At 35.2% G+C, this 230,686-nt stretch carries 208 protein-coding genes and 10 pseudogenes (2 of these 218 running past the window's edge); 174 read left to right on the top strand and 44 right to left on the bottom strand.

Features of this window, described 5'->3' with window-relative positions; genetic code table 11:
- Nucleotides 1–490 carry the 5' end (the start) of an IS110 family RNA-guided transposase gene (locus K6959_RS15670; protein ID WP_163239088.1) on the bottom strand. Its footprint begins 746 nt before the window's first position, so the window shows 490 of its 1,236 coding nt (coding positions 1–490); it begins with the start codon at nt 488–490; the stop codon falls past the left edge of the window.
- A 622-nt stretch (nt 491–1,112) separates the two neighbouring features.
- Here K6959_RS15670 and K6959_RS15665 point away from each other — a divergent pair.
- Nucleotides 1,113–1,985: a PhzF family phenazine biosynthesis protein gene (locus tag K6959_RS15665; protein ID WP_163239090.1), complete on the top strand. Its 873-nt coding sequence runs from the start codon at nt 1,113–1,115 to the stop codon at nt 1,983–1,985.
- Between the two features lie 14 nt (nt 1,986–1,999).
- Here K6959_RS15665 and K6959_RS15660 read toward each other — a convergent pair whose 3' ends face one another.
- From K6959_RS15660 to K6959_RS15650, 3 genes are all read right to left on the bottom strand, one after another.
- Nucleotides 2,000–2,314 (bottom strand): DMT family transporter, encoded by a 315-nt coding sequence (locus K6959_RS15660; protein WP_163239092.1) that lies wholly within the window; start codon nt 2,312–2,314, stop codon nt 2,000–2,002.
- Nucleotides 2,314–2,643, bottom strand: a complete 330-nt coding sequence (locus K6959_RS15655; protein WP_163239094.1) for a DMT family transporter — start codon at nt 2,641–2,643, stop codon at nt 2,314–2,316. The genes K6959_RS15660 and K6959_RS15655 overlap by 1 nt, the downstream gene beginning before the upstream one ends.
- Before the next feature lie 65 nt (nt 2,644–2,708).
- Complete coding sequence (locus K6959_RS15650; protein WP_163239096.1) at nt 2,709–3,296, bottom strand: TetR family transcriptional regulator; 588 nt, start codon at nt 3,294–3,296, stop codon at nt 2,709–2,711.
- Nucleotides 3,297–3,492: 196 nt separating this feature from the next.
- On the opposite strand from K6959_RS15650, the gene K6959_RS15645 reads away from it, so the two are divergent.
- The 7 genes and pseudogenes from K6959_RS15645 (at nt 3,493) to K6959_RS15615 (ending at nt 10,705) form a co-directional block, all read left to right on the top strand.
- Nucleotides 3,493–4,836 (top strand): ATP-binding protein, encoded by a 1,344-nt coding sequence (locus tag K6959_RS15645; protein WP_262421809.1) that lies wholly within the window; start codon nt 3,493–3,495, stop codon nt 4,834–4,836.
- A 17-nt stretch (nt 4,837–4,853) separates the two neighbouring features.
- Nucleotides 4,854–5,330, top strand: coding sequence for a Cys-tRNA(Pro) deacylase (ybaK, locus tag K6959_RS15640; RefSeq protein ID WP_163239099.1), 477 nt, complete (start codon nt 4,854–4,856; stop codon nt 5,328–5,330).
- Nucleotides 5,331–5,657: 327 nt separating this feature from the next.
- Complete coding sequence (locus K6959_RS15635) at nt 5,658–6,773, top strand: ABC transporter ATP-binding protein (RefSeq protein WP_223086978.1); 1,116 nt, start codon at nt 5,658–5,660, stop codon at nt 6,771–6,773.
- Nucleotides 6,770–7,687: pseudogene (locus K6959_RS15630) on the top strand (carbohydrate ABC transporter permease). Before K6959_RS15635 ends, K6959_RS15630 begins: the two are co-directional and overlap by 4 nt.
- Nucleotides 7,684–8,496 carry a carbohydrate ABC transporter permease gene (locus K6959_RS15625; RefSeq protein WP_223086976.1) on the top strand — a complete coding sequence of 271 codons (813 nt, stop codon included), beginning with the start codon at nt 7,684–7,686 and terminating at the stop codon, nt 8,494–8,496. The pseudogene K6959_RS15630 and the gene K6959_RS15625 overlap by 4 nt, the downstream one beginning before the upstream one ends.
- Before the next feature lie 32 nt (nt 8,497–8,528).
- Nucleotides 8,529–9,899, top strand: a complete 1,371-nt coding sequence (locus K6959_RS15620) for an ABC transporter substrate-binding protein (RefSeq protein WP_223086974.1) — start codon at nt 8,529–8,531, stop codon at nt 9,897–9,899.
- Nucleotides 9,900–9,970: 71 nt separating this feature from the next.
- On the top strand, nt 9,971–10,705 hold the full coding sequence (locus K6959_RS15615) for a glycerophosphodiester phosphodiesterase (RefSeq protein ID WP_223086973.1): 735 nt from the start codon (nt 9,971–9,973) through the stop codon (nt 10,703–10,705).
- Nucleotides 10,706–11,176: 471 nt separating this feature from the next.
- Here the strand turns inward: K6959_RS15615 and K6959_RS15610 are convergent, their stop codons facing one another.
- On the bottom strand, nt 11,177–12,775 hold the full coding sequence (locus tag K6959_RS15610) for a glutathione ABC transporter substrate-binding protein (RefSeq protein WP_163239109.1): 1,599 nt from the start codon (nt 12,773–12,775) through the stop codon (nt 11,177–11,179).
- Between the two features lie 345 nt (nt 12,776–13,120).
- Between K6959_RS15610 and nikC the strand changes: the two are divergent.
- The 4 genes and pseudogenes from nikC to K6959_RS15590 all read left to right on the top strand — a co-directional run bounded on the left by nikC (nt 13,121) and on the right by K6959_RS15590 (nt 17,010).
- A pseudogene (nikC, locus tag K6959_RS15605) lies at nt 13,121–14,020 on the top strand (nickel transporter permease).
- Between the two features lie 16 nt (nt 14,021–14,036).
- The gene (nikB, locus tag K6959_RS15600; RefSeq protein ID WP_163239113.1) at nt 14,037–14,957 is read left to right on the top strand and encodes a nickel ABC transporter permease; all 921 of its coding nucleotides are present in this window, start codon (nt 14,037–14,039) and stop codon (nt 14,955–14,957) included.
- A gap of 33 nt (nt 14,958–14,990) precedes the next feature.
- Entirely contained in the window at nt 14,991–16,016 is a 1,026-nt protein-coding gene (locus K6959_RS15595; protein WP_223086971.1) for an ABC transporter ATP-binding protein, read from the top strand.
- Nucleotides 15,997–17,010, top strand: a complete 1,014-nt coding sequence (locus tag K6959_RS15590) for an ABC transporter ATP-binding protein (RefSeq protein ID WP_223086970.1) — start codon at nt 15,997–15,999, stop codon at nt 17,008–17,010. The genes K6959_RS15595 and K6959_RS15590 overlap by 20 nt, the downstream gene beginning before the upstream one ends.
- Before the next feature lie 86 nt (nt 17,011–17,096).
- On the opposite strand, the gene K6959_RS15585 is transcribed toward K6959_RS15590, so the two are convergent.
- The gene (locus K6959_RS15585) at nt 17,097–18,596 is read right to left on the bottom strand and encodes a succinyl-CoA:acetate CoA-transferase ScpC (protein WP_374058335.1); all 1,500 of its coding nucleotides are present in this window, start codon (nt 18,594–18,596) and stop codon (nt 17,097–17,099) included.
- A 144-nt stretch (nt 18,597–18,740) separates the two neighbouring features.
- Nucleotides 18,741–19,391, bottom strand: coding sequence for a LytTR family DNA-binding domain-containing protein (locus tag K6959_RS15580; RefSeq protein WP_163239120.1), 651 nt, complete (start codon nt 19,389–19,391; stop codon nt 18,741–18,743).
- A gap of 297 nt (nt 19,392–19,688) precedes the next feature.
- Between K6959_RS15580 and K6959_RS15575 the strand changes: the two genes are divergently transcribed.
- Entirely contained in the window at nt 19,689–20,795 is a 1,107-nt protein-coding gene (locus K6959_RS15575; RefSeq protein WP_223088413.1) for a PRK06851 family protein, read from the top strand.
- 118 nt (nt 20,796–20,913) lie between these two features.
- On the opposite strand, the gene K6959_RS15570 is transcribed toward K6959_RS15575, so the two are convergent.
- Nucleotides 20,914–21,948, bottom strand: coding sequence for a YeiH family protein (locus tag K6959_RS15570; protein WP_223086968.1), 1,035 nt, complete (start codon nt 21,946–21,948; stop codon nt 20,914–20,916).
- A 109-nt stretch (nt 21,949–22,057) separates the two neighbouring features.
- On the opposite strand from K6959_RS15570, the gene K6959_RS15565 reads away from it, so the two are divergent.
- Complete coding sequence (locus K6959_RS15565) at nt 22,058–22,966, top strand: LysR family transcriptional regulator (protein ID WP_163239124.1); 909 nt, start codon at nt 22,058–22,060, stop codon at nt 22,964–22,966.
- An 88-nt stretch (nt 22,967–23,054) separates the two neighbouring features.
- Here K6959_RS15565 and K6959_RS15560 read toward each other — a convergent pair whose 3' ends face one another.
- Nucleotides 23,055–24,809: an ABC transporter ATP-binding protein gene (locus K6959_RS15560; RefSeq protein ID WP_163239126.1), complete on the bottom strand. Its 1,755-nt coding sequence runs from the start codon at nt 24,807–24,809 to the stop codon at nt 23,055–23,057.
- The gene (locus tag K6959_RS15555; protein ID WP_163239128.1) at nt 24,790–25,557 is read right to left on the bottom strand and encodes a MerR family transcriptional regulator; all 768 of its coding nucleotides are present in this window, start codon (nt 25,555–25,557) and stop codon (nt 24,790–24,792) included. Before K6959_RS15555 ends, K6959_RS15560 begins: the two co-directional genes overlap by 20 nt.
- A 395-nt stretch (nt 25,558–25,952) precedes the next feature.
- Here K6959_RS15555 and K6959_RS15550 point away from each other — a divergent pair, with 395 nt between their 5' ends.
- Both K6959_RS15550 and K6959_RS15545 read left to right on the top strand, forming a co-directional pair.
- Entirely contained in the window at nt 25,953–26,507 is a 555-nt protein-coding gene (locus K6959_RS15550; protein WP_223086967.1) for a chromate transporter, read from the top strand.
- Nucleotides 26,507–27,037, top strand: coding sequence for a chromate transporter (locus K6959_RS15545; protein ID WP_163239132.1), 531 nt, complete (start codon nt 26,507–26,509; stop codon nt 27,035–27,037). The genes K6959_RS15550 and K6959_RS15545 overlap by 1 nt, the downstream gene beginning before the upstream one ends.
- A 433-nt stretch (nt 27,038–27,470) precedes the next feature.
- Here the strand turns inward: K6959_RS15545 and K6959_RS15540 are convergent, their stop codons facing one another.
- Nucleotides 27,471–28,802: a short-chain fatty acid transporter gene (locus K6959_RS15540; protein ID WP_223086965.1), complete on the bottom strand. Its 1,332-nt coding sequence runs from the start codon at nt 28,800–28,802 to the stop codon at nt 27,471–27,473.
- A 281-nt stretch (nt 28,803–29,083) separates the two neighbouring features.
- Between K6959_RS15540 and K6959_RS15535 the strand changes: the two genes are divergently transcribed.
- The 3 genes from K6959_RS15535 to K6959_RS15525 all read left to right on the top strand — a co-directional run bounded on the left by K6959_RS15535 (nt 29,084) and on the right by K6959_RS15525 (nt 31,122).
- Nucleotides 29,084–29,641: an RNA polymerase sigma factor gene (locus K6959_RS15535; protein WP_223086963.1), complete on the top strand. Its 558-nt coding sequence runs from the start codon at nt 29,084–29,086 to the stop codon at nt 29,639–29,641.
- Between the two features lie 54 nt (nt 29,642–29,695).
- The gene (locus K6959_RS15530) at nt 29,696–30,547 is read left to right on the top strand and encodes a Cof-type HAD-IIB family hydrolase (protein WP_223086961.1); all 852 of its coding nucleotides are present in this window, start codon (nt 29,696–29,698) and stop codon (nt 30,545–30,547) included.
- A 119-nt stretch (nt 30,548–30,666) separates the two neighbouring features.
- Complete coding sequence (locus K6959_RS15525) at nt 30,667–31,122, top strand: SRPBCC family protein (protein ID WP_163242072.1); 456 nt, start codon at nt 30,667–30,669, stop codon at nt 31,120–31,122.
- A gap of 250 nt (nt 31,123–31,372) precedes the next feature.
- Here the strand turns inward: K6959_RS15525 and bshB2 are convergent, their stop codons facing one another.
- The 3 genes from bshB2 to K6959_RS15510 form a co-directional block, all read right to left on the bottom strand.
- Nucleotides 31,373–32,041: a bacillithiol biosynthesis deacetylase BshB2 gene (gene bshB2, locus K6959_RS15520; protein WP_223086959.1), complete on the bottom strand. Its 669-nt coding sequence runs from the start codon at nt 32,039–32,041 to the stop codon at nt 31,373–31,375.
- A 55-nt stretch (nt 32,042–32,096) separates the two neighbouring features.
- Nucleotides 32,097–32,444 (bottom strand): YojF family protein, encoded by a 348-nt coding sequence (locus tag K6959_RS15515; RefSeq protein ID WP_163242074.1) that lies wholly within the window; start codon nt 32,442–32,444, stop codon nt 32,097–32,099.
- A 337-nt stretch (nt 32,445–32,781) separates the two neighbouring features.
- A complete protein-coding gene (locus tag K6959_RS15510) occupies nt 32,782–33,249 on the bottom strand; it encodes a DinB family protein (protein WP_163242075.1) in 468 nt (155 codons plus the stop codon).
- 175 nt (nt 33,250–33,424) lie between these two features.
- Between K6959_RS15510 and K6959_RS15505 the strand changes: the two genes are divergently transcribed.
- The 7 genes from K6959_RS15505 (at nt 33,425) to K6959_RS15475 (ending at nt 37,258) form a co-directional block, all read left to right on the top strand.
- Nucleotides 33,425–33,739, top strand: coding sequence for a hypothetical protein (locus tag K6959_RS15505; protein ID WP_223088440.1), 315 nt, complete (start codon nt 33,425–33,427; stop codon nt 33,737–33,739).
- Complete coding sequence (locus K6959_RS19935) at nt 33,678–33,839, top strand: GNAT family N-acetyltransferase (RefSeq protein WP_163242076.1); 162 nt, start codon at nt 33,678–33,680, stop codon at nt 33,837–33,839. Before K6959_RS15505 ends, K6959_RS19935 begins: the two co-directional genes overlap by 62 nt.
- Nucleotides 33,840–34,074: 235 nt before the next feature.
- Nucleotides 34,075–34,683, top strand: coding sequence for a molybdenum cofactor guanylyltransferase (gene mobA, locus K6959_RS15495; RefSeq protein WP_223086958.1), 609 nt, complete (start codon nt 34,075–34,077; stop codon nt 34,681–34,683).
- Between the two features lie 88 nt (nt 34,684–34,771).
- A complete protein-coding gene (locus K6959_RS15490; protein WP_163242115.1) occupies nt 34,772–35,236 on the top strand; it encodes a molybdenum cofactor biosynthesis protein MoaE in 465 nt (154 codons plus the stop codon).
- Nucleotides 35,229–35,462, top strand: a complete 234-nt coding sequence (gene moaD / locus K6959_RS15485; protein WP_163242078.1) for a molybdopterin converting factor subunit 1 — start codon at nt 35,229–35,231, stop codon at nt 35,460–35,462. Before K6959_RS15490 ends, moaD begins: the two co-directional genes overlap by 8 nt.
- A gap of 40 nt (nt 35,463–35,502) precedes the next feature.
- Nucleotides 35,503–36,522, top strand: coding sequence for a thiazole biosynthesis adenylyltransferase ThiF (locus K6959_RS15480; protein WP_163242079.1), 1,020 nt, complete (start codon nt 35,503–35,505; stop codon nt 36,520–36,522).
- Between the two features lie 55 nt (nt 36,523–36,577).
- Nucleotides 36,578–37,258 carry a uracil-DNA glycosylase gene (locus K6959_RS15475; protein ID WP_223086956.1) on the top strand — a complete coding sequence of 227 codons (681 nt, stop codon included), beginning with the start codon at nt 36,578–36,580 and terminating at the stop codon, nt 37,256–37,258.
- A 37-nt stretch (nt 37,259–37,295) separates the two neighbouring features.
- Here K6959_RS15475 and K6959_RS15470 read toward each other — a convergent pair whose 3' ends face one another.
- Nucleotides 37,296–39,437, bottom strand: a complete 2,142-nt coding sequence (locus K6959_RS15470; RefSeq protein WP_262421808.1) for a YhgE/Pip domain-containing protein — start codon at nt 39,435–39,437, stop codon at nt 37,296–37,298.
- A 214-nt stretch (nt 39,438–39,651) separates the two neighbouring features.
- Between K6959_RS15470 and K6959_RS15465 the strand changes: the two genes are divergently transcribed.
- Nucleotides 39,652–39,912: a YwdI family protein gene (locus tag K6959_RS15465; protein ID WP_163242082.1), complete on the top strand. Its 261-nt coding sequence runs from the start codon at nt 39,652–39,654 to the stop codon at nt 39,910–39,912.
- Nucleotides 39,913–39,935: 23 nt separating this feature from the next.
- The gene (locus tag K6959_RS15460; RefSeq protein WP_223086954.1) at nt 39,936–40,307 is read left to right on the top strand and encodes a DUF423 domain-containing protein; all 372 of its coding nucleotides are present in this window, start codon (nt 39,936–39,938) and stop codon (nt 40,305–40,307) included.
- Between the two features lie 77 nt (nt 40,308–40,384).
- On the opposite strand, the gene gerQ is transcribed toward K6959_RS15460, so the two are convergent.
- From gerQ to hemQ, 3 genes are all read right to left on the bottom strand, one after another.
- Complete coding sequence (gene gerQ, locus K6959_RS15455; protein ID WP_262421807.1) at nt 40,385–40,867, bottom strand: spore coat protein GerQ; 483 nt, start codon at nt 40,865–40,867, stop codon at nt 40,385–40,387.
- Between the two features lie 48 nt (nt 40,868–40,915).
- Nucleotides 40,916–41,338 carry a cell wall hydrolase gene (locus K6959_RS15450; protein WP_223086953.1) on the bottom strand — a complete coding sequence of 141 codons (423 nt, stop codon included), beginning with the start codon at nt 41,336–41,338 and terminating at the stop codon, nt 40,916–40,918.
- 229 nt (nt 41,339–41,567) lie between these two features.
- Nucleotides 41,568–42,314: a hydrogen peroxide-dependent heme synthase gene (gene hemQ / locus K6959_RS15445; RefSeq protein WP_163242085.1), complete on the bottom strand. Its 747-nt coding sequence runs from the start codon at nt 42,312–42,314 to the stop codon at nt 41,568–41,570.
- Nucleotides 42,315–42,747: 433 nt separating this feature from the next.
- Here hemQ and pta point away from each other — a divergent pair, with 433 nt between their 5' ends.
- Nucleotides 42,748–43,719 (top strand): phosphate acetyltransferase, encoded by a 972-nt coding sequence (gene pta / locus K6959_RS15440; protein ID WP_223086951.1) that lies wholly within the window; start codon nt 42,748–42,750, stop codon nt 43,717–43,719.
- 51 nt (nt 43,720–43,770) lie between these two features.
- Nucleotides 43,771–44,617: pseudogene (locus K6959_RS15435) on the top strand (lipoate--protein ligase family protein).
- A 137-nt stretch (nt 44,618–44,754) separates the two neighbouring features.
- Here the strand turns inward: K6959_RS15435 and K6959_RS15430 are convergent.
- The gene (locus K6959_RS15430) at nt 44,755–45,438 is read right to left on the bottom strand and encodes an RsfA family transcriptional regulator (protein ID WP_223086949.1); all 684 of its coding nucleotides are present in this window, start codon (nt 45,436–45,438) and stop codon (nt 44,755–44,757) included.
- A 249-nt stretch (nt 45,439–45,687) separates the two neighbouring features.
- Here K6959_RS15430 and K6959_RS15425 point away from each other — a divergent pair, with 249 nt between their 5' ends.
- The 3 genes from K6959_RS15425 (at nt 45,688) to K6959_RS15415 (ending at nt 48,142) form a co-directional block, all read left to right on the top strand.
- Entirely contained in the window at nt 45,688–45,909 is a 222-nt protein-coding gene (locus tag K6959_RS15425) for a YuzB family protein (RefSeq protein WP_223086948.1), read from the top strand.
- A gap of 231 nt (nt 45,910–46,140) precedes the next feature.
- A complete protein-coding gene (locus K6959_RS15420) occupies nt 46,141–47,454 on the top strand; it encodes an HD domain-containing protein (protein WP_163242089.1) in 1,314 nt (437 codons plus the stop codon).
- Between the two features lie 169 nt (nt 47,455–47,623).
- Nucleotides 47,624–48,142 (top strand): YwgA family protein, encoded by a 519-nt coding sequence (locus K6959_RS15415; RefSeq protein WP_223086947.1) that lies wholly within the window; start codon nt 47,624–47,626, stop codon nt 48,140–48,142.
- 156 nt (nt 48,143–48,298) lie between these two features.
- Here K6959_RS15415 and K6959_RS15410 read toward each other — a convergent pair whose 3' ends face one another.
- Nucleotides 48,299–48,484, bottom strand: coding sequence for a 2-hydroxymuconate tautomerase (locus K6959_RS15410; RefSeq protein WP_163242091.1), 186 nt, complete (start codon nt 48,482–48,484; stop codon nt 48,299–48,301).
- Nucleotides 48,485–48,709: 225 nt separating this feature from the next.
- Here K6959_RS15410 and K6959_RS15405 point away from each other — a divergent pair, with 225 nt between their 5' ends.
- Together K6959_RS15405 and K6959_RS15400 are read left to right on the top strand one after the other, a co-directional pair.
- Nucleotides 48,710–49,363: a site-2 protease family protein gene (locus tag K6959_RS15405; protein WP_223086945.1), complete on the top strand. Its 654-nt coding sequence runs from the start codon at nt 48,710–48,712 to the stop codon at nt 49,361–49,363.
- 52 nt (nt 49,364–49,415) lie between these two features.
- Nucleotides 49,416–49,928: a YwhD family protein gene (locus tag K6959_RS15400; RefSeq protein WP_163242093.1), complete on the top strand. Its 513-nt coding sequence runs from the start codon at nt 49,416–49,418 to the stop codon at nt 49,926–49,928.
- A gap of 170 nt (nt 49,929–50,098) precedes the next feature.
- On the opposite strand, the gene K6959_RS15395 is transcribed toward K6959_RS15400, so the two are convergent.
- Entirely contained in the window at nt 50,099–51,931 is a 1,833-nt protein-coding gene (locus tag K6959_RS15395; RefSeq protein ID WP_262421997.1) for a transglycosylase domain-containing protein, read from the bottom strand.
- A 522-nt stretch (nt 51,932–52,453) separates the two neighbouring features.
- On the opposite strand from K6959_RS15395, the gene K6959_RS15390 reads away from it, so the two are divergent.
- From K6959_RS15390 to K6959_RS15365, 6 genes are all read left to right on the top strand, one after another.
- On the top strand, nt 52,454–53,572 hold the full coding sequence (locus tag K6959_RS15390; RefSeq protein ID WP_223086943.1) for an IS4 family transposase: 1,119 nt from the start codon (nt 52,454–52,456) through the stop codon (nt 53,570–53,572).
- 279 nt (nt 53,573–53,851) lie between these two features.
- Nucleotides 53,852–54,679: a polyamine aminopropyltransferase gene (gene speE / locus K6959_RS15385; RefSeq protein WP_223086941.1), complete on the top strand. Its 828-nt coding sequence runs from the start codon at nt 53,852–53,854 to the stop codon at nt 54,677–54,679.
- Between the two features lie 24 nt (nt 54,680–54,703).
- Nucleotides 54,704–55,576, top strand: a complete 873-nt coding sequence (speB, locus tag K6959_RS15380) for an agmatinase (protein WP_163240901.1) — start codon at nt 54,704–54,706, stop codon at nt 55,574–55,576.
- A 252-nt stretch (nt 55,577–55,828) separates the two neighbouring features.
- Complete coding sequence (locus K6959_RS15375) at nt 55,829–56,272, top strand: YwiB family protein (RefSeq protein ID WP_223086939.1); 444 nt, start codon at nt 55,829–55,831, stop codon at nt 56,270–56,272.
- On the top strand, nt 56,269–57,939 hold the full coding sequence (argS, locus tag K6959_RS15370; RefSeq protein ID WP_163240905.1) for an arginine--tRNA ligase: 1,671 nt from the start codon (nt 56,269–56,271) through the stop codon (nt 57,937–57,939). The genes K6959_RS15375 and argS overlap by 4 nt, the downstream gene beginning before the upstream one ends.
- Before the next feature lie 107 nt (nt 57,940–58,046).
- Nucleotides 58,047–58,226, top strand: coding sequence for a XapX domain-containing protein (locus K6959_RS15365; RefSeq protein ID WP_163240907.1), 180 nt, complete (start codon nt 58,047–58,049; stop codon nt 58,224–58,226).
- A gap of 44 nt (nt 58,227–58,270) precedes the next feature.
- On the opposite strand, the gene cls is transcribed toward K6959_RS15365, so the two are convergent.
- Nucleotides 58,271–59,473 carry a cardiolipin synthase gene (gene cls / locus K6959_RS15360; protein ID WP_163240909.1) on the bottom strand — a complete coding sequence of 401 codons (1,203 nt, stop codon included), beginning with the start codon at nt 59,471–59,473 and terminating at the stop codon, nt 58,271–58,273.
- Nucleotides 59,474–59,924: 451 nt separating this feature from the next.
- On the opposite strand from cls, the gene K6959_RS15355 reads away from it, so the two are divergent.
- From K6959_RS15355 to K6959_RS15310, 10 genes are all read left to right on the top strand, one after another.
- Nucleotides 59,925–62,018: a (Fe-S)-binding protein gene (locus tag K6959_RS15355; RefSeq protein WP_163240911.1), complete on the top strand. Its 2,094-nt coding sequence runs from the start codon at nt 59,925–59,927 to the stop codon at nt 62,016–62,018.
- Nucleotides 62,019–62,438: 420 nt separating this feature from the next.
- On the top strand, nt 62,439–63,641 hold the full coding sequence (locus tag K6959_RS15350) for an acetyl-CoA C-acetyltransferase (protein WP_163240913.1): 1,203 nt from the start codon (nt 62,439–62,441) through the stop codon (nt 63,639–63,641).
- Nucleotides 63,642–63,686: 45 nt separating this feature from the next.
- Nucleotides 63,687–64,532 carry a 3-hydroxybutyryl-CoA dehydrogenase gene (locus K6959_RS15345; protein WP_262421806.1) on the top strand — a complete coding sequence of 282 codons (846 nt, stop codon included), beginning with the start codon at nt 63,687–63,689 and terminating at the stop codon, nt 64,530–64,532.
- Between the two features lie 46 nt (nt 64,533–64,578).
- Nucleotides 64,579–65,715 carry an acyl-CoA dehydrogenase gene (locus tag K6959_RS15340; RefSeq protein ID WP_163240917.1) on the top strand — a complete coding sequence of 379 codons (1,137 nt, stop codon included), beginning with the start codon at nt 64,579–64,581 and terminating at the stop codon, nt 65,713–65,715.
- A 184-nt stretch (nt 65,716–65,899) separates the two neighbouring features.
- The gene (locus tag K6959_RS15335; protein WP_163240919.1) at nt 65,900–67,039 is read left to right on the top strand and encodes an acyl-CoA dehydrogenase; all 1,140 of its coding nucleotides are present in this window, start codon (nt 65,900–65,902) and stop codon (nt 67,037–67,039) included.
- Between the two features lie 103 nt (nt 67,040–67,142).
- On the top strand, nt 67,143–67,796 hold the full coding sequence (locus tag K6959_RS15330; RefSeq protein ID WP_223088409.1) for a TetR/AcrR family transcriptional regulator: 654 nt from the start codon (nt 67,143–67,145) through the stop codon (nt 67,794–67,796).
- A 3-nt stretch (nt 67,797–67,799) separates the two neighbouring features.
- Nucleotides 67,800–71,060 carry a fused isobutyryl-CoA mutase/GTPase IcmF gene (icmF, locus tag K6959_RS15325; protein WP_223086936.1) on the top strand — a complete coding sequence of 1,087 codons (3,261 nt, stop codon included), beginning with the start codon at nt 67,800–67,802 and terminating at the stop codon, nt 71,058–71,060.
- Nucleotides 71,061–71,477: 417 nt separating this feature from the next.
- Nucleotides 71,478–71,654 (top strand): hypothetical protein, encoded by a 177-nt coding sequence (locus tag K6959_RS15320; protein WP_163240889.1) that lies wholly within the window; start codon nt 71,478–71,480, stop codon nt 71,652–71,654.
- Nucleotides 71,655–71,820: 166 nt separating this feature from the next.
- A complete protein-coding gene (rpoE, locus tag K6959_RS15315) occupies nt 71,821–72,321 on the top strand; it encodes a DNA-directed RNA polymerase subunit delta (RefSeq protein ID WP_163241055.1) in 501 nt (166 codons plus the stop codon).
- A 264-nt stretch (nt 72,322–72,585) separates the two neighbouring features.
- The gene (locus tag K6959_RS15310; protein WP_223086934.1) at nt 72,586–74,190 is read left to right on the top strand and encodes a CTP synthase; all 1,605 of its coding nucleotides are present in this window, start codon (nt 72,586–72,588) and stop codon (nt 74,188–74,190) included.
- Between the two features lie 102 nt (nt 74,191–74,292).
- Here K6959_RS15310 and K6959_RS15305 read toward each other — a convergent pair whose 3' ends face one another.
- Nucleotides 74,293–74,820, bottom strand: a complete 528-nt coding sequence (locus K6959_RS15305) for a DUF2529 domain-containing protein (RefSeq protein WP_163240925.1) — start codon at nt 74,818–74,820, stop codon at nt 74,293–74,295.
- A gap of 259 nt (nt 74,821–75,079) precedes the next feature.
- On the opposite strand from K6959_RS15305, the gene K6959_RS15300 reads away from it, so the two are divergent.
- From K6959_RS15300 to K6959_RS15260, 9 genes are all read left to right on the top strand, one after another.
- Nucleotides 75,080–75,451 carry a response regulator gene (locus K6959_RS15300; protein WP_223086932.1) on the top strand — a complete coding sequence of 124 codons (372 nt, stop codon included), beginning with the start codon at nt 75,080–75,082 and terminating at the stop codon, nt 75,449–75,451.
- A 198-nt stretch (nt 75,452–75,649) separates the two neighbouring features.
- Nucleotides 75,650–76,513: a class II fructose-bisphosphate aldolase gene (locus tag K6959_RS15295; RefSeq protein WP_163240929.1), complete on the top strand. Its 864-nt coding sequence runs from the start codon at nt 75,650–75,652 to the stop codon at nt 76,511–76,513.
- 121 nt (nt 76,514–76,634) lie between these two features.
- Nucleotides 76,635–77,285: a fructose-6-phosphate aldolase gene (fsa, locus tag K6959_RS15290; protein ID WP_163240931.1), complete on the top strand. Its 651-nt coding sequence runs from the start codon at nt 76,635–76,637 to the stop codon at nt 77,283–77,285.
- 600 nt (nt 77,286–77,885) lie between these two features.
- Nucleotides 77,886–79,172 carry a UDP-N-acetylglucosamine 1-carboxyvinyltransferase gene (locus tag K6959_RS15285; protein WP_163240933.1) on the top strand — a complete coding sequence of 429 codons (1,287 nt, stop codon included), beginning with the start codon at nt 77,886–77,888 and terminating at the stop codon, nt 79,170–79,172.
- A 138-nt stretch (nt 79,173–79,310) separates the two neighbouring features.
- Entirely contained in the window at nt 79,311–80,276 is a 966-nt protein-coding gene (glpX, locus tag K6959_RS15280; RefSeq protein ID WP_163241057.1) for a class II fructose-bisphosphatase, read from the top strand.
- Between the two features lie 270 nt (nt 80,277–80,546).
- Complete coding sequence (gene rho, locus K6959_RS15275; RefSeq protein WP_163240935.1) at nt 80,547–81,821, top strand: transcription termination factor Rho; 1,275 nt, start codon at nt 80,547–80,549, stop codon at nt 81,819–81,821.
- A gap of 222 nt (nt 81,822–82,043) precedes the next feature.
- Nucleotides 82,044–82,244: a 50S ribosomal protein L31 gene (gene rpmE / locus K6959_RS15270; RefSeq protein ID WP_163241059.1), complete on the top strand. Its 201-nt coding sequence runs from the start codon at nt 82,044–82,046 to the stop codon at nt 82,242–82,244.
- A gap of 76 nt (nt 82,245–82,320) precedes the next feature.
- A complete protein-coding gene (locus K6959_RS15265) occupies nt 82,321–82,917 on the top strand; it encodes a thymidine kinase (protein WP_163240937.1) in 597 nt (198 codons plus the stop codon).
- Between the two features lie 110 nt (nt 82,918–83,027).
- A complete protein-coding gene (locus K6959_RS15260) occupies nt 83,028–83,465 on the top strand; it encodes a hypothetical protein (protein ID WP_163240939.1) in 438 nt (145 codons plus the stop codon).
- Between the two features lie 52 nt (nt 83,466–83,517).
- Here K6959_RS15260 and bioB read toward each other — a convergent pair whose 3' ends face one another.
- Nucleotides 83,518–84,522 carry a biotin synthase BioB gene (gene bioB / locus K6959_RS15255; protein ID WP_163240941.1) on the bottom strand — a complete coding sequence of 335 codons (1,005 nt, stop codon included), beginning with the start codon at nt 84,520–84,522 and terminating at the stop codon, nt 83,518–83,520.
- A gap of 315 nt (nt 84,523–84,837) precedes the next feature.
- On the opposite strand from bioB, the gene prfA reads away from it, so the two are divergent.
- The 40 genes and pseudogenes from prfA to spoIID all read left to right on the top strand — a co-directional run bounded on the left by prfA (nt 84,838) and on the right by spoIID (nt 123,615).
- On the top strand, nt 84,838–85,911 hold the full coding sequence (gene prfA / locus K6959_RS15250) for a peptide chain release factor 1 (RefSeq protein WP_223086931.1): 1,074 nt from the start codon (nt 84,838–84,840) through the stop codon (nt 85,909–85,911).
- Nucleotides 85,904–86,800 (top strand): peptide chain release factor N(5)-glutamine methyltransferase, encoded by an 897-nt coding sequence (gene prmC / locus K6959_RS15245; protein ID WP_163241062.1) that lies wholly within the window; start codon nt 85,904–85,906, stop codon nt 86,798–86,800. Before prfA ends, prmC begins: the two co-directional genes overlap by 8 nt.
- A 376-nt stretch (nt 86,801–87,176) precedes the next feature.
- Nucleotides 87,177–87,409: pseudogene (locus K6959_RS19355) on the top strand (group II intron reverse transcriptase/maturase); the annotation flags it as partial.
- Nucleotides 87,410–87,610: 201 nt separating this feature from the next.
- Complete coding sequence (spoIIR, locus tag K6959_RS20035) at nt 87,611–88,600, top strand: stage II sporulation protein R (RefSeq protein WP_223086929.1); 990 nt, start codon at nt 87,611–87,613, stop codon at nt 88,598–88,600.
- Nucleotides 88,601–88,690: 90 nt separating this feature from the next.
- Nucleotides 88,691–89,134 (top strand): GNAT family N-acetyltransferase, encoded by a 444-nt coding sequence (locus K6959_RS15235; RefSeq protein WP_163240947.1) that lies wholly within the window; start codon nt 88,691–88,693, stop codon nt 89,132–89,134.
- A 214-nt stretch (nt 89,135–89,348) separates the two neighbouring features.
- Nucleotides 89,349–90,371, top strand: a complete 1,023-nt coding sequence (locus K6959_RS15230; protein ID WP_262421805.1) for an L-threonylcarbamoyladenylate synthase — start codon at nt 89,349–89,351, stop codon at nt 90,369–90,371.
- Nucleotides 90,372–90,553: 182 nt separating this feature from the next.
- Nucleotides 90,554–91,105 carry a manganese efflux pump MntP gene (locus tag K6959_RS15225; RefSeq protein ID WP_163240951.1) on the top strand — a complete coding sequence of 184 codons (552 nt, stop codon included), beginning with the start codon at nt 90,554–90,556 and terminating at the stop codon, nt 91,103–91,105.
- Between the two features lie 78 nt (nt 91,106–91,183).
- Nucleotides 91,184–91,618 carry a low molecular weight protein arginine phosphatase gene (locus K6959_RS15220; protein ID WP_223086927.1) on the top strand — a complete coding sequence of 145 codons (435 nt, stop codon included), beginning with the start codon at nt 91,184–91,186 and terminating at the stop codon, nt 91,616–91,618.
- A 201-nt stretch (nt 91,619–91,819) separates the two neighbouring features.
- Nucleotides 91,820–92,263 (top strand): ribose 5-phosphate isomerase B, encoded by a 444-nt coding sequence (rpiB, locus tag K6959_RS15215; RefSeq protein WP_163240955.1) that lies wholly within the window; start codon nt 91,820–91,822, stop codon nt 92,261–92,263.
- A gap of 160 nt (nt 92,264–92,423) precedes the next feature.
- Nucleotides 92,424–92,996 (top strand): annotated as a pseudogene (locus K6959_RS15210) (TIGR01440 family protein).
- Nucleotides 92,997–93,151: 155 nt separating this feature from the next.
- A complete protein-coding gene (locus tag K6959_RS15205) occupies nt 93,152–93,403 on the top strand; it encodes a DUF2621 family protein (protein WP_163240959.1) in 252 nt (83 codons plus the stop codon).
- Between the two features lie 210 nt (nt 93,404–93,613).
- Nucleotides 93,614–94,855 carry a serine hydroxymethyltransferase gene (glyA, locus tag K6959_RS15200; protein ID WP_163240961.1) on the top strand — a complete coding sequence of 414 codons (1,242 nt, stop codon included), beginning with the start codon at nt 93,614–93,616 and terminating at the stop codon, nt 94,853–94,855.
- Between the two features lie 419 nt (nt 94,856–95,274).
- Nucleotides 95,275–95,904 (top strand): uracil phosphoribosyltransferase, encoded by a 630-nt coding sequence (gene upp, locus K6959_RS15195; protein ID WP_223086925.1) that lies wholly within the window; start codon nt 95,275–95,277, stop codon nt 95,902–95,904.
- Between the two features lie 39 nt (nt 95,905–95,943).
- Complete coding sequence (gene wecB / locus K6959_RS15190; protein WP_394373043.1) at nt 95,944–97,071, top strand: non-hydrolyzing UDP-N-acetylglucosamine 2-epimerase; 1,128 nt, start codon at nt 95,944–95,946, stop codon at nt 97,069–97,071.
- A 143-nt stretch (nt 97,072–97,214) separates the two neighbouring features.
- Complete coding sequence (locus K6959_RS15185; RefSeq protein ID WP_163240967.1) at nt 97,215–99,428, top strand: S8 family serine peptidase; 2,214 nt, start codon at nt 97,215–97,217, stop codon at nt 99,426–99,428.
- A 453-nt stretch (nt 99,429–99,881) separates the two neighbouring features.
- Nucleotides 99,882–100,271 carry an ATP synthase subunit I gene (locus K6959_RS15180; RefSeq protein ID WP_163240969.1) on the top strand — a complete coding sequence of 130 codons (390 nt, stop codon included), beginning with the start codon at nt 99,882–99,884 and terminating at the stop codon, nt 100,269–100,271.
- A 5-nt stretch (nt 100,272–100,276) separates the two neighbouring features.
- Nucleotides 100,277–100,987 (top strand): F0F1 ATP synthase subunit A, encoded by a 711-nt coding sequence (gene atpB / locus K6959_RS15175; protein ID WP_163240971.1) that lies wholly within the window; start codon nt 100,277–100,279, stop codon nt 100,985–100,987.
- Between the two features lie 74 nt (nt 100,988–101,061).
- Nucleotides 101,062–101,274, top strand: a complete 213-nt coding sequence (gene atpE / locus K6959_RS15170; RefSeq protein ID WP_163240973.1) for a F0F1 ATP synthase subunit C — start codon at nt 101,062–101,064, stop codon at nt 101,272–101,274.
- A gap of 130 nt (nt 101,275–101,404) precedes the next feature.
- Entirely contained in the window at nt 101,405–101,917 is a 513-nt protein-coding gene (gene atpF / locus K6959_RS15165) for a F0F1 ATP synthase subunit B (protein ID WP_163240975.1), read from the top strand.
- The gene (locus K6959_RS15160) at nt 101,914–102,450 is read left to right on the top strand and encodes a F0F1 ATP synthase subunit delta (protein ID WP_163240977.1); all 537 of its coding nucleotides are present in this window, start codon (nt 101,914–101,916) and stop codon (nt 102,448–102,450) included. Before atpF ends, K6959_RS15160 begins: the two co-directional genes overlap by 4 nt.
- 25 nt (nt 102,451–102,475) lie before the next feature.
- Nucleotides 102,476–103,984: a F0F1 ATP synthase subunit alpha gene (gene atpA / locus K6959_RS15155; RefSeq protein WP_163240979.1), complete on the top strand. Its 1,509-nt coding sequence runs from the start codon at nt 102,476–102,478 to the stop codon at nt 103,982–103,984.
- Nucleotides 103,985–104,022: 38 nt separating this feature from the next.
- Entirely contained in the window at nt 104,023–104,880 is an 858-nt protein-coding gene (gene atpG, locus K6959_RS15150) for an ATP synthase F1 subunit gamma (RefSeq protein WP_223086922.1), read from the top strand.
- Nucleotides 104,881–105,110: 230 nt separating this feature from the next.
- Nucleotides 105,111–106,532, top strand: coding sequence for a F0F1 ATP synthase subunit beta (atpD, locus tag K6959_RS15145; protein WP_163240984.1), 1,422 nt, complete (start codon nt 105,111–105,113; stop codon nt 106,530–106,532).
- 22 nt (nt 106,533–106,554) lie between these two features.
- Entirely contained in the window at nt 106,555–106,962 is a 408-nt protein-coding gene (locus tag K6959_RS15140) for a F0F1 ATP synthase subunit epsilon (RefSeq protein WP_163240986.1), read from the top strand.
- 69 nt (nt 106,963–107,031) lie between these two features.
- Nucleotides 107,032–108,795, top strand: coding sequence for a chorismate-binding protein (locus tag K6959_RS15135; protein WP_163240988.1), 1,764 nt, complete (start codon nt 107,032–107,034; stop codon nt 108,793–108,795).
- A gap of 313 nt (nt 108,796–109,108) precedes the next feature.
- On the top strand, nt 109,109–109,483 hold the full coding sequence (locus K6959_RS15130) for an NADH-quinone oxidoreductase subunit A (protein ID WP_163240990.1): 375 nt from the start codon (nt 109,109–109,111) through the stop codon (nt 109,481–109,483).
- Nucleotides 109,474–109,986: a NuoB/complex I 20 kDa subunit family protein gene (locus K6959_RS15125; RefSeq protein ID WP_163240992.1), complete on the top strand. Its 513-nt coding sequence runs from the start codon at nt 109,474–109,476 to the stop codon at nt 109,984–109,986. Before K6959_RS15130 ends, K6959_RS15125 begins: the two co-directional genes overlap by 10 nt.
- 3 nt (nt 109,987–109,989) lie before the next feature.
- A complete protein-coding gene (locus K6959_RS15120) occupies nt 109,990–111,015 on the top strand; it encodes an NADH-quinone oxidoreductase subunit C (protein ID WP_223086920.1) in 1,026 nt (341 codons plus the stop codon).
- A 2-nt stretch (nt 111,016–111,017) separates the two neighbouring features.
- Complete coding sequence (locus K6959_RS15115; RefSeq protein ID WP_223086919.1) at nt 111,018–112,118, top strand: NADH-quinone oxidoreductase subunit D; 1,101 nt, start codon at nt 111,018–111,020, stop codon at nt 112,116–112,118.
- Nucleotides 112,118–113,131, top strand: a complete 1,014-nt coding sequence (nuoH, locus tag K6959_RS15110; protein ID WP_223086917.1) for an NADH-quinone oxidoreductase subunit NuoH — start codon at nt 112,118–112,120, stop codon at nt 113,129–113,131. Before K6959_RS15115 ends, nuoH begins: the two co-directional genes overlap by 1 nt.
- A gap of 49 nt (nt 113,132–113,180) precedes the next feature.
- On the top strand, nt 113,181–113,600 hold the full coding sequence (nuoI, locus tag K6959_RS15105; RefSeq protein WP_163241000.1) for an NADH-quinone oxidoreductase subunit NuoI: 420 nt from the start codon (nt 113,181–113,183) through the stop codon (nt 113,598–113,600).
- The gene (locus K6959_RS15100) at nt 113,597–114,124 is read left to right on the top strand and encodes an NADH-quinone oxidoreductase subunit J (protein ID WP_163241002.1); all 528 of its coding nucleotides are present in this window, start codon (nt 113,597–113,599) and stop codon (nt 114,122–114,124) included. Before nuoI ends, K6959_RS15100 begins: the two co-directional genes overlap by 4 nt.
- Nucleotides 114,121–114,435 (top strand): NADH-quinone oxidoreductase subunit NuoK, encoded by a 315-nt coding sequence (nuoK, locus tag K6959_RS15095; protein WP_163241004.1) that lies wholly within the window; start codon nt 114,121–114,123, stop codon nt 114,433–114,435. Before K6959_RS15100 ends, nuoK begins: the two co-directional genes overlap by 4 nt.
- A 93-nt stretch (nt 114,436–114,528) precedes the next feature.
- On the top strand, nt 114,529–116,397 hold the full coding sequence (gene nuoL, locus K6959_RS15090) for an NADH-quinone oxidoreductase subunit L (RefSeq protein ID WP_223086915.1): 1,869 nt from the start codon (nt 114,529–114,531) through the stop codon (nt 116,395–116,397).
- Entirely contained in the window at nt 116,394–117,896 is a 1,503-nt protein-coding gene (locus K6959_RS15085) for a complex I subunit 4 family protein (protein ID WP_223086914.1), read from the top strand. The genes nuoL and K6959_RS15085 overlap by 4 nt, the downstream gene beginning before the upstream one ends.
- Nucleotides 117,897–117,902: 6 nt before the next feature.
- The gene (gene nuoN, locus K6959_RS15080; RefSeq protein ID WP_223086912.1) at nt 117,903–119,375 is read left to right on the top strand and encodes an NADH-quinone oxidoreductase subunit NuoN; all 1,473 of its coding nucleotides are present in this window, start codon (nt 117,903–117,905) and stop codon (nt 119,373–119,375) included.
- Nucleotides 119,376–119,563: 188 nt separating this feature from the next.
- Entirely contained in the window at nt 119,564–119,800 is a 237-nt protein-coding gene (locus tag K6959_RS15075) for a DUF1146 family protein (protein ID WP_163241012.1), read from the top strand.
- A 451-nt stretch (nt 119,801–120,251) separates the two neighbouring features.
- On the top strand, nt 120,252–121,004 hold the full coding sequence (locus K6959_RS15070; RefSeq protein ID WP_163241014.1) for a YwmB family TATA-box binding protein: 753 nt from the start codon (nt 120,252–120,254) through the stop codon (nt 121,002–121,004).
- Nucleotides 121,005–121,036: 32 nt separating this feature from the next.
- Nucleotides 121,037–122,347, top strand: coding sequence for a UDP-N-acetylglucosamine 1-carboxyvinyltransferase (gene murA / locus K6959_RS15065; RefSeq protein ID WP_163241016.1), 1,311 nt, complete (start codon nt 121,037–121,039; stop codon nt 122,345–122,347).
- A 251-nt stretch (nt 122,348–122,598) separates the two neighbouring features.
- Entirely contained in the window at nt 122,599–123,615 is a 1,017-nt protein-coding gene (spoIID, locus tag K6959_RS15060) for a stage II sporulation protein D (RefSeq protein ID WP_163241018.1), read from the top strand.
- A 90-nt stretch (nt 123,616–123,705) separates the two neighbouring features.
- Here the strand turns inward: spoIID and K6959_RS15055 are convergent, their stop codons facing one another.
- Entirely contained in the window at nt 123,706–124,131 is a 426-nt protein-coding gene (locus tag K6959_RS15055; protein ID WP_246234598.1) for a VanZ family protein, read from the bottom strand.
- 131 nt (nt 124,132–124,262) lie between these two features.
- Between K6959_RS15055 and K6959_RS15050 the strand changes: the two genes are divergently transcribed.
- Both K6959_RS15050 and ggt read left to right on the top strand, forming a co-directional pair.
- Entirely contained in the window at nt 124,263–125,264 is a 1,002-nt protein-coding gene (locus tag K6959_RS15050; RefSeq protein WP_223086910.1) for a stage II sporulation protein SpoIIQ, read from the top strand.
- A gap of 135 nt (nt 125,265–125,399) precedes the next feature.
- Nucleotides 125,400–127,004 carry a gamma-glutamyltransferase gene (ggt, locus tag K6959_RS15045; RefSeq protein ID WP_223086909.1) on the top strand — a complete coding sequence of 535 codons (1,605 nt, stop codon included), beginning with the start codon at nt 125,400–125,402 and terminating at the stop codon, nt 127,002–127,004.
- A 769-nt stretch (nt 127,005–127,773) separates the two neighbouring features.
- Here ggt and K6959_RS15040 read toward each other — a convergent pair.
- Entirely contained in the window at nt 127,774–129,384 is a 1,611-nt protein-coding gene (locus K6959_RS15040) for a LysM peptidoglycan-binding domain-containing protein (protein WP_223086907.1), read from the bottom strand.
- Between the two features lie 835 nt (nt 129,385–130,219).
- On the opposite strand from K6959_RS15040, the gene spoIIID reads away from it, so the two are divergent.
- From spoIIID to K6959_RS15015, 5 genes are all read left to right on the top strand, one after another.
- On the top strand, nt 130,220–130,492 hold the full coding sequence (spoIIID, locus tag K6959_RS15035; RefSeq protein WP_163241028.1) for a sporulation transcriptional regulator SpoIIID: 273 nt from the start codon (nt 130,220–130,222) through the stop codon (nt 130,490–130,492).
- 182 nt (nt 130,493–130,674) lie between these two features.
- Complete coding sequence (mreB, locus tag K6959_RS15030; protein WP_163241030.1) at nt 130,675–131,676, top strand: rod shape-determining protein; 1,002 nt, start codon at nt 130,675–130,677, stop codon at nt 131,674–131,676.
- A 355-nt stretch (nt 131,677–132,031) separates the two neighbouring features.
- Nucleotides 132,032–132,358, top strand: coding sequence for a DNA-directed RNA polymerase subunit beta (locus tag K6959_RS15025; protein ID WP_163241032.1), 327 nt, complete (start codon nt 132,032–132,034; stop codon nt 132,356–132,358).
- Between the two features lie 183 nt (nt 132,359–132,541).
- Nucleotides 132,542–132,976 (top strand): 3-hydroxyacyl-ACP dehydratase FabZ, encoded by a 435-nt coding sequence (fabZ, locus tag K6959_RS15020; protein ID WP_223086906.1) that lies wholly within the window; start codon nt 132,542–132,544, stop codon nt 132,974–132,976.
- A 266-nt stretch (nt 132,977–133,242) separates the two neighbouring features.
- Nucleotides 133,243–133,566: a hypothetical protein gene (locus tag K6959_RS15015; RefSeq protein WP_163241036.1), complete on the top strand. Its 324-nt coding sequence runs from the start codon at nt 133,243–133,245 to the stop codon at nt 133,564–133,566.
- A gap of 97 nt (nt 133,567–133,663) precedes the next feature.
- On the opposite strand, the gene K6959_RS15010 is transcribed toward K6959_RS15015, so the two are convergent.
- A complete protein-coding gene (locus K6959_RS15010) occupies nt 133,664–134,101 on the bottom strand; it encodes a YwpF-like family protein (protein WP_163241038.1) in 438 nt (145 codons plus the stop codon).
- A gap of 350 nt (nt 134,102–134,451) precedes the next feature.
- Between K6959_RS15010 and ssb the strand changes: the two genes are divergently transcribed.
- A complete protein-coding gene (gene ssb, locus K6959_RS15005; protein WP_163241040.1) occupies nt 134,452–134,823 on the top strand; it encodes a single-stranded DNA-binding protein in 372 nt (123 codons plus the stop codon).
- Complete coding sequence (locus K6959_RS15000) at nt 134,816–135,025, top strand: hypothetical protein (RefSeq protein ID WP_163240891.1); 210 nt, start codon at nt 134,816–134,818, stop codon at nt 135,023–135,025. Before ssb ends, K6959_RS15000 begins: the two co-directional genes overlap by 8 nt.
- Nucleotides 135,026–135,234: 209 nt before the next feature.
- On the opposite strand, the gene K6959_RS14995 is transcribed toward K6959_RS15000, so the two are convergent.
- Both K6959_RS14995 and K6959_RS14990 read right to left on the bottom strand, forming a co-directional pair.
- Nucleotides 135,235–138,084, bottom strand: coding sequence for a DEAD/DEAH box helicase (locus K6959_RS14995; protein ID WP_163241042.1), 2,850 nt, complete (start codon nt 138,082–138,084; stop codon nt 135,235–135,237).
- On the bottom strand, nt 138,068–139,756 hold the full coding sequence (locus tag K6959_RS14990) for an SWIM zinc finger family protein (protein WP_163241044.1): 1,689 nt from the start codon (nt 139,754–139,756) through the stop codon (nt 138,068–138,070). Before K6959_RS14990 ends, K6959_RS14995 begins: the two co-directional genes overlap by 17 nt.
- Nucleotides 139,757–140,227: 471 nt before the next feature.
- Between K6959_RS14990 and K6959_RS14985 the strand changes: the two genes are divergently transcribed.
- The 4 genes and pseudogenes from K6959_RS14985 to istB all read left to right on the top strand — a co-directional run bounded on the left by K6959_RS14985 (nt 140,228) and on the right by istB (nt 143,630).
- The gene (locus tag K6959_RS14985; protein WP_163241046.1) at nt 140,228–140,614 is read left to right on the top strand and encodes a hypothetical protein; all 387 of its coding nucleotides are present in this window, start codon (nt 140,228–140,230) and stop codon (nt 140,612–140,614) included.
- Nucleotides 140,615–141,444: 830 nt separating this feature from the next.
- On the top strand, nt 141,445–142,365 hold the full coding sequence (gene istA / locus K6959_RS19350) for an IS21 family transposase (protein WP_262421804.1): 921 nt from the start codon (nt 141,445–141,447) through the stop codon (nt 142,363–142,365).
- Complete coding sequence (locus K6959_RS19345; RefSeq protein ID WP_262421803.1) at nt 142,338–142,724, top strand: hypothetical protein; 387 nt, start codon at nt 142,338–142,340, stop codon at nt 142,722–142,724. Before istA ends, K6959_RS19345 begins: the two co-directional genes overlap by 28 nt.
- A gap of 176 nt (nt 142,725–142,900) precedes the next feature.
- Nucleotides 142,901–143,630: pseudogene (gene istB, locus K6959_RS14975) on the top strand (IS21-like element helper ATPase IstB).
- Nucleotides 143,631–144,013: 383 nt separating this feature from the next.
- Here the strand turns inward: istB and K6959_RS19925 are convergent.
- Nucleotides 144,014–144,163, bottom strand: coding sequence for a trypsin-like serine protease (locus K6959_RS19925; protein ID WP_223086904.1), 150 nt, complete (start codon nt 144,161–144,163; stop codon nt 144,014–144,016).
- A 1,344-nt stretch (nt 144,164–145,507) separates the two neighbouring features.
- On the opposite strand from K6959_RS19925, the gene K6959_RS14965 reads away from it, so the two are divergent.
- From K6959_RS14965 to K6959_RS19920, 3 genes are all read left to right on the top strand, one after another.
- Complete coding sequence (locus K6959_RS14965; protein ID WP_262421802.1) at nt 145,508–146,734, top strand: MFS transporter; 1,227 nt, start codon at nt 145,508–145,510, stop codon at nt 146,732–146,734.
- A 253-nt stretch (nt 146,735–146,987) separates the two neighbouring features.
- Nucleotides 146,988–147,158, top strand: a complete 171-nt coding sequence (locus tag K6959_RS14960; RefSeq protein WP_223086902.1) for a competence protein ComK — start codon at nt 146,988–146,990, stop codon at nt 147,156–147,158.
- Nucleotides 147,159–147,176: 18 nt separating this feature from the next.
- Nucleotides 147,177–147,470, top strand: a complete 294-nt coding sequence (locus tag K6959_RS19920; RefSeq protein WP_223088404.1) for a competence protein ComK — start codon at nt 147,177–147,179, stop codon at nt 147,468–147,470.
- Between the two features lie 239 nt (nt 147,471–147,709).
- On the opposite strand, the gene K6959_RS14950 is transcribed toward K6959_RS19920, so the two are convergent.
- Nucleotides 147,710–147,868 carry a hypothetical protein gene (locus K6959_RS14950; protein WP_163243394.1) on the bottom strand — a complete coding sequence of 53 codons (159 nt, stop codon included), beginning with the start codon at nt 147,866–147,868 and terminating at the stop codon, nt 147,710–147,712.
- A gap of 479 nt (nt 147,869–148,347) precedes the next feature.
- Here K6959_RS14950 and K6959_RS14945 point away from each other — a divergent pair, with 479 nt between their 5' ends.
- On the top strand, nt 148,348–148,833 hold the full coding sequence (locus tag K6959_RS14945) for a sigma-70 family RNA polymerase sigma factor (RefSeq protein ID WP_163243397.1): 486 nt from the start codon (nt 148,348–148,350) through the stop codon (nt 148,831–148,833).
- 79 nt (nt 148,834–148,912) lie between these two features.
- Here the strand turns inward: K6959_RS14945 and K6959_RS14940 are convergent, their stop codons facing one another.
- Both K6959_RS14940 and K6959_RS14935 read right to left on the bottom strand, forming a co-directional pair.
- Nucleotides 148,913–149,689: an alpha/beta fold hydrolase gene (locus K6959_RS14940; protein WP_163243393.1), complete on the bottom strand. Its 777-nt coding sequence runs from the start codon at nt 149,687–149,689 to the stop codon at nt 148,913–148,915.
- A 248-nt stretch (nt 149,690–149,937) separates the two neighbouring features.
- A complete protein-coding gene (locus K6959_RS14935) occupies nt 149,938–151,260 on the bottom strand; it encodes an MFS transporter (RefSeq protein ID WP_163243392.1) in 1,323 nt (440 codons plus the stop codon).
- A gap of 449 nt (nt 151,261–151,709) precedes the next feature.
- Here K6959_RS14935 and K6959_RS14930 point away from each other — a divergent pair, with 449 nt between their 5' ends.
- From K6959_RS14930 to K6959_RS14910, 5 genes and pseudogenes are all read left to right on the top strand, one after another.
- The gene (locus tag K6959_RS14930; RefSeq protein ID WP_163243391.1) at nt 151,710–152,372 is read left to right on the top strand and encodes a hypothetical protein; all 663 of its coding nucleotides are present in this window, start codon (nt 151,710–151,712) and stop codon (nt 152,370–152,372) included.
- 15 nt (nt 152,373–152,387) lie between these two features.
- Nucleotides 152,388–153,014: a hypothetical protein gene (locus tag K6959_RS14925; protein WP_223086901.1), complete on the top strand. Its 627-nt coding sequence runs from the start codon at nt 152,388–152,390 to the stop codon at nt 153,012–153,014.
- Between the two features lie 74 nt (nt 153,015–153,088).
- Nucleotides 153,089–153,598, top strand: a complete 510-nt coding sequence (locus tag K6959_RS14920; RefSeq protein WP_223086899.1) for an efflux RND transporter periplasmic adaptor subunit — start codon at nt 153,089–153,091, stop codon at nt 153,596–153,598.
- A gap of 733 nt (nt 153,599–154,331) precedes the next feature.
- Nucleotides 154,332–155,204: a helix-turn-helix domain-containing protein gene (locus K6959_RS14915; RefSeq protein WP_223086897.1), complete on the top strand. Its 873-nt coding sequence runs from the start codon at nt 154,332–154,334 to the stop codon at nt 155,202–155,204.
- A 606-nt stretch (nt 155,205–155,810) separates the two neighbouring features.
- A pseudogene (locus K6959_RS14910) lies at nt 155,811–157,172 on the top strand (IS4 family transposase).
- A 320-nt stretch (nt 157,173–157,492) separates the two neighbouring features.
- Here the strand turns inward: K6959_RS14910 and K6959_RS14905 are convergent.
- Nucleotides 157,493–158,728, bottom strand: a complete 1,236-nt coding sequence (locus tag K6959_RS14905; protein WP_163239088.1) for an IS110 family RNA-guided transposase — start codon at nt 158,726–158,728, stop codon at nt 157,493–157,495.
- A gap of 619 nt (nt 158,729–159,347) precedes the next feature.
- Between K6959_RS14905 and K6959_RS14900 the strand changes: the two genes are divergently transcribed.
- The 11 genes from K6959_RS14900 (at nt 159,348) to K6959_RS14850 (ending at nt 173,372) form a co-directional block, all read left to right on the top strand.
- Nucleotides 159,348–161,357, top strand: coding sequence for a penicillin-binding transpeptidase domain-containing protein (locus K6959_RS14900; protein ID WP_223086896.1), 2,010 nt, complete (start codon nt 159,348–159,350; stop codon nt 161,355–161,357).
- A 492-nt stretch (nt 161,358–161,849) separates the two neighbouring features.
- The gene (locus tag K6959_RS14895) at nt 161,850–163,715 is read left to right on the top strand and encodes a polysaccharide biosynthesis protein (protein ID WP_223086894.1); all 1,866 of its coding nucleotides are present in this window, start codon (nt 161,850–161,852) and stop codon (nt 163,713–163,715) included.
- A gap of 122 nt (nt 163,716–163,837) precedes the next feature.
- Nucleotides 163,838–164,869: a Gfo/Idh/MocA family protein gene (locus tag K6959_RS14890; RefSeq protein WP_223086892.1), complete on the top strand. Its 1,032-nt coding sequence runs from the start codon at nt 163,838–163,840 to the stop codon at nt 164,867–164,869.
- A 5-nt stretch (nt 164,870–164,874) separates the two neighbouring features.
- Nucleotides 164,875–165,585 (top strand): DapH/DapD/GlmU-related protein, encoded by a 711-nt coding sequence (locus K6959_RS14885; protein WP_163242783.1) that lies wholly within the window; start codon nt 164,875–164,877, stop codon nt 165,583–165,585.
- A 14-nt stretch (nt 165,586–165,599) separates the two neighbouring features.
- The gene (locus tag K6959_RS14880; RefSeq protein WP_163242752.1) at nt 165,600–166,826 is read left to right on the top strand and encodes a glycosyltransferase family 4 protein; all 1,227 of its coding nucleotides are present in this window, start codon (nt 165,600–165,602) and stop codon (nt 166,824–166,826) included.
- A gap of 24 nt (nt 166,827–166,850) precedes the next feature.
- A complete protein-coding gene (locus K6959_RS14875; RefSeq protein WP_163242753.1) occupies nt 166,851–168,002 on the top strand; it encodes a DegT/DnrJ/EryC1/StrS family aminotransferase in 1,152 nt (383 codons plus the stop codon).
- A gap of 54 nt (nt 168,003–168,056) precedes the next feature.
- The gene (locus K6959_RS14870) at nt 168,057–168,656 is read left to right on the top strand and encodes a sugar transferase (RefSeq protein ID WP_246234801.1); all 600 of its coding nucleotides are present in this window, start codon (nt 168,057–168,059) and stop codon (nt 168,654–168,656) included.
- Between the two features lie 152 nt (nt 168,657–168,808).
- Nucleotides 168,809–169,924 (top strand): DegT/DnrJ/EryC1/StrS family aminotransferase, encoded by a 1,116-nt coding sequence (locus K6959_RS14865; protein WP_223086891.1) that lies wholly within the window; start codon nt 168,809–168,811, stop codon nt 169,922–169,924.
- Nucleotides 169,925–169,940: 16 nt separating this feature from the next.
- Nucleotides 169,941–170,696 (top strand): hypothetical protein, encoded by a 756-nt coding sequence (locus K6959_RS14860; RefSeq protein WP_223086889.1) that lies wholly within the window; start codon nt 169,941–169,943, stop codon nt 170,694–170,696.
- A gap of 15 nt (nt 170,697–170,711) precedes the next feature.
- Complete coding sequence (locus K6959_RS14855; protein WP_163242757.1) at nt 170,712–172,025, top strand: nucleotide sugar dehydrogenase; 1,314 nt, start codon at nt 170,712–170,714, stop codon at nt 172,023–172,025.
- Between the two features lie 90 nt (nt 172,026–172,115).
- Nucleotides 172,116–173,372: an O-antigen ligase family protein gene (locus tag K6959_RS14850; protein ID WP_163242758.1), complete on the top strand. Its 1,257-nt coding sequence runs from the start codon at nt 172,116–172,118 to the stop codon at nt 173,370–173,372.
- A gap of 274 nt (nt 173,373–173,646) precedes the next feature.
- Here K6959_RS14850 and K6959_RS14845 read toward each other — a convergent pair whose 3' ends face one another.
- On the bottom strand, nt 173,647–174,693 hold the full coding sequence (locus K6959_RS14845; RefSeq protein ID WP_223086887.1) for a glycosyltransferase family protein: 1,047 nt from the start codon (nt 174,691–174,693) through the stop codon (nt 173,647–173,649).
- A 104-nt stretch (nt 174,694–174,797) separates the two neighbouring features.
- Between K6959_RS14845 and K6959_RS14840 the strand changes: the two genes are divergently transcribed.
- From K6959_RS14840 to K6959_RS14815, 6 genes are all read left to right on the top strand, one after another.
- Nucleotides 174,798–175,955, top strand: coding sequence for a glycosyltransferase (locus tag K6959_RS14840; protein ID WP_163242760.1), 1,158 nt, complete (start codon nt 174,798–174,800; stop codon nt 175,953–175,955).
- 23 nt (nt 175,956–175,978) lie between these two features.
- The gene (locus K6959_RS14835) at nt 175,979–176,875 is read left to right on the top strand and encodes a lipopolysaccharide biosynthesis protein (protein ID WP_223086886.1); all 897 of its coding nucleotides are present in this window, start codon (nt 175,979–175,981) and stop codon (nt 176,873–176,875) included.
- Nucleotides 176,863–177,423 (top strand): polysaccharide biosynthesis protein, encoded by a 561-nt coding sequence (locus K6959_RS14830; RefSeq protein ID WP_223086885.1) that lies wholly within the window; start codon nt 176,863–176,865, stop codon nt 177,421–177,423. The genes K6959_RS14835 and K6959_RS14830 overlap by 13 nt, the downstream gene beginning before the upstream one ends.
- Complete coding sequence (locus K6959_RS14825) at nt 177,424–180,816, top strand: SH3 domain-containing protein (RefSeq protein WP_223086883.1); 3,393 nt, start codon at nt 177,424–177,426, stop codon at nt 180,814–180,816.
- A gap of 884 nt (nt 180,817–181,700) precedes the next feature.
- Entirely contained in the window at nt 181,701–181,892 is a 192-nt protein-coding gene (locus tag K6959_RS14820; RefSeq protein ID WP_163242763.1) for a transposase, read from the top strand.
- A gap of 495 nt (nt 181,893–182,387) precedes the next feature.
- Nucleotides 182,388–183,290: a M23 family metallopeptidase gene (locus K6959_RS14815; protein WP_223086881.1), complete on the top strand. Its 903-nt coding sequence runs from the start codon at nt 182,388–182,390 to the stop codon at nt 183,288–183,290.
- Between the two features lie 305 nt (nt 183,291–183,595).
- Here the strand turns inward: K6959_RS14815 and K6959_RS14810 are convergent, their stop codons facing one another.
- Nucleotides 183,596–183,895, bottom strand: a complete 300-nt coding sequence (locus tag K6959_RS14810; protein WP_163242765.1) for a hypothetical protein — start codon at nt 183,893–183,895, stop codon at nt 183,596–183,598.
- Between the two features lie 1,323 nt (nt 183,896–185,218).
- Here K6959_RS14810 and K6959_RS19340 point away from each other — a divergent pair.
- The 3 genes from K6959_RS19340 to K6959_RS14800 all read left to right on the top strand — a co-directional run bounded on the left by K6959_RS19340 (nt 185,219) and on the right by K6959_RS14800 (nt 187,589).
- Nucleotides 185,219–185,374: a hypothetical protein gene (locus K6959_RS19340; protein ID WP_246234804.1), complete on the top strand. Its 156-nt coding sequence runs from the start codon at nt 185,219–185,221 to the stop codon at nt 185,372–185,374.
- 4 nt (nt 185,375–185,378) lie between these two features.
- Nucleotides 185,379–185,972, top strand: coding sequence for a group II intron maturase-specific domain-containing protein (locus K6959_RS14805; RefSeq protein ID WP_262421801.1), 594 nt, complete (start codon nt 185,379–185,381; stop codon nt 185,970–185,972).
- A gap of 510 nt (nt 185,973–186,482) precedes the next feature.
- The gene (locus K6959_RS14800; protein WP_223086879.1) at nt 186,483–187,589 is read left to right on the top strand and encodes a glycosyltransferase family 4 protein; all 1,107 of its coding nucleotides are present in this window, start codon (nt 186,483–186,485) and stop codon (nt 187,587–187,589) included.
- Nucleotides 187,590–187,691: 102 nt separating this feature from the next.
- Here K6959_RS14800 and K6959_RS14795 read toward each other — a convergent pair whose 3' ends face one another.
- On the bottom strand, nt 187,692–188,696 hold the full coding sequence (locus K6959_RS14795; protein WP_223086878.1) for an LCP family protein: 1,005 nt from the start codon (nt 188,694–188,696) through the stop codon (nt 187,692–187,694).
- A gap of 78 nt (nt 188,697–188,774) precedes the next feature.
- Entirely contained in the window at nt 188,775–189,410 is a 636-nt protein-coding gene (locus tag K6959_RS14790) for a YigZ family protein (protein ID WP_163242768.1), read from the bottom strand.
- Nucleotides 189,411–190,016: 606 nt separating this feature from the next.
- Between K6959_RS14790 and K6959_RS14785 the strand changes: the two genes are divergently transcribed.
- The 24 genes and pseudogenes from K6959_RS14785 (at nt 190,017) to K6959_RS14685 (ending at nt 214,422) form a co-directional block, all read left to right on the top strand.
- Nucleotides 190,017–191,147 carry a sensor histidine kinase gene (locus tag K6959_RS14785; protein ID WP_163242769.1) on the top strand — a complete coding sequence of 377 codons (1,131 nt, stop codon included), beginning with the start codon at nt 190,017–190,019 and terminating at the stop codon, nt 191,145–191,147.
- Nucleotides 191,148–191,233: 86 nt separating this feature from the next.
- Nucleotides 191,234–191,917, top strand: coding sequence for a response regulator (locus K6959_RS14780; RefSeq protein WP_163242784.1), 684 nt, complete (start codon nt 191,234–191,236; stop codon nt 191,915–191,917).
- A 549-nt stretch (nt 191,918–192,466) separates the two neighbouring features.
- A complete protein-coding gene (locus K6959_RS19335; protein WP_246234998.1) occupies nt 192,467–192,670 on the top strand; it encodes a hypothetical protein in 204 nt (67 codons plus the stop codon).
- Between the two features lie 48 nt (nt 192,671–192,718).
- Nucleotides 192,719–192,883, top strand: a complete 165-nt coding sequence (locus K6959_RS19330) for a reverse transcriptase domain-containing protein (protein WP_246234996.1) — start codon at nt 192,719–192,721, stop codon at nt 192,881–192,883.
- Between the two features lie 110 nt (nt 192,884–192,993).
- Entirely contained in the window at nt 192,994–193,332 is a 339-nt protein-coding gene (locus K6959_RS19325; protein ID WP_262421800.1) for a reverse transcriptase domain-containing protein, read from the top strand.
- A 150-nt stretch (nt 193,333–193,482) separates the two neighbouring features.
- Entirely contained in the window at nt 193,483–193,761 is a 279-nt protein-coding gene (locus K6959_RS19320; RefSeq protein WP_262421799.1) for a reverse transcriptase, read from the top strand.
- Between the two features lie 30 nt (nt 193,762–193,791).
- Nucleotides 193,792–194,304 (top strand): annotated as a pseudogene (locus K6959_RS14770) (MBOAT family O-acyltransferase); the annotation flags it as partial.
- Nucleotides 194,305–194,319: 15 nt separating this feature from the next.
- Complete coding sequence (dltC, locus tag K6959_RS14765) at nt 194,320–194,556, top strand: D-alanine--poly(phosphoribitol) ligase subunit DltC (protein ID WP_163242178.1); 237 nt, start codon at nt 194,320–194,322, stop codon at nt 194,554–194,556.
- On the top strand, nt 194,553–195,731 hold the full coding sequence (gene dltD, locus K6959_RS14760; RefSeq protein ID WP_163242179.1) for a D-alanyl-lipoteichoic acid biosynthesis protein DltD: 1,179 nt from the start codon (nt 194,553–194,555) through the stop codon (nt 195,729–195,731). The genes dltC and dltD overlap by 4 nt, the downstream gene beginning before the upstream one ends.
- Nucleotides 195,732–196,018: 287 nt before the next feature.
- Nucleotides 196,019–196,861 (top strand): annotated as a pseudogene (locus tag K6959_RS14755) (DegV family protein).
- Nucleotides 196,862–196,948: 87 nt separating this feature from the next.
- Nucleotides 196,949–198,466 carry an ATP-dependent helicase ComFA gene (locus K6959_RS14750; RefSeq protein ID WP_316252501.1) on the top strand — a complete coding sequence of 506 codons (1,518 nt, stop codon included), beginning with the start codon at nt 196,949–196,951 and terminating at the stop codon, nt 198,464–198,466.
- A 27-nt stretch (nt 198,467–198,493) separates the two neighbouring features.
- Entirely contained in the window at nt 198,494–199,198 is a 705-nt protein-coding gene (locus K6959_RS14745) for a ComF family protein (protein WP_223086874.1), read from the top strand.
- A 489-nt stretch (nt 199,199–199,687) separates the two neighbouring features.
- Nucleotides 199,688–200,239 carry a ribosome hibernation-promoting factor, HPF/YfiA family gene (hpf, locus tag K6959_RS14740; RefSeq protein ID WP_163242183.1) on the top strand — a complete coding sequence of 184 codons (552 nt, stop codon included), beginning with the start codon at nt 199,688–199,690 and terminating at the stop codon, nt 200,237–200,239.
- A 257-nt stretch (nt 200,240–200,496) separates the two neighbouring features.
- On the top strand, nt 200,497–203,010 hold the full coding sequence (gene secA / locus K6959_RS14735; RefSeq protein ID WP_223086873.1) for a preprotein translocase subunit SecA: 2,514 nt from the start codon (nt 200,497–200,499) through the stop codon (nt 203,008–203,010).
- 57 nt (nt 203,011–203,067) lie between these two features.
- A protein-coding gene (prfB, locus tag K6959_RS14730; RefSeq protein WP_223086871.1) for a peptide chain release factor 2 occupies nt 203,068–204,169 on the top strand; the annotation gives its coding sequence in 2 pieces (ribosomal slippage) (nt 203,068–203,139 and nt 203,141–204,169; 1,101 coding nt in all).
- Nucleotides 204,170–204,481: 312 nt separating this feature from the next.
- Complete coding sequence (locus K6959_RS14725) at nt 204,482–205,345, top strand: YitT family protein (RefSeq protein WP_163242186.1); 864 nt, start codon at nt 204,482–204,484, stop codon at nt 205,343–205,345.
- Nucleotides 205,346–205,396: 51 nt separating this feature from the next.
- The gene (cccB, locus tag K6959_RS14720) at nt 205,397–205,747 is read left to right on the top strand and encodes a cytochrome c551 (RefSeq protein WP_223086869.1); all 351 of its coding nucleotides are present in this window, start codon (nt 205,397–205,399) and stop codon (nt 205,745–205,747) included.
- Between the two features lie 644 nt (nt 205,748–206,391).
- The gene (ftsE, locus tag K6959_RS14715; RefSeq protein ID WP_223086868.1) at nt 206,392–207,078 is read left to right on the top strand and encodes a cell division ATP-binding protein FtsE; all 687 of its coding nucleotides are present in this window, start codon (nt 206,392–206,394) and stop codon (nt 207,076–207,078) included.
- A complete protein-coding gene (gene ftsX / locus K6959_RS14710; RefSeq protein WP_163242189.1) occupies nt 207,068–207,961 on the top strand; it encodes a permease-like cell division protein FtsX in 894 nt (297 codons plus the stop codon). Before ftsE ends, ftsX begins: the two co-directional genes overlap by 11 nt.
- 173 nt (nt 207,962–208,134) lie before the next feature.
- The gene (locus K6959_RS14705) at nt 208,135–209,472 is read left to right on the top strand and encodes a murein hydrolase activator EnvC family protein (protein WP_223086866.1); all 1,338 of its coding nucleotides are present in this window, start codon (nt 208,135–208,137) and stop codon (nt 209,470–209,472) included.
- A gap of 129 nt (nt 209,473–209,601) precedes the next feature.
- Nucleotides 209,602–210,372, top strand: coding sequence for a DODA-type extradiol aromatic ring-opening family dioxygenase (locus K6959_RS14700; RefSeq protein ID WP_309484838.1), 771 nt, complete (start codon nt 209,602–209,604; stop codon nt 210,370–210,372).
- A gap of 171 nt (nt 210,373–210,543) precedes the next feature.
- Nucleotides 210,544–212,016 carry a S41 family peptidase gene (locus tag K6959_RS14695; RefSeq protein WP_223086864.1) on the top strand — a complete coding sequence of 491 codons (1,473 nt, stop codon included), beginning with the start codon at nt 210,544–210,546 and terminating at the stop codon, nt 212,014–212,016.
- A 268-nt stretch (nt 212,017–212,284) separates the two neighbouring features.
- Nucleotides 212,285–213,478, top strand: coding sequence for a PDZ domain-containing protein (locus tag K6959_RS14690; protein ID WP_223086862.1), 1,194 nt, complete (start codon nt 212,285–212,287; stop codon nt 213,476–213,478).
- A gap of 347 nt (nt 213,479–213,825) precedes the next feature.
- Nucleotides 213,826–214,422: a peroxiredoxin family protein gene (locus tag K6959_RS14685; protein ID WP_246234719.1), complete on the top strand. Its 597-nt coding sequence runs from the start codon at nt 213,826–213,828 to the stop codon at nt 214,420–214,422.
- A 249-nt stretch (nt 214,423–214,671) separates the two neighbouring features.
- On the opposite strand, the gene K6959_RS14680 is transcribed toward K6959_RS14685, so the two are convergent.
- Complete coding sequence (locus K6959_RS14680) at nt 214,672–215,283, bottom strand: superoxide dismutase (protein WP_223086861.1); 612 nt, start codon at nt 215,281–215,283, stop codon at nt 214,672–214,674.
- A gap of 296 nt (nt 215,284–215,579) precedes the next feature.
- Between K6959_RS14680 and K6959_RS14675 the strand changes: the two genes are divergently transcribed.
- The 3 genes from K6959_RS14675 (at nt 215,580) to K6959_RS14665 (ending at nt 218,161) form a co-directional block, all read left to right on the top strand.
- Nucleotides 215,580–216,215: a helix-turn-helix transcriptional regulator gene (locus tag K6959_RS14675; RefSeq protein WP_223086859.1), complete on the top strand. Its 636-nt coding sequence runs from the start codon at nt 215,580–215,582 to the stop codon at nt 216,213–216,215.
- Nucleotides 216,216–216,252: 37 nt separating this feature from the next.
- Complete coding sequence (locus K6959_RS14670; RefSeq protein WP_163242196.1) at nt 216,253–216,489, top strand: DUF1450 domain-containing protein; 237 nt, start codon at nt 216,253–216,255, stop codon at nt 216,487–216,489.
- 163 nt (nt 216,490–216,652) lie between these two features.
- On the top strand, nt 216,653–218,161 hold the full coding sequence (locus K6959_RS14665) for an esterase/lipase family protein (protein ID WP_223086858.1): 1,509 nt from the start codon (nt 216,653–216,655) through the stop codon (nt 218,159–218,161).
- A gap of 213 nt (nt 218,162–218,374) precedes the next feature.
- Here K6959_RS14665 and K6959_RS14660 read toward each other — a convergent pair whose 3' ends face one another.
- A complete protein-coding gene (locus tag K6959_RS14660; RefSeq protein WP_223086856.1) occupies nt 218,375–219,871 on the bottom strand; it encodes a potassium/proton antiporter in 1,497 nt (498 codons plus the stop codon).
- A 185-nt stretch (nt 219,872–220,056) separates the two neighbouring features.
- The gene (locus K6959_RS19710) at nt 220,057–220,383 is read right to left on the bottom strand and encodes a tyrosine-type recombinase/integrase (RefSeq protein ID WP_316252500.1); all 327 of its coding nucleotides are present in this window, start codon (nt 220,381–220,383) and stop codon (nt 220,057–220,059) included.
- A gap of 324 nt (nt 220,384–220,707) precedes the next feature.
- On the opposite strand from K6959_RS19710, the gene K6959_RS14650 reads away from it, so the two are divergent.
- The 5 genes and pseudogenes from K6959_RS14650 to K6959_RS14630 all read left to right on the top strand — a co-directional run bounded on the left by K6959_RS14650 (nt 220,708) and on the right by K6959_RS14630 (nt 228,145).
- On the top strand, nt 220,708–220,935 hold the full coding sequence (locus K6959_RS14650; protein ID WP_163242199.1) for a CsbA family protein: 228 nt from the start codon (nt 220,708–220,710) through the stop codon (nt 220,933–220,935).
- A gap of 380 nt (nt 220,936–221,315) precedes the next feature.
- On the top strand, nt 221,316–223,298 hold the full coding sequence (gene uvrB, locus K6959_RS14645; RefSeq protein WP_223086854.1) for an excinuclease ABC subunit UvrB: 1,983 nt from the start codon (nt 221,316–221,318) through the stop codon (nt 223,296–223,298).
- A 7-nt stretch (nt 223,299–223,305) separates the two neighbouring features.
- A pseudogene (uvrA, locus tag K6959_RS14640) lies at nt 223,306–226,182 on the top strand (excinuclease ABC subunit UvrA).
- 451 nt (nt 226,183–226,633) lie between these two features.
- Nucleotides 226,634–227,749 carry a DUF4097 family beta strand repeat-containing protein gene (locus K6959_RS14635; protein WP_163242202.1) on the top strand — a complete coding sequence of 372 codons (1,116 nt, stop codon included), beginning with the start codon at nt 226,634–226,636 and terminating at the stop codon, nt 227,747–227,749.
- Nucleotides 227,750–227,788: 39 nt separating this feature from the next.
- Entirely contained in the window at nt 227,789–228,145 is a 357-nt protein-coding gene (locus K6959_RS14630; RefSeq protein WP_163242203.1) for a phage holin family protein, read from the top strand.
- Between the two features lie 76 nt (nt 228,146–228,221).
- Here K6959_RS14630 and K6959_RS14625 read toward each other — a convergent pair whose 3' ends face one another.
- The 3 genes from K6959_RS14625 to nagA all read right to left on the bottom strand — a co-directional run.
- Complete coding sequence (locus K6959_RS14625) at nt 228,222–228,947, bottom strand: GntR family transcriptional regulator (RefSeq protein WP_223086853.1); 726 nt, start codon at nt 228,945–228,947, stop codon at nt 228,222–228,224.
- Nucleotides 228,948–229,098: 151 nt separating this feature from the next.
- Nucleotides 229,099–229,824, bottom strand: coding sequence for a glucosamine-6-phosphate deaminase (gene nagB / locus K6959_RS14620; protein ID WP_163242205.1), 726 nt, complete (start codon nt 229,822–229,824; stop codon nt 229,099–229,101).
- 5 nt (nt 229,825–229,829) lie between these two features.
- Nucleotides 229,830–230,686, bottom strand: the 3' portion of a protein-coding gene (gene nagA / locus K6959_RS14615) for an N-acetylglucosamine-6-phosphate deacetylase (protein WP_163242206.1). It continues 322 nt past the right edge of the window; 857 of the gene's 1,179 nt are visible here — the last part of the coding sequence; the start codon falls outside the window, past its right edge — the gene reads right to left on this strand; its stop codon occupies nt 229,830–229,832.

The raw sequence follows: 230,686 nt of genomic DNA, 5'->3' as shown, positions 1-230,686 counted from the left end.
GAAAATACGTTTTATTTCGGGTAATTTCCCGCATAAAATGAAACCTTGTCCGTGTTAATCGTTGAAGGGCTTCATATTGTATGGCATCTTTCATTTGGGCTGGCAGTCGGCCAAAGCGCAAGTGGTCAGCGATGACCCAGGCATCTATGCGATCGTTTTTCACAAGGGAGTCATACCCTTTTTTAAAACGAGCGACTTTTCTCGCATTTAGTACGTAGATAGAGGCTTGGAACTTAGGTTCATAGCCTTTCATTTGGTCTTGTAGATAATGGGCAAGATGCCAACTGTAAAGATCAGTGGCTTCCATCCCAATCTTCAATTGGTTGGCCTGACTTTTTTCCGCTGCTTCTAGCATTCGTTTGATCAGGGTTGCGGCCCCGTTTTGATCATTAGAAACAGAAAAGTCGGCAAGTGTGGATCCGTCCTGTTTCATGAAATGGACATGATGGGACTTCAAGCTTACGTCTACACCAACAAGCATTTGTGACATACCAATCACCTCCAGTAGGTAAGTTAATCAAGAACGTTCAGACCTGGGTGCCCACGGGAATCATCGATGTCTTCCTCGTCATCAGCACTCAAAGAAAAGAAGTCCATCATGAGCGCTACACTCACTTCTTTTACGGCGGCGCAACCAGTGGTTAGACCTTCAATAATGAACCATGGGTAGCAGGCTTATTAAGCAGTACATCGCGAGATGTCCGCAAGGGGGAAAAGCAATATCCTGATACGATCCTGTCGGGTTCCATTGTCCCATGAGCAGGTCTAAAACGCTATAAAAAAAATGACGGAGTAAAACGCTGGAGCATCCTCCATTCTCCGCCATTTCACGATATTCAGTTAAAAGGTATTTCAAAGAAGCAGTAGGGAACTATCCCCCTGCGAAATAACAACAATACGTAAATCTATTATTGATAGTTTGACTTTACCTCGGCTTCCCCACCAGAGGGGTGAAACAAGGGTAAAACAAAAACATTTATTGATGGGAAAGCCGAGAGGCTAACCTTTAAAAAAACCTATAGGAATCTAGAGTGAATTGTAGAGGATCCGGATCAACTGGAAATTCTTCTAGAAAGAGAGCTCTTACTACTACTATACGAGGGGGAAGAGCAGTGAAAATCGACGTTTATATCGTATCCGCATTTTCGGAAAAACAGCAGGGAGGAAATGAGGCTGGTGTTGTATTACTTGACAATAACTTAACAGACCTCGAAATGCAGGGGATTGCTGCTAAGGTAGGGCTATCAGAAACAGCTTTTGTTTCTAAGTCAAATAAGGCAGATTTTAATGTTCGGTTTTTTACTCCTAGTAATGAAGTTGACTTGTGCGGACATGCTACCGTTGCAGCATTTTATTTATTGTACAAACAAAGTTATCTAAGGATAGGGTCCTACGTCCAAAAAACAAACGCCGGTTTATTAGAAGTAGATGTAAGTGATAATGGACTCATTTATTTGCAACAAGCGGTGCCGAGATTTTTTGGAGAAATAAATAAGAGTGACATCGCTTCAGCATTAAATATCCCACTTCATTATATTGCTGAGAAGTTACCAGTAGAAATTGTTTCAACAGGTTTAAAGGATATCGTTGTCCCAATAAAAGGTTTAACTCAATTATTGCAGATGCAGCCCAACATTAAGGTAATAGAGGAAATGTGTAAAACTTATCAGGTTGTAGGACTTCATACGTTTTCAAGAGAAACTCTAAAGCCACATTCGACAGCACATTGCCGAAATTTTGCCCCGTTGTATGGCATACGGGAGGAGAGTGCTACAGGAACGTCCAATGGGGCTTTAAGTTGTTATTTATTTAGGCATCAATTGCTGCAAAGAAATAGTCATTATGATCTTTCTATTGAGCAAGGTCATTCGATGGGTAAACCATCACAAATCAATGTTTCTTTAAAGGCAGCTAATAATCAAATTGTTGATGTAAAGACAGGAGGATTTGCACATATTCTAGGAAAACAATCAATCGAATTGTAAAAAGTAAAAAGGTATTATGCTGTTGCTTTTAATCCGATTGCACCAATTAAAATGAATATGAGGAACATCCATTGGAGCCAGCTAAGTTTTTCTTTAAACCATATTAATCCGACAAGGCTGATGCCAATCGCACCTACCGCCATCCAAAAGGCGTAGGCCACACCAGAAGGTAAAATTTGCATAGCTCTTGAAAGGAAGAAGAATGAAAAACCAAATCCAATAACCATAACAGCAATTGGCCACTTACGTTTGAAACCATCAACATATTTCATTGCAATGACACTAATAATTTCTTCAATTCCTGCAAGCGTTAAATAAATCCAGGCCATTAGTTTTCAGCCTCCTTTGTTGTTTCTTTCGTTGTCAATTGTAAACCAATAATTCCAATTAAGAGCAGGAATAAAAATAAAATTTGCTTAATAGAATAAGGTTCTCCAAGAAAAATTCCTGTAATGTAAGTTCCGACTGTTCCGATTCCAACAAAAACAGAATACGCAGCAGCTACAGGAATTGTTTTATATGCTCGAATTAATAGAATAAAACTGACAGCAATCAGGAGGCCGATAATGGTCCAATCGCCGAGCGAGTTTGCATATTTTAAACAAGATGCCCAGACGACTTCTAATGAGCCACCTAGTAGAACAAACAACCAACCCATAATATCACCTTTCAACGGTTAACTGAATGAATATCAGTCATATTTGTGTAAAAAGAAAAATGATGCTATTTTAAAGTACAAATAGCATGCTTTAAAAAAGAAAGCAGTTCTATTTTCATCAACTCAGCAGAAATATCCTTTTCATGAGATAAATATAATCGTTCAGCCGTATTTTCGATTAAGTTAATAATCATTCTAACAGTTTGACGTGTATTAAGATCTTGGCGAACTTCATTTCGCTTCTTTGCGATATTTAGCTCTTGCTCAAACCATTCATAATAAGGTTCGTAAATCGTTTCCCATTCTTCAAAGGCATTTCCAATTGCAAAGCCTGAATAACATAATACAAGTACATCACTTGCATAATCTGTTGCGGAAAACGTTTCTTCAACGATAATATGAAGTAGGGATAAAAAGGAATGTGAACTTGCGCTTTTACGTTTAATTGTAAAAAAAAGATTTTCTAAATGTTCTGTTGCAATTGCTGAAACGACGGCATTTTTAGATGGAAAATATAAATAAAAAGTTCCTTGTGCTACACCTGCTTCTTTTACGATGTCTGAAACAGTTGTTTTTACGAGTCCTTTTTCAGCTATCTTTTTTTTTGCAGCATTTAACAGACGGATATATTTTTCTTGATCTGATTTTGTCAAAATGACTCCCCCTAAAAGTTAGAGATTAAAAAATGACTGACTATCAGTCATTATTATCTCGCATACATACAAAATTGTCAAATATTTAATTTAGAAAATTTAGTAATATGATAAACTATTATTAGAAATGTCTCAACGAGAAACATACATTAAATAAAAAATGATTAATGCCTTTTTATAATGGGAGGACCCTGACTTGCAACTGATTAAAAAAAATAAAAAAATACGTTTCATAGTCATTTTATCGATTATTTTTTTGCTTGCCTTAACAGCGATTAATATATCAGTCTCGTATTTGAAAACAAAGAAGACTGTTGAAGTTACAATTGCAAGCCATAGTGAGGAAATAGCTAATACAATTGCAGCTTCAATCGATATAAATAAATACGAACATTTTATGCATAACCCTGTTGAGAATGAATTGTTCTTTGAGTTGAATGATTATTTAATTGATATTCGTGAAAAGACAGGAGCGCTCCATGTTTATACTCTTGAAATTGATAACCCGAAGGTATCAAAAATTATGATTCCAGGATTTTCCGAGAGTTCCAAAGCAACCTATATCGGTTCTGTTTGTACTGTCCCCGAAAAACAAGTTAGAAAGGCATACTATAGCGGAGAAAGTTATTATACAGAAGTGATTAAAGATCCTCAATTTGGCGATTATATTTCAGCTGGAGCTCCTATTAAAAATAAAGAGAATAAAGTGATTGGCTTTTTAGGTGTTGATATTAGTGCAGCGACTTTAGATGAAATTGGGAAACTAGTGATTAAAAGTAATCTGTCCTTATTTATATTTAACGGAATATTCGTATTTATTTTGTTAGTGTCATTTTTTGTGATTCAAAAATGGTATCAAACAGAGCTAAGTAAAGAAGTGGGAGAAACAGAAAAAACGTATCAAACAGAATTTAAAACGATTATTAATTCTATTCGTTCTATAAGACATGATTTTGTGAATCACATTCAAGTCATGCATGGTCTTTTAAAAATTAAAAGCTATGAAAAAGCGTTTGAATATGTTGATTCATTAAAAAAAGAAGTTGCAATATACGAATCAGTACCACTGAAAGTAAATAATCCTGCTTTAATGGTATTACTCCAAACAAAATGGATCCAAGCGCAAAATAATAAAGTGGAGACCACTTTCAAAACATGTGATGATTCGTTTCAAGATATTAAAACGATTGATCTAATTAAGATTCTTTCTAACTTAATTGATAATGCACTCGATGCAACAATGGAAGTTCCAGAGAATGAGCGAAAACTGTGTGTAAAATGCGATCGAACATCAGATCATTATTTATTGAGAGTAACGAATACAGGTACTCCAATTCCTGTAAAAAGTGCTGATTTGATTTTTCAAAAAGGTTACTCTACAAAACATTTAAAAGAAGGACAAGTTCGGGGTTACGGTTTATATATTGTTAAAGAAGTAGTTGATAAATACAGAGGAACAATTACGTTTCAATCGGAAAAAAACAGGACCACTTTTGAAGTATCGATTCCAATTAAAGAGATAAAAAAGAAAGCACCCTAATGTGAGGAGAGTGAGTAATGGCAAAAGGAAAAACGAATGCAATGCGAATTCTTGAAGCAAAAGGAATTGACTATAAGATGTCATTTTATGATGATCAGGATGGGAAAGTTGATGGAATTTCCGTTGCAAAAAAAATTGGCAGGGAGCCGAAAGAAGTATATAAAACTTTAGTTACAGAAGGAACAAGCCGTCAAATATACGTGTTTGTTATTCCAGTAGAAGCAGAATTAGACTTAAAAAAAGCAGCAAAAGTAATAGGAGAAAAGAAAGTTGAAATGATCCCAGTAAAGGATATTTTGAAATGGACTGGATATATTCGCGGCGGCTGTTCTCCAATTGGAATGAAGAAGTTATATCCAACTTTTATTGATAAAAGTGCTGCATCATTAAAAACTCTTATTGTTAGTGGAGGAAAGATAGGAGTACAAATTGAGCTAACAGTGGGGGATCTAGTAAGTATAACTGAAGGAAAAATGGAGGATATTGCAAAATAGTGGCTCGTTTTACAGTTAATCATTATTAATTTACTTTTAATTTTTTATAGAGTATTGGTTAAATTATATAAATAATCAGTAAATGATATTGACACTACTACAATCGAATCCGTAATATTATCTTTGAGTCGTATATACTAGTGTCATATTAGTCCATATTTATTGCTTTTATTAAGCAAAAATATGGGCTTTTTATTTTTTAAACTGGAATTACATCATTTCCTCGTTATTCGCATAAACATGTTCACTAAAAAATATATTGATATCAAACAGGAGAGGCGTTGCGGAAAAGAACTTGCTTTTTATATTTAGAAAGGTGTGAAGTTAATGAAAAAGGTGGAATTAATCAATGTTTCAAAATCATATGACAAAAAAAATAATGTCATTTCTAATATCCATGTATGCATTGAACCTGGAGAGTTTTTCGTGTTAGTTGGACCGTCGGGCTGTGGGAAAAGTACAATGCTGCGAATGATTGCTGGTTTAGAACCTATTAGTGAGGGAATTGTGAAAATCGGCAATCAAGAAGTAAATATGCTGCCACCTAGTAAACGTGATATTTCAATGGTATTTCAAAATTACGCCTTATATCCACATTTAACAGTGGAAGAAAATATTGTTTTTGGACTTCATGTCAAAAAGATATCAAAGAAGGTAAGAAAAGAGCGCTGTAATCATGTAGCTAAAATGCTTGGATTATCTCGTTTTTTAAAAAGAAAGCCTCGCGAGCTTTCAGGGGGTCAACGTCAGCGGGTTGCGTTGGCAAGGGCGATTGTAAATGAAGCACCAATTTGTTTAATGGACGAGCCGTTATCTAACTTAGATGCAAAATTAAGAGCACATATGCGGTCAGAAATCAAGCAAATTCAAAGACGATTAGGGATCACGATGATTTATGTTACTCATGATCAAGTAGAAGCGATGACAATGGGAGACCGTATTATGATCTTGAATGAAGGGAAAATTCAACAAATTGGCAGCCCTTTAGATATTTATAATAAACCAGCAAATCCTTTCGTTGCAACTTTTATTGGCTCTCCGCCAATGAACTTGGCAGAAGGGATTATTAATCACTCGACTTCTGAAATTGTCTTAAGTGAGTCATGTAAACTTAAAATCCCTGATCATGACAAAATTAACTGTGACAACATTATTCTTGGCATCCGGCCAGAGCATATTAAACATTCAGTAAAAGAAAAAGGGATGTTAGTAGAAGTCACAAATGTGGAGATTTTAGGGAATGAAACTGTTATTTCTTTTATATTTGGAGAGGACGAATGGCTAGCCCAGTGGTATGGTCAATGGCGTATTAAAGTTGGCGATGTTATTCCAATTTCAATTGCCTACGATTCTATTTGTTTATTTAATAGTAATACTGAGGAGGTAATTAAAACACCTATAAACATTGACAACTATGTAATTGATAAAGAGGTGTTACTGTGAAGACAGAGTTAAAAGTTGAGACGTATACAACTAAAGTATGGAAAAAATCTTTACATGTTAGAACTGCTTTTATTTATTTATTACCTTCGATCATATTATTAACGATATTTGTTTTTTATCCGATGTTTCGCACGATTTACTTAAGTTTTTTCTTAACAGATCAGCAAGGAACACCTTCGTTATTTGTCGGGCTTGAAAATTACGCCTATTTGTTTCAGTCTGATAGCTTTCGAAAAAGCTTGAAGGCAACCCTATTATTTGTCCTTTATACCGTTCCAACTGGGGTAGCGATTTCGTTATTTTTAGCATTATTAGCTAATGAGAAACTGAAAGGAATTGCATTTTTTCGTACATTATATTCATCTACAATGGGGATGTCCGTGGCTGCTTCGTCTGTAGTTTGGCTATTTTTATTCCATCCAAGCATCGGGATGTTTAATCGCGTATTGAATTTTTTTTAGTTAAAAGAAATTCAATGGCTGTTAGATCCTTCTTGGGCGTTAGTCTCTGTTTCAATATCAACCATTTGGATGAATACAGGCTTTTGTTTTTTAATTCTATTAGGAGGTTTGCAAAATATTGATGAGAATTTATATGAGAGTGCTAAGATCGATGGGGCTAGTTACTTTTATCGGCTTAGAAGAATAACGATTCCAATGCTTTCGCCAACACTTTTTTTCATCATTACGGTTTCGTTCATAAACGCTTTTCAATCCTTTGGACAAATTGATATTTTAACAAAGGGCGGCCCATCTGAGGCAACAAACTTAATTGTTTATTCAATTTATCGGGAGGCATTCATTAACTATCAATTTGGTACTGCGAGTGCTCAAGCAGTTATACTTTTCCTTTGTATTTTATTTGTTACTATTTTACAGTTTAAATTTGGCGAAAAGAAGGTGCACTATCAATGAGATTGATTCATAAGGCTTTTTTATATGTGTTACTGCTATTCTCAGCCTTCTTACTCACATTTCCGCTCTTATTTACGCTTATGGTTAGCTTTATGTCTGGAGGTGAGATTTTACAAGGGGGATTTTTTCCAAAGTCTTTCTATTTTGAGAATTATGTCAATGCTTTTGAAAGACTACCGCTTATGAAGTATTTAATAAATAGTTTTATTGTTTCTTCTACGGTCATGATTGGTCAACTGATTGTTTGCAGTATGGCAGCTTATGCATTTGTATTTATTCCGTTTAAAGGCCGAAACTTTTTCTTCTTTCTTTTTGTTTCAACAATGATGATTCCGTGGGAAGCAACAATGATTCCTAACTTCCTAACAATTCAAAACCTCGGGCTGATAAATACGTATTCCGGACTAACAATTCCATTTTTCGCATTAGCTTTTGGAACGTTTCTGCTCCGTCAACATTTTAAAACAATTCCAAAGGAGCTTCATGAAGCGGCTGAAATAGCCGGTTTAAATCGCTTTCAATTTTTTATAAAGGTAGTATTGCCAATCTCAAAAACTAGTCTAGTGACCCTTGGGGCATACGGTTTTCTAACAACGTGGAATATGTATTTATGGCCGCTTCTAGTGACGAATAACGATAACGTAAGAACGGTACAAATAGGTTTAAAAAAGCTGCAATCACAAGAAATGGCGACAGATTGGGGGGTGGTCATGGCAGGGGTCATCATTATTGTTATTCCGACATTGTTGCTGTTATTTATCGGTCAAAAACAATTGCAGAAAGGTTTAATGCAAGGAGCCATAAAATAAACTTTATCAATAAACAATGGGGGAGTTTGAAGATGAGGAATTATTTTAAATTTATTGTGTTATTTAGTATATTAATTGGTTTGTTCGTACTGACAGCTTGTTCAAAGACAGGGAGTAATGAAGCGGAAAATAACAACGAAGAAGAAATATCTAAAGGTAAAGGTGACAAAACGGAAGTTGTATTTTGGCATGCGATGAGTGGGGTTGGTCAAGAAGCAGTTGATGAAATAGTAAATGATTTTAATCAATCCCAAGAAAAATATGTTGTAAAAACAGAGTTTCAAGGAACATATGAAGAATTATTAACGAAATTTAGAAGTGTCGGCGGTACGAAGGACGCTCCAGCGATTACGCAAGTTTTTGAAGTAGGGACGAAGTATATGATTGAAAGTGGTTTTATTGAGCCGATGCAATCTTTCATTGACAAAGATAACTACGATTTATCACAATTAGAGAAGAACATTATTAACTATTATAATGTTGATGGAGATTTATACTCTATGCCATTTAACTCTTCAACTCCTGTTCTTATTTATAATAAAGATGCATTTAAAGAAGCTGGATTAGATCCGGAAAATCCGCCAAAAACATTTAATGAAGTAAAGGCTGCTGCGGAAAAACTAACAAAAAAGAGCGGAGGTTCAACAGAAAGATACGGTTTCTCAATGCTGACGTACGGCTGGTTCTTTGAACAGCTTGTTGCTACTCAGGGCGGATTATATGTTAATGAGGAAAATGGGAGAAAAGCTACGGCAACAAAAGCTGTTTTTAATGGTAAAGAAGGATTAAGGGTTTTTGAATTTTTAAATGATATGAATAAGGCGGGGACATTTGGTAATTTCGGTGCTAATTGGGATGATATCCGAGCTGCATTTCAATCTCAAAAAGTAGCTATGTATATGGACTCATCAGCAGGAATTGGTGCGATCATTAATGATGCACCATTCGAAGTAGGGGTAGCGTTTATTCCTTATGCCGATGAGGCGGAAAGACAAGGGGTCATTATTGGCGGGGCTTCTTTGTGGATGTCTAATGGAATAGATGAAGATAAGCAAAAGGCTGCATGGGAATTTATGAAGTATTTAACAACTCCTGAAGTACAAGCGAAATGGCATATAAATACAGGTTATTTTGCAATTAATCCAGCGGCCTATGATGAACCGGTTGTACAAGAAAGATATAAGCAGTATCCTCAGCTTAAAGTAACGGTTGAGCAGCTTCAATCAACAACGCCATCAGTGGCAACCCAAGGTGCATTAATTTCCGTTTTTCCAGAATCAAGACAACAAGTTGTTACTGCTTTAGAGAATCTGTATCAAGGTATGGATCCGCAAGAGGCGCTTGATCAAGCAGCTGAAGGAACGAATCGAGCTATTGAAATCGCAAATCGAACAAAAAAGTAATAAAAAATCATCATCAACTTGCCATAGTTCCACATTTGAATGGTGAGTTTAAGGCTGGAGCTGAACATAGAATGATAGAAACATTAATTTTTGCCCACCGCGGCAGTAAAGGAACACATCCAGAAAATACTTCAGCTGCTTTTAAAGAAGCGGTACGTCTTGGTGTTGATGGAATAGAGCTCGATGTTCACTTAACAAAAGATAATGAACTTGTTGTCATTCATGATGAGACCGTAGATAGAACAACGAACGGAAGTGGCTACGTAAAAGAAATGACTTTAGCCGAAATAAAAAGTCTAGACGCAGGATCTTGGTTTTCATCTAAATTTGAGTCTGAAACAATTCCAACCTTAAGTGAAGTGCTTGAGTTATTAAAAGACACAAAAAAAATTCTAAATATCGAGATAAAAAATGATCTAGTTCATTATGAAGGAATTGAGGCAAAGGTTTTAGCAGAAATAGAAAAGTATTCATACAAAGATCGGATTATTGTATCTTCATTTAACCATCAAAGTATTGCAAAGATAAAGAAACAGGATAAAGAGATAGAGACGGCTTTATTAACAATGATCGAGCTTGATGATCCTGTTCAATATGCAAACAAACTAGGGGCAGCAGCTATTCATGTCTACGAGCCAGTTGCTTTTTCTAACATGACAAAAAACGTGATGGAAAACAATCTTCCTGTACGCACTTTTACAATTAATGATGAGAAAAAAATGAAGCAACTCATTTCAAATGGCATTTCAGCGATTATGACTGACTATCCGGAAAAAGCAATGGCAATTCGTGATCTTATTAAATAATTTCCAACGATCTCTTCGTTCTACATCAAAATAATTACACCAGGGATACGACATACTTCTATAAAGGCTCTTAAAGAGTAGTTGGAAAAGGGGCTACTCCTTTAAATGTTTGTCAGGAGCTAATGTAATCCATTTGTCTTCTAAGCAACTTTAGAATTCCTGTTTCTCCAGGACTAAGGTTGCTTTATTTTTTAGAAATACCTGTAAATAAAGCATTGGTTAGGTTCTAGGGAGAATGAGACTTTTAACGACGCTCTCTAATCGGCTTCACCCAATCCTATTGTTACCTATCGACATAAAAAAGGTAACAAAGTACCTCTAGTAAATCTTTATATTCCATTTCACACTCAAAGTATTTTTTACAGCTACAGTTTGTTCTATTTTAGGCAAAAATAAATCCCTCTTATGTAGCAGTATAAGTTTTTTATACTGCATACAATAGAAGGGATTATATCAGATAGTAGGCGGTAATTATTCGATTGTTACATCTTTTAGTTGGAAAATTCCGTCTGGATCTACTCGGAAGCCTTTTACTTCATCACGTATACCGATTAAATATTCTTGGTGATGAATGTAAACCATTGGAGCAAGATCAACTATTTTTTCTTGGGCCTCTTTATAAATTGCTGCCCGCTTATCTGTATCAAATTCTTTCCGCCCTTGTTCAAGCAGAGCATCAAGTTCTGGATCTTTTAAGAATGTACGGTTACCAGGTTCACCAACATTTTCAGAGTGGAACATCGGATACAATCCATAATCAGCATCTCCAGTTGCCACTGACCAGCCAAGAATGAACATATCATGTTTTCCATTTGCAGTATTATCTAAGTATGCGCCCCATTCAAGCACTTCAACTTTTACTGTAATACCAATGTCTTTTAACTTAGATTGCAAATATTCAGCTATTTTTATACGATCTGGGTTGTCATTTGTCCAAATTGTTGTGGAAAATCCATCTGGAAATCCTGCTTCGGCTAATAGTTCCTTTGCTTTTTCAGGGTCGAAAGGGATTTTTTTAACAGATTTATCATATCCAAATACATCTGGAGCAAGTGGACCTACTGCTGGAATTCCCGTGCCTTCGTAAATCCCGCTAATAATTCCTTCTTGATCAATTGCCAATGAAATAGCTTGGCGAACACGAACATCATTAAACGGTTCTTTTTCGGCATTGAAACCAACATAGGAAAGACTAGCACTTGCTTGGCGATGAACAGATGCATCTGATAAACCGTCAACACGGCTTAGATCTGATGGACTAACAGGTTCAATTACATGAGCTGCAGCTGTTTCGATATCTGCAACACGTGTTAATGCTTCAGGTACAACTTTAAATGTAACACTATTAAGCTTTGCTTTATCCCCCCAATAATCTTCATTGCGGACAAGTTTAATTTTTTCCCCTGGAACCCATTCTTCAAACTTAAAGTAACTAGTTCCAACAGGGTTTTCACTAATATAAGATCCTGCTTCTCTACCATTCTCCATTTCTTCATAATCTTTCTTAATAGCTTCTTCACTTATCATCCCACCGCCAGTATGGGAAAAATGAGATAAAAGTGGCGCAAATGGGTATTCTGTTTTAATACGTACTGTGTAATCATCTACAACTTCAACATCAGTCACCATTTCAAATAGAAAGGCACGAGGTGATGCGATTTTTTCGTCTAAAATCCGATCAAGGTTTGCTTTCACAACATTAGCATTGAAATCTGAGCCGTCATGAAATTTAACATCTTTCTTCAGTTTAAACTCCCACGTTAAGTCATCAATCGATTCCCAGCTTTCTGCTAAAAGTGGAGTAGGCTCCATATTTTCATCAAGATATACTAAAGTTTCATAAATGTTTGATGCAACATTGGAAGAAGGCACATCGTTTGAACTATGTGGATCAAGAGATCTTGCATCCGATAATGAAGCAATAATTAGATCTCCTCCCTTTGTATCTCCTTTCGCTTTGTCTTTAGAATCAGTATTTGTCTTATCTCCTGATCCTGAACATGCTGCCAAAAACAACGAGAGCATCAATAAAAATCCAATTGATAAAATGGATTTTTTTGATATAAACATGTAATAACCCCCTTATTTTTTAAAAAATTATTTGTTAATCATGGTGAAAAAAGATTTGGAATAATGTGAAAATTTAATATAAATATAATATAACTCTATAAAATTAACAATAGATATTTTATTATATGATTGAAAAATTAAAATAATAGAAAAATTTTAAATTTTTGCTTTCATTAAAATAAATTTTTATATAACATATGATATAGTGAATAAATTTTTTATAAGGCTATGTTATAACTCTGTTGATGTATTGACTCGTTTTTCTTCCTACATAGCTAAAAGGAGTGTAAGACGGCGGTTTTACACGAATGTGGTCATTAAGATTAGAAAGAAAGGGGGCATGGCATGAGTAATAATACTATTAATACGCCTGTAACAAACTTGCCTCCTTCTCATAAACCTTGGTTGGCAAATTGGAAATCCTTTTATAAAAAATTTAAGAGAAACAAGGCAGCTTTAATTGGAGGATATCTAATATTATTTTTTATTTTAACAGCGATCATTGGTCCGTATATCACAACTTATGATCCTACTGAGATTGATTATTCTATTAAACTTCAGGAACCGTCGGCGAAATATTGGTTTGGAACAGATCATCATGGCAGAGATATTTTTACAAGAATTATTCACGGAATGTCGCTTACGCTTTATGTAGGTTTCTTTTCAGTAACAATTGGAGGAGCCATTGGCATATTTCTTGGTGTTATTGCTGGCTATTACGGAGGTAGATTAGATAGCATAATTATGAGAATCATGGACGTGTTACTTGCTTTTCCAGGGATTTTGCTTGCTCTTGCAATTGTAAGCGTTCTCGGCGGCAGTTTAAATAATGTCATTATTGCAGTCGGCATTTTTTCAATCCCAGCATTTGCTAGGATTGTTCGCGGTTCAACTTTATCAGTTAGAAAATTAGAATATATTGATGCAATAAAAGCTTTAGGTGCAAATGATATTCGAATTATTTTTTAACATGTATTACCAAATATTTCATCGCCGATTATTGTTCAAGCAACTTTGCGGATTGCCACAGCTATCTTAACGGCATCTGGTCTTTCATTTCTTGGTTTAGGTGCCCAGCCACCTACGCCAGAGTGGGGAGCGATGTTAAGTGACGGGCGTAGTTATATTTTTGATTACCCTCATGTTGCCTTTTTTCCTGGTGTTGCAATTGTGATTGTTGTTCTTGCATTTAACATCTTTGGCGATGGCTTAAGGGATGCTCTTGATCCTAAAATGAAAAACTGAAAAGAGGTGCATTTATATGATGAAATTTATTGTTAGGCGTATTATACAAACGATTCCTGTTGTTTTTGGCGTTACGATCTTAGTGTTTTCATTAATGCACCTCATTCCAGGTGATCCAGCACAAGTTATTGCAGGAGAAAGTGCTCCCGAAAAAACAGTTGAACAAATTAGGGAGAGACTTGGTTTAAATGACCCACTTCCTGTACAGTATGGGAAGTTTTTAGGAAACATTTTGCAAGGTGATTTAGGTGATTCAGTTAGAAGCAGTCGTCCTGTTTTAGATGAAATAAAACATCGATTTTGGATCACGGTAGAGCTAGCCGTCTATAGTACGATTTTAAGTGTTTTTCTCGGTTTAATAGCGGGAATTATTTCAGCTGTTCGTCATTACACTGTTTCTGATGTCCTTATCATGATTATTGCACTATTTGGATTATCTATGCCAAATTTCTGGCTCGGACTGATGCTTATTCAAAAGTTTGCAATTGATTGGAAATTGCTTGATTCATCAGGATGGGGGACGTGGGCACAAGCAATATTACCTATTATTACTTTAGGTACGTCTGGAGCGGCTATTATTGCTAGGATGACTCGTTCAAGTATGTTAGAAGTTATTAATCAAGATTATATTCGAACGGCAAGGGCAAAAGGGGTTCGTGAACGAGTTGTCATTTATAAGCATGCTTTGAAAAATGCACTGATTCCTGTTGTAACGGTTGTTGGTTTAGAATTTGGGGCGTTGCTTGGAGGAACTGTTTTAACTGAATCCGTATTTGCTATTAATGGAATGGGACGGCTTGTGATTGATGCAATACGGGCACGTGACTTTCCAATCGTTCAAGGAGCTGTTCTAATTATTGCTCTGTTGTTCGTCTTAGTAAACTTGGTTGTCGATATTTCTTATCGTTATTTAAACAAGCGGATTGAACTAGAGTAAGGTGTCAGTCTTATTATAAAGTGAGGTGTAGTCATGAGCGGGGAAAAAACACTTTTAGAGGTGCGTAATTTATGCACATCCTTTTACATTGAAGGGACTGAAGTAAAAGCAGTAGATGGCGTTACTTTTTCTGTACCTAAAGGAAAAACAATTGGAATTGTTGGTGAATCAGGTTCTGGAAAAAGTATAACCTCTTTATCGATCATGCGACTAATTCAGAAGCCTGGTAAGATTAAAAACGGTGAAATCCTTTTTAAAGGTGAAGATATATTAGAAAAATCAGAAAAGGAAATGAGGAGAATTCGCGGGAATAACATCTCAATGATTTTTCAAGAGCCGATGACATCATTAAATCCGGTCTATACAGTTGGTCAGCAAATATGTGAATCATTTCAAATTCATCAAAAATTAAATAAAAAACAAGCAATGATAAAATCAGTAGAAATGTTAAAGCTTGTCGGTATTCCATCACCTGAAAAGCGAGTGCATCAGTATCCATATGAATTATCTGGGGGGATGCGGCAACGGATAATGATTGCAATGGCACTTGCCTGTAATCCGGAGCTATTAATTGCAGATGAGCCGACAACTGCTCTTGATGTGACGATACAAGCGCAAATCCTTGAGCTTATCAAAGAACTTCAACAAAAGTTAAATATGTCTGTAATTATGATCACACACGATCTAGGTATTGTAGCTGAAACGTGTGATTATGTAGCGGTTATGTATTGCGGTAAAGTGGTTGAATACGCCGATGTTAAAACATTATTTAAAAAACCGAAACATCCGTATACGATTGGCCTATTAAATTCTTTACCGCGACACGATATTGACCAAGAGGAGCTGCAAGCGATAAAAGGGGCAGTGCCGTCTCCAACTGAAATGCCAAAAGGCTGTCGCTTTGCACCGCGCTGTCCACAAGCAGTAGATCAATGTTTTTCTCAACTTCCACAGTTACAAAAAATTGATCATTTTAATCAAATTCGCTGTTGGATTTATACTGATGAGTGGGAAGGCGAGCGGGAGGTGATGATTTACGATGAGAAAAGAGCTACTTAAAGTTAGTCATTTAAAGCAATACTTTCCAATTAAAGGTGGCTTTCTTGGAAGAATCATTAATGATGTGAAAGCAGTTGACGATATATCTTTTACAATTTTTGAAGGGGAGACGGTTAGTATCGTAGGTGAATCAGGGTGTGGTAAATCTACAACAGGGAGAGCAATTCTTCGCCTCGATGAACCAACTTCAGGAGAAATATTTTTCGAAGGGGAAAACTTATTAACGCTTAGTAAAAATGAAATGAGAAAAAAAAAAAAACGAAAAGATTTGCAAATCATCTTCCAAGATCCATATGCATCATTAAATCCTCGTCAAACAGTAAGCAGTATATTAGAAGAAGCAATGGAAATACAGAAAGTTGCTCCTAAATACGAACGCAGAACAAAAGCGTTGCAGTTATTGGAGAAAGTTGGTTTATCAACTTACCAAGCTGATCGCTATCCGCACGAATTTAGCGGTGGTCAAAGGCAGCGTATTGGCATTGCGCGTGCTTTATCGGTAAATCCAAAACTTGTTATTTGTGATGAAGCTGTATCAGCTTTAGATGTATCAATTCAAGCACAAGTACTTAATTTACTAAAAAAATTACAACAGGAGTTTATGCTTACTTATTTATTTATTTCTCATGACCTTGGTGTAGTTCGACATATTTCCGATCGAATTATCGTCATGTATCTTGGAAAAATTGTTGAAATTGCAGATAAGAAGTCTTTGTTTGATCATCCACAACATCCATATACAAAAGCACTTCTATCTGCAATTCCTATCCCAGATCCTGAGCGGAAAAAAGAGCGGATGATGTTAAAAGGAGATGTTCCATCGCCGATAAATCCTCCTACTGGCTGTCGTTTTCATACTCGCTGTCCATTTGCATCGGCACGTTGTAAAGAAGAAGTTCCTGAACTTCGCAGAATAGATGGAATGACAGAATCACATGAAGCAGCTTGTCATTATCTAGAAGATATTTCAAATGGGACGATGGTTATCAAATGATAACGCTTTACTAATTCATAAAAAAAGCTGTCCAATAAGTCTGAATAACTGATTAAATGGACAGCTTTAGTAAAAGAATATTTATTTTATGAATGTTGTTTAATTTCTTGAAGCATTGTTCCTTTTTCTGCAAAGTTGGTATGCCAAGAGAAAGCTTTTTCAAGTACGTGCGGAGTTTGCCCACCTTTTTTAAGGGCCTCTTCGTAGTACTCACGAAGTTGTTCTTTATACATCGGATGAGCACAGTTTTCGATGATTTTAAGAACTCTTTCTTTTGGTGCTAAGCCACGCAGATCAGCATAACCTTGTTCAGTAACGATTACGTCTACGTCATGTTCTGTATGGTCAACATGAGAAACAAATGGAACGATACTTGAGATTGCACCATGTTTTGCAACTGACTTTGTAACGAAAATAGCTATGCGGGAATTTCGGGCAAAGTCGCCTGATCCCCCAATGCCATTCATCATTTTTGTGCCAAGAACATGAGTAGAGTTAACATTTCCATATATATCCACTTCTAAAGCAGTATTAATTGAAATTAGTCCTAGACGACGAATAACCTCTGGATGATTTGAAATTTCTTGTGGACGCAATACAAGTTTGTCACGATATTTTTCAAGATTTGGATATACTTGATTTAACTTTTCTTCAGACAATGTCATTGAACAGCCTGAAGCAAATTTAATTTTTCCTGCATCGATCAGGTCGAACATTGCATCTTGTAAAACTTCCGAGTATACTTCAAGGTCTGTAAACTCAGACTCTAACAGTCCGTGCATAACAGCGTTTGCAACTGAACCAACTCCCGATTGAAGTGGCGGTAAGTTATTTCCTAACCGGCCGGCTTTAATTTCTAATCTTAAAAAGTCCATTAGGTGATTGGCCATCGTTTGCGTTTCCTCATCAGGAGGAACAATAGTTGACGGAGAATCAGGAATATTTGAGATGACAATTCCTTTTATTTTGTCAGGATCTACAGGAATTCCAATTGTACCGATACGATCACTAACCTTCGTTATCGGAATTGGATTACGGTTTCCTTGCGGGCCTGCTTCATAAATATCATGCAATCCTTCTAAAGCTAATGGCTGAGTAGTATTTAACTCAATAATAACAGCTTTTGCATTTTCTACAAAAATAGATGAGTTTCCTACAGATGTTGTTGGGATGATCATTCCATCCTCTGAAATCGAAAGCGCTTCCACTATGGCAAAGTCAATCGGTTCCCAAACATTGGTACGAATCCATTCAGCACAGTGCGATAAATGTTGATCGACAAAATACATATCCCCTTTGTTAATTTTGCTTCTCATAGCAGCATCTGCTTGGAATGGCATTCGTTTATTAATAATATTAGCCTCAGACATGATCTTATCAATATCTGCTCCTAATGAAGCCCCAGTATAGACATTAACTTTAAGCGGATCATGTTTAGACTTTTCAACTAAAGCCATTGGAACAGCTTTTGCATCTCCAGCACGTGTAAATCCGCTTAATCCTAATGTCATCCCATCTTTAATCCATGAAGCCGCTTCCTCTGCTGAAACAATTTTATCTTTTAAACCGTGATGACGTATAAGCATGTCAATATTTCTCTCCAACGAAATCCCCCTCTTCCGTTTTCTCAATATTCTATCAACGAATTGACTTACTCACATTTGTTTTCGAGTGAAAGGGCTTAAAAAGGGATTAAAGCAGAAAAATAACGACATAAAAAAGATCAAATTTTAAAAGCCAAGAATTTTCCTGAAATGACTAGCATACGTTTGGCTGACAGGGATTTTTGTCCGATCATTCATTACAAGTAAAAAGGTCGAATGTGAATCAGGTTGAATTTCAGCAATATGATTCACATTTACAATATAAGATCGATGACAGCGAATAAATGATTGATTTGGTAAAAAAAACTCCAATTCACTTAAATTGTATTTATGTGTCCCAGTAGCTTTTGTTCCTTGCACCTTTGTTTTGCGATTTTCTGCTTCTAAAAAGACAATGTCGCTATGTGAAATAGGAACCCAGCGATCTTCTGTTCTTACAGTAATAAAAGATGAAAGTAAGTTCAATGGCTTAGTTGGCAGAATAGCTGTTACTGCCCCTTTTGGAATGCCAGATTCAAAAATCGGAAAAGATATCCCGAAATAAGATACACCAAATACTTCACGATCTATATATTCAGAGATTTTTTGTCTAATAGTTAATGCTTTATGTGTAGCCGTACCTTCTTTTATTTGATCTCCAGGTTTTATTTTTAAATCTATTTTTTTACTAGGTTGGTAATAAATATAGTTTTTATGATCAGATACTGCAATAGAAGTATCTTTGGGAACGATTTCTCCAATAACTTGCATAATTGATGAAACTGTAAATTGATCCACTCTTAACACCTCTTTAATAAACTTAATATGAGTGTATATATTAATTATATGATTTAAAGCCGTCTAACATCAAATCCAATGTTTGGACAGTATATATTTTCCTTTTAAAAAAAAAATAAAAAACCTCGTAAATTATACCATATTTTTAGCGTCTAAGGAGATGGTAAAAATAGCGGATATTTGCTGTTTAAGCTAATGCATGATTCATTTACATCTATAATTGATTGGGCATTCACCTATTTGGCATACATGCATATTTTAAAAGAAAAGCGTGCCGTAAAGGGAGTGTGATGGATGATGAAGGGACAAATATTAAAATATTTTTCAGGTGGGAATACAGCATATGGTTTCTACAACTTGTTTGAATCGAGTTTATCTGGATTGAATCGTCTCTTTATTTTAAAAGGAGGACCAGGTACGGGGAAGTCTTCCTTAATGAAAAAAATAGGTAAAAAATGGGTTGAAAAAGGCTATGATATTGAATATATTTTTTTTTCGTCTGATAGTGATTCAATTGATGGTGTCATTATTACAAAATTAAAAATAGGAATTGTGGATGGTACAGCTCCTCACGTAATTGAACCGAAAGCACCAGGTGCCATTGAGGAGTATGTAAATTTGGGAGTCGCGTGGGATTCTGCTAAATTAGTATTAAAGAAAGACGAAATAATTGCATTACGAAGCGAAGTAAATCAAGCTTTTCAATGTGCTTATAACAAATTTGCGCAGGCATTGAAAATACATGATCAGTGGGAGAAAATTTATATTCAAAATATGGATTTTTCAAAAGCAAATAAACTGACTAACGAACTAATAAAAAAAATATTTTGTAAGAAAAAAAAGGAGCAAAAGTCTGAGATTAAGCATCGCTTTTTAGGAGCCGCTACTCCAAATGGTCCAATAAACTTTATTGAAAATATAACTGAACATGTGCCGAAAAGATACTTTATTAAGGGACGTGCGGGTTCAGGTAAATCGACAATGTTAAAAAAGCTCGTTACAAGTGCGGAGGAACGGGGCTATGATGTGGAAGTTTACCGTTGTGGATTTGATCCTAATAGCTTAGATATGGTTGTTTTTAGAGAGTTAGGAGTCTCCGTATTTGATAGTACTGCTCCCCATGAATGTTTTCCGAGTAGAGTCGGTGACGAGATTATTGATATGTATAAAGAAACAATTTGGGAAGGAACAGATGAGAAATATGCAAAACAAATTGAGCAAATATCAGAAAAATATAAAGCAAAAATGAAAGAAGGGACTTGCTTTTTGGCTAAGGCGAAACAGTTACGGGACCAGTTAGAACAAATTTATATTGGCGCTATGGACTTTAGTATTGTAGAACAAATAAGAAATGAGCTTGATACGAAAATAAGTCAACATGCAGAAAAGGTTTATCTCATATAAATAAATTTAGGGGGCTTTTTTACTAAAAGGTCGAAGTATGAAGTTTCGCAAAATTAAAAACGCCTCTTAAATCGATATAAAAATGGTTAAAAGATAAGCCCCCTTTCTACGTCATCTATTACACTATAAAAAAGGTTAAAACAGATAATAAATAAGAAGTAATCATTACAGCTATTAATGGACGCAGCGCCTTCACATGTAACTCCCGAAGGTCAATGTTGACCCCTAAACCTACCATGGCCATTGTCAATAAAAATGTCGATAAAAGTGATACTCCATCTAACACTTCCTTTGGAAGATGAATTACATTATTAATAATAAAACTGTTTAGAAAGCTCATAGCGAGAAAACCAATTAAAAAAAAACATGGAAATGGTACTTTTGTCTTTATTTTATTGCTCGTTTTATGTTTCATCCAAAACATAAGAATAAAACAGAGCGGAATTAAGAGAAACACCCGTCCTAATTTTGCTAGAAGTGCCATGGCTAGAGCTTCTTCACCCGCGGGAGCAGCGGCTAATGCGACATGAGCTAGCTCATGTAAACTCACTCCAGACCAAATCCCATAATCGATTTCAGATAATCGTATAAAATTTCTCATAAAAGTATAACCAATTGAAAAAATCGTTCCGATTAAAGCAATAATTCCAACGCTCATTGCAGTGTCTTCATCCCGTGACTTTAAAATAGGAGACACTGCTGCAATCGCTGCTGCACCACAAACGCCTGTTCCAATTCCGATAAGAACGGATAAATCATGATCAGCTTTAAACAATTTAGCTAAAAGCAGCATAATGGTGATTGAAAAGACTATAACCAATACCCCTTTTAACAAAAGTGTGGTTCCTTCTTGAAAAATAAGCAACATATTTAGTTTTAATCCGTAGAAAATGATTGCAACCCGTAAAAGGATTTTTGCTGTAAATTGAATTCCTTTTTTAAGGTGTACAGGATAACCAAAAAAATGTCTATATATGACTGCTAGCAAGATAGAAGTAGCCATTGGCCCAATTATGTTGAAGCCTGGCAAATAAGCAAGTCCATATCCTAATACAGCAATAATTAAAGTGAAAAAAACCCCAGCTAATATTGGAGTTTCTTTTCCCGATGGAGCTGAGATGTTTTCTGTTTTTGTATGTTCTTTAAGCGCCATTATTTCTCCTCCTCCCAATATTTTAATCATAAATCTATTTTTACAATAAGAAAAATAAATGATTATAATATTAATCATAAGTAATTACTTATAGTAAGGAGGAGAATGAATGGATCATCAACTTCTCGTATTTATGAAGGTTGTTGAGAAAGCAAATTTTTCACATGCTGCAAAAGAGCTTCATATGACTCAGCCAGCAGTAAGCCAATCTATTCAAATACTTGAAAAAAAGTATGACACTCAGTTGTTAGAACGAAATAATAAACGAGTGGCACTAACGAAAGCGGGAGAAATTGTATATTATCATGGAAAAGAAATCGTTAGTTTGTATAACCGGATGAATGAGTTAATTTATGAGCTTCTAGAAAAGGCAGAGGGGCAAATTGCTGTTGGAGCCAGCTATACCTTTGGAGAATATGTATTACCAAAAATTTTAGCCAGTTTAAAGAAAAAATATCCGCTTATAAAGCCGAAAATAACAATTGATAACACTGCAGAAATATGTGAGATGGTGGCTAATCAACAAATGGATATAGGGATTGTTGAAGGGAATGTTGATCGACAGAAAATAATCATAACTGAAACAATCGCAAAAGATTATATGTATATTATTACAGGAAAAAATCATCCCTTTACAAAGAAGAAGGAAATAACCGTAAAGGATTTAGCGAATGAAATGTGGATCGTAAGGGAAGACGGATCAGGAACAAGGGAAGCGACGGAAAAGTTATTTAAAATGTTAAATTTCCGCCCGGGTCAACTAATGGAGTGTGGAAGCACACAAATTATTAAAGAAGCTGTTGAAGCGGGACTTGGGATCTCGTTGCTTTCCCGCTGGGCGATTAAAAAAGAAGAGCAACTGAAATCATTATGTTTATTAAATGTCCATGGTCTTCCTCTTGAAAGAGATTTTTCTATCATTATACGTAATTCAAAATTTCAGACGAAGGCAACTCAGTTATTTATTGAAACCCTCCGAAACGATCATAATCATATAAATAATAACGCACACACATAAAAAAACGTTACACTCCCACCTTCAGGGCTTATAGGTGGGAGCTACTATGCTTGCCAAACTGAATAATAAATAAAGGTGATGAGAGCAATTAAGCTTCATCACGAAGCTGCTGTTCTGCCAGCTTACGGTATAATGAATGGCTTTCTAAAAGCTCTCGATGAGAACCAGTTCCAGTAACTTCACCATTTTCTAAAACGACAATTTGATCAGCATGAATAATCGTTGATAGACGGTGAGCAATAACTAAAGTTGTCCTACCTTTCATTAAAAGCTCAAGTGCTTGTTGAACGAGTAACTCTGAGGCACTATCTAAGTTTGATGTAGCTTCGTCTAACAGTAAAATTTTCGGGTTTCGTATTAAAGCTCTGGCAATGGCAATTCGTTGTCGCTGTCCACCCGATAATTTCATGCCTCTTTCACCCACTTCCGTATGATATCCATCTGGAAGCTGTTCGATAAAGGTAGCTGCATTGGCGAGCTCTGCTGCTTGTTTAATTTCTGCTTCTGTTACTTCTCGATCCATCCCATAACGAATATTATCGTTGATAGTTCCTGACATTATTGGGCTTTCTTGAGACACGTAACCGATTTGACTACGCCATGAAGATAGCTGGAATTCATGTATACTTGTTTCACCAAGCTTTATTTCTCCTTCATTTGGCAAATAAAATCTTTCAAATAAAGAAAAAATGGTTGTTTTACCACTTCCGCTCGGCCCGACAAAAGCGGTTGTTTTCCCATATGGTATACGAAGATTTATGTTTTTTAAGATTGGCTCTCCTTTCTTATACGAAAAGGACAGTCCGTTAAAGATAATATCTTGCGCAGGATTGTTAACTTGTAATTGTTTTTTAGTTGTTTCTCTTTCTAAGGATAAAATACTTTGAATTCTTTCTGTTGCCCCTAACGCTTTTTGGAATGAAGTAAAGAAAGCAGCCATTTGACTAAATGGAACGATAATTTGAAACATGTAAATGATAATGGCAACAAGAGCTCCTGCGGATAGAAGACCAGAAGCAACCCTTACTCCGCCATATCCGATTAAAATGACAAGTACAAGCATCATAATGAATGTCATCAAAGGTGAAATGACAGCTAAAATTTTTGCTTCTTTCAAACCATAGTGAAATAAATGCTGGATTCCTCTATGCCCGTTTTTCTGCTCAAACTTTTCTGCGTGGTAAGCTTTTACGAGACGTATGTCAGCTAACACTCTTCCTAAATTTGCTGAAAGCCCAGCCATTTCATCTTGAGTTGACCTTGAAACTTTATACATCTTTTGTCCGAGCGGCATAATAATTAGGACAGAAAAAGGAACTGCAATAATCATAATGAGAGTCATTTTCCAATCAATAATGAATAGGATGATGACCGCGCCAATGATTGAAATTAGTCCTGTTACAAACGTAATTAGATGTTGGGTAATTAACATTTTGACTGTATTCGTATCTTGCGTTACTCTGCTCATCGTTTCCCCAGACTGGTGCTTATCGAAAAAGGAAATGGGTAAATAAAGAATTTGATCCCAAAGTTTTTTCCTAAAGGAAGCCACAACGGATTCTCCAAGATAGCTCATAAAGTAAAATGAAAATCCTGAAGCAACTGTTTGAAGTAAAAAAGCTCCTACAAGTAAAATAATAACTGAAAGTTCAAGGGTAGATGCAGCTAATTGATCTACAAGTGATTTTGTAAAAAGCGGCACAATTAAGCTGGCGGCCGTTTCTATTAAACTTAATAAAATAGCAGCTATTAATATTAGTTTAGGAGGATTCGCATTCTTTAAAAGCTGCCAAAATGCTCGAATTCTTTCTTTTTTTTGTAGTTCATTTTCTTTTAGGATCATGAATATGTATTCCCTCCGTTTTAAGGTAAATTTGAAATGCTTTTTGAAGCAGTTGCTCTTCCTCTTTCGAAAAAATAGCAGGACCCAATGTCCACTTCTCTTCTTTTATATCTATTTCTTTGAGATAATCAAAAACTGAAACGCTTTCTCCAATTATTTCTTTTGCTAGGGAGAATAACTTGCCAACTAAATGTTGAACAGTTTGATGTTCAGGGTTTGATAAATCTGAATTTCTTAATTGGCTCATGATAGAGATGTACTCTTCTTCAATTTTTGTTTGTTTTTCTCGGGCAAGTTGAAAGAAACTTTCGACCTCCTCGTCTGGAATGTATCTTTTTAACCACTGTTTTTGTTCTTCTTCCATCTGGATACTATTAATTAACGAAACAAAAATGTTTGCATCTAAATTTCCTGTTCGTTTAATCATTTTTTGCGCATAGTCTAGTAATCTAATGACACAATTGAAATGATCACGTTTTTTAATCATTTCTTCCTGTTGGAATGCAAAATAATCAACGATGTCCCACTGATCTTGCTGGATAAATTCTTTTATTTGATCTAAAGAATAACCTAAAAATTTTAATGAAGTAATTTTTTGCAAAGTGATGAAATCGTGTTCCTTATAAGTACGATGTCCTGATTTTGTACGAGAAGCTGTTAGTAAACCAACTTCATCATAGTATTGCAATGTTCGCGTTGTAACGTTTGTTATTTTTGCAAATTCTCCAATTGAAAAACGTTTTTCCATTTGTCAGACCTCCTTATAACTCCACGATAAATCCTCACGTTACGTAAGGTGCAAGAGAAAAATAACAAATTTTCATTTTTATTGTTGGTAACGTAAAACAAAAAAGCATTATCTAAAATAGAATCATATAAACTATGCCAAAAATTTTGTAAAAAAATATCTAAATGATTTAAGATAACGGAGGAATCGAATAGAGCTGTTGTTCATGAGCATACGTTTAAAATGTGAATATTCATCAGGAATCTAGAGTGGCGACATTTTGTTTCTTTTTTACATCTAATCCAATTTAATAACAAAATGAGTGAAAAAGGAACATCTATCGTTGATTTAAATAGTTTCACTTTTCAGCTAATTCTTTTACTATATAGTTAAATGAAAAATGGTGGGATGATTACATGAAACAGCGAGATATTTTTTTTGCATTTTTTCGCTCGGGTATGCTTGGGTATGGAGGCGGTCCTTCTTCCATTCCCTTGATCCATAAAGAAGTAGTTGATACGTTTAAATGGATGGATGATGACGAATTTTCAGATGTATTAGCTTTAGCAAATATACTTCCTGGCCCCATTGCAACGAAGCTGTCTGGTTATATCGGTTGGAGGATAGGAGGGTTTCTAGGAATGTTCAATGCAATTATCGCATCAGTCCTGCCAACAGTACTTCTTTTAATTGCTTTATTAACAGTTCTTAATACTTATAAGGATAAACCATGGGTGCAAGGTATGTCTCAAGCCGTTGTTCCAGTTGTAGGGGTGCTCATTGGTGTATTGACATGGGATTTTATAAAAAAATCCCATAATACCCTAGGCTTTAGAATGGCTAGTTTGTTCATCATTGGGAGCATTATTATTCTGGAATTGGTTAGGATTCATCCAGCGTTCCTTATTTTAGGATTATTAGGAGCAGCATTAATCAAAAGAGATAAGAATAAAAACAAGGAGAAAGCATGATGATTTATTGGCAATTATTTATGGCTTTTTTCATTCCAGGTATTTTAGGTTACGGCGGTGGTCCGTCCTCAATTCCTCTTATTGAAAAAGAAGTAGTTGATCGTTATAACTGGCTCTCTGTTCATGAATTCAGTGAGGTATTGGCATTAGGAAACACACTTCCAGGACCCATTGCAACAAAATTAGCGGGATACATCGGATTTCAGCAGGGGGGTATTCTCGGATCTGTAATCGCCCTATTTGCGACAATTGCTCCGTCGTTGCTACTATTAATTACTTTGTTAAGTATTCTTATGAAGTTTAAAGAATCACCAAAGGTGAAGAGAATGACTTCCTATGTACGGCCAACAATTACAGTATTGTTAGGGGTTATGGCGGTTAATTTCTTTGCCAGCTCATATGAGAGGATTGGCGGCATACACACAGCATTTATCGGTGTTTCTAGTTTGCTGCTATTAGAAAAATTCAAAGTTCATCCAGTCTATGTTATTGCTAGTGCACTTTTATATGGAGCCGTATTTTTAAGTTAATGTATAAAACAACTAACCTATATTTTTTATATGGATGGAAATATAGAGCAAACCAGTATGTTGCCAAACAAGCTTATGAACGCTTGTTCTATTTATCTCGACCGAAAAGCGTTTTTAACCAATCTGAGGAATTGATTCTAATCTTGACTTTGTCTACAAGCTGAAGAGGTCGGGACAAAACCATTTTAATCAAAGATAAATCCGAACAATGAGATAGTTAGTGCTTATATCCCGCTCCGGAAATATACTTCGCTTTCCGCGGGCAATGCCTCAACTTCCTCGGAAGCAAAAACCGCTTCCTGCGGGATTTTCAGCTGTTGCTTTTCCCGCAGGAGTCTACGTATATTTTCTCCGCTGAATGAGCATATCGTTCTTAGAGTTGATTGTTTTAAGTTATGTCCCATCCTCTTTTGCCTAAGATATATGAAAGATTTTATAAAAATGTTAATCCAAGTGAAATAACCACGCCACTTACGACAAGGACAAGGACAATGACACAGTATCCCATAATATCTTTTGCTTTCAAACCGGCAATTGCTAATGCAGGTAATGCCCAAAAAGGCTGGATCATATTTGTCCAAGCATCTCCCCAAGCAACAGCCATTGCTGTTTTCGCATATGAAATATCTAAAGCATTTGCTGCTTCAAGCATAATTGGTGCTTGAATAGCCCATTGTCCTCCTCCAGAAGGGATAAAAAAGTTTACAAGTCCCGCACTAAGGAATGTAAATAGTGGAAACGTCAATTCATTAGAAAAGGACACAAATGCTTCTGACATTACAGCTGCAAGCCCTGAAACTGTCATCATCCCCATAATTCCAGCATAAAAAGGGAATTGGATAATAATCCCGCTTGAGCCTTTTATCGCATTAAAGACAGCATCTAAAAATCTTTTAGGAGTACCGTGAAGAAGAATCCCTAAAAATAAAAATAAAAAGTTAACGATATCAAGGTTAAGTTTAAAACCGTTAGTAGATAAATAATAAAATAGGAAAATAAGACCGAATGTACTGATCAATATCGAGATAAAACGACTATTTTCTAACCGTTCTGCAGGTGTCATATTTTCTTTTTCCAAAGTAGCCGCTTGCATTTCATTAAAATCATCTAATAAAGCTGGGTCAACTACGATCGTCTCCTCTTTTGAAGGCATCATCATCCTATTCAAAACTGGAAGAATAATCAAAAATGCAAGTACGATTACGAGATTAAATGTTGCAAAGATTGTCTGATCAGTTGGAATGATTCCAATTAAATCTTCTGAAAAATGTCCTTCTGTAGCAATTGTTAAAGGAATTGAACCAGCAAAACCGCCGTGCCAAACAATAAATCCAGAGTAAGCACTTGCGATTAATAGTCTATAATCTACATTTTTTACTTTTTTAGCAAGCTCTTTTGCAAATAAAGCCCCAATAACTAAACCAAACCCCCAATTAATCCAACTAGCTACTAAAGAAATGAATGTTACAATTATTATTGCTTGTCCTGGCGATTTTGCAACACTTGCAAGAGTACCAAGCCCTTTTTTGATAAGTGGGCTGCTAGCTAGAACGTGTCCAGTTACTAGGACTAGAACCATTTGCATTGAGAATGAAAGTAGTCCCCAGAAACCATCGCCCCAGTGCTGAACCATTTGATATGGGGTACTGTCAGTAAAAATAACCCCCATTAAAAAAACAATAAATGTTAACAGGACAACAAATAAAAATGGATCAGGCAAGTAACGTTGCATTAGCCGATTAGAAAACGAAATAAGTACTTTCAATAAAATCTCCCCTTTTTAATCATTTTTCTGCCTAAAGGTGAATTTTTTCTGCCTAGGAGTAAAATATTCTACAATATTCGATATATTCCTCCAAAATAAATCAAAAATTAAAGGTAACTTAGGAATAATAGGGTAACCTTTTCAAAAAAATTAAGGTTAAATTAAGGAAAACTTTCTTAATTATTAAAGATTGATCGCTATATTTAAAGTGATTAAAGTAAAAAGAAAACCCGATGCGGAACTAAGTAAAACAAACTACGTAATAAAAGGGGAGTACACGAATGAAAGTGTTAAATGAGGAAAACGAAAAACAGCAATTGCATAAAGATTTTGAAGAACATCTTACAGGGCTTGAAGAAGCTTTGTTTAATTATATTTACTCACTTATGAGACATAGAGAGTTAGCTGAGGATATATATCAAGAGGCATTACTATCCGCCTATTTAGGATTTAATTCTTTTAAGAAAAACTCAAAATTCAAAAATTGGGTTTATCAAATTGCATTAAATCATTGTCGAGATTATTGGCGTAAAGAAAAAGGGAGAAGGCGTTTTTGGGAAGAAGGTGTATTTGATTACATAAATGGTATTCATTATTTGCAAGATCCTGAGGATTATATTGTTGGAAAATATTCACAAGAAGAAGTGTTACATAAAATAAATGAACTCCCAGGGAAGTACAGTGAACCGATTTTCCTATTTTATTTCCGCAACTGCACGATAACGGAAATTAGCCAAGAAACTAAACTCCCGTTATCTACTGTTAAAACAAGGATGAGGAGAGCAAAGGAACGGTTACGTCCAAAGGTAAAAATGTTGAAAGCACCATGTTCTTTTTAAAATAATAGATACTGATGGTAAAATAAAGTTAAACTCAAACTAGAAGGTGAACAAATGATTAAATGTATTGCAATTGATATGGACGGAACTTTGTTATCATCATCCCAAGAAATTAGTGAGGAAAATAAATGTGCGATTGAACAAGCTCAGGCAAATGGTGTTGAGGTTGTCATTGCAACAGGCCGTTCTTATGAAGAAGCAAAGTTTTTGTTAGACAAATCAAATCTCATTTGCCCGATAATTTGTTTGAATGGTGCTGAAGTACGTACAGAAGAAGGAGAGATAGTATTATCTAATCCGTTAACTAAAGAACAAGCAATAAAAGTAGCAAAAACGCTGCATGATCATGATGTTTATTTTGAAGTGTTCACAAACAAAGGCGCATTTACAAACGATGAGGAAAAAGGCATTGCAATTATTGTTGATATTTTTTTAAGTGCTAATCCGAACGTTGATGTTGATATTATTGTTAAGGGAGCTGAAGAAGGATTTCAAAAAGGGTTTATTCAAAAAGTGGATGATTATCAATTTATTTTTAATGATCACTCATATGTAATGAATAAACTACTTGGGTTTTCTTTTGAAGGCAACCAGCTTGCTAAAGCACAAAAACAATTAAAAGAACTAAAGGGAATTGCTGTTACTTCTTCAGGACAAGAAAATATTGAAATTACAAATGAAGTTGCTCAAAAAGGAATTGCCCTTGAAGCTTTTACAAAGGAAAGAGGAATTACCTTACAAGAAACGATGGCCATCGGGGATCATTATAATGACTTATCAATGTTTAAAAGAGTTGGCCGCTCAGTAGCAATGGGGAATGCCTCTAATATTATCAAAGCCCAATGTGATTTTGTCACAACAACGAATGAAGAAAATGGAGTTGCAAAAGCTATTTTAGATATTTAATAAAATACCTCTATTTGAATTTTACTTCAAAATGAAAAGAATATTCACTTAAATAACAACTTTTATTTTACAATGAAATCAAGACATATTGTTGAATGCATAAATAGGAGGTATTAAGGGTGGCTGATTTTAGAGCAAGCGCAATTATTGCTCGTCCGTTAACGGATGTGTTTGATTTTGCTGCTAATTTGGAAAATGCCCCAAAGATGACAGTAAATGTAGTGAAAATGGAAAAAACAACTGATGGCCCGATTGGGGTTGGAAGTAAATTTATTGAAACAAGAAATATTCGGGGTAAAGAAGCAAAGGCACATATAGAAATAACTGAATTTGTTCCCTATCAATCATATACAATCGAGAGTAGTGCAAATGGTTTAAAGCTTATTTATCGTTATTTATTTCATGAAATTGAGGAAGGAACACAAGTTGAGATGGAAGCACATATTAAAACAACTGGTATTAAAATGGCAATTACACGTCCCATTATTGTGAAGATGATTAAAAATGATGATGGCTATCAGTTAAACTACTTAAAAAAATCAATGGAAGAGCAAGAGGAGAAAGATGGTAAGTAAAATGAAATGTAGTCTTTCAGCATGTGGTTCAAACAACTTTTTCTTGTAAAAATGGAATTTTTTCTTACATTGAAATAGCATAAACGGTAGTGATGTGCCCACTTAAATGATGCTAAATTAAGAACTAGATATAGATACAATCGTTATTTTTTTGTTTAAACTTTAGTTTTTTATATAAATGGGTGAAAGAGGGCAGCTGAAAAAAACAATCGTTTTTTCAGCTGCATTTTTTACGGACTTATCAGAAGCTTCATGTCCATTTATATGTCCAAAAGCGTTCATTGTTAATCCATGCGATCACTTGCGGATCATTGTTTGCAAGCTTTTCGGTCATTTCTTTTACCATTTGTTCTGTTTGACTTCGGTGGGCTTTAATCGCTGCAAGTTTTATGTTGGAAACTGTACTGACATCATTTATAATGTCGGCTTCTCCGAGCTCAGCGACACAATTTTTCGAGAAGGCAACACAATGAAGCTTTGGTCTCTCCTTTTCAGGTAGTTTGGCAACAGCATGAACGACGGCTGCCCCACAAGCATCATGATCAGGGTGAACAGAATAGCCTGGGTAAAATGAAATGATTAAAGAAGGATTTAATTCTTTAATCATTGAAAGGACTAGATTTATTAGTTTATTTTCCTCTTCAAATTCAATTGTTTTATCGCGAAAGCCCCTTAAACGTAAATCTTCAATTCCTAGAATACATGCAACATCTTGAAGCTCTTTTTTACGAATTTCAGGTAATGTTTCCCGATTTGCAAATGGGGGATTGCCCATGTTTCTCCCCATTTCTCCTAATGTTAAACAAGCATATGTAATCGGTGTTCCATTTTTTACATGTAATGCAATCGTTCCTGAAACACCAAATGCTTCATCGTCTGGATGCGGGAAAACGACTAATACATGTCTCTCCTTTTCCATTTAAATGACTCCTTCCAAGACCTTTTTTAAATGATTAAAAGGGCTTTTTATTTTTCTACTCAAACGGTGTTCCACTTATTTCCATCGCAACAGCTAATTTTCCTTTATAGTCATGGCCTGCAAGAAGTAGACGATTTTTGTCATCAACAGTGTAATGTGTAATTCCCTCTGCATAAACCCAACCGATATCAAGTTTTAAACCGACTCTAAAAGGGCCGTTGCCAGTAATTTTTCCATGTTCATATTTTATATAGGCATTGCGAATATAAGCACCGGAAGAAAAGAAAGATTCGTCATAGTGTGAGGCATATGCACCATTTGTTGTTTCTAGATGGAGATATACTTGTTTATTAGAAAAAAAGTTAATCATTTGTTGTACTTTTTCAATATCAACTTTTTGCATTATATACAATCCTCCTCTCAACCTACTTAAATGATTTTTATCTAATTGGACGAAGTGTTTTCTCTGTCGTTAAAAATAACTATGTACACAATATATTACTAAAAATAAATAGAGATTGCGAAAACGATGATTGACATAAATAAAGTGACTGCAATTTCAAATCTCTAAAGCTGTCAACAATGCCGATTATCTCAGAATATTCTTTCTATATGAGAAATACGGGAACCATCGAGCCATCTCTTTGCGTAACTATCTAATTTCATGATGTTATTGAACTCTAAAAGTAAGTTAGAAATAGAAGCATAAATATTCTATCATCTTTCATTCGCTCACCTTTTTACGACTTTATTATTTCCTCTACTTGTCTTATATGATGGATTTCATGAAGAGCGATCGTTTCGGCTAAATCTTTAACAGTAAAAATACCTTCTTCAACATGTTTACCTGTTTTACTCCAATTATCATCAACTAATAAATGCTGCATGTCTTCGCGAGATTTTTTATATTTTTTTAGCAAATACTTCATATTTACATTATTATAATCCCTTTCTCTAACATATAATTCTGGGTCATAAGATTCTAAAACGGCGGAGTTGTGCAGACAGCATTTAGCTATTCTTTTCCCCCATACTTCCTGGGTATCATATAAATGGCCAATAATTTGTTTTGCCGTCCATTTTCCATTCTTTCGGGTCTTATAAAATATTTCCTCGCTCATATGATCCATGACTAATTTTTCTAATCTTAACAAGTTTTTTTCTAACGTATTTAATATTTCATTTTTACTTAATCCTTGAAGTTGCATATAATAACCCTCCATTTAGTTATTAATTGTAGAATTTTTTTTTAATTAATTTCTACAATAGGGAGTAAGACAAGCGATGTGTTATGATTTCCAGTAAAGGCAGACTAATTTAAATAATACACTGAAAAAATTTAATCAAATAATGGTTAATATTGCAACGATAGGAGCTTTATAAATGTATGTAACTCAATGGGCGACTATTAATGAACCGCCATTAATAACAGATTTTTTGTTTAAGCTGGCTTGTGAAATGGGGGAAATAGATGGTATACCTTTACCAGATCCACAGAAGGCTAATGAAGTGAAATGTTTCTTCATAAAGGAGAGTAAGTGTGGAAATCTCATGTTTAGAATGACAGAAAGTGAAACAGGGAAGGATGTTGCGTGTGCAGGTGGTCTTATGAGAAAGGAAGATTTCTTTCCTTTAAGTGAAGAGCAAACTTTTCGGTTGGTTCATCACAGTTTATACTTTACCGCAACATCGAAATAATGGAATAGCACATCAATTGGTAGATGATGTTTGCTCATGGTTAAAAGATAAAGGAGCAAAGTGGGCTAGGTTATGGTCTAGTTCGAGTGCGAGAAAATGATGAAAATCTTGGCTTTACATCTATGGAGAAATCATTCACGTAAACTAGAAGAACGATTTGATAAGGGATAATTAGGAATAATAGAAAATCGGGAGAAACTAGAAACATTCCTACAGTTGGATATAAGTTAGCTTACAAAGTTCTGGAAATATTAACTATCGTTATTTTTCTACAAAGTTATCTATTTAAGCGAGGAAGACGTTTAATATTGATTAAACCGATGGGAGTGATAATGATGGGAGCAACATGTATCATTTTGGCGGGTGGAAAATCAAGCCGGATGGGAACAAATAAAGCTTTACTGAAAATAGAAGGGATAACTGTTATTGAACGTATGATAAATGAGTTAACTAAGATTGTTAAACACGTTTTAGTCGTTACAAATCAGTTTGACGATTATTCATTTATTAACGTTCCACTGGTGGAAGATCATTATAAGGGGAAAGGCCCACTTGCAGGTATTCAAGCAGGTTTAAATGCTGTTAAAACCGAAAAAAATATGATTGTTGCTTGTGATCTGCCGTTTGTATCGTCAAGGTTAGCTAAAGAATTATTAGTCGAATTAGATAAATATGATGCAGTTGTTCCTGAAATAAATGGACAGCTTCACCCTTTATTCGGTGCATATCACAAGGATTGTCTTCAAGTTGTTAACCGCTTATTAGATAGTGTACAGCTTAAAATTAGACAATTGTTAAATCAAGTTCATGTTAAAATAAAAACATCTGAAGATTTTGCAAAGTTCTCTGCTTCATATATGAACATCGCGTTATATAATATGAATAATCGACAGGAATATGAGGAAGCAGTAAAGCTAGTTAAAGATCACGTAACAAAAACTTAATACATGTACAAAATAAATCAGTCAATCATTATTATTCTCTAAAACTTATTTTAATGAAATTTTGTAAATGTGAGGTGCTGTTAAGGTGATGAATTACGAAATTTCTAAGAAACCGATTGAAATTCAGTCTGTTATCGATAAAGTCGTTCGCCGTGAGGCAGGGGCAATTACAACTTTTATCGGTACAGTTCGCGAATTTACAAATGGGAAGAAAACGCTTTATCTTATTTATGATGCATATGAATCAATGGCTGTGAAGAAATTGGAACAAATTGGGACAGAGATCGAAACTCGTTGGAAAGGGGCGAAGGTGGCAATAACCCACCGTGTCGGTAAACTAGATATTACAGATGTTGCAGTTGTAATTGCTTTGTCAACTCCTCACCGTGCAGACGCCTATGAAGCAAATCGTTATGCGATTGAACGTATTAAACAGATCGTTCCCATTTGGAAAAAGGAACATTGGGAAGATGGGGAAGAGTGGATCGGCAATCAGCTTGAAACAGTCTATTATCCCGACGGAAAACCAAACAAGGAGGATTTAAATGGTTAAAGTTCTATTCTTCGCTCATTTGCGAGATACAGTTGGAGAAGATTATGTGATGATTGATGCAAATGGTAAGACTATTTCACAGCTCAAAGAAATAGTCGAAACTAAATACAATATTCCTAAACTTGATTCCGTTATGGTAGCAATTAATGAAGAGTTCGCAACAGAAGATGAAATGATTAAAACAGGTGATACTGTTGCCTTTATTCCTCCAGTAAGCGGTGGCTAATTATTAGTTTCATAAAATAACAAAAAACGGAGGCTGGCATATGACCGATCGGTATTCTCGCCAAGAGCTATTTTCTGCAATAGGAAAAGCAGGTCAACAAAAAATTAGGAGTAAGCACGTTTTGATCATTGGTGCTGGCGCTTTAGGCTCAGGAAATGCTGATATATTAACACGGGCAGGTGTCGGTAAGTTAACCATTGTTGATCGAGACTACGTTGAAGAAAGTAATTTACAGCGTCAACAGCTGTATGTTGAAGATGATGTTAAGAAAAAGCTCCCTAAAGTGATCGCTGCGAAGAAACGGCTAAACATGGTGAATTCAGATGTAGAAATTAATGCGGTTATCGCTGATGTGAACCCGGAAAAACTGGAGCAGCTTGCTAATGGTGTTGATCTCATTATTGATGCGACAGACAATTTTGAAACGAGAATGGCGATTAATGACATGTCTCAGAAGCTCCGTATCCCATGGATTTATGGCGCATGTGTCAGCAGTATCGGCATGAGTTATACAATTATTCCTGGAAAAACACCTTGTTTAAATTGTTTATTAAAAATGATTCCCGTTAAAGGGATGACATGTGATACAGGGGGGATCATCTCTCCTGCCGTGCAAATGGTTATAGTTCATCAAACGACAGAAGCATTAAAAATTCTTGTCGAAGATTGGGAAAACGTCCGAACAACATTTATTAGTTTCGATTTGTGGCGTAATCAATACACAAATTTAAAAATGTCAAAGGCAAAGGATAGCAGCTGTTTATCGTGTGGGAGAAAGCCAGCATATCCTTATTTACAAAGTGAGAATTTGACGAAAACGACTGTTCTTTGTGGACGGGATACTGTGCAGATTCGTCCACCGAAAAAAATGGAACTTCATTTACAAGAACTTGCTCGACAATTAACGGATCTTGGACTTTCTGTTAGCGGAAATCCATTTTTACTTTCTGTTGATGTTAACGAAAATCGGCTCGTGATCTTTAAAGATGGACGGGCTCTTATACATGGAACAAAAGATTTAAAACGCGCACGAGCGATTTATCATCGCTTGCTCGGCTAGTTAATAATAGAAATTCAGATCCAATTTAAATATTAATTAAAGCGGGGAAGAATAAATGGGAAAGAAAAAGTTAAAAAACGACTGGGAGCCGCTCCTGGCGGAGGAGTTTGAGAAACCGTATTATCAAAAGTTACGGAACTTTTTAAAAGAAGAATATATGACTAGAATGGTTTATCCTAATATGTTTGACATTTTTAACGCCCTTCATTTTACAGCCTATCAAGATGTCAAAGTTGTCATCTTGGGTCAAGATCCATATCATGGCGTAAACCAAGCTCATGGTTTAAGCTTTTCTGTTAAGCCTGAGGTTGACATTCCCCCGTCGTTAAAAAACATTTATAAAGAATTGCATCATGATATAGGATGTGAAATCCCAAATAACGGTTACTTAGTAAGCTGGGCGAAACAGGGGGTTTTATTATTAAACACAGTTTTAACCGTTAGAGCTGGAGCAGCCCATTCTCATCGTGGTAAGGGATGGGAGCAGTTTACAGATAGAATCATTCATTTATTAAATAACCGAGAAAAAACGATCGTTTTTATTTTGTGGGGACGCCCAGCACAGAGTAAATTGGCCTTTATTAATAACAAGAAGCATTTTGTCATTACGTCACCTCATCCCAGTCCGTTATCAGCAAATCGCGGCTTTTTTGGCAGCAAACCATTTTCGAGAACGAACTATTTTTTAAAACAAATCGGTGAGAGTGAAATTGATTGGCAAATTCCTAATGTATAAAGCGAGAGGAAAGGTAATTAACTTTTTTGCCTTTCCTCTAATGGATTAGTTTTGATTGTTTTGCTTTTTTCATAATCGGTTTACTTAATTGATTAATCGGTTTTTTCAACGCAAGCCCAATAATTAAACTGATTCCAGCAAAAATTGTTAAAAATAAAAGATCTTTTACTGCAATTGCCCATAATAATCCTCCTACTGTTTCTCTCATCATGCTGATTGCATAAGTAAAAGGTAAAATAGGATTAATTAGTTGAAAGAACGGAGGAGTCATTTGAACTGGAAAGGTACCTCCTGAACCCGCAATTTGTAATACGAGGAAAATAATGGCAATTGCCTTCCCGACATTTCCAAAAACAGATACGAGTGTATAGACGATTAAAATAAACACTGTACTAATAACGAGACCGAATAAAACAAACAAATATTTATTTGCTACATACGTTTTTAATAGTATGATATCTCCAAGTGTAACGATGAACGATTGAAGTAATGCAAGCGTTAAAAAGGTGAACAGTCTCCCAAAGTATATTTGAAAGCTTTTATATTCACTTTCTTTTACTTCAACGGTTAAAACCGAAATTAATAGTAAAGCACCGACCCATAAGGAGAGGGTGGTGAAAAATGGAGACATCGCTGAACCGTAGTTTGGGATTGGAAACAGTTGATTTTCTTTCAATACAACTGGTTCGGCAAAAAACTCACTTTCTTTCTCAGCGTCATTCAATAATAAATTTATAATTTCATCTATGTTTTCTTCTTGCTTAAAGGTGCGTATTCGATTAGCAATTTCAGTTATTTTTGCTTCTAATGCAGGCATCTTTTGTTGGAATTTAATCGTTTCATTTTTTCCATAGTTAATCATATTTAAGGCATTAGTCATTCCTTTTTCCACATTTGGAAACAGTTGATCTGCATCATTCATGAGTCTCTGTACTGTCTCAATTGATTGTTTAGTAAGCTTGAAAATTTCGTTCATTTTTGGTTTCGTATTTTTATCATAAAGAGACTGAAGCCCTTTTAAAGTGTTTTCGGCATTTGTTGATGATTGCTGTAGCTGATTAACGATTTCATCGTTAGTTTGTTTGCTTTCGTTCATCCTGTTTTTTAAACTTGTTATAAGAGTAATCTCGTTTTGTAATTGGGTTTGCACTTGCTGAAGTTGTTCCAGTTCATCGATAAAAATTTTTTTCCCTGTAAGTTCATTAGCCCTAAAAAAAATTTGATAAATAGAATTTGTTAATTCGATTCCGCTTTTTAATTTGCTTATAGTTTCGTCGAAAAATTGAGTTGTAATATTGTTTTTATCAGTTTTTATGATCGTTGATACTTGTTTGCCTTTAGTAGCTATTTGTTGTAATAACAGGAGATTTTCTTTTATATTTGGTGAGATCGTATGAGCTATGTTCTCAATTTTATTAATGTATAAATTTGTATTATTTAAGAAACCATTTCCGTTTTTGATAATGTTTGTTAAAATTGATAAATTGTCTTGTGATTTTCGTACAAATTCATCAGCTGCAGTTACTTCGTCAACAGCCAAGTTCACAGCTTCTTTCATTTTTGGGAAGATTTTCTCAAGTTGGAAAACAAATTCTTCTAGCTTATGAATTGTAGGAAGTTCTCTTTGAACTTCCAGACCAATTTTATTGAATATTTGAAATAACGTCTTAGACGTTGTTTTTATAAAGTTGGAGCCAACTTGTTCAACGATAGTTGTTGCTCCTTTTGCTGTGATTTTTGGAGCAATTGCATTTTCCTTTTCATTTACATAATAAATAATTTCTGGTTTTTCTGGTTCATTTACGAAAAAGCTAGTAAGTTTTTTTGAAAAATCAGTCGGAATGATAATACTTGCATAATATTCCCCATATTTAACTCCTTTAAAAGCCGAAGCTTCATCAACAAATACCCAGCCAAGCTCCTTATTTTCCTTTAATTCTTCAATAATTTGGTTACCAATATTTATCGATTGTTCATTAATAAAAGTACCATGATCATTATTACTTACAGCGATTTTGATCCCAGTTGTATTACTATATGGATCCCAAGATGCTTTTATATTGAACCAAGCATACAACGAAGGTAATAAAACGAGACCAGCAATGATCATAAATGCTGCCCAATTTGTGACAATACCCTTTAAATCGTTTTTATAGATCGTTAATATTCTTTTCATCATTTCTCCATTACATAAGTTATTTAGAGGATATTTGGCAAACTTATTATTTTTAGATGATACCATATTCATTTTTTTTAGTTAACAATAGTCTTTTCTAATGTTGAAAACTTTATTCTTTTGAGATTACTTTAGAAAAATAATTGCTTTTCATGTAAAATAGGTCATAAGAATAGAACAAGTGTTGAAGGAAAATCTATTTGTTAGGAGGGATTATTTGAATATTTCTGTTGAAAAGTTATTAAATAAAATTGAGCTGGAGCTGCAAGAGGCAAAAAAAGCAGATACAGAAGCGCGTTTACGTGAAAGCATTTATTCAATAAAAACTTTATGTGACTTAGTTATTGATGAGAAGTTGGAGAAATCGAAAACAGAATTAAGTGAGCCGGTTTTTAAGCAACAATCACTAACTTATCATCACTCAGAACAGATCAACATGGATGATGAAGCAAATGGAAACTCGATATTTGACTTTTAATCATAAAGTGGGAGTGAGAGAAGATGAAAGTATTTATTATTTTTGGCGCAGTTAATGCGTTTTTGGCAGTTGCATTAGGCGCATTTGGCGCCCATGGGTTAGAAGGTAAAATTGAGCCAAAATATTTAGAAACATGGAAGACAGGTGTAAATTATCAAATGTTCCATGCTGTTGGCTTACTTGTGATCGGAGTGATTGCTGGTAAATTGCCAGTAAGTTCGCTTATCTCTTCTTCAGGGTGGATCATGTTACTTGGAATTATTTTATTTTCAGGCAGCTTGTATGTTTTAAGTGTCACAAAAATAACTGTACTTGGGGCGATTACGCCATTTGGCGGTGTAGCTTTTTTAATTGCTTGGGTATTATTAATGATTGCTGCTGTAAAACATTTGTAGACACTAGGAAGATGAAGTTGATAGGCGGCAAGCAAAAAAGGAGCCTATGCAAGCTCCTAAAATATCAAGTCATTTAGCTATCTCGGTGAATAAGCGCTGAGCGGCTGAGTACCAGCAGCAAACGGATATTCGTATTCAATTTCTTCTTCAAACGTAATATAGTCTACATAAACCATAGGTAATAAATAGCGAAATCCTGTTGGAGGATCACTTAATATTAAATGATCACGGCCTGCTGCTTCAATAATTCCTTTAAATATTTTAGCATTCCACTCTCGGTTATTTTCAAACGTCATATAGACATCTACAAGCTTTCCTTTATTTAATCGTAAAATATTTTCAATATAGGATTCTTCTAGTGGCAACATTCCCGGTATTTGTGGACCAAGAGTTGGAGCATTTAATGGTGTTGGCACTTGAAGCGTTCCAACTCCTGCTGCCTGTGGCATGACTGGCTGTGTATAACTAGGCGTTTGTTGGCCAGTCATTCCGTAATATGGCTGATATCCTTGTTGGTAATAACCATAGTTCATGTACGGATTTTTACTAGATTGTTTCATTTTTCCCCTCCTATAAAACTTTTTCCTTCTTTCCAAATGTTATAATGATTAATATACGCTTGGACAATTTTGTACAGTCGGTTTAAAAAAAAAATGAGCTTTGAAACGTCCTGAATTCCATTGATTATACCACTGAGCAGGACAACTACCCGCAGGTCTAAAAAACCATAATGAATTACTTGCTGGATGATAACGGTTTTCTTTTATCACTTTTCGGGCCAGATCAATTTCCTTTTGTCTAGCTGCTTGATAAAAATATCCTTTCTGAGTAGCTTCAAATCCACCTGGGCTTTGAAAAACCATTTTTTGAATGGATGTAATCGGCTGAAAGTCAAGACAATCCGCTCTAACACGATTAACACCTACATTGCCAACCATGAGCATTCCAAGGTTTCCGTCACCTTCCGCCTCTGCACGCATCAATCTTGCAAGAAGCTTTACCTCCTCTTCAGTATGTTTAACAACAGCCATTACTTCACCTCTCTTTGATGATTAAGATTTGGGCTGGTGAATTCATAAAATATAGATATTTAGCTAAGGGAGTAGTTATATAGAGTACGGTATAGATGAAATTAGCTAAGCTTTCTTACTGTTTTTATTTGTATGAAATGACAGGATTAAATATGACATGTAAAAGATAGAAGTGTTTTAAAAAAAATAAGAAAATGGCGCACGAGCCAATTTCTTATTTTTGCTTTTACTAATTTACTTGTAGCATCTTTGCAAGATTATTTTCATTTAAAATATTTCCAACAAAGAAAGCACCAAATTCTCCATAGCGAGCGCTTACTTCGTCAAACCGCATTTCGTATACAAGTTTTTTAAATTGCAGAACGTCATCAGAGAATAACGTAACACCCCATTCATAATCATCAAAGCCGACAGAACCAGTAATAATTTGTTTCACTTTACCAGCATATTTACGGCCAATCATACCATGACTGCGCATTAAAGTGCGGCGGTCTTCCATTGGGAGCATATACCAGTTATCGTTACCTTGACGACGCTTGTCCATCGGATAGAAACAAACATGCTTTGCTTTAGGTAAGACTGGATAAAGTCGTGCTAAAACATCAGGATTTTGGTACGGGTCTTCACCTTGCGGTAAATAGTTACTTAGCTCTACAACAGAGACATAAGAATAAGTTGGAATCGTATATTCAGCAAGTTTTGTTTTGTTAAATTCTGTTTCAATTTCATTAAGCTCTTCCATTGTTGGTCTTAAAATCATCATCATAAAGTCAGCTTTTTGACCAACAATAGTATAAAGAGCGTGGCTTCCTTTTTTAAATTCTTCCGTTTTGTTCCATTTTTCAACTAGTCCTAGAAATTCATGGATGACTTCTTGGCGCTCATCGCTTGATAACGTTTTCCATAATGCCCAGTCGATTGAACGAAAATCATGAAGACTGTACCATCCATCAAGAGTTTGTGCCGCTTCACTCATTTATTATCACTCCTAAGAAAAAATAATTCTCATTTCCACAATTACTATAACATAGTTTCGCCATTAAACGTATGAATAAACCCCTGTGAATCCGTTTCAACATTTTTTTATTCTAGAAAAATTAATGAAATTGTCAAAAATGCAGAAATTAAATTTATTGATATAATAATGTGTAAGGCATAATATAGATGATCACTCTATTTATGTGTATTATCACCCGTGATTCTGTTGATAAACGAACTCATGAACGCCTGATCTATCGCTTCCGCTTCCGCCTTGTGCAGTTCGTCTCAAATGACAAGTTTTCAAGTAGACTTTCTGCATTCGCTTTAACTTCAGGTAAAATTCGGAGTTGTTTAATGAATTTCAACAGAATTGGAAATCATTTACCTTTGTTTTTCTCTTTTATCATACATAGTAAGGAGGGGACGTTTTGAACGATTTATTTTCTCTTTTAAAATCGAAGTTAATTGATCAAGGTTTGCAAATTGTTTTTCCTGAAGGATTAGATGAGAGAATTTTAACCGCTGCAAAAAGGCTCGCTGAAGAACGATTACTTACACCTGTATTAATTGGAAACAAAAGCAGCATTAAAGCGAAGGCCGAAGAGTTACATATATCAATAAATAATATGAAAATATATGACCCAAGAACCTTTCCTCAATTTAATGAACTTGTAGCTAATTTTATTGAACGGCGGAAAGGAAAAGAAACAGAGGAAGAAGCTAGGCAAATTTTACTTAAAGAAAACTATTTTGGTACAATGCTTGTTAATATTGGTAAGGCAGATGGGTTAGTAAGCGGAGCTGTTCATTCAACTGCAGATACTGTCCGCCCGGCTTTGCAAATTATTAAAACTAAAGAGGATGTCAAAAAAAAGTCTGGTGTATTTATCATGGTTCGAAATGACGAAAATTACGTATTTGCCGACTGTGCAATTAATATTGCACCTGACAGTGCAGATTTAGCTGAAATTGCTATTGAAAGTGCGAAAACAGCAAAAATGTTTAATATTGAACCGCGTGTAGCTCTATTAAGCTTTTCTACAAAAGGTTCAGCCAAATCAGAGGAAACAGATAAGGTTATAGCCGCTGTAAATGAGGCAAAATTACGAGAACCTGAACTTTTAATTGATGGTGAATTTCAATTTGATGCAGCCTTTGTTCCTTCCGTAGCCCAAAAGAAAGCACCAAATTCACCTATACAAGGAAATGCAAATGTTTTTATTTTTTCGAGCTTAGAAGCAGGAAATATTGGTTATAAAATTGCCCAGCGGCTCTGCAATTTTGAAGCAATTGGCCCGATTCTTCAAGGATTAAACAAGCCTGTTAATGATCTTTCTCGCGGCTGTAACGAAGAAGATGTTTATAAATTAGCACTCATAACTGCCGCTCAAGCTTTATAAATTCTATCATATATCATAATTTAATGTTAAAAATAGAGGAGAAAATAAATGATGGAGGAAGCGCTTAAATTATTACGTCAACAACAATGGCGCATTATTGATCAGTCTGCACTCGGGGGTCACTTTGATGCAATACAGTCGTTTGCGATAGATGATACACTTTGTGCGTCTGTTGGTGGACAATTATCTTCGGCAACAGCAAGAGCATGGGTTCATCACGATACAGTTGTGTTAGGCATTCAAGATACAAAACTCCCATATTTAAAGGATGGTTTAGACTACTTACAAGAGAATGGTTTTCATTATATCGTCAGAAACTCGGGTGGTTTAGCGGTCGTGCTTGATAAAGGAGTATTGAACTTAACACTTGTTTTGCCAGAAGCAGAAAAAGGTATTGATATTAATCGGGGATATGATGCAATGTGGGCGTTAGTTCAGCTTTTGTTCTCGGATTTTAAAAAGGATATAGAGGCAAAAGAAATTGTTGGATCATATTGTCCTGGGAGTTATGATTTAAGCATGAATGGTAAAAAATTTGCCGGGATTTCTCAGCGGCGCCTTCGAAATGGTGTTGCTGTTCAAATTTATCTTTCGGTTACAGGGAGCGGAAGTGAAAGAGCCAACCTGTTAAAGCAGTTTTATTTACATGCAAAAAAAAGCAAAAAAAGAACAAACAAAACTAGCTTATCCGAACATTAATCCAGATGTAATGGCTTCTTTATCTGAACTGCTTTCAGTTCCTTTAACGATACAAGATGTCATGCAACGATTCTTATCTGTTTTGCAAAATCATAGTGAACATATTTATATAGGGGGATTGACAAGTAAGGAGCTATCTTTATTTAGCGGATATATGCAACGTATGATTGATAGGAATAAAAATGTCTTTCAATCATAAGGAAAAGCCATTAAATGGTTCTGGATTCTTTAAAAATTATCCCAAGTTGTCAACTTTGTCGACTCTAATCCATTTAATGGCTTTTCTTTTAAGAGGATGCTGTTGCCTTTCTCCAGTTCTTAACTAAAGATTACTGTCTACTCCGCTACTTTTTCAAGATTGCCGTTTCGATCCATTTTAAATTTTGTTGCTGGACGCTCTTCTTCTTCAAATAAAACAAGCTTTCGTGCTCTATTCATAATTTTCATAAGTGTCTCATAATCTTCTTGAATCGTAACGGTGTTTTCTTCAAGATCGTTAATTTTTGCTGCAAGCTCTTTATTATTTTTCTTTAATTCATTGTTTTCTCTTTTTAATCTTTCATTCTCTCTTTTTAAAATATCAACTTGAAGATTGGAACTATTTAAGTTTTGCAAATAAGAGATCACCATTTCTAAGTTAAGAGAACTAGTTGATGAAATTGGGAAATCTTCGTTTGCTGTATTATTAACTTCTACATCAACGGATGGTGTTATTGGCTCTAGATCTTCAACAGCAATTGGCGGAGGATTGTAAAGCAGCTTTTTCTTTCCACCTTGCTCTTTACCTAAAATTCTTTGCCGTTGTTTCCGCTGTTTTTTTTCTAGTTGAAGCGCTTTTTCATAGTTATGGCGTACAACCGCATTCCAACGGAATCCACATGCTGCGGATGTTCGATTAAGCCTATCTCCAACCTCCTCAAAGGCATTTAGTTGAGTACTCCCTTCTCGAACGTGTCTGAGCACAGTTTCTGCAAGCAGCAAATCATTTTCTTCTGTCCATGCATCTTGACGAAGTTTCATGGTTTCAACTCCTTAATATTTTTAAGTTATTTTATTAACTGTTCTATTTTCAGCATGACCCATTTTTAAACTTTTTATACGACTGAATGAAAGGATAGTAGATTTTTTTTATAAATTAACAATGTAAAAGAAATAAACACTTGATTACCAATGTTTCCAGCTTGCATTCACAAACAATAAACTGTAAAATACCTTTAGTTATCATGATAAATTAAAGTCTACCTAATTGAAGAAAGGGCTGTAATATAGATGGCAAACGAATTTCGTGTTTGCGATGATTGTCAAGCAGTTAACTTAAAAACATTAATTCCCCTTCTGAAAGAACTTGATCCGAAGGCAAAGATTGAAATAGGCTGTCAATCATATTGCGGACCAGGACGAAAAAAAACCTTTGTTTTTTTTAATAACCGACCGTTAGCGGCAATGACGGAAAAAGAACTTAAAGATAAAATGCTTAAAAAATTGAAATAAAAAATCATCTATCCTACCATTTTGATAGGTGATTTTTTTTATTAATTGTCTATGGTAATGAATCGATTACTCAAAAACGTAGCGTATTAGTTAAGTTCATGGTACGGTTGATCTTTGTTTAACCCTATGTTTAAACGGGAAAAGGCTACTAATAGTAGAGGCTGAAATAATGGAAGTTTCTATTTATCCCGCATAAAAAGTTACGGGAAGTAAAGAGGAAGAGGCTGGAAAATGGGATATTCAAAGGAAAAATTAAATGAAGAAAAGGTCTTTAAAGATCCAGTTCATCGTTATGTACATGTCCGAGATCAAGTCATTTGGGATTTAATTGGTTCTAAAGAGTTTCAACGTCTCCGTCGAATTAAACAGCTGGGCACTACTTTTTTCACCTTCCATGGTGCAGAGCATAGCCGATTTAATCATTCTCTTGGTGTGTACGAAATTGTCCGCCGGATTGTCGATGATGTCTTTTGTGGACGTCCTGAGTGGGATCAAGAGGAAAGATTGTTATCGCTATGTGCTGCCCTTCTCCATGATATAGGCCACGGTCCTTTTTCCCATTCATTTGAAAAAGTTTTTAATCTTGATCATGAAGAGTTTACAAAGGATATTATTTTAGGGAATACCGAGGTTCATCGAATTTTAGCAAGAGTAAATAATGAATTTCCAGAAAAAGTAGCTGAAGTCATTGGGAAAACATATAAGAATAAGCAAGTTGTCAGTTTAATTTCTAGTCAAATTGATGCAGATCGGATGGATTATTTACAAAGAGACGCATATTTTACTGGGGTAAGCTATGGCCATTTTGATATGGAACGGATTTTACGAGTCATGCGGCCTCATGATGATCAAGTTGTTATTAAACATAGCGGGATGCATGCCGTTGAAGATTATATTATGAGTCGTTATCAAATGTATTGGCAAGTTTATTTTCATCCAGTTACTCGCAGTGCTGAAGTGATTTTAACAAAAACGTTGCATCGAGCGAAGCACCTTTATAAACAGTCTTATTCATTTAAAACTCCGCCAGTTCATTTTTACTCTCTCTTTGAAAATAAACCAATATTAAAAGACTATTTAAAGCTTGATGAAGCAGTAGTACTCTATTATTTACAAATGTGGATCGAGGAAGATGATTCAATTTTGAAAGATCTTTGTAGTCGCTTTATGAATCGAAATTTGTTCAAATACTCGGAGTTTGATCCGGCAAAAGAGTATAAAAAAGTTGTTCGGCTTTCCGAGCTTTTTAAACAGGCCGGGATTGATCCCGAATACTATTTAGTTGTTGATTCTTCTTCTGATTTGCCGTACGATTTTTATCGTCCTGGGGAAGAAGAGGAGCGACAGCCGATTCATTTATTGATGAAAAATGGAGAAATACATGAATTATCAAGAGAATCGGATATTGTTGATGCGATTTCAGGGAAAAGAAGGACAGATCATAAGCTTTATTATCCACTAGATTTCATAATGGATGATCGTTCAGAGAAAAGTGTTAAAAAGCAAATTTGTGCCTTGCTCGGTTTACAAAAAGAGGAAAAATAATAAATACTCGTACATGTATTCTGTTAAACTATACGTTCCTTTTACATATAAAGGTATGAAAAATGGTTAAGTAAACCTTAGCTATTTAGTGGTTGAAAAATCCATCCAACTATGTGTTAGTATTGTTTTTTCATATTGGGATAAATTTAAAAGTCGGGAGATGACACGTATGCTAAATGATCATGCCAAAATAATGCATGCGGTAGCAGTATCAGGCGAAATTATTGGACGCAAAAAATTACACAAAATGATTTATATTGCAAAAAAAATATCGTTTCCTTTCCAGGAAAAATTTCAATTTCACTTTTATGGACCTTATTCAGAGGAGCTGACTTTACGGATAGAAGAGTTGTTAAACATGGGATTTCTAAATGAGGTGAAAGAGAAAAAGGGTGGTTATGTTCAGTATCGCTATTCACTAACTGATTCAGGCGATGAATTTTTAAAAATGAACAAAGTCGAGATGCCCTATTTAAAAGAAGTTTTTTCAGATATGAATACACAGAATGCTCGATTTTTAGAGCTTGTTTCAACGATATTGTATTTTGATAAACTAGGAAAAGCAGAAACGAAAGAGAAAGTGTTTACATTAAAGAGTAAACAGCGTTATACAGAAGCTGAAATTGAAGAAGCATATCAATATATTGATATTTTAAAACAAAAGCTAAACACCATTAGCGGTGTTTAGCTTAGACTGTTAATTGTTTGCATGTCTTTAGAAGCTAAAGAATGACAGTTTTCCCTATTTAACTTCGTCTTGCAAGCATAATCTTTTTACTAGTTGGCTAAGTACTAATAAGGTATTTAGCTTTTTCTCTAGTGAAGCTGGTGCTTGTTGCTGCGGTTATTCATCGCTCAACCGTTTGCCAGCAACGGCATAATGATTTTTAGACATTTCTTCAATAAAGACTACTACTTTTTCTTTTGGTGCTCCTGTTGTTTCACTTACAGCAGTAGTTACTTTTTCTACTAATGCTTTTTTTTGTTCTTCAGAACGCCCTTCTATCATTTTAACAGTTACGTAAGGCATTTTTTGTCCTCCTCGTTTATTCATTATATAGTTATTTTTTCACAGTTATTTATATTATGCAAGAGAAGCAGGATATTTACGGACGTTGGAGAAAGGAGGCCGGATAAGGAAGCTGTTAATTGATAATGATTCGTGTATACTGTTAGGAAAGAGGTATACATAATCAAACTTTAGATGAATTTTCTCCTTAGTACATAACATTGATGAAAAGGAGTTATACATGTAATGGAACGATTTTTAGCATTTCCTTTACAACAAATTCCATATGTGGCGATTACACTGTTAATTGCATTTACGATCCATGAATTTGCTCATGCATATGTTGCATATAAATTTGGTGATCCAACAGCAAAAAACCAAGGGAGATTAACGCTTAATCCAATCGCTCATCTTGATGTAATTGGAACGCTTCTCATCTTTATCGCTGGTTTTGGATGGGCGCGTCCTGTACCAGTAAATCGCTTTTTCTTTAAAAAGCCGCGTTTAGCAGGAATTTTAGTTTCTCTTGCTGGTCCGCTCAGTAATTTATTATTAGTGTGTTTTGCTTTTATTACTTTATATGGACTCGTTAGTATGGATTTAAATGTAAGTTTATCCGTTTTAACTTTTTTAGAACTGTTTATTAGACTGAATTTGATTTTATTTATTTTTAATTTTTTACCGCTTCCGCCTCTTGACGGTTATCGGATTATAGAGGACTTAGCACCAAATCATTTTAGAGCAAAAATGACTCAATTTGAGGTGTATGGTGGACTTATTTTTTTAATTCTCGTTATTACCCCGTTAAGCCAATATACAATTCGTCCGATTATGAATAATATCTTTCCAGCGTTATTAAATGGATTAAATGAATTTTTTTATAAGCTGTTTTTAGGATAAGCAGATCATGATCATATTAAATTTTGTTTAGGAAAGTAAGGAGGAAAGTAAAATGGAAGGAAAGAAGAAAAATATTGGTTTTAATATTATTAAAAGTGATCCTACAGACGGGCATGGAGGCTTTGGTGTCGGATCTTTAAGTTTAGATAATATATCTCCCGTTATTATTAACGTGGAGGCTGGTGAAGCGGAAATCGATATTGGAGCGATGCATGCTAGAAGTGCTGTTGAGCGTGGAATTAAGTTTCTTAACTCAAAGGAAGAAGTTCCAAATGGAAAACCGTATTGGCTAGTATGGGTAACGATTGCTCATCAAAAAGAGGGGCCTTATTATGCAGGAGTAACAGCGTGTGAAATGACTGTTGACCGGGATATACGAAGGGGATTTAAGTCTTTACCAGAACATGTAAATCGGATGGATAAATCGTTAAAAGGCCATATCATTGTTGAACATATGGATGAAGCGTCAAAATCTATTTTAGGCACTTTTTTGCGCGATCATAATGAGGAAATGTGGAATCGTTCTTCACAAAAGTTAAAGGATGGATTAGGGTTTTCATCCTAATATTCTCCTTATAAATAATTGAACTGTGACAAATTAGTGAATCTTATTGGAAAGGTACTTGCTGTTTTTACATAAAGAAAGTAAACTATTTAACAGCGTTAACACATTATAAAACTAGGACACGAAAAACCTCAGGTCAAAATCCTGAGGTTTTTCATTTTATTTAATAGTTAATTCCATTGAAAAATACGCTTATACCACGGAGTTTTCTTCTCCATCTTTGGCTTTTCAATTTTGTTCTCTCGCTCTTTTAATGGTTCTGAAATATGTTCAGTACAATATTCAGTGGGTTCTGTTCCTGTTGCATAATAGGTTAAACGTTTAACAGGACATCCTTTTGTAGCAAGTTTTCCATTATGGGGATCAATATACACTCCAACAGTTCCTTTAGGCGGTTTAAACGCTTTAATCGGTTTATTTTTATGAACCTCTTCCATAAAGCCGATCCATATATCTTTCGCATATAATTTTTCAGCGGTAAGTTCTATTGGTTTTCCTTTATCATATCCTGTCCACACAGCTGCCGTTAATTGGGGAGAATATCCGATCATCCAATTATCAGCTTCAGTTGTTCCAGATTTTCCAGCATAAAGTCTAGTCATTTTGTTAATGATGGTACTTCCAGTTACAGGTGCATAGCCGTCTAGTTTTTGATCAAATATTCCTGTTAACATATGTGTCATGACGAAAGCTAAATCCGAACGAAGAACAGGTTTTCTCTCTTTGTTATATTCGTAAATTACTTCACCCTTTTGATTTTCAATTCGTTTTATAAGAGTCGGCTTTATTTCATAACCTCCATTGGCTAATAAACTATAAGCTGTTGCCATATCAATAACACGAACATCTGATGAGCCTAATGCAAGTGAAGGTACTTTCGCTAGCTTTGTTGTAATTCCAAATCGCTTTGCCGTATTTACTAATGTTTCTTCACCTAAAAATAAATGTGTTTTTACTGCATAAATGTTATCTGATAAAGCAAGGGCTTGTACTAATGTCATATTATCATTGGCATATAGGTTATTAAAATTTCTAGGAGTATAAGGGGGCTTGCCATCTTCAAAGTGAAATGTTGTCTGTTCACTGCGCATCAATGAAGATGGGGTGAAGCCGTGTTCTAGCGCCGCATAATATAAAATTGGCTTTATTGTTGAGCCAGGTTGTCTAACAGCTTGTACTGCTCGATTGAACGGACTGCTTTCGTAATGAGTTCCGCCAACCATAGCTGTTATAAACCCGTTTTTAGGATTCATTGAGACGAACCCTACTTGAATATCTGAATCGGTAGACATTGTGTTCTGAATGACCTTTTCTGCTGCCTCTTGATCTTGTAAATCTAAAGTTGTATATACTTTTAAACCGCCGAGTGCAATTGTCCGTTCATCAATAGATAGTTCATTTTTTAGGACTGACTGAACAGTATCTTGGAAATACGGCGCTGTTTCTAATTGAAAATGTTTATGCTTGCCGATGAAAGTTAAAGGCTTTTTTGCAGCAGCGATTTCCTCAGCTTGGTTAATATAACCGTTTTGCCTCATCGCAGATAAGATGATTTTTTGCCGATCTTTTGCTTTTTCCATTGAAACAAGTGGTGAATATTTTCCTGGTCCCTTTGGAATGCCAGCAAGCATCGTAGCTTCTTCCAAGGTGAGATCAGCTGCACTTTTTCCAAAATAATATTGACTTGCTGCCTCTGCACCGTAAGCACCGTGCCCGTAATTAATTGTATTTAAATATCCTTCTAAAATGGTTTCTTTAGAATAACTCATTTCAAGTCTAATTGCATAAAAAGCTTCTTTTAACTTCCTTATCCAAGTTTTATCATGTTCTAAAAAAAGATTACGGGCGTATTGCTGTGTTATTGTACTTGCCCCTTGTACCTTTCCCATGGCCTTTATATCAGCAATAATAGCAGCAACAATTCGTTTTATGTCTAGCCCGAAATGATCATAAAATCGTTTATCTTCAACAGAAATAGTTGCATTAACTAAGTTAGGCGAAATATCCTCAAGTTTTATCCAATAACGTTTCTGCCCGGTGTGACTTTCGCCGATAATTGTCCCGTCATTTGCGTAATATAATGTTGATTGAGGAACAGCAAGTGGAGGCGGACCTAACGTTTTTGCATAAATAAGGATACCGATTACAATTAATGAACAAAAAGCTGCAATAATGACAGTAAAAAAGAAAAAAGAGCACGTAAATATTTAATTGTTTTTTTTTCGAAGCGTTGATCCGTAATGACTTCCAATTCCTCACCCCCATAAATTTTGATGCATAGCTTCAGTATGAAAAAAATAGTATAATTTTAAACATTTTTCAATAAAAAAGATAACTAGAAGCTGTCTGGGGAGAAATTTGCTTATTAACTTATTAAAAAGGAGCATTAGCATTGCATTAACATATTCAGATGATTTAAAATACTAGGAATTTTTAAAAATAATGTGATTGTAAAACAAAAAAAAAATCTTTACAATGGAAGTACAGGTGGTTCCTGTCCAAATCCAAATGTAAAGGAATACATCATGGACAAGAATACACTAATTATGTCATTTGGTAAATGGGTTTCACCAATAAATATTCAAAAGCTTTCTGAACTTGTTAAAGAACAAAAACAGGACTACTATACAAAGAAGTTTACAACGGAGTCTTATATTAAGTTTTTGCTTTTTGCCCAGCTTCATGAATATGAGAGCTTAGAAGAAATCAGTGATGCCCTTTTAGACGAAGATCTTCAGAAAATACTCGGATTTGAATCAATTAGTACATCTCAGTTATCACGAAAGAACAATAATATCAATCCGCTCATTCTTTCTCATATGTTCTTGGATTTAGTGTGGAAAATTCAACATTATCACATGAAAAGTGAAAAGAGAATGCCACTAAAAATCATTGATTCGAGTACTCTACCACTCAACTTAACTAACTATCAATGGGCGAAGTTTCGTCAAACAAAAGCAGGTGTAAAACTACATTTACGACTTGTATTCATGGATAAAAATGCTGTTTATCCAGAAAAAGCTGTCATTACAACGGCAAAAGAACATGACCGAAATCAGCTTGAAGTTCTGGTAGATGATAAAGAAGCTATGTACGTGTTTGATCGTGGCTATGTGGATTATGAACGATTTGATCGGATGACCGATGAAGGTTATTTTTTCGTATCACGACTGAAGAAAAATGCAGTCATTCGTGAAGTTCATTCTTTTTCAATTTCGGATGATTGCCCTGTACAATCCGACAAAAGGGTTTACATCGGTAGCATACAAAATCGAACAGAAAATGTCTTTCGTCTTCTTGAAGTCAAGGATACAAAAGGAAACTTCCTTCGTTTAATCACGAATCGCTTTGATTTAAGTGCTGAAGAAATCAGTGATATTTATCGTTCTCGTTGGGCCATTGAACTATTTTTCAAATGGCTGAAGCAGCACGTAGAAATTAAGCATTTTTATCGTATGAGTGAGACCGCGGATTCAAAACCAAATTTTTTCTTAGCCCTTATCACCTATTGCCTAAATGTTCTCATTCAATTAGAGATGAAAAGTAGTAAATCTTTACTTCGAATCACTCGCTGGTTAAAGAGAGCAATTTGGAAACCTTCTTATATTTGGACACGAAAGTTTGATGAACGCTCTAGTCCGTAAAAGAATCTTGTTGTTGTAACTCTGGGATAACTGTATATTGTTACCAAATGGACAGTACCACCTTTATTTAGGTCTTGTCTTTTTAATTCAAAAACGAAGAAATATATTAACAGAAAGTTCTAACTAAATTTACGCAATGCTAATGAAAAAGGAGGAAAAAATTATTCTTGCATTTTTCCGTGTTTAATCTATAATTTTCTCATGTTTTACTATAGTATTTATGTCTATTTACTTGTAAGGATACTAAAGAAATTGAGTGAATGGAAGGAGATGATCAACATGAGTATTTGGTTTACAGAAAAACAAACGGATCATTTTGGAATTACAATGAAAATAAATCGTACATTACATAGCGAACTAACGCCTTATCAAAAACTTGATATTGTTGAGACAGCAGAGTGGGGGAACATGCTTATTTTGGATAATATGGTCATGACGACACAAAAGGATGAGTTTGTTTATCATGAGATGATTGCACATGTTCCTCTTTTTACTCATCCAAAGCCAGAGAACATTCTTGTTGTTGGAGGCGGCGATGGAGGTGTCATTCGTGAAATATTAAAACATCCAGCTGTGAAGAAGGCAACTTTAGTTGATATAGATGGCAAAGTAATCGAGTATTCAAAACATTTTTTGCCGGACATTGCAGGAATGCTTGCCGATGAACGTGTAAATGTAAAAATTGACGACGGATTTATGCATATTGCAAAAAGTGAAAATGAGTATGATGTAATTATTGTTGATTCTACTGAACCAGTTGGTCCAGCAGTCAATTTATTTTCTAAAGGATTTTATGCGGGAATAGCGAAAGCCTTAAAGACAGACGGGTTGTTTGTTGCTCAAACAGATAATCCTTGGTTTAAAGCGGAATTAATTCGTGAAGTTCACCGGGATGTGAGGGGGATATTTCCAATTACTCGTCTTTATATTGCGAACATCCCAACATATCCAAGTGGAATGTGGACTTTTACAATCGGTTCAAAAAAATATGATCCTCTTGAAATTAATGATAACCGCTTTACGGATATAGAAACGAAATATTATACAGAGGAGCTTCATAAAGCGGCATTCGTATTGCCGAAATTTGTAGCGGATTTAGTAAAGTAAACAAGTAATAGGGAGAGATTTTTAATGCGATTTGATGAGACTTATTCTGGAAACGTGTTTATAAAGAGTTATCCAAATTATGAAGATAGTCAAGCGGTATTATACGGAATGCCGATGGACTGGACGGTTAGCTATCGACCGGGTTCACGGTTTGGACCAACACGTATTCGTGAGGTTTCAATCGGATTAGAAGAGTATAGTCCATATTTAGATCGTGAATTAGAGGAAATCAAATATTTTGATGCTGGTGATATACCGCTTCCTTTTGGCAATGCTGAACGTAGTTTACTTTTAATTGAACAATTTGTCGATAAAGTTTTAGCGGATGGTAAATTTCCATTTGGGATTGGTGGGGAGCACTTAGTTTCATGGCCTGTGATTAAGTCAATGTTTAAAAAATTTCCAGACTTAGCTGTTATTCATATGGATGCCCATACAGATCTTCGAGAGGATTATGAGGGTGAGCCTTTATCTCATTCAACACCGATCCGAAAAGCAGCAGAGTTAATTGGTCCGAACAACATTTTTTCCTTTGGGATACGTTCTGGAATGAAAGAAGAGTTTCAATGGGCAAATGAAGTAGGCTTGTCAATTGCAAAATTTGAAGTGTTAGAGCCTCTAAAGAAGGTGTTACCGAAACTAACAGGGCGTCCAGTTTACGTTACGATTGATATTGATGTATTAGATCCTGCTCATGCTCCTGGAACTGGAACGGTGGACTGTGGCGGTATAACGACAAAAGAGTTACTCGCTGCTATTCACGAAATAGCCCATAGTAACATAAACGTTGTTGGAGCAGATTTAGTTGAGGTTGCCCCTATTTATGATCATTCTGAGCAAACGGCAAATACTGCGAGTAAGCTTATTAGAGAAATGATTCTCGGCTGGGTTAAATAATTCGAATAAACAACCTTTAAAAGATCGCCTCCTTTATTTAAAAGGATAGGCGTTTTTTTGACATAATCAGCATAGCTAACAGGCGTATATAGGGTTTAATAAGTCTAAAAAACTTAACATAACCTTTTAAAATTATTTTTTTATAGAGGGTTAATCTATCTCTATTTTTATCGATGCCACAATATGTTGAACTTTTTAAAAATAATCTTTATACTAATAAAGTTAAGCAAATTAAAAAAGGATGTGTTGCCGTTGTCAAACCGTTCAGCGGAACAAATGCCTGTTAAAATAAAAATAAAAACTACAATTTGGAATGAGGAAGGGAAGAAAACTGCCGAGTTTATTACTTTTGGCAAATATATAAAAAAGGAAAATACTGCCTTTCTCCAATACGATGAAGTTCAGGAACAAGGGAAAATAAACACAATTGTAAAATTGTCGAATAATAAACTGTTCATTATGAGAAGCGGTGCTGTAAAAATGAAACTGCTTTTTAGACAAGACAAACAGCTTAGTGGACTGTATGATACCCCTTATGGAAAATTAACAATGACAACATTAACAAAGCGTCTTGATTATTTTCATGATATGCAGAAATCCGTTGGAAACATCGAGTTACTATATGATTTAAACGTACAAGGTTCACGGGCAGGTACATATCATTTGTTGATAACGTATACGGAGGTATTGAAATGAATATTGTAAATCAAGTTCAGGAAAAGCTAAAGCAAGAAATTATGGAAGCTGTATTAAAAGCTAATCTTGCAAATAAAGACCAAATACCTAATATTATTTTAGAAACTCCAAAAGATAAAACAAATGGAGATTATTCAACAAACATGGCAATGCAGCTGACACGAATTGCTAAGAAAGCGCCAAGGGTCATTGCAGAAGAGATTGTCAACCATTTTGATAAAACAAATACGTCAATCGAAAAAATTGAAATTGCAGGACCGGGATTTATTAATTTCTATATGAATAACAGCTATTTAACAGAATTAATTCCAATTATTCTTCATGCAACTGACCGTTATGGCGAATCAACTGTCGGAAAAAACGAAAAAATTCAAATTGAATTTGTTTCCGCAAATCCAACAGGTGATTTGCACTTAGGACATGCTCGTGGTGCAGCCGTTGGCGATTCTTTATGTAATATTTTAACTAAAGCAGGGTATGATGTTTCTCGAGAATATTATATAAATGATGCTGGAAACCAAATAAACAATTTAGCTCTTTCTGTTGAAGTACGCTATTTTCAAGCCCTTGGTATCGAAAAGGACATGCCAGAGGATGGTTATCATGGTTCAGATATTGTTGAAATAGGAAAAACACTTGCAGCAGAGTTTGGCGATAAATATGTGAAAGTTAGTGAAAAAGACCGGTTTGAATTTTTCCGTGAGTATAGCTTAAAGTATGAAATGGAAAAATTAAAGAAGGATTTAGAAAGTTTCCGCGTCAACTTTGACGTTTGGTTTTCAGAAACTTCTTTATATAAAAATGGAAAAATTGATAAAGCGTTAACAGCTTTAAAAGAGAATGGTCACATTTATGAACAGGATGGGGCAGTTTGGTTTCGTTCCACCGCATTTGGAGATGACAAAGATCGTGTTTTGATCAAACAGGATGGATCATACACATATTTAACTCCAGATATAGCTTATCATAAAGATAAGCTTGAACGTGGTTTTACAAAGCTTATTAATATTTGGGGCGCTGATCATCACGGTTACATTCCTCGAATGAAAGCTGCTATAGAAGCGTTAGGTTATAGCAGAGATGCATTAGAAGTTGAAATTATTCAGCTCGTTCATCTGTATAAAAATGGGGAAAAAATGAAAATGAGTAAACGTACTGGTAAAGCAGTTACGATGCGCGATCTTGTTGAAGAAGTAGGGTTAGATGCAGTCCGCTATTTCTTTGCAATGAGAAGTGCTGATACTCATATGGATTTTGATCTTGATTTAGCTGTATCTCAATCAAATGAAAACCCGGTATATTATGCCCAATATGCTCATGCTCGAATTTGCAGTATATTGCGTCAAGGAGAAGGACAAGGTATTGTTGTTGACAAACAAGCTGATTTTTCTCCTCTACAATCAGAAAAAGAAATAGATGTCTTAAAAAAGCTTGGGGAATTTACAGAGGCAATTGAAGAAGCTGCACAAAAGCGAATTCCGCATCGGATAACAAACTATATTTTTGACTTAGCCTCTGTTTTTCATAGCTTTTATAATGCTGAAAAAGTGCTTGATCTTGAAAATCGAGAAACGACATTAGCGCGTCTTGCTTTAGTAAAAGCCGTTCAAGTAACATTAAAAAATGCTTTAAAGTTAATTGGTGTTTCCGCTCCAGAACAAATGTAGTAGTAAAAAAGCTGACTCATCTCTGTTGAAATTCCACAGTTATTGAGATCGGCTTTTTATTTATATTTGGGTGTAACAATAGAAGTGGCTCAACATAGGAGGCAGTTATGAAAGAAATTATTCTTGCATTAATCACAGGTTTGATTGTCGGCTTTTTATTTGCTCTATTCAAGTTGCCTATTCCTGCACCACCTGCCTTAGCTGGTGTAGCTGGAATTGTTGGAATTTATTTAGGATTTAAACTTTTCACCTTAATCGCTCCATGGGTGCAAAATTTTTTGAAATAAAACCTCCTCATATAGGAAGAGGAGGACTCTCATTTATCGGAGAACTATAGGAAATGAGAGATAGCCGAAGCAAAAGCTTCTTTAAATGTTTGAAAAACATTCGTTTGCTTTAATTCCTCTATTGTCAATGCTTTTGATTCTCTAATATCTTTTTGGATTACTTCTTCTACTTTTTTGATAAAATCTTGACTAAAAATATAACAATTGATCTCATCATTTAAATAAAAACTGCGTTTATCAAAATTTGCAGTTCCGATATTACAAACTTGGCTATCAATTAACATTACTTTTGCATGATAAAATCCATGTGAGTATTGAAAGATTTTCGCCCCATTTTTTAATAATTCACGGAAATAAGAAAGAGACGCATCTTTTACAATAATATGATCTGATTGATAAGGAACAAGAATGGTTACATTTATCCCATTATTTAAAGCATTTATCAAATGAGCTAAAATACGTTTACTTGGAATAAAATACGGTGATCCGATAAAAATAGACTTTTTAGCTTTCTTTATTAGCTCTGAATAAGTATGCTCTAAAAAAATTCCTTCTGAAGAGATAAATTGATGTTTTGTTTCTCCTATATTTAAATATGGGAAATAGCTTTTTGTATCGCTTATCTTACTCTTTGTTGCTCTAATCCAGTCATTCATAAATTGTTTTTGTAAATCATGGACACCTTCACCATATATTTTTAAATGATAGTCTCGCCATGGATTTAACTTCGGATCTTCGTTTATGTACTCCTTTCCAATATTATAGCCGCCAATATATCCTACTTTCCCATCAATAACTGTGATTTTTCGATGGTTTCTTTGATGCATTGTATAAAAGAAAAATGGTGCTTTTGGAACATGACAAAAAGAAAAACGAACTCCTGCATTTCTTAATTCATATATTTTTTCTCGGGAAACTTTTATACTTCCTAACCAATCTAAAAGTAGGCGGACTTCGATACCGGCTAACGCCTTTGTCTTTAATATATTGAGAAATTCATTACTGATATGGTCGTTTTTTACAATATAAAATAAAATATGAATATGATTTTTAGCATTTTTAAGTTCATGAAAGAGATCTTTAAATAGTTCTATTCCATCAGTATAAAGATAAATATCACTTTGGCGTATCGGAAACTCTTTTTTCAACCCACTTGCAAGATGTTTTTTTCTTCCTAAATAATAATCGATCGACAGCCAAAGAGTGAAAATAGTTAAGATGATTATCATTGTAAAAAGAATTTTCATCGGTGCCTTCCCCTCCAAATGAACCAAATCTTTCAAGTTTTCGATAATAATTTGTATTATTTTGGAAATAATTATTTTTTTGTTATCAAATTTGAAATTATGCTGTATTATGATATTAATTAGCTAGCAGTTCTCTTAAATTCTTGTAAGAAGTAAGTTTGAAGCAATCTATATGAGCGATTGAAAGCGCTTGCCAATCCGGACTGTCATTGGTAGCTTTAAAAGAATGCAAACATTTGTAACAGTTTGGAGCACTAAAAAGTATTACCTTATAAAGTTTCTCCTATCTATTTGAAATAAAATCATTAAAAAATTAGGAATAAAAATTATTTAATAAAAGATGTTGACTGAATGCTCATTCATAATATAATAGAATTAAGAATTAAAATTCAGAATATTTTTTTGTTTTAAAAGGAAAACGGCTACAATTTTTTAGAAGGGGGCAACAGATATGAACGGTTTGTTATGGATAAACTTGATTGCGTTTTTACTTGTAACTATTTACGCAGTTAGTTTGTTCGTCTATTTAGTAAAAACAAGGATACAATTTATTAAGCTCGGAAAAAAGGTTGAGTTTGATAAAGCAGTAAAAGAAAGACTTAACAAAATATGGGTAATGGTTTTCGGGCAGAAAAAGTTGTTAAAGGATAAAAAGAGCGGGGTGATACACGTTATGCTCTTTTACGGTTTTATTCTAGTCCAATTTGGGGCAATTGATTTTATTTGGGCTGGGATTAAACCAGGTTCTCATTTACCTTTAGGACCGTTATATCCTGGATTTACATTTTTTCAAGAACTTGTTACTTTAATGATATTAATTGCTGTTTTTTGGGCATTTTATCGTCGTTATATTGAAAAGCTTGTTCGTTTAAAGCGTGGCTTTAAATCGGGACTAGTTCTTATTTTTATTGGCGGCTTAATGCTTTCTGTTCTGTTAGGAAACGGAATGAATATTATATGGCACGAACAGGACCTTTCGTGGACAACTCCTGTTGCTTCTTTAATCGCTCTTGCGTTTTCATGGATAAGTGAAACAGGGGCAATCGTTGTTTATTATGTTGCATGGTGGATTCACTTACTGTTTCTTTTAGCATTTTTAGTGTACATTCCTCAATCAAAGCATGCGCACTTAATTGCAGGACCAGCAAATGTGTATTTTAATCGTCTTGAAAAACCAGGGAAACTCACAAAGATTGATTTTGAAGATGAAACACAGGAGACATTTGGAGTAGGGAAAATTGAAGACTTTACGCAATTACAGTTGATTGATTTATATGCTTGTGTAGAATGTGGACGTTGTACGAATATGTGTCCAGCTACTGGAACAGGAAAGATGCTTTCTCCAATGGACTTAATGTTAAAACTGCGTGATCATTTAACAAATCATGGTGCAGCGGTAACTTCAAAGCAGCCTTGGGTACCAACGTTTGCTTTTGCTAATACACAAGGAAATCAATTAGCACTTGCCGCCGCTGGAAAAGGTGCAGAGGAAGCAGCTGCAACGTTAAATTATAACCCAAGCTTAATTGGAGACGTTATTACAGAAGAAGAGATTTGGGCATGTACGACTTGTCGTAACTGTGAAGATCAATGCCCAGTAATGAATGAGCATGTTGAGAAGATTATTGACCTTCGCCGTTACTTAGTCTTAACGGAAGGGAAGATGGATGCTGATGCTCAGCGGGCGATGCAAAATATTGAGCGTCAAGGAAATCCATGGGGCTTAAATCGAAAAGAGCGTGAAGATTGGCGTGAGGCTCGTGAAGATATCGTTGTTCCAACAGTAAAGGAATTAAAAAAGAAAGGCGAAGAGTTTGAGTATCTTTTCTGGGTAGGTGCTATGGGGTCTTATGACAACCGCAGCCAAAAGATCGCTCTATCATTTGTTAAATTACTAAATGAAGCAGGTGTGAAATTCGCGATTCTAGGTAATAAAGAGAAAAATTCAGGTGATACACCTCGTCGTTTAGGGAACGAATTTTTATTCCAAGAGTTGGCTACGAAAAATATTGAAGAATTCGAAAAGAATGGTGTTAAAAAGATTGTGACGATCGACCCGCATGCATATAACATTTTTAAAAATGAATACCCTGATTTCGGATTAGAAGCGGAAGTATATCATCATACAGAATTACTTGCCGAACTGGTAAAAGAGGGAAGATTAGTTCCTCAATTTGAGGTCAACGAAACAATTACATTTCACGATTCTTGTTATTTAGGACGTTACAATGAAGTATATGACCCTCCACGTGAAATTTTAAAATCAATTTCAGGAGTAAAGCTAATAGAAATGGAGAGAAATCGTGATACAGGTATGTGTTGTGGTGCTGGAGGAGGTTTAATGTGGATGGAAGAGGAAACAGGCCATCGAATTAACGTTTCTCGTACAGAGCAGGCACTTGCCGTTAACCCTTCAATCATTAGTTCAGGCTGTCCATATTGTTTAACAATGTTGTCTGATGGAACGAAAGCTAAAGAAGTTGAAGAGACAGTTCACACTTATGATGTAGCTGAAATTCTTGAAAAAGCTGTTTGCGGGGGATAATCAAATCATTTCTATCACTAAATAGCCTCGATAAGCACATTTATGGTCTTTGAGAGGCTAGCTCCCCTTTACTAAATCCAAATTACAAATTGTCCAAGAAGTTTGAAAGTACTTGTCAAAAGTTTGGAGAATGATCTTAATTGATTGGAAATTTTAAAAAATTTGCTGAATTTTAAGTAAAATGATTCAATTTCTACTATTTTTAAAGTACAATAAGTTTATACAGTTAAATAAAGCGTTTACAGGGTGTGTTTTTTCTAGTGGGAAACTGCTTTTTACTATATTTAAAAAGGGTGTACGCCCTTTTTCTTTCGCCTTGTTTTGAGCGAGCGTTCAGTCGTAGACTTAATAAAAAAACTGCTAGAAATTTTGGATATGATAACGCGAAACAACTGTTATGACTGGAAAGGGAGAGTGTGAATGACAAAAACAAAAACGGTCATTTTAAGTGGCGCTAGAACACCTTTTGGTAAATTTGGAGGCGGATTAAGCAGTTTAACAGCATCCCAACTAGGCGGGATTGCAGTTAAAGAGGCATTAAAAAGAGCGAACCTTTCAGGGGATAATGTTGGAGAAGTTATTTTAGGTACAGTTTTACAAGGAGGGCAAGGTCAAATTCCTTCACGTCAGGCTGCAAGATATGCTGGCTTGCCTTGGGAAGTGAAAACAGAAACGGTAAATAAAGTATGTGCATCTGGAATGCGAAGTGTAACCTTGGCAGATCAAATTATTCGTTTAGGAGACGAAGAAGTGATCGTGGCAGGTGGAATGGAATCAATGAGTCAGTCTCCTTACTATATACCTAAAGCCCGCTGGGGACTGCGAATGGGCGATGCATCTGTAAAAGATTTAATGATTCATGATGGTTTAAGTTGTAGTTTTACAGGTGTTCATATGGGGACGTATGGAAATAAAGTAGCTAAAGAAATGGGTATTAGTCGCGAAGAACAAGATCAATGGGCATTTCAAAGTCATGAAAGGGCACTTAAAGCAATTGAATCTGGCAAACTAGCAGAAGAGATTGTTCATGTGGAAGTACCGCAAAGAAAAGGTGATCCCATTATTGTTGCTAATGACGAAGGACCGCGAAAAAATACGTCTATTGAGAAGCTTAAAAAGCTACCTTCTGTTTTTGGCACAGATGGGACTATCACGGCTGGGAATGCACCAGGCATCAATGATGGAGCAGCTGCACTTACGTTAATGAGTGAAGAGAGAGCAAAGCGTGAAGGAAGAAAGATAGAGGCTACTATTTTAGGTCATGCGGAGATTGCCGTCGAAGCTAGTGATTTCCCAAAAACACCTGGTTTAGTCATAAACAAATTGCTTGAAAAAACAGGGAAAAATGTAGAGGATATTGACTTGTTTGAAATTAATGAGGCTTTTGCCACTGTTGCCCTTGCAAGTAGCAGAATAGCCAATTTAAATCTTAACAAAGTAAATGTTAATGGTGGTGCCGTTGCCCTTGGTCATCCAATTGGTGCAAGTGGAGCTAGGATTATTCTAACGCTTATATACGAATTAAAACGACGTGGCGGTGGAATTGGAATTGCATCAATATGTAGCGGCGGCGGTCAAGGTGATGCAATAATGATCGAAGTTCCAAAACAAATTGAATGTTAAAAGTCATGTTTTTAAATGAGAGAGCGGAAACGGAGGAAAGTAATGATGGAAAAAGTGATGGTTATTGGAGCAGGTCAAATGGGCTCCGGAATAGCTCAAGTTTGTGCCCAAGCGGGTTATCATGTATTACTAAATGACTTAAAAGAAGACTTTATTGAGCGGGGTCTTGGCATAATAAATAAAAATTTATCCCGGCAAGTCGAGAAGGGTCGAATGAATGAAGAGCAAAAAGATCAAGTTTTAAGTAATATTACAGCTTCAACAACTTTAAACGATGCTAGCAATGTTGATATTGTCATAGAAGCAGCAGTGGAAAATATGAAAGTAAAAACAAACATTTTTGCAGAGCTGGATAAAATAGCTCCGCAACATACAATATTAGCTAGCAACACGTCTTCACTTCCAATTACAGAAATTGCTGCGGCAACTAACCGGCCAGATCAAGTAATTGGTATGCATTTTATGAACCCAGTTCCGGTCATGAAGCTTGTTGAAATTATTCGTGGACTTGCAACAGCTGATGAAGTGTATAAAAAAATAGAAGAAATGACAAAGACGTTAAATAAAATTCCTGTTGAAGTAAATGATTTTCCTGGCTTTGTGTCCAATCGAGTACTTATGCCGATGATTAATGAAGCAATTTATACTTTATATGAAGGTGTGGCGTCAAAGGAAGCTATTGATGAAGTGATGAAGCTCGGAATGAATCACCCAATGGGTCCGTTAACTTTAGCAGACTTCATCGGTCTAGACACTTGTTTTTATATTATGGAAACTCTTCATGAAGGATTTGGGGATGATAAATATCGCCCATGTCCACTGCTACGTAAATATGTTAAAGCAGGTTGGCTAGGACGTAAGGCGGGACGGGGCTTTTACGAATATAACTAGAAATTTATAAAACCTCTTTTATGATTAGTGCCTCGGAGGGATAAAAATGAACCTTAAGTTTACAGAAGAGCAAGAAATGATGCGAAAAATGGTTCGGGATTTTGCCCAAGGTGAAATTGCTCCGTTTGTTGAAAGAATGGAACAAGGAGAATTTCCTAGGGATATTCTACACAAAATGGGTGATCTCGGATTAATGGGTATCCCTATACCAGAGAAATACGGTGGTTCCGAAATGGATTTTACCTCGTACATTATTGCAATTAACGAACTTTCTAAAGTAAGTGCAACTGTTGGGGTAATCCTCTCGGTGCATACATCGGTGGGGACAAATCCTATTCTATATTACGGAACAGAAGAACAAAAGAAAAAATATGTTCCAAAGCTGGCCTCTGGTGAATATTTAGGTGCTTTTTGTTTAACAGAGCCCAGCGCTGGTTCAGACGCTTCAAGTTTAAAATCTCGTGCTGTTAAAGATGGGGACCATTACATCTTAAATGGGTCAAAAATATTTATTACAAATGGTGGAGAAGCAGATATTTATATTGTATATGCACAAACAAATCCTGCGGCTGGAAGTAAAGGGATATCTGCATTTATTGTTGAGAAGGGAACACCAGGGCTTATTTTTGGAAAAGATGAATATAAAATGGGTCTTCATGGTTCGAGAACTGTTCAGCTTACATTTGAAGATATGCGGATACCGAAAGAAAATTTGCTAGGAGAGGAAGGACAGGGCTTTAAAAATGCCATGGCGAATTTAGATGTTGGCAGGATTGGAATTGCTGCACAATCATTAGGTATTGCCGAAGCTGCTTTTGCCGAAACAGTAAACTATGCAAAAGAGCGCCATCAATTTGGACGTCCAATCGCTTCTCAACAAGGAATTGCGTTTAAGCTAGCAAATATGGCAACAAGTATCGAAGCAGCTAAACTATTAGTCTTTCGTGCGGCGGACTTACGGTCAAAAGGCTTAAAATGCAGTAAAGAAGCTTCAATGGCAAAGCTCTTTGCCTCAAAAACAGCTGTAGAGGTAACAACTGAGGCAATCCAAATTTTTGGGGGATACGGTTATACGAAAGATTATCCTGTCGAACGTTTTTTCCGTGATGCGAAAGTGACAGAAATATACGAGGGAACAAGTGAAATTCAGCGGTTAGTTATTAGTAAGCAGCTGCTACAATAAATATTAAGTTTACTTGTATTTCAGCATTTGCGAAAGAGATAGAACTTCTTGTTCATCAGCTTAAAAACAGTTTTATAATTGTTTCTTAATTTTGGGGGTTGTAAAAAGGCTATTTTAATAGTAAAAAAACATCAAATGCCCAATGGCGACAAAGGTGTTAACAAATAAAAAGGCGGGGATTATAATGAATTTTAAATTAACAGAAGAGCACGAAATGATTCGTAAAATGGTAAGGGATTTTGCAAAGAATGAAGTTGCGCCAACGGCTGCTGAAAGAGATGAAGAAGAGCGCTTTGATCAGTCAATTTTTGATCAAATGGCTGCACTTGGTTTAACGGGAATTCCATGGCCTGAAGAGTACGGTGGGATCGGCAGTGATTATTTAGCATATTGTATCGCAGTAGAAGAACTTTCAAGAGTTTGTGCATCGACTGGAGTAACACTTTCAGCCCATACATCTCTAGCTGGCTGGCCAATCTTTAAGTTTGGAAATGAAGAACAAAAACAAAAATATTTAAAACCGATGGCACAGGGAGAAAAGATTGGAGCATATGGTTTAACAGAACCAGCTAGTGGATCTGATGCAGGAGGAATGAAAACGACAGCTCGCTTGGAAGGCGATCATTACGTTCTAAATGGTTCAAAGATTTTTATTACTAATGGAGGAATCGCTGATATTTATGTCGTGTTTGCTTTAACTGACCCTGAGAAAAAGCAAAGAGGAACGAGTGCGTTTATTGTTGAAAAAGACTTCCCTGGTTTTTCAGTCGGGAAAAAAGAAAAGAAACTAGGAATACGTTCATCTCCAACTACAGAAATTATCTTTGAAGATTGTAAAGTTCCGAAAGAAAACTTACTTGGAGCTGAAGGAGATGGATTTAAAGTTGCGATGATGACACTTGATGGCGGGCGAAATGGAATTGCTGCTCAAGCTGTTGGTATTGCTCAAGGAGCGTTAGATGCTGCAGTAGAATATGCAAAGGAACGCCAACAATTCGGTAAACCAATTGCTGCTCAACAAGGAATCAGCTTTAAGCTTGCTGACATGGCAACTCAAATAGAAGCAGCAAGATTATTAACGTATCAAGCAGCATGGCTTGAATCAAAGGGGCTTCCGTACGGAAAAGAATCTGCAATGTCAAAGCTGTTTGCAGGAGATACTGCAATGAAGGTAACAACTGAGGCAGTTCAAATATTTGGCGGTTATGGTTATACGAAGGATTATCCGGTAGAGCGTTTTATGAGGGATGCAAAAATAACACAAATATATGAAGGAACTCAAGAAATTCAACGTCTCGTTATCTCACGTATGTTGACAAAATAGTTGAATCTATAAAAGTATTTCATAATGAAATAGAAAAGGTATTGGCGGAGGAGCTCTTCCGCCTTCTACTATATGGAGAAATAAAAGGCGGTTAGATGAAATGGTGAAAAAACGAGAGGTGCATGCTTCTGTAAAAGACGAACGTCTTGTAAAAAAACGACGAAATGAAATGATTAAAGGAGCCGTTTCTCTTTTTAAAGAGAAAGGTTTTCATAGGACTACAACGAGGGAGATTGCTAGAGCATCAGGTTTTAGTATCGGAACATTATATGAATATATTCGTACTAAGGAGGATGTTTTATATCTTGTTTGTGACAGTATCTATGATGAAGTACAGGAGCGTCTTAAAAAGGCGTTAGATACGAATAAAGGGACAATCGAGAGCCTGGAGCTTGGAGTAGCTAATTATTTTAGAGTAATGGATGACATGCAAGATGAAGTTCTCGTTATGTATCAAGAAGTAAAGTCGCTTACAAAGGACGCTCTTCCTTACGTATTAAGAAAAGAACTTGAAATGGTCGGAATGTTTGAAAACGCAATCAAACGCTGTGTAGAAAATGGGGAATTACAGTTATCTGAACAAGAAGTAAAAATGATTGCTCATAATATCTTCGTCCAAGGCCAAATGTGGGGCTTCCGTAGATGGGCTCTGCACAAGCTTTATTCAATTGAAGAATATATTGAATTACAAACGAGTCTGCTTATGAAAGGAATAAAGGGGTCTTCAGCAGAAAAAAGACAAAGGGGAGAAGAATAAAAGATGAAAACTGTTTATACACCGAAGAATCATATTCGTTTTGTTACAGCTTCAAGCTTGTTTGATGGACATGATGCTTCAATTAATATTATGCGCCGTATTATTCAAGCAAGCGGTGCCGAAGTTATTCACCTTGGTCATAATCGTTCCGTTGAGGAGGTTGTGAATGCAGCTATACAAGAAGATGTTCAAGGAATTGCAATCTCTTCCTATCAAGGGGGACATGTAGAATATTTTAAATATATGTATGATCTCTTAAAAGAAAGAGGTGCGCCGCATATTCGTATATATGGAGGCGGCGGCGGGGTTATTATTCCAAAAGAAATAAATGAGCTTCATAATTATGGAATTGCGAGGATTTTTTCTCCTGAAGACGGGAGAGCCCTTGGTTTACAAGGAATGATCAACTTGATGCTTGAGGAATGTGATTTTCCTACTGTTTCACAAGATTCTGGTGAGCAATTAGAAAAGCTTCAACAGGGAAATGTAAATACAATTGCAAAATTAATTACTTTAGCTGAGAGCCAAGTAGATTCAAATAATGAGGCAGCTGCAGCTGTTGAAACAGTTTTACAGCAAATAAAGGAAATAGAAAGATTAGTCCCTGTTATGGGAATTACTGGAACAGGCGGTGCGGGAAAAAGCTCCCTAACAGATGAACTCATTCGTCGGTTTTTAAGTGAGATTCCAGATAAAAAAGTTGCGATCCTTTCAGTTGACCCGACTAAGCAAAAAACAGGCGGTGCTTTACTAGGCGATCGAATCCGTATGAATGCAATTTTTTCTCCTCGAGTTTATATGAGAAGCTTGGCAACTAGAAAATCAAAAAGTGAGCTTTCATTAGCAATAAAAGATGCTATATCTGTCGTAAAGGCAGCAAACTTTGATCTTATCATTGTTGAGACAAGTGGAATTGGTCAAGGGGATGCTGAAATAACTGAAATTTGTGATTTATCAATGTATGTGATGACAAGTGAGTTTGGAGCCCCTTCCCAGCTTGAAAAAATTGATATGATTGATTTTGCTGATTTAATCGTTATTAATAAATTCGAACGAAAAGGTTCAGAAGATGCAAAAAGGCAAGTTTCTAAACAATATCAGCGCAGCCATGAGCTATTTGATCTTGAAATTGAACACATGCCAGTTTATGGAACGATCGCTAGTCAATTTAATGACCCTGGAACGAATGCGTTGTTTGCAGCACTTATTGAAAAAATAAATGAAAAAGCGGGGAAGAATTGGTCTGCTTCATTTTCAAAAAATGTAATTGTTGAAAAACAAAATGTCATTATTCCAAATGATAGACGCTATTATTTACGGGAAATTTCCGAAACGGTTAAACACTATCATAAAAAAGCATATGAACAATGTGAAATAGCACGAAGATTGTTTCAATTAGAAGGCACAATTGACTTAGTTAAACAGAACGAAAAAGGAAAACAAATGCTTGATGCACTGGAAGCTTTAAAAAAGGAGATCGAATCAAAGCTATCTGAGGAATCGAAAAAAATATTAGAAAGCTGGGAAGTATTAAAGGAAAAATACTCTTCAGATCAATTTGTCACAAAAATTAGGGATAAAGAAATCATTACCGACTTAAAGATAAAAAGCCTTGCAGGTCTTAACATACCTAAAGTAGTGCTACCAAAATATAAAGATTACGGTGAAATTTTGCGATGGGTTTATCATGAAAATGTCCCAGGAGCATTTCCATATACTGCCGGAGTCTTTCCGTTTAAACGGAAAGGTGAAGATCCTAAGCGTCAATTTGCCGGAGAGGGAACACCTGAAAGAACGAATCGCCGTTTTCATTATTTATCGAAATCGGATCCTGCTAAACGTCTTAGTACTGCTTTTGATTCAGTCACTCTTTATGGGGAGGATCCAGATCACCGGCCGGATATTTATGGGAAAATTGGTGAAAGTGGTGTAAGTATTTGTACTCTTGATGACATGAAGAAGCTATATGCTGGATTTGATTTATGTCATCCATCTACTTCTGTCTCAATGACAATAAATGGACCAGCTCCAATTATTTTAGCGATGTTTATGAATACTGCAATAGAGCAACAGGTCAGTAAGAAGGAAGAAGAATTGGGACGTAAGCTTACAGCTGAAGAGTTTCTAAGTGTAAAGGATTATACTTTACAAACGGTGAGAGGAACAGTCCAAGCGGATATTTTAAAAGAAGATCAAGGACAAAATACCTGTATCTTTTCAACAGAATTTGCTTTAAGAATGATGGGAGACATTCAACAATATTTTATCGATCATAAAGTCCGGAATTATTACTCAGTATCAATCTCTGGCTATCACATTGCTGAAGCAGGTGCGAATCCGATTACACAGTTAGCATTTACATTAGCAAACGGATTCACATATGTAGAATATTATTTAAGCAGGGGCATGGATATCGATGACTTTGCACCGAACCTGTCATTTTTCTTTTCGAATGGTCTAGATCCCGAATATACTGTAATTGGTCGTGTTGCGCGTCGTATTTGGGCTACTGTTATGAGAGATAAGTATGGTGCAAATGAGCGAAGTCAGAAATTGAAATATCATGTTCAAACATCTGGAAGATCACTACATGCTCAAGAAATTGACTTCAATGACATACGGACAACGTTGCAAGCACTTATGGCATTGCAGGATAACTGTAATTCTCTTCATACAAATGCCTATGATGAAGCAATTACAACACCTACAGAAGAATCAGTCCGTCGTGCCATGGCCATTCAAATGATTATTACGAAGGAACATGGTTTAACGAAAAATGAAAATCCGCTCCAAGGTTCATTTATTATTGAAGAATTAACTGATCTTGTTGAAGAAGCGGTTTTACAAGAATTTGAACGTTTAAATGATCGCGGCGGGGTTCTTGGAGCAATGGAAACACAATATCAAAGAGGTAAAATCCAAGACGAGTCGATGCACTATGAAATGAAAAAGCATTCAGGTGAGTTGCCGATTATCGGTGTAAATACGTACTTAAATCCGAATCCGGCTTCAGAAGAAGAGGTAAATAACATGGAGCTTGCTAGAGCAACTACTGAAGAAAAAGAATTGCAAATTAATAACTTGCGCGCATTCCAAGAACGAAACAAAGATAAAGTAGATGAAGCTTTAAAAAGTCTAAAAAATGCTGCGGTGAGTGGCGGAAATATATTTGCAGAGCTTATGGAAACTGTAAAAGTAGCAAGTCTAGGTCAGATTACAAGTGCACTTTATGAAGTTGGCGGACAATATCGACGTAATATGTAATAAGATATTAAACGCTCGTCTATAATAAAACGGCTTGTAGCAAATTGCTATAAGCCGTTTTTAAAAATAGGCATGTTAAATCACTCTGTTGATTTATCTAACGATATGAAAAAAGGAGAAAGCAGCTTTCTTTGAGATTGTAGACGAAGTCGAGTTTCAGACTAAGTTGAAAGCGAACTTTTTTTCTCATTTTATATCGTTAGAACAAATGAACAGAGCCAATGAATAAAATACACGCTAAAAAAGCCGATCGGTTAAAGATTTTATCTAGTGTAAAGCGATTTCGAGTTTTGAAGAGATGGAAAGTTTCCAAGTAATAAAAAAACTTAAAAATTTATTGTTAATTTTTAACGAAATATTTTCCGTTTTCCTTTATAATCGTACTAAACGATTATCCAAATCAGGATGTGAAAATTTTTGAAACGGGCTATTATCATTTTTATTGTGTTAATTGCAATTCTAGGTTATCTTTATAAACGACAACTTGGAGCTATTGCTTTTTTGTTGTTATCAATCTTCTTTTTTATACTGGCATATTATCAAATATTTAGTCGAACAAAGAAGGAAAAAAAGGATAGCTTAAATAAAAAATAAAAAACTGAGAATTGAACTAGCATAAACAAATTGATTTTGTTTATAATGAAGAATATCTATTTTGGGAAAAAATTTTTATTCATAAATAAATCGCTTACATAAGAGTGTTTAATAGAGAAAGGGAGTGCGTGATTTGAGCCAATACACTAAGGAACAACTAAGGGAGATGGCATTAATTGAAGTTGCCTATCATCAGTTAAAAAATAAAAAACAAGCAGTTTCTTTTCAAGAGATTATGGTTGAACTAAAAAAAGCTCTTGGTTTTACTGAACAGGAGGTAAGAGCAAGGATTTCACAATTTTATACAGACTTGAATGTTGATGGACGATTTATCTCATTAGGGGAAAATCGCTGGGGATTGCGAAGCTGGTATCCAGTAGAGCAAACTGACGATGATACCATTACTCTTATAAAGCCAAAGAAGAAAAAGAAGGCGAAAAAAGCAATTAAAGAAAACGATTTTGATGAATACGAAAATTTTGATGAAGACTTTGATGATGTCGATGTTTTTGATGACGAAGAAGATGATGAGGAACTTCTTGATGATGAAAAAGAAAAGGAATTATTTGACGATGACCTAGATGAAGAGTTGCTCGAAGAAGATGAAGATTTTGATCTTGAAGAAGAGATAGAAGATGATGACTTTGATGAAGAAGATGAAGAATAACCATCATCTATATTGGTCTTGTAGCAATCCGAGATGATGATAAATAATCATCTTGACTTTTCTATCTTCTGCTTGTAGAATCATGTTTGGGCTCCTTAAAAAAAGGAACGATAAAAATAATGATGATAACGCTCCCTGATTTTTAGCGGGGCGTTTTTTATTTTTTGCTCCAAAGGATTATTTTAAAATAATAAAAAAAATCTGTAATGAACAGTCTTTAAACTAGGGCTAACATGTACAAACTGATGAAGAGGGGGCATCCAAATGACAAAGTATATTTTTGTGACGGGTGGTGTAGTATCGTCACTTGGAAAAGGGATAACAGCAGCGTCGTTAGGCCGATTATTAAAAAACCGTGGTTTAAATATTACAATTCAAAAGTTTGATCCATACATTAACGTAGATCCGGGGACTATGAGTCCATATCAACACGGGGAAGTTTTTGTAACAGAAGATGGAGCAGAAACAGATTTAGATTTAGGCCACTATGAACGGTTTATTGATATTAATTTATCTAAATATAGTAATATTTCGACGGGTAAAGTATATTCTTCTGTATTAAAGAAGGAACGTCGTGGTGATTATAACGGAGGCACAGTTCAAGTAATCCCTCATATTACAAATGAAATAAAAGATTGGGTTTTTCGAGCTGGGAAAGAAACAAATGCGGACGTAGTTATTACTGAAATTGGCGGTACAGTTGGTGATATTGAATCATTACCATTTTTAGAAGCTATTCGTCAAATAAAAAGTGATGTAGGCCGTGACAATGTGATGTATCTCCATTGTACACTCGTTCCGTATATTAAAGCGGCAGGGGAAATGAAAACGAAGCCGACGCAGCATAGTGTAAAGGAATTACGTAGCTTAGGTATTCAACCTAATGTAATTGTGGTGCGAACTGAAAAGCCGATTTCACAAGACATGAAAGATAAAATTGCATTATTTTGTGATATTGATAAAAAGACCGTTATTGAGGCTTGTGATGCAGATACTCTTTATTCAATTCCTCTTACTCTTCAAGAACAAAAACTTGATCAGATTGTTTGCGACCATTTAAAAATTGTTTGCAACGAAGCTGATATGACTGATTGGAAGGAACTTGTTGACAAAGTTAGTCATTTATCAAACAAGACAACAATTGGTTTAGTAGGTAAATATGTTGAACTGCAAGATGCATACATTTCTGTTGTCGAGGCACTTAAGCATGCAGGCTATGCTTTTGATACTGAGGTAAATATTAAATGGATTAATTCAGAATACGTTACAAAGGAAAATATTGGAGAACTATTAAAAGATGTAAATGGGATTGTTGTTCCTGGTGGTTTCGGTGACAGAGGTATTGATGGGAAGATTGAAGCAATTCAATATGCTCGTGAAGAAGAAAAACCATTCCTTGGTATTTGTTTAGGAATGCAGCTAGCAACAGTTGAATTTGCCCGAAACGTATTAGGCTATAAAAATGCTCATTCAACTGAATTCGATCCTAATACAGAACATCCAATTATTGACACCATCTCTGGCAAAAAAGAAGTAGAAGATTTGGGGGGAGCTCTTCGTTTAGGACTATACCCTTGTAAATTAACAGAGGGAACAAGAGCATATCATGCATATAAAGACGAAATAATTTATGAACGTCATCGTCATCGGTTTGAGTTTAATAATTTTTATCGACAAGCGATGGAGGATAAAGGTGTTATTTTTTCTGGGACAAGCCCAGATAATCATCTCGTTGAAATGATTGAACTTAAGGATCATCCTTGGTTTGTTGTAACTCAATTCCATCCGGAATTTACATCACGGCCAAATCGGTCACAACCGTTATTCCACGATTTTATAGAAGCGTCTATAAAAATTAATGACAAATAAAAAGATTGTTAACATAAAAAGCCTTATCCGAATTAAAAAGGATAGGCTGTTTATGTTTAGTGCAGAGGCATCTTTTTATCGTTGAGAAAGCAATTAATTTAATTACATATTATATTCAGCGAGTATTTCATCTATTGTAAACTTTAAAGCGTGATAGATAAACAAAGCTGCAATTGATGAAGGAAAACAAATACGTTTTCCTTCATCACTAGGTAGAAGTCCTTTTATTACATTTGTATTAATATGTACATCTGCTATAGAAGCTAAGTCATCGACAGCATTCAATGCTCCTGAAATAGCGACGAATGGAATCTGCTCCTTTTGAAGTTGTTTTGCAACTTGAATCGTTTTACTGTCAGTTGAAAAACGGGAAATGAGAAGTACTCGGTCTGCTTTAGATAATTTACCTGTTTCCCTAAATGACAAGGGTTTACTGTTTTTTAACGGTTCTTCTCCTTTTGTTGCTTCAGCACAAACTGCAATCATCTCCTCTGTGCCATGAATATAAATATAGCCTTCTCCAATAACAGCTTGAGCTAGTAGTCTTGCACCTTCTTCGATGGATAAACCTTCCTGATTGTTCACCTTAGAAAATAAACCTGAAAGTTGGGTTGAAAACATTTTTAACAAATTTATAACTCTCCTTTTCTAATTGATCTTTTGATTAGGTTAATAAATATACAAATAATTACATAGAGATAAAAGAAATTTATTTTAAATGTAAAAATATAGCAAATAAAAAGAGTTGTGAAGGATTTTTCATATATTAGATCGAATTTAGTATATGGAGAACTAGTAGGGGGGAATTTTCCTTGATAATCTTTAATTTTTAAGATAGAAACAAATATAGTGAGGCACTATTCTATCATAAAAGAAAAGAGGTGGCTATATGAAAGGGAAAATATTAATTGTAGACGATCAATTTGGGATTCGAATTTTATTAAATGAAGTATTACAGAAGGAAGGTTATGAGACGTTTCAAGCGGCCAATGGAGTACAAGCATTAGAAATATTAAATAAATATTCTCCAGATCTTGTTTTACTAGATATGAAAATCCCTGGAATGGACGGAATTGAAATTTTTTTAAGAATGAAAGTGATTGATGACGATATCCGTGTCATTATTATGACTGCTTATGGAGAGTTAGATATGATTCAAAAGGCTAAAGACCTAGGAGCTTTAACGCATTTTGCAAAACCATTTGATATTGATGATATTCGTGCTGCTGTTAAAAAATATTTACCTGTCAATTCTAAATAGGATTTCTTTAATTTTTTAAAATAAGCGATGAGTGTTGTTTCATTTATAGAACGAATTGTGAAAAAGTTGTACGATAAATAGCAATTCTTTTTTCGTTTTGGTATGATACAAGTGATTTGTTAAGAGATAGTCATTTTTCAAGATCGCAAAATTAAAGTGGATATTGGAAATGATGACGACAATTAAGGAGGAAGAAGAATGCCTTTAGTTTCTATGACCGAAATGCTTAACAAAGCCAAAGCGGAAGGCTATGCAGTAGGACAGTTTAACTTAAATAATCTTGAATTTACGCAAGCAATCCTTCAAGCAGCTGAAGAAGAACGTTCACCAGTTATTTGCGGTGTTTCTGAAGGTGCTGGTCGTTATATGGGTGGTTTTAAGACAGTTGTTGCAATGGTAAAAGCGTTAATGGAAGAGTATAATATTACTGTTCCGGTAGCAATTCATCTTGATCATGGGTCAAACTTTGTAAAATGCGCAGAAGCTATTCATGCAGGCTTTACATCAGTGATGATCGACGGCTCGCACCTTCCGTTAGAGGAGAATATTGCGATTACAAAAAAAGTAGTGGAGCTTGCTCATATCCATGGTGTTTCAGTTGAGGCAGAGCTTGGTCGAATCGGCGGACAAGAGGACGATCTTGTAGTAGATAATGCAGAAGCGATGTATGCTATCCCGTCTGAATGTGATCGCCTTGTTCGTGAAACAGGTGTAGATTGCTTTGCTCCCGCATTAGGTTCAGTTCATGGGCCATATAAAGGTGAACCGAAGTTAGGCTTTGACCGTATGGAAGAAGTAAAGAAATTAACAGGGGTACCACTCGTACTCCACGGGGGAACAGGTATTCCTACAAAGGATATTAAAAAGGCGATTTCTTTAGGTACAGCAAAAATTAATGTTAATACTGAAAATCAAATAGCCTCAACAAAAGTTGTAAGAGAAGTATTAGCTGAAAAAGTGGACCTTTACGATCCGCGAAAGTATTTAGGTCCAGCACGAGATGCGATTAAAGAAACGGTTAAAGGGAAAATGCGCGAATTTGGTTCTTCTGGAAAAGCGTAATCCTTTTGTTATTATAATGACAACAACATGAAACCGCCTAAATTAATAAGGCGGTTTCAATTCATTTCAATAATCTTGATTTTTTTCTATCTTTAAGAACAATAGAATGGAGGAATGTAAAATGAAATTTTTTATTGATACAGCTAATATTGAGGAAATTCGTGAAGCTTATTCATTGGGGATTTTATCTGGGGTTACAACTAATCCTTCGCTTGTTGCCAAGGAGAATATCTCTTTTCATGATAGACTTAAAGAAATTTCTTCACTAGTACCTGGTTCAGTTAGTGCAGAGGTAATTGCTCTTGATGCCGAAGGGATGATTAAAGAGGGTAAGCAGCTAGCGGCGATCGCACCGAACATTACGATTAAAGTACCAATGACACCTGATGGTTTAAAAGCTGTACACGCTTTTTCAAATGAAGGAATAAAAACAAATGTAACCTTAATTTTTAGTGCCAACCAAGCATTGCTTGCTGCAAGGGCAGGAGCATCATATGTATCTCCTTTTCTAGGCCGTCTTGATGATATTGGACATAATGGACTAGAACTGATCTCAACTATTTCCGAAATATTTAAAACTCATCATATCGACACAGAAATTATTGCAGCATCAATTCGTCATCCACAGCATGTGACAGAAGCCGCTTTACGGGGTGCCCACATTGCTACAATTCCTTATAAAGTATTAAATCAGCTATTTAAACATCCATTAACAGATAAGGGAATTGAAACGTTCCTAGCCGACTGGAATGCCAGCTCACAAAAAAGCTGAACCGACTGCCCAGCGGCGACAAGCACTGAAACTTCTGTCGGAAAAGTCCAGCGGACTTTGCCAGAAGAAGTGAAGTGACCTCGAGCCGCTAGGAGGAGAAGCTAGAATAAAAAAAAAAGCTGAACCGACTGCCCAGCGGCGACAAGCACTGAAACTTCTGTCGGAAAAGTCCAGCGGACTTTGCCAGAAGAAGTGAAGTGACCTCGAGCCGCTAGGAGGAGAAGCTAGAATAAAAAAAGCTGAACCGACTGCCCAGCGGCGACAAGCACTGGAACTTCTGTCGGAAAAGTCCAGCGGACTTTGCCAAAAGAAGGCGAAGCTACAATTCTTATTGTGAAAAATTGGTTTTATCTTATCGATATGATTTTTTGATATAATTTAAAAGATCTATATGAAAAAATTTATGATTAACGTACATGAATTTTTAATTTTCGTGTAAACTAATAAATAGACATAATGTCGGAATATGTTTATTCAAAATGGAAAATATTGCCTGATTTAACTTGATTATATTAAAGCAAACCTTGTTAAACTGTGTACATACTTTCTTAATAGCCAGTGCAAATCATTTGTTAATCTCAGCTGGGAAGGGAGTCAAAAATGGAAAAGCTTAAAATTGCAGGAGGGTATTCGTTAAAAGGAACAGTCCGAATCAGTGGTGCAAAAAATAGTGCTGTTGCCCTTATTCCGGCTACAATTTTAGCTGATTCGCCTGTAACAATAGAGGGTTTACCGGAAATTTCAGATGTTGGGATTTTAAAAAATTTACTTGAGGAAATAGGCGGAAAGGTTCAGCTTTCGGACGGGGAAATGACAGTTGATCCAACTTCAATCATTTCGATGCCGTTGCCAAATGGAAAAGTAAAGAAACTCCGGGCCTCTTATTATTTAATGGGGGCGATGCTCGGTCGATTTAAAAAAGCAGTCATCGGTTTGCCGGGAGGCTGTCATTTAGGGCCAAGACCAATTGATCAACATATTAAGGGATTTGAGGCATTAGGTGCAAGCGTAACGAATGAACAGGGGGCTATTTATCTTCGGGCGGATGAGTTACGTGGAGCACGGATTTATTTGGATGTTGTAAGTGTTGGTGCTACAATTAATATCATGTTGGCAGCGGTTCGCGCAAAAGGGCGTACCATTATAGAAAATGCTGCCAAGGAGCCAGAAATCATTGACGTAGCCACTTTATTAACAAATATGGGAGCAAAAATTAAAGGCGCTGGGACAGATATTATTCGGATTGATGGAGTCGATGTTTTACATGGCTGTAGACATACAATTATTCCTGATAGAATTGAAGCAGGAACTTACATGATATTAGCTGCAGCAGTAGGAGAGGGGATTTTAATTGATAATGTAATCCCTCAACATTTGGAATCTCTTATAGCTAAACTCCGTGAGATGGGTGTGCGTGTAGAAACAAGTGATGATGAAATTTTCATTACAAGTTCCAATAAACTCACAGCAGTAGATATTAAAACTCTTGTTTATCCCGGCTTCCCTACAGATTTACAGCAACCTTTTACAGCACTTTTAACAAAAGCTGCAGGCTCTAGTGTTGTAACTGATACAATTTATGGTGCAAGGTTTAAACACATTGATGAGTTGAGAAGAATGAATGCGGATATTAAAGTTGAAGGAAGATCAGCGATTATTAACGGACCAATAAAACTTCAAGGTGCAAAGGTGAAGGCAAGTGATTTACGAGCTGGAGCAGCATTGGTAATTGCTGGATTGATAGCTGAAGGAATTACAGAGGTAACAGGGATTGAACATATTGATAGAGGCTACAGTCATATAGTTGAAAAACTAAATGGTCTAGGGGCTACAATTTGGCGAGAAAAATTGACTAAAGAAGAAATTGAACAATTAAAAAATGCTTAAAAGTTAAATTAGCATATATAATTTGATTTGTTAAGACTAGAAGGCAGAGGGATGACATATAAGTTTCCCAATCCTTTTCGAACAACTTATGAGAATAAAAAAGAACAGATAGGAATAACTTGGGAGGCGCAAGAACTAATGGAAAGAAGTTTATCAATGGAACTCGTCCGAGTAACAGAGGCAGCTGCAATTAAATCAGCCCGATGGATGGGACGCGGAAAAAAGAATGAAGCGGATGATGCGGCTACTACTGCAATGAGAACTGTATTTGATACAATACCGATGAGGGGAACAGTAGTAATCGGCGAGGGAGAAATGGATGAGGCTCCAATGTTATATATTGGAGAAAAACTCGGAACTGGACAGGGACCTCAAGTTGACGTTGCAGTTGATCCATTAGAAGGAACAAATATTGTTGCTTCAGGTGGTTGGAATGCGTTATCTGTTTTAGCTGTTGCTGATCACGGCAATTTGCTTCATGCACCAGATATGTATATGGATAAAATTGCCGTTGGACCAGAGGCAGTAGGTCAAATTGACATCAATGCCTCAGTTCAAGATAACTTAAAATCTGTTGCAAAGGCGAAAAATAAAGATATTGAGGATTTAGTGGCAACTGTTCTAAATCGGCCTCGCCATGAAAAGATCATTGCAGAACTACGTGAAGCTGGTGCACGAATTAAGTTGATTGATGACGGAGATGTCGCTGGAGCCATAAATACTGCTTTTGATCATACTGGTGTTGACATTTTATTTGGGCTAGGAGGGGCTCCAGAAGGGGTTATAGCTGCAGTAGCATTAAAATGTCTAGGCGGTGAAATTCAAGGTAAGTTAAATCCTCAAAATGATCAAGAAGTTGAAAGATGCAAAAAAATGGGCTTGGATCTTAATAAAGTATTGCGGATGGAAGATCTCGTAAAAGGAGATGACGCTATATTTGCCGCTACAGGTGTTACTGATGGGGAGCTTTTACGAGGAGTACAATTTAAAGGAACCTACGGTTTAACATATTCAGTTGTGATGCGGGCAAAGTCTGGAACAGTTCGCTTTATTGATGGTCGTCACAGCTTTAAAAAGAAACCAAATTTAGTAATTAAACCGTAAAAAAATAAGCTCCTTGCCTTCAAACTAAGGAGGAAAGGAGCTATAAAAAGTATAATTTTAAAAAATATAGTTGATTATTATTATATCAACAAGGTAAAATAGAAGTTGTTTTTTATAAATTATAGATATGCTGCTTTTACAAAAATCACTTCTCATGCTTCAAGAAGCCTTCAACTATTTTGTTTCCCTTTTCCGTTTATATCTGTTTTTATATGTAAATGAAGCAATTATATAGGGAATAATAGAATTTTATTAAAGTGTGGTGTCAAAATGGAACTGACTATTTCAAGTCTAGAAAATATGAAATTAAAGGAATTGTACGAGCATGCCCGTAAATATAAAGTTTCATATTACAGTAAACTGACAAAAAAAGAATTAATTTTTGCAATCTTAAAGGCTCGAGCTGAGCAAGAGGGCTACTTTTTTATGGAAGGTGTCCTTGAAATTATTCAATCTGAAGGTTTTGGATTCTTGCGTCCGATTAATTACTCACCGAGCTCAGAGGATATTTATATATCCGCATCACAAATTCGCAGATTTGACTTACGAAACGGTGATAAAGTATCTGGAAAGGTTCGTCCTCCAAAAGAAAATGAGCGTTATTATGGACTTTTACATGTTGAGGCTGTAAATGGAGATGATCCAGAATCTGCGAAAGAAAGAGTTCACTTTCCTGCGCTAACTCCTTTATATCCAAATCGTCAAATGATTTTAGAAACATCGAATCGAAATTTATCAACGCGCATTATGGATCTCATTACCCCCGTCGGTTTTGGTCAACGCGGATTAATTGTTGCCCCTCCAAAAGCTGGGAAAACGATGCTTTTAAAGTCAATAGCTAATAGTATTACTACAAATCACCCTGAGGCAGAATTAATTGTATTATTAATTGATGAACGACCTGAAGAGGTAACGGACATAGAACGATCTGTAGCAGGTGATGTCGTCAGCTCTACGTTTGATGAAGTCCCAGAAAATCATATAAAAGTAGCTGAGCTTGTTCTTGAACGAGCGATGCGCCTTGTTGAACATAAGCGAGACGTCGTCATTTTAATGGATAGTATTACTCGTTTGGCGAGAGCTTATAACTTAGTTATACCTCCAAGCGGTCGTACCCTTTCAGGAGGAATTGATCCAGCAGCGTTTCACCGGCCAAAACGCTTCTTTGGGGCTGCCAGGAATATTGAAGAGGGCGGTAGTTTAACTATTTTAGCAACAGCATTAGTTGATACAGGATCAAGAATGGACGATGTTATTTATGAAGAATTTAAAGGAACGGGTAATCTTGAGCTTCACCTTGATCGTGCTTTAGCCGAAAGGAGAATTTTCCCAGCTATAGATATTCGCCGATCTGGAACAAGGAAAGAGGAACTTCTTATTAAGAAAGAACATCTTGAGAAATTATGGGCAATTCGCAAGGTGATGTCAGATACTCCAGATTTTGCAGAAAAGTTTTTAAGAAAATTAAGGCAAACAAAATCAAATGAAGAGTTTTATGAACTTCTTGGTGAAGAGCTGAAGGGAAATAGCGCAATAAAACGTTAGTATTAGGGGGAAAATCCCATATTGCAAAACAAATTTCACCTTGTTATAATAACGACAGTGTGTTTAAAAAAATTTCAACTATCATCAGTAACCAATACTCTCACACTGATAGATAGTTACAGTTGTTCAAGTTCTTAAAGAACGAGAAATAACTGCGATATATTGTATCGCACGACATAACTCTGTTTCGGAATGACTCAGGGCGAAAAGGAGATGAGAAAGATGAAAGCTGGTATTCATCCAGAATACAGAAAAGTTAAAGTGAAATGTGCTTGTGGGAACGAATTTGAAAGCGGTTCTGTAATTAACGAGGTGCGTGTTGAGATTTGTTCTGCATGCCACCCGTTTTATACTGGTCGTCAAAAATTTGCTGATGCAGGCGGACGAGTTGATCGTTTTAATAAAAAATACGGCCTTAAGTAATCGACGGTTAAAACAGGCAAGAGAGAACATTCCTTGCCTGTTTTTTGTTTTAAAACGGATGGAAGGAGAGGCCGTCATGTACGTAATGAAGCAAAGCGGATGGATTGAAGTTATATGTGGCAGCATGTTTTCAGGTAAATCGGAAGAGCTTATTCGCAGAGTGAGGCGAGCTCAGTTTGCTAAGCAGCAAATTGCTGTTTTTAAGCCGGAAATTGATAATCGATACAGTAATGAACAAGTGATCTCTCATAATGGTTCATCCGTGATGGCTATATCGATCAATAAAGCAAATGAAATTTTTAAACATATACACGCAAATATGGACGTCATTGCGATTGATGAAGTACAATTTTTTGATGAAGAAATTGTCGCAGTTATTCAACAGCTTGCAAATAGTGGTTATCGGGTAATCGCGGCTGGTTTAGATCAAGATTTTCGCGGAGAACCTTTTGGACAAGTTCCACAATTAATGGCGATTGCTGAGCTTGTAACGAAATTACAAGCGGTATGTGCCGTATGCGGTTCACCAGCAAGCCGTACTCAACGTTTAATTGATGGCAAGCCTGCATCTTATGATGAACCAATTATTTTAGTTGGTGCTTCTGAATCATATGAACCGCGCTGTCGTCATCATCATGAAGTTCCTAAGTCAGCTACACAAAAATTAGAGTAATGTCACTTGCATCTATTTTGGTGCAGGTGACATTTTTTTAATTGGACAAATTTGGCCGGAACAAACCCACCTCTTAAAGGACAACCTATCGTTAGGGAGGTGAGCAAAGTTTGAACATAGTAAAACTAATTATTGGAATATTCACAATGCTATTAATATCAGCATGTGCCCAAAATGTTGACACGGCATATCAAACAAATGATGACAATGGAACAAGGTTAAATGCAAATCGAAATGCGCGGGTAGTTAAAGACGATGCAAATATTGATCGTGCTTCTAGCCAAAATCCTAATTTTATTAATATTGCTGGAAATGGGCGCAGTACTGGTCAAGATATTGATAAAGCTCGACAAGTTATTAAATCATCAACTAAATATCAGCCTGGAGAAGTATGGATAAATGGGCCGAATATGTGGGTGACAGTTTATCAAAAAGAAAAGCTAAGTCAAAAGGAAAAAATTCATGCAGAAGCTAGAGTGCACAAAATTTTAACAAGAGCCCTTCCACGGTATAATATTGAGGTAAAAGTAAGAGAGGATCGAACATAAAATCTAGTCGGTTCATCTCAAAGATGAGATGAATCGACTAGATGAAATTTTTCTAGAGGCTCAATTCAAACGATTCTTCATAAGGATTTTCCTCAATTTCAAATCCAAGATCTTCAATCATTTTATAATCATTATTAGCTTCTTGACCTGCAGTGGTTAAATAATCCCCGACAAAAATAGAATTAGCAATAAACAGACCAAAACTTTGTAATGTGCGTAAATTATATTCGCGTCCGCCTGAAATTCGAATTTCCTTTTTCGGGTTTACAAATCGAAACATGGCAAGTATTTTTAAGCATTGAATAGGAGTTAATTGATCCATGTTTTCTAACTTTGTTCCTTTGATCGGATGTAAGAAATTAACTGGAATTGAATCTGCATCTAATTCTTTTAATGCAAATGCCATTTCGACAATATCATCTTTAGTTTCTCCCATACCACAAATCACGCCTGAACATGGTGAAATACCTGCATTTTTCAATATTTCAACAGTATTAACTCGATCTTCATAGCGATGTGTAGTTGTAATTTCATGATGGTGGTTCGCACTTGTGTTTAAATTATGGTTAAAGCGATCAACACCAGCGTCTTTCAAAAGCTCAGCCTGTTCCTCATTTACAAGACCTAAGCATGCACAAATTTTTAAATTTTCTACTTCATTTTTTATATCTTTAACTGCATCGACAACTGTATTCACCTCATTATCAGTGGGCTTCCGTCCACTCATTACGATACAGTATGTACCAATACGATTTTTTTTGGCTGCTTTCGCACCTTCTAAAATTGTTTGTTTACTTACGAGAGGATAGCGGTCAATCTCACCTTTTGCATTGATGGATTGTGAACAGTAACCGCAATCTTCTGGACAAAGTCCACTTTTTGCATTAATAATTAAATTTAGTTTTACCTTTTTTCCATAATATTTTCTTCTAATAGCGTAAGCAGCATCAACTAAATTGAGAATACTATCATCTTTAGCGTTAAGAATATGTAACGCTTCCTCCTTAGTCAATTCATAACCGTCTATCACCTTTGAAGCTAATTCATTCCAATTCATAAAAAGTCTCCCTCCACACTATATGTTAACTATATTTAAATAAGGTTTACAAATAATTATAGAACATCCAAACTAAAAAAAGAATATAAAAGGTAAAAAATCTTTTGAAAATGTTGAACTTTCTTGATTACGAATCTTTTTTTGTTCAATATTAACTTTGAGGTATAAAATTTTTTCAACATAGACTAGAGTGCAGAGAATGGTGGAAGCTAAATGCTGGTTGGAAGATGATTCATATGAATCCTACATGATTGAAGTTTTGTTTTATCTATAATATAATTGTAATGTTATGGAGAAAAAAAGAGGTGAATTACCATGTTTGATCGACTTCAAGCGGTTGAAGACCGTTATGAGAAATTAAATGAGTTGCTAAGTGATCCTGAAATCATAAACGATCCTGAAAAACTGCGTGAATATTCTAAAGAGCAGTCTGATATAGATGAAACAGTACAAACATATCGAGAGTATAAAGAAATTTGCCAACAATACGAAGATGCAAAGGCAATGCTCGATGAGAAGCTTGATGCAGAAATGCGGGAAATGGTCAAAGAAGAGCTTGATGAGCTAGGAGAAAGCAAGGAAGCTTTAGAAGCTCGTTTAAAAATCTTACTTATCCCAAAAGACCCTAATGACGATAAAAACGTTATTATGGAAATACGAGGTGCAGCTGGTGGAGAAGAAGCAGCCCTTTTTGCCGGCAATCTTTATCGAATGTATAGCCGTTACGCAGAAGCAAAAGGGTGGAAAACAGAGGTAATAGAAGCTCATTCCACTGGACTTGGGGGCTATAAAGAAATCATTTTTATGATTAATGGTAAAGGTCGTTATTCAAAATTAAAGTTTGAAAACGGTGCCCATCGTGTACAGCGCGTTCCGGAAACCGAATCAGGAGGAAGAATTCATACATCTACAGCTACGGTTGCATGTTTGCCAGAAGCAGAAGATGTAGAAGTAGATGTTCATGAGAAAGATATTCGTGTTGATACATTTGCCTCAAGTGGACCAGGTGGACAAAGCGTAAATACAACGATGTCGGCAGTTAGACTGACACATTTGCCGACTGGAATTGTTGTTTCATGTCAAGATGAGAAGTCACAGATTAAAAATAAAGAGAAGGCAATGAAGGTTTTGCGTGCTCGAATTTATGATAAATTTCAACAAGAAGCTCAAGCAGAATACGATCAACAAAGGAAATCGGCAGTAGGTTCTGGTGATCGATCCGAGCGAATTCGTACGTACAATTTCCCGCAGAACCGTGTGACTGATCATCGCATCGGATTAACCATTCAAAAGCTGGATCAAATTCTAGAAGGGAAACTGGATGAAATTATTGATGCGCTTGTTTTAGAGGACCAATCAAGGAAATTGGAAAATGAAAACAATGGGTAACATAAAGAAAATATACGAAGCCTTAAACTGGGCTTCTTCTTTTTTAATACAGTCCGGACGTGATAAAAATGCAGGAGAGTTGTTACTCTGTCATTTTACAGGAATGGAACGTGCTCAATTACTAGCCAACTTACAAAGTGAAATGGAAGAAGATATATTGAGAGCGTTTGAAGATGCTATTTATCGCCATATTGAAGGTGTTCCTGTTCAATATTTAATTGGTAAAGAAGAGTTTTATGGAAGAACATTTATTGTAAACAAAGAAGTTCTTATTCCTAGACCTGAAACAGAGGAACTTGTACTTGGAACTATACAGCGGATTGAGCGTTTTTTTTCTCAAAGAAAGCAACTTAAGCTTGCCGACATTGGAACAGGAAGCGGAGCAATTGCCATTACGTTAAAGCTAGAGAATCCGTTTCTTGATATTTCGGCAACAGATATATCCGTAAAATCAATAGAAGTAGCAAAAAAGAATTCGGTTCGTTTAGGGGCAGATATTCAGTTTATTATCGGAAATTTGTTAAGTCCATTTATTGAACAAAAAAGGACACTTGATGTTGTGATCTCTAATCCGCCTTATATTCCTGAAAAAGATATTGAAATATTATCTCCTACAGTAAAAGACTATGAACCACATCAGGCATTGTTTGCTGGGTCAGATGGTCTGCAATTTTATAAAAGGTTTATGAATGAGTTACCAGCAGTTCTAAGTGAAAAGGCTCTCGTTGGTTTCGAAGTCGGAGCTGGACAAGCAATAACTGTTGCAAATTTATTTAAAAAAACTTTTCCAGTAGCAAACGTAGAAATTGTTAATGATATTAATGGTAAAGATCGCTTTGTTTTTGCAGAAATAATGAAGGGGTTTATAAAAAGTCAATATTTGAATTAATTTCTCCAAACTGGTTGAAAGCGCATGTCAACAGTTTAAGACCTTGAACATATGATTCGAGGTCTTTTTGGTGCGCCCGGCAAGCGCATGAACTATAGGGTGCAAGTCCCAAACCCCGAAGACAGAAGTAGAGGTTAGCCAAGAGCAAGGGTGTCCGTGGTGACATGGAATCTGAAGGAAGCTGGAGGCAAAACACCGATCCGAGGAACACGAATCTCATACAAGGTTAGATATGATTGAGTGAGTTTGCCAAACAAAATAAAGCTCTTTCTGCCGAAGGCCATATCAAGTAAATGAGGCGGATAGATGGTGTGAAAGTGCATGCGCTTACCCGGGGAGTTCTGACAGAAACGTGAAGTTCTGTTCATAACCTAGTTGGATTAAACGAAGATCGAGAATGTGTCTATGGAAGAATTGGAAGAATCCTCGGACAAGGATCAGAAACCTCACTTGCTTAAAGATTCCATACGGAAAAGCGAATACCCGGAAAGGGTACTGGCGTATTTCAAAAAGCCCCATATTATACAGTATCTTCGGCATTCCTACTGGGAAAGCCAAGGACTGAAAAGTCTGCAAGTTCGTTACGAAACTTTGCGTTATTCATCTTAATTGAACCGCAGTATACGGAACCCTACGTACGGTGGTGTGAGAGGGACGGAAAGTTATTTAACTTTTCTCTTTACTCGATTAAAATTACAAATTTATGCAGATGATGGATAGATAAAAAGTTACATTCAATCTTTTTAATTTTAATAGTTTAGGATACTTATACCTTGTCCATACTGTTGTAGTGAAGGGGCGGTGCTAAAAATGAAACAAAAAACAATTGCATGGAGTTATTTAATTATATTATCAATAGGAACAATTTTAAATTTATATATACCTAAAGCAGAGGTGGTGGCAAATGATGTCACCATTATTCCACAGGAGGCAATTCGACTGCGGATTTTAGCAAATAGTGATTCTAGCGATGATCAACAATTAAAACGATCTGTTCGGGATGCGGTCAATAAAGAAATAACAGAATGGGTTGCTGATTTAACGTCAATAGAAGATGCGAGAGAATTAATTAAGTCGCGATTACCTGAAATACAAAAAATTGCTGAAGTAGTAGTCAAAAAAGAGGGTGTTTCTCAAACTGTTGATGTTGATTTTGGTAAAGTTCAATTTCCAACAAAGCTTTATGGACAGTTTTTATATCCAGCGGGAGAGTATGAAGCGATTCTTATTACACTTGGAAACGGAGAAGGAGCAAATTGGTGGTGTGTTTTATATCCGCCTTTATGCTTTCTTGATTTCTCAAACGGTGTTGCCGTGAGTGACGGTTTTGAAGGGGAAAGTAATAAAGAAGATAATATTAAAGAAACAATTGAAAATGAAGCATCTAGCCAGTATAAACAAGTAGAAACTGATAGAAAAACCGAAGTAATTTCTGAAGAAAAAAATGAAAAAAAAGTGGAAGCGATCTCTAAGGGGGAGACTAGTAAAACGGTAGAAACAAATTCTAAAGAAGAGACTAATAAGCCAGGAGAATCAATCTCTAAAGAAGAGACTAATAACACAGAGGAGGTAATCTCTAAAAATGAAACCGACAAAACGGTAGAAGCGCTTGCCGAAGAAACGAGTACGAAAGTGACGCTTAATGAAGGTGAAACGATTAAAGAAATAGATGATAAAGTTAATGAACATCCTGTAAAGGAGACTGAAAATGTCGAAACGGTTCCCCTATACGTTGAAAATGATGAAGAACCTATTAAAGTTAAGTTTTTCATAAAAGAATTATGGGAAAAGATATTTTAATAGTGAAAAAAATTTATAAATTATTTGTTCTACTTTGCCTACTCTTTCATATTCATAGAAATAGAATAGAGGAAGTTGAGGTGGAGGAATATGCAAACTGTATTACGTCGAGCAAATAAATGTGATTTACCGAAACTAATAGATTTTCTTGACCGTGCTAACATTGGTACAGAAGGGATTACAAGTTCTGTTGATTATTTTGTTTTAATGGAAGATGTTAATTGTAACATAAAAACAACATTAGGAATTGAACCTCTTGGAGAAATTGGTGTACTTCGATCGCTCGTACTTACACCTGGAACGAGTGAGGAAGAGTTACTCGCTTTATTCGAACAGATCTTGCATTTAGCGAAAGAGAAAGAAATGAAAGAAATTTATTTAGCTTCGAATAAACAAGAGACAGTACCTTTTTTGGAAATGCTCGGTTTTTCCTATACGGGTATGAAAGAGTTACCAAAAAAAATTTTTGAGTCTGAACATGTCTCTCACCTTTTAACTGTGGATGATTTGTTTTTTATGAAATTATTCATATGAATTGTGGATATAACACCAAAGTTATCCACTAAAACAATAAACTTATTCACAATTTGTGGACAAGACTTGTGTTCACGACTTTCTTCTTTTATACTTTCAACGTAATCTTTAATAAAATGCTTAAGATTACACAGAAAGTATATTTTTTTGAAGTTTAAGAACGGAAGTGGATAAAAATGAACACAAAAAAAGTTAATTAATAGTGGATAAAAATGTGGATAATTTAGAAAGTTGTCCACAAATTACACAAGCAGCTGAGCTTTTACAGAAAAATGAAGTTGTCGCGTTACCTACTGAAACAGTTTATGGTTTAGCTGGAAATGCGAATGATGATAAAGCGATCGTTAAAATTTTTTCGGCAAAGGGAAGACCGGCTGATAACCCATTAATTATTCATATTGGGGATTTCGATCAGCTCAATGATATCGTCAGTGAAGTTTCAAATGAGGCGAAAAAATTGATGAAAGCTTTTTGGCCTGGGCCGCTGACGCTTGTTTTAAAGAAAAAATTTGGCACACTTTCAAATCGGGCCACTGCAGGACTTTCAACAGTCGCTGTTAGAATGCCTAATCATCCTATTGCTCTTGCCATTATAAAAAAGTGTAAGCTTCCTATTGCAGCTCCAAGTGCAAATCAATCAGGAAAACCTAGTCCAACAACGGCAAAACACGTTTATGCTGATTTAGCAGGAAAGATATCTGCAATTGTAGACGGTGGTCCAACTAATGTAGGTGTGGAATCAACAGTTGTTGACTGTACAGAAAACCCGCCGATTATTTTACGACCTGGTGGGATTACAAAAGAACAGCTTGAAGAAGTCATTAAAACTGTTGCGATTGATCAAGCCTTAATTGATAAGGGGGCCGCTCCAAAATCTCCTGGGATGAAATATCGTCATTATGCTCCTAATGCCCCGTTTTTTTTAGTTGAGGGAAGCCGTAGTTTTCTGCAGCAACTTGCAGACGAGAAACGAGCTGCCGGATTAAGGATCGGTATATTAACAACAGAAGAATATAAAGACGAGTACGAGGCGGATGTTGTGTTAGCATGTGGCGAAAGACGCAATCTTGAGTCAGTTGCAAGTCATTTATATGAAACGCTTAGAACTTTTAATGATCTACAAGTAGATATAATATATGGAGAAGTTTTTCCACCCATTGGTGTAGGACAAGCAATTATGAATCGCCTTTCAAAAGCAGCAGGAAATCAACTTATTAAAGAAATAAATGAGAGCTAATTTTATTTTCCTTATCATTTTCTTGTCTTTAGACTGAAGTAAAAATCCAAAATAATTATTTGTGAGAGCTGATTATGCTCTCTTTTTGCATTTGTTTGTAAACGTGACCAAGTAAATAATTCCTTCTAAAAAATTCTGTAAATGCATATGCTTGAATGATGCTAGTCCAAGGAGGAAAACTCATGACAGAAGTAATTGAGGAATTATTTACTTTACTTTTAATCGCCTTTGCTTTAGGAATGGATGCTTTTTCAGTCAGCTTAGGTATGGGGTTGTTTAAATTACGTCTGCTCCAAATTTTTAAAATTGGCATTACGATAGGTTTTTTTCATATTTGGATGCCTCTTTTAGGGATAGTACTTGGTAAGTATTTATCGGAATATTTTGGGGTAGTTGCAACATATATCGGCGGAGCACTGCTAGTAATTCTCGGAGTCCAGATGCTGTTATCAAGTTTTAGTTCTAATAAAAATAATGTGATGAAACCTATTGGTTTCGGGCTGTTTATATTTGGCTTTATTGTTAGCTTGGATAGTTTTTCAGTTGGGCTAACTTTTGGAATTTATGGTGCGCGAATTATGTTAGTCATTATTAGTTTCGGAGTAGCTACTACAATTTTGACTTGGACTGGTTTAATTTTAGGACGGAAGGTTCAAGGCTTCCTTGGAGATTATAGTCAAGCGTTTGGAGGCAGCATTATGCTTATCTTTGGATTGAAGCTACTCATTTGGTAATGTTACGGATATATATCCCCTCTATTTTGAATTAAGCTTTTTTAGCTTATAATAGATAGAAAGGGGGACGACCAATAAATGATCAGAATTTTGTTTGTTTGCACAGGAAATACTTGTCGCAGTCCGATGGCAGAAGCCATTTTAAAAAGCAAAAAAATAAACGGAATTGAAGTGAGATCAGCTGGTGTTTTTGCTGTTGAAGGCAATCAATCATCACAAAATACAAAGGCTGTATTATTAGAAAACAACATTGACCATTTACATCAATCGGCACTATTAACAGAAAAACAAATAGAATGGGCGACACATATTTTAACAATGACAGCTGGTCATAAATCCGCTATAATGAATCATTTTCCTCAAGCTGTTAAAAAAAATTTTACATTGAAAGAATTTGTCGGAGAAGAAGGCGATATTATTGACCCATTCGGGGGATCAATTGAAGTGTATAGATCTACATTTACAGAATTAAATGATTATATTGGAAAAATAGTGAGCAAGTTACAGAAATAATACTTTTTTAAAAAATGATCAAAGAGTTCACACTGATTTGAAAACACATGTTAGTTCGAGACGTTGAATGCAGGGGCGTTCATACGTCCTTATAACGAAATATTGATGTAAGAGTTTAGATTGCTCTACTTTATATTTTCATGTCACTATGTCAAAATAAGTTTTACATATGGATTAAATTCCTTTAGGAGGTTATGACAGATGATGGTTGCAATTGGATCAGATCATGGAGGAGTAAATATTCGTGAAGAGATAAAGAAGCTGATGGACGAAATGGGAATTGAATATAAAGATTTTGGCTGCGAATGTGGCACGTCTGTAGACTATCCTGACTATGCATTACCTGTTGCAGAGAAAGTAGCATCAGGTGAATTTGATAAAGGCATTCTTATTTGTGGAACTGGAATTGGAATGAGTATTGCTGCAAATAAAGTAAACGGAATTCGTTGTGCTTTAGTTCATGATGTATTTAGTGCAAAGGCAACACGTGAACATAATGACAGTAATATTTTAGCGATGGGCGAGCGGGTGATTGGTCCAGGATTGGCAAGAGAAATTGCAAAGGTTTGGTTAACAACAGATTATGAAGGCGGCCGCCATGAGCGTCGTGTTGGAAAAATTTCTGAGTATGAAAGTAAACGTTGAGAAGTTACCTTAATGGCAGAAATATTTTTATTCAGCTGACCAACAAACTATAGTTAATTGTATATGGGTATAAGCTATCCTGCGTTTATGATTTGCGTAAAAGTTTACTTCAACTATCTCAGGCAATTGAAGGTACACTTTTATGAAAAGGGTTGATTTCATGGATAAGAAAATAAGCAATCTAGAGCAACAATTTGCTGAAATATTAGCAGATTTTTAAAAAGAGGCTAATTTAGCAAGCCATCATCTTCTTGTTATCGGCTGCAGTACAAGTGAAGTAATTGGAGAAAAGATTGGGACTGCAGGTACAATTGATGTGGCTAAGATGATTTATCAGGAACTAAAGAAATTTCAAAAGAAAACGGGTGTACAGCTTGCATTTCAGTGTTGCGAGCATTTAAATCGGGCACTCGTTGTTGAGCGAACAACGGCTAAAGAAAAAATGTTAGAAGAGGTATCTGTTATTCCAGCTCGAACTGCGGGAGGAGCAATGGCGACGCATGCGTTCCGGCATTTTCATGATCCAGTCGTTGTTGAGTTTGTAAAAGCTGATGCAGGTATTGACATTGGTGATACGCTTATTGGGATGCATTTAAAGCATGTTGCAGTACCTGTAAGGATTAAGCAAAAATCTCTTGGAGCTGCACATATTACTTTAGCAAAAACTAGACCGAAGCTAATTGGGGGCGAGCGGGCTGTTTATAAAAGTGATTCACAAAGCTGCAGTTTTTAAGCTATTTACCTATGCCCTTCAAAAAAACAGTTTGATTTTTACAAAGTCAATTTAATGAATTATTCATTTTAAATTTATTTTTACACTGTTAATGTTGCAAATTATGTAACTGTTTGCTTTAATGACAACAGAACTGTTTGAAAGGAGCAATAAGAATGGAATGGCAACAAGATGCAAAAGAATTACTGGATGAGTTATTGAAGCCAATTCCTGTATTTGCACGTCCAATGGCAAAGAAGGGGATTGAGAAAAGCATTTTAGCTTCTGCTGAAGGAAAAGAAGCGGTTACAAAAGATGATGTTGTTCGTGGGTATATTGCTGCATCCTCAGGAAATATGAGGGAGAAAGCAATTAAAATGTTAAAAGTTAAAGGGTTTGACGTTTCTGAATATGAAAATACCCTTTAATGAATTTGGCTTCATCCAAAGGAGGATGAAGCCGTTTCCATTATTTTAATTAATATTATTTAACAGCATTAGTTATAAGTAAAAATTTACCCAACTTCCTTTTATAAATAAAAACATGATAGAATATTAGTGAATTTTTCTAACAATCGGCGGTTGGATATATACATATGAACGGCGTGCTGATAATAAGAAATCGTAAGGAGGATATTGATGAAATATTTACAACAGCAAGATCAACTAGTGTTCCAATCAATTCAAGATGAACTAAAACGTCAACGGAATAATATCGAATTAATTGCATCTGAGAACTTTGTTAGTGAAGCGGTAATGGAAGCACAAGGTTCAGTACTAACAAATAAATATGCTGAAGGTTATCCAGGAAGACGTTATTACGGAGGCTGTGAGTATGTTGATGTAGTCGAGGATTTAGCACGTGATCGCGCAAAAGAAATCTTTGGTGCTGAGCACGTAAACGTTCAGCCACACTCAGGAGCTCAAGCGAATATGGCAGTATATTTTACCATTTTAGAGCATGGAGATACTGTACTTGGAATGAACTTATCGCATGGTGGTCATTTAACACATGGTAGCCCCGTAAACTTTAGTGGAATTCAGTATAATTTCGTTGAATATGGTGTAGATAAAGAAACTCATACAATTAATTATGATGATGTTCTTGAAAAAGCACGTGAACATCAGCCAAAACTAATTGTTGCAGGTGCAAGTGCATATCCTCGTGTAATTGACTTTAAAAGATTCCGTGAAATTGCTGATGAGGTAGGGGCCTATTTAATGGTAGATATGGCTCACATTGCAGGACTCGTCGCAGCAGGCTTGCATCCTAATCCTGTTCCATATGCAGATTTTGTCACAACAACAACTCACAAGACATTACGTGGGCCAAGAGGCGGAATGATTTTATGTAAAAAAGAGTTTGCAAAGAAAATTGACAAATCTATTTTTCCTGGCATACAAGGCGGTCCGCTAATGCATGTTATTGCTGCTAAAGCTGTTGCATTAGGCGAAGCACTTCAAGGGTCATTTAAAGAATATGCACAACATATTATTGATAATGCACAACGTTTAGCTGAAGGTCTAAAAAAGGAAGGTTTAGATCTCGTTTCTGATGGAACAGACAATCATCTTTTATTATTAGATCTTCGCTCCTTACGGATAACTGGTAAGGTAGCAGAAGCTGTTCTTGATAAAGTTGGTATTACTGTCAATAAGAATACTATACCATATGATCCAGAAAGCCCATTTGTAACAAGTGGTATCCGAATTGGAACTGCTGCTGTTACTTCACGCGGCTTTGGATTAGAGGATATGGATGAAATTGCTTCAATCATTGCATTAACATTGATTAATCATGAAGATGAAGGCAAGCTTGAAGAAGCAAGTAATCGTGTGGCAGCTTTAACAGAGAAGTTCAGTCTATATCCTGATCGTTAAGAGTAAAAAGGGGGTGTCCAATAAGTCGATTTTCGACTATTGAACGCCCCTTTTTATGTTCAAGAATGCTGATTCTTGATTTTCAATTTTAACTATATTAGTCCTTTGGGGGCAACCTCTTTTAACTCTAGAGAACATATCGTTAGAAGGATCTTTTTAGTATAGTTGAATAAGAACTGCAGTAGTTTAGCAGCGCCTTTTTATTAACTAAAATGACGATTCCTTTACAATTTTTCAACATTGTTGCTGATTGATTCTTTTTTCTGTAAAATGATACGAAGTGTGTTGTTCGCTTTTTAAATTCCTTTATGTTGTTATAACGAATAATTAGGGGAGAATTTCTATAACTGAAAGGCGTGTGAGTCAGCGGTTCCACACAAGAAAACAACGATATTTAATTATTAAAAGGAGAGATTTCAATGGCAAAAGTATATGTATTCGATCATCCGCTTATTCAGCATAAGCTTACATACATCCGTGATAAAAAAAAGGGAACAAAAGAATTCCGCGAACTTGTTGATGAAGTGGCGACGCTAATGGCATTTGAAATTACTCGGGATATGCCGTTAAGGGAAGTGGAAATTGAAACTCCTGTAAGTAAAGCAAAATCAAAAATATTATCAGGCAAAAAAATCGGCATTATTCCTATTTTACGGGCTGGTTTAGGAATGGTAGAAGGTATTTTAAAATTAATCCCCGCAGCGAAGGTTGGTCATATCGGGCTTTATCGTGATCCTGACACATTAAAACCAGTTGAATATTATGTAAAGCTGCCTAATGATGTTGAAGAAAGAGATTTTATCGTTATCGATCCGATGCTTGCAACAGGAGGATCAGCTGTGGAAGCAATCCATTCTTTAAAGAAGCGCGGTGCTAAACATATTAAATTTATGTGTCTTGTTGCAGCTCCGAATGGTGTAGAGGCAGTTAAGGAGGCACATCCTGACGTGGATATTTTTATTGCAGCCCTTGATGAAAAGCTAAATGAACATGGTTATATTGTTCCGGGACTTGGAGATGCAGGTGACCGCCTTTTTGGTACAAAATAATAAGGGGGATAATTAACAGTGAATGCGCCTATTAAGGTAATGACCATTTTTGGAACAAGGCCAGAAGCAATTAAGATGGCTCCGCTTGTACTTGAATTAAAAAATCGCCCAGAGCACTTTGAATCAATTGTAACAGTAACAGCTCAGCATCGAGAAATGCTTGATCAAGTACTAAATATTTTTAACATTATTCCTGACTATGATCTAAATATTATGAAAGACCGCCAAACATTAATTGATGTTACAACTAGGGGTTTAGAAGGATTGGACAAAGTGATGAAGGAAGTAACGCCTGATATCGTTTTAGTTCATGGTGATACAACGACAACTTTTATTGCTTCGCTTGCTGCTTTTTACAATCAAATTGTAATTGGCCATGTCGAAGCTGGATTACGTACTTGGAATAAGTATTCTCCATTTCCTGAGGAAATGAATCGACAATTAACCGGGGTATTAGCAGATCTTCATTTCTCTCCAACTAGAAAATCAGCTGACAACCTTCTGAAGGAAAGCAAGGAGCAAAAAAGTATTTTTATTACTGGAAATACCGCAATTGATGCATTAAAGACAACAGTTAAGAAAGAATACGATCATGAAGTATTACGTAAAATAGGAAAAGATCGATTAATTTTATTAACAGCCCATCGCCGTGAAAACTTAGGTGACCCGATGAGAAGTATGTTTAGAGCGGTGAAAAAAAATGTTGAAGAACAGAAAGATGTCCAAGTTGTTTATCCAGTTCATTTGAATCCAGCTGTTAGGGAGATAGCAAACGATATTCTTGGAAATGACCCTCGTATTCATTTAATTGAACCGCTCGATGTTATCGATTTCCATAATTTCGCTGCAAATGCTTATCTCATTTTAACTGATTCAGGCGGTGTTCAAGAGGAAGCACCTTCGTTGGGTGTTCCCGTACTCGTTTTACGTGATACTACTGAACGCCCTGAAGGAATTGAAGCAGGTACATTAAAGTTAGCTGGTAATAAGGAGCAAGAAATTTATCAGTTAACAACTGAATTATTAACAGATAAAAGAGCTTATGAAAAGATGGCTAAAGCTGTTAATCCGTATGGTGACGGCAATGCTTCAAAACGAATCGCTGATGCAATTCTTTACTATTACAATAAAACAGGAAATCGTCCAAAGGAATTTAATATTGAATAAAATAACGATGCTCCTCTTCTATCATTTATAGTAATTGATAGAAGAAGAGCTTTTTTTACATTTAAAGTCAACACCTTAATAAATTGTTACATGCATACTCCTACTTAAGTTGGAAAAAATGAAAAAAGTAGGGGGAGTGGCTAATGGTTCGAAAATACTTTATTTTTACTCTTTTTTTCCTTCAAATATCAAGTATTGCTTTTGCTTATCCATCGATTCCAGAAGAATCACCTCATGATTTCAAAACAGTCATTGTTATATTACAAGAAAATATGTCGGAAGATGAGATAAAGAAGTTAGTGAAGGAATTTCCTGATTTACAGCTTCGTTTTGTGTTTCAACATGCCTTAAACGGATTTTCAGTGAGAGGAAAGTTACATTCAATTGAAAAATTAAAATCAATGTACAAAGTACAGTCTGTCTCACCTGTAATAAAATATAAAGCAACAACTCCTAGAAATGTTGATATAATAGGCGGTAATGATATTAGAGGATATTTTGATCATAACAAGCTTCGCTTAACTGGAAAAGGTGTTACTGTAGGTGTTATTGATACAGGAATTGACTATAATCATCCAGACTTACGCCGAAATTTTAATGGTGGAAAAGATTTAATTGATCATGATGATGATCCGATGGAAACGATAAATAATGGGAAAAACAATACAGTGCACGGTACACATGTAGCAGGCGTGATTGCTGCAAATGGTAAAATTAGAGGGGTAGCTCCCGATGCGCAAATCATTGCTTATAGGGCATTGGGCCCAGGAGGGACTGGGACAACTGAACAAATTATTGCAGCGATAGAAGCGGCAATTAAGGATAAAGTCGACATTTTAAATCTTTCATTAGGGAACAGTGTTAATGGTCCTGACTTACCGATTAGTTTAGCGCTTAATCATGCGGTAGAAAAAGGGATTACAGCAGTAACATCAAATGGAAACTCCGGTCCGCATCTTTGGACAGTCGGTTCACCAGGTACTGCTTCTAAAGCAATATCAGTCGGTGCCTCAACTCCACCTATGCACATTCCTTATTTAAAAGCTGGAGATATGTCAAATATGAGGCTTGAGCCGCTACAAGGCTCTTTAAATTGGAGCTTAGATCGTTCATACGAAATTGTTGATGGCGGATTAGGAACGAGAAAAGAACTAAAAAATGTAAAAGGAAAACTTGTTTTAATAAAAAGGGGAAAAATTACCTTTACTGAAAAAGCAAAAAATGCTCATGAAGCTGGGGCAATTGCAACAATCATATACAACAATACGAAAGGAAATTTTATCGGGAATTTAGAAGAAGATGTTGAAATACCTGTAGCTTCTTTATCAAAGGAAGAAGGAGAACGATTACAAGAAAGGTTAAAGAAACAGCAGACTTTTGCTGCAACTTTTCTGAAAGAAGAAAAGGATTATCTAGCGGATTTTAGTTCTAGAGGCCCAGTGACAGTTTCGTGGGAAATTAAACCCGATATAGTTGCACCAGGGGTTGCAATAAATAGTACTGTTCCAGAAGGGTATTTATCACTTCAAGGTACAAGTATGGCATCTCCTCATGTAGCAGGGGCAGCTGCATTAATAAAACAAGCTCATCCTGATTGGCGTCCAGAGCAAATTAAAGCAGCATTAATGCATACTGCAAAGCCGATTAAAAGAAGGGATGGGACGCCTTACCGAACATTTGAACAAGGGGCAGGAAGAATCCGGATTGTTGAAGCAATTCAGTCAGAGACACTCATATACCCTCCATCTATTCAGTTTGGAAAATTTAAATATTCAGGTAAGAAACAGCGTCAAAAAATATATGTTACCGTTGAAAATGTTAGTGAAAAAAGAAAAAACTATTCCTTTACTATTCCAAAATCAACAAAAGGATTATATTGGAAACTCCCAAAGGCCTTTACATTACAGCCTAATGAAAAGAGAAAATTAGCGATAGAGCTTGAAGTACAGCCAGCTAGTACGAAAGAGAAAATATTTGATGGTGTCTTGATTTTAACTGAAGGAATAAATAACATCCGTATCCCGTATATTTATGTTGTTGAGGAGCCTGATTATCCGAGAGTGATGGGCTTTGAATTTGAAATGGGAGATGGGGACGAATCGTATAGATATGAAGTATATTTACCTGGCGGAGCTGAGGAGTTTGGGATTGCTCTTTTTGACCCAGACCATTATCAATTTCTTGATTTTTTAGATTGGGAACGGAATGTCGGAAAAGGACTTTTAGAAAAACAAATTGCTACCAACCAACTTCCAAAAGAGGGGACATATCTCGTAAAAGTATTTGCGAAAAAAGCAGGCCAAGAAGATACCGTAGAGCAAATTATTCATATTGAAAAACCAATAAAAAACCATTAATGAATATAAAACACAATTGAAGATAAAATGCAATAATATTATGGGATAAAGAATGAATTTTTTGTGAACTTGCCAAAAAATACTCGACAATAATGTGAACTTTTTCACTGCAATTCATTGACATTAAAAGGGGGCTATTGTATGCTATTCAAGGGAATAAGATGATTATGTTATCAATTTTTTTACCATGTAAATATAACCATAATTTTATTGTAAATATACCTGTCTAAGATCCAGTTGTTTAGGCGGGGTATGTTTATATGCTTAAAAAAAGACGTTATTAATTTAAGACGTTACTAATTTAAAGCGATAACATATATGTCCTATGATTTAAGTAGGTTGCCTATTTTCTGTTCAATCTAGCTTTTATCATATTCGGATTATTTTAAAGATTGACGGACTTTTTAAGTATTGTTCGTTAAGTCCGTTATTCTTTTTAGGAGTTAAACAACGATGCCGGAATTGCAAGAATTATATGGAAGACTTCGAAAATATATGTTTTACTTCCTGTCTATTTATGTACTCGGCTGGGGGTTTACGGATTACCAATCTATCTTTTTAGGACTCATCCTTGGTACAAGCCTAAGTTTTTTTAATTTGTGGTTATTAGTTAGCAAAACAACTCGTTTTGGAGAAGCAGTGGCAAATAGCCAAAAAGTTCGATCGCTTGGAATGTTAACGCGAATGGCAGTCGCAGTTTTAGGAGTTATGGTTGTTATATGGTATCCTCATATGTTTCATTGGATTAGCTTCGTTTTGGGATTAATGACATATTACATCGTCATTATGATAGATTTTTTTCTTCAGACTATTCGAACACGTAAACAACGGGAAGAGAGGTGAATGTCGTGGGCCATAAAGACCCTATATACGAGTTTTTAGGACTTAGTTTTAATCTTTCTAACGTTTTGATGATTACAGTTACTAGTGTCATTGTCTTCATCATTGCAGTAATCGGAACCAGAACATTAGCAATGAAGCCAACTGGTATGCAAAATTTCATGGAATGGATAGTTGATTTTGTAAAAGGAATTATTAACAATTCAATGGACTGGAAAACAGGCGGACGTTTTCTTATGCTTGGTTTAACACTCATTATGTATGTATTTGTAGCCAATATGTTAGGACTTCCTTTTGCATTTGTCGTTGACGATGAATTATGGTGGAAATCACCAACTGCTGATCCGGTCGTAACGCTATCATTAGCTGTTATGGTTGTCGGTTTATCACATTATTATGGTGTAAAAATGAAGGGAATGAAAGAATACGGTCGTGATTATTTCAGACCTGTTGGATTCATGTTCCCATTTAAGATTATTGAGGAATTTGCAAATACGCTCAGCCTTGGTCTCCGTCTTTACGGTAACCTTTATGCGGGTGAGGTTCTTCTCGGTTTACTAGCTGGATTAGGAACTAGCAGTGTTTTCGGCGCTGTTGGTGCTGTCCTTCCTATGATGGCATGGCAAGGATTTAGTATGTTTGTAGGGGCAATCCAAGCATTTATTTTTACATTATTAACAATGGTTTATATCTCACATAAAGTGAGTTCAGACCATTAATATATAACCTGTTCATAACATGAACAAAAATGATTATTCAATAATTTTTAATACATTAAAGGAGGAAATTTAGAATGGGTGCTTTAGCAGCAGCAATTGCAATTGGACTAGCTGGATTAGGTGCTGGTCTAGGTAACGGTATGATCGTTTCAAAAACAGTAGAAGGAATGGCTCGTCAACCAGAAGCACGTGGTATGTTACAAACAACTATGTTTATCGGGATTGCATTCGTAGAGGCGATTCCAATCATGGGCGCAGTTATTGCATTTATGGTACAAGGAAGATAATCTTCGATAAAAAAAAGTTCAAAAAGGCGAAGATCATTCATTAGAACCTTCGCCATTCCTTTATGTAGCAATAAAAGCGAATTACTCGTGAATAAATAAGTGAACGACTCTTGAAGGGAGTGAACCTATCTTGTTAACAAACGGTTTTGTACTAGCGTCTGCCTGGACACCTGGAGACGCAATTTACCAGCTGATTACGATTCTTATTTTATTAGCGTTGCTAAAAAAGTTCGCTTGGGGTCCGTTATTAAACGTAATGAAGCAGCGCGAAGATCATATAGCTAATGAAATTGATGCTGCAGAAAAAAGCCGTCTGGAAGCAAATAAATTTTTAGAAGAACAGCGCAAGCTTTTGAAAGAAGCTCGACATGAAGCTCAAGCATTAATTGAAAATGCGAAAAAACAAGGTGAAGTTCAACGTGAAGACATTATTTCAGCATCACGTGCCGAAGGTGAGCGGATGATTGAATCTGCTAAACTTCAAATTGAACAACAAAAAGAACAAGCAGTTGCAGCAATTCGTGAACAAGTGGCTTCCTTATCTGTGTTAATCGCTTCAAAAGTTATTGAGAAGGAATTGAGTATTGAAGATCAAGAAAAGCTCATTAACGACTATATCCAAGAGGCGGTTGAAAAGCGATGAGTAACTCGACAGTAGCAAAGCGTTATGCGATCGCTCTTTTTGAATTAGCAAAAGAACATAAGATTATAGAGCAAGTGGAAGAAGAGCTTCGTGTAGTCCAGCGTGTGTTTGAAAAGGAATTAAACTTAATGACTATATTAAAATCTCCGAAGCTTCCAATTAACAAAAAGAAGGAGATTTTAAAGATTGCTTTTGCTAATGTAAATCCTTTTGTGCTAAACACGCTCATGATTTTGGTTGAACGTCATCGTGAAGATCAAATAACTAGTGTTGTTTATCATTTTATTGAGCTTGCACATGATAAGAAAGGTATTGCAGAAGCAATAGCATATAGTGCTCGTCCGTTAACAGACGAAGAATTAAAAGCATTATCTGCTGCTTTTGCCAAAAAGGTTGGCAAAAAAGCATTACTTATTAATAATGTTGTTGACTCTCAATTGCTCGGTGGAGTAAAGCTCCAAATTGGTAATCGGATATTCGATGGTAGTGTCCGTGGTAAAATTGAGCGTCTTGAACGGCAACTATTAGGCTAAAGATTCGTAGATAGGGGTGAAACTCATGAGCATCAAAGCTGAAGAAATTAGTGCACTGATAAAAAAGCAAATTGAAAACTATCAGTCAGAAATAAAAGTTAGTGATGTAGGTACTGTTATCCAAATTGGGGACGGTATCGCTCTTGCTCATGGCCTCGACAATGTCATGGCTGGTGAGCTTGTTGAATTTTCAAATGGCGTCATGGGAATGGCTCAAAACCTTGAAGAAAATAATGTAGGTATTGTTATTCTCGGTCCATATACAGAAATTCGTGAAGGCGATGAGGTTCGACGTACAGGACGTATTATGGAGGTTCCTGTAGGTGAGGAGTTAATAGGTCGTGTTGTTAATCCGCTAGGACAACCAATTGACGGAATGGGACCAATTAATACAACCAAAGCTCGTCCAATTGAGTATCCTGCTCCCGGAGTAATGGATCGTAAATCTGTTCATGAGCCACTACAGACAGGTATTAAAGCAATCGATGCATTAGTACCAATTGGACGTGGCCAACGGGAATTAATCATCGGTGACCGTCAAACTGGGAAAACGTCTGTAGCAATTGATACAATCCTAAATCAAGCAAATCAAGAGATGATTTGTATTTATGTTGCGATCGGACAAAAAGAATCAACAGTACGAAACGCAGTTGAAACATTACGTAAATACGGAGCATTGGACTACACAATCGTTGTATCTGCCTCTGCTTCTCAGCCGGCTCCTCTTCTTTATTTGGCTCCTTATGCTGGTGTAGCCATGGGTGAGGAATTTATGTATAACGGAAAACACGTGCTTGTTGTTTATGATGACCTTTCAAAACAAGCAGTTGCTTATCGTGAACTTTCTTTATTGTTACGTCGTCCTCCAGGACGGGAAGCATATCCTGGTGATGTTTTCTATTTACACTCTCGTTTATTAGAAAGAGCTGCTAAATTAAGTGATGCAAAAGGCGGCGGATCACTTACTGCACTTCCGTTCGTTGAAACACAAGCAGGGGATATTTCTGCTTATATCCCAACAAACGTTATTTCGATTACAGATGGTCAAATTTTCTTACAGTCAGATTTATTCTTCTCTGGTGTACGACCAGCTATTAACGCAGGATTATCAGTTTCACGTGTTGGTGGCGCAGCTCAAATTAAGGCAATGAAAAAAGTTTCAGGTACGCTTCGTCTTGACTTAGCAGCATACCGTGAACTTGAAGCATTTGCTCAATTTGGTTCTGATTTAGATAAGGCGACCCAAGCAAAACTTGCGCGCGGTGCCCGTACAGTTGAAGTATTAAAACAGGATTTAAATAAACCGATTAAAGTTGAGAAGCAAGTTGCAATTCTTTACGCATTAACACGCGGCTTCTTAGATGATATCCCTGTAGGGGATATACGTCGTTTCGAATTGGAGTTTTATAGCTGGTTAGATCACAACCGTTCTGAGTTATTAGATCAAATTCGTACAACTAAGGCGTTACCATCTGATGAAGATATGAAATCAGCAATTAATGACTTTAAGAAAACGTTCGCAGTTTCTGAATAAAGGTCTTTAGAAACTTTTAAAGAGGGTGGTGAGAGCCTGTGGGATCTTTACGCGACATAAAGTCTCGAATTACGTCTACTAAAAAGACGAGTCAAATTACGAAAGCAATGGAAATGGTTTCTGCTGCGAAGTTAAATCGAGCAGAAAGAAACGCAAAGTCTTTTGTTCCTTATATGGAAAAAATGCAAGAAGTTGTTTCTTCAATTGCAAATGGAAGTAAAGACGTATCTCATCCTATGATGAAATCCCGTCCAATTAAAAAAAATGGTTATTTAGTTATTACTACTGATCGTGGTTTAGCTGGAGCTTTTGACAGCAATGTTTTACGCCACGTTTATAAAACAATTCAAGAACGGCACAAATCTAATGATGAGTATGCGATTATTGCACTCGGTAAAGTCGGACGTGAGTTTTTTGTTAAACGCGGCGCAAATGTCGTTCTAGATATAGTTTCATTACCTGACCATCCGTCTTTTACTGAACTGAAAGATATCGTAAGTAAAACAGTAGGGTTATTTATTGATGGGACATTTGATGAACTATATTTACATTATAATCATTTTGTCAGTGCTATTCAGCATGTTGTAACAGAGAAGAAGCTGTTGCCGCTTACGGATATTTCTTCTTCTAAAAAGCTTACTTCATATGAGTTTGAGCCATCTGCAACTGAGATTTTAGAAGTCCTATTACCACAGTATGCAGAGAGCTTAATATTTGGAGCATTACTTGATAGTAAAGCAAGTGAACATGCTTCTCGAATGACGGCAATGAAAAGTGCTACCGATAATGCAATGGAACGAATTGATTCACTTACTCTTAGTTATAACCGTGCGCGTCAGGCAGCGATTACACAAGAAATTTCAGAAATTGTTGCTGGTGCCGCAGCTTTAGAGTAATGTAAAACAATCCGTCAAAAAATAAAAATTAAACTTACTTACCGTTAAATGAAGTTTTGACCATGGATACTTCGATTAAGTGGGGTACAAAAAAGAACGAAGAGAATTTTTAGGAATATATTTGTCGTATGATCAGACATGAAATAATGCCAGATTCAAATTTTTCTTTTAAAGTATCTATGGTCCCCTATACTTTATATTGTCTACAGAGTACGTTAGGAGGGAAAAAGATGAGCAAAGGACATGTTCTTCAAGTTATGGGTCCGGTTGTTGACGTAAAGTTTGAAAGCGGACACCTTCCTGAGATCTATAACGCATTAGTCATTGATCAACAAGCGGATAGTGACTCAGGAGTTAATATTAAATTAACTCTTGAAGTAGCTCTTCACTTAGGTGATGATACTGTTCGTACAATTGCTATGGCTTCTACTGATGGTTTAACACGTGGAACTGAAGTTATTAATACAGGTGCACCAATTTCTGTACCTGTTGGAGATGTAACATTAGGGCGTGTATTCAACGTTCTAGGTGAATCAATTGATTTAGATGAACCGTTGTCTTTAGATGTTCGTCGTGATGCAATTCATAAAGAAGCGCCAAAGTTTGAGCAGCTTTCTACTGAAGCTGAAATTCTTGAAACAGGAATTAAAGTTGTTGACTTACTTGCTCCATATATAAAAGGTGGTAAAATTGGTCTTTTTGGTGGTGCTGGTGTAGGTAAAACAGTTTTAATTCAAGAATTAATTAATAACATTGCACAAGAGCATGGAGGTATTTCTGTTTTCGCTGGCGTTGGAGAACGTACTCGTGAAGGTAATGACCTCTATTATGAAATGTCAGATTCAGGTGTAATCAATAAAACAGCAATGGTATTCGGACAAATGAATGAGCCTCCAGGAGCACGTATGCGTGTGGCGTTAACTGGATTAACAATGGCTGAGTATTTCCGTGATGAACAAGGTCAGGATGTATTGTTCTTTATTGATAATATTTTCCGTTTTACACAAGCAGGTTCTGAAGTTTCAGCTTTATTAGGACGGATGCCATCTGCGGTAGGGTATCAACCGACACTTGCAACAGAAATGGGTAGATTACAAGAACGAATTACATCAACAAATGTTGGTTCTGTAACATCAATTCAAGCAATTTATGTACCGGCGGACGACTATACTGACCCTGCTCCTGCGACGACATTTGCTCACTTAGATGCGACGACAAACTTGGAGCGTAAACTTTCAGAAATGGGTATTTATCCAGCAGTTGATCCACTTGCTTCTACTTCTCGTGCATTATCACCAGAGATTGTAGGGGAAGAACACTACAATGTTGCTCGTAAAGTACAACAAACGTTGCAACGTTATAAAGAATTACAAGATATTATCGCGATTTTAGGTATGGACGAGCTTTCTGATGAGGATAAGCAAGTTGTAAACCGTGCACGCCGTATTCAGTTTTTCTTATCACAGAACTTCCACGTAGCTGAGCAATTTACTGGACAGCCAGGATCATACGTTCCAGTAAAAGAAACTGTTCGTGGTTTCAAAGAAATTTTAGAAGGTAAATACGACCACCTTCCAGAAGATGCGTTCCGTCTAGTAGGAACGATTGAAGATGTGATTGAGAATGCAAAGAATATGGGCGTAGAGGTTTAATTACGGATCAGGAGGGTAAAAAATGAAGACGATGAAAGTCAGTGTTGTTACTCCTGATGGCCCAGTATATGAGTCAGATGTGGAAATGGTAAGTACAAAGGCTCAGAGCGGTGAGCTTGGAATTTTACCTGGTCACATTCCAATGGTGGCACCGTTACAAATTGGCGCCATCCGTTTAATAAAAGATGGAAAAACAGAATATGTTGCTGTAACCGGCGGACTTTTAGAAGTTCGATCTGAGCAAGTAACAATATTAGCGCAAGCTGCTGAGAAATCAGAGAATATTGACGTTGATCGTGCTTTACGTGCAAAAGAACGTGCGGAAGAACGTCTACGTCAACAACGGCAAGAAAATATTGATTTCAAACGAGCAGAACTCGCGCTTCAACGGGCAATCAACCGTATTTCGGTAGCCCAACGTAAAATATAATTGAACAAAAAACCCTTTGGCGATGGCCAGAGGGTTTTTTTGAGCAAGTTATAAGGAGTGAGATGAACATTGATAAACAACAACAAACGTACGCTTTTCTTTCATTTTAAAGGAATAAATGATAAAAAACAGAAGATGATTTTTACAAATCCGATACACGAAGTTGTAGCTTGGACAGTCGATGAAGTTCGTCAGTCGTTAAAAAAAATATTGAAATATACTAAACAGGGCTACTATGCAGCTGGTTATATTGCATATGAAGCAGCACCGGCATTTAATAAAACTTATTCAGTTTGTGATGCAGGAGATATGCCTCTATTATGGTTTGGAATTTTCCCCGAAATAAAAACACAGGATTTGAAAATAACAAAAGGTAGTTATGAACTTGGGAGTTGGATTTCAACGATAAAACAGCAAGAGTATAATGAAAAAATTCGTACAATTAAAAGTGCCATTAAACTTAAACAGACAAAGCAAGTAAATTATACGATGCGTCTAAAAGCGAAATTTAAGGGAAACGACAGATTGCTATTTGATCATTTAAGCAACGCTCAAAATTCAGATTATCAAGCTTATTTAGATACTGGGAGGTTTAAAATTTTATCAGCATCGCCAGAATTATTTTTCAAATGGGATGGTAAAGAGCTGACAACAAGACCAATGAAGGGGACTGCAAGAAGAGGACGGTGGCTGGAAGAAGATGAAGAAAATTATAGCTGGTTAAAAAATTCTTCGAAAAATAAAACGGAAAATAAAATGGTCGTTGAATTGTTGCAAGATGAGTTGTGTACTGTTGCAAAAGAAAGTACTGCTCCTGTATCAAGTCTTTTTAACATAGAAAAGTACCCAACAGTTTGGCAAATGACTTCAACAATAAAGACCAAAACAAAAGAGGATGCAAGCTTAGAAGAGATTTTAACAGCTCTTTTCCCATCTGGATCGGTTACAGGAGTTTCTAAGTCAAGTGCAATGGATTTAATCGCCAAGTTAGAGGATTCTCCGCGTGGAGTCTACTGCGGTGCTATCGGTTATATATGTCCAGGGGGAGAGGCGGTTTTCAACGTACCAATAAGAACAGTCATAATTGATTCTACTAAGGGAATTGCGGAGTATAGTGCAGGCGGAGGGATAACAGCTAATTCACAAGAAAAAGAAGAATATGATGAAGTGTTTGCAAAGGCAGCTATTCTAAGTGTTAAGTCAGTACCTTTTCAGTTGCTTGAAACATTTCGATTACAAAATGGGCAATATAGCTTATATGAACATCATCTCAAACGTTTACAAGCATCGGCAAAATATTTTAATTATCCTATTTATATCAAAAAGATTAGCGAAGCATTACAGCAATTTAACGTAAAGCGATCGAACTTTATCGGAAAAGTAAGACTGCTTGTTAATAAGCATGGGGATGTGACAGTCGAGGGACAGCCGATCACAGAAAGGGTTAATCAAAAGAAGCGTGTAGTTATTGCTGATCGCCCGATTGATCGCACAAATGTGTTCTTTTATCATAAAACTACAAATCGCAGTATATATGAAGCGTATAGTGATTTAATAAACGATCAGATTGATGACGTACTATTATGGAACAATCGTAAGGAAGTAACTGAGTTTATAAATGGGAATATTGTTGTCGAAACGAACGGTAAAAAATATACCCCGCCAATAAGCTGTGGACTTCTCCCAGGAACATTTAGAGCACAATTGTTAAAAAATGGTGAAATAGAAGAAAGAATAATCTATCTTAATGAACTGCCGCAATTTTCAAAGGTTTGGTTGATAAATAGTGTTAGAGGATGGGTGAGCGTAAATCTATATTTAAGTAACAGCTAATATTATGTTTTATTTAAAAAGAAATTTCCGGAGAAAGGTCATTAAATATTGACAAAAGCATATGTTTTGGAAAAAGATACTTTTGTTCTTTTCCAGTGAAAAATTAGAAATAAAACAACTTGGCTTGTAGTAAAAGGTTTTGATTTTTTTGAGTTTAGCAGTTAGTTAAGTGATAAAAAATGATAATTTTTTAAGGTTGAAATAAATTCAAATATAATACATAGGGCTTGTCGACACTTATTTATAACAGTGTTATAATGGTCTCGGCTACAATTTGAAGTACGAAAATTTTATCACATTGGAGGGGATGGGCATGGAACTCTTGAACTTATATCAGAATAACTATTTGATTGTCTTTGTGTTCCTATGTCTAGGTATCTTATTACCAATAGTGGCTCTATTTCTGGGGAAGCTTCTGCGTCCTTATTCACCGAGTGAAGCGAAGTATACCACTTATGAGAGTGGACTTGAACCTTTTCACGATTCACGAATCCAGTTCAATATCCGCTACTACATTTTTGCCTTATTATTTTTAATATTTGATGTCGAGACTGTCTTTTTATATCCATGGGCAGTCGCTTATGAAAATCTGGGGATTTTTGCATTAATTGAAATGCTTATCTTCGTGTTTATGCTCACCATTGGACTTGTTTATGCATGGAAGAAGAAGGTGTTAAAATGGATTTAAAACTAAATGATATTTCACCTGAAGAAATGGAAGAGCTAAAGCGTAATGTATTTGTTGCTACACTTGAACAAATTAAGGCGTGGGCTCGAAGTAATTCTTTATGGCCAATGACATTTGGACTTGCATGCTGTGCGATTGAAATGATGGGGGTAGGATCTTCTCATTATGATTTAGACCGTCATGGATCATTTTTCCGTGCATCACCTCGTCAATCTGATGTCATGATTGTATCGGGAACTGTTACAAAGAAAATGGCGCCTATTGTACGCCGTTTATATGATCAAATGCCTGAACCAAAATGGGTGATTGCAATGGGTTCATGTGCAACGGCAGGAGGACCATATATTAAATCATATTCAGTCGTAAAAGGTGTAGATCAAATTGTTCCTGTCGATGTTTACATTCCAGGATGTCCACCTAACCCAGCTGCATTAATTTATGGCATTAATAAGCTACAAGAAAAAATTCGTTATGAGGCAAAGACTGGGAAGAAGGTGATTTAATCCATGAGCGATGAAAAGGACCTTGAACAATTAAAAAAGGAAGCTGCCGCGAAGGCTAAAGCTGCTGCATTAGCAAAAATGAAAGCAAAGTCAAGTGAAGGCTCAACAGATGAAGAAACCGAGGATATAGCGAAACAAAAGGCGGCCGCTGTTGCGAAGGCAAAAGCTGCTGCATTAGCAAAAATGAAAGCAAAGTCAAGTGAAGGCTCAACTAGTGAAGAAACCGAAGATATAGCGAAACAAAAAGCGGCCGCTGCCGCGAAGGCCAAAGCTGCTGCATTAGCAAAAATGAAAGCGAAGTCAACAGAAGGTCCAACAAGTGAAGAAACTACTAAAGATATAGCGAAACAAAAGGCGGCTGCCGCCGCAAAGGCAAAAGCTGCTGCGTTAGCAAAGGCCGCTGCAAAAGCGAAATCAAGTGTTGGAGATGATGCAAAGGCCAAAGCGATTGCAGCTGCAAAAGCAAAAGCTGCCGCTGCTGCTGCCGCAAAAACAAAAGGAACAAAAAAATCTACTAATGCTGTTGAAGCTACTGAAGAAAGAAAGCCGTCACCAAACCAACCATACCTTGATAAATATGTAAAAGTAATCGAAGAACACCTTGGTAAAGAGGTTCTAGAAGATTCTTATATTAACCCATTGTCAAAAGATGTCCCAACATTAGTAGCTTACCCTAATACTTATTATAAAGTTGCTGAGTTTCTAAAATATAATGAACAACTTGGATTTGATTACTTATCAGATTTACATGGGACTGATTTCCAAACACATATAGAAATATATGTTCATTTTTATTCATATAAAAACCGTCAGTCCGTTGCACTCAAAGTGAAGATTGACCGAGATGAACCTGAAATTGATTCACTGCAACCTTTATGGGCAGGAGTTGACTGGACTGAGTGTGAAACTTACGATTTATTAGGTGTTAAATTTAAAGGGCATCCGAACTTACATCGGATCTTGCTTGGTGAAGATTGGGTTGGTCACCCATTAAGAAAAGACTATGAGCCGTATGATGTGGAGGTGTAACTATGATTCGAACAGAAGAAATGATATTAAACGTTGGACCTCAGCATCCTAGTACGCACGGTGTGTTTTGTCTCGTTGTTACAGTTGACGGAGAGATTATAAAAGAAGCAAAACCTGTTATTGGTTATTTGCATCGCGGAACGGAAAAATTAGCTGAAAACCTTCAATATACACAGATTATTCCATATACAGATCGGATGGATTACTTATCTGCGATGACGAATAACTATGTAATTTGTCATGCAGTTGAAACAATGATGGGCTTAGAAATTCCAGAACGAGCAGAGTATTTAAGAGTAATGGCAATGGAATTAGGTCGAGTTGCTAGTCATCTTGTTTCATGGGGTACTTTTCTACTTGACCTAGGGGCAGTGAGTCCATTCCTTTATGCATTCCGTGAACGTGAAATGATTATTAACCTGTTAAATGAATTATCAGGAGCACGATTAACTTTTAATTATATGCGTGTTGGTGGGGTAAAATGGGACGCACCAGAAGGTTGGATAGAGAAAGTAAAAGAATTTATTCCATATATGCGTCAACAGCTAGAAGGTTACCACACTTTAGTAACAGGAAACGAGATATTTATGAATCGTGTAAAAGGTATTGGGAAATATTCGAAGGAAGATGCGATAAATTATTCCTTAAGTGGACCGACCTTACGTTGTACAGGAGTAAAGTGGGACTTGCGCAAAGATGAACCATATTCTATTTATGACCGCTTTGACTTCGATGTCCCAGTTCGTGAAGAGGGGGATGTATGGTCACGTTACCATCTTCGTATTGAAGAAATAGAAGAGTCATTAAAAATTTTAGAACAGGCGGCTGATCAATTCCCAAAGGATGGGGATATTATGGCAAAGGTGCCAAGAATCATTAAGGCTCCTAAAGGGGAGGCATTCGTCCGAATCGAGTCTCCTCGTGGCGAGATTGGTTGCTACATTGCAAGTGACGGTAAAAAAGAACCGTATCGACTTAAGTTTAGAAGACCGTCATTTTATAATCTTCAAATTCTCCCAAAATTATTAATAGGCCAAAATATTGCTAATTTAGTTGCGATTTTAGGAGCAATTGATATAGTCCTTGGGGAGGTGGACGGTTAATGATCGAAGATTTACTGCACTCCAGTCCGGGTTTATTGAACTTTGGGATTTTCTTTTTGCTTGCTGTCGTTTTTTTGTTTATCGTCTTGGGGTTCGTTGCTTACGCAATTTTAGCAGAACGGAAAGTAATGGGATTTATGCAGCTTCGTCACGGACCCAATCAAGTTGGCGGCCGTTGGGGATTATTACAATCGGTTGCAGACGTATTAAAGCTTTTGCTTAAGGAAGATACGATTCCTAAAGCCGCTGATAGACCATTGTTTATCATTGCGCCAGTGATTGCGTTTGCACCTGCATTTATGGTGTTGGCAACCCTTCCTTTTACAGATAAATTTCAATTTGCTGATATAGGAGTAGGCTTTCTCTATTACATTGCTATTTCTGGTTTAACAGTAGTTGGAGTTGTAACAGGTAGCTGGGCATCTAACAACAAATATGCCCTGCTTGGGGGGATGCGTGCCGCAGCACAAATGATTTCTTATGAAATTCCACTTGTGATGTCGGTGTTAGGCGTTGTTTTTTTAGCCGGAAGCTTGAATCTTAATGATATTGTATTAGCACAGGAAAAAGCTTGGTTCATTCTTTTACAGCCAGTAGCATTTATCGTTTTTCTTATAGCATCAGTAGCGGAACTGAACCGTGCACCGTTTGATTTGCCTGAAGCTGAATCAGAATTAATTTCTGGGTTCCATGTTGAATATTCAGGTTTCCGTTGGGCGTTTTTTATGCTTTCAGAGTATGTGTATGTTTTCGCAATGGCGTCTTTAACAACAATATTATTTTTAGGTGGATGGTTGCCTTTACCATTTTTAGGATTTATCCCTGGGGCTGTCTGGTTTGCTTTAAAATTCAGTCTTGTATTTTTCCTTCTCATGTGGTTTAGAATAACATTCCCACGGTTACGTGGAGACCAACTGATGGAGTTTGCTTGGAAGGTCTTGTTGCCGGTAGCTTTAGCAAATATCTTTTTAACAGCTATAGTAAAAGAAAATTTTAAAGCTATTCTAGGCTAAGTAATCATGTTACAGGTTGTTAATTTTTTAAAAACAAGGGGTGAAATACGTGCTCGGATTAACGAAAGGTTTGAAATACACCTTAAAAAATTTGACTCGAGAAAAGGTAACCTATGACTATCCTAATCAGTCGATTCCGCTGCCAGATCGATTTCGCGGAATACAGAAATTTTATCCAGAAAAGTGCATTGTTTGTAATCAGTGTGCGAATATTTGTCCAACTGACTGCATTCAATTAACTGGAAAAAAGCACCCTGATCCAAATAAAAAAGGGAAAATTATTGATACGTACGATATTAATTTTGAGATTTGTATTCTCTGCGATTTGTGTACGGAAGTTTGCCCAACAGAAGCAATCATTATGACAAACAACTTTGAATTGGCTCAATATAGCCGTGATGAGTTGTTTAAAGATCTAGAATGGTTAGATGAAAATGATGACAATATACGGAAGGTGAATAAAGCATGACGTTATCAGGTGAATTCATTGCGTTTCTTTCTCTTGCATTAGTAGCAGTGATAGGCGGCGTGCTCTTACTAAGACTTTCCAATGTTGTGCATATGGTTGTTTCACTTGTCTTTACCTTTGTCAGTATTGCAGGAATATATGTCTTGTTATCTGCCGAGTTTATTGCAGCAGTACAAGTGTTAGTTTATTCAGGTGCAATTACGATTATTATGCTCTTTGGAATTATGTTGACACGTCATGACGATCATAGTGTGTCTCAAGTTGGGAAATGGCGAAAGTTCTTTGTCTTTTTAGGTGTTCTTGGATTTGCATTTGCTGTTTATATTGGAATCTATGACCTAGAATTTCCGGAACAGCCAAATACATTGCATGAAGCAAATACAGAACAGATTGGGGAGACTTTATTTTCTAAATATGTCATTCCGTTTGAACTTACATCTGTTGTCCTTTTAGTTGCTTTAATCGGGGCAATTATTTTGGCGAAAAAAGATGAAGATGATGAAAAGGAGGCGGATTCGGAATGAGCTCTGTTCCAATTTCAGCCTACTTGGCACTAGCGCTAATTTTATTTTGTATCGGCTTGTATGGTGCTCTCACAAAACGAAATACTGTTATAGTCCTAATTTCAATTGAGCTTATGCTTAACTCTGTCAATATTAACTTAGTAGCTTTTAGCAAATTTGGGATGATACCGTCTATTACAGGTCAAGTTTTTGCTGTCTTTACGATTTCACTTGCAGCGGCCGAAGCTGCGGTAGGTTTAGCTATCTTAATGGCTCTTTATCGAAACCGTAAAACAGTTAATATTGATAAAATGAACATGTTGAAACATTAAAATAACAAAAAGAACAGAGTGACCATCTGGCGCACGACAGTTTGTTAGTTTTAGGCGTTCAAAAATGTGCGTTTTAAAAAGGGGATTGTGATAATGATGGAGACTGCATGGATCATACCGCTTTTCCCGCTTATATCGTTTTTGTTTATTCTTCTATTCGGAAAAAGATTAAAAGGGGCAAGTGCTTTCGTCGGAATTTTACTTACACTCGTTTCTTTTGTCTACTCATTGTTGGTGTTGTTTGAACGACTTTCGTCACCGACATACAAATCCGAAGCCACATGGTTAACAATAGGAGATGTTCAATTAACAGCGGGTTTTGAAGTTAATCAGTTAAATGCATTAATGCTGTTTATCGTTTCTCTCGTTAGTTTATTAGTTCATATTTATTCGAAGGGATATATGCATGGGGACGAACGATTTCCAGTTTTCTATGCTTACTTGGGCTTGTTTACATTTGCAATGTTAGGATTAGTTCTATCACCTAATCTGTTACAAACTTATGTGTTTTGGGAGCTTGTTGGTGTTGGCTCATTCTTATTAATTGGTTTTTATTTTTATAAAGATGAGGCAAAGAAGGCAGCTAAAAAGGCATTTATCATGACACGAATTGGTGACGTTGCTCTTTTGGTTGGCATGATTCTTCTTTTCTGGCAAGTTGGAAGTTTTGAGTACGATGAAATATTTAAAGCAGTTGATGCAGGTTCAATATCTGCTGGCATGATTACGTTAACGGCTATTTTAATCTTTGTTGGTGCTGTGGGGAAATCGGGTCAGTTCCCATTACATACATGGCTTCCTGATGCGATGGAAGGTCCGACACCAGTTTCAGCATTTATTCACGCAGCTACGATGGTTGCTGCTGGAGTTTATTTAGTAGCAGCATTATTCCCACTATTCACGGCGAGTCAAACAGCACTGCTTACAGTTGCAACTGTTGGAGCATTTACTGCTATATTTGCTGCTAGTATTGGATTAGTCCAGCGTGATATTAAGAGGGTACTTGCTTATTCAACAGTTAGTCAGCTAGGCTATATGATGTTAGCACTTGGCTCAGCTGGTTATGTTGCAGGTGTGTTTCATTTAATGACACATGCATTTTTTAAAGCACTTTTATTCCTTGCTGCTGGAAGTGTCATTCATGCAATTGGTACTCAAGATATCGAAAAGATGGGAGGTTTATGGAAAAAAATCCGTATAACCGGACCAGCATTTTTGATAGGAACTTTGGCGATTAGCGGGGTACCACTTTTCTCAGGTTTTTTTAGTAAAGATGAAATATTAATAGCCGCTTGGGCTAATGGTAACATCGTATTATTTTTACTTGGTGTTATTGCAGCATTTTTAACTGCGTTTTACATGTTTAGATTATTCTTCATGGTGTTTACCGGAGAAGCGCGCAGTAAGATGGAAAATGTTCAGGAATCACCAGGTGTAATGACATTTCCAATGATCATTCTCGCAATTTTAGCTATTTTTGCGGGCTATGTGAATACACCATGGTTCGGAACATTTTTAGGTAATTGGTTAACAGAAGGAACAACCTCATTTGGATCTAGTCATATTGAAGGGCCTATTTGGATCATGATCGTTGTAACGATTGTCTCTTTATTTGGTATTTTCCTGGCGTGGCTCATGTACGGCAAAGGTTCCTTATCGCGAGATTGGCTTAGCAGTAGAGCACCAGTATCGTACAATATTTTATACAATAAGTATTACATTGATGAATTTTATCAATTAACAATTATGAAGTTTACTAAAGGCTTTAGTCTCTTTTTACAATATATCGATAAGTTCTTAGTTGAAGGGATCATTAAAGTTGTTGTTGGTACAATACACGGGCTTGGAAAAACAGGATCAAAAATCCAAAATGGTCAAGTTCAAATTTATGGAACTGTTGCATTTGTTGGCCTAGCTGTGCTAGTAGTAGTTTTTGCATTGACTGGAGGGGATTTTAGATGAGTTTCCCATATTTTTTATCAGTATTAGTTTTCTCCCCTCTACTCGGAATCTTGATTTTAATGTTTGTACCAAAAACTCAAGAAGCTACAATTAAATTAATTGGATTTTTTGCTACTTTACCAGCATTAATCCTATCTTTATTTGCTTTTTTCAAGTATCGAGCCGGTACAGACCTCGCAGATTTTTCGTATAGTACTTCTTGGATTCAGTTTTTTGGAGTTAAAGGATCTGATGAATCATTCAGCATAAATTATGAATTAGCTGTTGATGGATTTTCATTAATTATGATTGTTTTAACAGCTATTATTACTACTCTTTCCGCCGTTGCCGCCATTTATATTAAGAAAGAGTGGAAAGGTTACTTTATGCTATTTCTATTATTAGAAGTAGGAATGCTCGGTGTTTTTTCGGCGCAAAACTTAATATTATTCTTTCTATTTTTCGAAATTACACTTATTCCAACTTTTTTCCTTATTGGAAAATGGGGTTATTTCGAGAAAGAAAAAGCAGCATTTAGTTTCCTTATATATAATGGTCTAGGTTCAGCCATTTTATTAATAGTTATTATGGTATTGTTTGCTCAGACGGGGACAACTAACATTGAAGGATTAAAAGAGATTTTAGGTTCAAGTGATTATTTTTCAGATTCATTTAAATTAGGTTTGCTAATTGCACTCTTAATTGCTTTTGGAGTAAAGCTTCCAATCTTTCCGCTTCATAGTTGGATGCTCCGAGTACACGTTCAGGCCCCGCCTGCAATCGTTATGATTCACTCTGGAATTTTGCTAAAAATAGGGGCGTTTGGTATTATCCGCTTTGGAATAGGACTTTTCCCAGAGCAGTTTACATCGCTTGCTGTTTTAATTGCTATATTAGGAGTTGTAAATCTGCTTTATGGAGCGTTTTTTGCATTTGTGCAAACAGACTTTAAAATGGTACTCGCTTACTCATCAGTGTCTCACATGGGTATTGTTTTAATCGGTTTAGCTGCATTAAATGAGGCTGGAATTCAAGGTGCGATTTTTCAAGTTGTCTCTCACGGATTAATTTCAGCATTGTTGTTTTTCTTAGTTGGAGTCTTTTATGAACGTGTCAACACAACACTTTTTCCTAATCTTGGTGGATTAGCAAAGGGTATGCCATTAATGTCTGGGTTCCTTCTTGCAGGTGCAATGGCTTCACTAGGGTTACCGGGAATGTCCGGATTCGTAAGTGAGTTTATGGCGTTTTTAGGACTGTTTAAGGAAATGCCTATCATCGCTGCAATTGGTGTAATTGGAATCGTGATGACAGCTGTCTACTTATTACGGGCTGTACTTAGTATCACATATGGTAAGGCAAACCGGGATTTTCAAGGAGTATCAGATATACGGTCAATCGAGATTTTCCCAGTGGTTATTTTACTTGCTTTAACCATTCTAATTGGTGTTTATCCAAGTGTTCTTAGTCAACCGCTGCAAACAACACTTGAGACTATCATGTTAGGGATTGGGGGGTGACGCAGGATGGATCTTGAAACATTGCTATCATTTGAATGGGGAGTAATGGCACCTGAATTTATCATCCTTGGCGTGGCTACACTCCTTTCAATACTCGATTTATTTTTACCTAAAAAGATTGATCGAAGGAAATTAGGCTGGATTGGATTAATTGGTATTGTTTTAGCGGTCATTTCATTAATTACGTTGCTTGATAATGAAACGACTTCAATTTTGGATGAGACCTTCCACCTTGATGAATTTGCAAAAGTATTTAAAATGTTACTGCTTGTTGGTACAGGATTGATTATGCTCTTTGCAATTAGTTATGAACCTAAAGAAGGAATGAAGGAATACAGAGGCGAATTTTATTATTTATTGCTAGCTGCTTTATTAGGTACAATGATCATGGCTTCAAGCAATGATTTAATTACATTGTTTGTAGGACTGGAGCTTTTGTCAATTGCTTCATATATTTTAGCGGGTCTTCGCAAAAAGCATTTGTTATCGAATGAATCTGCTATGAAATATGTCATCAATGGCGGTATTTCCACAGCGATTACATTATTTGGTTTTAGTTATTTATATGGAATTACAGGAACAACGAATCTAATAGAAATGAGTGAATTAATCTACTTATTAGATTCTGGATCACAATATGTGTATTTACTTAGCCTTGCATTTTTTATGGTTTTTGTTGGTTTATCATTCAAAATTGCGGCTGCTCCTTTTCATATGTGGGCACCAGATGTGTACCAAGGAGCTCCAACACCTGTTACGTCTTTTTTAGGTGTAATTTCCAAAACAGCAGGCTTTGTTATTCTCATTAGGGTACTTTACACAGTTTTTTTTTTCGTTCCATCAGAAGAAGGGGCATTCATTTTAGAAGTGCAAAATTATCTTGCATTCCTTGCAGGGGCAACGATGATAATTGGGAATGTTGTAGCTTTAAGACAACGAAATATTAAGCGTTTATTTGCTTATTCTAGTATTGCACATGCAGGTTATTTGTTAGTGGCAGTTACTGCAGGAGCGTTCATAGACATCATGTGGTTTTACTTGGTAGCTTATGCATTTATGACAATTGGGGCATTTGCTGTAATCCAAGTGATGACTGAGAAGTCAAATTCAGAAGATATTAGCCATTTTGCAGGATTATATCGTCGATCACCGTTACTTGCCATTAGTATGGGTGTTTTTATCTTATCTTTGGCAGGTATTCCAGGAACGGCAGGTTTTATTGGAAAGATTAAGATTTTTATTGCTACACTCTCAGGTGAACCCTTGTATGTTCTTGCGGCTGTTATGATTGGGACAACGGTTATCTCGTATTTCTACTATTTTGGTATTATGACACAAATGTTTTTCCGTCCACCAGAAGAACACTCAAAGGTGAAAGTTCAGCCTGTCATGATAGTTGTAATCTTAATCTGTGCAGCGGCTACGATTATTCTAGGTTTAGCACCAAATATCGCAATTGATTTTTTGTTTAAGCTATAGAGGTATAAGCTAATAATATATTGAAACGAAGGGCTCTTCAGCCCTTTCGTTTTTTAGCATAGAATTTTAAGAAAGAATGATAGAAAGCCTCTTTACATACAAATAAAGAGAAGATGTTTCTCGATTTTGTTTCTTCTTTTCTTATGATAAAATAGTTCTCAGACTGAATGTAAGGAGGTTAATTATAAATGATCTCGGATTTTAGTCAGCAAGCCCTTATTAGCATATTTATACATCTTGTCTTCATCGCTTTAGCTTGGTGGGCTTTGCAAGCATTAAATTTTGAACGATTATTAAAAGCAAATCATGTTTTTAAAGCGAGAGTCCTATACATATTGTTGTCAATTGTAATTGGCTCTGCAGTTAGTAACTTTTTTCTTGATTATTTATTTTGGTCACAGCAGCTCCCTTTTATGTTTGATTAACAATGTTCATTTTTAAACATAACATGTAGAAAAAGTATGTTCTACAAACGAGAGAAATTCTTTTATTGTTGTATTATTTGTAAATTAAAATGATGTAGAAAGACCTATATTTTATAAGAGTGATTTTTATTTTTGTGGGCTTTGTTAAACAGTATTGTTTTTTAGGTCATTCGTTTAGGATTTTTGTCTTTCGCGAATGAACCAATAATTCTGCAGAGTTATGAACATAGCCGTTTGTTTATAAGATAAGGACCGCCTCATCCCTTTTGATTTTGTTTTACTTAATAAGGAAATATAGGTCTTTATACATGTTTATATTTCTTCCTTTTTCCATTAGAATGTAACTTAGTATGTTTTTTATACAAAAATTAATGTCTGATTGTGACGAGATTTCCCAAGTATGCTCCTTCCTTTCTTGGAAACAATGGTAATAAGGGGAGGAGTTAAAACTATGAACAAAATTTCATTAACTGCTTTATTGATTTCCATTATTTTATTTAGTTTCTTCTTTTTAGAAAATACAGCAACGATTGCGAATAATAAAATGGATTTAGCTATCCTTGCAGAGACTTTACAGGATGAGGATGTAGTTATTAAAGAATGGTCTTTACATGCGAGGAAAATCACCCCAGAAATGAATTCAAAGGAAGAAATCAATCAATTTTTTAAACAATTAAAGAAACAATTTCCCGAATGGGATTGGACAACTAAGAAAAGTGAACGCCATTACGAGATAAAAGGGGAATTATTGAATTTATCTTCTCAACCATACAATGAAACAATACATTTACGCTCTTCTGCAAATAAAAACAAGTTTGAAACGTATATAACATATGAAATTAAAGGTTATAAGTGGAGCAAAGAAGCTGAGCTTTTCGTATCAAAAATAGCAAAAAAGAAAATTGATGACATTTTTCGTGGAAATGTCACAATTTTCTCTTGTATTAAAGGTGAATTCAGTGATAGAATTGAGAAGGCTTTGTCTAGAAAGGCGAACAAATTTTTAACAATCCTAGATGGGGAAGAAATTGAGGCTTTAAGTGAGGATTCTTTTGTATCCGTTTCAGCCTATACACCACTGCTTGGAGAAGTCATTTCAAATGAAACGAATAAAATGAATTTACAACTCGCTTTAAGAACGGAAGGATTGGGCGCAAGAACTACCATCGTAGTTGGCACACCAATCATTACGGTTGAATATTAATATAGAGAAATTGGACGCGGAGGGGAATACCTTTGGAAAAGATCATCGTCCGCGGCGGACAAAGGTTAAACGGTATAGTAAAAGTAGAAGGAGCTAAAAATGCCGTTTTGCCAGTTATCGCTGCAACTTTATTAGCAAGTGATGGGAAAAGCGTAATTCATGATGTGCCAGCTCTCTCCGATGTGTACACAATCAATGAAGTATTACGCAATTTAAATGTCAATGTACAATTTGAAAATAATCAAATTACAGTAGATGCATCAGGAGAGTTAAAAGATGTAGCGCCTTTTGAGTACGTTCGTAAAATGCGTGCCTCTGTCCTTGTTATGGGGTCATTATTAGCACGCAACGGGCATGCACAAGTTGCGCTACCAGGAGGATGTGCAATTGGTTCTCGTCCGATTGATCAGCATTTAAAAGGGTTTGAAGCAATGGGCGCATCAGTAAAAGTAGGAAACGGCTTTATAGAAGCTGAAGCATCGAAAGGATTAAAAGGTGCTAAAATTTATTTAGATTTCCCAAGTGTTGGAGCAACTGAGAATATTATGATGGCTGCGACACTTGCTAAAGGGACAACAATTATCGAAAACTGTGCAAAAGAACCTGAAATTGTAGATTTAGCAAATTTCCTCAATAAAATGGGTGCAAGAGTAAGAGGTGCCGGCACAGGAACGATTAAGATTGAAGGTGTCGATGTTTTATTTGGTGCAAAACACAACATTATTCCAGATCGAATCGAAGCTGGTACTTTTATGGTTGGTGCAGCTATTACCGGTGGTAATGTTCTTGTAAAGGGAGCTGTTCCGGAGCACCTCACATCTTTAATAGCTAAAATGGGAGAAATGGGTGTAATTATTTCTGAGGAAGCCGATGGTATAAGAGTAATTGGACCAGAAAAACTTAAGGCTGTTGACATAAAAACAATGCCTCATCCAGGATTCCCGACTGATATGCAATCGCAAATGATGGCGCTACTCCTTTGCGCTGAAGGAACAAGTATGATTACAGAAACTGTGTTTGAAAATCGCTTTATGCATGCAGAAGAGTTTCGGCGGATGAATGCAGACATTAAAATTGAAGGACGTTCTGTTATTATTAATGGTCCATCAAAACTTCAAGGGGCTGAAGTAGCTGCAACTGATCTTCGTGCTGCAGCAGCACTTATATTATCAGGTTTGGTTGCTGATGGGGTAACGCGTGTAACCGAGCTAAAGCATTTAGACCGTGGATATGTGAATTTCCATCAAAAATTAGCTGCACTTGGTGCTGATATTGAACGTATTTCCGATAGAGAGGAAACGAATTTGCTAAATAAGACGTATATAGCAGACCTAAATGCTTAATCGCTAATTTATATAAGAAAACTTAGAAATGCTCTTGTCACAATATGGCAGGGGCATTTAGTCATTTTATAGTGAATTTTAATCATTCAGTAGTGAAAATTAAAAATGTAACCCCTTTCTTTAAAAAACTTCATAATTTTTATGTCGTCTATTAAAAACTAATCATAAAAGCTTGTCCTTTCTCATATGAATGAATTGAGGCTGAGCTTTGAGAAGGTTCATGCTTACTTTTTTTCTGGAGGCATCAAAAAATGAAGCAAATCAAACCAATTGTCGTACTAATCATATCACTTGTATTTGTAACATTATTAATTCCAACAGTTCTTGTTCTTCCATTTAACGATAGTAAAGCTAGCAGCAATATACTTGAAGAGATAGAACCCGTAAATACATCATCAGATGAGTCATCTATTGAAGTTGCAGTATACAGAAGCGCTAAGAAGGAAATAGAGCAGGTTTCACTTGAATCATATGTAACAGGTGTGGTAGCTTCAGAAATGCCTGCAGAGTTTGAATTAGAGGCTTTAAAAGCGCAAACCTTAGCAGCAAGAACATATATCGTTAAGCAAATGATGTCAGATGAAAAAATAGGGCTTCCAAAAGGGGCGATAGTCACTGATACAGAATTACATCAAGTATTTAAAAATGATCGAGAATTGAAAAAGCTATGGGGTAAAGATTATGATTGGAAAATAAAAAAAATAAAAGAAGCTGTTAAAGCAACAGAAGGACAAATATTAACATATAATGGAGAGCCAATTACTGCTCAATTTTTTTCTACGAGCAACGGCTATACAGAAAATTCTGAAGCATACTGGTCTAATCCTTTCCCATATTTAAAAAGTGTTGAAAGTCCATGGGACACTAAGTCGCCGAAATTTTATGATAAAAAAGTATTTTCTGTTAAGGATTTTGAAAAGTTGCTTGGTGTTAAACTTGGAGCAGATGACCAAATTGGTAAAATATTGGATCGGACACCTGGAAAACGTGTGGGAAACGTTAATATAAATGGAAATGTCTTAAGTGGAAGGGAAGTACGGGAAAAACTTGATTTAAAATCGGCTGATTTTATTTGGAAACGAAAAAACGACCAAATTATTATCGAAACGAAAGGTTATGGTCATGGAGTTGGTATGAGCCAGTATGGTGCAAATGGAATGGCGTTAGAAGGGAAAAAATATGAAGACATCGTTAAGTATTACTATCAAGGTGTAGAAGTAAGTAAATCTGAACCTTTATTAACAAACTTTACAGCAAAAAATAGATAAGAGTTGTTTCAGAACTTGTACAATGGAAGTTAAAGAGCCTTGCTTTGATATTCTTATCGGAGCAAGGTTATTTTTCCTTTCAGAAATTTTTTATTCGAACTTACGGTTTAAAATTTTTTCAATAAAGGAAACGATGATTGGAAAACGTTGATAGAATACAGCTTGATGCACAAGATACCAGCATACGATGACTCCAATACAGTCTTTTATAACGTCAATTGTCGATGCCGTTCTATATGGTACAAAAGATTGATGGATTTCATCAATAACTCCATAAAAACTAGAGATTAACGCTATAAACATATTTATTTTAGGTGTAAATTTACTTGCAGATAAAAAGAAAGTTGCCAATAGTAAGTATAAAATTGCAAATTCAATTAAATGAAGGGACTCTTTAAAAAATGTATCAAATCCTTTTGAAGGAAGCTCAATAATAGTGTTATGAGGGAGTCCGGACATGATCCAAATGATTACTATATAAGAAAATGCTAATCCTGCAAAGATGTAAGTACGCAACATAATCAATCACCTAAAAAGTTTTGTAAATGTATAAAAAAAATATTAATGCAAAAAATAAAAAAATTAATTTTTAAATAATGTATATAATTTATGTGATCTGTTCAAAATGATTGCTGAGGTGATAAAAAATGAAAGAGGAAGAAAAGAAACGACCTTCTCAAGATTCCAAGTTTTTTAGAAGACGTTGGGTATTTCCGGCCATCTATATTGCAAGTGCAGCAATCATATTAACAGGGGTTTTTTGGTATCAAAACAGTGAAAAAAATACAACAGATTCTAACAACATTGATTCCCAGGCAACTGATATTACCGGAAAAAAATATAAAGATGAACTTGCATTAGAAGTCAACAGATCTATGGAGAACTTCGTTATGCCTGTTATGAATCCTGATTCTGCTGTGATTAAAAAACAATTTTACGATTCAAAAGCTAAGAAAGATGAACAAGAAGCAGCCCTTGTATTTTATAACAATAAGTATCATCAAAACACTGGAATTGATATCGCAATGAAAAAAGGTGAAACCTTTGATGTTGTTGCTGCATTAAGCGGCAATGTAAAAAAAGTTGAAGAAGACTCGTTACTTGGAAACGTAATTGTCATTGAGCATGATAAAGGTATTGTAACACAATATCAAGCTGTAAAAGATATTAAAGTTAAGGTTGGCGATTTTGTAAAGCAAGGACAAGCTCTTGCAAAGGCCGGTCAAAGCTTGTTTAATCAAGATGCTGGTGTCCATGTTCATTTTGAAATTCGAAAAGACAATATTCCTGTAAATCCACTAGACTATTTTGATAAGCCATTAAGTTCTCTACTAGAACAAAATTCTGAAAAAGAAGGAAAATCTAAAGATGAACAGAAGCCTGCAGACGAAGGAAAATCCGAAGATGATCAGAAGCCTGCAGATGGAGGTAAATCGGAAGATGATCAAAAGCCAGCGGATGAAGGAATGTCAGAAGACGATCAAAAACCTGTAAATGAAGGAAATTTGGAAGATAAAAAATCTAATCAGAAACAAAATAACAACTTAAACGACAATAAGAAAAATATTGATAAAAAAGACGAAAAAAATAATACTAACGATGATCCAACTCGTTCAAATAAAGAAAATAATACTTCAAGTGTATCATAACCTATTAACGTTTAAAAAAATTAGTTTAGCAAAAGTGATTCACAAGTAGGAAGAGATATAGTCTCATCCTGCTTTTTTTATTTTCATCTTCTGGTATAATATTTTTTGAAAATGAAAAAGTTAGGAGAAGATAAAATGCCATATCTTACATATCCTTATCCGTCACAACGTATGACTACTATTTCTCGTAATGGGATGGTTGCTACCTCGCAGCCACTTGCAGCTCAGGCAGGTTTAACGATCTTAAAAAAAGGAGGTAATGCGATTGATGCTGCGATTGCAACTGCTGCATGCTTAACAGTTGTCGAACCAACCTCAAATGGAATTGGTGGTGATGCTTTTGCTCTTGTATGGACAAATAATCATCTATATGGTTTAAATGGCAGCGGGCCAGCTCCTAAAGATATATCAATACAAAGAGTACAACAAATGGGGCATAGAAAAATGCCAACGCACGGTTGGATTCCGATTACAGTTCCCGGTGCGCCCTCAGCTTGGGTTGAACTAAATAACCGTTTTGGTATATTACCATTGAAGGATGTATTAAAACCGGCAATAGATTATGCGAGAAATGGATATCCAATATCCCCTGTTCTAGGAGATAATTGGAGACAAGCATTTGAATATTATAAAGAGCATTTAACGGGCGTTGAATTTCAAGAGTGGTTCAAAATATTTGCACCAAAAAACCGTCCTCCATATATCGGTGAAATGTGGAATTCGGACAACCATGCTGAAACATTAACTGAAATTGCAGAAACAAACGGAAAAAGTTTTTATAAAGGGAGATTAGCTAAAAAAATTGCTGCTGCTTCAAAAGAATATGGCGGTTTTTTATGTCTAGAAGATTTAAATCGCTATAAAGCAGAATGGGTTGAGCCAATCTCTGTAAAGTACAGGGGATATGAAATATGGGAGATACCGCCGAATGGACAAGGGCTCGTTGCTCTTATGACTTTAAATATATTAAATCAATGTAAAATAACCCCTAGGGAAGACGCAAATACTATTCATTATCAGCTTGAGGCAATGAAACAGGCTTTTACAGATGGAAAAGCCTATATTACTGATCCTGCTATTATGAAAGCGAAAGTAGCTGATTTGTTATCGGAAAAATATGGACAAGATTGTTACGATAATATTCAACCAACTGCCCAAATTCCTAAGCAGACAACATTGCCAAAAGGCGGGACAGTTTATTTAGCAACGGCAGATGGGGATGGAAACATGGTATCTTTCATTCAAAGCAATTATAAAGGTTTCGGTTCAGGAATAGTTATTCCAGGTACAGGAATTGCAATGCAAAATAGAGGCAGTGACTTTTCCTTAGATCCTGGCCATGAAAATGCCCTTGCTCCTGGGAAAAGAACATATCATACGATCATTCCTGGTTTTATTACGAAAGATAATCATGCAGTTGGTCCATTTGGGGTAATGGGAGCATATATGCAGCCTCAAGGACATGTTCAAGTTGTAATGAATTTAATAGATTTTAAGTTAAATCCACAAGCAGCACTAGATGCTCCAAGATGGCAATGGCTAGGTGACAAAAAGATTGCTGTTGAATATACTTTTCCAAATAGTCTCATAAAGCAGTTAGCCGCAAAAGGTCATGAAATGCAAATATTATATGATTCAGGAAGCTTCGGCAGGGGACAAGTGATTATAAGGGATTCAAATACAGGTGTTTTAATGGGAGGAACCGAAGCACGCGCTGACGGTGCAATTGCATGTTGGTAGATTTTTTAAATCAAGATATAAATGTATATATATAAAACATGAATTGTAGTTATAGGACATTTAATCATTTAAAATGACAAATTTCTCGGGAAATATTCTCATTCATATTACAAATTACTAAGAAATTACTATCATATCGACTAACAAAGTGTTTTCAATCAGTCAGATAGCTCAAGTAAAAGAGCTTTCCGGAAAGTCAGCAGAAGCTGGTTTTCTGTTATCCTTTTATCTCGAAAGATCAACAAAAAAATTGTCTAATCTAATCAAATGAAAGTAACTAAACCATCATTTTGAAAGGACGATTTTTATAATTAATCAGAAGACCACTATTAAAAATGGACATATTACACTCAAAAATTACTTATTGGGTGGCGTTGGTTGGAAGTATTCTTTTGTATGGAAAAAAATCGACTGTCTGTTTAAAGAGAAATTAAGAGAAAAGATTAAAGAAACCTTTTGCCAGATATCTAGATATCTCAGAGCAGAAGTTCTAGAATTCACGGATATTGGAAGAGAGCTAACTCTTAAGCAGAATGACTAGCCAACCAGCTTAATAAGAAAATTGATGCCTTGACCGATGAAATTGAAGCAGTTAAAATCATTGTTCGCAAAGAGTATGGAAGCCCATCGTGCATTAAAAAACCCGGTGAAGACCCATTCTGCCAACTGCTTTTAAAAAGCGTCTTATAAGACAAAATGAGGCGAAGAAAAACAAATCGTTTCTCTTTGCCTCATTTATTTCAGGTGCTTTTTAAAAATCCTAGTTTTATTAAAATTGTAAATAAATTAAACCATCATTTTTATATGTTAGTATGACGTTTCTTCCTGTTAAAGCTTCAAATTTATGGGCTGTGCCAAAAGGAACCTTTAAAGTTAAAATTTGATCTTTCGTATTAAATTCTACTGTGAATTTATCAGCCGCACCAATAACTTTACCAGTGGTAGTTTTTATGTCGTCTCTTATGATTAGTTTTTGGCCAATTAAAATAAAGTCATTTTTTAATCCATTTGCTTTTTTAATATCCGCAACTGAAACATTAAAACGCTTTGCAATCCCCCAAAGAGTGTCTCCAGGAGCAACAGTATAAACAGCTCCTATTTTCGATTGGTTGTTATCTTTTTTAGGTGTTTGGGTTGTTTTGTTTGGAATCGTTAGAACTTGTCCAACATTGATTCGATCTGAAGTGAGCCCATTTTGTTTTTTCAATTGGTCTACAGTAACATTATACTTTAGTGCAATTCTATATAAATTATCCCCAAAAGTAACAATATGAGCGGTTCCTTTTTGTGACTGGTTATGATCATTTTTAGGTGTTTGTTCTTTGATTGTTTTGTTTGGGATTGTTAGAACTTGTCCAACACTAAGTCGGTCAGAAGTAAGTCCATTTTGTTTTTTCAGTTGTTCAACAGTAATATTATATTTCAGTGCGATTCTATATAGGTTATCTCCAGGAGCAACAGTATGGGCTTCTTTTTTTGGTGTTTGTTCTTTACTTGTTTCGTTTGGAATCGTTAGAACTTGTCCAACACTAAGTCGATCAGAAGTAAGTCCATTTTGTTTTTTCAGTTGTTCAACAGTAACATTATATTTCAGCGCGATTCTATATAAGTTATCTCCAGGAGCAACAGTATGGGCTCCTTTTTTTGCTTGGTTATGATCTTTTTTAGGTGTTTGTTCTTTACTTGTTTCGCTTGTAATAGTCAGAACCTGTCCAACACAAAGTCGGTCAGAAGTAAGTCCATTTTGTTTTTTCAGTTGTTCAACAGTAACATTATATTTTAGCGCGATTCTATATAAGTTATCTCCAGGAGCAACAGTATGAGTCCCTTTTTTTGCTTGGTTATGCTCCTTTTTAGGCGTTTGATCTTTAGGTGTTTGATCTTTAGAAGTATTGTCCGGAATCGTTAACACCTGTCCGACTTTAAGCTGGTCAGAAGTAAGTCCGTTTATTTTTTTTAATTGTTCTACGGAAATATTAAACTTCAGTGCAATTCTATATAAATTATCCCCTTTTAAAACTTTATAGCTTTCAAGATGATCATTAAAGTATTGTTCTTCATTATCACTATGGTATTCTGTTGGTACTTCCAACTTTTGTCCTATGTAAAGTTGATTTGATGTAATACCATTTTCTGATTTAAGTAATTCTACAGTTGTTTTGAATTTTTTTGAAATTGTGTCAAGGGTGTCTCCTGCTTGAACAATATAAACTCCACTTTCTGATGCTTTTACAGTTTTAACTCCACCTGTTAATACTGAGGTTGAAATTGCAGCTGCAAGCGTTAATCCGGCAACTTTAACATTTCTTGCCTTCGCAGCCTGTCTTTTTTCTTCGGCTATTCTCTGGCTACGTGTTTTTTTAATCTGTTCTTGGATCAATTTTTTCCCCCCTTAAAAAATTTATATAACTCCCTTATGAAAATAATAAAAAAAAATCTAATTTTAGCATAAGTGTAAGTAAATCTACACATTTTGACAATAGGTGATTAATCGTAAATAACTTTTGACAAAATCCGACCTTTAGTGCTATATTTTTACTCCAAAAGTCTATTGTAAAAATTAATTTATATAAAAAATAGTGATAATTAAACTTAATTAAGGACATAGAACCATAATATGAATCTAAATTTGCAAAATAAAGGCTCTAATTTCCAAATTTTTATTATTTACTGTAACAGGTCTAAAGACTTTATGTAGTGGAGCTTAGTTTTTTGAATAGACCTTTATTCACATTTCATTTGTTCTTTTTTCCATTTGTCAATAATTTGTGATAATTTATTTATAGAAAAGTAAATAAAAATTTAAAAAAATTGGATAATCCCTGTCCCTATTATGTTTTTCGTGCATAATCCCTTACCCAAGCTAATAAAATGTTACAAACCTTTACAAAGAGAGTGTTTGAGGTGAGGAGTCGTTTTGTTGGCAGCGAGATTTAGTCGGGGACATGTTTATTCATCATACTTTCAGAAAGTCGTTTTGCTTTCTGCCGCATATTTTCTTTGTTCGCTTAAAAAATAGTTATGTTAAATAATGTTGTTGATTTAACTAGCATATTTGTTAACTGCAAACTCAAAAGAATGAGTCTAAACAACATGATCGTTTAACATAGCCTAAAAAATAAGGACAATGCTTGCGGAAAATAACGGTACATCATCGAGCGAAAAGCGAATCTCATTTCACACTTCTCACATCCAATTTAGGGAGGGCGAGTGGTGTGCACGATTACATCAAAGAGAGGACTATCAAGATTGGAAAGTATATCGTGGAGACGAGAAAAACGGTTCGCGTAATCGCGAAGGAGTTTGGCGTATCCAAAAGTACAGTTCACAAAGATCTAACAGAGAGGCTTCCTGAAATTAATCCGGAACTTGCAAATGAGGTAAAGGAGATTTTGGATTATCATAAATCAATACGTCATTTACGCGGGGGCGAGGCAACAAAAATGAAATATAAAAAGGAGGAAAAGAAAGGCGAAACAGTCAAATGATTTTCTGTATGAAAATAGAAATTGGATAAAAATAAAAGTATTTTTATATATTTCGTGCTAAAATACAGTTTTTTTTAAGATGATTTTTAAAAAAGATACTTCTTTCGCAGCTAATGTGCTAAAATAACAAATTAGGAAAAGAAGAACTTGTTCGTAGTTATTTAAGGAGGAACGAAAAAATAATGTTTGCTAGGGATATTGGGATTGACCTTGGAACTGCTAACGTATTAATCCATGTAAAAGGGAAAGGAATTGTCTTGAATGAACCGGCAGTTGTCGCGATAGATAGAAATTCAAGCAGAGTTCTAGCAGTAGGGGAAGAGGCAAGGAAAATGGTAGGTCGTACTCCAGGAAATATTGTTGCTATTCGCCCCTTACGAGATGGTGTTATTGCCGATTTTGATGTTACAGAGGCAATGCTAAAATATTTTATTAATCAATTAAGTGTTAAGGGCTTTTTTTCAAAACCGCGTATTTTAATTTGTTGTCCAACAAATATCACAAGTGTTGAACAAAAGGCAATTAAAGAAGCAGCGGAAAAAAGCGGTGGAAAGAAGGTTTATTTAGAAGAGGAGCCTAAAGTAGCTGCTATCGGTGCAGGGATGGATATTTTTATGCCAAGCGGAAATATAGTGGTTGATATTGGAGGAGGAACGACAGATATTGCTGTATTGTCAATGGGTGATATTGTTACTTCTTCTTCAATTAAGATGGCCGGTGACAAATTTGATTCAGAAATTTTAAATTACATTAAAAGGGAATATAAACTGTTAATTGGTGAACGAACAGCAGAAGATATAAAAATAAATATTGGAACTGTATTTCCTGGTTCTAGAAGTGAAGAAATGGATATTCGGGGACGCGATATGGTCACAGGTTTGCCTAGAACAATAACAGTTCGATCTGCGGAAATAGAAGCCGCTCTTCGTGAGTCTGTAACAGTCATTGTCCATGCAGCAAAAGGGGTACTTGAAAGAACACCTCCTGAGCTTTCAGCTGATATTATTGATCGAGGCGTAATATTAACCGGGGGCGGCGCTTTACTTCACGGAATCGATCAGCTTCTTGCTGAAGAACTTAAAGTACCTGTTTTAATAGCCGAAAACCCAATGGACTGTGTTGCAGTTGGGACAGGTATTATGCTTGAAAATATTGATAAAATTCCAGATAGAAAATTAGGTTAAAGAATGAAATAAGTGTGGTTTTAAAAATTGTACAAATCACCTATTTTTCAAATGGGCAGTTATTACAAGTGGATAACACAACTGCCCTTGATATATTATTAATTGTAATGAGGGAATTTTTTATCTGTTAAAATGATTTAAAAACATACATATTTTATGAGTATGAAAAAATTTGTTGGATCTTAAAATTTTTTGCTGTTTCCTGACCTATAATTACTTATAATAGGGTTTTAATGTAGTTTAAGTTATGAATGTCGGATAAATTTGAGTAAAAGTTGAGCTATAGCAGATTTTATCTCGTTTATCTGTGATTTATTAATTATTAATGGGAATCCGTTATAAGGGGAAGAAAAAGATGTCAATTAAGTCAAACAATCAAGAAAAGATGTTAACAAGACAAGAAAGGCTTAAAAAGAGGCAGGAAAAAGATATTAATTTCAAGGAGAAAAATAGTGAACAGCTTAGCAGCAATGACCAGGAAGGAGCTCAGACGGACAAAAAACTAGTCAGGATTCGTTTAGTTCCAATTTGGCTACGTCTAGTTATCTTTGCCTTCTTAATTGCGATAAGCGGGTTGCTTGGTGCTGTAGTAGGTTATGGGGTAATAGGAGATGGAAAGCCGCTGGAGGTTTTTCAAATAAAGACATGGACACATATTGTAGATTTAATAAAAAGTGAATAATGTCTCTATCTATTCGAACTAAATTCAAAAAGAAAGCGTCTTTTTTAAGATGGCATTTCTCCTCAAATGCTTTTCCTTATATAAATTACCGCTAAAATTCTTTCTCCTGTGTTAATCGATCACCTAAGTAGAGAAAATATTTGTTGTAAAGGGTGCTTAAAAAATGAAGGAGGAAAAACAATAATGCTTGATATCATGCAAATTAAAGATATAATTCCGCATCGTTATCCTTTTTTATTAATTGATAAAGTGTTAGAGATCGATGAAGGTAAAAGAGCTGTTGGTATTAAAAATGTCTCAGCAAACGAGCCATTTTTTAATGGTCATTTCCCTGATTATCCAGTTATGCCTTGGGTATTAATTGTAGAAGCATTAGCACAAGTCGGTGCAGTTGCAATGTTAAAGAAAGAGGAAAATAAAGGTCGACTTGCTTTTTTTACTGGGATTGACAATTGCCGCTTTAAAAAGCAAGTAAAACCCGGTGATCAACTTCGTCTTGAAGTAGAAATGACTCGAGTTCGTGGGGCAATTGGAAAAGGAAAAGGAATTGCTACTGTTAATGATGAAATCGTTTGTGAAACGGAAATCATGTTTGCGCTTGGTGAGAAGAAAGAATGATTTATTAGCCCACTATTTATTTATTGTTAACCAGTTGTATAAAATAACTGGTTTTTTTGTGTCCTTTTTAGTGAATTAATTAAAAAAATAATACGATTTTTGAAAAGATTAATGGAAATTTGCTATTTAAATGCGTGTAATGACAACTAAAATTATCTTTACAAAAAAAATTTTACAAAATAATGAAAGTTATTGTTATTATTGGGCAACATAACAGAAGACCAAAGGGAAAGTCACAATCTGAAAACTTGAAAGGAGCGTTCACAATGAAAAAGAAACTTTTAATGTTAATCGGAGGTTCCTTGCTATCAGCAATCATCTTAGCAGGTTGCGCAACTAATAATAATGATCAAGAGCCGCCTCCGCCAAACAATGATGTAGATGTACCAGGGACAAATGATAATGACAATAATGGGATAGGAAACGATAATAACAATGGAATTGGAAATGACAACAATGACATGAATAACGGTACAAACGATCAAAACGTTAATAATGATGGTGATTTAATGAAGGATAATAATACACCGCAAGAAGATATGGTTGAAGACAGACTTGACCGAAATGATGACGATAATCGAGATCGTTAAGTACATTTTATGCCTAATAAGCATAGACAACCCCCACTATACAATTGGTAGTGGGGGTAAACGTGTAAAATCGTCAAAAAAGAAAGTTCTTTGTTTATTAATTTGAATTTTTAAAAGCTGCAATACTTGGTTTCATACGCATTTTTTGCTGAAATGCTTTTAATAAATCGTCTCCATCTAATCCTTTCTCTAATAACTCACTTAGCACTAATTCAGCATACTCATTTCGCGATTTTTTTAATACTCCACCAAAAAGCACACTAATATGGTGATTTATCTCTTTTATTGAACGTATTTTTACTTTAAAAGGTGCAGGATCATTTTCTGGATCTGTAATAACTGCTTGAACTATCAAATCATCATTGTTTTGATAAGGCTGGTTAAAATAATCAAAGTAATCTTTACTTATAAACGCTTCAATTAACCAAGTGCTACGTTCATCTTCTTTATTAATAATAAGTCCGTCTGTTAATTCGATATCTTTCAGTGCTGTATCTTCTACAATTTGTAACGAAACTAACTTAAACGTTTTCATTTTGGCTCCTTTCATTCCTTTTGAAAAAAATTATAACATACGACTTAATGAAAGCGAACTGTACTAAATTTTTAAAAATAAAGCTAACAGTTGTTTTGTTGTTTGTTTACAGCTTATTGTTTTCTATTTGTCGAAAAATAAAAATAAAAAGCTATATTTTTGCAATTTTACACAATTTCTTTTAAAAAAATAAGATTTATTCTATATAAAAACTGTATTTTCTTTATTTTATGTTAATAAAAATGCCATTTTAATCATTTTACTAAAATTGCTAGTTTTTATAAGATGGCAATACGATTAGGCAAATTTAACGCCAATCGAAAAACTTTAAAAAGTAAAGGAGCTGAAAAATGATTAATCAAGTTACGATTGTTGGGAGGCTGACTCGCGATCCTGAATTGAAGTTCACCGCAGAAGGAATTCCTGTAACAAATGTGACGGTTGCGTTGGATCGTCATTATCGGAATCAGTATGGAGAGATTGATACAGATTTCGTACTGTGTACATTATGGAAACGGATTGCTGAGAATACAGCGCAATACTGCCGAAAAGGTTCCATTGTTGGGATAACCGGCAGAATCCAAACTAGAAATTATGAAAATGATGAGGGCATTAAAGTTTATGTAACTGAAGTCGTTGCCGAATCAGTAAAATTTATGGGAAGGAAAAAGACTGAAGAAGAAATGAATAAAGAAAAACAGGAGGTGCACACAATTGGTTAACGCGCTCGAAAGAGCCGAAAGACTGGAAATAATACTTGAAAGCTTAATAAAAATACTCGGTAAAACAAATGAACGTGTTGATACCTTAAGTAAAAGAGTGATTCAAATGGAATACTCTTTACAAGATGCTTCTCGGCAAACGAAAAGAGTTTGTCTTACTAGACAACGATATGATATGAACATGAGTCAAGAATTAATATAACCTTCTTTTAAAACAAATCTAATCACAAACAGAACAATCCTCGCAAGTTCTTCTGACTATCTTCAAGAAAGAGAATATATCCTCTTAAACTCCCTCACTATTCCCGACTGTTCACAACAGTCGGGTTTTTCTCTAAACGTTAATAAATTTACTAAAATTATTTGGCACTGTTACAAAACAGAGCCAAATAATTCATTTTTCCTATACAACTATGAAAGAAAAACTAATTTTTTTAGTTCAGTTGTTGACAGTTCGGTAATCCAGTTGTCGCTTTGAATGATTTCATTGTTCAAAGCTTGCTTTCTCTCAATCATTTCATCAATTTTCTCTTCTAATGTCCCAGTACTAATAAACTTATGGACATGGACAAAGCGTTTTTGTCCAATTCGATAGGCACGATCTGTAGCCTGATTTTCAACTGCTGGATTCCACCAACGGTCGAAATGGAAAACATGGTTGGCAACCGTTAAGTTTAATCCAGTTCCCCCTGCTTTTAATGATAAAAGAAGAATAGGAAATTTGTTGCTTTGAAATTGTCTAATCATTTCATCACGCTGAGATTTCAACACAGCTCCATTTAAAAAAGGTACATCAAGATGATATGTCTCTTTCAATGCTGTTTGAATTAGCTCTCCCATTTTAATGTATTGAGTAAAAATAAGGCAGCTTTCTTTTTGCTCTAAAACTGCCCCAACAAGCTCAACTAACTTTTGTAGTTTTATTGAACGTTTAACGATTGATTGGGGCAGTTTCTCTTTTAAGTAGAGCGAAGGATGATTACACAACTGCTTTAACTTATTAATCATTTGTAAAACTAATCCTTTTCGTTCAAATGCAGATAACTGTTCTAGCTTTCCAAACGTATCGGCAACAAGCTGCTCATACAAAGATGCTTGTTCACTTGTTAATGGACAATATTCCTTTTGTTCTTGTTTATTAGGAAGATTTAAGGAAATATCTTCGTCCTTTTTAGTTCTTCGAAGTAAAAAAGGCTTAATAAGTGCTTGAAGACGCTGAATTTTATTCGTATCATTATCTTTTTCAATCGGAAAGACAAATTCTTTTTGAAAATGCCTGAGACTGCCTAAATAGCCACGATTAATAAAATCAAATATAGACCATAGTTCTGAGAGACGATTCTCCATTGGTGTTCCAGTTAAAGCAATTTGATGCTGGCTCGATAAACTTCTAACAGCTCTAGATTGTTTCGTTTCCGAATTTTTAATATTTTGTGCCTCATCGATTGCGACTGTATTCCAATGTATTCGCTTAAGCAACTCTAAATCAATAGAGACTAAAGAATAAGATGTAAGTACAACATCATAATGATCTACTTTTTCTATAAAAGTTCGTTCTTTTAGTCTTTTTTTTCCATAATGCAAATAAATATTTAAGGTTGGTGCAAATCGTTCCATTTCTTTTTGCCAATTGCCAAGTACAGATGTGGGGCAAACGATAAGTGCTGGATTAGTGTGACCTTGCTCTTTTAAAGACAATAAATAAGAGATCAGTTGAATTGTTTTTCCAAGTCCCATATCATCTGCTAAACATGCTCCAAAGCCATGCTGCCTTAAAAATAACAACCAATTCATGCCTTGCTTTTGATAAGGACGCAGCTTTCCATTAAAACCTGATGGAACAGGGAAATCCGGAATGTTGTTAAGCTCTGTAAGGTGCTTAATCATTACTTTCCATTGTTGGCTTAACTCAAATTGTATATGTTTAAAAGAATGATCACTTTCATGTTCAATTCTATCTTTTTCGTCTGAATAAATGAGCTCTTGTTGTAGAAGATCACGAACGTGAAGCCCTTCTTTTTTTGCCCTTTTCAATAAATCTTGAATATGATACACCATTTTAGGATCAAGGCTCATCCAGCGGCCTTTAATAAAGACAAGCTTTCGTTTTTCTTCTACAAGCTGTTGAAATTCTTCTTCTGATAAGTCAACCCCGTTCATAGAAAAACGCCAGTCGAAATTTAACAGTGCTTGCATACCTACGTAAGATGGACTGTGGCTTGAGCCACTCCCTTTAATACGAATCTTTGCTTTTAGTTGAGAATCCTTAATGGCCTGCCACCATGAAGGTAAAAGTATTTCAATTCCAAGAGTAAGCAATAACTCACTCATAGTTGTTAAAAAAATCCACGCTTCATTTTCTGTAAGACGGTTTGTAAGGCGACCATCATTTTTTAAAAATGGGACAAGCTGAGCAATTTGCTCAAATTTCTGATCGACTAACTTTAAAAATGGACGCCAGTTGTTAGGTAGGGACTTATTACTATTTAATTCAAAAAGCTCACCTTCATTTTCCTTTCCTCTTAAAAATGGTTCAAGATACCAATCGCCGCCATCCTCTTCTGGTTCTTCAAGGCGAAGACCGATGGAAAACGGCAGTTTATCTTCTTTTAAGCCTGCCCATTCAAGCCAGCTATCTTTATCAAAAAAAGCAGCTAAGTCGTGAAAGGGAACTTTACTTTTTTTAAGTATCAACAATTTTTGGCTAAGGTTAGATGTTAAGTTATTGTCTTTTCTTATATATGAATTTAAAGCATCATTAAATAGTTGTTTAACAAAAGTTTTTATTAGTATTGGCTGTTTATCTATTTCTAATATTAAGTCGTAAGTAATCGTCTCAGTCCAAAAAGAAGGATCAAATTCTTGTTTCACACTTTCTGGAAGAGACCAACGAAACTTACTATTTTCCAAATCGGAAAAATCAGGGAGCCAATATTTATTGATTATTGCTTCATAAATGACTGGAGCAACTGCCAAACAAAGCTGTGAGAGTTCGCACCAGTCCCAGTTAACGAACGGATTAAATTGTTCTTGCGCTAATAAACTAATAAGCTGCCAACCATCTATTTTTACACCGATCATTTTTTTGAAATGTTTCACATCAATCATTGTTCCATAATATGTTTCATGATGCTTGCTAAATAACCAGTTCTTCCAAATATGTGGATCGATGATTTGATTATGTTCATTTATCAGTGTCACAAAGTAAAAGGATTCATCTAAGTTACAGAGCACTATTTTAAATTTATTTCCCTTTATCATTCACTCCTTCCCCCTTTTCAATGTAGTAAAGCTTTTCTTTTTCGCATTCCTCTTGAAAGGCACGAAGGCGTTTTGTTCTTTTCTTTAATATATATAAAAATGATGTCCACTCTTCTTTTTTCCCTATTTTGCTATATAAACTTTTTAATTTTTTAAGCTGTTGAACTGCTTCTTTATAATTTTCCCTATTTTTCATATCGATATGTGATTGTGTCGACTGGTGGTATAGAGATAATAGTATTAATGGATCATGTTTTTCAACCGTTTTTAACTGTTGAGGAGAAATCTCACTTACATTCATTCTGAAATAAATCATCAATTCAATCCATCTATCGAAATCTTTTCGTTCATAATAAAATTCTTCACATGCTTCAAAGCTGTATGGAAGTAGGTGAAGAAGGGTTTTTTCAAATAAATCAATCCGTTCGCAAGCGGTGCAATAAATGTTCATTTGTTCAATTACAAAATCGGAGAATTCTTTACAGGCATCTTCCTGATCAAGAAGGTTTAAATAGTCCCCACTTCTATTAACTAATATTTCTATGTAAGGGGTCACTCGATTCCATTGCTGTTTTTTTAAAAGACTGACAACCCAATTTAAGATATAGGGAAGGGGTAAATCAAAGTATTTGAGACGTTCAAATAGTTCTTTATCTTTTTTTGCTACAAATAATAAGTGAATATAGCCTGTAATATACATAGAATGTTGAATTGGATAATATTTAGTCATTTCAATCTGTTTATTTAAACGGACAAGCTCACGATCTTGCCAGTTTTTTTTTGAAAACAATTCCTCCCATAGAATTGAGAAAAATATCGTTCGGTGATACTGAAGGATTGATGCTTCAGTATCAGTATTCGGACTTATGACTAACAATTTTTCTGTATCAGTACATAGCTTTTTAATAAAAATATCAAAAGAAAATGGAAGATATTGAACGTTTAGTTTTTGAATGGCTGCCTCTGCTAATTCAATTAGATTGCGAAAGATCGGCTGGAAATACAGGTTGATCTGCTCTTCAGAAAAATGAGCTTGCTCAATAAATTTACTCAGTTTGTTAAAGGATATAACTAAACTAATTAGTTCATAAAGATTTTTCACTTCTTGCAGAGGAGGAGCACTTGCCTTTATTTGTCGTAAGTAAATATTAAATAATTCTATAATTGTATAAGGATTTTTATATTTAGTTTCTTGGACAATGGTTTTAAAGCTTTGAGAAAATGTTTCGATCCATTGATCATAGTCTGGTTTTAATACACCCACCGATTTTACTAAATCTTTAGCTTTTTTTAGTCCAACTTTCGTGGAAATGATCTTAAGCTTTAATGGTTTTCGCCATTCCTCGACCCAATTTGTTACACTGTTAAATTGATTATAGGCTGCAAAAAACACAGCGAGCTGGTGCCTACAATAATAGTCTGCAGGGCAAGAACACTCACTCATTTCTGGATCATTCAAGTTAATTTTTACTTTGACTGGCATTACATCTTGAACAGAGGCAAAAATGAAGTTATTTTCCAGCCTTAGTTCATAAACTTGCTCTTGCCTAAAAAGAAAGAGCCCTTTTTGGATGAGTTTTATATCCTTTTCAAAGTCTGGTTTTAGAAGCTCAGCCCACTTGTTTGCACAGTATTTTAAATCATCTTCATACGATTCATCAATGTATGCCATGCCTCAAACCCCCACTTATTTTTCTTCCAATTTTACAAAAATGTAACTTTATTTATAATAAAGATCACCATTCAATACTTATATGAAACAGTGTTATAAAAAGCCATATTCTTTTATTATAACGAAAAAATTTATGAGGTGTGAAATAAAAACGAAGCTTAGTTCCTTTTAATAAAAAGACTATGCTATTGGTTATTTTTCTTCTGAAGATATGAAACGAAGTAGGTTATCGTTGGAGTTGGTGTTTTAAAGAATCTTTTCAGACTGCAAGATAAAAGTGTATTTCGAAAAATTGTTAAGTATAGGAAATTAATAATTGGTGTTGTGAGTACTTCATGCATAATATAGATGTTAGGAATACTTATTTCAAAATAATTGAATGATATTAAAAGTGTCTTTTTAAGTGATAGGATATTATTTAACTTTTAAAGGAAAACTATAATAACTTAAACTGTCAGAGTTGAATAAAAATTGGAAAAGTATGATTTTATGTTCTATACTTTGATTCAGAAACTGTGTTTAGATGGGGGGAATAAAGTAAAAAAGTTTATTTTAATTCTTATGCTTTTATCGTTGTTTATGATAGGATGTCAACAAAGTAATGAACGGTGGTTTGATTCGTATGAAAAAGCAGTTAATGAGGGAATAAAACAAACAGGAATTACAAAGCAAGACATTATTGCAGAAACGGAGGTAGATAATGAATATTTTGTCATATATTCTATTCCAAATGAGGATGGTTATGCGATCGGTGTTTCTAATATAGCGAAATTAAACGGAAAATATAGTTGGTATCCCGTAGGATCTAGAGTTGATTTAGTAATTAAAAATCTAAACCCGATAATAAGGTATCAGTAGAAGGAACGATAGACTAAGTCAAACAAAAAATATATCATTTATCTTGGCGGATATGAAGATGAGCAAGAAGTTATTAAAAATGAAGAAGGTTTAGAAATACACCCTGAATTTGATCGTGATAGAAAGATATATTACAAAATAACTAGTAATTCAAACTAGTGTGGATATTTCATTTTATATATTGATCTTTTTGAAAGAGGAAAAGAAGTGGGAAAAAAATCGATATTTACTTCTTTAAGGTTATTTTTTTATTCATATCGTTTCCAAGTTTCTCAAAAGCATCTGAAATAGAAATTACCTTGGATAAAGAAGATGCTTTTATTGATCCCATCTCGGGAGATTTGATATCACCTATGAAATTAACTGAAAATGGATTTGAATTAATGACAAAGAAGAGGATCTGGTAAATATGAGTGAGGCACCTTTTGAAGAAGATGTTAATTTCAGTATTATGCGCTTCGGTTAACAGATGCCTCATTTGGCCTCCAAGCCAAAAAAAATATAATGATTACTCACTATACTTTTTTTCTTGCAATCGTTTACAACTTGATTCTTTTGCCAATTTCTCTCTGCGAAAGTTAAATACTCATTTCTTAACATGTTTTTTAAGAAATTTATCCATCTCTTTATGTATTTTTTTTACCTAGATTTAATCTGTTTGAATAATAATTACCGATATGGATCCCAATGATTGTTTAATGCAAAATAAAAGTTAAGAGTATTGCAACCAAAATGTTAGAAGGTTGCACATATAAAAAAGGCTTGCCAGCCCTCTCAATATACCCTACCGTTATTGGTGTCTAATCAATTAAAGGTGGGGGGATGAAAGGATGCTAGCAATGCCTGAAATTAATCATATCAAAAAATTAAGGAATATAAAATCCTTGTCAATCAACGAAATCTCAAAACGCACTGGTTTTAGTTGGACAACTGTCAAAAAGTATGCAGATGAAGATCAGTTACCTGAAGAAAACGTAGTTGTAAAAAAGGGGATGATGTATGAGGAAAAGTGGGGAGAAATTGTCATTGATTGGCTAGTTGAGGATTATGCACTTAAAAAGAAACTAAGAAGGAATAACACGATTCTGTTTAAGCAATTACAGAAGTTAGATTTTCCCGGTTCTTATCGAACCGTTTGTAACTTTATCAAAGAAGAATGGAAAGAAAAAATGTTGGATGAAGCGGATGAATGGAAAGTAGAATACGAAAGGCTGACTCATCCACCCGCTGAAGCTCAAGTAGACTTTGGAATTACAGAGGCAATCGAAGATGGCAAAGTGAAAGACATACATTGTTTAGTGATGAGTTTCCCGTATAGTAACGGGGGGTTTGCAGTTCCTTTAAGGGCAGAAAACCAGGAATGTTTTTTGGAAGGTCTTAAAGTACTTTTTGATGAAGCAGGTTTTGTACCAAGAAAGCTTCGTTTGGATAATCTTTCGGCAGCGGTTGTTAAAGCAAGAAGCCGGAATCAAGAAACTATTTTCACTGAGGCATTTCAACGTTTTGCGAGTTATTACGGATTTGAAGCACAAGCCTGTAATCCGAGAAAAGGAAATGAAAAAGGACACGTAGAAAACAAGGTTGGATATGTTCGTTATAACTTTTTCACTCCATCCCCCGTCATTAAAGATTTAATTCACTTGCGCGAGTTGTTATTTGAACATTCTAAAAACAAGACCATCAACGCCTTCATTACAAGAAGAAGCTCGTTATCGCAGATTTATTGGAGGAAGAAGGGAAATTTGGATTAGCTTTACCTGAAGTAGATTATCCAGTATTTAAACAATCAATGGTAACAGCTAACAAATATGGTGAAGTCCGTATTGATGGAGCATTGATTCATGTGCCTAGAAGTTACCACTATAGCAGTTTATATTTGATTTTGTATTGGGATCACTACAAAGTTGTTTCTACAAATGGTGAGCTCCTCTCTAAAGGACCCCGACCGTATATGAATCAAACGAGAGAAATCCCCATGGCAATCTATATTAAAAAATTGGAGCTGGAAGCCACGATCCATTGTATATTCTCGGTATTTTCCTTATTTGCCTGGAAGAATTGCACATTACTTAAATATCGAATCAACAACACTAAGAAAAGAGCGTGTTGAGTGGTTATTAAGTCTAATTCTAAATCATGACATGCAAGAAATAGATGAACGATTCTATGAATTATTACCAGAAGAAGTTTACGGTGATTCTACGAACCACCCTTATGATGTGGACTGGAATATCTATGATTCCCTCCAACCCATGAATGATTCTCCTGCAAAGGAGGCTGTAAAGCATGTCTGACTTGATTAAAGAAAGGTGTAAGATGCTTCGTTTAGCATACGTTTCCGACCTGTATCAGAAGATACCCTTCGAGAGTCCAAAACAGTATCTAATGGAATTATTACAGCAGGAGATCGATTTAAGAGAACTAGCAAAAGGTGAACGTTTAATCAAAAAAAGCAAAATTTATGAATGAAAAAGAGTATAACGAGTACCAATGGGGTGAGCACATTCACTTTCCGCCAAACATTAATAGAGAAAGTCTTGAATCCCTTTCTTTTATTATTAAAAAAAAAGAAAACGTAATTTTAACTGGAGCCCCCGGAACAGGAAAATCACATTTAGCCACTGCATTAGGTCGAAAAGCTTGTAGAAGTGGATATGAAGTCCGTTTCTACCGAGTCGCCGATTTAATAGAGCTATTGGAAAAATCATGGGCCGAAGGTCGATTTCAACTTTTTCGTAACAAGTTTACTAAAGTCGATATGATCATTCTAGATGAAATGGGATACGCGCCTTTTAGCAAGGACGGAGCGGAATTATTATTTCAATTGATTTCCGATTGGTATGAACAAAAGAGCCTTGTGATTACGTCAAATTTGGAGTTTAGTCAGTGGAATAAAGTATTCGTTGACGCACGCTTAACAGCTGCCTTGGTCGATCGAGTGATTCATCACGCTCATATTTTTTTAAGTTTTACAGGTGATAGTTATCGCGTAAAACACGCTTTATCGAATCGTTAATACAAAGAAACTAAGGGCTGGCAAAGTTCTAAACTTTTCGTTGCATTTTTATAAACTTTTTACTTGCAAAACACAATGATTTCATTTTTATTATTTAAGATGGGTTCACCTGATTGTCCTGCTGTAGTATCAATTTCATAATAAATTATGTTATTATTTTCGCTAACAACTTTCCCTGTATGCTCATATTGAGAAACTATCCCAGTTTCAATAAGTTTATCATTAGGATATTCGACTATTCTTATCGATGTATTTGTAAATTTATTTACTTTTTTTATCTTATTAATTTTGTTATTTTCCCCAATAGGATTTTCAAGCTTTATAACTGCATAATCATATTTAGAATTTCCTTGGGTATATGTATTCCTTTGGTATAAAATACTCTACTGAATCTGAAGAATTAAATAGGAATTCATCATTATGGACGCCAGGAATATTTTATTATTTCTATAGAATTTATTATTAACAATATAGTATACACAATGAGCGGCAGTTAATACTTTGTCGTCAGCTATTAATGTACCCGTACACATTATATCTAATAAAAATAAAAAAGAAATAGCTGAATAAGGTATTTCCGTAGAATCTTCTACTTTAACTCGATCATCGTCTCCAATAATAGATTGAATATCAATTTATCTTTTTACTCCACTAGCATTTGTAATACTTTGTCCAAATAACATTACAAAAACAAAAGCAAGAACTATCAATTTTATACTATATTTCATTTTATAATTATCCTCATTTATTAAATATTTCGAGCTTTTTCATCAGATTTTTTGACTAAATCCCCAATTTTTGCAAGAGCAAAAAACAAAAAATACATGATAGTAAAATATACAAATTTGTTATACACATTACTAAATTAACAATATGAATATAAGATAGACTAAGTTCCATATAACAAAAAAATAGAACAAACTGCGTTAATTCAAGTAATAAATATGTTCCTTTATTGGCTATTCCAATATACTCAAATAGTAAAGATGCTTATAGGTATTAATAGGATAAAGCCAACAAAAATATTTAAAGATAAGAAAATTGGTCCATAAGAACTAGTAAATTGTAAATCTAAAATCATACTAGCTAAATACTGAATTCCCATCATTACACTTACAATGATGGCTATGACAATTATTAGATATAAAGGTAATAAAATATAATCTTTTATTTTCATTAATTAATATAACAGTAAGACTGCAAAATAAAGCATTAACTGTCTTACTGATCCCCTTTTAGTTTGTTTTTATAATAAAAATGAAACAATAATATTCGCTATATCATCAGCAACACTTTTAGGGATACCGACTGATTGAAAAGCTTTAGATAATCCCCTTTTAGTAGCATTTTCAGCTTTGTCAAGACCATCAGCAATTTTTAATCGATATTTTTTAATTGTATTTGCTGCAGATTTACTTAGAGGTTTTAAGGCTACTTCAAGTACCCATCCCCCTGCTCTTAATGCACTAGCAAAATTATTTGTTTAAAGAAAGCTGACTAATACGTTAATCCCTAAATAAATTCTATAAATATGGAATATCCCCTTCTTTTTTTGCACAAATATTTAGCAACTATATAAAAATGAAAGCTGTTCCATAAAAGAACGCTCGCTTTTCATCCTTATTATTCAATCCCATTTAATTTTTGTTGTTATAGTAGCAAAAACAATAACAATAACAGTAGTCTGTGTTAGCATATTTTTATATCATTAGAACAATGAGCCCAAAACAACAATTTTTTTAACATCGTAATAAAAAACAAACTTGAACAGTATGATAAAATATTTATAACTAAACTTTGTAGAAATAAAAAGAATTTTGGAGTACTACGAGTTAAGGGGATTTTCAAGTTAAAGACGATTATTGGATAGAATTCAGGTGAAAGAATTGAGTACTTTGGCAGAAGAAAGAGAAGGCGGGAAATTATATAAATATACATTAAAGGATAAGGCGTTTAAAAGGATGATGGTTGCAATGACTTGTGCATCTGTCATCGTATTTGCGAATCTTTATTTTGTTCAGCCGATCATGCCTTTATTAGTAAGAGACTTTCGAGTAACTGAAACAACAGCGGGATTATCATTATCAGTTGCAGTTATTTCGATGATTATTGGTTTGCTTTTTTTCGGGTTTTTATCAGATAGAATCGGACGACACAACATTATGATGATTACATTAATTAGTTCGATCATTCCGCTAATCTTTATGCCGTTTGTACCTAGTTTTAATTTGTTTTTATTACTTCGCCTTTTTCAAGGGTTTTTTATAGCTGGTTTACCAGCTGCGGCAATTGCTTATATTAGTGAAGAAGTCTCTCCTCGGGGTGTTAGTGTCGGCATTGCTACATATATTGCCGCAAATGGACTTGGGGGAATGGCAGGCCGAGTGTTTGTCGGCTACGCAGCCGATGTATTTAAGTGGGAAACATCAATTTATTTATTATTTAGTTTAAGTTTAGTTTTTTTCCTTGTTTTTTATTTTTTATTGCCGCGTTCACGTTTCTTTGAGCCTAGTAATACTTCATATAAGAAAGATATACATGGTATGCTTGTGCATGGGAAAAACAAAAAGCTCATTCCAGTTTTTATTATGGGTGTTATTTTACAATTCTCATTTACTGGAGCGTGGACTTATTTACCTTTTTATCTAGAACAAGAACCGTTTTTTTTGACAGTAAAGGATATTTCTTTTACTTATTTTGCATATACGGCAGGAATTGTTGGATCAATGGTAGCAGGAAGACTGGCTGTTCATATACCTAAGACAAAGATCGTATTTACTGGAGTAATTACTTTAATCGCTGGCTCTTGGATAACGTTAGTACCATCGTTAACGACTGTTATTATTGGACTTTGTTTAACGTGTCTTGGTTTTTTCACTGCCCATTCTTTAATGGCCGCAATTGTGAACGAACGTGCAACCCATCATAAAGGCGGGGCATCTAGTATGTATTTAGTCTGCTATTATGTGGGTGTTGCAACCGGGGGAACAATAAGTGGTGTTCTTTGGAATAGCTTCGGTTGGATTGGTGTCCTTTCAATATCCTTTCTTCTTATTCCGCTCGTCCTATGGGTGTTTTTTGGAGTGAGAAGGAAGGATAGCTAACGTTTACAACCTTTCTTTTTTACTTGCTTTTCGTTAAAAGTTCCGAACACGTCTAATTGAGAAGTATTTACTTCAAATATGCCAATGTTTATAAGCTGACAGCTAACGTAAATAGTTAGCTGTTTTGATTTGTTTGCTCAATTGTGTGAGACTACAATCTCACATAAATAAGACGAATCTATTTTAAAAAAAATGAAAATTAATGGAAAATCATGGTTTTTAGTAGTATGATAGTTTTTAGGAGGGAGATAAAATGGTAGTTAAAGAAAACTATTTAATTTCCACATCTACGATGGGGCTGAAAGAGGCACTTCATCCAGAATATGAAACAATAATTTATGATCAAAAAGGAACTTATTATTCGAAGAAGAAGGCAGTGGATCTATTAAATGAAGCTTGTATTTTGAAAGATGGTGCAGATTAATCAGGAAAAGTAAAAGCTATTCGCACAGTCCTTGAATATACTAAGAAAACTCCGCTAATCATTTCCCTACAAGAATCTATATACACATTTCCAACCAAATCTCCAGATCATTTTGATTGTAGATGGGTTTTCCCACAGCATATTTATAAGTATGATGATAAAAACGGGAAAAATAGAGTCATTTTTAACAATGGGGAACAATTTGACATTAATTGCTCACCCTATACATTTAGAAAACAATGGTATCGTTCTTCGCACTGCATTATTTATTATTCAAAACCTTCAAAAATACAAATAGTAGTAAAAGAATAATTTGTAATATGAATCTGGGACGTTTCATTTTTGTTGTTGTATGAATTATGTAAAAAGTAGATAAGTTTAGTGGCGATCAAAATAAAACACAATGAAAGCTGTCTAATTATTAAGCTAGACAGCTTTCATTGTGTTTTATTTTTTAACTTTCCGTTAAGGAAGTCTTTAGGTTTTAAGAGGTGATATGACATTCATTTGATCAATTTTGGAAATTATTATCTCATTTTTTACGTAATAAATTATTCTCCAGATTTTTCAGTATTTGTTTCTTCAGAGTTTTCTGTTTCCTCTGTTTTTGTTTCGTCTTCAGTATTTTTATCATTGTTACATCCCGTCATAACTCCCACTAGCATAAATGCTGCCATAAACGTTAGTAGCCATTGTTTAAAGCCTTTCATATTCCTTCCTCCTCATAGTTTCAAATTAACTTACAATCTTATGATACAAAAAGTAAAGGAAAATTAGGAGTGTAATTGTAAAAGATTTACACTTTGTAATCGTTTCTTAAGCTTTCTAAAACATTTTTTTACAAAACTTTAACCAAATTAGATCTTTTATCTCTTTATTATTATTATTTTAAACCAATTTTCCTATAATTGTTGAATTAAACGGATAAATAAGAAAATGATGAGGGATAACGTTTATCTGACTAATTACAGGAAAGTTGGAATCATTTTATGCTTTCTTAAATTTAAATGAAAGATTAAATATTTTGTCGGAAACATAAAATTTTAGTAAGGGATTTTTTAACTTTTTTATGTTTTATTTGTAGTTATAGTAGATAAGTTTGTTCGTATATTTTTTTAATCCATTTATTGTAGAACATAACCCGGGAATTTAGAAGGTTAGCGTGCGTTTTCCAGAAGGGAAATTTGAAATGGATAGTTTTGATCAATTAGTTAAGCAATATTCTCCAATGATCCACAAAATTATTAAGTCATTACACATTTATAAAAACAGAGAGGAATACTATCAAATCGGATTAATAGCTCTTTGGGATGCTGCCATTCGGTTTGATCATAAAAAGGGTCGTTTTATAAGCTATGCATACATGTATATAAGGGGAAGAATAATGACAGAGCTAACTAAATCATGTAAAGGCGAGGAAATAAGCTTCTATCCAAAGGAAGAGTTTTGGGATTCTATTATTGATTTTTCGCCAAAAGATCCCCTTGAGCTTGAAGTTTTGCTATCGTATTGTACAGGACTAACATTAAAACAGCGTAAATGGGTGATATATACCTTTTACTTTGGGTTGAGACAAACTGAAATTGCCTTAATTGAACAAATATCAATAAGTGCTGTAAAACAATATCGTAAGGCGGCATTATGTAAGATTAAGGCGAATATTTTATCACAATAATTGTATAGCGTATTGTGAGATTCCCACCTTAACAAAAGCGAAGGTGGGATCTTTCATTCTAGTGATAAATACTTCACTATTAGTAATTCAGGCTTTGGATAAATTGAATAGTTGCTTTGTTAAACTTTTGTGGCTGGTCAATATTACATACGTGGCCCGAGTTTTTCAATGTAATAAGGTGTAACTCTGGCTGTCTACTTACAAGCTCTTTCACAGGGGCTAAAAATAAATAATCTTCTTCGCCCATAATAAAAAGAGTGGGGATCCCTTTTACATTTAATTGGAGATTTTTCAAAAAGGGATTAATAGATTTTGTCAAGGAAAACCAGCGTACGAACTCTTTTTGACACATTTTTTTAGCTTGCTGAATAAAGACTATACGAGATTCTTTATGATGGGAATATGGCATTATAATCGTTGCAAATAATTTATAAAGCCACATATAAGGGATGATGGATTTAAATAGACGGCCAACTGTTAAAAGAAATTTTGCCCTAATATTAAGTTTAATGACTGCACCGCCAAGAATTGTTGATAAAACCCGATTAGGATATTCTTGTGCAAGTGTTTGAATAACGATTGTTCCCAATGAAATCCCGACAAAATGAGATGAGGAAATGTTTAAATGGTCAAGGACCTTTATGACATCCTCTGCAACTTGAATAAAAGTGTCATTCTTTTTCCACGTATCTTTTTTTGATTTTCCGTGTCCACGTAAATCAATACATAAAATATTAAAATGATTTTTGTATTCCTTAATTTGTTTGTACCAAATACTTGAACTTCCTCCTGCTCCATGAATAAAAGTAACCCATGAATACGACGGATCCGTTTCATATAGTCGATAGTGTAACACTTGCAGTTCTGGACCCCATTTCTATTCTATTAATCTAAAAACTCAATATCTTTATTTAAACATTTTTAATTCTATAAGAGCAAGTTAATTTCATATATTAAAAAAATCGATCATTTTTCAATTACATAATGTTTAATAAGGAGCCACCATCAAAAGTTTTTTGTAGACTTTTAGAATTAAAAAAGAGGTCTATCATTGATCGTTCAAACGATCAATGATAGACCTCTTAGAATAGTTTATGATAAAGATTAGATTTCGTTTGTTTCTGGAATTTTAGAATGGATAATCAACCCAATTAAAGTTAAAATCATCAATGAACCGAGAGCCATTCTGCTAGCTATGTTTCCATAGTCAGCGAAAATGAGGGTGATGCTTCCGTAAATAAGCGGTCCAACTACCGCCGATATTTTCCCTGAAAAAGCAAACAAACCAAAAAACTGCCCACGTTTATTTTCAGGGGTTAATTCAACAATAAGTGTGCGAGTTGTTACCCACATAGACCCAAGAGCCACACCAAACATACTTCCTGCTATCCAAAACATTCCTTCATTTACGGCAAAAACAGCTATTAATAAAGCCACTAGCAGCAATATTCCAACATAATGGACTCCTTTTTTAGCTCCTTTTGCTTTAGTTACATATCCGAAAATAAAAGAACCGATAATACTTGAAACGGTTGAGACAAGATATAACAGAATAAATTTACCTGTTGAAAAACCAACAATCGTTTTGGCATAGACAGACATCATTGCGATTGTAGTAGCGATTGCATCATTTAAGAAGAAATAGGCAATCATAAAGATGAATATAGGTTTATACAATCGCATCTCTTTAAATGTTTGGAAAATTTCTCGATAGCCGGCTAGAAAAGATTGTTTCTTTTTAGGTACAATTGGTTTATCTTTTACAAATAAAAAAAATGGGATTGAAAAAATAAGAAATAAAAGTGCAGATGGAATGAAAGCTTTATGGAATCCTCCGTTACTCACTAACGGATATACCGATAAACCAACTAAAGTACCGACATAGCCTACCGCAACTCCAAATCCAGATATAAGCGGAATTTCTTGTTTGGAGCCTAAATCAGAAATAATAGAATCATAGAACACTAAGCTTGAATGGTAAAAAAATTTTGCAATAATAAATAAGATTACAACGAGTACAAGTGATGTAGGCAATCCAAATGTTTTACCAGGTATCGTACCTGCTCCAAAAACCCCCATAAGTAAAGTTGAAGAGATTGTTATCAGTGTAAAGACAACAATATATTTCTTTTTCCGTCCAGTTCGATCGATTAATACGCCAAAAAGTGGTGAAAAGATAACTAGAAAAATACTTGCAACTGCATTAGAATACGAGACAAATGTACTGGCAATTTGATTCAATACTTCATTTTCTCCAATTACTTCTTGCAAGTAAAACGGAAAAAATATTGTATTGATATTTGAAGAAAAGATTGTATTTGCAAAGTCGTAAAGTGCCCAAGATATGATAGGTAAAGAAAAATAAAGCTGCCATGCTTTTTTACGTGAAACCTTTTCAGCAGTATGTAGCTCATGCTGTTGTTCCATTTCCCCAACTCCTTTTTTTATATATACCTTTGTTACAATTCTATATTAAGGTAGGAAGTCCTTTTACTTTACAATCTTTTAACATCAATAAAATATGTTTTAAGAAAACAATGTTCGAATATTATTTAAAATGGAGATGTATTCGACAACAAAACGATGGAATAATCTTAAACAAACGTTTGTTTAGGCAGACTAACGACAGTTGTTAATACGAATTGACATGATCATTTGAAGGGTAGGTAAGATTTGTAAAATATATAGGATGACGAGTGTATGAGAACTAGATTAGGAAAGTAGGATAAAAAATCGATAGTCATTTCTCCTAGATTTTTTGAGGGATCTTTTTAATTTTAGTACTTTTTCCTTGCTAAGTTAAAACTGCATAATTTTCCTTTTTAAGATAAAATAGTAATAGATAATCATTTCACGATTTCTGGAGGAGCACAAACATGAACTATAATGTGAGATTATTAAGGGGAATATTCCGTCCTAATATATATTTATATCAACTGCAGCAAGCTGAAGTAATTAGCGGATTTTGGCTGCGGCTGGTTATGTTAATAGGTGGCAGTGTTCTCATATCAGCACTAGGCGGTTATTATGGACTTGGATCGGAAGGGTTTTCTCATGAATTAACTACTTTAGATAAAAGTGAGTTTGCAGCTAGGAAATTGTTTTTTGTCGGCGGAAATATATTATGGGGATTTATTTATCCGATGCTCATGACTTTTTTTCCTGCCCTATTTTATTGGATTGTACTAGAAGTGAATTTTCTAAAAGCAACTGTTATGCAACTGTTAGTTATAGTTGTTTTATTAGTAGAAGAGCTACTATTAGTTCCTCTTATGATCTTTCTTGAAATAAGTAAAATAGATTCTCCGTTCGCATTAGGAGTGATCGTGCAATATTTAACAGCAAATGACTTAATAAAACATTTTGCCGGCACCTTTTCTATTTTTTTTATTTGGGTCATTATCATTCAATATAAGACGTTAATAGCACTTTCAGAAAAAAGCAAAAGGTTCATTTTTCTAATCGTATTAGGGATAAATATCATTATTTGGGTTACATCTTCAATAGTAAGCTATTTAAATATTGAAAAGCTTATATAAAGGGTGTTGATTTCCATGAAAAAATGGCTAATTAGAATACTTCTATTATCGTTGGTTCTGTTTGTTTTTTTGAATATTTACCTAATAGTTAAAAAAGATAGTAAAGTCGAACGAGTTGTTTACCTCGATCAATGGACATCAGTCAAAGTTGGCGATTTGACACAAACTATTGCAACTTCAGGAGTTGTTGCACCAGCAGAAGAACATCACATTTATTTTGATTCAAAGCTCGGTTCCTTTAAACAATTTTTTGTTAAGCAAGGAGAACATATTACACCAGGAACTTCTTTATATGAATATAACGAAGTTAATCTTGAACGGGAAATACATAGACTTGAAACAGAGAAGAATAAGATTGATCAGCAAATTATGAGTTTGGAAGAGCATATTTATCATTTAGACAATTATAAATCTTCCCTTCAGTTTAATGAGGAAGAGCAGGGAACGGCGAAGACAATTGAGATTAATATAGATAAAGATATATTAAATAAGGAATTAGAAAAGGATATGCTGCTAAATGAAGCAGAAAAATACGAAGAGCAGATTAATGCTTTAAAAGATCAATCCGATACACTCATTGTTGAAAGTGAAGTCGAAGGAATTGTGAAAGAGATTAATGTTGGTTTAAAAAAAATCCTTTGATCACAATTAGCTCAGTCGTACCTGTTATTAAAGGTGATTTAACGGAAGAAGAGCGTAATAAAATAACCGAAGGGATGAAAGTTAATATTTATTCAGATATTAAAAAAGGAAAAATGACAGGATCAATTGAGCAAATATCCCCATTGCCTGCTGATGGTCCAAAAGTTGAAGGAAAAAGTTTATATCCGTTCACCGTGAAACTAGAAGAAGGTGAAGGAACGGAACTTTACTCTGGAATGCATGTCAATTTATCAGTTATTTTTAAAAAATTAACAGATGTTTTAATTATTCCTCAAAATAGTATTGCAAAAAAGAGTAATCATCATTATGTTTTTATCATTAATCATAAAGGCAAACTTCAAAGGCGGAAGATTAAACCGGGATTGAAGGTTAACGGAAAACAAGAAATTATTGACGGATTAAAACAGGGGGAGCTCGTAGTATTATCAATTACGAAGAAAAGTGATGATAAACCTTCGATAATTACACCATTGCAATTATCTGATGTAAATAAAAAGTCGTTAAAACAAATGACGAAAAGGCAAGTTCTCAAATATATTTTACTCGGAGTTACAAAAAGCTAAATGCCAGTCCCCTTTTAACAGGGGGCTGTGTTTATCTACAAATCAATATTTTAAACATTTAAATCGTTATCAGTTAAGGTGAAAGCTTATAACAATAAATGAGACTATTTGTCAAACTGAAAACACTCTGTTCATTATTGGCTTATTTCTCTTCTGACGAAATCGATCAGAGAAAAAAGCACGCTTTCTCCTCGTTTTAAATAGTTAGACGAACTTTTTCAGCATAGCAAGGCATGTGAGATTGAAGTCTCATAGGAATGGACCTAGAAACATAGCAAAAAATAAAAAAAGTGCACTTTCATTATGAAAGTGCAATGTTGCAGAGAGATTAGTTATAAGAAAAGAGCCCAAGTAAATAGACATGGAATATGAAATATTCCTTGAGGATGAAAGAATAAATAATTATCAAATTACCTTAAAATTAAAAAATTGTCGGTAACTCTTGAGGTGTAACATTTGTTTCAGCTGACGTTAGCGTAATACCTGCGACACTAAATATAATGGTAAATACAGTAACTAGTAATAGTAAACGCTTTTTCAAGAAAAAATTCCCCCCTTATATTAAAAATTTTATTAAATATTAACTATTAATTTTATTAAAACATAGTTTTCATTTAGGCAATTTCATTAATTTAGCTGTTTAAGCAGAAAAAAAGTCCAAAAATGTTTTCTTTGCTAGAATAGAAGATGAATATTATAACTTTAGGAATATTTTTTTGAGGTGAAGTCAAAAATGGATTTTTTTGCAATTGGCAAAAAAATTAAAGAGTTGAGAAAAGTATTGGGGTTGTCACAAGAAGAACTAGCAAATGGTATTTGTACCCAAGCACAAATTAGTAAAATTGAAAAAGGGGACGTATATCCATATGCTACAACTTTATATCTAATTTCTCAACGACTAGGGGTTGACGTAAACTATTTTTTTGATATAGGTACAACACCTCGTCTTGATTATGTACAAGAAGTTTACAAGCAACTAACATATACACGAAGAAATTCAAATTATGAAGAAATGGCACAAATAGTGAAACTCGAAGAAAAAAATCCTCTTTTTACTCAAAATAATAAAAATTTGCAGCTCTTGCTTTGGCATAAAGGAATATGTGAATATATGCTTAATCGTGATAAAGAAAAAGCGATAAAAACACTTGAAAAAGCCATCTTATTAACAAAGACGACGGAAAAGGTTTGGTCGGAAAGAGAAATCGAAGTATTGCTTAGTATAGGCTCCATTTATTTCGAGGAGCAAAACTATAAAAAAACAATTGATACATATTTGTTAGCTAAAGAGCATTTAGAACAGCTGCCCTTTCTCAATGATCATACAATTTATTGCCGCTTACATTATAATATAGCTCGCGTGTTAACGAGACTGCACCGTTATAATGAATCCTTTTTTCATTGTAAAGAAGGGATAAAATGGTGTATTGAGAAGGACAATTTATATTTATTGGGTGAGCTTTATTACCATATTGGCTACAATTATGAGATTCAAGGTCATTTTAAAAAGGCTAAGCAACATATGAAAAAGGCTTTAGTTGTTTTCGAACTACAACAAGATGATAAATATAAACAATTTATATCTGAAAAAATAAAAAAATGGTGAAAGCCGCTATTGGGATGTAAATTATATAGGGTTTCTAATGTTCAGTCATTAAGCCGATTATAACTTCTGTCAAAACTACAAGAAACAGCTATAGTCATTTTTAAAATTAGGTTTTTATCAAATTTCAAAAAAAATAACACTAATGAAACTAACAAAACAATGCTTATACAAGGAATAATACTCGTAAAACTAAGTATATTTGTATCATAGTTAGGAATTAAGTTAGGTCATATTCCTATAATAAACTTTAAACTAAACATATAGAAACTTATATAGAATGAAATCCCCCTTTTTTATTAATACTGTTTTGAGTCTAATTATTATTACATATGGATCTTCTAATAAACATAGAAAACAACAAAAATACAAACATCTAAAAAGAATCGTCACTGTCGATTCTTTTTTTATTGAAAAAAGCTTAAAGATATACACTTATTAACTCAACTTTCGCAGTGTAAAAATAACATATAATCGTTATCCGGTATAAGACATTCAGTACTTCATTATGTTCCTTGACAAAAGTATTTATAAAAGAAAAACACCCCAACCTTTGGTATAGTTTAATTGTCGAGAAAAAACTACCAAATAGATGAGGTGCCTCCTACTATGATAGCGAATAATGACCAAAATAATCAACTACCAAATGATTTGAAATCTACATTTAATGAATTACAGATTCTTAAACACTTATGGAATGCTGGAATTACAAAAGACTTCGGGTTCTCTTGTGCATATCTTTTCAAGCTTGTTTTTTGTTTGATATTTGAAACAAAAAAATTGGTTTCGTCTACTCGAGAGTAAGAAATCTGAAAACCTTCCCGAGAAAGATACTATTTATCGCTTTTTAAATCATTCCAAATTTTCTTGGCGTCGATTTTTACTTTTACTAAGCACAGCAACTATTTATAAAGTCAATCGCTTGACCAAAAGTGACCGTCCAAAAGTATTGATCATTGATGATTCTTCATATGAACGAAACCGTAGTAAAAAGGTGGAATTGCTTGCGCGCTGTTTTGACCATGCATCTCATAAAATGCGTTTTTATAAAGGCTTTCGTATGCTTACGCTAGGCTGGTCTGATGGTGCTACCTTCATGCCAATTGATTTCTCGTTATTAAGCTCAAAGAAGTCTAGAATAAATGACATCTCGGATAAAGTAGACAAAGCACTTTAGGTTATAAAAGACGTGTAGAAGCACTACAAACTGCGCCAGAACAGATACCATCTATGATTTCCCGAGCACTTTCTGCAGGAATTGATGCTTCTTACGTGTTAATGGACAGTTGGTTTACCCAACAACCCCTTATTCAATCTATCGTGAAACAAGGCATCGATGTCATCGGTATGGTTAAGGCCACGAATCAACGTTATCTAGTAAATGAAAAGCGAGTCGGGTTAAAAGAACTTTACCGCCTAGCGACACCTACATCAGGAAATAAAAACATCTTGCGCTCCATTCGTACAACGATGGCAAATGGTGTCCAGGTAAAAGTTGTATTCGTCCGAAACCGTAACAAAAGAAGTGAATGGTTAGCCATTTTAAGCACAGATTGCACGTTAACAGAGACAGAAATCATACGAATTTATGGGATGCGCTGGGATATTGAAGTCTTTTTCAAGGCTACAAAATCGCTACTAAAATTACAAAAGGAATTTCAAGGCAGGTCTTATGATTCACTTATAAGCCATACAACCATTGTATTTGCAAGATATATTCTTTTATCATGGCAAAATCGCTGCAGCACAGATGACCGCACACTTGGTGGTATGTTTTACGAACTTTGTGACGAAATAAATGAGCTTGATTGGGCTGTTGCACTTCAACAACTTATCGAGCTTCTTGAAGATGCCTTGGAAAAAACAAATAAGAAATTCAAAAAGTTAATCAAAAGTCAACTACAACAATGGTTTGCCGGATTGCCTAATTATATCAATGCCTACCTGCCTAATTTGGGCTGCGAAAGTTGAGTTATTAAATAAAGAAGTCTCTTCGTCCTTATTTGTGTTAGTGTAAAATTAGTGAAAATAATATATTTTTTCAATTGAAAAAATCAACTTTTACGCATATCCTTATGCTAGGGAAAAATAAATATCTTATAACAATTGAAGTAAAAAGCCCAGTGGTAATATGTCAAGCACTAAAATTCGGTGGATTGGAAATTAATATTGGATTTCATTGAAAAGTGCTTAAAAAGAGTATAACAAATAAACCTCACACTATTTTCAGTTTTTTTACCAATCACTATTAGTGTGAAGCTGGGTGTTTGAAAGGGTCTGAATAAGAAGTTTTAATCTCTCCTTTCAGGTGGTGTGTACAACTGATTGGTGCGTAGTAGCGAAAACACCAATCGTACCAGTTTTCTTGCAGTTAAGACGAGAGCGCGTTTGTGTTTATGTTTTGGAACTTCATCGTACTTTTTTGTGTAAAAAGCTTTATATTCAGAGTCATACTTTCGGATCTTATCGGCAGCTTGAATAAGGTAGTATCGCAAATATTTATTGCCTGTCCTCATTCTTGCCGTTTCTTGGGATTCGAATTCGCCCGATTGGTTTTGGTTCCATACCAAACCAGCATATTTCGCTAAGGCATGATGATCTTTAAATCGCTTTATATCGCCTATTTCGGCTATCAGCCCTGCCGCATAAACGTCTCCAATTCCTTTTACAGACGTTAGAGTTTGCGGTATGCCTTTCATTAACTTGGCAATTTCTTTATCTAGCCGCTTTACTTGTAACTCGATATGTTGAATGGTACTTAGAGTAACTGACATAGAAATATTTACGGGATCCTGCATAGCCTTATTTAACCGATAAGATGATCTAGCCAACTTATGAAGATATTTTGCGATTTCTTCTGGGTTTTCAAATCGGTTCTTCCCTTTATCCTGCAGGAACTCGACGAGTTCTTCGATACTCATTTCAGCGATGGTTTCGGGCTCTAGTTCTTCCATGACAGCCATACTCGTAGCTCCGAATTTATCTGAAAATGGATTATCTTGTCTCAGTCCACTGAACTTTAAAAAGAGCTGGTTAAGAAAATACGTTTTATTTCGGGTAATTTCCCGCATAAAATGAAACCTTGTCCGTGTTAATCGTTGAAGGGCTTCATATTGTATGGCATCTTTCATTTGGGCTGGCAGTCGGCCAAAGCGCAAGTGGTCAGCGATGACCCAGGCATCTATGCGATCGTTTTTCACAAGGGAGTCATACCCTTTTTTAAAACGAGCGACTTTTCTCGCATTTAGTACGTAGATAGAGGCTTGGAACTTAGGTTCATAGCCTTTCATTTGGTCTTGTAGATAATGGGCAAGATGCCAACTGTAAAGATCAGTGGCTTCCATCCCAATCTTCAATTGGTTGGCCTGACTTTTTTCCGCTGCTTCTAGCATTCGTTTGATCAGGGTTGCGGCCCCGTTTTGATCATTAGAAACAGAAAAGTCGGCAAGTGTGGATCCGTCCTGTTTCATGAAATGGACATGATGGGACTTCAAGCTTACGTCTACACCAACAAGCATTTGTGACATACCAATCACCTCCAGTAGGTAAGTTAATCAAGAACGTTCAGACCTGGGTGCCCACGGGAATCATCGATGTCTTCCTCGTCATCAGCACTCAAAGAAAAGAAGTCCATCATGAGCGCTACACTCACTTCTTTTACGGCGGCGCAACCAGTGGTTAGACCTTCAATAATGAACCATGGGTAGCAGGCTTATTAAGCAGTACATCGCGAGATGTCCGCAAGGGGGAAAAGCAATATCCTGATACGATCCTGTCGGGTTCCATTGTCCCATGAGCAGGTCTAAAACGCTATAAAAAAAATGACGGAGTAAAACGCTGGAGCATCCTCCATTCTCCGCCATTTCACGATATTCAGTTAAAAGGTATTTCAAAGAAGCAGTAGGGAACTATCCCCCTGCGAAATAACAACAATACGTAAATCTATTATTGATAGTTTGACTTTACCTCGGCTTCCCCACCAGAGGGGTGAAACAAGGGTAAAACAAAAACATTTATTGATGGGAAAGCCGAGAGGCTAACCTTTAAAAAAACCTATAGGAATCTAGAGTGAATTGTAGAGGATCCGGATCAACTGGAAATTCTTCTAGAAAGAGCTCTTACTACTACTATACGAGAGGGATCGGTATGAAAAGAACAGTTCTTTTTATTGCATTTTTTATCGTGTTAGCAACACTGATAAGTTGTAATAAGGAAGAAACACCAGAAAAAAGATTCTCTGAATATATTAAATTATGGAATGAACAAAAGTTTACCGAAATGTACGGCTATTTATCTGAAACAGCAAAAAAATCTGTTACAAAGGATGAATTTGTTAAAAGGTATAAAAAGGTGTACGCGGATTTGGAAATTAATCAATTAGATGTTCAATTTAAAGACAAGCAGGAAAAAAAATCAGACAAGAAAGAAAACGTTGAGTTACCTTTCAATATGAAAATGAACAGCATTGCTGGACCAATTCAATTTGACCATAAAGCCAAAATGGTAAAAGAAAAGACTAAAGATGATGGTAAGGAGAATTGGTTCTTAAGTTGGGACACTACATATATTTTTTCTGACTTAGAAGAAGGAGATAAAATCTCTTTGATTGTCGAACAAGCAAAACGTGGAGAAATTCTTGATCGTAACGGGATAGGGCTGGCCATTAATGGTAAAGTATATGAAATCGGCATTGTTCCACAAGAATTAGGAGACGATAAGCAAGTCGTAATTGCAAAGGTTGCTGAATTGCTTCAAATGAGTTCAGAGGAAATAGAGAAAGCATTAAATGAAAAGTGGGTAAAACCAGATTATTTTATACCGATTAAGAAAATCTCATCAGAGGATGAGGAGTTGTTAAAAAAGCTTGTTAATTTGTCGGGTGTATTAAAAAAGGATGTAGAGTCGAGAGTATACCCGTATAAAGAAATAACCTCACATTTAATTGGCTATGTCGGCCAAATTACGAAAGAAGAGCTTGAAAAACAGGATAGTGAAGGTTATGGAAGCAACGATTTAATTGGTAAGAGAGGATTAGAACAAGTATTTGAAAAAGAGTTAAAAGGTCAAAATGGAATTAAAATACTGATTCAAAAGAAAGATGGAACAAAGAAAATAATCGCAGAGCAGCAAGTAGAGAACGGAGCAAATATTCAACTAACAGTAGACGCTAAGCTTCAGACAGATATTTATAATGAGATGTTTAATGAAGCCGGGGCTGCAGCAGCAATTCATCCCCAAACAGGTGAAACACTTGCGTTAGTGAGTAGTCCAGGCTTCGATCCAAATAAACTAGTTCTTGGAATGTCTGCGGCTCAACTTCAGGCTCTGGAAGAAAATGAAGCAGAGCCATTATTAAATCGCTTTAAACTTACATATGCGCCAGGATCAGTTATTAAGCCCATTGTAGGCGCGATTGGATTAACAAAAAATACTATTAACAAAGATGTAGTAAAAAAAATTGAAGGACTGAAGTGGCAAAAAGATACATCATGGGGAAATTATTTTGTGAAAAGGGTAAGTGATGTGAAGGAACCAGTCAATCTTGAAAGAGCACTTATCTTATCTGATAATATTTATTTTGCCCAAGCTGGTCTTGATTTAGGGGCGAAAAAGTTTACAGAAGGGCTTCAAGGCTTTGGATTTGAAGAAAAGCTTGAGTATGAGTACCCTATTGAACCTTCAAGCATCGGGACATTAGACAGCGAAATAAAAGTAGCCGACACAGCATATGGTCAAGGACAAATGGAGATGAGTGTTTTACATCTCGTTGCAGCCTACACGCCTTTTGTAAATAATGGAAATATTATTAAGCCTATTTTATTATCTAATAGTGAAAAAGGCCAAGTTTGGAAAGCAAATATAATAAGCGAAGAAAATGCAACGATTATTTCAAATATGTTGACAAAGGTTATTGATGATCCAATGGGAACGGCACATAGTGGTCAAATTGACGGCTATTCATTAGCGGGTAAAACGGGAACAGCAGAACTGAAGCAAAAACAAGGAGAGGCAGGGAGTGAAAACGGCTGGTTCATTGCTTATAACACTGATTCACCAAGTTTGATGATTGCAATGATGATAGAAAATGTTGAAAAAAAAGGTGGCTCAACAATCGCAGTCGAACGGATAAAAAATATTTTTATGAAGCAAAAATGAAACATTTCACTTAGTTTAGAGGTCTATGTAGAGGAGTTAGTATCTTGCATTAAAAACATATAACTTCTAAAATGTAAGACGGCAAAATATGTTAAACAGCAAAATGGTTTTTAAAAAAATTATGGTATTTATTATAATGATATGAATTGAAGGAGAAAGCGTGTTTTCTTCTTCGTATTTATATCGTTAGAAAGCATAGACGAAAGGCTCGTGAGAATTAATAACCTCACATTAGCAATATTGTTGTCCATTGCCAAAAAAATAATATGTAAATAATTACGTAAATAAAAATTATTATCAAATTTGATTTAAAACAATTTTTTATATGGTAACCGAGTCATAATATATATAGGTAAATTAGAAATCAGCATCATGACGTTTTTCAACAAAATATAACAAATCGATTTATTTTATGATATAATAACTCGGAGGTTTCTATACAAGAGTGAATTACTCAAGTTAAGTTAAAGAAAATGCGTTAGGAGGGGTCTTATGACATATCGGGCAAGAATGTTTAGTCTTGTCTGTATTGACTCGGCCATCGTCTTAGTTTCAATATTTATGTCACATTTTATTTTGAATCCGCTCTCTTCTTATGATGTAACCGACATGATTATCGTGACGTCGCTAACTTTATTGATAACTCACCATGTCTTCTCATATGTTTTTGGTCTTTATCGAAGAGTTTGGCGTTATGCAAGTATGGAGGAATTAGTAGGGCTTTTTAGCGTTGTGACATCATCTGTTATTATTACAGCCATCGTTCAGAAAATCTTTTTTAATAATATTTATGCGAGAGGCTTAACATTAACGTATATGTTACATATCTTACTGCTCGGGGGAGTTCGTTTTTGGTGGCGCTTTACTCAAGTGATCATATTTGATCTTAAAAGTAAAGAAATTGAGCCTTTACAGAAGAAGAGAACATTGATTATCGGAGCGGGATCTACTGGACGAATGCTTTTAAGGCAATTAAAGGAGCACCCAACAACCGAGCTGGAACCAGTGGCTTTCCTTGATGATAACAACAGTGTTCAACAATTAAATATTGGAGGGCTACCTGTAGCGGGAACGATAAAAGATCTAACAAAGGTAGCAAAACGTTATAAAATAGACCATGTCGTTATTGCCATTCCTTCATTAAAAAGGCAAAAATTAAATGAAATTATTACTGAAGCTAATAAAGTTGTGAATGATGTTCAAATTTTACCAATGATCGGTGATCTTGCCACTGGGAAGATTTCTGTTAATGAAATCCGTGATGTTTCGATTGAAGATTTACTTGGACGTGAACCAGTGCAATTAGACACTAAAGGGATAGTTAATAAGGTGAAAAATAAAACAGTATTAATTACAGGCGCAGGAGGCTCAATAGGATCAGAACTTTGTCGTCAGTTATGTACATTTAAGCCTAAGAGATTAGTTCTTTTAGGTCATGGTGAAAATAGTATATATAATATTGAAATGGAGTTACGCTCTAAATATAAAGATAAAATAGAGTTTTGCACTGAAATTGCTGATATTCAAGATCGAGAGAAAATGTTTGAAGTGTTAGACAAATATAAACCCTCCTTTGTTTTCCATGCAGCAGCTCATAAACATGTTCCATTAATGGAACGAAATCCTGAGGAGGCAGTAAAAAATAATATATACGGAACAAAGAATGTTGCTGAAGCTGCTGATGCTGCAAAAGTAGATACATTTGTATTGATTTCAACGGATAAAGCAGTTAATCCTACCAGTGTAATGGGAGCAACGAAGCGAATTGCTGAGATTCTTGTTCAAAATTTAGATAAAAGAAGTGACACCCGTTTTGTTGCTGTTCGTTTTGGAAATGTATTAGGCAGTCGTGGCAGTGTCGTGCCGCTATTCAAAAAACAAATTGCCCGCGGTGGTCCAGTAACGGTTACTCATCCGGATATGACAAGATACTTTATGACGATACCAGAAGCATCAAGACTTGTTATTCAAGCTGGTGCGTTAGCTAGCGGTGGTGAAATATTTGTTCTTGATATGGGAGAACCGGTAAAAATAGTTGATTTAGCAAGTAATCTAATTAAGCTTTCAGGATTTACAGAAGATGAGATCAAGATTGAATTTACAGGTATGCGGCCTGGGGAAAAACTTTATGAAGAAATATTAAATGAAGATGAAGTTCATCCGGGTCAAGTGTATACGAAAATTTACATTGGTAAAGCAACAGAAGAAGATGCAAACGAAGTCTTGTGGGAAATTGAACACAGTCTTGATAATAGAGAAGCGTTAAGAGAGACATTATTACATTTAACAAATAAAAAAAAAACTACCACACCCAATCATGATGCAATAAAGAAAGTGTTAACTGCAGTTGTAAATTAAAATGGATGAAAAGAACGAACAGTTTCGTGATGTTCTTTTCTTTCTGTTTTATGGGCAGTAATTTTTTTACGAGATGATACACCGGTTGCGGCAGACATTTTTTAACTTATGAGGTGAGCATAATGAGTGGAACAAATTTTGCAATTGTAGGATGCGGGCATATTGCTAAAAAGCATGCTGAAGCGATTAAAAATGCACCGGGTGCAAAGCTAGTTGCTGTTTGTGATACCGTACCTTCGAATATGACGTTTTATATTGAGGAATATGGTGCAAAAGGTTATGAGTCTTATGATGAGCTACTATTAGATCATAACATAGATGTCGTAAATATATGTACTCCAAGTGGAACCCACGCACCATTAACAATTAAAGCTGCGAATGCTAAAAAACATGTAATTGTGGAAAAGCCAATTGCACTAACAGTTGAAGACGCAAGTTCAATGATTGAAGCATGCGAAGAAAATTCCGTAAAGCTTTCGGTTTTACACCCAAATCGGTTTAGACCGGCAATGATTAAGTTAAAAAAAGCAATGGATAAAGGTAAGTTTGGGAAATTAAGCCACGCGAATGCAACTGTTCGCTGGAATCGAAATCAAGAGTACTATGATCAAGCACCGTGGAGAGGTACTAAATCTTTAGACGGCGGTGTTCTTATGAATCAAGCTATACATAATTTAGACTTACTTGTATGGGTTATGGGCGATGTTGAAGAAGTATATAGTATGGCGGCGACTCGACTTCGTCATATTGAGGCTGAAGATGTGTCAACAGGCTTAGTTAAATTTAAAAAAGGTTCTTTAGGAGTTATAGAAGCAGCGACAACAATTTATCCAAAAAATTACGAAGAATCTTTAAGTGTTTTCGGAGAAAAAGCCTCTGTAAAAATATGGGGAAGAACAGCTAATTTTATTGAGCATTGGGAAATGGAAAATGTAAGTGAACAAGAAACAGAAAAATTAGTGAATGAAATAAAAGCAGAACCGTTTGGAAAGCCAGGTCACCAATGGATTATTGAAGATATGATGGAAGCCATTAAAGAAGATCGTTCTCCAATTGTTACTGGAGAAGAAGGGAAAAGAGCTTTAGAGTTAGTAGTTGCACTTTATCATTCAGCAGAAACAGGTAAACCCGTTAAAATTAATGAAGGACGATGAAGATGATGGAAAAAATATCCGTTGGGCAAAATGTATATATTGGTGAAAATGTCGAATTTGGCGAAAATGTTATCATTGGTCACAATGTTGTCATTTATGATGGTACTAAAATTGGAAGTAATGTCATTATTCAAGATAATGTAGTAATCGGAAAACAACCAACAAGAGCAAAAGCATCAATATTGCCTGAAACTAAATTCCTGCCCCCAACAACGATTGGAAACGGTGTAACTGTAGGTACGTCAGCAATTGTATACGCAAATGCTACAATTCACGATGATGTATTTATTGCTGATTTAGCTACTATTCGAGAACGTGTTTCAATTGGAGAAAAAACAATTGTTGGTCGGGGCGTAGCAGTTGAGAACGATTGCCAAGTTGGGAAAAAATGTAAATTAGAAACGAATTGTTACATTACAGCATACTCAACTCTAGGTGATGATGTATTTATTGCTCCTTGTGTAGTAACGACAAATGATAATTATATGGCACGGACAAAGGAACGTTTTAACCATTTTAAAGGTGTAACAGTGAAAACTGGCGGAAGAATCGGAGCTAATTCAACTATCTTGCCAGGTAAAACCATTGAAGAAGATGGTACTGTTGCAGCTGGAAGTATCGTAACAAAAGATGTTAAACAAGAAGAGCTAGTTGTCGGTTCTCCAGCAAGAAAAATTCGTAACGTTCCTGAAGAACAACTATTAAGAAATCAATAGTTCGGTGGGATAGAATGAATATCTTATTAATTAATCATTATGCTGGATCAAATATTCATGGGATGGAATACCGGCCATATCATTTAGCAAAAGAATGGGTTAGTTTAGGGCATAATGTTACGATTATTGCTGCGTCCCATTCTCATATTAGAACAAAACAGCCGGAAGTAATGGATAAATGGACTGAAGAATTTTTAGACGGTATTAAGTATATATGGATTAAAACTCCTGAATACGAAGGAAATGGTATTAAGAGAATACTTAATATGTTATCTTTTATTAAAGAATTATCGTTTAATATAAAACATATCGTAGATCAAATAGAACCTAGTATTGTCATAGCCTCTTCTACATACCCATTAGATATTTATCCAGCAAGTAGAATTGCTAAAAAGGCAAATGCGCAGTTTATTTTTGAGGTGCACGATCTCTGGCCCCTATCACCAATGCTTTTAGGCAATATGTCGCGATTTCACCCTTTTATTATGACAATGCAAAAGGCAGAAAATGATGCTTACCGTAAAGCCCATAAAGTAGTTTCTTTACTTCCAAAGGCAGATCAGCACATGATAGAGCATGGGATGGCTAGTCATAAATTTACATATTTGCCGAATGGGATTGCGGTAGACCAATGGCTTGAAGCAAATGAAAATATCCCGCCTGGGCATCAAACGATTATTGATGAGTTAAAATTGGAAGGGAAATTTTTGATTGGATATGCAGGTACACATGGTATTGCCAACGCACTAGAGTATTTGTTTGATGCATGTGAAGCTCTAAAGGATGATCCTGTTGCTTTCGTATTAGTTGGAAAAGGACCTGATAGAGAAAAATTAATAGAAACAGCTAAACAAAAAAAGTTAAATAATATTTATTTTTTACCTGTTATTAATAAAAAAGCTATCCCTGACTTTTTGTCAAAGATGGACTGTCTTTATATCGGTTGGAGGAAGAGTCCGCTATATCAATTTGGTGTAAGTCCAAATAAGCTGTTAGATTACATGATGTCAGGAAAACCGATTATACATGGAATAGAAGCCGGAAATGACCTTGTGGCTGAAGCACAGTGTGGAATTTCAATCCCTCCAGAGGATCCAGAGCAGATTGCATTTGCGGTAAGAAAAATGATGAATACACCAGAACAGACAAGGAAGGCTATGGGGAGTAGCGGAAAAAACTTTGTAATGAGTAAACATGATTATAAAGTTTTAGCTAAAGATTTTTTAAAGATCATGAAATAATATTGCATGAAGGTGTGAACGATAATGGATACAATCCCATACGCATTACCACAAATTGAAGATGAAGAAATAAAAGAAGTGATAGATACGATCCATTCAAATTGGTTAAGTAAAGGTCCAAAAACAGTTGAGTTTGAAAAACAATTTAAAAGCTATGTTCAAGCTGAGCATGCAATTGGATTAAATTCTTGTACGGCAGGATTGCATTTATCTCAACTGGCTGCCGGAGTTGGACCGGGAGATGAGGTTATTACAACACCTTATACCTTTGTATCAAGTGCTAATACAATTATTCATTCAGGCGCAAAGCCAGTTTTTGTAGACATCGATCCAGTAACAATGAACATTGATGTAAATCAGATAGAGAGTAAAATTACAAATAAAACAAAAGCCATCATACCAGTTCATTTTGCTGGTTATCCATGTGACATGGATCCGATTATGGAAATTGCCCGAAAGTATAATTTAACTGTAATAGAAGATGCCGCACATGCTGTTCATACACAATATAAAGGGAAAATGATAGGGAGTATCGGAGATTTTACATGTTTCAGTTTCTATGCTACAAAGAACCTAGTCACTGGTGAAGGCGGTATGATTACAACTCATAACGAAGCATTAGCCGATAAAATTCGGGTAATGAGTTTGCATGGAATGAGTAAGAATGCTTGGAACCGTTACGGGGATAAAGGTTCATGGTATTATGAGGTAGATTATCCAGGATTTAAATATAATATGACGGATATTCAAGCAGCCTTTGGAATTGTTCAGTTAAGTAAATTGGAGCAAATGCAGCAGACAAGGGAACGTTATGCGGCTGTTTATAATCAAGCCTTTTCAGAAATTGAAGGATTTATAGTTCCTCACCATGACGATGTTAATCGCCATGCATGGCATTTGTATGTGTTACGCGTTAAGGAACAAAATTTCACAATTGATCGTGCTGAGTTTATTGAAAAACTTAAAGAAAAAGGAATTGGTACGAGTGTTCATTTCATTCCTGTACCGATGCAACCGTATTATAAGAAGCTTGGTTATAAGGTGGAAGATTATCCTAATGCTCTTGCAGCATATGAAGGAGCCATTTCTCTTCCTCTTTACCCTAAAATGAGCGAGCAGCAAGTTCAGCGAGTTGTAGATGTTGTCTTAGAGATTGCAAAAACATATAAAAGATAGGTGAATGTAATGGAGGATAAATCTCTCGTTCAGTGCAAAAAAAAGAGCCATGTTTTGAACGATATCTTAAAGAGAATATTTGATATTACAGCCTCTTTTATAGGACTAGTCATTCTATCACCTGTTCTAATTCTCGTTAGTGTATTAATCAAAATAGATTCAAAAGGGCCAGTTTTTTTTAAACAGACAAGGGTTGGCAGACATGAAAAACCATTTGAAATTTTAAAATTTCGCACAATGATTGTTGATGCGGAGAAATATGGGAAACAAATTACAGTAGGAAAAGACAAAAGGATCACAAGAGTAGGTCATTTTTTAAGAAAATATAAGATTGATGAGTTTCCACAGCTTTTTAATGTGCTAGTTGGTGATATGAGTTTAGTAGGACCTCGTCCTGAAGTTCCTAAATACACAGCCTATTATAATGAAAAGCAGAGGCAAATTTTTGAAATCCGTCCTGGAATAACCGACTACGCTTCAATTAAGTATCGGAATGAGAATGAAATCCTTGCTAACAGCACTGATCCAGAAAAGGTATATATTGAGGAAATTATGAGGGATAAGCTGAAAATAAATCTTGAATATGTAGCTCGAAGGTCGCTTAAAGAGGATATTCATATTATTTTTAAAACGATTACTAAAATAATCGAATAAATTACTAAAACCTCCGTTTTTTAGGAGGTTTTCAACTGTATTTCATTATTTTTTATTAAAAATCTGTTACAGATAGATAAAAAAAAGAATAACAATGATATAATAGTCAAGTCAAAGAAGGGGTTAAAAATTAAAAAAAGGAGACTTATTTTATGAAGGTTCCAATGCTTGATTTATCAGAACAATATCAAATTTTAAAAGATGAAATCATTGAGACGCTTGATTCTGTAATGACATCATCGCGCTTTATTCTCGGTGATAATGTTAAGCAATTAGAGGCTTCAATTGCAAAGTTTGTTAATGCGAATTATGGTATTGGCGTAGCAAATGGAAGTGACGCTTTGCATATATCACTTCAAGCCTGTGGAGTACAAGCTGGAGATGAGGTCATTACAACCCCGTTTACTTTTTTTTCTACTGGGGGAGCGATAGCGAGAGCAGGTGCTACTCCTGTTTACGTTGATATAGATCCAGTGACCTTTAATATTGATGCTACAAAAATAGAAGAGGCAATTACGGAAAAAACAAAAGCAATTATTCCTGTACATCTTTATGGACAAGCTGCAGATATGGATGCGATTATGGAGATTGCTAAAAAACATCAAATATCTGTTATTGAAGATGCTGCACAAGCAATTGGGGCCGAATATAAAGGGAAAAAGATCGGTGAAATTGGTGATGCAACTTGTTATAGTTTCTTTCCTACTAAGAACTTAGGTGCATATGGTGACGGGGGAATGATTGTAACGAAAGATCAACAATTGGAAGAGAAGATGAAGATCATTCGAGTACATGGAAGTAAGCCGAAGTATTATCATCATGTTCTTGGGTACAATAGTCGATTAGATGAAATTCAAGCAGCTGTATTAAATGTTAAACTTCCGCACTTAAATAAATGGAGTGAGATGAGAAGAGAAAATGCACGTTACTACTATACGCAACTTTTAAATGAAAAGCTTGGAGAAAAAATTGTGACACCTACTGAAGTAGCAGAGCGATATCATGTATACCATCAATATACAATCCGAGTTAAAAATCGTGATGATTTACAAAGTTTCCTAAAGGAAAATGGTGTTGCATCGATGATCTATTATCCAGTTCCGCTACATTTACAGCCAGTTTTTGCACATTTAGGTTATAAAGAAGGAGATTTTCCGGAGGCTGAGAGGGCAGCGAAGGAAGTATTATCTTTGCCAATGTTCCCAGAGATGAAAAAGGAACAACAAGAATATGTTGTTAATATGATAGCCAAATATTATGAACAGTAAGGAAAGTTGTGGATCAATGGAAAAAGAAAAGTTTGTTATATATGATTATGTGTTGTATATACTGAAAAAATGGTGGTTGATTGTTGGATCAGGCCTATTATTGACTGCGATATTTTTTGCATATTCCTATGTAAATAAAGAAACAGGCTACATTGGTGAGGCAGTTCTTTATTCATCTGATAAACTTCCAGAGAAGTATAGTAATCAAGAATTAGTAGGATATCTTTATAAAAATGTTTTACCAGAAGACTACGAAGGATCTTTACAAATTAGTCTTCAAGATGAAAATTCATTAAAAGTTCAGTTAATTGGTAACAATGAAAGTACGGTTAAGAAGTTTATAAATAAAGCCTCAAAAAATGTTTTATCTGATCTAGAAAAAGAACATGAACATGGAATTATCCAAACAATTAGAGAGGATAGAGTAAATTATTTAGAAGCATTAATAGAAGAGAAAACGCAAAAATATAATTTCTATATGGATGAAATGAATAAGGTTGGTGGCACATTAAATACAGAATCCCTTCTTCAAAATTTATTAAAGGAAGAGACTTACATTACCGACTTAAAAAATGAATTGCTAAATGAAAAAAAGAAGTTATTACTTAATGAACCGCCTCGATTATTAGATCATTTTGTAATTGAATCTATTACAGGAGTATCGTTGAAAAAACTACTTTTAGCTTTTATTTTAGGTGTTCATTTAGGACTCTTCTCATTATTATTTTACAAATATTTTAAGGATATAAGAGTACTTAAGACACAAAATTAGAATAGGTGGTAAAAGATGTCTTTATATCAAGAATTACTTAACAAAATTGAAACAAAAGAAGCAGTGATTGGAGTAGTAGGTCTTGGTTACGTTGGACTTCCTCTTGCAGTTGAAAAAGCTAAAGCGGGTTTTAAAGTAATCGGCTTTGATATACAGCCACAACGTGTGGACTGGGTAAATGAGGGGCATAACTATATTGGAGATGTTGTTGACGAAGATCTAAAAGAAGTAGTTAAAAATGGGTTGCTAAAAGCTACAACAGATTATAATCAAATTAATGAAATTGATGCTGTAGCGATATGTGTACCTACACCTTTAGATTTATATATGCAGCCTGATACTTCATATGTTAGGTCATCTTCACAAGAAATTGCAAAATATGTAAAAGAAGGGACATTAGTTGTTTTAGAATCGACAACATATCCAGGAACAACGGAGGAAATTATTCGACCTGAGTTTGAGAAAAAAGGCTTTAAAGTTGGTGAAAATATTTTTATTGCTTATTCTCCAGAACGTGTTGATCCAGGAAATAAACAGTTTAAAACAAAAAATACACCAAAAGTAGTTGGTGGTATAACTGATAAATGTACAAAAGTTGCATCATCTTTATATCGATCGGTATTAGCGGGTGATGTACATGAAGTGACAAGTCCAGCGGTTGCAGAAATGGAAAAAATTTTTGAAAATACATTTAGACACCTTAACATTGCTTTAGCAAATGAAATGGCAATTTTGTGCGATAAAATGGGGATAGACGTATGGGAAGTTATTGATGCAGCCAAAACGAAACCATACGGATTTATGGCATTCTATCCTGGACCAGGATTAGGAGGCCATTGTATTCCGATAGACCCATTCTATTTAACATGGAAAGCTCGTGAGTACAATTATCATACACGATTGATAGAACTGGCAGGAGAAATCAACAATTCAATGCCAGAATATGTTGTTAATAAAACAATGGAAATATTAAATAGCAAGGGAAAAACCGTTCAAAATGCCTCAATCCTAGTGTATGGTGTTGCATATAAGAAGGATATTGATGATGTACGGGAATCACCATCACTTCCAATTTTATCAATGCTAAATAAATTAGGAGCTAAAACACTTGCTATAGATCCGTATGTAAAATCATTTAAATTAGATGGACAAGTTATTTATACTGTTAATAGCGATGAAGTAAATTTAAATGAAGCTGATTTAGCTTTGATCTTAACAGATCATAGTGATGTGGATTATAAAAAGATTTATGAAAGTAATATAACAATATATGATACAAAAAATGCACTTGGGATGTTCGAAGAACCAGGGAAGTATTACAAATTGTAAATTGACAAAGAATTAGAGGATCTTTGATTTTCAGTTAGATCCTCTCTTTACGAAAAAGTCAGTAAAAATAATTGCAAAGAGGGATCTCTTTTGAATGCAAGTTTGAATTTTAGGAAATATCTTTTTTTCTTAATTACTATTCTAGTTTTTTTGGATCCTCTATTATTTAAAATAGATTTAGGACCGATTACGATAACTAGTTTGCGAGTAATACTTATAATCTCAATTTATTACTTTCTTTATGAGCTTATTTTCAAACCAAAATGGGCAAATTATAATGAAATCAGAATTTATCTATTGTTTTTTTTGATCTGGTTTTCATATGGCGGGGTAGCTGTTCTTTGGTCAAACGATCCAAACTTAGCGATTAGACAGCTATACTATTTTTCAATGTTTATTTTGTTTATACTTTTGCTAGTTAAAGTGTTATCAGCTCAGGAAAGTTATAAATGGGTTTACCGTATATTTTGGGTCATTGGTGTGTTGATGGTAGGACTATCATTTATCGAAATGATTACGAATATTCATTTGCCTACATCAAGATTATATAATCAGGACACTGCTCAATATATATCAACAGGATTTTTCTATAATGAAAATGATCATGCGTATTTCTTAGTGTTAATTGCTCCTTTTTTCCTATTAAACATAACACGAAAAAAAATCTTATTAAGTATTATTAACGCAATGATTTATGCTGCTATTTTCATTGTCATTTATATAAATGATTCGAAAGCAGCTTTAATTTCATTATTCTTGCAAATAGTTATTATGAATCTTTTTATTTTGGATTATAAGAAAATCTATAAGGTACTACTTAGTTCTGTTGCTCTTTTTGGTATAATAGGTGTCTTTTTCTTTACACCTGTTGGAGAAAAGGTGCTTACTATATTAAATAGTTTAAAGTTTTCTAATGGATCTGCGTTCGTAAGGTTAAATTTATATTTAAACGGTTTATATGCTTTATCAGATCACTGGTTTTTTGGTGTAGGACCTGGAAACTTTATTACAAATATTTATGAAAATTTTAATACTGGTGGAATTATTAACCCGCATAATTGGTGGATAGAAATATTAACTGAATATGGAGTTTTTATATTCGGTCTTTACTTGCTTTTTTTTGTATCGCTTATTATACAATTATTTAAAATAGGTAAGAGTAAAATTAGTGAAAGTAAAGTTTCTATCGCCTTATTTCTGAGCTTTATTGGTTTTATATTAGCATCGATAGGACCAAGCAGTTTATTTTATCATTGGACAATGTGGCTATTTTATGGAGTCGCAATAGCGATTATTAATAATGTTAGGATAAAGCAAAAAAAGACCCTTAATATAAAACAAAAATAATTAAAATTGATTGTATAGGATTGCTTATTTTGTGTATTTTAAAGTATTACTGTTTTTAATGGCTCGGTTTCCTTCCGACGATATGAAACGAGAAAGAAACTTGTTTTCTCCTCGTTTTAATATCAGAAGGACTTTTTCAGGGTGAGCCTAAACAATAATATTGTATAACATCACTTCAGGGGGGAATATTCCTTTATTCGTTCATATTTATCTGTATATTCTTCGAAAAAATAGATATGATCACAATAAAAGGGAGCTTATAAAAAGCCCCCCTCTAAGAATTGTTACTATTAATAAAAACATTAAGATTTTCTTCGAGAATTTGTTCTCTACGAAACTTCATGGCATCATTAATAGTGATCGTTATTTTTTCACCATTTGATAAATAGTTTTTGAAAAAGTCTCTGAAATTGTTATCTTTTTCAAAACAATCAAAGATCGGAAGATGCAATCCTATATAATCAAATGCCTTTGTCCCTAATTCTATAAATTCATCTCTAACTATCGCCAGCCCTATATCACATGATTCAGCAATTTGAATTGCTTCTTTATAACTTTTTCTTGGAATGAATTTTGCAATTCTATCTAGATGGGCTGCTTTTATAATCTCAAGGTTAATAGCTGGATCAGTCCCAACAAAAATAAGCTCGTATTTAATGTGTGGGTTTTGTTTAATAAGTGCATTGATTTTTTTTAAGCAATGTAAAGCTTTATTCGGATTATATTCAGCAAATTTACCGAGACAAACAAATTTAACTGTATTAGGTATCGTTTTAAGCTTGGCTTTAACATCAACTGTATGGCCGTTAATGATCAAATGTAGCTTATCATCATTTTTGAAAAGTGAGCGATATGATTCATACATACCGTTTGTACAGACAATAAATGAATTGCATTGTTTGTATATAAATTTTTCCACCAATTCCGAGATCTTAATTTTGAGCGAACGTTTATACCGTTTGAAAATGCTTTCTGTCTGTCTCTTTTTTTTGCCGTAATTATTTTTAATGTTTAATGACCATGGATCACGAAAATCAATAATTAATCGTTTTCGAGAAAGCTTAGCAGCAATAGTAACGAAAATAAGATGAGTAAATGGTCCACAAGAAACATATACTGTTCTTCGCTTGCTTTTTAAAATCGAAAAAAATGTACGCATTGTCCATAAAGGAAATGATTTATTTTTACCGTACGTATCTCTGCTAATAATATCTATATCGATATTTTTAGATTTTAAGAAAGAATAGATTGCCCGTGATCGTGTAGATCCGACACCGTCTTTCGGTGAGAAAAGATATGTAACAAATAAAAAGTCGGTCATGCGATAACCTCCAACCGTTAAAGTATTGTAAAGAAAATATGTGATAAATATAATATTATCATATATTAAATTTATGATGGTACTAAAATGAAAGGATAGAAATAATGAAAGTATTAATAATTCCATCATGGTATTCAACAGATGATAATCCAATTAACGGTATTTTTTTCAAAGAGCAAGCCGTAGCGTTAAGCGAACATCAGCTTGATATAAGAGTTGCATTTCCAGAATTAATAAGTATGAAAAAGTTTTCGAAATTTGGACTACATAAACTTGGCTATCGAGTAGAAACTAAGCCTGTTTTTACTGGAAGAAACATACAATATCTGTACTTTCCTTTTAATATCGCATACTCATACGGTTATTTCTTCCGGAAATATTTATTAAAAATTATGGAAAAGTTTGAGAAAGAGGGATGGATTCCTGATATTATTCATGCCCATTCAGCATTGTGGGGTGGTTGGGCAGCTATAAGCTTGAAAGGTAAATATTCTGTTCCCTTAATCATCACTGAACATTTTAGCGGTTTTATAACAGGGAAGTTAAATAAAACTCAGTTATCCGCAGCCAAAATTGCGTTTGAACATAGTGATAAAATTATTGCAGTAGGGCCAACTTTACAAGAGAAGCTTTCAGAGCTAGTTGATTCAAACAAAATTACACTTATTCCCAATATAGTTGACGTTGAAAATTTCACAGTAGAGGAAAGAAAAAGAGAATCATCTCATTTTACATTTTTATCAATTGGTTTTTTAAAATATAATAAACGAATGGATTTATTAATTAAAGCATTCCATCAAGCTTTTTCAAATCAAAAACATATGTTGTTAAATATAATTGGTGACGGAGAACAATACAGTCAACTGAAACAATTAATTGATGATTTAAACATGAATGATCAAATTAAGTTATTGGGCAGGAAATCAAGAGAAGATGTTAAGGTGTATTTAAATAGTTGTGATGCATTTGTACTTGCGAGTGAATTTGAGACTTTTGGTGTCTCATTTATAGAAGCTTTAGCATGTGGCAAACCGATTATTGCGACGGATTCTGGCGGTCCATCAATGATTGTTAATGAGTCGAACGGCTTTTTAGTTCCTAAAAATAATGAACAGGAATTAGCTAATGCAATGAAAAAACTAACTGAAAATTACCACTCATATCATCCGTCTGTTATTAGAAATAACTGCGAGCAAAAATTCGGAAAGGAAACTATTACGAAGCAAATTATTTCTGAGTATAAAATGCAGTTAGAAAGTTAGTAAAGAGAACGGAGAATGATTAAATGGCAGGCAATAAGTTGTTTTCAAAATTTCTTTCCTTTTCGTTTGGAAGTTGGGTGGCTCTAGGAATTGGAGTTATTTCAACACCAATCATAACGAGATTATTTAGTCCTAAAGATTTTGGACTAGGATCGATGTATGTATTGTTTTTTAATATTATTGTTCTTGTTTCATTATTGGGAACGGATCAAGCATTTGTACGCTTCTTTTATGTGGAAGAAGAGAATCACCGTGCTGTTTTATTAAAGAAGTGTATTAGAATGACGATAGTAGCTTTTATATTGTCGTCAATTGTAATTCTTTTCTTTAGTAAACCATTATCTTTATTTATGTTCAATCAGGATAGTACTTTCTTGATTTTATTAGTTTTACTAGGAGCATTATTTCAAATTATTTATCGCTTCTCAACTTTAGTAATACGGATGGAGCAAAAAGGACTAATATACTCTATTGTCCAGATAGCAGCAAAAATTTTAGAATTACTAGGAGTTTTACTATTCGTCTTTCTATTGGGAAGCAGTTTTCATACATATATCTATAGTTATTTATTTTGGTTAGTGATAGCAGCTTTACTTACAGTTTTTTTAACAAGGCATTATTGGTTTTCAAATAGACAAAAAACCACTTTAAAAACAACAGACAAGGAAATTATATATTTTTTAATTCCGTTAGTGTTTACATCACTCATCTACTGGCTCATGCAATCAATTGATCGTTTTGCACTAAAAGCTTGGGCATCTGCAGAGGAGTTAGGATTATACGTTGCGGCTTTTAAAGTCATTGCACTACTTAATATTTTCCAAACGACGTTTTCTACGTTTTGGTCTCCTGTTAGCTACGATCATTATGAAAAAAATCCTAATGATAAAGTGTTCTATACAAAAAAATGTACGAAATAGTCTCTTTTGGGATGTTTTTAATTGCAATATTGACAATTATGTTTAAAGATTTGATTGTTTTACTGTTAGGTGCTGAGTATAGAACTGCAACATTTATCATGCCTTTTTTAGTTTTTATGCCAGTTATGTATACAATTTCTGAAACAACTGTAATTGGTATAAATTTTTATAAAAAAACAAGATGGCATTTATTTATAACGATTATCGTTTTCTTTGTTAATCTTGGTATGACGTTTGTTCTTGTGCCTAAAATGGGTGCAACTGGTGCTGCCATTGCTACAGGCTTATCTTTTATTATATTTATGTTTTTACGTACTTTAATTTCAAAAAAATATTTTAATGTTGACTATAAACTGTATAAATTTTTCTTCATTACAATACTTGTAGCATTATATGCACTTTACAACTCTTTTTATAGTTGGAGTTGGCTAAATGTATTATTAGGTGCTTTGATGATCGGTAGTTTAAGTATTTTTTATCGAAAAACAATTAAATTAGTAATAAAAGAAAAAGATAAATTATTCAAAAAAGGCGAGGAGAGAGGTTAAATGGTAAAGACATTACAGAAGTATTTTACTATCCCCATTTTAACTGTATTTATATTTGCTACTTTTTTTGCAAATATTGTACATGCCCAAAGTGAAGATGATCGTCTTCAAGATTATGTTTTCACTTTAGCAGAGGCGATAAATGATGTTGAACTTGTTCATCCAGAAGAATCTTACAAAATAACAATTTCAAAAGATTCTCAAATTCCTATTGTAATAGATGAAGAAACTAGTGAAGGATATGCAATTATTAATAATGATAAGATTTTGTTAAATCTTAATAATTTTAATGTACTAGATGAAGAGCCAATCATTCCTGAAAATTTAGATGACCGTTTTCAATATGAAATGGTAGATTCACAAAACATAGAGTTTACAAATGAAGCTCTTGAAAAAATAGGGGAATTATTGACAACAAAAACAATTCTTCTATCAGATCATGATGAGGAGCATTTCTTTTTCTATTTTGGAAGCAGTAAAATGTTAATTAAAAAAAGCTTAATATCTCCTGGAAATTTAACTTTAGTTGACGACTCAAATGAAGAGTCAGAAGAAGATAAACAAATTTCAGAATCAGAAGAAGATAAAGCGGTTCAAGAGGAAGATAAGCAAACTGAAGAGAAAGATAAGCAAACTGAAGAGAAAGATTCATTAATCGTTGAGGAAGAAAGTAAAGAATCAGAAACAATTAAATCTCTTTTACCAGAAGTTAACGAAAAAGATTCTACAACTTTAAACAGTTTACAAGCAACAACAACTTCTGGAAAGTATGTAAAAATCAATTCTTCAAAAGCGGAAGTTTATTTAAATGAAAAAGCCAGTACTGTTGTAGGAACAGTTAATGAAGGTCAAGAGTTTAAAATTATTGAGGAGACACCTGATTTCATAAAGATCCAATTTGGAAATCAGTTAGGATTTATACGAAAAGCTTCGATAACCCAGTCTGACGGTTCTTCAATAAAAAATCTAAATACGAACTATACTAATAGTAGTAAAACATTTCGAGCAATTAATGAAGTAATCGTTTATGATAATACGTCAGGTTCACTCGTTCCAATGGGTACTATAAAAAATAATATTGATTATCCGATTGTTGAACAAACTTCTCAAGACTGGTATCGAGTATTACTTGGGAACAGAGTAGGTTATGTTTATAGACCTCATATCATTATTAAAATACAAGAACAAGATAAATATTTTCAAACTATATATAGTCAAACACCAGTCGTTGTCAATAGATCTGGAGGGTCAGATGTAGTAGGTTATTTATCGGGTAGACAAGAATTTGAAATATTATCCCATATTGATGGGTTCGTCAGAATTCAATATAGTAATGGTATCGGTTATGTAAAAAATTCTTTAATTACAGCAAGTAATGGATATACAATTAAAAACAAAAACTCAGGCTACACAAATAGTTCGAGATTCATTACACCAATAGTTAATGTTCCTATTTATGATAATTCTTCAGGCAAATTAGTTTCAATGGGAACTTTAAATAAGGGAGAAAGTTATGTAATCGTTGATCAGTCTTCTAAAGATTGGTATCGAGTATTATTTGGTGGACGGGTTGGCTATATTTATAAACCACACGTTCATGATCCAGTTTTATCTACAGATAAGTATATGACCTTAATGTATTCATCTGTACCAGTAGTTCAATCAAACGGTCAAGTAGGTGAGCTAAAAGGAAAGGGACACCAGTTCCCTATATTGAGTACAACATCAGACGGTTTTATAAGAATTCAATTTGGCGATAGTGTTGGATATGTAAAAGGCAGTCACGTATCTGGAACGCAAGTTTTTGTGATGAATGATCTTAACCCTGGTTTAGCAAATTCTAGTAAACGCATAAAAGTTACTAAGCAAGTTAATATATACAGTAGTCAAAGTAAAGATTCTTTTGTAACAGCTTCATTAAATGAAGGAGTTTCATACCCAATTGTACAAGATACATCTTCTTTATGGGTTCAAGTAAGTATTGGACAGCGTTTAGGCTATGTTTACAAAGCTGATGTTGAGTATCTTTTTGATTCAAATGATCAGTATTTTACAACAGCACGTGATGGTGTTCCTATCCATGTGAATGGAGCAAATGGTGATGAAATTGTTGGAACACTTGTAAAAGGAGAAAAGTATAAAATATTTAAATCTATTTCAGGCTTTGTTGGCTTAAAATTTGGAGATAAAATTGGTTATGTTAGAACTAGTGAAGTCGAGCCAACAAATGGATCTGGATTAAAAAATATAGACAATGGTGAACCTTTATCAGGAAACTATATTCAAACAAAAGTGGAAACTTCGGTATATGATAACACATCGGGTTCATTGGTAGAATATGCGAAAATTAAACCTGGACAAAGTTACCCTGTAATTAGACAAACATCAAAAGATTGGCTAATGGTTTCCTTAGGCGGACGAATAGGTTATGTTTACCGTCCTCATGTCAAATATACCAGTACACAATATCGCTATATATATTATGATATGACGTTAGATGAAATGGTAAAAAAACAAGTTAATGCAGGAGCGCAGACTGATAAGCGATATGATACATATGTAAGTAAAACATATATCAATCGAACATCTTCTTCTTCAGGTACGGTCACAGTAGATGGGCTAAACGTTAGAGGTGGTCCTGGGACAACATATTGGATTGTTGGTCAACTTCTTAAAGGGCAAACTATAGAAATATATGGAGAAACAAATGGTTGGTTAAGGTTTAGATATCCAAAAACTTGGAAAAACGCTTCACCTGAAGATGTAAAATATTATCTTAACCCAAATAATTTTTCTTCTGCAAGCAAAGATTACTTACAGTTTTTATTGTTAACTGAATCAATGAATTTAGATCCAAATGAAGTGAATAATAAAATTTTAACGAATAAAGGAATATTAGAAAATAAAGCACATGCCTTTATTGAAGCAGGTCGTGTGAATCATATTAACGAAATTTATTTAATTTCACATGCTTTACTTGAAACAAGTAATGGTAATTCAAAGCTTGCTACCGGTGTTTTAGTTTCATCTGTTGATGGAAAACCTGTTGAACCAAAAGTTGTTTACAATATGTATGGGATTGGAGCGCTTGATAGTTGTGCTGTGCGATGTGGATCAGAAAGAGCTTATAAAGAAGGATGGTTTAATCCTGAAAAAGCAATCATTGATGGTGCAAAATGGATATCTAGAGGTTATATAAATAATCCAAACTACGATCAAAATACTTTATATAAAATGCGCTGGAATCCTGCATATGCAGTTAATAATCCGCCAACCCACCAATATGCAACAGATATCGGCTGGGCTGTTAAACAGACTTCCCGGATGTATGAATTATTTTCACTTTTAGATAACTATGATATGGTCTTTGATGTACCTCAATATAAAAAATAAATGATAAATTTTTGAGGCGATCCAATAAGCCTTAAAATAGAACAGGTGGAAAAAAACAAGCCGTTTTTCTCCACCTGCTTTTTGTATCTTTACGATTTTTATCTAAATGTAGTAGTCGGATGGAAACCTGCGAAACGACAGATTGCCCTTGATGTGACCAAACGCACTTTTTACATCGAGCCATAGATGGTTGTATTGTCCTTACATTCAAGGGCTACTTACGCTCTTTCTTTAATTTTTTTCAAACACCGTTTTCCAATGGACTGCTAATTCTCCTCTTGCAGTGTAACAGCATTATGTGAGTGTACTCGTATTTGTTTGGAATCGACGAGTGTCTATAGCTTTCATCCAACGATGTTTTTACACAATGATCAGTCGATTCATGCTCTTGATGGCAAAGTATTTGTGATAAATTTAACATAGATCGCTAACAAAAAAAGTTATAGATACATGGATAAAACTGATGAAATCGATGAATTTGTTATCGCCCGGGCATGTTGTCAGTTTGTTCCCCAATTGACGAAGGGAAAACAACGCTTCTTATAATACTTGAGCTATAAGTGTAATACCTTTTACAGTTTATAGAGGAGGCCGAGTTTTCTTCATTCGGTAAAGCGATGATTAATTTATTTTTCGAAAATTATAGCTTAGATGAACTGGCGCAAGACTTGGCTGACTATCTTCAGTCGAAAGGGAAAAACCGATTCCCTAATCCAGAATATGTGGCTAAGTCCATTCAATAGGTAGTCTGCTTTTTTTATCGGTTAGATAAAGTAGTCGAAGATTCCATCGATACCATTCTTGGTACATCAATCACATTGATTCGTATATTTGAAAAACAAATAAAAGAGCCTAGATCAATCGATTGAGCGAATTTAAAAACTGTGTTACAAACAATACTTGGAATGCAACCTGTTTTCACAGCTGTTATTATTGCTGAAATTGGCCACATTGAACGCTATTCTAGTGAAGAGAAAATCGGCCAAACATGCAGGCCTTTATTAGCGGAAAGCACCAGTTGGATCGCTTTACGGCAGACGATACACTGTTACCACAGATGGGAATCAGTATCTTAGATATTAATGTTTGTGTGATGATAACATTATTGTCACGAATTCAAGTATATTTTTTCGTTTTTGTGTAATTTAACAAAAATTGGTGATAAACCTCAGCTCAAAATATTCAGTACTTTTCCCCGAAGTTTAGTGTTTTTTGTGATAGTGCCGCCAATTTATTCAAGTTCTTCAAAATATAATTCCCTTTTCTAATTGAGAGATTTCAAATTTACCTTCCAATCATTAAAACTACATTAGAAACAGTTATTCAATTGTCATTATTTTATCAACACATTTTACTACTTAAAGTGTGAGCTATCAATTAGTTTCAAACCCTAGGTATATAGAACTGTTTTTTTTATCAATTTACGACATAATCCTCTTCCTTATTATTTTATTAAATGATTATAAAATACCATTTTTACAAAATGATAGAATTTATATAGAACGTATGTTCCGGATGTGTTATTGTAAAAACATAGAACATACGTTCTGAGAAAATTAGGAGGGATATTTATGGTTTTTATTAGACCAGCAGAAGGAACGATTACACAATATTTTAAGAAAGGAACTCATAATGGAATTGATATTGCCAAAAGTGGTACAGTGCCTATTTTAGCCGCAGCTTTAGGAACAGTTACAAAATCATATAACTCAGATTCCTATGGAGAAGTAGTTTTCATAAAACATGTCATTAACGGTGTACAATATGAGACTGTTTATGCTCATATGGCAGAAAGATCACGTACAGTTTCAGTTGGCCAAAATGTTAGTGTCGGCCAACGACTTGGGTATATGGGGAGCACTGGCTGGTGGACTGGTCAACATTTACACTTTGAAGTCCACAAGCCGTCTTGGAATAGCAGCAAAAGTTATGCAGTAAATCCTTTAGACTATATCAATTCTGGTGGAGGTGGCGGAACTGAAGGTCCGGGAACAGTTATTGGAGAGCCACAACCTGAATATGCAGGTAGAACAAAAAATGGCCGGATAGGTACTGCTACAACTATTGTATCGACACTAAATGTTAGAAATAGTCCTTCGACTAGTGGGAGAATAATTAGGACGCTTAGTTTAGGAAGTACGGCTTGGATTTATAAATTGAGTGGAGAATGGTATTGTATTGGAACTAATAATGGAGAAGAAGAGTGGATATCAAATGAAAACAGAGCTCACGCAAATGTGCGTTGGTATGATTTAAAATCAGGGCGTATCGGTGAAGGTTCGGTTAAAGTTTCGCTATTAAACGTTCGTTATTCACCGACTGAAACAGGTGAGCTATCAAGAAAAATTGGAAATGGTACTTCGTTTTATGTTTACAAAGAGTCGGGTTACTGGTTATGTATAGGAACTAAAGATGGCCGTGAGGAATGGATCGCAAATCCGAATAATGAATATGCTAACGTTACTTGGTATTGATCAATATTAATTTTACATGTAGGGGCTTTCCCAAAAGTCATTGAAAAATGACCTTTGGGAAACAACCCATTAATTTCAAAAAAGTAGTAAAAAATCACCTTTTCTTGTAAAATGAAGTCACCACTATAACATTTTAGAAAGAACGCCTTTTTTATGTGCAGACCGAAGGCTATTAATGATATTTACAACATATAAACTTCGCTAGTATTTTGCAATAGAAAAGTGCAGAAAAATGCAATTAAAAATGCAGAAGTTTGCCACCCATTTAACTCCGTTTTGACAGAGCGTGGGACAGTCTATAGCTTTCACCAGCAAAATCCTAATGATTTACATGAAGGTCCACAAAGTAAAATATTGTCACCCCAACATTTTAATCCCCATAAAGCCGCACAAATAAATGGACATGCAACTGAACCAATAGGAGCACAAGCGACCATACAAGCTACTGTTCCAGCTAAGCCACATCCCATACCTTGAATAGCATTACAAACATTTTGACAGACAGTACAACTTGAAACTTGAATTGAAGCACCACCCTCACTAGATTTAGGAGCAACTTCATTTTTCATTGTCTTGTTATCAAATAAAGGATTTTCATGCCACATTCGTATTCTAAATTTTCATCTTTAGTGTTAATAGTTACAATGGAGTAAACTTTATCGCCTACTGCTTGGAATGTATTAATAATGTCACCTTCATAAAGTTTGAAATTGCTCTAACACTCACACCTTCAATTGCATAAGAAATTACTGTTTTAAGATCATCTAGAACTAGTGTTAAAACTTCAACATGCATATTATCTCTATCAAATTTCCCACCAAGGGCTTTCGAAATCAATTCTTTATAATCATTTGATTTCTGTTTAGAAAAATAATTGATGGAGTGTTCAGGAATGCAAAAATTTTAAGGCTAATTCCCGAAAGTGGGAGTTAGCCTTTTAAGTTTGAGAATGTTGAATTACTCTTAATAATGTTTAATAAAGCCCCTTTTTGGTGTACAATTAATTTAAAGGGAGGTAAGATAACATGATGATAACTTATAAAAGATTTGCCCTAATTTCATTTTTAATACTGTTTTTCAGTTTAATAATAAGTAGAAGTTTTATGGGAAACATCTTTGTATCTTTATTAGCTTTCCTAATCATAATGGGGTTACTATATTCAGTAATGTTAATTATCCCTTTTTATTTTAGACGAAGAATAAATATATTTAATAAATACTTTGCATGGATAGAAAACGGTGGGAAATTAGGAAACAAAAGTTGAATTTCCTAAAGTTTTTTAGCAGAACATTCAATTAGAGTGTTCTTTTTTTAGTGTGCCAGGCATGGCATTTATCTAGGTGGTGCAAGTCCACTGTGGGGGAACACATCATCCAACCACTAGGGAAGCGCAAGGTCGTTATCGCGAGGTAAGCTGAAGGAAGCGTGTATCAAAATCTTGACTTGACGAACAGAAATCTGATCCCAAGGCTCAATAGGTGGATAAGGCTCCTAACAAGTCAAAGTCCCAAAGATGTGCGTAATCCTATCGAGTAAATCAGGCGAGTAAAAGAGGAAAGATAGCTGTCTTACCCTGGAAGGTCTCACGGACATCTGAGGAGTCCCCTATGAAGAAAGCTGGTCGAAAAAAGGTTTATCGTGAGAAGTCAGCCGAAGCCATAGTAGTGATACTTATCATGAAGGGCTGAACACTTTATAGTGTTTCTACACCATTAATGCACGGAAGATATACTTCAGAATGTGTTAATGAGGAAAGTATGAGCGTATCTCAGAGGATACTCAAAAGAGAAGTATCTTACCGTCACGTGAAAGGAAAGGAAGAAACGAGTGTGGAGCTTTTAGAAGAAATCTTAAGCAATCAAAATATGAATCAAGCCTATAAGCGGGTGTATCGCAATAAAGTAAAGGTGCAAGTGGAGTAGACGGAGTGACGGTGCAAGAACTGAAGGAACATCTAAAGAAACATAAAGATGAACTCCGTGATCAAATCCGAAAAAAATATCAACCAGCGCCAGCATTGGGAGTAGAGATCCCAAAAGAAAACGGAAAAATGCGCAAATTGGGCATTCCAACGGGTTGTTGACAGAGTGGTACAACAAGCAATTAGCCAAAGACTTAGCCCCATATTTGAAAAACAATTCAGCGAATACAGCTACGGTTTCCGACCAAGAAGAAGTTGTGAAATGGCAGTCGTTCAAGCGCTGGAATATATAAATGATGGATGCTTTTACTATGATTCAAATAAAAAGAGATTTCAACCAAGGCCACATGAACAATCGATTCAGAAGTTCCAACGAAAACTGCGCCAGCTAACGAAACGGAACTGGAGTATTTCTCTAGATATAAGAATCGTTAAACTGAAACAGGTCATTTATGGATGGGTCAGCTACCTTAAGATAGCGAACATGAAGAATGCGCTCGGAAAAATAGACGCAAAACTTCGCTCCAGACTACGAGTAATCATCTGGAAGCAATGGAAGACCAATAAAAAGAGAATAAAATCTCTTGTCCAGCTTGGGATACCCGAGGAGGAAGCAAAAGGCTTAGCGTACTGTCGGAAGGGTTATCGTTTTATTGGACTATCGAAGGTAGTCCATCGAGCGATATCAAATAAACGCTTTAGGCAAAGGGGGATTCCCTTTGTCTTAGACTACTATCTAAAAGTGCACATTGCGATATAAATTGAACCGCCGTATACGGAACCGTACGTACGGTGGTGTGAGAGGGACGGAAAGTTATTTAACTTTCCCCTCTACTCGATTTTTGGCACAAAATTAGTGCAGTACTCTGCATTTTTGCTTTGCAAAGCTCTGCACTTTTATTTTGCCATACACACCTTTATACCATATGAACACGATGATTTTTGACTTTCGAACAACTAATCCCTCCCTATCGTTGCACGTGTGATAGATAATGATTGATAGTACTACCCGATTCAGACCTCATTTACATTATAAAGGTGACAGCCGTAGTTCATCTTCCAATTAAGTTAAAAGTGATTTTATATGATTGTTTCCACAATATTTAAAGAATATGAACGACAACCGATTTGAGTAAACAGTTAGCTGCTAAAAAAAGCTCTTATATTATACTTAACTCAATTATTTCGTTTGAAATATTTTGAGATTTTGTGTAGAAAGGTGTAATATATGTTAAGTAAGAATGAATAAGTTCTACGGAGTTGAAGAACGTTGTCAAAAATATTAATACTTACTGAAGATTATCCGAGTAATGAAAATAAATATCCAAGCTCCTTTATCCATTCAAGGAATTTAATTTATTTGAAAAATGGATTTGAACTACTTGTTTTATCCTTTAATGCAAATAAGGCATACAAATATGAAGGAATCGATGTTATTTCTCTAAAAGAATTTGAAGCTGATTATCAAGTTTCATCATTCGATTTAGTTTTAAGTCATGCTCCCAATCTTAGGCACCATGTTGTCTTTTTAAATAAACATCAAAAAAAGATAAAAAAAGTTGTCTTTTTTTTTTATGGACACGAAGTGTTGAAAATTAACAAATATTATCCAAATCCATATTCTTTCGACAAAAATAGTAGTGTAACCAAAGATTTGCTCCAAAATTTTTATGATACTGTTAAATTATTGATTCTTAAAAGATATTTTAAAAGCTTACTTTTAAAAAGTAAAGCACATATTGTTTTCGTTAGTGAATGGATGAAAACAGAATTTATAAAGAATGTAAAAATAGATGATCATATTTTGCGAGAAAGGTCTTCTATTATTCATAATAATATTAATGAGGTTTTTGAAGTTGAATCATATATTCCAGCTGAAAAATTTTTAGCAGATGTCATTACAATTAGACCGCTTGATAAATCAAAATATGCTATTGATGTTGTAGCAAAGATTGCTGAAGCGAATCCTAATATAACCTTTCATGTTTATGGTAAAGGGGAGTATTTTAATCACTATCAACCTCCTGAAAATTTAGTTGTGTTTAATCAGTTTCTTTCGCAAAAAGAAATTCCTAAACTATTAAACCAATATCGGTGTGCTTTAATGCCGACAAGATTAGATTCACAAGGTGTCATGATGTGTGAAATGGCAGCATACGGTATACCATTAATTACATCAAATATTTCAATTTGCCAAGAAATGATGAAAGGTTTTAGTAACACTTTTTTTATTCATAATGACTTAACAAAGAACCAAGATATTACAACATTCATTTCGAATATAGACTTCACTAAAGAGATTAATAAAGAAAAATTTTCTTTAAAAAAAACTGTCTTTAAGGAAATTGATTTAATAAAAAAATTAATAGAAGATTGATCATCTACTTTAAAACTGAAACAGGGAAGCGTAAAGAATTTGATTAAAGTTTTCCTAAATAAAACAATCATCCTTAGCCGATTTTGGCTAAGGATGACTGTTTTAAGACGATTGTTCATTACTATTTACAGTATAGTTTGGGATCTCAAGTATTCTTCGTAATTCATTACTTACTTCATCGACTGAGTCTTTATTTGGTTCATAAAAAGAAAGATTTTCAATTTCTATATTTTCGCCTTCAATTTCTAATTTCTTAAACTCTTGATTTTTAATTTCATTGTAAAAATTTCTTAAACCTAACATCTCATTTAAGGAAATATTTGTTTTTACGTTAGAGCCGAGAGATTCGATAATTTTATTTGCCTTTGGTAAAGTGTTCACAGATAAGGCTTGGTCAGCGATTGCCTTTAATGTTTCTTGTTCTCTTTTTTGACGGCCAAAATCTCCTTCAGGATCTTCATAACGCATTTGGACAAATGCTAAAGCTTTTCGTCCATCTAATTTCATTGTTCCTTCTTTAAAATAAACATAGTTTCCCTTTAGATCACTTTGTTTAAAATCAAATGGAACATTTACAGTAATTCCGCCTATTTCATCTATAATATCTTGAAAAGCTTTCGCACCAGCTTTTACATAAAAATCAACGGGAACATCAAGAAGTTCTTGAACAGCATCGACGGTGCCTTCAATATCTCCCCATGCGTAAGCATGATTTATTTTGTGTTTTTTCTTTTTTCTTGGAATATATGTTCGAGTATCTCTTGGGATACTTAATAAAGCGACTTCTTTTGTTTTAGGGTTAAGAGTAACAAGTATGAGTGCGTCAGCTCGTCCTTTATCCTCATCCTGATAATCATCAACACCAATTAATAATATTGTTACTGGATCGTCTTTTAAAGTGACCTTTGAATCACGCAGTTCAGATTTAGTTCCTCTATTCAATTCTTCATCACTGTCATCAGCTGCTTTATTTATCGTGTAAGCTAAATAGCCACCATATCCTAAACCTAATATAGAAATGAACAAAATACTAATTGCTACGTATTTTAGAAAACGTTTGAACGGCCGTTTCTTTTGTTTACGTATATAAATTCTTGTTCCCTTCATTTTTGTTACCCTCGCTTCAAAAATATTCAAATGTTCTCCATTCATTATAAATAGGTAAGTTTTCTTATTCAAATAAATCTAGAAAACATCTTTTTCTAAGTATACTAGTTCCCCTTCGTTAATAACACTTTGTCCATTTGTTAAATCAGTCATCCATTCCTTGAACAGTTTCGTCTGATTATTTTCAACAAAAGTCTTAATTTCAACATGATCATAATAGTGAATATCTTTTATCTTATAAATTGAGGAACGGAGTTCATTTTCTATTTTACCTAGCCAAGTGTAATCAATTTTTGTTCGTACCACACACATAAGCTTACGTTCAACAATTCCCGTTGCATTAATTCCTTCAGAAGTAGCTTTTCCATAGGCACGAATAAGGCCTCCTGCCCCTAATTTAATTCCGCCAAAGTAACGTGTAATGACAGCAACCGTATTTTTTAGTTGCTTTTTTTTCAATACTTCTAGTATGGGAACACCAGCCGTTCCACTTGGTTCTCCGTCATCATTAGCTTTTTGAATTTGGTCACGTTCTCCAATTAAATATGCAGAGCAATTATGTGTTGCATCCCAATGTTTTTTTTTCATCATTTGAATAAACTCTTGAGCCTCAGCTTCCGTTTCAGCACGCGAGATGTATGCGATGAAGCGTGATTTTTGAATAACAATTTCATGCTCGCCGTATCCTTTAATAGTATAATAGCGAGTTAACATTGTTCATCTTTCCTTTCGTTTTTCAACCGTTATTTAGATGAAGAGAAAAAATGTGTATGATCAATTTTATGTTTTTGCTACTTTTCTCAATCCAATTATTAAATTGTTATGATGCGAAAAGCAGTTGTTTTGGCTTATTGTAATTTAACATGATTATTGCTCTTGAACTACTGGCCATCTGAGTCATAGAGAAAGCCTTAACCTATTTTAGGAAAAGTAGACCCTTCCTTATAGTACACTATTATAATTTGACATGCATATTTCAGCAAACCTTGTAATAAAAACTTAATAATCGACATAATTTGACGTAAAAAAATAAAATTCTAAAGTAATTTTAGATTACATTTTTTGTCATTTTTTTAGTATGATAAAAGTTTAATAATTAAGTTTATTATATAGAAAAATAAGATTTTGTAATAAATTTTAAAAATAGTAATCAAATTTGTAGTACATTAGTCTTAAAAATGAGTTTTAAACTATGTCTTTTTACCGAATTTTATCTACGTTCCCATAGATTTCTTACGTGAAAGATAGTATAAATGATCGTTTCACGATAAAATAACTTATATAAGAAAAAGGTTTTGAGCTTGCGGAGGGTTTGGTGTCATGACGTTAACAAAATTTAATACGAAGACCCTAGATCAAATAATAGAAAAAATGATGACAGAGATTAGAAAATATAAAGATGAAATTTTCCGTGTTAGTGAAAAGGGTTGGAATGATTATGAATTTCTTAAAGAAGAATTAACACATGTAAAGGAAAGGGCTTCCTACATAATAAAGGATAGGGAGAAGCTCGATTTCCAACTTCATTTTGTCCAAAAGAAGCTTTCGGAAATAGGTGAGGACGTTAAAGGATGCACTAGCGAGGAATTATTAAATCAAGCACAAGAGCTTCAAAGACATTTAAAATTAAATAGACAAGAGGAAATACAACTGCAGAATCGAAGTGATGAGATTGAACGACAATTGTTGGAGTTAAAGGCAACAATAGAACAAGCGGAGCAGTTTGTTTTACGAATTTCAGTCGTATTGACTTATTTGACTAACGATATAAAGCAATCGGGAGAAAGAATAAAAGAAAGAACGCATAAACAAGAGATTGGATTAAAAATGATTGATGCACAGGAAGAGGAACGAAAACGATTATCAAGAGAAATACATGACGGTCCGGCGCAAATGCTTGCAAACGTCCTCTTGCGCTCGGATTTAATTGAGCGTATTTTTCGGGAAAGAAGTCCAGAGGAAGCAATGGATGAAATCCGCAGTTTGAAGAAGATGGTGCGTCATACACTACACGAGGTTCGCCGTATAATTTATGATTTGCGCCCCATGCCTTTAGAAGAGCTAGGGTTAATTTCTACTTTAAAAAAATATTTTCAAACTATTGAGGAGTATTATAAAAATATTAAAATTTCGTTTATCTCTATTAGCAACGATAAACGGCTTCCAATTAAATATGAACTTGCGCTTTTTCGACTCATTCAAGAATCGGTTCAAAATGCATTAAAACATGCTTATTCCACAGAAATCCAAGTAAAATTAACAATTGCTGACGGTAGTATATCTATCGTGGTGAACGATAACGGAAAAGGTTTTGACTTAAATAAACAACAGAAATCACAATCCTTTGGTATTTTAGGAATGAAGGAACGAGTCGAGCTTTTAAATGGGGAAATATCGATTGATACTCAACTCGATGTTGGAACAAGTATTCGGATTCAAGTTCCATTTTAGGCGTGTAAGTTATCATTCCCGTTACATATTTATGAAGGACAAAGAGATAAAGAAAAACAGAAGGTTTGAGGGAGGAAAAGGGTTTGATTACAAAGATTGCTATTATTGATGATCATCAACTTTTCAGAGAAGGGGTTAAAAGAATTTTAGACTTTGAGAAAACCTTCGAAGTAATCGCTGAAGGGGATGATGGTTCAGAAGCCGCCGATCTAGTTGAAAAATATAATCCAGATGTTACGATAATGGACATTAACATGCCTAATGTGAATGGCGTAGATGCCACAAAAGAAATATTGGAAAGATTCCCTGAAGCTAAAGTCATTATTTTATCAATTCATGATGATGAAAATTATGTAATGCACTCATTGAAAACAGGTGCATGTGGTTATTTATTGAAGGAAATGGATGCGGATGCATTAATAGAAGCGGTTCAAGTAGTTGCGAATGGCGGCTCTTACTTACATCCAAAAATCACTCATAATTTAGTCAATGAATATCGTCGCTTAGCGTTAGAATCAGTCGGGTCAGGGTACAATACTTTTCAACAAACTGAAATTTGCCGACCGCTACATTTGCTAACTCGGCGAGAGTGTGAGGTTTTACAACTGTTGACCGATGGGAAAAGTAATCGGGGTATAGGAGAGGCACTATTCATTAGTGAAAAAACAGTGAAGAACCATGTAAGTAATATTTTACAAAAAATGAATGTAAATGACCGTACTCAAGCTGTTGTAGTAGCCATTAAAAATGGCTGGGTCGAAGTTCGCTAAGAAGCTGTCGTTAGACAGCTTCTCTTTTGGTGCGCCCGGCATGCGCATGAACTATAGGGTGCAAGTCCCGAACCCCGAAGACAGAAGTAGAGGTTAGCCAAGAGCAAGGGTGTCCGTGGTGACATGGAATCTGAAGGAAGCTGGAGGCAAACTCCTGAACTGACGAACAGAAACTGCATACAAGGCTGACTTGGAATGGACGAGTCTGCCAAACATGACAAAGTTCGATACTGCACGAGTTCCATACAGTAAATGCAGCGGTTACATGGGAGGAAAGTTATAATTCTTACCTGGGGAGGTCTCACAAGGGTTATTGAATTAACAATGGTATTAGTGATAATCCAATGAATTGTGAGGAGTCAGTAGATGCCATAGTAGTTTCTAAGGAAATGAAGGGCTGAACAATCTTAAATCTTGAAGAACAAGGAGGTGCAGACATCACCCGCCTAAACACAGAAAAAATCATCATGGCATTTGCCAGAGAGATGACTACCTATGAAGAGATACGTTGGAAACGGAAGGGTACATAGGAGAGTGTAGAAATGTCGCATGGGTATGAAGAAACGAGATGGTATCAACTTAATTGAGAGAATAACCTCTGACAATAATCTTTGGACTGCATACAAGAAAGTATATGCAAACAAAGGTGTACCGGGAGTCGATGGAATTACTGTCAAAGAACTTGAAAGTCACATGCTTAAATATGACGACCAATTGAAACGAAAGCTTAGAGATGGAACATACAGACCTTAACCAGTAAAGAGGGTAGCCATTCCAAAAGCCGACGGTTCAAAAAGATACTTGGGAATTCCCAGCGTTCTAGATAGAGTCGTACAACAAGCAATACTTCAAGTAATTGACCCAATTATTGACCCCCACTTTTCGGAACATAGCTTTGGATTCCGTAAAGGAAGAAACGCACACCAAGCGGTAGAGAAAGCCAAAGAATATTATCAAGAAGGATAGAGAGTTGTCGTTGATTGTGATTTAAAAAGTTACTTTGATACTATACACCACCAACGAATCAGGGCATACCTTGAATATTTTATCAAAGATAAAATAGTATTGAAACTAATTTGGAGTTTCTTACATTCAGGCATACTTGTAAGGATATCTACATTGAAACAACGAAAGGTGCTCCGCAGGGAGGACCATTATCGCCCATCTTAGTAAATGTCTATCTCAATATGTTAGATAGAGAATTGGAAAGAAGGGGACATCGTTTCATCAGATATGCAGATGATTTCGTTATTTACGTTAAAAGTAAACGTGCTGGCGAAAGAGTCATGGAAAGTATTACCGAATTCCTTGAAAAGGACTTAGGACTCACGATAAACCAGAAGAAAAGTAAAGTGTGTGGGGCGACATCGGCCACTTTCCTAGGATTTAACATACAAAATTTAATGGGAAAGTGAATTGCCGACCTAGTAGGTCGGCGAAACGAAAATTTAAAGATAAGCTAAGGAAACTAACCAGTCGAAAACGACCAGGAACATTCCACGAAATAATCACAAAAAATAAATCAAACGACATCAGGATGGATTAACTATTATGGTATCTCAAATATGAAATCATTCATAAAAGATATTCAACAGTGGTTACATCATCATCGATTAAGACAATTGATATGGAAACGTTGGAAGTTAGTACGTACAAAGTACAAAATGCTTCGTAAATATGGAATTAATCATGAGGATGCGATGAAATTAGCCAATACCCGTAAAGGATATTGGCGAGTATCACTTAATGACATCATCCATCGTGCCATACCAAATGAAAAGCTCAGAAAATGGGGATTAAAAGATTTGTCCACACTCTATGAGCTTCGATACTTAAAAGGTTGAACCGCCGTATACGGAACCGTACGTGCAAACGATTCGTTTTTATCTAAATTATCATATATGTACGCTTATAGTATGTACTTATTTTTTGATTTTGCAGGCTATAGTGCTTTTGCAATCGGAATCAGTTATATTATGGGGATAAAAAAACCGGAAAACTTTAATATGCCTTTTATTAGCAGAAATATTAAAGACTTTTGGAATCGTTGGCATATGACTTTATCATTCTGGTTTAGAGATTATGTATATATGAGATTTGTTTTTTTAATGCGTAAGAAAAAATGGATAAAAGATCGTTATGTCACTTCGTATATAGGATATTTCCTACTATTCTTTTTAATGGGAGTTTGGCATGGTCTTGAATGGCATTACATATTGTATGGTCTTTATCATGCGTTTTTAATGATATCTTTTGATATTTTTGAAAGGATCAATAAAAAACATAAGTTTTGGCCAAATAATAAAGCGACTAGGCCTATCGCAATTATAATGACCTTTAACTTTATTTGTTTTGGATTTTATATTTTCTCAGGTAAATTTATTTAGAAAGGATTGTTGAAAATGGAATTTAAAGATCAAGTATTAAATATTATCGCAGAGGTTTGTCAAGACGATATTGTAAAGGAAGATCCTCAAATTGAATTGTTCGAAGAAGGGATTTTAGACTCATTTGGGGTAGTCAACCTTTTATTGGAGTTTGAAGAACAGTTAGGAATAACTATTCCAATCTCAGATTTTGATAGAGATGAATGGAATACGCCACATTTAATTATTAAAAAGTTGGATGAATTAAGATGAAAGCTGTAAAGCGTTTCCCCTTTCTTTTATCTATTTTTATTTTTATAGGGGTATTATTTTTTCCGGTCAAGTGGCTCATGCCATTTATAGATGAAGAAACACTTTATCATCATGCATCAGAACAAAATCCAGAAATGTTTAAAGGTGTGATGATCCAACAAAAAGCTATAGAAACAGACAATTTTTTTCCTATTTATGGTTCTTCTGAATTGTCGAGTATGAGCCAATTCCATCCCACTAACCATTTTATCGTTAATGAAAAAAATTTCGCACCATTCATTTACGGAAAAGGCGGCGTACAATCATTAGTACACTTTTTGAATTTGAGTTCACTAGATGAACAGTTAGAAAATAAAAAAATAGTCTTTATTCTTTCACCGCAATGGTTTGTGCCTGGAGGAATTGATCAAGATTCATTTGCAAGCAACTATTCTCCGCTTCATGCATACAAGCTGGCTTTTAACTTTAAGATGGATAAAAATATAAAAAAAGAAGCAATGAAACGATTGTTAGAGTTCAATGAAATTAGAAAGGACCGTAAGCTTCGATATTTGTATGAAGCCCAAACTAACAGCGATCTATTTTCAAAAATAAAAGGTGCAGCTATGTTACCGGCAGCTTTTATCTATAAAAACATTTTAGAAAAAAAAGATTTCTATCAAACGATTATAAGCAAATCAAAAGAGTTTTCTGTTATAGACGAAAAGAATATTAAAGACAAATCATATAAAGAGTTGCTTAATTATGCTGAACAAATAGGGGAGACGCAAGTTACAAATAATTCTTACTCGCTTCAAGATGACTACTATAATAAGTATATTAACGAGAAACATGATGAGTTAAAAAACTATTTAGCTGAGGTATCTTATTCCGCTTCAGTAGAGTATGAAGATCTTCAACTCGTACTTGATCTTTTGAAAGAAAAAAGGGTAGATGCCATTTTTGTCTCTGTACCAATGAATGGATCTTGGTATGATTATGGAGGATATTCAAAGGAGCACCGAGCGGAATATTACAGTAAGGTTAAAAAGCAAGTGGAATCATCAGGATTTCCAGTTCTTGATTTAACTGAAAAAGAGTATGAAAATTATTTGTTAAAAGATGTAATGCACTTAGGCTGGAAAGGCTGGGTTTATATTAATGAATCAATGGAGCAGCACTGGAATAAGAAGTGACTGCCTAAATAGCCATTATAAAAGCTCGAATAACATTGACTCTGTGTTATTCGAGCTAATATTCTTTGTATGCCTATATTTCATTTCGAGTTACAGTCATGATGACATCTTCTGAACTTTCCTATTAATGGAGTTATTGGCACGATAATTCTAAATCGCTTTATGATAACATAATAATTAGATTAATAGATAAGAAAATTGTATTATGATAAATGAATCTTTTGACAATATCATATAAAATAGGAATATCTATAATATAAGAAAATAAAATAAGGAAGGTATCCTAAATGAAAACGGCAGTTGTTACGGACAGTACAGCATACATACCAAAGGAATTGCGAGATAAATTAAATATTCATATGATTCCTTTAAGTGTTATTTTTTGAAACGAGACATATCAAGAAGAAATAGAAATGAGTGCAGCAGATTTCTATGATATGGTTAAAAGGGAGGATAAGCTCCCAACTACGTCACAGCCAGCTGTTGGACAATTTGTTGAGCTTTTTAGCGAATTATCTAAAGAATATGATGCAGTTATAAGTGTTCATCTTTCAAGTAAAATTAGCGGTACATACCAAGGCGCGGTTTCAGCTGGTGAGATGGTGAAAGAGATTAAAGTGCATCCTTTTGATTCGGAAATTAGTTGCATGGCACAAGGATTTTATGCCATTGAAGGGGCTGAGATGGCGCAAGATGGAAAAGGATCAGATGAGATATTAGCTCGTTTTGCTGAGATGAAACAGTCGCTGCGGGCATATTTTATGGTTGATGATTTATCACACCTTCAAAGGGGCGGACGTCTCTCAAGCGCTCAAGTGATCATTGGAAGTCTGCTTCAAGTAAAGCCTCTTCTACATTTCGTCGATAAGATGATCGTTCCATTTGAAAAAATTCGCACTCGCAAGCGAGCGATGAAACGGATTGTCGATCTTTTGGAAGAAGATATTAAAAATGGATTGTCTTATAAAGCTGTGATTATCCATGCGAACCGTGAAGCAGAGGCAAATGAGTGGAAGGCAGAGCTAGAAACCAAGTATCCAAATGTAGAATTTTCTATCAGTTATTTCGGTGCAGTTATAGGTACACATCTTGGTGAAGGCGCCATGGGAATGGCTTGGGTAAAAAAGTAATTTTTATATTTTTACTGTGTTGCCATTCCTGTTTAGGAATGGCAATTCAAAATCTGGAAATCATATGATGTAGGGAGGAAGATATATTTGCGTTTCACATTGTTAGACAATAAACTGATTCCTGAACCACTGCTGTCTACACATAAACGGTATGAAAATAAGTTATCCTCACTTTTTCCACTTTTTCATTTTAAGCACCTTCCCATTCAACCACTTAATCAAACTTTTCCCTTCAATAAAAAAATGCAGTCTTTTATAGCTGGAAAACAATTAACTTTAGCTGAAATACCATTTTCCCTTAAAACAATTCATCATCATTATGAACAAGGCTATTTAATCTATCGACATGGAGTTTATGTAAAAGATAAAAAGTTTATTTGTGGAAGATGTAGAAATCAACATCAACAAAAATTTGCCTCATTCTATTGTATCCGTTGCCGTGGGCGATGCACATATTGTCGTGAATGTGTAATGATGGGAAGGGTTAGTTCATGTACACCGCTCATTAGCTGGATCGGTCCCACCCCAACACGTGATTTCGCTAAATCACCTTTATGTTGGTCCGGAACTTTATCAGAAGGACAACGAACTGCTTCAGAATGTGTTGTTCGTTCAATTCAACTTAATGAGGAATTACTCGTCTGGGCTGTGTGCGGTGCCGGAAAAACAGAGGTTTTGTTTTCTGGTATTGAGTCAGCTCTTATAGCAGGAAAACGTGTTTGTATTGCAACCCCGCGAACTGACGTTGTCATCGAATTAACCCCCCGCCTCCAAGCAGCTTTTCCAACAGTGACAATTGCTTCATTATATAGTGGAAGCAGTGATTTTCATCAAAATGCACCGATAACGATTTCAACAACACATCAACTTCTTCGTTTTTATCAAGCTTTTGATGCTGTCATTTTAGACGAGGTTGATGCATTCCCATACTCGGTAGATGAGACTTTGCAACGGGCTGTCCATCAAGCACGGAAAAAAAACTCCTCACTTATTTACTTATCAGCTACTCCGAATCAAAAGTGGCAACGAGAATGCCGGCTTAAAAAAAAAAAGTTCATTACGATTCCAGCTAGATATCATCGCCATTCACTTCCTATTCCTTATTTTGCTTGGTGCGGTAATTGGCAAAAACAATTAACAAAAAATAAACTCCCACAAAATATACTCAATTGGATAAAAACGCGTCTGAAGTTAAACAAGCCAACACTATTATTTTGCCCAACAATTAATGTAATGGAAGCTGTACGTTTATTGCTTCACAAGTTTCAAATAAAGGTCGAAGCCGTTCATGCAGAAGATCCAGAGCGAAAGGAAAAAGTTCAACTGATGAGGAACGGGGATGTATCAATGCTTTTAACGACAACAATTTTAGAGCGAGGGGTAACGTTTCCAAATCTTGATGTCGCCATTCTTGGAGCAGAAGACCCGATTTTTACAGAAAGTGCATTGATTCAAATTGCAGGCAGGGTAGGAAGAAGCGCCGATTTTCCAGAGGGAGACATCGTGTTTTTCCACTTTGGAAAAACAGAAGCGATGGTAAATGCTCGAAAGAAAATCATTGAAATGAATCGAGGAGGGATTCAACGAGGTTTAATAGATAAATAATTTTTTAAAAAAGGAGAGTGAAGCTAAATGTCTTCTCTTTGTTTGTTATGCAGTTGCAGTTTGACTGAGCCTATTGGCTGGAGATCGCTGTTTACCTTACACAAAACAAATGTAATTTGTCGTACATGTCAAGAGCAACTAGAGGAAATAAGCGGAGAAACATGCGGCATATGTAACCGGCTTTTTAATATGATCGATGATCAGTTTCGGCATGGGGATCTCTGTTATGATTGTGTTCGCTGGGAAACAGATGCAAAGTGGAGTGGGCTTATAGAACGAAATCATTCCTTATTTGTGTACAATGATTTTTTAAAAGAAGTACTGATGCGTTTTAAATTTCGTGGCGATTACATTATCAGTAAAGTATTCTGTCAGAAAATAATCGAAACTTTAAATGATATTTCTTACGATATACTTGTACCGATTCCTCTTAGTGAGGAGCGTCTTTACGAGCGGGGATTTAATCAGGCAGAGGCTCTTATTCAAGAGGCAGGATTAAAATCAGTGAATGCTCTTACACGCATTCATACAGAAAAAAAGTCGAAAAAGTCTCGAATGGAACGAATTCATCTTGAACAAGTTTTTCGTGTGACAGAACCTCAAATAAAAGAAAAACGGATTGTCTTAGTTGATGATATTTACACAACTGGATCAACGCTGAGACATGCAGCTAAAATGCTAAAAGAAGCAGGGGCTAAAAGTGTATCCTCGTTAACAGTTGCAAGAGGATAAGGATTATGAATAATTATTTTTATTCCCGGCTTAACAAAAATGAAAAATGAGCTCGTAATAAGATTTTTAATTTTAACAAGTATCAACTATTATCAAAAAGTAAAATTTTATTATTTTTCATTAGAGGGATAAACTCTTAGTTACATCTTTTTCTTTAAGTAATTCTATTTAGCATTTTATTTAAAGCTTCAATTTCCATTAGTTTAACACCTATAAAGACAACATGAAACATCTACATAGCACCCTTGTTTTAGCTTTAGTTTAATCCTATCAAAAATGAGTATCGGGACTAGTAACTAGTAACTGTTTTTTTTACTCTGTTAATTAATGTGTTTATCATGTAAAATAAAAATGATACTTCATTTCATTTGTAAAACTTACGTAAATTTTTTCACCAATTTGACAAAAGTTACGGTCTGTTATAGCAGGAGTTTTATCGGGTAAAATAGAAGTATATATACATAGTAACTAATAAGGAGGAGTTCACTTATGAATTATAACATTCGTGGTGAAAACATTGAGGTAACTCCAGCAATTAGAGATCACGTTGAAAAGAAGATTGCCAAGTTGGAACGTTATTTTACAGAGGCACCAAACGCAAACGTTCACGTTAATTTAAAAGTTTATAATGATAAAACTGCAAAAGTGGAAGTAACTATTCCGATGCCGCATCTGGTACTTAGAGCTGAAGAGGTACACGAAGATATGTATGCGGCTGTCGATCTTATTACTGATAAATTAGAACGTCAAATTCGCAAGCATAAGACAAAGGTTAATCGCAAGCTTCGAGAAAAAGGAAGCACAAAAGAAATGTTTGTGACGTTTAATGATACGAATCTTCCTGAAATGGAAGAAGAAAATGATCTTGAAGTAGTCCGTACTAAACGCTTTGATTTAAAGCCGATGGATAGCGAGGAAGCTATTTTACAAATGAACCTGCTTGGACATAGCTTCTATGTATTTACAAATGCAGAAACAAATCGCACGAACGTTGTTTATAGACGGAAAGATGGTCGTTACGGTCTAATCGAAGCTCATTAATTTAAGTAAAAAAAGCTGGCACAGAAGTCTCATTCTGTACCAGCTTTTTTAGTACGATTTAATAAGTTGAAATTTTCTTAAAAAATTTTTTGTCTCCTATTAGCTTAAGTTGTAACGATCCTGTGATAATGTTAAGATTATTAAGGAATTAACTTGAATTATGCAGAAGGATTAAAGCTCTCCTATTTCGTTTCCTGTAGATCATTTTTTATTGAGTTTACAAATATTGTAATATTTTACAAAAGGAGCGTTTATACATGCTTGGAATTTTAAATAAAGTATTTGATTCAAATAAACGCGAATTAAAGCGACTACAAAAGCTAGCAGATCAAATCGAGTTGCTTGCTCCTGAGATGGAGAAGTTAACAGATGAACAACTCCGTGGGAAAACGGCGGAGTTTAAAGCTCGCTACCAAAAAGGTGAATCTCTTGATGATTTACTAGTTGAGTCGTTTGCGGTTGTTCGCGAAGGTTCACGCCGTGTTCTCGGATTGTATCCTTACCCTGTTCAGCTGATGGGGGGAGCTACCCTTCATGAAGGGAATATAGCTGAGATGAAAACGGGTGAAGGGAAAACTTTAACGGCAACAATGCCTGTCTATTTGAATGCTCTTTCGGGTAAAGGTGTCCACGTCATTACTGTGAATGAGTATTTGGCAAACCGTGATGCTACAGAGATGGGGCAGCTATATGAGTTTCTTGGTTTATCAGTCGGTTTAAATTTAAACGGCATGACAAAAGAAGAAAAGCAAGCGGCATACAATGCCGATATCACATATGGAACAAATAACGAATTTGGTTTCGATTACCTTCGGGATAATATGGTTTTATATAAAGAGCAAATGGTTCAGCGCCCACTTCATTTTGCCGTCATCGATGAAGTTGACTCTATTTTAATTGATGAAGCGCGCACCCCGTTAATTATCTCGGGAACAGCACAAAAGTCAACACAGCTATATATACAAGCTAATGCATTCGTTCGTACTTTACAAAAGGACGTCGATTATACGTATGATGAAAAAAAAAAAGGGGTACAGCTAACAGAAGATGGAATGACGAAAGCGGAAAGAGCATTCGGAATTGAAAATTTATTTGATATCTCTCATGTCACAATAAACCATCATATAAATCAAGCGTTAAAAGCACATGTCAGTATGCATTTAGATATCGACTATGTCGTTCAAGACGGTGAAATTGTCATTGTCGATCAATTTACTGGACGATTAATGAAAGGACGGCGCTATAGTGATGGTCTGCATCAGGCAATTGAAGCAAAAGAAGGCTTAGAAATTCAAAATGAGAGCATGACATTAGCAACTATTACTTTCCAAAACTACTTTAGAATGTATGAAAAACTAGCTGGGATGACAGGAACTGCAAAAACGGAAGAAGAAGAATTTAGAAATATATATAATATGAACGTCGTCGTGATACCAACAAACAAACCGATTGTTCGTGATGATCGTCCAGATTTAATTTATGCTTCAATGGAAGGGAAATTCTTAGCTGTTGTAAAGGATATTGCCGAACGTAATAAAAAAGGACAACCTGTGCTTGTTGGGACGGTTGCAATTGAAACATCTGAACTTATTTCAAAAATGCTTACTAAAAAAGGAATTCGTCATAACGTATTGAATGCGAAGCAACATGATAAAGAAGCAGATATTATTACTCAAGCAGGTCAAAAAGGGGCCGTTACGATTGCAACGAATATGGCAGGGCGCGGAACAGATATTAAGCTTGGAGAAGGCGTTTTAGAATTAGGTGGACTAGCGGTTATCGGCACAGAGCGCCATGAAAGCAGACGGATCGATAATCAGCTTCGCGGACGTTCTGGACGTCAAGGAGACCCTGGAATTACACAATTCTATTTATCAATGGAAGACGAGCTAATGCGTCGTTTTGGATCAGATAATATGAAGTCGATGATGACACGTCTCGGGATGGATGATTCCCAGCCAATTCAAAGTAAGATGGTTTCTCGAGCTGTTGAGTCAGCGCAAAAAAGAGTTGAAGGAAATAACTTCGATGCACGTAAACAGCTTCTACAGTATGATGATGTTCTACGTCAACAGAGGGAAATTATTTATAAGCAGCGGTTTGAAGTATTAGAATCTGAAAATCTTCGCGAAATTGCAGAGGGAATGATCGCTTCTTCCTTAAAACGCAACATATCTTATTTTACAGCGGAAAGTGACGATTCAGAAGAATGGAACTTGCAAGGTATTGTTGATTATACAAATGCGAACCTGCTTCCAGAAGGGGACATTTCCGTAAACGACCTACGCGGTAAAGAGGAAGAAGAAATAGTCGACCTTATTTTAGAAAAAGTGAAAAAACGCTACGATGAAAAAGAAGAGTTACTTCAACCTGATCAAATGCGCGAGTTTGAAAAAGTAGTCGTTCTTCGTGCTGTTGATACAAAATGGATCGATCACATCGATGCAATGGATCAGCTTCGCCAAGGAATTCATTTGCGTGCTTATGGTCAAACAGATCCATTGCGTGAGTATCAAAGCGAAGGATATCACATGTTTGAAAGCATGGTTGCTGCAATTGAAGATGATGTCGCCAAATATATTATGAAAGCTGAAATTCGCGACAATCTTCAACGTCAAGAAGTAGCAAAAGGTCATGCCGTTAACCCGAAAGAAGAAGGCAAAAAAGTGAAGAAAAAGCCAGTTGTTAAAAAAATTAATATTGGTCGAAATGATCCATGTATATGTGGAAGTGGAAAAAAATATAAAAATTGTTGTGGGAAAAATGCATAGAATTTATTCTGGATTATTTCCTAATTAAAATATAAAAAAGTGTTTGAGGTGACAGTGATGGAATTAGCAGAAATGAAACATGAGCTCGAAAAGACAGCTAAGCGATTAGTCGACTTTAGGGGGTCTCTTTTACTTAGAAGTAAAAGAGGCACGCATAGCAGAACTAGATGAGATGATGCTTGAACCGACCTTTTGGGATGAACAACAGAAGGCTCAGGCAGTCATCAATGAAGTTAAAGGTTTAAAAGACCTTGTTAACGAATTCACGGATTTAAATGAAACTTATGAAAATCTAGAATTAACATATGAGCTTGTAAAAGAAGAGAACGATGCAGACTTGCAGGAAGAATTAGCAGCAGAGCTGAAAGAACTTGCGAATCGTTTAAATGATTTTGAACTTCAGCTTCTTTTAAGCGACCCGTATGATAAAAATAATGCAATTCTTGAACTTCATCCTGGTGCAGGTGGTACAGAGTCACAAGATTGGGGTTCAATACTTCTTCGCATGTATACACGCTGGGGAGAAAAGAAAGGGTATAAAGTTGAAACGCTAGACTATCTTCCTGGTGATGAAGCGGGAATAAAGAGCGTTACTTTATTAATAAAGGGTCATAATGCTTACGGCTACTTAAAATCGGAAAAAGGGGTTCATCGTCTTGTACGTATTTCTCCTTTTGATTCATCCGGACGGCGCCATACATCGTTTGTTTCTTGTGAAGTAATGCCTGAATTTAATGATGAAGTAGAAATTGACCTTCGAAATGAAGATTTAAAAATCGATACGTACCGTTCAAGTGGAGCCGGTGGCCAGCATGTTAATACAACAGATTCGGCTGTTCGAATTACTCATGTCCCTACCGGTGTAGTTGTGACATGTCAGTCAGAGCGTTCGCAAATAAAAAACCGCGAAAGAGCAATGAACATGTTAAAAGCAAAACTATACCAACGAAAAATTGAAGAACAAGAAAAAGAACTTGCGAATATTCGTGGAGAACAAAAGGAAATAGGCTGGGGCAGTCAAATTCGTTCATATGTTTTCCATCCATACTCGCTTGTAAAAGATCATCGTACGAACGTAGAAATTGGAAATATCCAGTCCGTTATCGATGGGGAAATCGATCCGTTTATCGATGCTTATTTACGCTCAAAACTAAATTAATGATGACAAACACCATTACGATAAAAAAGTAGTGGTGTTTGTATAAATCTTAATAGTTCAAAGTAATTTTCTCCTACTAACTAGAAAGAGGAAAACGAAAAATATTGCTATTTGTGAGCTGATCAAGAAGAATCGAGTGTTTGTCAATTAGTAATTGAAATATTTTTTTAAAATAATTTTTAATATATTATTGCTTTAACACACTATCTCGCTGGCATTTACAATGCATAGTCTCCATGTTATACTCACGACGATAAAAATGATTGTAAAATAGTACATCAACGGTAAGTCGACCTGAAGGAGACAGAAAAAATGCGAAAAATAAGTCAGCAACGATACAACTCAAAAATGAAGATAATCTTGGAATATCTCAATGTTTTTGCAGGCTCGGCTATCATTGCTATTGCATTCAATGCTTTTCTTCTACCTAACAAAGTAGCCTCAGGTGGCGTCAGTGGAATTAGCATTATTTTAGAAGCAATATTTAGTTGGGAGCCAGCATACGTTCAATGGGCATTCAATATTCCACTATTTTTCGCTGGGATCTTTTTTCTTGGGAAACAGTTTGGTATTAAAACATTGATCGGTACATTATTTTTACCGTTTATCGTCTTTTTAACAAAAAATATGGATGCTTGGACGAATGATCCGCTTCTCGGTGCGATATTTGGTGGGATTGGCGTTGGTCTCGGTCTTGGAATCGTCTTCCGTGGTAAAGGTTCGACAGGCGGGACAGATGTTGCGGCACAAATTTTTAATAAATTTACAGGTCTTACTCTTGGCACATGTGTAGCCTTAATTGATGGATTAATTGTCATAACAGCTGCAGTTGTGTTTGATATAGAACGGGGTTTGTATGCGTTAATAGCTCTTTACGTAACAAGTAAAACGATTGATCTCGTTCAAGTTGGTTTAGGCCGTTCGAAAATGACATTCATAATTACTGCAAAACAAAATGAAGTACGTGAAGAAATTTTGCATAAAATTGACCGTGGTGTGACAAAACTATCAGCATACGGCGGTTATACCGATATTAAACGTCCGATTATTATGTGTGTCGTTGATCAGACGGAGTTCACAAAATTGAAACAACTGGTCAAAACCATTGATCCGAATGCGTTTGTCATCGTTATGGATGCTTCAGAGGTTCTTGGAGAGGGTTTCAAAAAGGTATAATATTGGTATAATGTAGTTATACTTTGTAAAAAAATCAAGGGGGATTTGACTGTGAAGAAAAAGCTTTTAGCATTATTAATGGGCACGTCTCTAGTATTAGTTGCTTGTGGTGGAAATGACAAGGAAGACAACAAAAAAATGACTGAAAGTAAAAATGAAGGAACAACAACGGAAACTGCAGAAGCTGGTGACGCTGAAAAGTTTTATGAAACTAAATGCTTAAGCTGTCACGGAGGTAATCTTGAAGGCGGTGTGGGTCCAGCATTAAATGATGTTGGTGCTAGATTGTCAAAAGACGAAATTGAAAAAGTTATTACTGATGGAAGAGGTTCAATGCCTGGTGGCTTATTAAAAGGCGATGAAGCTTCTCAAGTTGCTGACTGGTTAGCAGCAAAGAAATAAAAAAATAAAAACGTTCTTCCACTTAGGATAGAACGTTTTTTACTTATATAAGTCAAAAATGAAGCAAATGTTCCTCGTACTGTTATTCGAGGCATACAGTACTGGTAGAAGTGAATAAAACAATCGTTTATCAATAGTCTGAAACGTTCTATCGAATAAAGATAGGGCGTTTTTTAATGAACTGAAGTAATAATAGAAGATTTGAGTAAAATGTAATCTTTTTAGAAGGATAAATACTAAAACTTTATTACAATCTGCTTCATTTTAACATGTATGTAATTTTTGTATTTTCTACTCTTTAAAGTACCTATTTTATCATAAAAAGTAAACGTTAATTAAATTTATATAAACACATATAAAAACAATTTAATTCCTTTTAGTTACTTTTATATACATGAATATATCATAAGCGACTTATTTGAAAAGAAAATGTAATATTATTTATCGTTATTTTGACAATATATGATGTTATAATAGGTTTTGGAATTAATGAATATAAAGTTTATGGATGTAAATCGAATATTTTGTTGAATATTTGTATTTCATCCTTTTTTAATTCAATGCGAAACATGCGCCTCGCAATTTCAAAGTTACAATTTAATAGAATTTAGGGCTTTAATAATAGACTTCAGGTGATGATAAAAATGATTGAAATGCAAGACGTATATAAAAAATACCCTAACGGCGTTACTGCTATAAACGGAATTAATATTAAGATTGAAAAAGGCGAGTTTGTTTATATCGTAGGTCCAAGCGGGGCAGGGAAATCTACTTTTATTAAAATGATGTACAGAGAAGAGAAAGCAACTAGTGGAACGATTATAGTCAACGATATTAATTTGTCTAAATTAAAATCAAGCAAAGTGCCGTTATTACGCAGAAACATCGGTGTTGTTTTCCAAGATTTTAAGCTGTTGCCAACTTTAACAGTATATGAAAATATTGCCTTTGCACTCGAGGTAATCGAGGAGCATCCAGACGTTATAGAGGATCGTGTCATGAATGTTCTTGAACTAGTCGGTTTAAAGCACAAAGCTAAAATGCTTCCGACTGAGCTCTCTGGAGGAGAAGAACAGAGAATCTCAATTGCTAGATCAATCGTCAACTCACCAAAAGTAGTGATTGCGGATGAACCTACTGGAAACCTTGATCCTGAAACTTCTTGGGGCATTATGAACATCCTTGAAGAAATTAATGCAAATGGGACAACCATTCTAATGGCGACGCGTAATAAAGAAATTGTTAATACGATTAGACATCGTGTTATTGCAATCGAAGGCGGCAAGATTGTCCGAGATGACGAGCGGGGTGACTATGGCTATGAAGATTAGAACCGTAAGACGTCATTTCAGGGAAAGTTTTAAAAGTTTAGGACGGAACGGCTGGATGACCTTTGCTTCTGTCAGCGCTGTAACCGTAACGCTCATTTTAGTTGGGGTCTTTTACAGTATCATGATGAACCTTAACAATGTAGCCAAAAGTATTGAGGAAGATGTAGAGATCCGCGTTCACGTTGATTTAGCTGCAAATGAGGAAGACCAGCAAGCTTTACAAAAAAAGATTGAACAAATTTCTGAAGTAAAATCGGTTCAATACTCTTCAAAATCAGAAGAACTTGACCATTTAATTACAAGCTTTGGCGAAGAAGGGGAAGCGTTCAAACTCTTTGAACAAGATAATCCACTTATGGATGTGTTCGTTGTAAAGGCGAAAAATCCTAATGATACAATGAAAGTTTCCAAGAAAATTGAAGAGCTGGAATATGTCAATAAAGTAAAGTATGGTCAAGAAGAAGTTGAAAAGCTATTCAAAGTAGTTGAACTAAGCCGAAATGTCGGTCTTGTGCTAATTATAGGTTTGTTGTTTACAGCCGCATTTTTAATTTCAAATACAATTAAATTGACGATTTTAGCAAGACAAAAGGAAATTGAAATTATGAGATTAGTAGGTGCGACAAATGCCTTTATCCGCTGGCCTTTCTTTTTAGAAGGATTATGGATAGGTATTTTAGGTTCAATCATACCGATTGCGACCGTTGCTACAGCTTACTATTATTCATATGATTACATTAAACCAAAATTAGAAGGTCACTTTATTCAAGTATTAGAATTTACTCCATTTATTTATCAAGTATCAGCCATTCTCGTTTTAATGGGAGCGTTAATTGGAATTTGGGGTAGTTTAATGTCAGTTAGAAAATTTTTAAAGATTTAATAAAAAGGAACGGAGGGGGGAAGGTTCCGTCCCTCTATTAAATCCTTGTAACTATAGACGTAAAATGATTTTAAAATGTTTCACATCATTTTACCTTACATATAAAATGATCAGCTCTTGTCTTAGGCAAAGGAACATAATATAAAACTTTAGATTAGGAAGGAGAAATAATTTTGAAACGTTCGGTTCTAACATTTACAATCGCAGCAACAGTTGGTTTTAGTAGTTTAATAGCAGGAGATACAGCTTCTGCAGAGTCATTGAAAGATTTGCAATCGAAGAGAAATAAAGTTCAACAAGATCGTTCAGGTGTAAATGCAGATATTAATAAGGCAGATTTAGAAATAAAGCGTCTGCAAGCTGAGCAAGAAAAGATTAAACAAGAAATTCAACGGATTGATACATCAATTAACGAAACGAATGAAAAAATTGCAGAGAAAAATAAACAAATCGAAGACAAAACTAAAGAAATTGAAAAGCTTAAAGGCGACATTTCTGATCTAGTTGCCCGAATTGACAAACGAAATGAACTGTTAAAAGATCGCGCTCGTTCATTCCAAGAAGGCGGCGGGGCAGTTAGCTATTTAGATGTTCTGCTTGGCGCTAAAAGCTTTAGTGATTTTATTGATCGTGTTGGTGCAGTTAACACGATTATGGAAGCAGATCAAGATATTTTAACACAGCATAAAGAAGACCAACAAACATTAGAAGAATTACAAAAGAAAATGGAAGATGAGCTTGCTCAATTAGAGACTATGCGCAGCGAGCTTCAAGAAATGCAAAAAACTTTAGAAAAACAACGTGCTGAAAAAGATGCATTTATGGCGAAACTGAAGGTTCAAGAACAGCAAACGGAACAAGAAAAGCTCTCTTTAAAAGAGGAAGAGGAGATTTTAGCTGCCCAAGAAGCAGCAATCCAACAAGCGATTCAATTAGAAGAAAAGCGTCTTGAGGAAGAAGCGAAGCGCCGTGCAGAAGCTGAAGCAGCAGCAAGAGCACAAGCTCAGGCTCAAGCAAAGGAACAAGGGAACGGACAAGCCCAAGCTTCAGCTAAAGCTCAACCAAAGAGCAGCGGCGGAAATAATGGTGGAGGCGGCAAAAATGTTTCAGCTGCACCACCGGTTTCAAGCGGGATTTTTACAAGACCAGCTAGTGGGTATATATCATCTTATTATGGACCTCGTTGGGGTGGTTTCCATAGAGGAATTGATATTGCAAAGCGTGGTACTGTTCCAGTCGTTGCTGCTGCAGATGGAGTTGTGATTCGCTCTTACTATTCGGATAGTTACGGTCATGCTGTGTTTATTTCTCACTCTATTAATGGAAAAGTTTACACAACCGTTTATGCTCATCTCGATAGTAGATTTGTTCAGGATGATCAGCGGGTTTCAAAAGGACAGTTTATCGGTTACATGGGTAATACAGGAGATTCTAGAGGACAGCATTTACACTTTGAGATTCATGAAGGACCATGGAATGGATCAAAATCTAATGCCGTCGATCCGCTTTAATATATTAGATAATAAACGTAAGCTGGAGGATACAATCATGTATCCTCCAGCTTTCTATTTATATTGCTTGAAATATCATTGTTAAGAAATATAATTGAAATAAACGATTAAAATAGGGTGATTAACTTGATGCCAGCTTTATTTGTAAGTCACGGTGCGCCAACTTTAGCGATTGAAAATAATGAGTATACGAAATGTTTACAGGAACTCGGAAAATCTTATCCGAAGCCAAAGGCAATTGTCGTTTTTTCTGCACATTGGGAAAGCAGTATATTATCGGTCAGTGTAACGGATGAAATTTATGAGACGATCTATGATTTTATGGGTTTCCCAGCTGAATTATATCAAATTGACTATCGTGCAAGAGGAGATAAACAAATAGCAGAAAAAATAATCGGTTTGTTTGGGGAAAATGGACTTCAAGTACGAGGAAATAAAACGCGCGGACTTGACCACGGTGTTTGGGTGATTTTAAAGCATATGTATCCCGAAGCGGATATTCCAGTCATTAATATTTCTGTAAGTCCAAATTTACAACCTAAAGAGCAATATTTGATTGGTCATGCATTACAGCAATTACGTGAAGACAATGTTTTAATTATTGGCAGTGGAGGAATTACGCATAACCTTCGTGAAATTGGTTGGGGGGAAACCGAGCCGTATCAGTGGTCATTTGAGTTTGATAGTTGGGTTATTGATCAAGTCCTTAAATGGGATACGAAGTCTCTATTTAATTATGAAGAAGAAGCACCGCATGCGAAACGGGCAGTTCCGCGAAATGAACACTTCATCCCATTATTTATGGCGATGGGAAGCGCAGACAATATGAAAAAGGCAAGTATTATTTATCGGGGTTATCGATATGGTTCGTTAAGTATGATTGTGTTTAAATTCCATTAATTTTTTAAAAGTAACAATCAACCATTCATATCTTGTCCAAATTGCACATATATTGAATGAACAGAGGGATTGCATATCTTTTTGATCAATTTCATTATCAAAAAAGGTTTAATCCACAGGAGTGTCGAATTATTTTGAAGCATACATTGGTCAACAAGTGGAGGTCGAGGCATGAAGCGAAAATGGGTTGCATTTTTAATGGCATGTTCACTGCTAACAGGTGCTGGCGGTACATATGTCGGTATGAGTTGGTTGAAAAAGGATGTTGAAAATCATTCTGAGTTAGAGCGAAAATCAGCTCAGTATGGAACCGAAAAATCCAGCACAACTGACACAAGTGAAGATGAATTAAAAAAGGTTGAACAAGCTTACGATTTGATTTTAAATGAGTTTGTTGAAAAGGTAGAAAAGGAGCAGCTAGTCGAAGGGGCAATTCAGGGGATGTTATCAACTCTCGAAGATCCGTACTCAGTTTATATGGATAAAGAAACATCGCAACAGTTTAATGATTCTCTTGACTCTTCATTTGAAGGAATTGGGGCCGAAGTAAGCATGGTAGATGGCAAAGTCATTATTGTTTCACCGTTTAAAGATTCGCCAGCTGAAAAATCAGGATTAAAGCCGAAAGATCAAATATTATCAATTGATGGAGAATCAATAGAAGGACTGGATCTTTATGAAGCTACCTTAAAAATTCGTGGAGAAAAAGGAACGGTAGTCAAGCTTGAAATTTTACGTAATGGATTAATAGAACCGATTACAGTAGAGGTTGTCCGTGATGAAATTCCATATGAGACTGTTTTTTCAGATATTATGAAAGAAAACGATAAAAAAATTGGTTATATTGAATTAACATCTTTTTCAAAAAATACGGCAGCTGATTTTAAAAAGCATTTAAAGACATTAGAGAAAAAGAAAATTGATGGACTTTTAATAGATGTGCGCGGAAACCCCGGCGGTCTACTTTCCAGTGTGGAAGAAATATTAAAAGAACTTGTGACTGATAGTAAACCATACGTTCAGACAGAAACACGTAATGGAGAAAAAAGTCGTTACTTTTCCAGCTTAAAAAAACCAAAAAGTTATCCAGTCGCTGTTTTAATTGATAATGGAAGTGCTTCAGCTTCCGAAATTATGGCAGGTGCTTTAAAAGAAGCGGGGGGCTACGATTTAATTGGTGAAAAGACATTTGGAAAAGGGACTGTCCAACAGGAAGTACAAATGGGGGATGGAAGCAGTATAAAACTTACTTTATTAAAATGGCTTACACCTGATGGGAACTGGATTCATAAAAAGGGAATCGAGCCGACAATCGAAGTTTCTCAGCCTGAAATATTTCATGTTCATCCAGTTCAAGTAGAAAAAGAGTTAAAAAAGGATATGAACAATGAGCAAGTGAAGAATGCACAGGAAATTTTAAAAGGTTTAGGTTTTGAGCCAGGTCGTGTAGACGGATACTTTAGTGAACAAACTGAGACAGCTGTTCGAGCGTTCCAAAAGCAAAAAGGTTTGAATACGAGCGGAACAATCGACGAGAAAACAGCAGGAGCGCTTGAAGAAACTGTTTTTGAAGAAGTTCGTAATCGAAAAAAACGAAAAAACGATATTCAACTAAACACGGCTGTGAAAGTATTAAGTCAGTGAATGAATTTGACAGGCACTTGAGATAAGTGCCTGTCATTTATATGGAAGAATACTAACGAAATAGAAGCGAAAACTTCATTTTAATAGTAGAAAAACTTTTATTACAGAAAATCTAATAAAAACTTCAAAATTATGTTAACAGAAATAAGTTTCCCTACTAATAAACAGTCAATTTTGATAAAATAAAAAAGAATCATCCTTGTGTTGCATTAACTTAATTAAATTTTTTTAGAAATATCCATATACTCGAAGAGGATGGTGGCGAGGATTGATAGAAGCATGGTTAATAGAAATTTTAAGAGGAACAAGTAAAATTTTTCTCCATCCCGTGTTCTATTTTTCCATTATTTTAGCAGGATTATTAGGAATTCGACGTGTAAAACGGGAAAGACGGGATTTTAACACTCGCATTCACGATGCTTATTTAGAATTGCGCTATTTGTTTTCAATTGGTATTTTAGTAGGCTTATTTATTTCAATCGTTACGTTAGTTGTAGGGATTCCAGTACCGTTTGCTGCCATTATTTTAATCGGATTGTTTACAGTGTTGTTTAGCTTAACGACTCATATACGCTTGCTTTCTCCAGCGTATACTGTAGGTTTCGCCTTTTTTGCCCTCATCTTCATCGGGAATCAAGAAGGATTGACAATTCCTTTCTTTCAAACATCCTTTTCGGCTATCGATGAAAAAGTTTATCCTTCTGTAGCATTATTATTAGCTCTGCTCATTATTGGAGAAGCTATTCTCATATTAAAAAAAGGCAGTAAAAAAACGTCTCCCAAACTCGTAAAGAGCAAGCGTGGTTTTCAAGTTGGGATTCATGAAGCGAAAAGGCTTTGGGTTGTTCCGGTGTTTCTGCTAATCCCTGGTGATCCCTTACAGGCGATGTCGTGGTGGCCTGTCTTTTCAATAGGAGACACTACATATTCTATTTTTTTAGTACCGTTTGCAGTTGGTTTTTCTCAGAAAATACAAGGAATGCTCCCTAAAGAATCAATTCGCTTTTATGGATTAAGGATTATTTGGCTAGGTCTCATTGCGACAGGATTAGCAATCGTTGGTTACTTTGTTCCAATTGTTTCGATTATTACTGTTGCTTTGATTATTATTGGCCGGGCGACTATTACACTGCTTCAGCGGTTGAAAGAAGAAACGTTGCCTTTTTATTATTCAAGACAAAATCAAGGCTTAATGATTTTAGATATTATTCCAGACTCTCCTGCATACAGAATGGCATTAAAGACAGGAGAACTAATTACGAAAGTAAATGGGATCGCTGTACAAGATGAAAAGGGCTTTTATGAAGCACTGCAACGCAACGGAGCTTATTGCAAACTTGAAGTATTTGATGTTAACGGTCAAGTCCGTTTCGTCCAGCGCGCTCTTTATGAAGGCGATCATTATGAACTCGGCATTTTGTTTATAGAAGAAAAAAAGTGGGATCAAGCAGCCGGGGAATGATGTGGTTTACTAAAATGTAACTATGAATTTGTAAAAAATAGATGATCATTAATCTAAATTCAAAAAGGCTTAAGAGATAACTGCCTTTTTGAATTTTTCCTTTTTATTCATCAAGTTATGTTATTAGACTTCATCACTTCATATTATTAGAATGATAACAGACCTGTATAACAAAGCCAATAGAAGGTTTTCTACTGTCCAACCTATTATATAAATTTTTTGCTGCTATTTGGTGAATTGTTAATTATTAATTTATTTTGATCCTTTATGTCGTTACAATCATTAACATGAATCTAAATGAGCTTAGACTATTTTTATTATAAGAGCTAACAAGGGGGAAACGTTTGTTGAATAAACGCTTTTTATCTATATTCATTATCATTTTGGCGATCGTTATTATCTTTATGAATTTATGGAAGCCTTCTACATCAGAGGAGGAGGCTAAAGACATTCACAATTCTACACCGAAAGAAGAAGAGGTAGCTAATGAAAAGATTCCAGGGGTAGATCTTTCAGAAGTAAAGGAAGGAAAAGAAGCTCCTAACTTCGAATTAACTACATTAAATGGAGAAAAGGTAAAATTATCTGACTATAGAGGGAAAAAGGTCATCTTAAACTTTTGGGCGACATGGTGCCCGCCTTGTATAGCAGAAATGCCCCATATGCAAAACTTTTATGAAAACAATAAGGATCAGGGGATTGAAATAGTAGCTGTCAACTTGACGAAGTCGGAGAAAGGAGAAACAAATGTAGCGGATTTTTCAAAAAAATATAGTCTCACTTTTGATATCCTCTTAGATAAGGAAGGAGATATCGGTATGCAATATCAAGCTTTTACAATACCTACGAGCTATATTATTGATCAAAATGGTATGATCATAAAGAAAATTGTTGGTCCAATGGATGAACCAATGATGGAGAATTTAACGAAGGAGATTGATTAGAGATTCTTCATCAGATTGTTGCCAAACGCTCGCATTCTTCTTGCTTGTCCTTCGTTATAAGCTTTCATGAGTGCCCTGTTCTGCCGAGCGCTTTGGACTGATAAGCGTTTTCAAGAAGTCTGACAGCGGTTGTTTTCGAATATATTGCCTTTGTCGTCCCAAAAGGACAAATAAAATTGAACATAAAAAGGGGAGTCCAATAGCCGAAAATCGACTTATTGGATTCCCCTTTGAAATGTGAATGTGTTCTTATTTTGCAGCGTTGTAATTTTTCGCTACTTCTTCCCAGTTCACAACGTTCCAGAAAGCGTTTATGTAATCAGGACGTCTGTTTTGGTAGTTTAAGTAATATGCATGCTCCCAAACGTCTAATCCAAGAATTGGTGTTTTTCCTTCCATAATCGGAGTGTCTTGGTTTGGTGTACTTGTTACTTCTAGCTCACCATTATTTACAACGAGCCATGCCCACCCTGATCCGAAGCGAGTTGCTGCAGCTTTTGCAAATTCCTCTTTAAATTGTGCAAAGCCTCCAAACTTTTTTTTAATTGCTTCTGCTAATTCGCCAGTTGGTTCGCCTCCACCGTTAGGAGAAAGAATTGTCCAAAATAAACTATGGTTTGCATGTCCACCGCCATTGTTTCGAACCGCTGTACGAGCACTTTCAGGTACGGCCTCTAGATTTGACAGTAAGTCATTTAGGCTTTTTTCAGTTAATTCTGGATGTGGTTTTAACGCATTGTTAAGGTTTGCAACGTATGTGTTATGGTGTTTGCCATGATGGATTTTCATTGTTTCCTCATCAATGTGTGGTGCAAGTGCATGAAAGTCATACGGTAATTCAGGTAATGTAAATTTTGCCATGCTTTTTCATTCCTCCATAATTATATATTTTATATATAAATGTTTAAAAAGATACAATTCCATTTAACTAAAAAAAGCATGATGACGCAAGAAAATTGCTCAATCAATTGGTCATAAATGATCCAATATTTTAACAACCTTTTATACATTTTTATATAAAAAGTTGTTAAAATGAAGATAACGACATTATAATGAACATTAGAATCTCAAAGAATCAAACTTTAAAGTTGCAAGTGATAACGTATAAAAGCAAGATGTATATATAAAGGCAAATGAAGATGAAGGAAGGTGAAAAAATGTTGGAACATATGTCTACGCGGGATCAGCTTTTGAATCTTTTAAAAACGGAAAAAAGACTTACTGTTACAGAAATGTCTTCTCAACTTGGAATAACAGGTATGGCAATTAGAAGACACTTAAACAATTTAGAAAGAGAAGGATATATTCAAACTTCAATAGTACGGAAAAATATGGGTCGCCCTGTACAAATATTTTCTTTATCACAAAAAAGAGAAAACCTTTTTCCAAAAAGCTATGCAAACATAGCAGTTGAGTTTCTTGAAGATATTGAGGCGATGAAGGGACAAGAATTAGTGGCTGCCTTATTTCAAAATAGAGAAGCTCGTCTTGAGGAGAAATATAAGCAACGTATAAAGTCAAAAACCTTTATCGGGAGAGTAGCCGAGCTAGCAGAGATCCAAAATGAAAGTGGCTATATGGTGAATTGGAAAGAGACAAGCAACGGTGTCTTTGAATTTATTGAACATAATTGTCCAATTTATGACGTTGCAAGTAAGTATAATCAAGCATGTTCCTGTGAAGTATCATTGTTTAAAAAGGTTTTACAAACAGGTAATGTTGAACAAATACATTGCATGGTTAAAGGCGGGGATGCATGCCAATACGTATTTAAAGCTGAAAAGGAAGCATAAACGATTTGAGTTCCATTTCATAAAGGAGATTTTTTAAGTGAAGCCAATCATCGAGTTTTGTCTTAGTAATTTAGGTACTTATTCATATAAAGCATTTGAAATACTGGAAAAAGATTCGAATCTTGATTTAGTAGAGTATTCTTGTACATCAAATTGTGAGCTATGTGCAGAATCTATTTTTTGTTTAGTTAATGGCGAGCCTGTTACTGGAAATGATCCAGAAGACTTAGTGAAAAATGTTTATTTATATTTAGAGGAAAACCCGATGTTTTAAAAAAAATCCGTCATGCTGTTGAAGCAGACGGATATTTTTTTCATTTGTCATAGAATAGTATTCCAAAAATAGGCCTTTTGTATTGTTGCATTAAGGTATATTTTGGATATATAGTTAATGTGTAACAAAATAGTAATCTATTAATAATGAAAAGGAGAGAACAATGAAGAAAAAAATTTTTTTGTTATTGCTTGCCTGTCTTCTTGCACTTCCACTAAATTCTTTGGCCGGTTCATTTAAAGGTGATCCTAAAGGTGAACCAGGTGAATGGTATCTCGGTTTAACACCAGAAAATGTTGATCCTGCAAAGTCTCCAATCGTTTTTGTTCACGGTTTTAACAGTTCTTCGCACACTTGGTGGGAAGGCAATGACATGTACGATATTGCCTATCAAAATGGTTATGAAACTGCATTTATTGATCTTTATCCATATAAAAACATGTGGGATAATGGTGCATTATTAGCAGAAAAGCTTCGAGAAATTTACAATCATTTTGGAAAAAAACTAGTTGTCGTTGCGCATAGTAAAGGTGGAATTGATACTCAAACTGCTCTAGTACATTATAATGCTTATCCTTATGTAAATAGAGTTATTACACTCGGCTCTCCTCATCATGGCTCACAAATCGCTGATCTTGCTTATAGCAGTTGGGCTGGATGGCTAGCAGATATTTTAGGAAGCAAAAATGACGCCACTTATTCGTTGCAAACAGGCTATATGGCGAATTTCCGAAATGATACCGACCGCCATAGCAATGTTTCACGTATTCCTTTTTACACTTTTGCTGGTACTAGCTGGGGATCTTTTGGCGGTGCTTTATATTGGGGCGGACTCTATTTAAGACAATTTGGACAAAATGATGGTCTAGTTACTGTTGCCAGTTCACGTCTTCCTTACGCCACAGAGATTAAAGTTGACAAATGGGATCATTCAACAATTAGAAAAGGAAGCTCAACGTTTTCATTATTCCAATCATATTTAGGTGCAAACTCTATTAATTCGGCAGCATTTACGGCTCATTCAGCTGACCTTTCTCTGAATGAGGCTGCTACAAGCTATATACATGGAGGAAAGTATAATGGAAGGAAAAATGAACAATTTCTAGTTGAAGATGGAGTTGACAAAATAACAGTTAACTGGTTAAGTGATCAAAAGTCTACAAATCTTACTCTCCAAAGCCCGTCAAATAAAAAGTACGGAGAATTTAAAGTAAATGAAATAACTGAAGGAGTGTTCAAAGGGGCATATGAACATACGCTTGAAATATTAAAGCCAGAGGTAGGTCAATGGAACTTAGCAGCGAAACAATTAAGAGAAAATTATTTATTAAACGTTCATTATGATAGTGATATAAATCAAGAGATTGAAGTAGATATAAATGCAAATAAAAAGCCAACTGTATCTATTAACAGCAAAAATAACAACGCTGGACCAAAAAATCTTAAAGCCGATGTTCACGTAAAATATATGAAAAATAATCGTACTGCTCCAAAGCAGATGAATTTATTAAAACAAGAAAATCAACAATCCCTATCCTTTACAGACTTTGGTGAAGGGGTATATAATTTCACAATTGACGTAAATGGAGTAACAGAAAATGGACAGCCTTTCAATCGCTCCATTGTAAAATCAGTTTATATCGATTCCAAAGGTAATTTGTTTGAAAATTAAGACATCGATTAGTTACATGAAAAAGCCTCCATTCTTTAGCATGGAGGCTCTTCGCTTGGACAATGATCCTAAAGATCAGTAGTCCAGGTGAAAGAAAATAAATGATTGTCCAAGAGCTTACAACGAAATGAAAGCAATAAGGAATGAGAACATTTTGTCAATAGTCTGAAGCTTCTTTGTTAGAATGGAGGCTGATGTTTCCTTTGATCATTGTTAAACCTCAGTAATCAAACTCCCTGTTTTTTGTTTATTAATAATTTGCTTTAATTCATGTTTAGATTGACGTGAAACTAAAATATAAAGAATATCACCTGTCATTATTTTTGTTTCACCGGTAGGAGTAATTAAATCATTTCCACGAATAATTGCATTTATAAGAACATCCTTAGGAAAGTTAATATTGGTTAATGATTCGCCGACGATCGCCATTTTTTCACTCACTTGACACTCAACAATTTCCGCGTTCGCTTTTCCAATTGAAATAAGTTCTAACGAATGATGAGGAGTAATTTTAACTGGTCCAGTTAATCTAAGCTTTTCTGCAAATAATGAAAAAGTAGAACCTTGTATAAGGGCAGAAGTTAACACAACGAAGAAAACAACGTTGAAGAATAACTGACTGTTTTCAATCCCAGATAACATTGGGAAAATGGCTAATACAATTGGAACGGCTCCTTTTAACCCAGCCCATGATAAAAAGATTTTTTCTTTCAGGTGAAACTTCATGCCAATTGTTGTTAAAAATACTGCGACAGGACGTGCTACAACGATAAGAATAAATGAAATCAGCATTCCCTTTAAAATAATGTTAAACGTAAATAACTGGGATGGAAAAACGAGTAGACCTAAAATAACGAACATTAGTATTTGCATCATCCAGGCAAAGCCTTCATTGAATTTGATGATAGATTGACGGTATGTTAATTCTTTGTTGCCAATTACCATTGCGGCAACATATACGGCTAATAAGCCACTGGCTCCAATTAATGCAGTAACACTATATGTTAATAATGCAAATGCTAACGCAAAGACAGGATAGAGTCCACTTGAATCTAGGTTGATTCGATTAATTGTTGCAGAAGCCATTTTTCCGAATGTAATTCCGATAATTAAGCCAATAATCATTTGCCAGATAAAAGAACCGATCATAAAAAGGAAGTTTGGTTGGTCTGCGACTATAAGCTGAATAAATGAAATGGTTAAGAAGACAGCCATCGGGTCATTGGCACCTGATTCGACTTCAAGAGTTGTTTCTAACCGTTCTTGAATATTTTTATCTTTTAAAACAGTAAAAACTGCTGAAGCGTCAGTAGAACCAACAATAGAACCGAATAAAAATGCTTCTAACCAATCGACGCCTAAAATTATTTTTGCTGCGAGTGCAACAACTGCAGTTGTAAGTAAAACCCCTAAAGTGGCTAGAGAAAAGGCAGGAACTGCAACTTTCTTAACAGCAGAAGATTTTGTTTGCATTCCACCTTCAAATAAAATAATAACGAGCGCGAATATTCCAATTAATTGAGCAAAATGAGCATTATCAAAATAAATAAATCCGAGTCCATCACTTCCAGCGATCATGCCGACGATGATAAAGAGAACGAGTGCAGGAACGCCGAGCCGCTTTGAAAATTTAGTTGTTATGACACCTGCGATAAGTAAAAGTGCTGCAAATAAAATAAATTTGTCTGTATGAATGACTGTATTCACCAAAATAATAAAGTCTCCTCTCTCTATATATGGGGAAATTACAAATTTACATCTACTTTTACAAAATGTTCTTCATGTTGATCGATACAAATATATCGTAGCGTTTCAGAGGGAGTCCCATGATTAAAGATGTTTTGTAAGATGGAAATAGCGATTCCACGCTTGTAAGCATGGTAGCCAAAAGTTTTTCAGAGTGTATGTGTGCCAATATTTTCGACCAATCCGATTTGACGTGCTGCACTATTTACAATGCGATAAGCTTGTTGTCTTGAGATTGACTGGAAAGGGTCTTTTTTTGATTTAAATAAATGTTCATTGCGGAGATTAATATGAATTTGGGAAAAATATAGCCGAAGTGCTTCCTTTACTTTTTCATTTAAATAGAATAGTTTAACCTTTTCCTTTTGCTCATCCGTTAGAACAAACATTTCTTTTATTTCTCCATTATCATTCATAACGTCACTTATCTTCATTTTTAACATTTCATTTACTCTTAATCCTGTATTAATTCCCAAAACAAAAAATAAATAATCCCGAGCTGATTTTTGTTTTAAATATTGTTTGATTTTTGATTTTATTAATTTGCTCTATCTCTTTAATTGGTTCGACAAATTTCATATTAAGTACTCCCCCTCCTTAATATGTTACATAATAGTATTTTATCATATTATTATGTAACCTTTATAGTGTTAATTATCTTTTATAATTAAATTTTTTCCCGTTTTTACCAGAAAGGATTTATTTTTTATTCATATACAATTTTGAACATTTATTTAGTGGATTTTTTTTTTTAAGATTATAATGAATTAAGAGTACTCGTTATTGAGGTGTGAAAATGAATGAAAATATTATTGGCATTTATATTACCAGGACTTCTCGTCATTTTGTTTACCCGGGTTACGTATAATTATTTTGTAGGACTTTTATTAACAGTTGCTCTTATTGCAGCTTCTGTTTATAAAGGCTATACAGATGCGTTTCATCTTATTATCATAGATGCCTTTTCATTAACGGCAGGTCTTTGGTTTTCTAAAAAGATGATCAATCATGTAAAAAAAAGAACTTGAGAAACACGTTGTCGTTGTATGTGCTGCATGCAACTAGTATCTAGGGATGACTTCAAATATTAACTATGTTTAGCTGAAACCTGTTTTTATTTTACAAATACAGGTTTTTTCCTTTTTCGAGAAAAAAGTTCTTATCATATGTTGAATTGCATTTCTTCTTATGGTAATTTTTAAGAAGCGAATATTCGTTCGTATTGAACTTTGTTATGTTAAAATGATCATACGGAGTTTACCTTCTATCTATTGAGTAACTGTTTTTATTGTTGGAAATGATGGATAGAACGAGCGTATATGAAAATGATAGATCAGCCCAAACTGATAGTAGTTTCCCTGTTATGAAAGAATAGATGCCATAACAGGCTTGAATAGGAGGCTTTTTTGTGAAAGAACAATTTAAGCTCGTCTCAAAGTATTCCCCGCAAGGAGATCAACCTGCAGCTATTCAAAAGCTTGTAGCAGGTATTGAAGAAGGGAATCGTCATCAAACGTTACTAGGGGCTACTGGGACAGGAAAGACATTTACAATTTCTAATGTAATAAAAGAAGTGAATAAGCCAACTTTAGTCATTGCCCACAATAAAACATTGGCGGGACAGCTATATAGTGAATTTAAAGAATTTTTTCCAAATAATGCGGTTGAGTATTTTGTGAGCTATTATGATTATTATCAGCCTGAGGCCTATGTTCCACAGACTGATACTTATATTGAAAAGGATGCCAGCATTAATGATGAAATAGATAAATTGCGTCACTCGGCAACGTCGTCGCTTTTTGAGCGACGAGATGTGATTATTATTGCAAGTGTCTCGTGTATTTATGGTTTAGGTTCGCCAGAGGAATATCGTGAACTCGTCGTTTCTATTCGCGTCGGAATGGAAATTGAACGAGATCAGTTGCTGCGGCGTCTTGTCGATGTCCAATATGAACGAAATGATCTTAATTTTCAGCGGGGAACATTTCGTGTTCGTGGTGATGTCGTGGAAATTTTTCCTGTTTCCCTCGACGATCACTGTATTCGTGTTGAGTTTTTTGGAGATGAAATTGATCGAATACGTGAAGTAAATGCCTTGACAGGTGAAATTATTGGCGATCGTGAACACGTAGCAATATTTCCTGCTTCACACTTCGTCACAAGAGAAGAAAAAATGAAAATTGCAATCGAAAATATTGAAAAAGAGCTGGAAGAACGGCTTCAAGAATTGCGTGATAATGATAAGCTTCTTGAAGCACAGCGTCTAGAGCAGCGTACACGATATGATCTTGAAATGATGCAAGAAATGGGTTTTTGTTCGGGTATTGAAAATTACTCTAGGCACTTAACTTTGAGAGAGCCAGGAGCAACCCCTTACACACTACTGGATTATTTCCCTGATGACTTCCTGATTGTAGTTGATGAATCACACGTTACATTGCCGCAAATACGCGGTATGTATAACGGTGATAGGGCTAGAAAGCAAGTGTTAGTTGATCACGGCTTTAGGTTACCGTCTGCTCTTGACAATCGGCCGTTAACATTTTCTGAATTTGAGGAACGTGTGAATCAAATTATTTATGTATCGGCAACCCCTGGACCTTATGAGCTTGAAAAGACTCCTGAAATGGTTGAACAAATTATAAGACCGACTGGGCTTCTTGATCCATTGATTGATGTTCGTGCGACTAAAGGCCAAATCGATGATTTAATCGATGAGATTCAAGAAAGAGTGAAGCGTAATGAACGGGTGCTAGTCACGACATTAACTAAAAAAATGTCGGAAGATTTGACCGATTACTTAAAGGAAATTGGCATTAAGGTACAATATTTACATTCAGAAGTGAAAACACTTGAGCGGATCGAAATTATACGTGATTTGCGTCTCGGTAAGTTCGATGTTTTAGTAGGGATTAATTTATTAAGAGAAGGTCTTGATATTCCGGAAGTATCCCTTGTAGCGATATTAGATGCAGATAAGGAAGGCTTTCTTCGTTCTGAACGATCACTTATTCAAACGATTGGGAGAGCAGCAGCGCGAAATGCAGGTGGACATGTGATCATGTATGCAGATCGCATCACAAAATCAATGGAAATTGCAATGAATGAAACGAAGCGTCGACGAAAAATTCAATCTGAATATAACGAAAGACATGGGATTACTCCACAAACAATTAAAAAGGAAATCCATGATGTCATTCGGGCTACGCATGCGGCGGAAGAGCAAGAACAGTACAGACCGGACACGAAAATTAGTAAGCTTTCCAAACAAGAAAAAGACAAGCTAATAGTTGAAATGGAAAAAGAAATGAAGGATGCGGCAAAAGCATTAAATTTTGAACGGGCTGCTGAGCTGCGCGATTTAATTATCGAGTTAAAAGCGGAAGGATGACGAAATAATGGCAAAGGATAAACTAATTATTAAAGGTGCCAGAGCTCATAATTTAAAAAATATTGATGTCACCATTCCCCGGGATAAGCTTGTAGTCTTAACAGGACTGTCTGGTTCTGGTAAGTCTTCTCTCGCTTTTGATACAATCTATGCGGAAGGTCAAAGACGTTACGTTGAGTCATTATCCGCATACGCACGTCAATTTCTAGGACAGATGGACAAACCGGATGTTGATACAATTGAAGGTTTATCCCCAGCAATCTCAATTGATCAAAAGACAACGAGTCGAAACCCGCGTTCTACTGTCGGAACGGTAACTGAAATTTATGATTATTTAAGATTGCTATTTGCAAGAGTCGGAAGACCGACATGCCCGATTCATCATATTGAAATTTCTTCACAAACCGTTGAACAGATGGTCGATCGAATTCTCGAATACAAGGAGCGGACAAAATTGCAAATTTTAGCTCCTGTAGTTTCAGGACGCAAAGGAATGCATGTAAAAACACTTGAAAAAATTAAAAAACAAGGTTATGTCCGTGTTCGAATTGATGGAGAAATGTACGATCTAGGAGAAGAGATTCAGTTAGAGAAAAATAAAAAACATTCAATTGAAGTTGTGATTGATCGGATCGTCGTTAAGGATGGAGTTTCTACTCGTCTGGCTGATTCTTTAGAAACGGCGTTAAAGCTTGGAGAAGGAAAAGTAATCGTTGACGTAATTGGTGAAGAAGAACTTTTATTTAGCGAAAATCATGCTTGTCCACATTGCGGCTTTTCAATCGAAAAGCTTGAACCACGGATGTTTTCATTTAATAGTCCGTACGGTGCTTGCCCGGATTGTGATGGTTTAGGTGCAAAGGTTAAAGTGGATATAGATCTTGTAATACCTAATAAAGAATTGACTTTACGTGAGCATGCTCTTGCACCATGGGAACCAACAAGTTCTCAATATTACCCGCAGCTTCTTGAAGCTGTATGCAATCATTATGGGATTGATATGGATATCCCTGTTAAAGATATTCCAGAACATTTCCTCCATAAATTGTTATATGGTTCAGATGGTGAAAAAATATATTTCCGTTATGAGAATGATTTTGGTCAAGTACGTGAAAATGAAATTGAATTTGAAGGCGTTGTTCATAATGTTGAAAGACGATACAAAGAGACGAGTTCAGATTATATTCGTGAGCAAATGGAAAAGTACATGAGAGAACAAGCATGCCCTACATGTAAAGGCTACCGTTTAAAAAAGGAAAGCTTAGGAGTACTTGTTGGAAACAAACAAATTGGAGAATATACTTCACTTTCTATAACAGAGGCTTATCATTTATTCAGTCATTTAAAATTGACGGAAAAAGAAATGAAGATTGCCAATTTAATTTTAAGAGAAATTTTAGAGCGCTTGAGTTTCTTAATGAATGTCGGGCTTGATTACTTATCGTTAAGCCGTCCGGCAGGTACGCTTTCTGGTGGAGAAGCCCAGCGGATTAGACTGGCAACGCAAATTGGATCGAAATTAACAGGTGTACTTTATATATTAGATGAACCATCAATCGGACTTCACCAAAGGGATAATGAGCGGTTAATTCATACGCTAAAGAATATGCGAGATATTGGAAATACATTAATCGTTGTCGAACATGACGAGGATACGATGCTTGCGGCTGATTATTTAATAGATATCGGTCCTGGAGCTGGTGTACATGGCGGTGAAATTATATCTGCCGGTGTACCTGAACATGTTATGAATGATTCGAACTCTTTAACGGGTCAATATTTATCAGGGAAAAAGTTTATCCCTTTACCACTCAAACGCCGAAAACCTAATGATCGTTTTATTGAAATTAAAGGAGCTAAGGAAAATAACTTAAAAAATACGAACGTTAAATTTCCACTCGGTATGTTTATAGCTGTAACTGGTGTATCAGGTTCAGGTAAAAGTACGCTTATTAATGAAATTCTTCATAAGGCTTTGGCTCAAAAGCTTCATAATGCAAAAAGCAAACCGGGTGAACACCGAGAAATAAAAGGGATTGAACATTTAGATAAGGTGATCGATATTGACCAATCCCCAATTGGCCGAACACCGAGATCTAATCCAGCAACGTATACGGGTGTGTTCGATGATATCCGTGAAGTATTTGCTTCAACAAATGAAGCGAAGGTTCGCGGCTATTTAAAAGGAAGATTTAGCTTTAACGTAAAGGGTGGACGCTGCGAAGCTTGCCGTGGGGATGGAATCATTAAGATTGAAATGCATTTTCTTCCTGATGTCTATGTTCCGTGCGAGGTTTGCCACGGAAAACGTTACAATCGTGAAACACTTGAAGTGAAATATAAAGGGAAAAACATTGCCGATATTTTAAATATGACTGTTGAAGATGCTTTATTATTTTTTGAGAATATCCCAAAAATAAGAAGGAAATTGCAAACCATTTTAGATGTCGGACTTGGCTACATTAAATTAGGACAGCCAGCGACAACGTTATCCGGCGGAGAGGCACAACGAGTAAAGCTTGCCTCTGAACTCCACCGGCGTTCAACAGGCAGATCTCTTTATATTTTGGATGAGCCGACAACTGGTCTTCACGTTCATGATATTGCCCGGTTGCTTAAAGTGCTGCAGCGGCTAGTTTAAAATGGAGATACAGTGATTGTCATTGAGCATAACTTGGATGTCATTAAAGCTGCAGACTATATTGTTGATCTTGGACCTGAAGGAGGAGACGGAGGAGGAGTGATCGTTGCATCTGGAACGCCAGAGAAAGTAGCGCAAACTCCAGGATCCTATACAGGACAGTATTTAAAACCCATTCTTGAACGTGATCGATTACGAATGAAGCAACAAATAAAAGATTTAGAGGCTGGTTTTATAAAATAAATAAAAGCTTACGAGGTAAACTTTAAGCTTGTAGACAAAGTTTTTAGCCCATATCCTTAGACTGATTGACAACGCTTATCAGTCGAGGGAAAGCGAATAGAATAGTCGTTCATGAAATTGTAAGAAACGAAGAATACGGTCGTTTGTCAACAATATTATGTGGCGTGGATTATTTCCACGCTTTTTTTTTGAAATAATCACCCAATTTTTAAGGGTGAAAAAAAGTCATTTTTTCAAATGTGAAACTTTTAAAGCGGTGTTTCGTAAAAATAATTAAAAGGGATTGTTAATAAATTTGCTTTATGATCTCCTTAATAGAATGGGGGAGTTGCTTATTTACATATGAATGTAGTAGGTGGATGACTGTTAATGATGGATGAAAAGATACAATTATTTGAAAAGAAATGCTAAAGTTGTCATATAAATAAAAAATGATCAGGAGGATTTTTACATGAATGAGGAGCGAACACGAATTTTACAAATGGTTAAAGAAGGTAAATTATCTGTTAATGAGGCACTTACTTTGTTAGAAGAGCTTGAAAAGGCAAAGAAATCGCAGGAAAAGAAGCATGAGGAGATTGTAAATGAGCTCTCTACTGTTATTGATTCTCAAGATAAGGAGAAAGTTACGGGATCTACCCTCCAATCAGCCGCTGATAAAATATTTGGGTTTGTCGATACTGCGATTTCGAAAATTAAAGAACTAGATTTAGATTTTAACTTTGGGAAATATGAAAATGTTTCACATGTTTATGAGAAAAAAGACGTAAATTTTGGAGAGATGGTTATCGATATAGCAAACGGCTCAATCCAAGTAATTCCATGGGATCAAAATGACGTTCGTATAGAATGTGAGGCAAAGGTTTATCGTGTTCAGACAGTAGACGAGGCAAAAGAGGCATTATTTCAAAATGTCATATTCACAATAGAGGAAAATAAATTACGGTTTTCAACACAGCAAAAGCTGATGAAGGTGAATACAATCCTTTATGTCCCTCAATCTAGTTATGAGCGTGTCCGACTGCGTACATTTAATGGTCCTATTTCTGGTGAAAAATTGACAACTAAGGATTTCAAAATAAAAGCGGCTAATGGCAAGATTGATATTAATCAGCTCACTAGTAAACATGCAGAAATCGAAACAGCAAACGGACATATTGCAGTTGCAAATAGCCAGGTGGAAGATTTTGAGGCAGAAACAGTTAACGGAAGGCTTTCTCTTGAAGGTGATTTTGAAAAAGTTGATGTTCAAACGTTCAATGGAAATATAGATTGTATAATTAAAGGGAATACTTGCAAGTATATCCAAACGAGAGCAGTAACAGGAGCAATTGATTTAATCGTTCCTGATGGAATCACGATTGAAGGAGAATTAAAATCAAACTTAGGTGGTTTTACAGTTGAGCTTGATGATCTCCAAATTGTCGAAGAGAAAAGTGAAATGGCGCAAAAGCTTTTCCGCTTTAAAACAAATAATAAAAGTGAACAAAAACTGCACGTATTAGCCGATACAAAAACTGGCTCCATTACAATGAAGAAACAAAAGGGAATTGTGTTGGTAAAGTAGGCGAGATCATTATGTCATATGAAGGAGTTGTGTTGTGACTTGAGATGGATCACCGGTATACTCATTAACGCTGTTCTCTTTATGGCGATATCAGGATTTTTCTCAGATTCATTTTATATATCTGGATTAGGCGCCGCTATTGGCGCAAGTTTTTTACTATCTATTTTGAATATATTAGTTCGCCCATTTTTAATTATTTTAACTTTGCCTGTAACAATTTTATCACTTGGATTGTTTCTCTTTGTCATAAATGCAATTACGTTATTATTGGCAGATTCTTTAATGGGGAGTTCCTTCGAAATCGATGGTTTTTGGATGGCGCTCTTCGTAGTTGTTATTATGTCACTAGCCAATATCATTATTCAAAAGACGATTTTTAATTCTTCTAAGAGATAAGAAGGAAAAACGTTGCCTTCAAATCTTTTAAAGTCATTGAGGTTTGAAGGCATATTGACATGATGAAGTTTGTTAATTATTCACGTTTCAATGAGTGAACAAATATATATCGATCAGCTCGATAGGCTGATTTTACATACTCAAACGGTGTTCCGTCTTTTAAATAGGATGTTCTTGAGATAAGTAGCACTGGTGTATGACGATCAATTTGCAAGTAACTGATTTCATCATCTGTTGGCGTTGCGGCTTCAATTTGCTGACGTGCTTCACTGATTATAAAAGAAAGTTCTTCTTCAATATAACGGTAAAGAGATTGATGAGTAATTTCTTCTGTTAAACCTTTCACTAGATTAACTGGCAAATACGTTGTTTCTAAAGCCATCGGCTCCCCATCTGCAAGACGGATTCTTTTCAACTCATATACAGGAGTATTGAGCGAATTTTTTAACTTATTCGCTACTTGTTTATTTGCTTTGATAATAGAAAAAGATAGGAGGCGACTGCTAGGTGTTAATCCACGCTCTGTCATGTCTTCAGTAAAGCCAGTTAAGCCTTGAAGTCTCTGCTCCATTTTTCGATTAGCCACAAATGTTCCTCGTCCTTTTTGTCTATACAAATATCCATCAAGAACAAGATTGTTTTTAGCATGTCTAACCGTCATTCGACTAATTCCATAAAGCTGCGCATATTCCCGTTCAGAGGGAATCATCTGATTGGCTGTTAAAACGCCTTTTTCTATTTGGTGTTTTATTTGTTCTTCTAGCTGAAGATATATGGGAATACGCGAATTTTTATCAACCATTATTGAAAAGCTCCTTTAAATCTTCGCTATGTTTGTTGGTTTTTTCTTCTGACGATATAAAGCGAATCTTCTCCTTCGCTTCATATCGTCAGTTAAAAGGCGTGTGAGACTGTGGTCTCACACGAATAAGGCGTTTAACATAGCTTGAAACTTAAACCAATTGCAAAGCATCACTGTCAGCAATAATTGTTACATTTGGATGTTTTTTTAAACATGATGCCGGGAATTCTTCACTCACTGGTCCGTTTATCATTCTAGCAATTGCTTTTGCTTTTGAAGCACCAGAGGCAAGTAAAATAATTTCCTTGCATTCAAGAATTGTTTGAATTCCCATTGTAATCGATTTAGTTGGTACTTCATCAATTGTATTAAAAAAGCGAGAGTTCACTTCGATTGTATTTTCTGTTAATTGGACAATGTGAGTTCTGCTTTCAAAAGATGTTCCTGGTTCATTAAAACCGATATGACCGTTCTGACCAATACCTAAAATTTGCAAATCTATCCCGCCAAGCTGACGGATTTTCTCTTCATATCGTTCACATTCACGTTCTAAATCTTCCGCTGTACCATTAGGGACGTTCGTTTGTTCAATTGGAAGATCGATATAATTAAATAATTGGTGTTTCATAAAAAAATGATAACTACTCGGATTATCTTTTGGAAGCCCAATATACTCATCTAAATTGATTGTGTGAACATCTTTATAAGAAGTTCCATTATTGTGATGGTCATTAATAAGTTCTTTATAAAGACCAATAGGTGTACTGCCTGTTGCTAAACCAAGTGTAAGTGCTGGATTGTTTTTAACTTGTTTGATTATGATTTTTGCAGCTTGCATGCTCATTTCTTCATAACTACTTGTGCGAATAATGTTCATTCTTGTTACTCCTCACGTTTATAGGATATTTTACCACGGCAAATAGTCATTATCACTTCTAAGTTTTGGTCAAGAACAACTAGATCAGCATCCTTACCGGTAGAAATTGTGCCTTTGCGATGAAAGACCCCGAGCTGTTTTGCGGGATTGACAGAGGCTAGTTGAACTGCATCTAATAATGATATTCCCGTGAAAGAAATTATGTTTCTAATTGCATCCTTCATTTTTAAAATACTTCCCGCAAGAGTTCCGTCTGCAAGTACTGCTTTTCCATCTGAAACATTGACTTTTTGTCCGCCTAAATCATAACAGCCATTTTTCAAACATTTTGCCCGCATAGAATCCGTAATAAGAATTGTTCCTTTTGTTCCTTTAGCGTTAATTGCGAGTTTAACCATTTCAGGATGTATGTGGATTCCATCCACAATCATTTCTGCCATTAACTCGTGAAACAAAAGTGCACTGCCGGCAACGCCTGGTTCACGATGATGCAACTCTCTCATTCCGTTAAATAAATGAGTCACCTGTTTGGCACCAGCGTTAACCGCCTTCACCATTTCATCATACATCGCATCAGAATGCCCAATTGATGCAATGACGTTTGTTTCTGATAAATAACGGATTAACTTAAGAGCTTCTGGCTTTTCTGGGGCAATTGTAACAAGTTTAATTAAATGATTAGCAATGGTTTGCCATCGTTTAAAAAGTTCGATGCTAGCAGGAAGTATGTATTCTTTAGGTTGTGCTCCTGCGCGTTTTTCGCTTATAAACGGCCCTTCTAAATGAATACCAAGAATTTCAGCTTTACCAGGAGCATTGTTATTTTTGACGAAATTAGCAACATTCTTTAATGCTCGTTCAA

The sequence above is a fragment of the Bacillus aquiflavi genome, from assembly GCF_019915265.1.
Classification (GTDB): domain Bacteria; phylum Bacillota; class Bacilli; order Bacillales; family Cytobacillaceae; genus Bacillus_BT; species Bacillus_BT aquiflavi.
This window is presented reverse-complemented; position numbering and strand designations above follow the sequence as displayed.

Excerpts from the sequence above, each read along its gene's own strand:
- K6959_RS15660 (WP_163239092.1), bottom strand. The coding sequence starts at position 2,314 with ATGGCCTGGATTTATTTAACGCTTGCAGGAATTGAAGAAATTATTAGT.
- K6959_RS15655 (WP_163239094.1), bottom strand. The coding sequence starts at position 2,643 with ATGGGTTGGTTGTTTGTTCTACTAGGTGGCTCATTAGAAGTCGTCTGG.
- ybaK (WP_163239099.1), top strand. The coding sequence starts at position 4,854 with ATGGCAAAAGGAAAAACGAATGCAATGCGAATTCTTGAAGCAAAAGGA.
- K6959_RS15635 (WP_223086978.1), top strand. The coding sequence starts at position 5,658 with ATGAAAAAGGTGGAATTAATCAATGTTTCAAAATCATATGACAAAAAA.
- K6959_RS15625 (WP_223086976.1), top strand. The coding sequence starts at position 7,684 with ATGAGATTGATTCATAAGGCTTTTTTATATGTGTTACTGCTATTCTCA.
- K6959_RS15620 (WP_223086974.1), top strand. The coding sequence starts at position 8,529 with ATGAGGAATTATTTTAAATTTATTGTGTTATTTAGTATATTAATTGGT.
- K6959_RS15615 (WP_223086973.1), top strand. The coding sequence starts at position 9,971 with ATGATAGAAACATTAATTTTTGCCCACCGCGGCAGTAAAGGAACACAT.
- K6959_RS15610 (WP_163239109.1), bottom strand. The coding sequence starts at position 12,775 with ATGTTTATATCAAAAAAATCCATTTTATCAATTGGATTTTTATTGATG.
- nikB (WP_163239113.1), top strand. The coding sequence starts at position 14,037 with ATGATGAAATTTATTGTTAGGCGTATTATACAAACGATTCCTGTTGTT.
- K6959_RS15595 (WP_223086971.1), top strand. The coding sequence starts at position 14,991 with ATGAGCGGGGAAAAAACACTTTTAGAGGTGCGTAATTTATGCACATCC.
- K6959_RS15590 (WP_223086970.1), top strand. The coding sequence starts at position 15,997 with ATGAGAAAAGAGCTACTTAAAGTTAGTCATTTAAAGCAATACTTTCCA.
- K6959_RS15585 (WP_374058335.1), bottom strand. The coding sequence starts at position 18,596 with ATGCTTATACGTCATCACGGTTTAAAAGATAAAATTGTTTCAGCAGAG.
- K6959_RS15575 (WP_223088413.1), top strand. The coding sequence starts at position 19,689 with ATGAAGGGACAAATATTAAAATATTTTTCAGGTGGGAATACAGCATAT.
- K6959_RS15570 (WP_223086968.1), bottom strand. The coding sequence starts at position 21,948 with ATGGCGCTTAAAGAACATACAAAAACAGAAAACATCTCAGCTCCATCG.
- K6959_RS15565 (WP_163239124.1), top strand. The coding sequence starts at position 22,058 with ATGGATCATCAACTTCTCGTATTTATGAAGGTTGTTGAGAAAGCAAAT.
- K6959_RS15560 (WP_163239126.1), bottom strand. The coding sequence starts at position 24,809 with ATGATCCTAAAAGAAAATGAACTACAAAAAAAAGAAAGAATTCGAGCA.
- K6959_RS15555 (WP_163239128.1), bottom strand. The coding sequence starts at position 25,557 with ATGGAAAAACGTTTTTCAATTGGAGAATTTGCAAAAATAACAAACGTT.
- K6959_RS15550 (WP_223086967.1), top strand. The coding sequence starts at position 25,953 with ATGAAACAGCGAGATATTTTTTTTGCATTTTTTCGCTCGGGTATGCTT.
- K6959_RS15545 (WP_163239132.1), top strand. The coding sequence starts at position 26,507 with ATGATTTATTGGCAATTATTTATGGCTTTTTTCATTCCAGGTATTTTA.
- K6959_RS15535 (WP_223086963.1), top strand. The coding sequence starts at position 29,084 with ATGAAAGTGTTAAATGAGGAAAACGAAAAACAGCAATTGCATAAAGAT.
- K6959_RS15530 (WP_223086961.1), top strand. The coding sequence starts at position 29,696 with ATGATTAAATGTATTGCAATTGATATGGACGGAACTTTGTTATCATCA.
- bshB2 (WP_223086959.1), bottom strand. The coding sequence starts at position 32,041 with ATGGAAAAGGAGAGACATGTATTAGTCGTTTTCCCGCATCCAGACGAT.
- K6959_RS15515 (WP_163242074.1), bottom strand. The coding sequence starts at position 32,444 with ATGCAAAAAGTTGATATTGAAAAAGTACAACAAATGATTAACTTTTTT.
- K6959_RS15510 (WP_163242075.1), bottom strand. The coding sequence starts at position 33,249 with ATGCAACTTCAAGGATTAAGTAAAAATGAAATATTAAATACGTTAGAA.
- K6959_RS15505 (WP_223088440.1), top strand. The coding sequence starts at position 33,425 with ATGTATGTAACTCAATGGGCGACTATTAATGAACCGCCATTAATAACA.
- mobA (WP_223086958.1), top strand. The coding sequence starts at position 34,075 with ATGGGAGCAACATGTATCATTTTGGCGGGTGGAAAATCAAGCCGGATG.
- K6959_RS15490 (WP_163242115.1), top strand. The coding sequence starts at position 34,772 with ATGAATTACGAAATTTCTAAGAAACCGATTGAAATTCAGTCTGTTATC.
- moaD (WP_163242078.1), top strand. The coding sequence starts at position 35,229 with ATGGTTAAAGTTCTATTCTTCGCTCATTTGCGAGATACAGTTGGAGAA.
- K6959_RS15480 (WP_163242079.1), top strand. The coding sequence starts at position 35,503 with ATGACCGATCGGTATTCTCGCCAAGAGCTATTTTCTGCAATAGGAAAA.
- K6959_RS15475 (WP_223086956.1), top strand. The coding sequence starts at position 36,578 with ATGGGAAAGAAAAAGTTAAAAAACGACTGGGAGCCGCTCCTGGCGGAG.
- K6959_RS15470 (WP_262421808.1), bottom strand. The coding sequence starts at position 39,437 with ATGATGAAAAGAATATTAACGATCTATAAAAACGATTTAAAGGGTATT.
- K6959_RS15460 (WP_223086954.1), top strand. The coding sequence starts at position 39,936 with ATGAAAGTATTTATTATTTTTGGCGCAGTTAATGCGTTTTTGGCAGTT.
- gerQ (WP_262421807.1), bottom strand. The coding sequence starts at position 40,867 with ATGAAACAATCTAGTAAAAATCCGTACATGAACTATGGTTATTACCAA.
- K6959_RS15450 (WP_223086953.1), bottom strand. The coding sequence starts at position 41,338 with ATGGCTGTTGTTAAACATACTGAAGAGGAGGTAAAGCTTCTTGCAAGA.
- hemQ (WP_163242085.1), bottom strand. The coding sequence starts at position 42,314 with ATGAGTGAAGCGGCACAAACTCTTGATGGATGGTACAGTCTTCATGAT.
- K6959_RS15430 (WP_223086949.1), bottom strand. The coding sequence starts at position 45,438 with ATGAAACTTCGTCAAGATGCATGGACAGAAGAAAATGATTTGCTGCTT.
- K6959_RS15425 (WP_223086948.1), top strand. The coding sequence starts at position 45,688 with ATGGCAAACGAATTTCGTGTTTGCGATGATTGTCAAGCAGTTAACTTA.
- K6959_RS15420 (WP_163242089.1), top strand. The coding sequence starts at position 46,141 with ATGGGATATTCAAAGGAAAAATTAAATGAAGAAAAGGTCTTTAAAGAT.
- K6959_RS15415 (WP_223086947.1), top strand. The coding sequence starts at position 47,624 with ATGCTAAATGATCATGCCAAAATAATGCATGCGGTAGCAGTATCAGGC.
- K6959_RS15410 (WP_163242091.1), bottom strand. The coding sequence starts at position 48,484 with ATGCCTTACGTAACTGTTAAAATGATAGAAGGGCGTTCTGAAGAACAA.
- K6959_RS15405 (WP_223086945.1), top strand. The coding sequence starts at position 48,710 with ATGGAACGATTTTTAGCATTTCCTTTACAACAAATTCCATATGTGGCG.
- K6959_RS15400 (WP_163242093.1), top strand. The coding sequence starts at position 49,416 with ATGGAAGGAAAGAAGAAAAATATTGGTTTTAATATTATTAAAAGTGAT.
- K6959_RS15390 (WP_223086943.1), top strand. The coding sequence starts at position 52,454 with ATGGACAAGAATACACTAATTATGTCATTTGGTAAATGGGTTTCACCA.
- speE (WP_223086941.1), top strand. The coding sequence starts at position 53,852 with ATGAGTATTTGGTTTACAGAAAAACAAACGGATCATTTTGGAATTACA.
- speB (WP_163240901.1), top strand. The coding sequence starts at position 54,704 with ATGCGATTTGATGAGACTTATTCTGGAAACGTGTTTATAAAGAGTTAT.
- argS (WP_163240905.1), top strand. The coding sequence starts at position 56,269 with ATGAATATTGTAAATCAAGTTCAGGAAAAGCTAAAGCAAGAAATTATG.
- K6959_RS15365 (WP_163240907.1), top strand. The coding sequence starts at position 58,047 with ATGAAAGAAATTATTCTTGCATTAATCACAGGTTTGATTGTCGGCTTT.
- cls (WP_163240909.1), bottom strand. The coding sequence starts at position 59,473 with ATGAAAATTCTTTTTACAATGATAATCATCTTAACTATTTTCACTCTT.
- K6959_RS15355 (WP_163240911.1), top strand. The coding sequence starts at position 59,925 with ATGAACGGTTTGTTATGGATAAACTTGATTGCGTTTTTACTTGTAACT.
- K6959_RS15350 (WP_163240913.1), top strand. The coding sequence starts at position 62,439 with ATGACAAAAACAAAAACGGTCATTTTAAGTGGCGCTAGAACACCTTTT.
- K6959_RS15345 (WP_262421806.1), top strand. The coding sequence starts at position 63,687 with ATGGAAAAAGTGATGGTTATTGGAGCAGGTCAAATGGGCTCCGGAATA.
- K6959_RS15340 (WP_163240917.1), top strand. The coding sequence starts at position 64,579 with ATGAACCTTAAGTTTACAGAAGAGCAAGAAATGATGCGAAAAATGGTT.
- K6959_RS15335 (WP_163240919.1), top strand. The coding sequence starts at position 65,900 with ATGAATTTTAAATTAACAGAAGAGCACGAAATGATTCGTAAAATGGTA.
- icmF (WP_223086936.1), top strand. The coding sequence starts at position 67,800 with ATGAAAACTGTTTATACACCGAAGAATCATATTCGTTTTGTTACAGCT.
- rpoE (WP_163241055.1), top strand. The coding sequence starts at position 71,821 with ATGGCATTAATTGAAGTTGCCTATCATCAGTTAAAAAATAAAAAACAA.
- K6959_RS15310 (WP_223086934.1), top strand. The coding sequence starts at position 72,586 with ATGACAAAGTATATTTTTGTGACGGGTGGTGTAGTATCGTCACTTGGA.
- K6959_RS15300 (WP_223086932.1), top strand. The coding sequence starts at position 75,080 with ATGAAAGGGAAAATATTAATTGTAGACGATCAATTTGGGATTCGAATT.
- K6959_RS15295 (WP_163240929.1), top strand. The coding sequence starts at position 75,650 with ATGCCTTTAGTTTCTATGACCGAAATGCTTAACAAAGCCAAAGCGGAA.
- fsa (WP_163240931.1), top strand. The coding sequence starts at position 76,635 with ATGAAATTTTTTATTGATACAGCTAATATTGAGGAAATTCGTGAAGCT.
- K6959_RS15285 (WP_163240933.1), top strand. The coding sequence starts at position 77,886 with ATGGAAAAGCTTAAAATTGCAGGAGGGTATTCGTTAAAAGGAACAGTC.
- glpX (WP_163241057.1), top strand. The coding sequence starts at position 79,311 with ATGGAAAGAAGTTTATCAATGGAACTCGTCCGAGTAACAGAGGCAGCT.
- rho (WP_163240935.1), top strand. The coding sequence starts at position 80,547 with ATGGAACTGACTATTTCAAGTCTAGAAAATATGAAATTAAAGGAATTG.
- rpmE (WP_163241059.1), top strand. The coding sequence starts at position 82,044 with ATGAAAGCTGGTATTCATCCAGAATACAGAAAAGTTAAAGTGAAATGT.
- K6959_RS15265 (WP_163240937.1), top strand. The coding sequence starts at position 82,321 with ATGTACGTAATGAAGCAAAGCGGATGGATTGAAGTTATATGTGGCAGC.
- bioB (WP_163240941.1), bottom strand. The coding sequence starts at position 84,522 with ATGAATTGGAATGAATTAGCTTCAAAGGTGATAGACGGTTATGAATTG.
- prfA (WP_223086931.1), top strand. The coding sequence starts at position 84,838 with ATGTTTGATCGACTTCAAGCGGTTGAAGACCGTTATGAGAAATTAAAT.
- prmC (WP_163241062.1), top strand. The coding sequence starts at position 85,904 with ATGGGTAACATAAAGAAAATATACGAAGCCTTAAACTGGGCTTCTTCT.
- spoIIR (WP_223086929.1), top strand. The coding sequence starts at position 87,611 with ATGAAACAAAAAACAATTGCATGGAGTTATTTAATTATATTATCAATA.
- K6959_RS15235 (WP_163240947.1), top strand. The coding sequence starts at position 88,691 with ATGCAAACTGTATTACGTCGAGCAAATAAATGTGATTTACCGAAACTA.
- K6959_RS15225 (WP_163240951.1), top strand. The coding sequence starts at position 90,554 with ATGACAGAAGTAATTGAGGAATTATTTACTTTACTTTTAATCGCCTTT.
- K6959_RS15220 (WP_223086927.1), top strand. The coding sequence starts at position 91,184 with ATGATCAGAATTTTGTTTGTTTGCACAGGAAATACTTGTCGCAGTCCG.
- rpiB (WP_163240955.1), top strand. The coding sequence starts at position 91,820 with ATGATGGTTGCAATTGGATCAGATCATGGAGGAGTAAATATTCGTGAA.
- K6959_RS15205 (WP_163240959.1), top strand. The coding sequence starts at position 93,152 with ATGGAATGGCAACAAGATGCAAAAGAATTACTGGATGAGTTATTGAAG.
- glyA (WP_163240961.1), top strand. The coding sequence starts at position 93,614 with ATGAAATATTTACAACAGCAAGATCAACTAGTGTTCCAATCAATTCAA.
- upp (WP_223086925.1), top strand. The coding sequence starts at position 95,275 with ATGGCAAAAGTATATGTATTCGATCATCCGCTTATTCAGCATAAGCTT.
- wecB (WP_394373043.1), top strand. The coding sequence starts at position 95,944 with ATGACCATTTTTGGAACAAGGCCAGAAGCAATTAAGATGGCTCCGCTT.
- K6959_RS15185 (WP_163240967.1), top strand. The coding sequence starts at position 97,215 with ATGGTTCGAAAATACTTTATTTTTACTCTTTTTTTCCTTCAAATATCA.
- K6959_RS15180 (WP_163240969.1), top strand. The coding sequence starts at position 99,882 with ATGCCGGAATTGCAAGAATTATATGGAAGACTTCGAAAATATATGTTT.
- atpE (WP_163240973.1), top strand. The coding sequence starts at position 101,062 with ATGGGTGCTTTAGCAGCAGCAATTGCAATTGGACTAGCTGGATTAGGT.
- K6959_RS15160 (WP_163240977.1), top strand. The coding sequence starts at position 101,914 with ATGAGTAACTCGACAGTAGCAAAGCGTTATGCGATCGCTCTTTTTGAA.
- atpA (WP_163240979.1), top strand. The coding sequence starts at position 102,476 with ATGAGCATCAAAGCTGAAGAAATTAGTGCACTGATAAAAAAGCAAATT.
- atpD (WP_163240984.1), top strand. The coding sequence starts at position 105,111 with ATGAGCAAAGGACATGTTCTTCAAGTTATGGGTCCGGTTGTTGACGTA.
- K6959_RS15140 (WP_163240986.1), top strand. The coding sequence starts at position 106,555 with ATGAAGACGATGAAAGTCAGTGTTGTTACTCCTGATGGCCCAGTATAT.
- K6959_RS15130 (WP_163240990.1), top strand. The coding sequence starts at position 109,109 with ATGGAACTCTTGAACTTATATCAGAATAACTATTTGATTGTCTTTGTG.
- K6959_RS15125 (WP_163240992.1), top strand. The coding sequence starts at position 109,474 with ATGGATTTAAAACTAAATGATATTTCACCTGAAGAAATGGAAGAGCTA.
- K6959_RS15120 (WP_223086920.1), top strand. The coding sequence starts at position 109,990 with ATGAGCGATGAAAAGGACCTTGAACAATTAAAAAAGGAAGCTGCCGCG.
- K6959_RS15115 (WP_223086919.1), top strand. The coding sequence starts at position 111,018 with ATGATTCGAACAGAAGAAATGATATTAAACGTTGGACCTCAGCATCCT.
- nuoH (WP_223086917.1), top strand. The coding sequence starts at position 112,118 with ATGATCGAAGATTTACTGCACTCCAGTCCGGGTTTATTGAACTTTGGG.
- K6959_RS15100 (WP_163241002.1), top strand. The coding sequence starts at position 113,597 with ATGACGTTATCAGGTGAATTCATTGCGTTTCTTTCTCTTGCATTAGTA.
- nuoK (WP_163241004.1), top strand. The coding sequence starts at position 114,121 with ATGAGCTCTGTTCCAATTTCAGCCTACTTGGCACTAGCGCTAATTTTA.
- nuoL (WP_223086915.1), top strand. The coding sequence starts at position 114,529 with ATGATGGAGACTGCATGGATCATACCGCTTTTCCCGCTTATATCGTTT.
- K6959_RS15085 (WP_223086914.1), top strand. The coding sequence starts at position 116,394 with ATGAGTTTCCCATATTTTTTATCAGTATTAGTTTTCTCCCCTCTACTC.
- nuoN (WP_223086912.1), top strand. The coding sequence starts at position 117,903 with ATGGATCTTGAAACATTGCTATCATTTGAATGGGGAGTAATGGCACCT.
- K6959_RS15075 (WP_163241012.1), top strand. The coding sequence starts at position 119,564 with ATGATCTCGGATTTTAGTCAGCAAGCCCTTATTAGCATATTTATACAT.
- K6959_RS15070 (WP_163241014.1), top strand. The coding sequence starts at position 120,252 with ATGAACAAAATTTCATTAACTGCTTTATTGATTTCCATTATTTTATTT.
- spoIID (WP_163241018.1), top strand. The coding sequence starts at position 122,599 with ATGAAGCAAATCAAACCAATTGTCGTACTAATCATATCACTTGTATTT.
- K6959_RS15050 (WP_223086910.1), top strand. The coding sequence starts at position 124,263 with ATGAAAGAGGAAGAAAAGAAACGACCTTCTCAAGATTCCAAGTTTTTT.
- ggt (WP_223086909.1), top strand. The coding sequence starts at position 125,400 with ATGCCATATCTTACATATCCTTATCCGTCACAACGTATGACTACTATT.
- mreB (WP_163241030.1), top strand. The coding sequence starts at position 130,675 with ATGTTTGCTAGGGATATTGGGATTGACCTTGGAACTGCTAACGTATTA.
- K6959_RS15025 (WP_163241032.1), top strand. The coding sequence starts at position 132,032 with ATGTCAATTAAGTCAAACAATCAAGAAAAGATGTTAACAAGACAAGAA.
- fabZ (WP_223086906.1), top strand. The coding sequence starts at position 132,542 with ATGCTTGATATCATGCAAATTAAAGATATAATTCCGCATCGTTATCCT.
- K6959_RS15015 (WP_163241036.1), top strand. The coding sequence starts at position 133,243 with ATGAAAAAGAAACTTTTAATGTTAATCGGAGGTTCCTTGCTATCAGCA.
- K6959_RS15010 (WP_163241038.1), bottom strand. The coding sequence starts at position 134,101 with ATGAAAACGTTTAAGTTAGTTTCGTTACAAATTGTAGAAGATACAGCA.
- ssb (WP_163241040.1), top strand. The coding sequence starts at position 134,452 with ATGATTAATCAAGTTACGATTGTTGGGAGGCTGACTCGCGATCCTGAA.
- K6959_RS14995 (WP_163241042.1), bottom strand. The coding sequence starts at position 138,084 with ATGATAAAGGGAAATAAATTTAAAATAGTGCTCTGTAACTTAGATGAA.
- K6959_RS14990 (WP_163241044.1), bottom strand. The coding sequence starts at position 139,756 with ATGGCATACATTGATGAATCGTATGAAGATGATTTAAAATACTGTGCA.
- istA (WP_262421804.1), top strand. The coding sequence starts at position 141,445 with ATGCTAGCAATGCCTGAAATTAATCATATCAAAAAATTAAGGAATATA.
- K6959_RS19925 (WP_223086904.1), bottom strand. The coding sequence starts at position 144,163 with ATGTGTACGGGTACATTAATAGCTGACGACAAAGTATTAACTGCCGCT.
- K6959_RS14960 (WP_223086902.1), top strand. The coding sequence starts at position 146,988 with ATGGTAGTTAAAGAAAACTATTTAATTTCCACATCTACGATGGGGCTG.
- K6959_RS14950 (WP_163243394.1), bottom strand. The coding sequence starts at position 147,868 with ATGAAAGGCTTTAAACAATGGCTACTAACGTTTATGGCAGCATTTATG.
- K6959_RS14945 (WP_163243397.1), top strand. The coding sequence starts at position 148,348 with ATGGATAGTTTTGATCAATTAGTTAAGCAATATTCTCCAATGATCCAC.
- K6959_RS14935 (WP_163243392.1), bottom strand. The coding sequence starts at position 151,260 with ATGGAACAACAGCATGAGCTACATACTGCTGAAAAGGTTTCACGTAAA.
- K6959_RS14930 (WP_163243391.1), top strand. The coding sequence starts at position 151,710 with ATGAACTATAATGTGAGATTATTAAGGGGAATATTCCGTCCTAATATA.
- K6959_RS14925 (WP_223086901.1), top strand. The coding sequence starts at position 152,388 with ATGAAAAAATGGCTAATTAGAATACTTCTATTATCGTTGGTTCTGTTT.
- K6959_RS14920 (WP_223086899.1), top strand. The coding sequence starts at position 153,089 with ATGAAAGTTAATATTTATTCAGATATTAAAAAAGGAAAAATGACAGGA.
- K6959_RS14915 (WP_223086897.1), top strand. The coding sequence starts at position 154,332 with ATGGATTTTTTTGCAATTGGCAAAAAAATTAAAGAGTTGAGAAAAGTA.
- K6959_RS14905 (WP_163239088.1), bottom strand. The coding sequence starts at position 158,728 with ATGTCACAAATGCTTGTTGGTGTAGACGTAAGCTTGAAGTCCCATCAT.
- K6959_RS14900 (WP_223086896.1), top strand. The coding sequence starts at position 159,348 with ATGAAAAGAACAGTTCTTTTTATTGCATTTTTTATCGTGTTAGCAACA.
- K6959_RS14895 (WP_223086894.1), top strand. The coding sequence starts at position 161,850 with ATGACATATCGGGCAAGAATGTTTAGTCTTGTCTGTATTGACTCGGCC.
- K6959_RS14890 (WP_223086892.1), top strand. The coding sequence starts at position 163,838 with ATGAGTGGAACAAATTTTGCAATTGTAGGATGCGGGCATATTGCTAAA.
- K6959_RS14885 (WP_163242783.1), top strand. The coding sequence starts at position 164,875 with ATGGAAAAAATATCCGTTGGGCAAAATGTATATATTGGTGAAAATGTC.
- K6959_RS14880 (WP_163242752.1), top strand. The coding sequence starts at position 165,600 with ATGAATATCTTATTAATTAATCATTATGCTGGATCAAATATTCATGGG.
- K6959_RS14875 (WP_163242753.1), top strand. The coding sequence starts at position 166,851 with ATGGATACAATCCCATACGCATTACCACAAATTGAAGATGAAGAAATA.
- K6959_RS14865 (WP_223086891.1), top strand. The coding sequence starts at position 168,809 with ATGAAGGTTCCAATGCTTGATTTATCAGAACAATATCAAATTTTAAAA.
- K6959_RS14860 (WP_223086889.1), top strand. The coding sequence starts at position 169,941 with ATGGAAAAAGAAAAGTTTGTTATATATGATTATGTGTTGTATATACTG.
- K6959_RS14855 (WP_163242757.1), top strand. The coding sequence starts at position 170,712 with ATGTCTTTATATCAAGAATTACTTAACAAAATTGAAACAAAAGAAGCA.
- K6959_RS14845 (WP_223086887.1), bottom strand. The coding sequence starts at position 174,693 with ATGACCGACTTTTTATTTGTTACATATCTTTTCTCACCGAAAGACGGT.
- K6959_RS14840 (WP_163242760.1), top strand. The coding sequence starts at position 174,798 with ATGAAAGTATTAATAATTCCATCATGGTATTCAACAGATGATAATCCA.
- K6959_RS14835 (WP_223086886.1), top strand. The coding sequence starts at position 175,979 with ATGGCAGGCAATAAGTTGTTTTCAAAATTTCTTTCCTTTTCGTTTGGA.
- K6959_RS14830 (WP_223086885.1), top strand. The coding sequence starts at position 176,863 with ATGTACGAAATAGTCTCTTTTGGGATGTTTTTAATTGCAATATTGACA.
- K6959_RS14825 (WP_223086883.1), top strand. The coding sequence starts at position 177,424 with ATGGTAAAGACATTACAGAAGTATTTTACTATCCCCATTTTAACTGTA.
- K6959_RS14815 (WP_223086881.1), top strand. The coding sequence starts at position 182,388 with ATGGTTTTTATTAGACCAGCAGAAGGAACGATTACACAATATTTTAAG.
- K6959_RS14810 (WP_163242765.1), bottom strand. The coding sequence starts at position 183,895 with ATGTGGCATGAAAATCCTTTATTTGATAACAAGACAATGAAAAATGAA.
- K6959_RS14795 (WP_223086878.1), bottom strand. The coding sequence starts at position 188,696 with ATGAAGGGAACAAGAATTTATATACGTAAACAAAAGAAACGGCCGTTC.
- K6959_RS14790 (WP_163242768.1), bottom strand. The coding sequence starts at position 189,410 with ATGTTAACTCGCTATTATACTATTAAAGGATACGGCGAGCATGAAATT.
- K6959_RS14785 (WP_163242769.1), top strand. The coding sequence starts at position 190,017 with ATGACGTTAACAAAATTTAATACGAAGACCCTAGATCAAATAATAGAA.
- K6959_RS19335 (WP_246234998.1), top strand. The coding sequence starts at position 192,467 with ATGGGTATGAAGAAACGAGATGGTATCAACTTAATTGAGAGAATAACC.
- K6959_RS19320 (WP_262421799.1), top strand. The coding sequence starts at position 193,483 with ATGAAATCATTCATAAAAGATATTCAACAGTGGTTACATCATCATCGA.
- dltC (WP_163242178.1), top strand. The coding sequence starts at position 194,320 with ATGGAATTTAAAGATCAAGTATTAAATATTATCGCAGAGGTTTGTCAA.
- dltD (WP_163242179.1), top strand. The coding sequence starts at position 194,553 with ATGAAAGCTGTAAAGCGTTTCCCCTTTCTTTTATCTATTTTTATTTTT.
- K6959_RS14745 (WP_223086874.1), top strand. The coding sequence starts at position 198,494 with ATGTCTTCTCTTTGTTTGTTATGCAGTTGCAGTTTGACTGAGCCTATT.
- hpf (WP_163242183.1), top strand. The coding sequence starts at position 199,688 with ATGAATTATAACATTCGTGGTGAAAACATTGAGGTAACTCCAGCAATT.
- secA (WP_223086873.1), top strand. The coding sequence starts at position 200,497 with ATGCTTGGAATTTTAAATAAAGTATTTGATTCAAATAAACGCGAATTA.
- K6959_RS14725 (WP_163242186.1), top strand. The coding sequence starts at position 204,482 with ATGCGAAAAATAAGTCAGCAACGATACAACTCAAAAATGAAGATAATC.
- ftsE (WP_223086868.1), top strand. The coding sequence starts at position 206,392 with ATGATTGAAATGCAAGACGTATATAAAAAATACCCTAACGGCGTTACT.
- ftsX (WP_163242189.1), top strand. The coding sequence starts at position 207,068 with ATGAAGATTAGAACCGTAAGACGTCATTTCAGGGAAAGTTTTAAAAGT.
- K6959_RS14700 (WP_309484838.1), top strand. The coding sequence starts at position 209,602 with ATGCCAGCTTTATTTGTAAGTCACGGTGCGCCAACTTTAGCGATTGAA.
- K6959_RS14695 (WP_223086864.1), top strand. The coding sequence starts at position 210,544 with ATGAAGCGAAAATGGGTTGCATTTTTAATGGCATGTTCACTGCTAACA.
- K6959_RS14680 (WP_223086861.1), bottom strand. The coding sequence starts at position 215,283 with ATGGCAAAATTTACATTACCTGAATTACCGTATGACTTTCATGCACTT.
- K6959_RS14675 (WP_223086859.1), top strand. The coding sequence starts at position 215,580 with ATGTTGGAACATATGTCTACGCGGGATCAGCTTTTGAATCTTTTAAAA.
- K6959_RS14665 (WP_223086858.1), top strand. The coding sequence starts at position 216,653 with ATGAAGAAAAAAATTTTTTTGTTATTGCTTGCCTGTCTTCTTGCACTT.
- K6959_RS14650 (WP_163242199.1), top strand. The coding sequence starts at position 220,708 with ATGAAAATATTATTGGCATTTATATTACCAGGACTTCTCGTCATTTTG.
- K6959_RS14635 (WP_163242202.1), top strand. The coding sequence starts at position 226,634 with ATGAATGAGGAGCGAACACGAATTTTACAAATGGTTAAAGAAGGTAAA.
- K6959_RS14625 (WP_223086853.1), bottom strand. The coding sequence starts at position 228,947 with ATGGTTGATAAAAATTCGCGTATTCCCATATATCTTCAGCTAGAAGAA.
- nagB (WP_163242205.1), bottom strand. The coding sequence starts at position 229,824 with ATGAACATTATTCGCACAAGTAGTTATGAAGAAATGAGCATGCAAGCT.